The following is a 230,686-nucleotide window of genomic DNA, read 5'->3' on the forward strand; positions in this document are numbered from 1 at the left end:
TTCTTTTACCGGAAACACAGGCCCCTATCTTCAATACATGGGTGCAAGAATTTCTTCTATTTTAAGAAAGGCCGAAACAGCCGAAGGCAAAGAAAAGTTAAAGAACGGAAAACTCAATGCTTCTCTTTTGACAACTGAATCCGAATGGGAACTGTTAAAGACCTTAGAAGACTTCCCTGAACAAGTTGAACGGGCGGCCTTGCGTAAAGATCCGAGTGCCCTTACAGCTTATCTTTATGAGCTTTCAAAGGCATTCAGCCGCTTCTACAGGGATTGCCCCATTCTTTCGGGAGAAAATGCCGACCTTTCCTATACAAGAATGGAATTGGCAAGGGCTACAAAGATAGTGCTTCAAAATGCAATGAACTTGGTACTCATTCCGTTTATGGAAATAATGTAAACTTTTTATAAATTATTTTTTTAAAATTACTAAACGATTTATAAAATTATGATAATACTAATAGGAGTATTATCATGATAAAAAAAATTAAACTAAGAGCTTTGACTTATCTGCGGAATATTTATGCCCGAATAATTTGTCCGCAAGTTTGTTTCTTTTGCGGGGAAGAAACGGGAACGGGTATTCCGTTGTGCAGCAAATGTTTACAAAAAGAAATTACCGAGCCTGTTTTGTTCCGGCTTAAAAATCCTGAAAAGTTTTGTTCATCTTGCGGAAAAATTTTAATTTCCGAAAAAGAATTTTGCACGGACTGCAGGGCTAAATTAAGAGAAAAAGAAAATCTAAGAACAGAAGAAAGGGAAAAGACCGAAAAGGAAGATTGTGCAAAACATCTTCTCATTCAATCCGATTTTCTCAAAAAGGTTTACACCATCTATCCTTACAAGGGCAGGGGAGGAGAAGTTTTGCGTTTATGGAAAAATCAAAACATGCGGGGCTTTGCAGGAATCTATGCTTCTGCCCTTGCTTCCTTTATCGAAGGGGTGCCTGAACTTCAACATATTCCGATGGTGCCGGTTCCGCCCCGTCCTAAAAAGATTAAAACCAAGGGCTGGGATCAAATAGAAGATATGTCTCTTTATTTGGAACATATTTATAATCTTCCAATCTTGCGTTGTTTAAAGCGAAGGGACGGGGCTTCTCAAAAAAGTCTTTCCAAAGAAAAACGGGCAAGCAATCTAAAAAGAAAGATTTTTTTAAAAAGGCAAAGATCCTTTTTAAAATCGAAAAACTCAAAACAACCTTTACCGGAAAAGCTCATAATCTTAGACGATGTTATGACTACCGGAGCAACCCTTAACTTTTGTGCGGAGGCATTAAAAGAGGGAGGCTGCAAAGAAGTGATCGGCCTCTGTCTCTTTTTTGATTAAGCACCTTTTTAAATATCGAACCTTGTTCCGCTTTGTACAAAGCTGAAAAAATTTCCGTTCGGGACTAAGATTATATGATCCAAAAGTTTGATGCCTAAGATTTTTCCGGCCTCGTAAAGGCGCCTTGTCAATTCCATATCTTCTTTTGAGGGCTCCAAATTTCCCGAAGGATGATTATGGGCTGCAATTATTGAAGCTGCCCTGTCTTTTAAAGGGTCGGAATACACTTCACGGGGATGCACAATTGTTCGATTGATAGTCCCGACGCTTACAACACGGGTTGCAATAATTTCGTTTGCTCCGTTTAAGGAGATGCAGATAAAATGTTCCTGATTCCTGTCGGCGTAGTGCTGTAAAAGCGGAACTACATCTGTCGGGTGTGAAATAGTGCGGCTCTTGTTGTCATAATACCTTCTTCCCAATTCCATAGCAGCAAGTATTGTTGCTATTTTTGAATCCCCCATCCCGCGGATAGAACGCAGATAGCCCTCAATTTTTTCAGGCTTTGCCCTATCGATGTGCAGAATAATATCATCGGCCAACTCTTTTACGGGTTTATCCTTAATACCTGTGCGTAAAAGAATGGCCACCAAATCAGAGTCGCTTAAATTTTGAGGCCCGTACTCTAAAAGCCTTTCCCTCATATCGGGTTTGTCCGTATTGGACGAATTTTTATAGTCTATCATCAATTATGTTATATGTATTATTTGAAATATTTAGTACTTTTTATAAAATTATCGATTAAAGTTTTTGATAAAATCCGTCTATAAATTTTCTAAAAGCGGAGCCTTCTTTTATATCGATTGGGCAGATAAGAGGAATGGTCTTTAGCACAATGTCTGATTCTTTTATACGGTATTCAAGTGTTCCTATTTGCTGACCTGCAAAAAGGGGCGCTCTTATTGAATCGGGTAAAGTTATAACCTGTTCTATATGCCGCTCATCGTGTTTAAATACCGTAAGATAGTCTTGCGAAAAGGCCTCATCGGCGAGGAGAGGTATAAAGGCAGAAGTCTTAGGAGCGAGGTTTGAACCTAGGACGCTTACACTTCTTCTAATTTTGTTGTGCTCCCTTATGTCGAAACTTGTAAAATTATCGAATGCAAAATTCATAAGTTTGATGGAATTTTTTTCCCGTGTGGAAATCCCATCATCAAAATTTTTCCATTTTCCTCCTAAGATAACTGCAATAAAACGCTCTCCGTTTTTTTGAGCCGTAAGCGAAATATTAAAACCGGACTCGTAGATAAAGCCGGTCTTTAAACCGTCACAGCCTTCTATTTTTTTTAGGAGGGTATTGGTAGCCGGCTTAATTTGAAACTGCTTTAAACCGGCGGAATTCTTTTTGATAAGATTATGTTTTTGAGGATAGTTGATTGAACTAACCGAATGAAACTTTTTTAAGTTTTCAGGATATTGTTTTAAATAGTGAAGGGAAAATAAGGCAAAGTCCCTTGCCGTGGTTTGATCTTTTTCGCTTAAGCCCGAAGAATCCTCAAAGCGGGTGGATCTTAGTCCCATCTTCTTAACGGCCTCGTTCATTTTGAACGTAAACTTTTTAAGACTTCCTTCCGTAAGCAGGGCAGCTGCAAGGGCTGCATCATTCCCCGAGCAAACAGCCATTCCCCTTATCAATTCTCCTATACTTAAACTTTGATTTTCTCCCAAGCCCATCCACGCCGCTCCTTTGGGCAGAAAAATGGCCCAAGCCTCCTTAGGCGGAAAAACGATCTTTTCCAAATCTTTAAACTCAGGCTTTTGAAGCATGGTATAAATTGTTACCAGCTTTGTAAGGGAAGCCGGAGGGATTATTTTATCGGCATTGTATTCGGCTAAAATCGTTCCGGTTTTTGCGTGAATAAGAATGTAGGACTCGGCATCGATTTTAGGTAATTCTATTTTTTTGGCCGAGGGGTTAATATTAGAAGACGATGATTTTACGGGCAAAAAATTTTCTATGGAATTAAGGGGCGGAAAGTCTGAGTTAATCTTATGCCGGCTGTAAAAGGTTTTAAGAGCCGCTTTTTTTTCTTCTTGTGAAACCTCAAGAGGCTGTGCTTTTTTTAATTCCGAAACATGGAAAAAAACAAAACCTGCAAGGCTCAAAACACAAAAAAACACAGCAGCAAAAAGAACAAAAATAAATTTTATAATTCCTTTTGTGCCGTGTTTCATTTTTTTTAAGGTCTTAATTTTTAGTAAGAGTTAAAACTCTGCCGACTTTGGTGCCCGCGGGAAAGGGATAACATCCCTTATGTTTGCCATACCCGTAACATATAGGAGGAGACGCTCAAAGCCGAGCCCGAAGCCCGAATGAGGAACCGTACCGTATCGGCGGAGGTCAAGGTACCACCAATAGTCTTCTTCCCTTAAACCCAATTCCTTAATTCGCCCTTGTAAAATATCGAGGTTTTCTTCTCTTTGGGAGCCTCCGATTATTTCGCCCAAGCCCGGTACAAGTACGTCCATTGCCCGCACGGTTTTTCCGTCCTCGTTTAACTTCATATAAAAGGATTTAATCTCCTTGGGATAGTTTGTAACTATTACCGGCCCCTTATACACTTCCTCGGTCAAAAATCTTTCATGCTCGCTCTGGAGGTCGCAGCCCCAATAGGGCTTAAACTCAAAGCGGTCAACGTGCTTTTCAAGTTCGGTTATAGCCTCAGTGTAGGTAAGGCGTGTAAAGGGTGTGTTTACGACATTTTTGAGCATCTCGATAAGCCCTTTTTTGATTCTTGAATCAAAAAAGGCCAAATCCTCTTTGCATTTTTCCAAGGCCCATTTTAAAAGGTAGACGATAAAATCTTCTGCCAGCTCCATGTTTTCTTTTATGGTAAAAAAGGACATTTCGGGTTCTACCATCCAAAATTCTGCAAGGTGGCGGCTTGTGTTCGAGTTTTCCGCTCTGAAGGTCGGGCCGAAGGTGTAAATTCGAGAAAGAGCCGTTGCATAGGCTTCTCCTTCAAGCTGGCCTGAAACGGTCAGGTTAGCCTGCTTGCCGAAAAAATCTTGAGAATAATCTATTTTAAAAGAATCGGGATCCTTTTTTCTCTTAAAGCTTTTTTTACCGTTTCTTCTATATCGAAGGTCGTAACATGGAACATTTCGCCTGCACCCTCGCAGTCCGAGCCGGTAATAATAGGCGTATGCACATATTGAAAACCTCTTTCATTAAAAAAGGTGTGAATCGCATAGGCCATCTGGCTCCTCACGCGTGCAACAGCCCCGAAGGTATTGGTACGTGCCCTCAAGTGAGCCGTTTCTCTTAAAAATTCCATGCTATGACGCTTTTTTTGTAAAGGATATTTTTCCTGATCAGCCTCACCGAAAATATGGATATTATTAGCCTGAAGTTCAACACTTTGCCCTGCCGCAGGGGAGGGAACGAGATTACCTGAAACCTTTACCGAAGCTCCGGTACCGGCTTTTTTTAAGAGAGCTTCAGTATTATTATCGAGACCGGTATCCCTGTCAAATGCTGCCTGAATGGAGGCAAAACAAGAGCCGTCATTGATCTCAATAAAAACCAAATTCTTGGTTTCCCGCTTTGTGCGAACCCAGCCGTAAACATCGATTGCTTGGCCTTTCGGTTCGGAGGTTAAAATATCTTTAATTAAATGTATCATAATAGGTATATTATATGTCAAATTCCGATTCTGTCAAGCAATTAAATTTTTATTAAATTTTTATTCTATTGACCGCTCCTATTCAATGTGATAAAATTACATGAATATCAATAGATAGAAAAATCGGCAAGGAGGGGAAATGAAAAACAAGGCTGAAATAATACAAAAAATTAAAAATGCAGGGCTTGCAGCGAGGGAAGGAAGGGCGGAGCCTTTACTTGCAACCGTTTCAGGTGTTCTTTCTACAAAACCTAATTTGATAAGATATTGCGCCGATGAGCTGGGTTTCGGCCTTGTTACCACAAAGAGTTTTCAAGTGCTGCCTAATCCGGGAAACCGCGAACCCATCCTTTGTGAGCCCGAACTGGGCTGTTTCGGCAATTCTGTGGGCTTGCGTAACTGCGGAATGGAACAGGCCGTAAAAGAGCTAAAAGAGCTCCGCTCCTCATGGAAAACCGATTCTATTTTAAACGTTTCCCTTTCGGCCTCAAATCCCGAAGATTTTATCAGCCTTGTGAAGGGCTTTGAAGAATTAGCCGACTGCTTTGAGCTTAATTTTTCATGTCCCCATGCTTCGGCAGGCTTCGGTGCCTCCATAGGCTGCGACCCTGCGATTGCCTCAGAATACGTAAAGGCGATAAAAAAAGCCAACCCTGATTGTGCCGTGCCGATTTTTGTAAAACTTACCCCCAATGTTGAAGATATAGGAGCCATAGCTTCCGCCGTAATCGAATCCGGGGCAGACGGCATAACGGCTATCAACACTGTAGGCCCCACGGTTTACATTGAACCCCATTCGGGAAAGCCCATCTTACAAAATAAACTCGGCGGAAAGGGCGGCATGAGCGGCAAATGGGTGTTTCCAAGGGCTTTAGAATGTATCGGGCAAATACGGAAGGCTGTAGGAGAAGAAATTCCTATAATCGGAATGGGCGGCGTTATGACAGGCTCTCAAGCAGCCGAACTCATCAAAGCGGGTGCCGATATAATAGGCATAGGCTCTGCGTGCGGTATGCTTGAGCAGGATGATTTAAAGCCGTTTTTTCAAAACCTTGCCTCAGATGCTCTAAACTGCATACGCGGAAAAGAAACCGACAAAACTTCCTCCTTTTTGCGCAAAAACAAGGCCTTGGAGTATGAAGCTAAAACCATCGTAAAAATCGAAAAAGAAAGTGAAGATATTATAATCATTACCCTAAACGGAAAATGTAAATTCGAAGCCGGTCAATTTGTGTTTTTATGGATTCCCGAAGTTGGAGAAAAGCCCTTCTCCCTTGCGGAAGCCGATCCTATAAGCCTTATAATAAAAAAACGCGGTCCATTTACCGAAGCTCTTTTTAAACTAAAAGAAGGGGATACAATCTATATGAGGGGGCCTTACGGCAAAGGAATAAGGCCGCCTAAAACCGAAAATGCCCTTTTAATTGCCGGCGGAACAGGAGTTGCAGTATTACCGGCTCTTGCAAAGCGCCTAAAAAAACAGGGAACTTTAATTTCTACCTATGTGGGAACTTCCGAAGAAATTAGAAAAAAGGGACCCAACGGCATCGAAAAAATTCTAATCGAATGCGGAGCATATAAAAAGATAGCCGACAAGGGCGTTATCGGCAGGGTTTTAAATCAATTCCAAAAAGACATTATTGAAAAAAATACAGGTCTTCCCATTCGGTCTAAGTCTGAAAATATCTCAAAGCCGGAATTCTTTGCCGCTTATCTGGTAGGCCCTATGATATTTATGCGCCGTGCTTCAGAAATCCTTTTAAAATTGGGAGTCCGAAAGCCTCAGATTTTTATGTCATTAGAGATGAATACGATGTGCGGTGTGGGAATTTGCGGAGAGTGTTCTTGCGGAAACATCTTAACCTGTAAAAAAGGAACCTTTGTAAGTTTGGATAGGATTGATAATTTTTATTAAATTGCTCAAAATAATCCGTTATAGGACACATTACAGCAAAACGATTGAAAACTAAAGTGTTCTATGATATAATCTGCATATAAGGGATAAAGTTATGTCTGAAAAAATGTATTGTGATCCGGCCGAGATTTTGGAAGTAACGGTACAAAAGGGTATTGTAAAGGCTTCGACTCCTGTGTGGAAGCTTCTTTGCTTAGGATTTTTAGCAGGGGTTTTTATTGCTTTTGCTTCGGAAGGCTCCAATATGGCTGCCTGCGGGCTTTTTGCAAAACCTGAAACTTACGGGCTTGGAAAATTCGTTGCAGGGCTTATCTTTCCTGTAGGCCTTATCTTGGTGCTCCTTGCCGGAGCCGAGCTTTTTACGGGAAATAATTTAATCATTGCAGCCGTTTTAGAAAAAAAAGTAAGTCTTACTGCAATGCTTAAAAACTGGATTGCCGTTTATATCGGGAATCTTATAGGTTCTGTTTTTATTGCTTTTTTGATTGTACAAAGCGGACAGCTTTCAAGCGGAGCAAGCCTTTTGGGCGGAATTACCGTAAAGATTGCTTACGGTAAAGTTTCTCTTTCTTTTGTGCAGGCAGTTTTTTTAGGAATCATGTGTAATTGGCTGGTTTGCCTTGCAGTCTGGCTTTGCTATGGTGCTAAGGATATGACCGGAAAAATGCTTGCCGCTTTTTTCCCGATTTGGCTTTTTATAACTTCAGGTTTTGAGCACAGTGTTGCAAACATGTATTATATCCCCGCAGGGATTTTCTCGAAAAGCGTTCCGGCCTATGCTGCCGCTTCCGGTCTTTCAGCCGAGGCTCTTTCAAATATAAATTGGGCTGCTTTTTTTATAAAGAATTTAATGCCCGTTACCATCGGGAACATAATAGGCGGAGCCTTTTTTGTCGGAATGTTTTATTGGATTTGCTATAAGAAAAAATAATTTTTTTCGGAAGTTTCTGCTTCCTGCAAAAAATTTTTATTAAGGGAGACTTTAAATTATGAAGGTTGAAAATTGCGATGCGGGCTTTATAGGCCTTGGAGTTATGGGAAAAAGCATGGCCGAAAGATTAAGAGCGGCCGGTGCTAGGATGCATGTTTTTACACGCACAAAAAAATCCGCTGAAGAGATTCTTTCAAAGGGGGCTGTTTGGTATGACGACCCGGCAAGCCTTGCTCCCAATTGTAAAATTATTTTTACCATAGTAGGCTATCCGCAAGACGTTGAAGAAATATATTTAGGAGAAAAGGGTTTATTAAAAACCGCAAAGCCCGGAACGATTTTTGCGGATATGACAACCTCAAGCCCGATTTTGGCAAAAAAGATTTATGATGAAGCAAAGAAAAAGGGCTGTTTTTCTGTAGATGCTCCCGTTTCAGGCGGAGATATAGGGGCTAAAAACGGCACCCTCTCGATTATGGCAGGCGGAGATGAAAAAGCCTTTAAGGAGTTGGAGCCTTTTTTTGCCTGTATGGGGAAGACTTGGGCCCTTCAAGGAGGTGCAGGGGCAGGGCAGCACACTAAGATGGCAAACCAAATAGCCGTAGCCGCAAACCTTTTCGGCACGGTCGAGGCTGTCTGCTATGCCGAGGCTGCAGGCCTTGATCCTCAAAAAATGCTTTCGGCTATCGGGGGCGGTGCTGCAGGAAGCTGGCAGATTTTAAACAACGGGCCTAAAATGCTTAAAAAAGATTTTGCGCCGGGCTTTTATGTTAAACACTTTTTAAAGGATTTAAACATAACCTTAAATGTTGCAAAAGAACTCAAACTGCGTATTCCCGTTTTGGAGCTTGCACAAAACTTTTTTAACAAGATGAATGAAGAAGGTTATTCCGAAAAAGGAACTCAAGCCATCTATGAATATTATAAGACTCTCTAAAAACTTCAGTTTTTAGAGAGTTTCCTTAAATCTAATTTGCGAGTTTTCCATAAGTCATCATAATATAAAGACTTATGGAAAACTCGTCGGCTGCCTGTAAAAATCTAACAAAGTTTTTACGGGCAGCCATAAGACTATCTAAAGGAAAATTTTATGCACAAAGATGAAAAGAAAATTGCAGAGGTTCAAAAAAAATATGGACCGCTTTTGGCTAAAACGGCTTTTGAACTAGGGGCTTTAAAACTATCTCCTGCCGATCCATTTACTTGGGCATCAGGCTACCGTATGCCCATTTATAATGATAACCGCCGTTTTTTAGCCCTGCCTGAGATGCGCCGTACTATAGCCGAAGCCTTTGCAGAGCTTTTAAAAGCGGTTGATTTTGACCCCGAATGGCTTGCAGGAACAGCAACGGCAGGAATCCCTCATTCCGTAAGTTTGGGCGACCTCTTGCAAAAAAGCGTTTCCTATGTACGCTCAGGCGGAAAAGATCACGGCCTAAAAAATCAGATTGAAGGTTTGGGTGCTAATGCGGATTATAAAGGTGCTGATGTACTTGTTGTTGAAGATTTAATTTCGACGGGGGGAAGCTCCATCAAGGCTGTTGAGGCTGTGCGTAATGCAAACGGAAATGTTCCATTTTGTTTTGCTATCTTTTCTTACGGATTTGCAGAAGCCGAAAAAGCCTTTGCCGAATTAGCTCCGCCCTGTATTCCCGTAACTATTTTAGATTACGATATCATGCTGAATGAGGCCGTAAGGCAAAATTACATAAGCGAAGAAAATAAAAAGAGCCTTGCCGAATGGAGGCTCGATCCCTTCGGCTGGGGCGAAAAGCGGGGCTTTCCCAAGGTCTGATATTTTTTTAAGATATTTTTTAGTGGCCGTAAAAAAACTTAGCTTTTTTTACGGCTATTTAGTTTGTTAAAAATTAAAACTCCTGCAAAGGCCGCTATGCTCCCTATCAAAAACACTGCAAGTGCAAGCCCCGTGTTTTTTTGGGCTAAACTTTTTCCTGTTATAGTTGACGCTAATATAGCCGGAAAACGGGCAAGAGTACTTAGTATGAGCCATTCGCTTAAACGTATAGGTGTAAGCCCTGCCATGTAGGTTAATAAGTCCTTAGGTGTTCCCGGAATTAAAAAAACGATAAAAACTATGAGGTGGAGTCTTTTTTTGTTTTTAAATATTTTTATGGATTCTATTTTTTCGGGAGAAAAGAAAATTTCTATTACAGCTTTGCCGAATTTTTTTACAAATAAAAAAATTAAAATACCGGCGGTTACTATTCCTGTCAATGATACTAAGGCTCCCTCTATTGCTCCAAAAGCATAGCCTGCTCCTATTTCGAAAGGGCCTCCGGGAATTACCGCAACTACTACTTGCAAAAAAACGGCAGCTATAAAAAATATACGGCTTGAAAAAGGATGAGATTCAACATAGGCATGTACTTTTTCTGCATCCATAAGAAATTTTATAAGAGGCTTTCCCCAAAAAACATAGAGGAAGATACTCAAACAAAAAAGAAAAATTATTGAGCCTATAGTAATGATTTTACGCCATTTATCTGTTAGTTTTTTTTTCATTTTAGAATTTTTATAAGTTCATCTTAAATTTTATATCTTACTATACTAAAAACAAAAAGAATAGACAATACGGAATTTATAAAAAACTGAATTTTTTTAAAGTTATTAAGTAGATAATAAAAAAGCGGTTCTTTTTAGAACCGCTTTTCCGTCAAACTGTTTACAGCTTACCTTAACAAGGTCATGACACTCTGAGTTGCCTGATTTGCCTGTGCAAGCATTGCCGTACCGGACTGTGTGAGAATCTGGTTTTTGGTATAATCTACCATCTCCTTAGCCATATCTACGTCACGGATTCGTGATTCGGAGGCTTGGAGGTTTTCTGCTGCGATATTGATACCTACAACAGTGAGTTCGAGTCTGTTTTGGTATGCACCAAGGTCGGCTCTTTGCTTGTTGATTTTCTTGATAGCTTCATCAAGGGTACCGATAGCGCGGTTAGCTGTTTCGGGTGTATCGATAGTCATAATCGATTCATCCCCGACATTGCGAACGCCGAGAGCCTTAGCTGTCATTGTTCCAATGTAAGCTCTTGTTCTCTGATCCATGTTGGCACCGATGTGGAACCACATAGAAGCAGTTACGGTGTTTTCTCCGGTTTCTTGAGCAAACCTTCCGGTAAGCATATTCATACCGTTAAACTGTGCGTGGCTTGCAATTCGGTCTACTTCAGCGATGAGCTGAGATACTTCAACCTGAATGTACAATCTGTCTTCTGCCGAGTAAATACCGTTGGAAGACTGAACGCTGAGTTCGCGGATTCTCTGGATAACATCTGTAGTTTCCTGAAGGAAAGCTTCTGCAACTTGAATAAAAGAAATGCCGTTTTGTGCGTTGGCACTTGCTTGGTTCAAACCGCGGATCTGGCTTCTCATTTTTTCTGATACGGCCAAACCGGATGCATCATCGCCCGCTCGGTTAATACGTAAACCTGAAGAAAGTTTTTCTATGTTTTTTTGGTTCATCAAATTGGTGTGACCCAATGTCCTCTGTGAAAACATAGCGCTCATGTTGTGATTAATGATCATATTCCTACTCCTTTGGTGATTTTCGGCAATTCTAAAATTCCCGCGGCATCCCTGCCGATATGTCATTTCCGGATCCTCTGTCTTTCCGCAGAAGACGGAAGCACATTAAAATTTAAGCTGTGCTTATTTCATTTATCGGAGAACTAAAAAAAGACTTAAGAAAAAAGTTAGGATTTTTTATCCAACGGAATCCTGCAAAAATTTTATATTCCTTTTTCTAAAAAAAAAATTTACAATGCCGAAAATCATATAAGAGGTGGTTATATGGTAAGAGGTTGGTATACTGCGGCGAGCGGGATGCTTGCTCAGCAGCGTCAGTTGGACGTTATCTCAAATAATTTGGCTAATTTGGATACGACCAGTTTTAAAAGAGATGTTTCCGTTCAAAAGTCTTTTCCCGAATTGCTTTTAAAAAGGCTGAATGATGACGGTGTAATAAAAAATCCATTCGGTTCATCGGATATAGCCCCTATTATAGGAAAACTGGGGCTCGGCGTTGAAACTAACGAGATATTTACCGAGTTTGAGCAGGGCTCTTTAAAACAGACAAGCTCTCCGGCCGATTTAGCCTTGGAAGGGCAGGGCTTTTTTGCCGTTGAAACACCTTACGGCGAAAAGTATACTCGAAACGGAAATTTCATGGTCGGAGTTGAAGGCTATCTTATGACCAAGGAAGGCTATCCGGTTATGGGAGAAAACGGCCGCATCTTTTTACAGGACATGGAATATAAGATCAACCAAGACGGACAAATCTATGTACGCCCAATTACCGAGCCGGAAAGCGATTCCGTTTATCTTGACCGCTTAAAAATAGTGGAATTTGAAAATGACAGATATTTAAGCAAAAACGGAACAAGCTTTTATTTGGATACACCTCTTTCAGGAAAAGCCATTGCTGCCGAGGGACCGTCACGTCCCGTTGTAGTGCAGGGCTTTATCGAGGCTTCCAATGTAAATGTCGTAAACGAAATGGTTAGAATGATAGAAGTAAACAGGGCCTATGAGGCCAATCAAAAATCCATTCAGGCCGAAGATACAATGATGGCCAAACTATGGAACGAAGCAGTTAAAAAATAAAGGTTAAAAGGTAGGAGTTAGGATAAACAGTTCGGCAGAAATTCAGCCTCACTGTTTATCTACGAGTTTTGTGCTTTGCACAAAACATCGTGTTATTATAGGAGTTAAATTATGGTTAGAAGTTTATGGACGGCCGCAACAGGCATGAACACTCAACAGGCAAACATCGACACGGTTGCAAATAACTTGGCAAACGTAAACACAAGCGGGTTTAAAAAGCAGAGGGCGGAGTTTGAAGACCTCATCTATCAGACGGTAAAGACTGCGGGCACACCTGCTACTGAGGACACAATTACTCCGGTAGGAGTTCAGATGGGACACGGTGCAAGGCTTGCCGCCACTCAGAGAATATTTGAACAAGGTTCCTTGCAAAATACGGGCGTAACAAGCGATATAGCTATTCAGGGTGAAGGTTTTTTTAGGGTTCTTCAATATGACGGAACCTATGCTTATACAAGGGACGGTTCCTTTAAGATTGATAGAGACCGCCAGCTTGTAACCTCAAACGGTTTACGCGTTTTGCCCGAAATCATTTTCCCGGAAGGTTATCGAGAGAATACTATTACCGTCAGCAGGGACGGCCGTGTTACAGTTAAGGTCGGCGATATAGATGACCCTATAGAAGTAGGCCAGATAGAGCTTTACCGCTTCCAGAATAATGCAGGTCTTTCAGCTGAGGGTACCAATCTTTTTAGACAGACCCCTGCATCAGGTACTGCTATTCCGGGGCGCCCGGGGTTTACGGGCTTCGGAAGAACCGAGCACAAGTTTTTGGAAATGTCAAACGTTTCAACTGTGAGCGAAATGGTAAATATGATTGTGGCTCAAAGAGCTTACGAATTTAATTCGAAGGCTATCCAGACAAGCGACAATATGCTTGGTACTGCGGTAAGTTTAAAGCGATAGTTTTTAGTTAATTCTTAAAGATAATTTTTAATTAAGGCTTGGGAGGGAAGAAATGGAAGTAAACAAAATAGGAACAAATCAAGCGGGCAGGGAAGAGGTAAAAAATTCTTTGATAAATAAAAATGAAATCCCTGCATCGGCAAAACCTCAACAAAATTTTACTCAAATGCTTGAAGCCCTTAGAGGTTCTGAAAGAGCGTCTTCCATTATTTCCAATATTCAGGGCGAAAACTCTGCTTCCGTCTCAGGCTTAAAAACAGGCCAATCGGAAGCCCTCTTTGATACCCGCCTCCCCGGCGATATTTTAAAATCGATGAAAATAGAAAATCCCGTTCCGGCCGACACCCACAGGGAGGTTCAGGGCATGGCCTCCTCCTTTGGAAAATCCGGCGAGACGGTTCATTCAAAATATTCGATTGACAGGACGAGTAAGCTTTACGAACAAGCCCTTGAGTTTGAATCCTATTTTGTAAAAATAATGCTCGACTCTATGAGGAATACTTTGACAGGTAAAACTCTTGCAGGAGACGAATCTTTTGCAGGTAAGATGTACCAAGACATGATGTATGACGAACTCGGCCGCAGCATGACCAAAAATGCCGGCTTCGGCCTCGCCGATCAAATCTATCTGGAACTTTCAGGCAAAGGCTAAAATCGGTAATGAGTAATTACACTAAAAATTTCCGATTGGATACTGCTTTATAGCCGTGTTATTCTTCAAAGGGGATAATTAAAATTACCGATAAGAAAAATTAAGCAATATTTTTTCTATTTTATTCCTATGTTGTAAGAGTATGCTAATTGGGTGCTTTGAAGTTATATATAGGTTTTACAAAATCTTTTATATCGGCAGTCGGCTTAATGTGTTTTAGAATTATTTCCTTATTTTTATAAGCTGATGGAGCTTCATCTAAGGTGTTTTTTGTTGCAGTTGTTGTAAATATTCCGGCATTTTTCATTTCCTTTTGAAAATCTTTTAGTGAAAGTTCGTTAAATGCTTTGGAGCGGGACATAATTCTTCCTGCTCCATGTGGAGCCGATTGGTTGTAGTCATCATTTCCTTTCCCTATACAAAATGCAAATCCGTCACGCATGTTAAAAGGAAGAATAAGCCTTTCATTTAATCCGGCGGAAGTTGCTCCTTTTCGGATGATGCCGTCCTCACCTATAAAATTGTGAACCGATTCTACAGTTTCTTCAATTTCCGTATTTAAAAATTGTGAGATCAATTCTATCATTTTTTTTCGGTTTTCTTTTGCATATTTTTGAGCAAAATAGGTTGCTCTTAAATAAGCTTTTCCTTCATCACTTTCTGTAAATAAATATTCCAAATTTTTATCTTCAGGCGTGAGAAGTTTTTGTTCATCTAAAAGCTGCTGTGCTTTTTTTTGATAAAAACCGGCAATCTGAAGGCCTAGGTTTCTGCTTCCCGAATGAACCGTGAGCCACAGTTTTCCTTGAGAATCTTTTCCAAGCTCTATAAAATGATTTCCGCCTCCTAATGTTCCTATACTTTTTAAAGCCCTATCTTCATCCATATGAACCTTTTTTGATTCTTCTATAATTTCTTCTTCAAATTCTTTATTGTCTATTTTTATATTCTGATGAACGGCTCTGCCATGAGGGATATTTTTTTTGATAAAGTTGTCCAGTTCTGCAAGATCCGGATTTTTTATACTAAGCCGCGCCGAAAGAATTCCGCAGCCGATATCTACACCTACAATGTTTGGGATTATGTATTTGTCTATATTCATTGTAAAACCGATAACGGCTCCTTTACCTGCATGACAGTCCGGCATTATTGCTATATTTGTGCCTTCAAAGGCCTTATGATTGAGAAAAGTTTTAATTTGTTTTTCGGTTTCAGAATCGATTGAATCGATCATCACACTAGCATTGTTGTATGTTCCTTCAATTATTTGCATAAGCATATTTTAACATAAGAGAGATAAAAAGTCAAATTGGGCTTTATGAAGAACAACAAGACTATTGCGTGAGGGAAAACTGTTTGCTGTTCCGCCTTAATCATTTAACTGCTAAAACTTTCCGGTTGATTTGAATATGTATCTAATGAAAGGCAGCTGGTGAGTAAGAGTGCTGCCAATATTGTAATACTTAATATGAGTATTTGAAATACAAGAAATTTTTTCATAAAATTTTCTCCTTTAGTTATAGCATATTTATTTATGTGGTAAGTGTCTCCAATAACCGGAAACTATAGTACCATTACTTCTTGGGTAGCTTTTGATAAAAATCTCTCCTTTATGCATATCCACTTGTTGTACTTCGGACGGCTGATAAAATGCATTTGAAATTAATGTATGTGCAAGCCAAACAATTAAAGCGGTTATCGGTATTGCCATAAAGATGACTACTTGACGCATCATTGCATTTTTTAGACTATACTTAAACGCCAGGATAAGTGAAGTGAGTGCTGAAAGGCTTATATATCCCAACATTATTTTTGAAAAACTAAAATTGAGCCCAAAAATAGATATTTTTATAGTGCCATACATAAAATCAAAAAGATCATATAGGTTAAATTCTATGATTAAAATATCTGCAAAAAGTAAGGCAGCAAATAAAATACCCAATAAAAGCATAGGTATCATTTTTATAACGGAAATTATTTTTGAAATCATAGATATTATTCCAATAATAGCGATTATGATTCCCAATGGAGGAAAAATAATTGCCAGCACAGCTCCTATTATGGAAATAATCATTCCAACAATCATGTTTTTTATAATATGCTCTGTAATAATGTAAAAAAATCAAAAAGATCATACTATAAGCAACGACTACAAAAGCTATGCCCAGTGCAATATCAGAAAGAGAATTTCCGTTTACAATCATTTTTTGCTTTAAAACTACCAAAGCAAAAAAGATACAGAATAAAATCGCACTTTTTATTAACCAACCTAAAAGTAGTATTAGTTTACTTGTAAGTGTTAAGTCAGAAAAAGCAATGCTATCACTAAAATCAGACATGTCTTATACCTCCATAGTATAGAAAATTCTGATATTTTAGCTTATAATTTTACCATCGGAATCAGTAAATTTTCCCATTAATATCATAATTAAATCAAATAAGATACCAAAGTAACCGAGTCCCATAGTTAAAGCATATAATATACCGGTAAAATACTTACCAACATAAAAACGGTGAATACCGAATATGCCTAAAAAAAGACAAAGTAATAACATTGTTCCCTTTTTTCGTGGTGATTGATTATTGTAATCATGTCCTGTAACTATCATAAAGTCCCCCTATAGATATTATTAATTTTCCACTTTCATTGCTAATGGAATAATATTTTGTAATAAATTATACAAAGCAATGGTTCCCTTTAATATTTGCTCTGTTTCCACTTCTGTTGTATTTATTGTTAATTTATTTGATGTAAATTTTACTGTAGCATCAATAAATTTTATATCTGCTAAAGGAATACATTGTTTTAGCTTTCCTCCGCTACCGATATAGATATTTTTATTTGTCAATACAAATCCATTCTTACAATTTAATGTCCATGTATTGTCAAATATAAGGATAGCATTTTCACCTATACAATCTTTTGCATATGTTTTGACTGCTTTTGCAATCATGTCGGGCCTTTTATCAGCTAGATTAACATGTTTTTTAAAATCATCCATATTTTCACCAGCTTCGCTTATTGCTTGATAATAAAATGCTTCTATTTGTTTTTCTGAATCCTCGATCTCTACATTTTCTTGTATATTTGATTCTTCATAAGTTAATGATAGATTCTCAGATTTAAGTGATTCTATTGCTGCCTCACAAGTAAGTTTTTCAAACATATCCGCAATATCATCTGTATCTTTTTGGACAATCCCTGCCAGAGCTTTATAACATTCAGCTAGTTCAGAGCGTTGCATTAAAAAATATTTTTTTATTAGATACATGTTATATATATGTGCGGGGGTAATTGCCTCTTTAGCTATTAATTCTGTATACATATAAAGCATATATGTATAAATAATTGCCGCACAATATCTATCATTAGTGATAGATACAATTCCACTGAAAAATGTTTTTGGATTAGTGTCTTTTATCTGTGAATAAGCATCATCTATTTGATCCTCAATGGAAAATAAAGAAATTTCTTCATCATATAATTGTGAAAGTGCATTAGCTATAGCTTTTTTGCCGCTTCGTTCCAACTCCATGTTATACGATACCATGAAAACCATTGTTTTTAACATGTCTAGCCTATTAGATTCTTGCTGTGCAATTTCCTCTTGTTCAGCTTGATCTGCAGCATGTTTTTGCATAGCAGATGAGAAGGAATTTATTACTCCATCAGCAATAGCATCTCCTAATCTTAATTTAAACATTTCAAAACCAATACCCATAATTACTCTCCTATAAAATGTATTTTTGATTGAAGTAACTTTATGATAGGTTTTAACCAACGCTTTTAACAAGCTGTTAGCTTATCAACCCGTATATTGTACTCCAATGCATAAAAACTAAAAAATGAAGTAAAGCCTGATTTGTTTGTCATAAAACTTTCGAATCAAGTTTTACTTCCACATTCAATAATCTGAATTTATGTATCACATATTATTCAAAGTATTTTCAGCGTTTTTGATTAATCCGGTAAGAATATAATTTACTCCATGAATAAATTTACCGAATCCGCTTACCTTTCCTGCTTGCAAATTAGCTTCATATTTGTTATTTTCTATTTCTTGTCGAGCTAATCTTTCCTGAGCACGGTCATTAAAATCATTTCTTCTTTCTTCAAATTCATCTCTTGTCATGTCATATTCCCTATTTTTTGTGTATACCGGTAACAGACTGGCACTGGCGATTTTTTGCTTTAAATTTTGCTTTAGCCTCAGAAATACTACCAGCTTGTATTGTACTTGCCGCTGTATGTGTTTTTCCTTTGGTATCAATCCATACTGTAATTACATAAGTATCCATTGTTTAAATCTCCTTTTAATTTATCTTTCTATTTTCCCGCCCAACCCATAATCGAAAAGGTTCCGCACAGACGGATTTTGCAAAGAAAAGCCGGCTGTCATTTCGTACAGGTTGACCGTAAAAACCTAAGCTGCTAAACCGCCCTGCTAAATTGTAAAACAAAAATCTTGATTTACTTTCAAATTTAATTTCAAGGCGGTAAGTATATAAAAAAACACACAAGACAAAATAACATAATTGTCTTATGCGTTTATTACAGAAGAGAAAAAAATAATGATATAAAAGATTTTGACTTAGTTTATAAACTGTGCCATTTTGACACACGGGGGGGGGTAAAATGGCACAGTATTTTATTTATAAGACCGCTGCGGTTTTTTACCTTATCTAAAGTATTTGATGAGAATTTTTTTAAAAAATATAAATTTAAAAAATCTAGCATAAATTGACCTTAGCATAAAATATCTATTCTGTCAATCACTGTAAATAAGTATTGTATAAATTAATTTTTATTTATAAATCCTTCTGCATTATAATCTCATCGTCGTCTTTGTCGATTTCATAAAAGCCGAAATTTTCATAGAGGTGTTTTGCTGCTATATCGCCTTCAACATAGCAAAGCTGAATACATGGGTATCTTTTTTCGGCTTCTATCATCGAAAGCCATTTTTGTAAAGCTGCTTTTCCTAAACCCTTTCCTTGACTTTTTTTATCTATCATAAATTGATCCATAATACAGACAATTTTGTTACCGTCAATCCAATCTCTCTGCATTATAAGACCTATGGGTTTATCCGAATGATATACGGCAAAAACCTTTGCATTTTCTTTTCTGTAAACAAAGGCTCTTGCAAGGATTGTAACATTTGAGGCTGCAAAATTTTTTTTGTTCTTTTTTTACGGAAAGAGAATTGATTATTCTCCAATTATCGGGAGTAATCTCTTTAAATTCAATGTTATCGGGAGTAGGGTGGTTAGTTTTCATAAAAATATAATATAAAGTTTAGGTGTAAATTTCAATAGACCAATAGTACTGATATTTATAGGTTTTGCAGGTATGCGGGCAGTGGACTTAAAAATAAAAAATATTTATAATCTATATTAAAGAATTTCGATTCTTATTTTAAGAACGGAATTTTATTGAGAGGTAATTATGAACTCTAAATTTTTTACGATTTTGGGATGGGTTGCAACCGCAACCGCTATGGCCATGTATGTTTCGTATATTCCGCAAATAAGTAATAATTTAAACGGAATGAAAGGAAATTGGCTTCAGCCCTTGGTTGCTGCAATAAACTGTACTCTTTGGGTAACATACGGGCTTATGAAAAAACCTAAACGGGACTGGCCCATTGCCTTTGCAAATTCACCCGGCATAGTTTTCGGTTTAGTTGCTTTTATTACCGCTCTGTAATACAATAACAAGAATTATACGGCTTGTGATTTTTGTTTAAAAATGATAGAATAACTCTTGGAGGTAACTTATGGAAAATAAACGGATATTAAATAAAATACATATTAAAAATAAAGACTTGGATTTGATTAAAAATGCTGTTGCAGAGGCGGAAAAAAACTAATGGAGAAATAGCCTTGCCCCTTATTCCTCGAAGTGATTCTTATTCGTTTGTAGAATTGTTTGCTGCCGTCTGCTTAGCCTTTATTTCTTTTTTTGTTATGCTTTATTTCGGAAACGGTATTTGGAAATTACTCGAAACAAAACTTTGGTATCCTTCACCTAAGACTCTTACGGCCGTAATCGGGGCAGGTGTTTTCGTTGTAATGCTCCTTTTCTTTTTGCTGATAAATATTCCTGCTCTCGATAGATTAATAATTCCAAAAAAAATAAAGGAAGCAAGGGTATATGCAAGAGCTTTAAAACATTTTGAGGCTGCAAAATTTTTTTGTTCTTTTTTTACGGAAAGAGAATTGATTATTCTCCAATTATCGGGAGTAATCTCTTTAAATTCAATGTTATAGGGAGTAGGGTGGTTAGTTTTCATAAAAATATAATATAAAGTTTAGGTGTAAATTTCAATAGACCAATAATATTTATTGGAAAAATATTTATAGGTTTTGTCTTTTAGTAAAATTTTAAATTCTTTTTCGGTATAAAAGTTTTTCATTATTTCATACTCGGTGCCGTCTTTAAGTTTTCGTATTTGATAGGTATTGCCGTTTTTATCGGTTTTGGATATCGGAGTACTTTCTCCTTCCACAAAAAGGTTGTCCATAAAGAATATTAAAGAAGGCTTTTTAGTTTTTTCTATGAGAGTTTCGACAAGATTTAAAAATTCATGTTTTGTCAGATGACTTGCCAAAAAGCCTATAAATATGCCGTTGTATTCGTTATTAGGTTTATAGTTTCTATAATCCAAAATTGCAAATTCCGGCTTGCAGACTTTAAATATTTTTTGTTTTGCAAGTGTCAATACTTCCTTATTAATGTCGGTTGCAAATACGGTTTTTGCAGTTTCTGTTAATGTTTCCGTCCAAAATCCGGTTCCGCAGGCGAGTTCTAATACATTCCTGTTTTGGAAAAGTTCTTTAATATAATCTTGATATTCAAGAATGCTTTTTTGTCTTTCCGGTTTTTTATATATATCTTCATATTCTTTTGCTCTTTTTTTGTAATATTCTATCATAGGTTTTACTTTTCCTTTGCGAGCTTTAAGTTTCCTTCATAATCAAGATCGCCGTCCAAACCGAAGGCTTTGAAAATTGCATTCTTATCTTTTTTGTTTGCCGGATTATTTAAGCTGCCGCCGGCTGCGGGATAAAATGGAGCATTGGATTTTGCTTTTATACATTCTTCCAATTTGTCTATCTCCAAGAAACAACCTATTAATTCCGCTCTGTAATTTTTATGATACCAATCTTCATCCTCGTATAGAGCATATTCTTTTAAAGACATTTCTTTATATATCAAGCCGTATTGAAGATAGGCAATATCTCTGTCCTGATAATTTATACTCTCGCTTGTCGATATCGGAGCATCATTTAAGTCTTGATATGTAACTTTTCTGTTTCCGATAATTTTATATTCGCCGTAATAGATATTGTTATCCATAAGGGGCTGTGCAGGGAGGGATAAGTTTTTTTCCAATTCGTCAAGATCAATGTTGATGCTGTCGCTTATTTTATGATAGACCTTTACAATTAAAGCCGTTCCCATCAAATTGTTAAGACCGTAGTTTTTATTCTTTTTAAATTCGGGTGTTTTTCTTAACTTAACAATATCGATTAAAATTTTACCGAAGCCGTATTGCCGTCTTCCTATTTTAAAAGCAAAGATATCCCCTTCCTTATATTTTTGATGCTCTCTTTTTTCATTTTTAAAATTTTCCAAATCGGCTAAATCTTCTTTCGATGTTTCCTTTATCCATTTTTCAATCCAAGAATTGAGAGCCGAAACCTTGCTTTCTTCCAACCTTTCCGAATAATAGGTTTTTTGTGTGGTGTAGTTTCCTATGCAGACATATCTGCTTCCAAATGAAAAATATAAGCCTATTCCTCTAAATGATTGAGTTGCCGTAAAGTTTAATTTTTTCGGTTTTCCTTTTGCCGTTTTAGGAAGTACAATGGTTCTGTTTTCGGCAGTTTCAATATTAAGCTCGTTTTCTTTATAGTAAAAAGCCTCGCTTTCAGAATTCGATACCGATATTTCTTTTTTGATAATATTGCCGTCAAAGTAATAGAGGGTGCCTTTTATATCCATTACTTCCCAGTGATCCTCAATCGGATTTAAACCTAGATATTTTCTTTGCTCGTTGGTTAAAATAAATCTTTTATTCATATTTTTCCTCCTCAGCCGGCAAAACTTTATATAACCAGTCTTTCCAAATATGAAAATATTTTAGAAACGGCTTGCTTGTTCTCTTCGGTCATATTCATAGCTCTGTCTATCTCGCTTGCAATAAGCTCCGATTTTTGATTGATCTCATTCATATTACAGCTTATGCTTTTAGAAATGTCTACAAGCCTAGTCATTTCAATTTTTTTGCCATTTTGTTATGCCCGATCTCAAAAGTCTGAATTCCCGTATTATCAAAATAGATATGGGTATTGCACTTAATATTTCAATGAGAAATGTACCATAATAAATCCCTGCGATACCGGTAAATACAGGAAGGATTAACATTACCGGAATGTAAAACACGATTTGCTGTAAAATCCCCAATATTGAGCTGATTTTTCCTTTGTTGACGGCAGGAAAAAAAGCTAGGGCAAAGAAGACTAGGGGCATAACCGGAAGGAGAGCCATGTAAATCCTAAAATAGGAAATATTGTGAATGCTTAAGTGCGGATTTTTCATCATCAAGGAAACCGATGTTTGAGGGAAGATAAGTATTAAAATCCATAATGGAGCTATCAAAACAAGGGCTGCAAATACAAATCTCTTAAAGGCTGAAATAAGACGTTCCGTTTTATCTGCTCCGAAATTTATTCCTATTATGGGAGAGAGGGCAATCATGAAGCCTCCTATCGTCTGTAGTATAAATGAAAAGATGCGGGTAATGATTCCGTAAAAGGCAATGTCATCCTGTGAACCGTAGTGGTTTAATACATTTAAAACTAAAAGCATTTGAATAGTTCCCATAAACTGCATTATAAAACTCGCCAATCCCATCGAAATAATCTTAGATATAATTTCTCCGTCCATTCTGATTGTAAATACTGAAACCGGAGAATCAGGATTCTTTTTTGCAAAATAAACGGTACTGATGATAGCTTGTACCGCCATACCGATATTTGTTCCTATGGCGGCACCTTTTATGCCGAAATTAAAAATCACCATGAGTGTATAATTTGCACATCCATTTACAATCAGGCTTATCCCCATAATTGCCGCTGCGGTTTTCATTTTTCCTTCGGAACGGATGAGGTTATTAAGAGCAATGGCATATATCCAAATCGGAGTGCCCCATAAAATGGTGCGGTAGTATTCTCCTCCATGTATTAGGGCATTGCCTCTTCCGCCCATTAAAAAAAGAGTTTGCTCCGAAAAAAGAAATCCTAAAGTCATTACGATTACACTTATTATAAGTGTCAAAAAATTGACATTGCCTAAAATCTTTTTTTGAATATTTTTATCTTCCGCACCGATTGCAATACTTAACAAAGTCCCGGCCCCCGAGCCTATGAGAATACCTAAACCTATTATCGTTATGATTGGAGGCAGGGCTACCGAGATACCCGCAAAAGCTCCTTCTTCGGCAAAATGTCCGACAAAGATTCCGTCCAGTACATTGTTTGCTCCCAGTAAAATCATTGCAATGACGGCAGGCCATGAAAGATCAAAAATAACCTTCCATAAGTTTCCGTTTAAAATAAATTCTTTTTGCTTTTCATTTTCCATATTGTAAAAATTCCTAAATCATATAATGCGGAATTTAGCTGTCTTTGTCAATAGTTTTTTCTATTCTCAAATCAATTCTTGACAATAGTCAGGTAAGCTGTTATAATTCTAAATGTTAGCTTATGCTTACGAAAGGAGGCCTTAATTGTTTAGGTTTATCATAAAACGAAAAGTATATTTTGTGCTTTTTTTTGTTTTAAGTGGAATCGATTTGTTTTTTACGATGAAGCTTCAACTATGGAAGGGGCAGCTTCTTGATACGGCCTTAGGGAAAACCGCTTATTCACTTTATACCTTGATGCTCTTGTGTTTAGGAGCGATGGTCTTTGCCTCTTTATTTTCTTATCTTTACAGTCTTGTAAAATCGAAACTTGTGGTAACTGCCGAGGCCGATTTACGGAAAACTTATTTTGATGCCCTTCTTAAAAAAACGATGGGAGAATATATCAACATCCCTGAAGGAAAAATAAGTGCCGATTATACGGATAAGATAGATGTAATACGTACTCAGTATTTTTATGTTTGGACGGCTTTGGCCGACAGTGTCTTGATATTCTCGGTAACGGTAATAACCCTTTTGACAATAAATATACAGGCGGCCATTGTTACCGTTCTCTTATTAATGATTCCTCTTATTGTTCCGACTGTTTTAAAAAAGATTTTGGCTAAGGTTTCAAAGGAAAAGATGGAGGCAGTCGAAAAACATTTTTCAGCCGTGAGAACTTGGTTAAAAGGAATTGATATTATAAAAGTTTTTTCTTGTGAGCAATATATAATTTTCAGATACGATAAGATAAACGAATTTTTAAGAAAAAAACAAATGGATGCCATAAATGTAAGTTGTCTTGAGATAGGGGTAAGTTTTTTTGTATCGGCTATCGTTAATTTGCTTATGACGGCTTATTGTGCATATTATGTTTATAAGGGTATTTTTTCTATCGGAGAATTTTATACCATAATGAGCCTAATCGGAATTCTGTCCAGACCAATGTATTGGACAGCGAATTTATTAAAGACTTTCTTTTCTTCCCGTCCTGTCCGTGATGCAATGATTGAATTTATAGATGCTAAAACGGAAACAGGCGAAATAGGAAACTTAAACGAATTTAACATTGATGCTGTAGGCTTATCGTTTTCATATAATGAAAAGAAGGTTTTAAATAATACCGATTTTACATTTAAGCAAAACGAAAAAATTTTGATCCTAGGGGAATCGGGCTCAGGAAAGTCTACGATAATGCGGCTCCTTTTGGGAATGTATGCTCCGGATTCCGGTTCGCTTACAATAGGCGGAACTGCTCCGAAAAAAATAAAAAATATTGCCGATATAATTTCGATTCAGCAACAAGAAGCCTATATCTTTAAAATGAATCTCTTGGATAATTTGTTTTTAGATAAAGACATAAGCGAAGAAAGAGTAAAAGAGGTTCTTGATTCCTTAGGTTTAAATAAGTACACGCAAGATAAATATTTAAAGGAAACCGTCATAGGGGAAACTTACGGTTTTTCAGGCGGAGAAAAAAAGCGCATAAGTATTGCAAGAGCTGTTTTGCATAAACGCCCGATAATGATATTCGATGAACCTCTTGCCAATATAGATGATGAAAATATTGAACGGGTAAAAAAATTAATTTTCGGTATAAAGGATTCTACCGTAATAATTATTTCGCACATTGCAGATGCAGAAACAAAAAAAATGTTTGATCGAATTTATAAATTTGATACAATTGAAAGGAGATTATATGAAGAAGCTGTCTAATCTTGAAAAATCGTTTATATTTTTGGCTCTTCTATTTTTAATTTTTTCGACAGCCGCCGTTACGGCTTTTTCATGGTTAAGCGGAAAAATAGCCGATTCTGCCGTAAGCAAGGATATTGAAAAAATAATTATCTTTGTATCTGCATATTTTATTGCAATACTGGTGAGGGGAGGAGCACACGGGCTTTATTCTTATTTTTTCGGAAGATTTAAAACAAACCGTTTAAAACTTTTACGGCAATGTCTTTTCCATTCTTGGGTAAAAGCCGACTATGAAGAATTCTATAATATTGAAGAAGGAAAGAAAATTTCTTATTATCAACAGCAGCTGCCTTCTCTCGAAGGGATATACTATCAATCCTTCTATGGAATGGGACAGATTCTTATGGAAACGGTTTTTGCTTCTGCCTTATTTTTATATGTTAATATAAAATTGGCTATTGCGGGACTCTTTTTTATTTTTATTACTTCGATTATTCCTCAAGTTTTTAAAAAACTCTTGGATAAAACTCAATCCGAATCCATAGAAAGCGTAAATGAGCACATGGGAGAATTTTCCGATTGGTTAAAAGGCTTTGAGGTAATAAAAAATTACGGAAGCGAAGGCCGTTTTCAAAACCTCTTAAATAAATCGGTAGAAAAGCTGGCAAAAAAACAATTTTCGGTTTCAGCAGCAAATGATGCATCACAGAGTCTTTCATTTTTTTGCATCTCAATTAAGTATAATTGCAGTTGCTTTTTACGGCGTTTATATGATTAATAAAAATGAATTAAGCATAGCGGAGTTTATGATGGCTAACGGCTTGGTTGTACAGCTAAGGTCTCAAGTTTATTATATCTCTATGTATGTGAACCGCTTTATTATGAGTAAGGTTACCCTTGAAGGTTATAAGACCTTGATAATTAAGGAACCGGAAGAAGAAAAGATTGAAGCTGAAATTTCTTCAGGTGATATATCGTTTAATGATGTAAGTTATGCTTATAGTGAATTGCCTGTTCTTCAAAATGTAAATAAAAAATTTACCGATAAGGGAATATACATCATCTATGGTGAAAGCGGAAGCGGAAAATCTACGGCGATGAAAATTCTTTTAGGCCTTTTAAAACCTAAAGGCGGAAATGTTTTACTCGATGAAAAGAATATTTATTCCATAAAAAACAGGTCAGACTTTATTTCGTTTTTAGCTCAAGAAGCCGTTTTCTTTGATGATAGTCTAAAAAACAATTTAACATTAGGTGAGGATATTGCAGAAGAAAAAATATTCAGCTTAATGGAAAAATTAGGCTTGAGAAAATTCGCAAATAGCGAAGCCTTAAATATGGACTTTACCCACATCGAAAACAAATTTTCAGGCGGCGAGTTAAAACGTCTAAGTTTTGTGCGTACCCTCTTGCGGGATACTCCCGTAGTAATTTTCGATGAACCGTTTGCAAACATAGATGCTCAAAATATAGAAAAAGTCGAAGACCTTATTTTAAGCCTAGATGATAAAAAAGTTTTTATTGTAACCCATCAGCTTAACGAGAAGATCAAAGAAAAAGCAGCTTCCCTCTGGAAGATAGGAGCTTGATGATTTTTGGGTATATAGGGCATCTCTAAAAATCTAACAAAGTTTTTAGAGATGCCCATAATTCGGATTCAGCGGATATTAACCGATTAAACTAATATACCCACTTTTCCGTGGCTGTAGACTTATCAATCATGTTTTTGTACAATTCGGATTTTTGCAAGAGCTCAGCGTGTTTGCCTTCAGCTTCTATTTTGCCTTCGTTCATCACGATAATTTTATCTGCATTTTCGACCGATTTTAATCTGTGCGAAATGATGATAACTGTTTTATCTTTGATGAGCTTATTTAAGCTTTCTTGAATCTTCATTTCGTTTTCGACATCGAGCGACGCACTGATTTCGTCCAAGATGATAATCGGGGCGTTTTTTAAAAAAGCTCGCGCTATCGAAAGACGCTGGCGCTCTCCGCCTGAAAGACGGCTGCCGTTTTCTCCGACAAAGGTATTCCAGCTTTCGGGCAGAGCTTCGATAAACTCGGTGCAGTTTGCAAGACGGGCTGCTTCCTTTACTTCCTCATCAGCGGCATTTTTATTTCCGACACGGATATTTTCCATAATCGATGTATTGAATAAACCTACGTCTTGGAACACAATCGAAATCTTTTCAAAAAGGCTGTCGGTGTCGATTTTTGCAATGTCCTTTCCGTCTATAAGAATCTGTCCCTTGTTGTAATCATAGAGGCGAGAAGCCAAACGGAGTACGGTAGTTTTTCCGCAGCCCGAAGGACCTACAAGGGCGGTAACCTGATTTTGTTCGGCGGTAAAAGAAATGCCGTCAATAATTTTTTGCCCGTCATTGTAAGAAAACTCAACGTCTTTAAATTCAATACCGTATTTTTGTAAACTTGCAGGTTCTCCTTTTTGTACCGGAGTTTCGCGCAGCTCATTGATACGTTTAACGCGTGAATCGATGTACATAAGCTCTGCAAGGTTTGCTTCGACGGAGGCAACAGCGTCGATAATTCTTGCTGCTGCAATAATGTACCCTATAAAATAAAGGAGAGGGGCGGTTCCGGCTAAATACATTTTTAAACCGAAAAATACCGTTACCCCGACCGAAAACTTGAGTACTGCCATTGCGATGTTAAGCGGAATCGCTTGATGGGCTTCAACCGATAGATGAAGTTTTTCCGCCTCATCGACATTGCGGTTTAATTTTTCTGCAACCGTATCTGTTCGGCCGTAGCTTTTAATTTCCTGTTGAAGCTCAATCGCCTCTTGGAAAAATTCGGAACGCTCTCGCTGTTTATTAAAATCGCGTGTTGTTTCCCGTACTTGAATCTTCTTTGATAAGATAAGTAAAATAAAACTAATTATAATAGGAACAAAGATACAAAGTCCGAGTCCGGGATGGAATGCAATCATCATTATGCCGATAAGGGCTAAATAAATTAGCAGTCCTATCGTCTGCGGAATGGCATGACTCAAGGCATGTTCAAGAGTTGCAACGTCTGCCATAACCGCTTGCGACAAGTCGGAAATATCATGTTTGGAAAAGTAAGCAAGCGGCAGTGCTTTTAAACGGTTGGCAATTTCAACCCTAAGCTCCTTGCATTCTTTAAACGTTACCGTGTATAGCGTGTCGTAATTTATGTGCAAAAGAATATACATCACCGCTGCAATAACTACAATAATGCCTGTATAAAAGTAAGCGCTTTTAAGCGAACCTTCAAAATAGCCTTGTAAAAAAAACATAATCAAAAACATCGGCAGGATATAAGCGATATTTGAAAACACTGACCACACCGATGCCCTAACTAAATCCCGAGCTCCATGCTCGGTAACTCCAAATAATTTTTGTAATTTCTTTTTCATTATCAAAATCTCCATTCATTTGCTTGTGAATATAGCTTTTGTAATCGGCTGTATTTTCCGCCATTTGCCATAAGTTCTTTGTCGCTGCCGCGTTCTATTATGTTTCCGTCTTCTACAACCAGAATTTCATCGACGTTTTTAATGGAACTTAATCTATGTGCAATCATGATTACCGTTTTATTTTTCATCAAGTTTGAAAAGGCCTGCTGAATTTCGTATTCGTTTTCGGGATCGGCAGCTGCTGAAGCTTCATCCAAGATAATGATATCAGCATTTTTTAAAATGGCACGGGCGATTGCAACCCGCTGAATCTCTCCGCCCGATAAATGGACACCCTTGGATCCGATAATTGTATTTTCTCTGTCTTTGAATTTATCCAAAATATCTTCGCAGCGTGCAAGGCGTAGAGCATCAAGAACTTCTTCCTTACTTGCATCCTTATTTCCCATTTTAACGTTTTCAAAAATACTGGTTTTAAAAAGTTTAGATGTCTGAAAAACAAAGGCTATATTTTTCATCAAGGCTTGTTTAGAGTATGACGTAATGTTCTTATTTCCTATTAAAATCTCGCCTTCATTTATCCTGTAAAAGCCTGAAATAAGTTTTGCGATTGTACTCTTTCCTCCGCCTGATGATCCTACAAGTGCATAGGTTTTGCCGGGCTCAAGTTTAAAGCTGACATTTTTTAAAATCATTTCTTCATTATAGCCGAATGAAACGTCTTTAAATTCTATATTGAAATTATCGAATTTTTCGTCCGTTCCATGTGTTATGTTATCCTTGCTCATTTCGGTAAAAAGAGTTTCCAACTTATCTACAACGCTCTTTGCCTGAAAGTTGTACATGCCTACATACATAACACGCATAAACGACCCGAAGAGAACTCCTGCAAAGCAGACATAAAAAATAATTTGCGCAACAATAAGATTTCCATCTGCGCCTTTATTCATAAAGTAAATTGCAGCTGGAACCGTAAAGGCGGCAAACAAATTGAACAGCACTTGAAACATAACATATGGAATTCGGCAGCTGAGTGTGTACTTATATGCTAAATCCGAATAGTCGATAATTGCAGTGTAAAATGCCTTGAAGGACTCTACCGTGCTTTTAAAGATTTTTACAACCTGCATACCGCGTACGTATTCAACCGCCTCGCTGTTCATCCTTTCCAAAGCAGCCATGTACTTTTGCATAAAGTTCTTATTGCCCATCATAAACACCATCTGCACACCGCCGATTACAGCGATGATGCTGAGCAGAATGCCGAGCTTTACATCTACCATAAAAACAATGATGAACATTAAAATCGGCGTAACAATTGCGGCTACATTGTCTGGAATAAGGTGAGCTACAATCATGTGCGTTTCTTGCGCATTGTCATCGATGATTTTGCGAATCTTTCCCGAATTGTTTACATCGAAAAAAGCAAAGGACGCATTCATCAAATGTTTGATTGCTTCTTTTCGCAAATTCGATTCAAGACGGAAACCCAAGACATGCGAAGCCCATAGGGACGCGAAATACACGAACGAGTAACCGAGCATAAGAGCGACAATCACCGTTGCATAAAACGATCCGTCCGTAACGCTTTTTGTAACCAAAAAGGCATATAAAAACTTCCATAAGTACCAAAATGCTCCCATTTGGCAAGCAACGCCTAAAAAGGAGCAAATAACTGAAATATACACGCAGTGAATTTTTTCGGGTGTATATTTCAACAATCTTTTGTATGTGTCCATAAAGACCTCCTATACCGATTAATTATGTATTTTTGAGCCCAGTCGTTTTTCCAATCGCCAGTGCGGCGCTTTGCCGTCGTCCGCCCAATATTCATCCATCGAAATAATTTTATCGTTCATAGTTTTAATTCTCCGAAAATATTTTGTTTATAAACGATACGATCGCTTCTTCAAGCTGACCGATGCCCGGCTGTTCAATCGGAAAGTGCTCGGCGTTTTCAAGTACGCACAGTTCTTTCGCACCCCGTATGCGGTCGAAAAACAGGCGGCTTATCCGCTCCGGTGTCCAGCGGTCTTTTTCGGGATGGCAAAGCAAAAGCGGAAGTCCGAACGCCTCAGGCTCTGCGGCGGGAACGCTTTCCATCATGGAACATAAAAAACCCAAGTACACGGAGGAACCCGCGCCTCTTTTGTCCCGCAGCAGCAAAGACAGGATCCGCTCGTCGTTGACGATTGTCTTCATATTCGTTACCGTTCTTACCGGAATCTTTAAACGCCGAATGAAGCGGGGAATAAAGGGCAAAAGCGGTAAGGCGATATGCGCCTGCACTTTGTTCTTTGCCGAATATTCGCGCACTTCTTTGAATCGGTTGTCCAACAAGGTCGTAACGATGACACCCGACACGCCGCGTACCAAACAAGCGATGTTGTATGCGAGCATGCCGCCGGCGCTCAAACCCAGCACAAAAAGCTTTTTACAGCACGGCAACTCCCGCCGAACGATATAAACGCCCGCATCAATCCACGTGGTGTATGTAGGCACGCCCTCGTATTCGGTATAGCCGTAGCCGGGCAAATCGGGGCATACAATCTTATAGCCGAGACGCGCCAAAGGAACGGCGATAAACGACAAAAGCCGGCCGTTACCGCCGACACCGTGGAACAGCACGAGTGTAATACCGTTGTTGTTTTGTTCGTTGTACACATCGAGATGAATGTCCGCAGCGCCGAATGAACTGAAAGTTTCGGCCGGTGCGCAGCAAGAGCCGATCCTGTTGCGTTCGGGTAAAAACGCTTGCAGTTTTTTCCATGTGTTATCATTCGTGTACACAAGGTACTCCTTTATTCAACAGTTCCACACCTCAAGCCCTCTTGTTTTCAAAGAACTCCAGCCAATGCCCGTCGGGATCTTCGAAGGTCAGCAGTTTGCCGTAAGATTCTTCTCTGACGCCTCCGATCAATTTGACGCCGAGAGAAACCAAATGCCGCCGGATTCGCGTCTTGATATGTTTTGTCTTGTTTTTCCATCTCCGTTATTCCTTCACTTGTTCCATCCAATATTGTTTCCAGCCGGCACAATGGTATACATTAAAGTCGAGCACATATTTCACCGCTTCCGATTTTTTCAAATTATGATAAAAGATCTCTTTTAAATTTTCAAAATGGGATGTTACCATGACATGAATAAAAAACCGTATACGGCGCGACATTTTAACGCCGTCGAGTTTTAATAATTGAAAGGTATCTTTTTCAGTTATATCGATTGCCTTATCGAAAATATGCTCGTAAGAACTTCCCTTCGAACAGCAGACAATCAATTTCATCGCATCCCAATTATCGTAAAAAAAATCTATCATTCGCAAGAACCGATGTTGCGATAGTTCCGTAATTGCGGAAAGGTCGCTCGTTTTCATACCGAAGTTCTGCGATTCAAGAAGATCGCTGTGTGCCATGGTGTTCAATAACTCATCAAATACGCCGCTTACAAGAGCTTCGAATATGCAGTCCTTATTATCAAAAAGGTTATACAGCGCCCCTGTCGTAACCCCCGCCTTTTCTGCAATGGCACGCACGTTAGTATCTGCAAAGCCGTTGGTAAAAAACTCCTGTTTTGCAGCGCGTAAAATCTTTGCCCGTGTGTTTAGCTCATCCTTATCGGCTAATATTTTTCCTTTATAGTTGTTCATATTTGTAATAACTATTCTACTAATTAAGAACAATGTTACTAAAAAGAACTAAAAATGTCAAGCAGGGGTTACTATTATCATCGCAGTGCAGGAACCATAAATGGGATAAGCCTTGCCGGTTCAATGAAGTGAGCCGATTCTCCCAGTAGTATAGTTCCTGCAAATCAGTTAAACCGCGGACATCAAGCGAGACAAGCTCATTGCTGCAGCAGTTCAGCTTAGTAATTATTCTCCCGCAGCCAGTTTCCAGCTTATGCCCGATTGGAAGTTGTTCCACATGCTGTTGTACATGCCGGTCTTTGCTAAAAGCTCTGCATGAGTTCCGGTCTCTTCAATTTTGCCTTCATTGATAACGCAGATTTGATCTGCATTGACAATTGAAGAAAGACGATGAGCAATCATTATTACCGTTTTGTCTTTAAGTAATTGACTTAATGTTTTTTTGATTTTATGTTCGTTTTCTGCATCGGCAAAGCTGGTGGCCTCATCGAGAACAATAATCGGAGAATCATGCAAAAGGGAGCGGGCAATCGCAAGCCTCTGTGCTTCTCCTCCGGAAAGGTATATTCCCTTAGTACCGTATACCGTGTCTATTCCGTCAGGCAGCTTTTCGATAATATCCATGCACTCTGCTTTTTGCAGTACTGCAAGGACTTCTTCGCGTGTTGCATCTTTTTTACCGTAGCGGATATTTTCAAAAATGCTTTCATTAAAAAGTTTATTTTCCTGAAACACAAAGCTGATAAGGTGCATGAGGTCATCTGTTTTGATATCTTTGATATTTACGCCGCCGACGGTAATTTCTCCGGAATCGACTTCCCAAAAGCGTCCGAGTAAATTGACGAGGGTGGTTTTTCCGCCGCCAGAAGGTCCGACAAGAGCAGTCAACGAATGTTCGGGAAGTTTAAGCGATATGCCGCTGATGGCCTTTTTAAAAGACTGTTCGGCAGTTTGAGTCTCTTGTGTTCCTTCTTCTTTATAAGAAAATACAACATTCTTAAACTCAATATCGAATTTTTTCGGCATAACCGAATGTTCCGGTTCGGGGGCAGGCTTTTCATTTAAGATAGCTTCAATGCGGTTGAGGGCATCTCCTCCTTGAAGATTTAAAGTTGAACCGTACACGATTTTTATCATCATATTAAATAAAACAGGCGAAAGAGAAAGATAAAAAATAAAGCCGTACAAAAACTTTGCATAAGGCTCGCCATCTCCTGCCGTTCCGGCAAAGATAAATGCGGCGGGAACCAAAAAGATAAAGCCCGCTTTTAATAGAGCAAGAAAAACTGCAAAGCCGTTTTCCCAAGCAACGGTATACTTTAAAACATTATCGCGGTAGTTTATAATCGAACTGTAAAAATCCTTAAAGCGGTGTACCGATTGATTAAAAGTTTTAATAACCGAAATACCGCGGATATATTCCGTACCGGCACTGTTCATTTTTTCAAGTGAGTTTTCATAGCTTTCCATAAATCCCATTTTTTTGCCCTTTGCCATCATCACACCTTGAAGAACAAAGGCGATAACAAGTGTCAAAAATGAAATAAGGCCGAATCGCCAATCAAAAAAGAAAAGTAAAAACAAAACGGCAATCGGACTAACTATATTTTGTACGACATCGGGCAGCATGTGTGCAATAAGACCTTCAAGCGAATGGACATTTTTTTCAAATACCTTTCGCACAGAACCGCTTGCATGTGATGTGTGCCAGCCGACCGGAAGGCGGGCAAATGTTTCCGCCAAGCGCATATTCATATTCCCCATTAAATTGAATGCGGTAATATGCGAACATATAAGAGCACCGAAGTACAAAAGGAAACCTGCTGCAGCGGAAATAAGAGCCGCCGCTCCGTAAAAAATCATCCGGTTTATATCGATCGGCACACCCGACATATAAGCTGAAATAATATCGCGCATAACATAAAATACAACTGCATACGGAATAAGCAGTGCAACCGTACTCAAGCTCGATAAAAAAAGCGACACATAGATAAAGGGTTTATGCTTCCCCGCATAAGAGAGAATGCGGCTTACAACCCCCGCCTGCTTTTCCTTTTTAGCCTTCTTTTTTTCTTCATTTGTCTTCATAGTATTACTCCTTTAAAATAATTTGTAACTTGTAACGGATAATTCGTAATTGGAATTGAATTATCCACCGCCCTCCTTGGCGGTTCTGACAAGAGGCTTCTCCTAGCTCGCAAATAGGCGGAGCAGATGCTAGGAGCCTAGCAAAAATAAAGCGGAGACGTACTTTTTGTACGTTGAGCATTTATTTTTGCGTAGCGACAACGCAGATGCCCGCATATTTGCGAGTTAGGCCGACCATGACTCGCTTTCCTTTTGTAGTTTGTACATCATTGGATACGATGACTTTCCTTTTATCAACTCTTCATGTGTACCTATTTCTTCTATCGCTCCGTCTTTGAGAACAACGATTTTATCGGCATTCTCGATTGTTCTTAAACGGTGAGCGATGACTATAACTGTCTTGTTTTTAACGAGCTTGCTCAATGCTTCTTGAATTAAGGTTTCGTTTTCGGGGTCGAGGGCTGCCGTCGCTTCATCGAGGAGGATTATAGGTGCATCTTTTAAAAGAGCACGGGCTATAGAAAGCCTCTGTCTTTCTCCGCCTGAAAGCGTGTAACCGTTTTCGCCGATTACCGTGTCATAACCTTGCGGCAGTTTTTCGATAAAGTCGGTGCACCTTGCAGCCTTTGCGGCGGCAAGAACCTGCTCTCTTGCAGCGTCTTTATTCCCGACAAGGATATTGTTGTAGACTGTGTCATTAAAAAGCACTACATCTTGAAAGACGATTGAAAAAGCAGTCAAAAGGGTTTCAGGGTCTACGGTAGAAACATCCGTGCCGCCCACACTCACCGTGCCGGAAGCGGCATCCCAAAAGCGGGCTGCAAGACGGGCAATTGTTGACTTGCCGCAGCCTGAATGTCCGACGAGGGCAGTGATTTCTCCCTGCTTGGCAGTAAAGCTGATATTGCTTACCGTATCGCGGCTTGCATTATCATTGTATGAAAACGAAACATTGTCATATTGAATATCGTAGCCCTTGGGGTTAAAAGTTTCGCTTCCTTTCTGCTTGGGGTAGTTTATGATTTCCATTTGGCGTTCGACTGCCGTGCGTGCGTGGAAAAACTCGCCGAGCAGCATAAAAACGGCGGTAAGGGGTTCAAAAATTCTTCCGGCAATCAGCAAAAAGACAAGGTAGGTAAAAAGCGGGAGACTTCCCTGTGCATACAAAACTGCCCCGACTGCAATAACCAACGGAAATCCGAAGCGGATAATTATGATGGAACCTATCATAGTCGATCCGACAAATAATTCGGCCTTAACAGCTTCCTTTGTGCTGTGTGCAATATCGTCTTTTACCTTTTGTACATAGCTTTCTTTTTTGTCGGAGGATTTAAGCACCTTGATATTGTCGAGCATTTGCTGAATGGAATTGTAAACGCCGAGCAGTACTGTGTTAATTCTAACTGCATAACGGCGGGCTTGTTTGCGTGATGAGTATACAAGCAAAAATCCGAAAACGGAACAGCTGAAAAGAGCAATCGTCATTCGCCAATCAAAAAGAGCAAGCATTGCCGCCGATACAATAATTGAAATTGCCGCTCCGAATAACTCGGATGCCGTGTGGCTTAATGCATGTTCCATTGTAGCAACATCGTTTAAAAGCGTTGCCGTCAAATCCGATAAGTCTTTTTTTCCGAAATACGAGAGGGGCAGCTTCCTGATACTTTCTGCAAGGGAAATACGCACATTAGCCGATTCGTCGTAACAGGTTGTATAGGTTTTGCGGTACTTGAGTTTTTCAATTAAAAAAAGCACAATAATGATCAGTACACAAATCCCTAGATAAATCCACGGATTAAAAGCTGCAAGGGAATCGCCTTGAATGGGCTTTAAAAGTTCCTGCAGTGCATAAAATGAAAGTCCCAACGGAACAATCAAAAACAAATTCCCGAAGGTAGTAACAGCTACTGCCTTGTTTAGATCCCGCGCTCCCTTGTCTGACAGCGCAAAATAATTCTTTAACATAATTTCTCCTTTGTTTGACAACCGAAAAAATATCAATTTTTGAGGGCGTTAAACACCGCCGTTTCTCAATGTTAATGAGAAACGGCATACTATAACTTGAGTTTTGCGCACAAGCACAAAACTCAAGTTGAAGCTACAGGTGCCATTTGCACCTGTAGCTTCAACGAATCTCCTGTTATTTAATTTATATTTCATTTAATTAAGTACTCCATCTTTCAAATAATTAAAGACCTCTTCTGCTTTTTCTTTTGTAAATTCCGAATGAGAAATCACAGCTCCTTTTTCCATTAAAATTATTTCGTCGGTAACCAGACTTAAAAATTCAAAGTCATGACTGATAATTAAAATAAGAGTTCGGTTAGATCGTATCGAATTAATCAGCTTGGCCGTTTCTTTCATGTGAAAGTAATCCATTCCTGAGGTCGGCTCATCCATGATGATAATACGCGCACCTGAACTGATAGCAGCTCCTATTGAAACACGCTGTTTTTGCCCTCCCGATAAACTTAATGGGTGCTTATCTTTTAGCTCCGTTAAATTCATTGCCTTTAAAATAGCTTCAACATCGGGAGCCTTTTCTTCCTTATTTTCAGCTTTAGTGTTTTGTTTCGGTTTAATCTTTTTATTTTTTCCGAGAGCTATTTCATCTTCAACGCTTTCGGTAAAAAGCTGATAGCCTACATCCTGCAATACCATGTACGAAAGCTCAAGCCGTTGTTTGGCATTAATCTTTTTTTCGTTTAATAAAATGAAATCTTTTTTTGCTTTGAGTAAGCCGGTAAGACATTGAGCAAAGGTGCTTTTGCCTTGACCGTTTTTGCCGGTAAGAGCGATAACCTTGCCGAATTCCATTTTTAAATTTTGCACACGGAGAAAATCGTCTTTTTCTTTTTTAAAGCGATAGAATAAATTTTCTACAGTCAGATGTGCCGATTTTGTGTCTTCCGTATTTTTATCTTCTTTATTTTTACGGATAGTTTCCGAGCTTTGCTCCTGCATATAATCCGAATCTTCCAAACGGTTAAAAACATTTTTGTTCATTGTTATGGGACGAAGCAAGAGTTCTTTTCTATTTTGTTCCGAAAGAGCAAGGAATTCTTGTTGAGAAAATTCTTTTTCAAGCTTGCCTTCTTTTATTAAAAAAGCCCGATCTATAAGGCCATTTAAAAAATACAGGCGGTGTTCACTTATGATTAAAGTTTTACCCGACTTTTTTAAAAGACTAATAACCTCAGCTATTTTTTCTATATAATATAAGTCCAAATTGGAAGTAGGCTCATCCATAACAATGATATCCGTATCGGCAGCAAGAGCTGAAGCTATAGCAATCATCTGTTTTTCTCCGCCTGAGAGATTAAAAATATTCCGGTCAAGCAGATGTTTAATATTTAAAAATTCCGAAATAAAGTTGAGCCTTTGATGCATTTTTTCAAAAGGCGTTCCCATATTTTCAAGAAAGAAAAGAATTTCCGAAGTAGTATCCAGATTAAAAAACTGGGATTTGGGGTTTTGGAAAACCGTAGAAACTTTTTTTGAAATATCGTAAATAGGTTTTTCTTTTATCGATTCTCCTAAAACTTCAATTGAACCTAAAAGTTTTCCTTCATAATAGTTTGGAATCAGGCCGTTTATTGTACGCAGCACGCTTGTTTTTCCGCATCCGGAAATTCCTGTAAGTAAAATACATTCTCCTTTTTTTACCGAAATGGAAATATCGTTTAGTGCGGATAATTTTTTTGTGTCTGTCTGATCCATATTTTCAGAGGCTTGATAATTAAAACAGAGGTTTTGAAGATTGACTGCCGTTTCCATTATGCATGTATCCTCGTTATTCCTGCAGCGATAAAGACCGCTATTATATAAAGAAAAATAAAAGCGTCGGCAGCCGTAAAGCGTGAAGTTTTATAGCGTACTTTTTTTGACGGAGCGTCTATGCCCTTGGTGTGTCCTGCCGCAGCAAGTTCGTCTCCGATTCTTGAAGCGGACGAAAGAAGCGGAACCATCACATATTCAAGTGTTAAAATAGGTTTACTGATTACATTTACTGCATTAAGTCCTATTCCCCTCATCTTCATTGCATTTTTAATATTGCCGTATTCTTCTTTAAGGGTCGGAAAAAATCTGAACATAACTGCAATAGTTATCACAAGTGAAAAAGGCAGTTTTAATTTTTCAAGAGCGTTCATCAAAAGACCGACAGGCGTTGAAGAAATTAAATAGTTTCCGGCAACAATGGGCATCATAAATCTGCGGACAATAAAACCTACAGGCATTACAATACTTGTAACGCCGGGAATATCTTGAGGCAGATAGGTGAGGCCGGCAAGAAATAAAAAGACCGCCATCAATTTTATTGCCGATTTAACTTGCCTGTTCATCACAAATAAAAAGGCTAAAAGAGCGGCACTTAAAATTTCTACATATATGGGAACAAGAATTATGATAGATGCTCCCATTGCCAGAACTAAAAATATTTTTGTCCGCGGATCAAGAACCAAGATTGCTTTTTTTTTCATTCAATTTTTTTAAAGAAGGTCTGCTTTTAATTACAGAAGGCCTGCTTTTTCAAAGTGTTTCTTTAAAACTTTTTTACCCAAAAGCCCGCCGAGTAGTCCGCCTAAAAATGCCGTAATATAGAGTATCGGCATAATCCACCATGGGAGACTTGTTAATCCTATTGCATATTCGGTTCCCATCATTTTTTCGGTGAGAGCAAAATATTGATCTTTTAAAATAAAGATTTGCCAAAACGCTCCGCAAAGCCACAGCGACATGATCGAATATCCTGCGATGCTTCCCTTTGCCGTATTATAACCGAATATTTTGCGTACGATTTCTGCAAGGGCTGCAACAATAAGTGAGTGGATTGCAACTACCGGCGTGTGTCCAGTGAGGGTCATAAGACATCCGGGAATTGCTGCAAAGATAAAAAGGGCGAAGGGTTTTTGCACCTTTGCAAGTAAAAACATTACCGCAATTCCTAAAACTAAACTTACGGTAAAGGGGAATGCTAAATAGGTTATAATCGCAAGACCTAATGGCATGCCTATTACAAAAAGTCCTACAAAATAAATAACGGTAAAAATACCTATATTGATTAGATCCTTTAAAGCCAACTTGTTGTTCATAAATAGACTCCTTATGAGATTGACAAAAATAAGGACAGCCGCCTATTAAAGCGCCGGTACTGTCATCAACGGCTAACATTATACAAAAAATAAGGATTTAGTCAACTATCAGTAACTTTTTTTTGATCGGCCGGCCGGCCGGTTATAAGGTTTCCGCTTCCCAAGTGCCGGCAGTTTCTTCATCGATACCGTCGGCAAACATCGCTCCTATTAGGACTATCTTTTTTCCGCCCGCCTTATATGGTTCAGCATAGCCTTTTTCTCTTATCTGCCGGATAGCTTCTTTAGGTGTGCCCGAATTCATCAGTTTAAACTCGAAGACATAAACCGTATCATCCGTGTGAACCACACAGTCAGCCCTTCCTTTTGAGCTTACTACCTCCGTTTGAACAAATTGTCCCATCAGACTAGAGATTATATAAAAGGCTATCTGATAATCCCTTTCCCTCATCTGCACATTTTCTTTTGAAGCTAAACTGTAAGGAAGGCCTGCACAGGCTGTGTACATCCTTTTCATAAAAGATTCGGTATCTCCCTTTTCAATGTCTCTGACAAAATTGCCTATAAATAAACCGCTTGAATCCTTTGGGATTGAAGTATAGGCCGGCACAAGATTATCTAAAAAACCGTATTTTACTTCATCATTCGGAAAGCCGAGTTTGTACAAGCCCAGTCTCTCGTCATAATCTTTTATGGTTAAATAGCCCGATTGGAACAGAATCGGTATCGGGTTATTCATATCGGGACGGTAATCCTGTAAGGCATTTTCGCCCATTTCGGCATTTTCTAAAATATCGCGGATAGAAATATCTTTTTGCTTTTGTAAGGTTCTAACCAAAAAGGTGGGGGTTCCTGTTGCAAACCAGTAAGAGCCCGTTTCTTTTTTTATAAGGGCATTAAGCAAACTAAAGGGATTGTATACGCTCTCTCCTTCATGATGAAAAAAATATCCGTCATAACGCTTTTTTAGAAGAGCAAGAGTTTCCTCATAACTTAGGTTACGGTTGACCGCCAACTCTTCAATTTCGGGTTTAAAGGATTGTATCAATTCGTTTTCAGTAATACCGCAAATACATGAATAATCTTTTTCCAGAGATATGTCCCGCAAATTATTTAAATCGCTGAAGATGCTCACCTTGCTGAATTTAGTTACCCCCGTTAAAAAGGCAAAACGGATATATTCATCGCAGGATTTAATGACTCCGTAAAAGCCCTTTAATATACGGCGGTATTCTTCATTTAGGGACTCATTTATAATCATAGTTTCAAGGAGGGGCTTATCGTATTCGTCCACTAGGATAACCGCCTGTTTACCGGTTTTTTCGTAAGCTCTTCTTATAATTCCCATAAAACGCTCAGGAAAAGTAGTCTCGGATGACCTTTCCCCATAGGTTTCTTCCCAAATACAAAGCCTATTGTTTAAAAGAGCTTCCAAATCTTCTCTTGTCTCATATTTTGAAGCATTAAAATCCAAGTATAGAACGGGATGTTCAACCCACGCTTCGGTTTTTTCCCTTTCGGCCCTCTTTTCTTCCTCGTCTTCGATATAAAGTCCTTTAAAAAGGTCTTTTTTACCCGAAAAATAAGCCTTTAAGGTAGAAAGAAAAAGGCTTTTTCCGAACCTTCGCGGGCGGCTTAAAAAAAATACACGGCTTTCAGCTGCAAGTTTTAACACATATTCGGTTTTATCTACATAAACAAAGCCGTCATTACGCATAACTTTAAAACTTTGAACGCCTATAGGCAGTCTTCTAATACCGGTCATTTTCTATCCCCTTAAAATTATTCGGCAATTTTTAATGTATAATTAACCGTTGCTCATTGATTTATTATATCATATTTTTTAAATTTTTATAAGGGAATAAGAATAACGGATAATTACCGATTTAACCAACCGGTGAATTATCCGTTATAACCTGTTACAAATTATTAAATAGCTGCGGTTTCATAAAATTGGTGGCCGATTTGTTTCAATGGCTTCCATTTTTTGTTTTTGATTACTTGCAGTTCGTCCGGGGTAAAGTCCGTATAGTTACCCTCGGTAATGCCGTTTATGTCGGCATAAAGAACGCACTGTGCATCCTCGTTGGTCTTCTTCTTAGGTAAATCGTTAAAGAGTTGTGTAAAAGCAGCTTTATCAAGCTGATTGTTGTAGCACCACAGCTCTTTTAAGTTAGTTAAAACCTGCACATTCAGCTTTGTAAGCTGATTGTTGTAGCAGCGCAGAGTTTTTAAGTTATTTAACCCCTGCACATTCAGCTCTTTAAGCTGATTCATGGCGCAATTCAGATATGTTAAGTTATTTAATCCCTGCACATGCAGCTTTGTAAGCTGATTGTTGTTGCAGACCAGCATTTTTAAGTTATTTAACCCCTGCGCATTCAGCTCTGTAAGCTTATTATCCGTGCAGTACAGTTCTGTGATATCCCCTTTTAAGATAACCCTGTCGCCGGTTGCGGTTAGGGTGGTTTGAACTCCGGAACTAAGTGGTTCGTTTTCTTCACATCCTGCCACAGTTATATCACCACTGTTTAGGGTTTTGGCGTAAATAGTAATTTCTTTTTTATCGGGGCTAAGATAAAGGATTGCTCCTTTTTCTACCTTTATGTTGCAGGTTGCAGTCTTGTTACCGTCTTTCGTAGTTGCCCTAATTACGGCGGTACCTCCGGCCTTACCCGTTACATTTCCGTTTTGGTCTACTTCCGCAATTGCAGGCTTGTCCGAAGCCCACATTATAGTTTTGTTGCTTGCATTTGCAGGGTTGATTGTTGCAGTCAGTTTAGAGCTTTTTCCCGACAGAAGTTCCAGTGCCGTTGTATTGAGTGTTATACTCTCTACGGGTATAAACTTTACCTGTATTGTGCAGCTTGCCGTCTTGTTGCCGTCTTGCGTAGTTGCCCTAATTACGGCCTTGCCTTCGGCCTTACCCCTTACAGTTCCGTCTTGGTCTACTTCCGCAATATCAGGCTTGTCCGAATCCCAGGTTATTGTTTTGTTGCTTGCATTTGCAGGGTTGATTGTTGCAGTCAGCTTAGTGCTTTCGCCTACCCCGAGGTTAAGTTCCGTTTTATCGAGCGTTACGCCCTCTACCGAAACTTTTTTGTCCTCAACTTTTTGCGGGCAGCCTGTAAACAAACCGATAAACAGCATAAAGAGTGCCGCTCCCGGTAAAATTCTTTTTGCATAGTTCGTTATTTTCATATCAACTCCTATCTCCTTTAATGTATTTTATTCTTGACGATGTTTTTTCCGTATTCAAAAAGGCTTATAAATGTACTTATGCCGAAGCCGTTTTGTGCTTGTATGATTTTTAATACATCTAAACCCATTTCTTTTACGCTCTTATTCTCGTCAATAAATTGCCTGATCATTTTTGTGCTTTTTTCATCGCTTTTTACAATGTCAAGAAGTTCTTTTTTATTTAAAAACCCCTTATTTTTGGCAAAGCACAAAAAACTTGAAAGTTTTACCTTTATAAGCTCATTATTAAAACTTGAATCGGTGTAAAAGCCTTCATCTTTTAAACTTTGAACAAAGCCGGCTTTTATAACAGGGTCTTCTTCAAGGAATACCAAATAATCGCCGTCAATTGCGACCTTAGTTTCGTCTCCCATCTTCTTCAATAATTTAGCAAGATTTTCCGCCTTTTCATCCTTACCGTACTTTGCATTTGCATCAAGAATGTAGGATTTTAACCTTGTTTCGTTTATTTGAAGATTTTGAGCCTTTTCTCTGTTGTTTTTTCCTTCTAAAAGGCCGTGCTTTTCAAAAAGAAAAAAGAGCAAACAGTCCAAGTCCCTTTTAGGCATACTGCCGAAAGGATGTTTTTGCAATTCTTCAAATAAGTCCTTAGAAAAGTGTTCAAATGGCTTTTCATTTGACTTTTCGTCGTAATCTGTGTTTAATTTCATATTAAACCTCCTCCGTAAATGCTTAATACATACAAAAAAATGCTTAATGTATAAAAAAAACCGTACAGCCGGAATAAATTGACCATACGGTTTGGATTTGAGATGATGCCGATATACGAAAAAGAATTTTTAAAAAAACTATCTGTTAGAGATATTATAGCTAATAGAGAAAATGGGGGGTGGGTAAGCTATAGTTGACATTTTTATTCCGTTCCCGTCATACAAGTATGGAATATTAAAAAGAGTAAATTGTCCGTCAAAAACAGCTTTTTTATTCATAATTTTACTTTAGCCTAAAAAATAAAAGATGTCAATAGCTTGCCGGAATGGTGTCGGAATGGCCGGCCGGCTTCCTGTTGTTTTACCGAAGCTCCTTATAACGAATTAACATACTTGACATAAAATACTTGACGATTGAAAAATAAGCCGTTTTATGGTATAATCGAGGTGTTGAGAGGCTAAAAGGTGCTCAAAAGTTTTGATGAGTTGACCATTGCAGACGACTTTATGTTCTGTAAAATTACGCAAGATTTTGTAAGATTTTGTAAGATTATGCAGGATGAAAAAACGTGTAAAACCTTTCTAAACGTATGAGAATATAAAAAATAATGGAGAAGTATATGAGCATTACAAAAGATATTGAAAGCCTGATTCCTCACAGAAAACCTTTTTTGTTTGTGGACGAGATTATCAGTGCCGACGAAAACGGGAGTGTGAGTGAACACGTCTTTACCCAAGACGAATTCTTTTTTAAGGGACACTTCCCCGAATACCCTGTTGTGCCGGGAGTCATCCTTGTCGAAACAATGGCTCAGGCCGGAGGAGCTGCCTTGAGTTTTCAAAAGATTTTGGAAGAGGGGTCTTTATTCTTTTTGGCTACAGTCGATAAGGTTAAGTTCCGATCGCAGGTTAAGCCCGGCGATAAGGTCAGGATGGAAGTTACAAACTTGCGTGTATCTCCGCGCATGATTAAGCAGGCAGGAAAGGCCTATGTAGGCGATACCCTTGCCGCCGAAGCCGAATGGATGTGCCTCGTCGGTAAAGGGGTTTAAAACCTATTTTGAAACATAGTCCCCTGCAAAGTCCATAACGCTTACGGCACCGTAGGGGGCTTTACCCTTATCGTTATAACCGATACCCGCCTTTTTAAATTCTTTTTTGAGGATATTTATGCGGTGTCCGCGATCCGCAACTCCGTCATCGATTAAAAGCTGTGCTACAATTTCTCTCCCTGTCTTAGGACCGTATGCGCAGTTTTCGCCGGCAGTTATAAGCACTTTTCCGTAACGGTTCATTCGGTCAAATGGAGATGAACCGTCACTGCCGTAATGTCCTGCTTGCCCTGTTTCAGCTTGATCATCGGCAAGCCATTGGGCGGAATAACACAGGCCTTTTTCAAGTTCTAAAAGCTCCATTGGTTTTGTCTTCATCAGAGCATCCATACATTCTTTTACTGCTGATGCTCCCTCATTTGTTAATATAGGAATTTGCCCCGGAGCTTTATAAAGTTTTCCGTCAAAGTATTTTAGCCGAGGTTTAATTTCTTCTTCGGCATATTTTTTAGGATTGCGCCTTACCCTGTTAAGTTCAGCGAGAATATCTTTTACAATAGAGCTCTGTGTTGCATTATCATGCGGTGCATTGTCATGCATTGCATTGCTATTCACTGTATTGTCATTTGAAGCAACATTCGCCTGTGCCGGAGAAGAAAGGCTCTCGCATGAACTTAAAAAAATAAAAACAGAAAGCACCCAGAGGGCAAATAACTTATTTTTCATATAATTCCTCCCATAAGATAAACAGCGAGGCAACATTTGTGCCAAACTGCTTATTACACCTCCCATAAAAAGTCAATAGGATTGTTATTGACATATCATATTGATTTTATAAAGCCTCTATTTCTTCTTTGGGAAGACCGGTCATTGTACAAATTTCGGCAATGGGGTAATTATGCATACGCATAAGCTTTGCCGTTTCAAGTTTTGTTTGGTAAGCTCCATCGGAAAACCCTTGTTCAATTCCTTGCTCAATGCCTTCAGCAAAGGCGATTTCACGCTCTTCAGCTCTCTGTACTGCAATGTCCGTATCATAGTCATATTCTGCCACTAACATATTGATTACCTCCCGTGATTTTCGCTGTAAATATTCTCTTAATATTCCTTTTTCTATACATATTTTTACCGCATTGGTAAAACCGTTTTCGCTGTCGAGTTGAGTTTGGGTTCTCACCTCTTCAACAAACAAACTATATTCATCTAAGGTTTTACAACGGCTCAATACTTCCGTTCTCTTACTCTTGTTTATGTTATATACCTTTACCTCAAGCTCTAACGGTATCTGTTCAGACTTTGTAATAAAAGCATCGGATAGTTTTAGAACCGTAGTTTCAGGGTAATCGTCTAATCCATTATAAAAAACGTAAAACTCAGGTGTAGGTATTTTTGACAGTTTTCTTAAATACCTGTCGGTTGGTGCTTGTAGTTTTTCATATAGTCTTGCTATATATTCTAAAAAGCGTAGAGGCATATTTTCATTTATTGTACATTGGTGTTCAGCCAATACAATGATTTTACCGTCTACAAGGCATGAAACATCATTGACAATGTTCATGTACATGACATTATCAAGCCTTATGTTTTCTACAGGGCATGAAAGCGGCAAATTTGTGCCGTGTAATGCGTTGTAAAGTGATAAAAAGTTTTCTTTTGCCTTTTCGTCTTCACTGAATAGGTCGACAAAAACCGAGTCTTTATATTTTCTGTTTAAAGTACTCATAGAAGTTTCCTCACTTATTGTATTATAGCACACTTACAGCAATTTTGTAAGGGAGTATCTTTTTTAATTGGTAATGTGTAATTAAAAACCTTTCCCCAAAAGATATCAATATTACTTGATAATTTACAACTTATCAATTATACTTTTTCTTATGGAATATAAAAAATCGATTGCAGAATGTATCAAAGATATTGAAGTTATAAATTTCTTTGGAAAATATAAATCCCTTATAAATTCTATAGAGTATGATTCTAGGAAGATAGTACCCGCCGTTATAGACGATGAAACGGGCATAAAAAAAGGTGCTGCATTTTTTGCTCTTCCCGGTATTCATACCGACGGGAAAAAATTTATAGATTCTGCAATCAAAAACGGAGCCGTTTGTGTTTTTTATGAGGGAGATTTAAATAATCATTCTTATGATGAAATTTGTTTTATTCAGGTGAATGATGCGCGCAAAACCATGTCCAAGGTTTCTTCTGTTCTTTATGATGAGCCGTCAAAGGCACTAGGCGTAATAGGTGTTACCGGAACCGAAGGAAAGAGCAGTACCGTTTCTTTTATCTTTCAGCTTTTAAACCTTTGCGGAAAAAAGGCCGGTTTTTTTTCTACAGTTGAATATTCCATAGACGGAAATGTAATTCCGAATCCTGAACACCAGACCACTCCCGAATCTAACATAGTCCAGCTGCGTCTGGCTCAAATGAGGGATTCTGGATGCAGCTATGCCGTAGTGGAAGCCTCCTCTCACGGTCTTTCCCCGAGGACTGCCCGTCTTGAAGATGTGGCCTTTGATGCAGCTGTTTTTATGAACGTAACTCAGGAGCACTTGGAATTTCACGGAACCGTCGAACAGTACCGATATGACAAGGCCAATCTTTTTAGAGCTCTGGATAAAAATTTAGGGAAAGGATTTCCCATATTCGGAATAGTAAACTATGAAGACCCGTCCGCTCCTTATTTTATGGAAGCAACTAAAAAACATGTCTATCCTTTTAGCACCGAGCTTAAAGATCTAAAAAAAATTGAAGAATATGGAGGCCTTTTTGCCAAGGATATTAAAGAGTATTCAACCGGAATTAAATTTACGCTTTGCGATTTTTCTGTTAAAAAAGAATATGGGTGCGAATTAAAACTTGCAGGAATCTTTAATGTAAAAAATATTCTCGCCTCGGTCTTGGTCGTACAAAGAATTACGGGACTTGATATCGAGCTTATAATAGAAAAACTTCCTCTTGTAAAACCCGTAAAGGGAAGGATGATGCTGATAGATGAGGGGCAGGATTTTGAGGTGCTCATCGATTATGCCCACACCCCTTCTTCCTTTATGACAATTTTCCCTTCAATAAAAGAGCGCATAAAAAAATCGGGAGGAAGGGTCATAAGCCTTTTCGGTTCGGGCGGAGAAAGAGATGTAAAAAAAAGGCCGGAGCAGGGGCGAATAGCGGCCCTATATTCCGATATCGTAATTCTTGCAGACGAAGACCCTCGCGGCGAGGATTCCGTTGAGCTTTTGGAAATGATAGCCGCAGGCTGTCCCGAAAAAAAGAGAGGAGAAGAGCTTTTTATAATTCCAGACCGTCCTTCTGCAATCAAAAAAGCATTCAGCCTTGCCGGTAAAAACGATGCGGTTCTCCTTTTAGGAAAGGGACACGAAAATTCCATCATCTTTAAGGATAGAACCATGCCCTACGATGAAGAAACCACGGCAAGGGAACTGTTAAAAGCGATGATTATGACAAACTTATAATCTAGGATCCACAGGCTCGCTTTCTAGGGCTAAAACGGCAAAGACACTTTCGTGCACACGCCTTAAAGGTTCTTTTTTTACAAAGCGTTCAAGAGCCTCTATGCCTAAGGCAAATTCCTTTAAGGCTAGGGCTCTTTTTTTTGCTAAGCCTCTTTTCTTTAGCCGGTCTAAATTTTCTTTTTCGCAATATTCGGGGCCGTAAATAATACGCAAGTATTCTTTACCTCGGCACTTAACTGCCGGTTGAATGAGACCCTTTTTAAACAAGAATTACAAGACTTGTGATTTTTATTAAAAAATGATAGAATAAACCTCGAACACAATATGGAGATAATTATGCAAAACAATAGAATATTAAATAAAATACATATCAAACCTAAAGATTTGGATTTGATTAAAGATGCCGTTGCAGAGGCGGAAAAAACTACAAACGGTGAAATTGCTTTGGCTGTTATTCCTCAAAGCGATTCCTACTCCTTTGTAGAAATGTTTGCCGCCGTCTGCCTAGCCTTTATTTCTTTCTTTGCCATGCTTTATTTTGGAGACGGTATTTGGCGCTTGCTCGAAACAAAACTTTGGTATCCTTCACCTAAAACTCTCACAGCCGTAATAGGGTCAGGGGTTTTGGTTGTGATGCTCCTTTTCTTTTTACTTGTAAACATTCCTGCTCTCGATAGATTGATAATTCCAAAAAGAATAAAAGAAGCAAGAGTCTATGCAAGAGCTTTAAGGCATTTTGTGGAATGCGGAATTTATAAGACTGCCCAAAGGACGGGCATTTTGATCTTTGTTTCTATCCTTGAAAGAAAGGTCTTTATTATCGCAGATTCCGGTATTGCCGAAAAAGTTGAGCAAAACACATGGGGCGGCATTTGCGGCATAATAACTTCCGGCTTAAAGTCAAAGAATACAACGCAGAGTTTTTGCAAGGCTGTAGAAGAATGCGGAAAAATCCTTGCGGAACATTTTCCTAAAACAAAAGGAAACCCGAATGAATACCCCGATGGGCTGGTAATTTTGGAGAGGTAAATCCCCGGTTAGATTATTTTTTTACTTAAAAATTCCAAAAAATATGTTTTTTTGACTAATTTAGTATTGACATTTATTTATACCTATGATATTATAGCCCCCGTTGCAAATGCAAAATGGGCTATTAGCTCAGTAGGTAGAGCAACGCCCTTTTAAGGCGTGGGTCTCAGGTTCGAATCCTGAATAGCTCAAAACGGAATCGGTTATATCGGTTCCGTTTTTTTTTGCCCGATGTTTATGTACACATGTACGCCGATACGATGTACGCAGATGTACGCCGATGTACGCCGATGTATTGACAAAAGGGCTGTATAAGTGGTACTATTCTATTTTAAGTCTAAATTTATATTTTTAGAGGTTTATATGGCTAGTTCAAAAAAGATTGCTGCTTCCATAGGGGGCATTATAGTTTTTGTTTTGGGAGTAATTGCTTTCGTTGCGGCTCCTATGATTACGGATCGGGCTTCTCAAGGTTTTAAAGTCGTCGGTAAATGGGGTAAGGTAAGAATAGATAACAGTTCATCATCTCCTTTTGTGGATCAATATCACTTTTTGGCTAATTATGTTGAACGCCAAAAAATGGAGCCTGAAGATTCTCAAATGAGAGAATATTTTTGGCAGCAAATTTCTTATTTGGCTTTTAGGGCTGCTGTTGTGCAGGTAGCTATGGAGGATGAGGTTATAAGTGCAGGATACCGTGTTCCGCAATTCCGTATAAATAAGGATTTAATAAACTATTATTTGGATGAAAACGGTGTTTATTCCGAAAGCAAATATCAGAACACTCCCGAAACTACGCGTGTTACATATCGAAAAGAAATTGAAAAATACATTAAGGATAATCGTTATATAGAAGATTTGTTCGGAAACGGAAGCGGGTATGGGCTTAAAACCTCTTCCAAGGAAACGGATTTTATTGTCGATATGGCAAAAAAAGAAAGAAGCTTTAAATATGTTGTTTTTAATTTGAGCCTTTATCCTTCTTCCGAAATCGTAAAATACGGAAAAGAGCATAGCGATCTTTTTACAAGTTATGATTTATCCTTATTAAGCTATCCTACCGAAGAAGAAGCAAAGAAGATGCTGGCCTCGCTTAAAAGCGGAGAGGTAAGTTTTGAAGATGCCGTTATTTTAAATGCAACAAAAACTCTTACTGATGACAACGGAAAGATTACTTCAAATTATCGAACGGATATAAATAGATATTTCCCCGATAATGAGCACCTTAAGGCTGTTTTAGCTTTAAAGCCTTCCGATTTTAGTCCCGTTGTTTTAATGCAAAACGGAATGTTCGGAATTGTAAGGTGTAATGCTGTACCTTCTCTTCCCGATTTTGAAAGTGAGACTCTTATTTCAAATATTCGAAATTACATGAATCGAAATGAAAAAGGTTTGCTTGAAGATTATGTTATTCAGACTGCAAATAAATTTGCAGAAGCCGCAAGAGTTTCAGGGTTTGAAAAAGCCGCTGAAGATTTTAAAGAAACAACTTTAACCGTTGAAACTTCAAATTTATTCGGCATAAACTACGGAAATGCAAGCTCTCTTCCGCCTCTTCCGTCTCAAGGTATTTTTGCAGCTCTTGAAAAAAATGAACCTTTCTTTAAAAAAGCTTTTGCCTTAAAGAGCGGAGAAATTTCCGATCCGATTCTTGCGGGATCCGAAGTTGCAGTATTAACTCTTGAAGAAGAAAAAGAAATTGATGAGTACACTATTGACCGCACTAAAAAGGATTACCAAAATCAAGCAGGTGCTTGGTTTCCATATTATCATATAGCGGCTATTATGAGTATGCAGGGTATGAACTATCCTCTTCCTATTGCTCATAAAACCTTTATGGATTATGTTTTTACAAATTCCAAATTCCAAGATAATTTTGGGAACCTGTTTAAATAATAATGACTGCAAATAATGAAAAACCTGAGCTAATTCCGATTGACTCAGGTTTTTCGGTTTTATACAAGGGAAAGTACTTATATTCAAAACGCTCACCGCAAAAAAATATCCTACAATTAATTTCTTCTATTGTAATTCAAAATGAAACATTGGTTCTTTGTGTATCTCCGGCTTTGGGATACGGATTAAAAGAGCTCATTAAAAAACTTCCGGAGGATTCTTTTGCTCTCGGTCTGGAAGCTGATGAAGAGTTGTTGAATCTTTCAAAAAGCGAAATCGATAAAAACATTTTAGAATATCCTAAATTCTTATATGCAGGAACGGATTCGATAACTATCTTATTAAACCGGCTTGATGATTTTATTAAAGGAAAAAAAATTAGACGCGTTATAAGAATAGATTTTTCGGGCGGAGCGGCTTTTAATCAAACCTTTTATTCTCAAGCCTTTGATTTTATCTCTCAATATATTTCGCAAATATGGATTAACCGATTAACACTAATTCAATTCGGCAGAAATTATGCCCGTAATTTTTTTAAAAACTATTATTCAATTTTACGGTCTATTTCAAAGACTTCCGATAAAACTTCGGCTTTAAATATAAATTCTCGTTTCGGTTCTTTAATTGAAAAATCGATTAATAGGCCTATCATTGTAATAGGGGCGGGGCCGTCCCTTGATTCTTCCATTGAATTTATAAAAGAAAATAGGAACAGGCTTTTTGTTCTTGCAGTCGATGCTGTTTTTGCAGGGCTTTATCCCGAAATAAGACCTGATGCTGTAGTTTTGCTTGAGTCTCAATATTGGATTCAAAAAGCCTTTATCGGTATTGCAGACTCAGGTATTCCAGTTATTGCCGATCTTACTGCTAATCCTTCTTTGATCGTAAAGTTAAATGGAAATAAAGCTTTTTTCTTTACCGATTATTCCGCTCAAGATTCCTTAGCAAGCTCTTTTTTTTACGCTTTAAAAGAAAAAAATATTTTACCTTTAAGACTTGAAGCTATGGGCTCTGTGGGGCTTGCTGCCTTAGCCCTTGCCGAAAGATTGGCTTTTGACGGTCTTCCTATTTTTCACACGGGTTTGGATTTTTCGTGGGGGCAGGGATTCAGTCATTCAAAATTAAGCTATCAAGTTAAAAATATATTTTCGGATATTTCCAAAATAAAAAGTCTTTACACGGGAGAATCTTTGTTTCCGAATAAGCTTAGTTTTGAAAAGGGTAAAAACGGCAGTCTTGCTTTGACTTCTCCTAATTTAAAAAATTACGGAGAGCTTTATAAAAAACTTTTTGCTTCTAAAGAAAACTTTTTTGATATAGGGCAATCAGGTTTGGAGCTAAATTCAAAAAAAATAAGCTTTGATACGGCAAAAAAAATCATAGACGATTTTTATTCGTGTTATGAAGCATCTTGTTTTATAAATAAAAATAATGATAAAAAAAATTTTATAAGCTATGATTATGCAGATAAAGAAAAAGCGATAAAAGATTTTTTAATTTCCGAAAAAGAAAAACTTCTTAGGCTCAAAAGTATTTTTACCGGAAAAATAAATTCTTCTGATGCAGAAATTAAAACTCTTCTTTTGTCTATGCCTTATCTATATCTTCATTTTCCGGATTATAATTCCTTATCCGAAACCTTCTTGGATAAACATTTTTTATCCCGTGTAAGAATTGAGATAGAATATTTTTTAAAAATACATCTGACAAATGAAAATTTTATCAATTAAGAAAATGCCAAAGCTTTAGTAAAATTCATGAGGATATGTAAATAGGCAATTGGAAATTTAAAAACTTTTGTCCTGAGTTTAGTCCTCTTGATAGTATTTTGCTTGTGCATTCCAAAGTTCATAGTACTTGCCGCTTACATCGGAAACGAGCTCATTATGATTTCCGTATTGAACAAGACTGCCTTCATCCATAACGGCAATTTTATCGCAGAATTTACAAGATGAAAGCCGGTGCGAAATATAGATTGCAGTATTTTTTGAAGTTATATTATCAAAATGAGAATAAATCTCTGCTTCCGAAATAGGATCGAGGGCTGCCGTCGGTTCATCCAAAATAAAGATTTTGCCTCCGTGATAAATTGCGCGTGCCATTGCAATTTTTTGAGCTTCTCCGCCGGAGGCTTCAATTCCGCCTATGTCAAAGTTTTGATATAGATAGGCTTCGCCTCCATGTTTTTTATAAAAAGCTTCCATTCCAGTTTTTGAAAGAGCATCGGCAACTTTTTTTTCATCATACGAACTTGATGCGGAAACATTTTCGCCTAATTTAAGCGATAATAATTTAAAGTCTTGAAAGACAACCGAGAACGCATCTATGTACTCATCATAATCATATTCTTTTATGTTTACTCCGTTTAAAAGTATTTCTCCTTCAGTCGGTTCGTAGAGCCTTACAAGCAATTTGATAAGAGTGGTTTTTCCCGATCCGTTTTTACCGACCATTGCAAGTTTTTGACTTGAATCTATTTTTAGGTTTATATTTTTAAGAGCGTATTTATCCTGATCCGGATATTTAAAACTTATATTTTTTAATTCAAACACAATGGGTTCGTCTTTTTTTATGGAAAGTTTTCCTGAGTATTTTTTTTCGTCTATATCGAGAAAGTTTAATAATTTTTCTCGGGACTTATCCGAAGCAACAAGAGTAGTTAATCCGTCCACAGCTTCAGATATTTGAGCCGAAAAAACATTTATAGCTCCTATGAAAAAAAAGACTTCACTCAAGGCAATGGAACCGTAAACAGCTTTTAAACCTACAAATAAGAAAACTAAAAGCAAAAGAGAGCCTTCGAGGAGTTTAGCTGACCCTATAGTACGGGAAAAAAACTTTGCCATAAAATCATGAGTACTTTTCTGCATTGCAAGATAGGTGCCTGTGTATTTTTCGGCTAAGGCCTTATCATATAATCTAATATCCTTTCCCGTCCTATAATCATAAATTAAATTCATATAAGATTTTATATAACGGGCACTTTTTTTGACTTCTCCCGAAATATGGTCTCCGAATTTTTTATAAATATATTTTGCCAAATAAAAAGAAATTATATTAAAGGCTATCAAAAGAATTAAAAAGGCTGAATTTATAAATGCTCCTGAAAGCCCCATAAATCCTTGGGAATTAAAAAGATCTATAAAAAAATACAAGGCTGCTCCTGCTCCTATAAATCCTCCTACAGAGGTTCCGGTTTTTCTCATAAAATCACTGTGTGAAAAAACTATGAAGCGTTCAAATTGTTTGATTGAATTTAAATCGTTTTGAAATTCGTTTTGTTCGGTAAGTTCAAAATTTAATCTTAAAACTTTAAGAGACTTTTTCATAGTGTGCTTTTTAGAAAAACATTTATAATGGTACATAAAGCGTTTTTCCAATATTCCTGAAATTATCGATAAAAGCATAAATGCTGTTAAAAGAATAAGGGTCAATCTTAGAACTCCACTCGGCAATATTTGTGACGTTGCTGATTCAATGATTATTTTGGATAAATAAAGGAGACAGAAAGGCCTTACGGCCTCTATTATATTAAAAAAGATGCTGTTCCACATTAACCCCTTCTCTATTTTTTCAATATAAAAAAACATTCTAAAAAATCTTTTAAGCCTCTTCATTTTCATCTCCTTGTTATGGCCTCTAAAAACTTCAGTTTTTAGAGGGCTTCCTTAAATTTATTTGCGATGTTTTTAATAAGTTAAAGACTTATTAAAAACTCGTCAGGCAAGTCTAAAAATCTAACAAAGTTTTTAGACTTGCCTATAATACTTACTTTGAACATCATACATTTTTCTGTATGTTTTATTTTGACCCATAAGTTCATTATGAGTGCCTTCTTCTATTATTTTTCCGTGTTCCAGTAAAATAATCCTGTCACAAAATTTTGTAGACGCGAGTCTATGCGAAATAAAAATAGAAGTTTTTTCTTTACTCATTGCATCATACTCTTCATATATTTTGCTTTCCGCAATCGGGTCAAGGGCAGCCGTCGGTTCATCCAGAATATTTATTTTTGCATTTTTATAAAGAGCTCTAGCAAGCAGCATCCTTTGATTTTGTCCGCCCGATAAATCGATTGCTTCATCATTGCTTTCCTTTACCAAAATAGTTTGGCTGCCGTTTGGAAGACTTGAAACCATTTCATTTAAACCGCTCGAAGTAATTGCATTTTTTAATTTTTCTTCATTTATATTTTCAGTTCCGGCAATATTAGCTGCAAAAGTTTCCGGGAAAATATTTATATCCTGAAATACCGGAGAAAATAAATTATAGTATTCTGTTTTTTTAAAGTCAGTGCTGTTTTTTTCGTCAATTAAAACGGAACCCTCGGTGGGTTCTAAAAGTCCCATTAAAAGGTGCATAAGTGTTGTTTTTCCGGCTCCGTTGATACCGACAAGAGCTAACTTTTCTCCTGCATCGATTTTTAAATTAAAGTCTTTAAAAATCCATGCTGCATCTTCCGAATATCTAAAGGAAAGATTTCTAAATTCGATTGAAGGTTTTTCGCCCGTATCATTTGCGGTAAGCTCTCCGCCTGTTTTTTCATCAGGAGTGTTCAAAAAAATTCTTATTTGACTTAATTGGCTATTAAATATAATGAGGTTACTTATTTGAAGAACAATAGCATCCATCCATCTTGAAAATTCCATGATCAGACCTATAAGAAAAACAAATTGAGAAACGGCAATGGTTCCAGCGTTTAATTGGTAAATTAAGTAAATATAGGCAAAAATATCTCTTATAAAAATCATTACGGCATTTAGAATTTTTCCTCCTGCCTGTACATTCGATTCTGCTCTCAAAAATTTTTTTACTCGTCCGTGATACTGTTCAAAGTTTTCGACCAGCCAATCTTTCATCTTATAAAGGCGGATATCCTTTGCAAAGCGTCTATCTTCTGCGGTCGCAAGTATGTATTCTTCCTTTTTTTCGTCATCGCCTCGTTCTTTCATGTTTTTTTGTGTGTACTTTCCCGTATAGATTCCGTACAATAAATTTACGGTTCCTGAAGCTAAAACAATAAATAGAAGAATTAAGTCGATGCTTATAATACCTGAACTGAAGAAAAAGGCTCCTGCAATTGCGGTTAAAAGAAAGGATAAATTAAGCCCGAAAAAATGAAAGGGACCGCCCGAGCTTCCCGTCATGACTATGTTTTTTACCTTGGTTATTTTTGTTTGCACTTCGGGAGAAATAAGAGTCTGGTAGTTAAGTTCAAACATTTTTTTGTTTACAGGTACCGAATAAATGTGGAATAGAGGACGGGAGCCGAGAGCCATCAACTTTGTTTCAAGCACCTGTATGATAATTTTGCAGGCCGTTATTAAAAGTCCTGCCGTCAATATGGAAAGTAAGACTGTTCCAGCCTCCGCTCCGGTTTCAATACCCAATATAATTGTTTTCGGGATAAGGATGGTTTGATAAATCATAAAAATACGGATGGGTACCGAAATAATCATAAAGAAAATACCGGCCGGAAATGTTTTTAACCAAATACCTAAATAATAGAAAATATTGTTAAAAAGGTTTAATTTTGTATCGCTTTTTTCCATAATTTCCTCTCTAAAGTTAAAGTATGCCGTTTCTGACTTTGTTGCGAAACGGCGGAAAATAAGCAATGCTCAGAAACTGATGTTTCTTCCGCTTGCTTATTTTAATAGAAACTTTTAAATATGTAAGACTATTCTAATATAGAACTTAAAATCGGTCAAGTGTAAAATTTAAAAATATCAAAAATTTGAAAAAAATTTAATTTTTTATGTAAACTACTATAGTAGCATTGATAAATTTGAGCATTTTGTTTAAAATGAAATAAACTACCGGAGTAGTATATGAAAATTAAGCTATTTGATTCTGAATTAAAAATAATGAATATTCTTTGGGATAGTGGAGAAATGACTGCAAAACAAATTTCAATAACGAGAATTAAAAATAATTCTAAATAGATTTCATGGGGGTATTAAAATGAAACAAAATCGATGTAAATTAATTAAAATGTTAAGTGCTTTCTTAATATTTTTTTGTTTTTTCAGAGGCGTATTTGCACAGAATGAAACTGAATGTGAAAAAGCCGTCCAAGCTGTTGTAGAAGCTTGTAACGAAAAATCCGTAACAAATGTGCTGCCTTATTTGGCCGAGGATTTTTCAATTGCAGGTCAGAGCGGTAATAGGGCAAAAGCAATTTTGCAGCAATTATTGGCCGGAGTGGGAGCGGTAGTTTCCTATGAAAAAACAGAAAGCCTTATGGAAGACGGAAAACTTATTTTAAAGTACTCAATTGAATATTCTCAAGTAGGAAAGAAAGAGTCCGTATTTATTTTCAATAAGGATAATTTAATTGTCGAAGCTGAACTTATGAAAATAAAAGTAAAAACTTTGTCTTCAGAAGAACGAACTATAGAGTACAATACACATAAAATCACTTCCATTCCTTTTATATTTGCAGAAAATCTGCCGTTGGTAGACGTATTGCTTAATGGTGAAAGCAGATTGTTTTTATTAGACAGCGGTGCACCTTTTTCTATTTTAAATTCAAAGTACATTGAAGGATTAAACACGGACACAAAAAAACTTGGTAGTTTTCAAGATGTCAGCGGTAATGTTTCAAGTCCGAATATGGATATAACAACCGTAAAAGAATTGGAATTCGCCGGTAGTAAAATAAAAAATCAAAAAATAGTAGTTCTTGATATGAGTCGTCTTGAACAGAGTTTAAAAACGGACGGCATATACGGATTAATAGGCTATGATATGCTAAAAGAATATGATGTCTTTTTAGATTATCAAAAAAAGCAGTTGACACTTATAAGACCGGATTCGTATGATAGTTTTATAAAATCTAATACATTAAAAGTATATTCAAAAATTCCGTGTAAAATGGTAGGTCATATTCCGGTTATTGAAGTAGCGATTGGAAACAAAACCTATACATTGGGACTCGATACCGGAGCTGAATTCAATTTACTCGACAGCTTTTATTTTAATGAATTAGAACCGTCCTTAACAAACAAAGAAAAAACCGAACTGAGCGGAGCAGGCGGAATTAAACAGGAAATATATCAAGCGGAATTAAAAACAATGAAGATAGGCGGTAAAACATATAAAAATATAAAAACTGCCTTTTCCGATATTTCTCATTTGCGAAAAAAGCCCGATAGTTATGACGGTCTTTTAGGTCATCCCTTTTTGTCCGCCCAACCGTTTCTTATAAGTTATAAACGTGGAGAAATAATTTTGTTTAAATAAACAAAAAACTTTATTTCGTAAACCTCTAAAAACTTCAGTTTTTAGAAGGTAAGCTTTGCTCACCGGTTTATCTTAAGCTTACTTGCGATGTCAATTTCTTATTTTTCTGTTATACTATGTTTATGAGTACGATTAGAAAAATGCCTATAGGCGTTCAAAGTTTTGACGAAGCAAGAAAGGCAAAAGATATGAATTTTTATCTAACGGTGGCTTTACAAACTTTTTCCGATATTGTTTTTTTTTCTATTTTGTAATATACTACTAACCTATAAAACAAATAATTTGGAGGTAACAATGAACCCATTGCAGAACACTGAACCTAAGGAAGTATTTAAATGGTTTTACGAAATCTCTCAAGTGCCGAGAGGTTCCGGAAACGAAAGAGCTATCAGCGATTTTCTTGTAAAATTTGCAAAAGATAGAAGTCTTGAAGTTTATCAAGATAAGGCTATGAACGTTATCATAAAAAAGCCCGGAACTGCCGGTTATGAAAAATCTCCGGCAGTTATTATTCAGGGACACATGGATATGGTTTGCGAGAAGGATGCTTCCTCAAACCATGATTTTTTAAAGGATCCTATTAAATTCGTTGTAAAGGACGGAATGCTCTATGCAGATAAGACAACCCTTGGAGGAGATGACGGCATAGCCGTAGCTTATGCTCTTACTCTTCTTGATTCAAAAGATATTCCCCACCCGCCGCTGGAAGTTTTGATTACGACTGAAGAAGAAACAGGCATGTACGGAGCGATGGCCCTTACCGGTGAGCATCTGCAAGGTACACGTCTTTTAAATATAGATTCGGAAGAAGAAGGAGTCTTCTTGGTAAGCTGTGCAGGCGGAGCTAACATCCATATCTTTTTCGATGTAAAAAAAGAAGCTTCTAAAGGAAAATTCTTAAAAATCACCGTAGGAGGTCTCCTTGGAGGACATTCAGGTATCGAGATAAACAAGCAAAGAGCCAACTCCATCAAGCTTTTGGGAAGGATTCTTTATAACATCAAGCGAAACGAAAAAATCAATTTAGTCGAAATTTCGGGCGGTTCAAAACACAATGCAATTGCAAAAGATGCCTATGCAGTCATAGCCGTCGAAAATACGTCAGCCGTTTTTAAGATTGTCGAAAAACTTACCGCTGATTTTAAAAATGAATACAGAGTTGTGGACAAACTTTTAACCGTTACGGCAGCTGAAACTCAAAACCCTTCAGGAAAAATGTTTACAAAAGAGCTTACCTTAAATCTGATTGATTTTATGGCAAGTATTCCCAATGGTGTGCAATATATGAGCATGGAAATTCCCGGCCTTGTCCAAACAAGTTTAAATAACGGTGTTTTGGAAGAAGTAGATGGAAAAATTAAATTTACAACATCGATACGAAGCAGCGTAAAGAGTGCCTTGGATGAAATTGCCGATGTGCTTAAGATTCAAGCTGAACGGTGCGGAGCCCAATTTGAAAAAGCTTCGGAATATCCCGCTTGGGAGTATAGTCCCGATTCTCCTGTGCGCGAGAAGGCTGTTAATGTTTATAAAAAACTTAATAACAAAGAGCCTGTAATTACAGCAATCCACGCAGGACTTGAATGCGGCCTTTTAAAGAAGACTCTTCCCAATGTCGATGCCGTAAGTTTCGGTCCCAATTTGCATGATGTGCACACTCCTAACGAACACATGGACATAGCTTCCGTTCAACGCGTATGGAAATTCTTATTGGCATATCTAGCCGAATTAAAGAATTAAAAATAAGGTGGACTGAGGCCTAAACTACGTCAGACTTATTAAAAACTAAAAAGGGGCATGAAGTCATGCCCCTTATGGGAGTTGTGCTTTGAACCGCCTAATGGCGGATACTCACATCTCCCGCTTAATATAATTTTAGCATAATTACTGTAATTGTCAAGTAAAATCATCCTAAAAATTTAATTTTTTTTCGCCGAAGCTCTTGTACGATACATAAAGAAGATTAAAGAGGGTTCCAAGCAAAAGAATAAATGCCCATGTTCTTGCATGTATGAAGGGATTTTTTATCGGTAAAAAGAGGTCTGATAGGACGGAGCTTAAATTTGTTAGGAGATCCCATGAATTCCACCTTAAAAACCTGCCTAAATAGATACCGAAAGCCGAAAGATATATCACAAAAACCGAAAAAATTTGCGGGTATCTTATATTAAAAAGTTTTTTAATCTTAGTTTCGATAAAATCCAAACTTACTAAGCCGTAAAAAAGGCCTGTAAGACTATATGAAAGAAGGAGAATCAGGTCATACCAGCGCATTGTTGAAGCTGCTGTTTTTAGATGAATAAAATCGGTTACTATATAAAGAGCATTGGGAAAGAATAGGAGCCACAGCATAGCAAAAATTATAAACGGTATTTTTTTACAATTTTTTGACAAATATAGTATGGAAGATATAAACCACGGTACAAAGGCCAAAAATAAATTCCATACTAAAAAGAGTAAAAAATAGTTTTCTGCTATAAATATTCTGCATACCGATAAAAAAATACAAAAAAAAGACAAGAACATCAAAGCAAAGGTGCTTTTAATCCGGAATATATTTTTAAAGTAATGCCTCATACAATATCGATAAACAGTGAGGCACCATTTGTGCCGAACTGTTTATCACACCTCCCATAAAAAGTCAAAAGACCGCCCGTGCCTTTTATTTTAAATTTTCATAGATGCGCATTAGATTTGCTTTCATGCGTTCAAGATAGGTTTTGTTATCTTCTGGGCTTTCGATTGTGTAAATTTTTTCAACCCTGGCTCCAAGCTCTGCTGCAAGGGTTTTTGAAACAAGGGGGCTTGCCGCTTCTTCTGTAAAGATAACTTTTACTTTGTGTTCCCTACAATATTCGACCAGTTTTGCAAGTTCTTTCGGATTCGGTTCATTTTCATTAAAGATATCGGTTACCGAATTTTGTTCTAAAGAAAAATCTCTGCAAAGGTATCCGAAGGCGGCATGACCTGTTACAAAGTGTTTGTTTTTTACGTTGGAAAATTTTTCAATATATTCTTTTAAAAGTTCATCAATTTCGGAAATATATTTGCTTGCATTTTCTTTATAGCTTTTTGCATTTTCAGGGTCAGCCGCAGCAAGAACATTTTCGATATTTTTTATCATAATTTTTGCAGAAGAAAGGCTGAGCCATGTATGCGGATCGAACTCGCCGTGATGGCAGTGTTCATGCTCTTTGTCATCAGGTTTTCCTGCACAAGCTTCGCAGTCACAGTCTTCGCCATGTTCATCATGGTTATGGTGCCCAGCCTTGATTGGCTCAATTCCGCTGCTTGCTTCGACCATAATCAGTTTTTTATTGTTGACTGCTTTTATAGCTTCATCAAGCCAAAACTCCATGCCCAGACCGTTATAGATTAACACATCTGCTTTCGATAAAAAAGCAAGGTCTTTAGCCTTGGGCTCAAAGTCATGGGCTTCCATTCCCGGCGGAATTATAACCGAAATATTGACATTATCGCCTGCAACTGCCTGAGTAAGCTCCTTCATTGCATCGAAGGTAACAGCAACATTTTTTCTACCGTTATCGGGAATTTCTTTTGCTCCCATAGCAAAGAGACTTACCGATGAAACGATACCAATAAATAAACATGTTTTTAAAATAGACTTCATATAAACTCCAAAACTCCATATTTTTTAAGACGGAATAGAATATAATACCGTGCCGAAATTAAGTCAATCAAAATAGGCTAAAATTAGATTTTTAGGGCTGAAGGCCCGGAACCAAATATTTTTCAGGTATTTTAACGGGCCGGCCCGTACTGTCTACACAGGCCCATGTTACCCTTGCTTCGGCGCAGACTTTACCTTCTTCATTTTTTATAACCTGTAAAAAGGTACCGGAAACCTTACCCAGTTCAACATGGGTAACCTCAATAGCCAGTTTATCGTAAAGTTTAGCTGAGTGTTTGTATTTAATATCTATGTGAGATACATAGAGCATGTAGCCTTCTTCAATCATTGATACATAATCGAAGCCTATTTTTTTTAAAAACTGCATTCTGGTATGTTCCAAATAATTTAAGTAAACGGCATTATTTACATGGTTATAAGCGTCAAGCTCGTAGCTTCGCACTTCAACATAAAATGTATGTGTCACAATCTTCTCCTATTTTAGCCGTCCGATTTCGTTTGCTTCGTGCATCTTTTCAAGCTCTGCCATTACCCGATCGACAACAGCCTGCTTTTTATCTATACCCGTAAGTTCTTTATGTTCGGCTTTTACTTTTTCGCGAAAATCTGCACAGTTTATGACCGGGCTTGAATCAAAGATTAGCCTATCCTTCCAGACAGTATCTTCTGTCATATCTCCCGATTCCGAAATACGCAGGCAGTTTCCATTGCTTGAAACCAAGAGCATTATATCGGACATTTTAATGTACGAATCTATTTCTTTTACTCCCTTCTTTGTTTCGGGTTTTCCGGGGCGGTACCTGGTACCTGCAGGATATACAAGAACTACTCTACCTTCCTCTTTTGCCTTTTCGAGTGCTCTCATAGAAGCAAGGTTTATCATCTTACTTCGTTTTAATTCCGATTCCAATAATTCGAGGTCTTTAATTGATTTGATAGAACGGCTGGGATATATATAAATTCGGTCATAGGCACTTGCAAAGGCCGCAACATAGGGATTATCCTCGCCCAGCTTTAAGCCTGCCATTGCTATGCACTTTTCTGCAAGCTCTGACCCTTTAGTTCCGGTTTTTTTCATTAAATTGATAAAAGCAGGGTAATCCAGATTACTGTAGTGTTCTGCAAGAATTATGCCTTTTTTTCCTTTATTTATCTCATCTAAAAATTCTTCTAAGTGTTCAGGATGTCTAAATTCCGAATTCTCAAGGATGAGATCGTCTACCATCTTATCAAGAATTTTAATTAGAACAGGATTACCTTTTTGCAATACATTTTCAGGTGTAACTGCCGGATTTTTTATTGTGTGTTTTGCAATTTCGGGTAAAAAGTCTTTTACATACTCCATTAAAGTTTGCTGCATATTAAACCTCCGCGAATTTTTTATAGAATAAAATTACTACTCTAAAATAAGCCGTCAAAATAATCTTTATATTTTTGATACGAAGATTTATCGACGGTTAAACTTACTACCGTATATTTTGAATTTTCTTTTTTTATTATCAATTTAATATCGTGTTTTATGCTTTTTGATTCAAGGTCATAGACGCTGTTTATGATTTTAAATTTTTGTTTTGTTCCATTGATGTCCGTATTTTTTGAAAGTACCTTAGAAACCTCTCCCGACGAAGAAAAATATCTTATCAAAAAATCGATTTCTTTTCCGCTTATATCAGGGACTAGTTTTAAATCTACAGTATTTACATTTAAAAAGGCCTCGTTTCCCATCAAAAATGTATTGTCGGCTATCTGCTTCCATTGGCTGTCTAACAAAAGTTTAACTCCGTCAACGGTTCTTGTTTCTTTTTTTGCCTTGGGGTTTAAAACAAATTTAGACTCAAGAGGTTTAATTTCTTCGAGAGGGCTAAACTCAAAAAAAGTTTTTTCGTCTTTTACCCTTCCCATTTCTACCAGTTCAAAGGCTTTTTCTTTATTGGAATCTAAAATTTCTTTTATATGAAAGAGGGGAATGTAGGAGTGGAATTTTATCTCGCTTTCGCCTCCGAATTGTTCTTCATTTACTATTTTGGAACCGGTTTTTATTACAAGGCTTTCAGTTAATTTTTGTGTCTTCCATGAGTAGAGTTTTGGGAGGATTCCCATAAGGTAGTTAACCGCATAGGTGTAGGCCGGATCGGTGTTAATACCCGAAATATTATTTTGACCCGTTATTACAAAGTCTCCATCTAAAATTTCTCCGCTAAACAAAACCTTTGCAAAGACTTTTCCGTTTGAGGTATATAAGAAACTGCCTATTGTGTTGCCGTTATAATATAAAAAGCCGACCCATGTCTGCTCTTTCCATGAAAGGTCTTGATAGATAAGATAATCTCCGGATTCCGAATCCTCCCATGCCGATTTTTCCTCGGCAGTGAGGTTAAAACTTACTGCCGTGAATAGAAAAAAAAGTAGAAAAACCGAAATTAAAATCTTTTTCATCTTAAGAATCCTTTAGTTTAATTTTGCAAGTTCTTCTTTTACGGTTTTTTCAACTAAGTCTATAACCTTATCTTTATCGACCAAGCGGCTTTCTTCCACCTTTCTAAGTTTAAATTCAATATTGGGAAGATTTTTTTCGCCGACTACGAGCCTTATCGGAATGCCTATAAGGTCCATATCCTTAAACTTAACGCCCGTTCTTTCTTTGCGGTCATCTAGGAGGACTTCAATTCCTCTTTTTTTACATTCGTCATAAAGGCGGTCGGCTTCCTTTTGCATTTCTCCCTCGTATTTTATGGGGACTATAGCAACCTGAAAGGGGGCGATGCTCATAGGCCAGATTATTCCGTTCTCATCGTGGTGTTCTTCGACAATTGAAGCTGTAAGTCTGTCAAGCCCTATGCCGTAGCAGCCCATGGAAGGATGCTGTTGTTTTCCGTTTTCATCGAGATAGGTCATATTCATCGCCTTCGTATATTTATATCCCAGCTTAAAGATATGTCCGAGTTCGTTTCCTTTTTTGGTGTAAAGAGGCGCACCGCAAACCGAACACTTATCTCCTGCCCTTACCGTGCGGAGGTCAAAGATATAATCGGGGGTAAAATCCCGTAAAGGTTCTACATGAATTAAATGCTTATCCCTTTTTAAGGCTCCGGTTACCGTATCGTGCATCAGCATAACGCTTTCATCGGCTATGATCGGAATATTTTTTAAACCTGCTGGGCCGATAAAACCTATAACAGTTCCCGTAACTTCTTCTACCTCTCTATCACTTGTAAGAACGGCTTCAGATGCTTTAAGAGCAGATTTTAACTTTGCTTCGTTTACTTCCAAGTCACCCCTTATACAAACCGCAACCAGCTGTCCCCCATCAATACCGTTTTTATGCTTATTGTCTGCTGTCTTTGCAGCAAGGACTTCGGAATTCTCTATACGGTAAATTAAGGCCTTAATAAGGCAATCACTGGGCCTTTTTAAAAAAGAAGCTAAGGCCTCTATTGTCCTCACATCAGGCGTATCGATTTCTTCCATAACCGGGGTTGAATCTTGGGAGGTATTTCCGTTTTCCGGCTGTTTATCGGGCGCACAGGCTGCCTTTTCTTCATTTGCTGCATAGCCGCAAGAAGGGCAGATGAGGAGGGTGTCGTCACCAACGGAAGATTCTACCATGAACTCTTGGGAACCGCTTCCTCCCATGGCTCCTGAGTCGGCCTTTACTCCTATTACCGTAAGACCGCAGCGCTTAAAAATCTTTATATAAGCTTTTTCAAAGCTGAGATAGGCTTCGTCTAAACTTTTATCGTTTGTATGGAAAGAATAGGCATCTTTCATAGTAAATTCGCGGGTTCTCATAAGTCCGTATCGGGGGCGGATTTCATCGCGGTATTTTGTATTTATTTGATAAGCCAAAACAGGATAGTGCTTATAGGAAGACAACTCATTCTTTAAAAGAGCAGTAAAGGCTTCTTCGTCCGTAGGGCTTACTACCAATTCTTGATTTAGGCGGTTTTTAATACGCAAAAGTTCAGGCCCCATCGAGTCCCATCTTCCCGATTCTTGCCAAATTTCACCCGGAACAATTACGGGAGGCTTAAATTCGAGACAGCCTATTGCATCCATTTCTTCCCTGATAATTTTTTCTACTTTTCTAAAGGCCTTTAAACCGAGGGGCAAATATGCAAAAAGTCCGTTAGCTAAATTTCTTATCATTCCTGCCCTTAAAAGCAACTTATGGCTTTCAACAACGGCCTCATTAGGGACTTCTCTCAAGGTAGGCATATACATCTGCGTCATCTTCATAATTTATAACTCCAATAAAAACTTTAACTCCAATAGAAACTTTTTAAAGTATATATTGTACCTCTTTTGATAAAAAAAATCTATAGGCCGGATTTTTTAAAAACGCGCGAACTCTAGTACAAAATACAAAAAAGTGATATACTCTGTTTCTAATCGGCCTTTATTTTGTTTAGACAGTAATAGGGCGGCCTTTAAAGGCTGATGTTTTTAGAGGCGATTTATAAATTACTAGGAGTTTTCATGTCAATGCTTTTTTATGCAGAATCGGCTTTAAGTTTCTTATTTTCAATCTTGCTGATTATAAAAAACGGCTCGAGCCTTGCCGTTATAGCCTTAATCTTAGGTGCGGCTTTTTCCGCTTGGACGGCCTTTTGTACTTATTCTTTTTTTCAAAAAAAGACCGTAAAAACAATGTCCGTGATGCGTAAAACTATGGAGTATGTGCCTTATTTTTTTATGGCTTGTTTTATTATGTCCAGAGCTGTGCATACCGAGCAGGATAGGTCGATTCTTGATGCCGTCTTAGCTTTTTATTGGATTGCGATGATTATTTATACTAGAGTCCTTTTGTTTAGACTAAAGGATAAGAGGCTTCCTAAGTACTTTCCGGAATTACCTGAGCTTCCTAAGAAAAAGCGTTCTTTTATTTTAGAAATTTTAGATTGGGCCGATGCAATATTGCAAGCTGCCTGTGTAGTTCTTCTTTTTAGCGTTTTTGTCTTGCAGCTCTATGTAATTCCTTCCGAGTCTATGGTTCAGCAGTTTATGATAGGGGATAGGGTTGCAGGCTTTAAGCTCGCAGCAGGGCCGACTTTTCCGCTTTCTTCATTCCGCTTTCCTCAAATTTATAATTATAAGAGGGGAGATGTTGTCATAATCCGCAATCCCCATTATGAAGATGAACCCAATAATGAGCTTAAATTCTTTACTTCCCAGTTGGTTCAGTACTTAACCCTCACTATGGTCAACATCAACAAGGATGAAAACGGCAGGATTAAGGCCGACCCCTTGGTTAAGAGGATTGTGGGCCTAAGCGGAGAAAAACTGATGCTTGTTGATGGGGTGCTTTATATAAAAAAGGCTGGCGAAAAGGATTTTAAGGCCTTTGATGAAACTTCTTATGCCGTTTGGGATTTATCTAAGCTGCCTCAATCAAGCCTAAAATACGTAAAAGATGTAAAAATGAATACTGAAGACTTAAACCGTCTTCAATCGGTGGAATCTTGGCGGGCAAGGGTTGATTTTGACGAGGCCGAAAAGGAAGCTCTTTCCCTTGTTAAAAAGATGAAAGAAATAAAGGCTAATCCCGATAAGGTTTTTTCGGCCAAGGATTTTTTAAGTAAGGGACAATATCTTGCGAGCCAAATGGCTAGAGATAACGAAGCTATAGCTTCAAAAATTTTGACGACTGACGGCGGGCTTATGTGGTTTGAAAACTTTTTAACTTCATGGAAAAAGCCTATAGAAAAAGATTCCTACAATCTATACGAGATGAGAAATGCCCAGCTCAATGTTCTTATTAAACTCGGGTTTGGAAAGCTCCTTGTACGAAATGCCGAACTTTATAAGGCCAATGTCAGCGAAGCGGTTTTTTCTTCGGATGCAGAACGTCAAGCTATTATAAACGAGCTTGGTGAATACCTATATTATTTGGCTCTATCACCGCAAAGAAACATGGACGAATTCCCTAAGGGAGAAGAAGAATACATCCCTGAAAACTGTTATTTTATGATGGGGGATAACCGCTTTAATTCCACTGATATGAGGCATGAATATCAATACCATTTGGAAGCCCTAAGCAAGGACGACCCTATGTCGATGATGTTTGTAACAAATGTAGCACCCCGTTATATACATTCCTCAAGGATGCTCGGTACGGTAAACCTTATTCTATATCCCAGAGCCCGTTTCGGTTTGGTAAAATAAATTAAATCTTTTGGTAAAATAGATTGAATCTTTTGGTAAATATAGATTGAATCTAAGGAAAGCCTCAAAAAACTTCAGTTTTTTGAGGCTTTATTCAGTTACTGCTTACTTGAAGAGTTCGGGAAAGTTTTTTTTCGTCTGCCCATTCGGAGCGGGCTTTAAATACCTCGCTTCCGTCCTTAGCTCTTATTATGGAGTGTATGCAAACGTTTTCCGACCGGCTTGATCTGCATATAAGGTCTTCACCGTACATAGCTGAAGAAAGAAAATTGGTATCCAAGGTTTTTAGAAGTTTTCCTTTACAAAAATCGGCACTCATATAGGACAAAATCCACCTCAAATAGGTTAAATTGTTTACATGGGAATTTACATCGATATCCAAAAGGGTGGGGCGGAAAGGCTCTTCTATGTTCCAAGTTTCAGGCAACTGGATTTTTGCAAAAACCTTGCCTTCAAGGTGTTCTTCATTAAAGGCTAAGTTACCGAAAACCTTTGTGTCCGGTTTTACAGGCTGCCCTGTTTCTGAGTTCAATATTACCCAACAAGAACTTGCCCTGAAGATGGGCTCTTTAAGTTCTTTATATTCTTCTTTTATTGAATATAGATTTTCTTTTCCTTCTTCGATACGGAGGTTTTCAGCTAAGGCATCATCTATAGAATTTTTTTTGCCTTTTTTTGCATAAAAGAAGGCAAAGTCCCTCAAACAAAAAAATCCCTTCGGCGTCTGAGCCCATGTTTGAACTATTAAATCATCCATCCAAAGAGGGTATTCTGTAATTTCAAAATGCTGCTTTGTGATAACCCAGGTTAAGCTCATTCTTTGCAAATGAGGAATTGAAAGGCCTGTACAGCTGTAATGCCCTGCAGCCAATTCCTGCACCAAAATCGCAAACTCCATCGGAGTTGCCCTGCATTTTCCGTCTATGTTTTCCGTAAGCACCTTATGCCTAATAGTATATTTATTATCGATAATCATAGCCGGATTATAGCAGTTTTTTAAAATTGTTTCTAGGTAATCGATTGACAAGCGGTCTGGCGAGTGGTCTGACGACCGTCTGACGACCGTCTGACGGTAATCGACATATTTTATAAAATATAATATACTATAAGCCGGTTATAAATTAGGAGATATGTATTTATGAGAACTTTTTTTAAATTTGCACGAGTAGTTTTTTTTGGATTTCTTATTGCAGCTTCCGTTTTTGTCGTAAGCTGCGGCATAACCGGCAATACTGTCCTTAATAAAGATAAACCGCTTGTATTTTTTAACCGCCAGCCTTCAGATCCGGCAACAGGAAAAATAGATATGGCTTCTATGAACTGGAATGATAAGACCTATTACGTAGGTTGTGATGCCGCAGTCGGCGGTGCATTTCAAGGAAAACTTATTACCGATTTTCTTGCATCTGCAGAAACTTCTCTTGACAGAAACAGTGACGGCATTATCGGCTATGTTCTTTGTATAGGAGACGTAGGCCACAACGATTCAAAGGCTAGGACGGAAGGTATCAGAAAGGCTTTGGATACTTGGGCAGGTTCTACCGATCCCGATAAAACAAAGCAGGGTTCCGTTACTATAGCAGGAAAAACCTTCGGTGTTATTGAGCTTGAAGGAAAGGCTATGACAGGGACTGACGGTTCTACATGGAATGCCAATGCAGCAACAGCGGCTATGGATGAATGGACTGCAAAGTTCGGCGATAAAATCGACATGGTTGTTTCAAATAATGACGGTATGGCAATGGGGTGCTTACGAGCATCGCACTATCCTGCAGGCGTTCCGATTTTCGGATATGATGCAAACGAAGATGCCATCGAAGCTGTAGGCAAGGGGCTTCTTACCGGTACTGTTTCTCAAAATGTTGATGCACAAGCTGCCGTAACCTTACAAATTTTGCGCAACTTACTTGACGGTTTAACCGGAACTGATGTATACAGCAAGGGTATTACAACTGAAGATTCTTACGGTAATAAAATTTCAGCTCCTGTTCAGTACTGGGTAGATGTAAAGGCTATTATGGCTGCAAACTCAGGTGTTACAACCGCTAACTACAAAAACTATCTTGGAAGAAAAAGAGAGCTAGGAGTTAAGCAGACAAATGCTCTCAAAAAAAAGGTTCTTTTAACAATTTATAACTCAGGCGACAACTTTCTTTCTTCTTCATACTTGCCTGCATTAAGATACTATGCTCCTCTTTTGAATCTTGATCTGACAATTGTTCAGGGAGACGGGCAAAACGAATCAAGCTTTTTGAATAAATTTACAAATCTAAATGACTTTGATGCTTTTGCAATAAATATGGTTAAAACTAATTCAGGCTCAGACTATATTGATAAGTTAAAATATTAATCTTTTGGTTTACTAAAATGAGACAAGCAAATAAACAAGTTGTCATTGCTTGCCTCATTGCTTAATCTACGTGATTACGGTTCTGTTACATTTCCTCGTGCATCAAGGTAGTACACAGGGATGGCAACAACTGAATTGCGATCGTTTCGCCATTTTGATTGCATACCTTTCTGAAGCGGGCTGTAATAATAAGCCTTTGAGCTTGCCTCACAGATGGATGTCCAAAAGTCTTTGCTAGTAAATTGAGCAATCTTTTCGGCTTCATCCCGTGAAGGCAGCCATCCGCCTTTGGAAACACAATACATAACTGCACAATTTGCGGCTGTATGCGTTTTGGAGCCATTCGCTTCGAATTCGGCTTTTAGGAAAATGCTGTTTTCTTTTCCGGCTCCTATGTCCGAGGATAGGTTCTTTACGCTTATAAACTTTGAGGAATTAAGATCCCAGGGCATCGGCTCTGATGGAGTTCCCATCGCAAGAAATCGCCATGAGCCTGCACCTGTATTTTCCCATACGATAGTCTTATCTCCAACTCTATCGCCTACTGCAAGCTGCCTTACCGCCGGTTTATCTTCCGGAACGGCCATACCTTCCAAAAAAGCACAGCTTGAAAAAAGCAATGCAATCAATGCGGTTGTGATGAGCACCGCAGCTCTCATTTTGTTCTGTGTTTTAAACTTTGTCATATATACCTCCTGTCAAAGTTATTTTTTAATATTTACCATTACTAAATTAATTATCACATTGCAATATTTTAAAAACTTCTTCCTCCGCCTCCATGTGTTTCCCCTGAGGAAGATGTGTGAGTAGTGCTGTTGCTTCCGCTGCTGTTTCTATTCGATTCAATAACATGAGATACCGTATTGGTAGAAAGAAAGGTGTCATTGACTGTTGCAAATGAGACAAGACTGTTCTTATTGACATCATAGAACGGTGCGGCAGCAAAGTTTCCCTTGTTTTTATATTTTTTAAGCGTTCCTAAAAATTTAGAAAGAAAGACTAATATTGCAAGGCCTAAGCTCAGTAAAATCTCCAAAAGGGAAAGGCTGTTATAAAATCTTCTGCCTAGAGTATTAAGATATGACTCTATTCCGCTGAGATAATCGTTTTCTTTTAAGCCTCCGTCTATAAGAGAATCCAAAAGTCTTTCGACAGTACTGTCGGTAATAGTTTTTATTGTTTTTTCTCCATGGGTTGAAATATGGGCATGTCTTGTACCCGGAGTTCCGTCCCCTGTTATAATGAGTAAAAGACTTCCTTCTTTTTTAGAACCTTGACCATAACCATTGTAATCAAAATAATCATCGGCATAGTCTTGAGGACTTTTTTCTCCCGCATCGGAAACAATAACAACAACTGCATCAGAACCGCTCTTTTGGGAAACTGTTTTAAGACGTTTTTCTATTTTAGCAAAAACTTCAGGCTGTAGAACGCCCGCTTCATCTATCAAAAGTTTTTTTTCACTTTCTGAATAAACGTTTATGCAGATAAAAAACATTAATGCGTAAATAATTTTTTTTGCTACCATATAAACCTCCCGCCTAAGAGTAAGAGAGCTGCAAGAATTCCCGATATAATACCTGATACAAGGGCAAGTTTAGATTTATTTACCGGAAGCTCGCCTGTAGCTTTTCCTGTTTCTCCATTCACCGCAAAGACATAGGTTTTTCCCTTATAAAGATAGGTAAGTATCCATGAGGGGAGCAAAACATAGTTATAATTTTTTACGGTATAGGAAGTATTATCCTGTTCATCTTCAATACTTCCGCCATAATCGGTAGAGTCTTGAATAAGCCCTTTAGTATAATCTTCCGCTCTGCCTTTTATTATAGGCTCTATATCTTCCTTTTTAATATCATATTGCTCCGAAGAAAAGCCGGCAAGATAACCTTGAGAAAAATCTTTTTGGTTCTTCAAATCATAGGGACTTATTGCATTGATAAGGGTTTTGTCTATCTTTGTAAAAGCCAGCTCTTGAAACTTATCCAACTCAATCTTTCCCGTGCGGTCAATCTTATACTTATCCGTTTTTGTATATTCAGTGTTCCCGCTTCGAGTCGTAGATATTTTAAGTCCCGTAGCATGATAGTCAACGTCAGCTGTAACATCAGCCTGCCAATGAGGAAGATAAATCCCCGTCATCTTTTCTTGCGTACCGGTACTTGTAAAGTCTGCGGGTACATAGCTTTTGCCTTTTACCCAAGATGCAAAATGCTTTAAGGCCTCTTTTTTATCAATTTTAAAAGGAATAATCTTATCAGGTTTAAAGTCCCCTTTAAGCCTGTCGGACAAAACTACTGGACTGTGGCAATAGTAGCAAAAGGCCGTACTTGAAGTGTCACCCACCACAACTTCCGCACCGCAGTTGTTACAGTGATATTGTTTTATCTTTCCGTCCCCTGAACTTTCTCCGGTTTCGGAAGAAGAGTTTTCTTCATAGCCTTCCTTTTTTTCTTTTAGCCCTTCCATATATTTGGTAAGTTCTTCTTCCGTATAGCTTGAAAAACAATAGCCGCACTTAAAGCCTCCGGTTTTCGGGTCAAAACTTATAGGAGCCCCGCAGGATGGACATTTATAATTTTCAATACTCATATTTTTCCTCTTTATAAACTATAATTTTGCTCCGCATTCGGGACAGAATTTTGAACCTGCCTTTATTTCTGCACCGCATGAAGGACAACCGCTTCCTTGAGGTTTAGGGCTTCCGCATTCGGCACAAAACTTTCCGGTGTTTTTATGGCCGCATTCGGTGCAAAACCATTCACCTGCGGCTTTACCGCCCGCACCGGCTCCTTGAGCCGCTCCTTGTGCACCTCCCTGAGCGGCCTGCTGCATTTGCATCTGCTGCATATTGGTTTGACTGGCTTGTCCCATAAAACCGCCTGCCGCATTCATGCCCATACCCATGCCCATAAAGGCCATTCCGGCTCCTGCCTGATTTGAACCTGCCGCTTCCATACCGCGGGCAATCGAGCCTTGCACATAGCCCTCTCGTACGCTAGGATCTCCGAGCATAGCTCCTTTATTGCGCATATTGATAAGTTCTTTAGATTCATCATCATAGGAAATACTTGCAATACCGACTGAAAGCACCTCCATTCCCCGCAATTCTTTCCATGAATCATCCAGAATTTGGGACATGTGTTTACTTAAAACCGTACCCTTCGAAGGAATAAAGGAAATGCGCTCGCCTTCCATAGACATTTGGCTGATGGCAGCCTGTAAGGCTTCTAGGAATTCGCTTAAATATTGTTCGTTTATTTCATCAATGTGAACATTTTCGGCATCGCGTGGGCAGGCTTCTTTAAAAAACTTTATCGGATCGGTTATCTTAATCGAATAATTTCCGAAAGTACGCAAAAACAATTCTGCATTATAGAAATTATCAAAGTATTGCAGTGGATTGGGAGTTCCGAATTTAATGCCCTTAATCTCCTGTAAATTAACATAAAATACTTCCTGTTTCATCGGGGTGGTTCCGCCGAATTTAAAACGGCTGAAGGTTTCTTTTAAGGCATCACCGAATTGACCGCCGAAAAGGGAGGGCGAGGCCGAATTTTCTACCTTAAAATAACCGGGCTCCGCCGTATAATCTACTATTTTTCCTCCGTCTACTAACATCATAAACTGGTTTTGATCTACATGAATAATAGAACCGTTTGAAATAATGTCGCTTGAACCTTTTTTGTTTGTGTTCCTCTTATCGGTGCGGACGGCAACGCCTTTTGCAAGAACGACGCTTTCACCCATATCTCCTGCTTCAATAACCTCAAGCCACTGATCGGCTAAACCGCCGCCTACGGCTCCAACTGCTGCTGCTATAAGTCCCATAATACCTCCAATAATGAAGTTGAAAAACGCACGCTCTAAATATAGTGTTGCAGCTGCGTTTTCACACCATCATTATTACACTATATAACATTTTTCCGTATGTTACAACTTTTTTGAAGAGATTTTTTTGTTTTTTGCAAGAAATTAAGTTTCTAAAACTGCGGCTCCCGAAGATATTTATATGCCTCACTAACGGAACAGCCTCTAATAGCTTTATCCCTACAAAATCAGCATTGCGTCCCCATACGAAAAGAATTTATATTTTTCTTCGACGGCATGGCGGTAGGCTTTAAAAATATTTTCTTTTCCTGCGAGGGCGGAGACCAGCATTACGAGGCTCGACTCCGGGGTGTGAAAATTGGTAAAGAGCTTATCTATCAGCTTAAACTTATATGAGGGGTAAATAAAAATATCCGTAGACTGATTGCCCCGTTTTAATTCTTTTCTTTTTTCATCCCATGCGGATTCGAGGGTGCGCACGGTAGTCGTTCCTACGGCTATAATAGGCCTTCCTTCCTTCTTTGCTTTTTCAACGGCCTGAGCTGTTTTTTCCGAAATAAAAAAATGTTCGGTGTGCATCTTATGGTCTTCTATTTTTTCCGCCCGTACGGGAAGAAAGGTACCGAGTCCCACATGGAGGGTTACATATTCAATATCGATTCCCTTATCCCTTATTTTTGAAAGCACTTCTTGTGTAAAATGGAGGCCTGCTGTGGGAGCCGCAATCGAGCCGTAGATTTCTGCATAGACAGTCTGATAGCGATCTGCATCTTCTTGGGTGTCTTTCCTGTGAATGTAGGGAGGCAGGGGCATGTGCCCGTATTTATCCAGCCATTCATCATCGATGATTCTATTAAATTTCATACAGCGGAATTCGCTTTCGAGAGGTATCTCGGACTCGATTATTTCGGCCTCAGTTCCGTCTTCAAACAAAAAGCTTTTCCCGGGCTTTTGGCGTTTTGCTTTTTTTGCCATAACCTGCCAAAGGGTACCGTCCGAGTCCTTCATAGGATTAATCATTAAAAATTCGCAAACCGCATTTGTTTTGCTTTTTGCATAAATGCGGGCATGACGCACCTTCGAGTTATTAAAAACCATGAGGGCCTTTTTTGGCAGTAGTTCCGGCAGTTCCGTAAAGAGCCTGTCCTCAAGTTTTCCGCTTTGTTTGTCTAAAATTAAAAGCCTGTCGCCGCCTCTTTTTTCGGAGGGAGATTGAGCTATAAGCTCTTCGGGCAAGTCAAAGTTAAATTCTTTTGTAAGCATAGTTTTCCGTCACAGTAAGTGTTTTAATTTGCTTGTTCGCCGAACAAGGATAAAATTTTTTTATCTCCGAAGAGCTTTGCGTACCCGAGGGCAGACATACCTAGTCCGTCCTTGATATTGCAGTCGGCCCCGTGTTTTACAAGCATTTCCGCAATCTCGGCTTCACGGCGGCCTACTGAAAGAATCAAGGCTGTTTGTCCGTCCTTGCTTTGAATATTGGTATCGGCTTTTTTTTCGAGGAGGGCTTGTACCGCTTTAAGGTATCCGACTTGAGCCGCATCCATCAGGGCAGAGTAGTTTCTGTCTTCGGCGCAAAGATTTATTGCCGCCCCTTTTTCAAGCAGGAGTTCAAGTGTTTCAAAACATTTGTTTCTTACGGCAAGGGATAAAACCGGCGTTCCGAGGGAATCTTTTTGTGAAGGGTCAAAGCCTGCATCGATAAAAAGTTCTACGATTTCTTTTTCATTATTTTTAACCGCACGCACATAATTCGGAATAAAAAGAGAATAGCCGTTTTCTAAAAGTTTTGAGCGTGCCTGTTCTTTAAGCTGATTTTCCGTAAAGCGTTTTTTTTCTACCTCAAAATAGGCCTCAAAGGACTTAATTGTCAGCATAACAAACGAACGCAAAAAGTTTTTAGGAAGCTCAAGTTTTTCATTTTCTTCCAGCACAAGAACCGGAAGATTTAAACCGGTGGCATAGCCCGAAAAAAACATAAAGCCCAAATAGGCAGCAGGGTTTTTACTGTAAATAAAGAGAACATGTGAAATGTTTTTCATAATATGGCGCGGCGTGTTTAAATTTTCATCTTTCCATATCTCATCTTCATTGTATAAAGTTACATCACATTCATGGGATATGATTATATTTTTAATAGCCATCGCTGCATCTTTTTTCTTTTCATCATAAAAAATAGCGACATTCATAATACTGATTATATCTTCTTACAAAAAAAAGTAAATAGAATGGATTTTATGCTGGTATAATTTTAAAAACTATATTATAATAATTCTATGAGTAAAGAGCTTTGTTCAAAAGATACTAATCTAAGGGCTGCATATATCACCCCTCATCCTCCGATAATAATTCCCGAAATAGGCAGGGGAGAGGAGAAAAAAATAGCTTCAACTTCTAAGGCTCTTAAAACCATATCGAAAGAAGTAAAGCAAATAGAACCTGAAACTATTATAATCATTACTCCACATGCAAAAATGCACCGAGGGGCAGTTACAATAAATACGGCTCCTCTTATCGAAGGAACTATGGCTCAATTCGGCTGTCCCGATTTGCGTTTTTCGGCAAAAAACGATGAGCGGATTGTAAAAGAAATAATCAAAAAATGTAAAAAGATGGGGTTTCCTTATTCGGCTGTAGATATGAATCTCGATCACGGCTCCTTTGTTCCGCTTTATTTTATAAGTTCCGAGTTTTCAAATTTTTCTCTTGTGCATATAAATTACGGAATTATGTTGAGCACAATGCTTGAAGAATTCGGGTCAATTCTTTCCGATATTATTGAAGAAAAAAAATGCAAATCGGTTTTTATTGCGAGCGGAGATCTTTCACATCGGCTTCTTTCTACAGGCCCTTACGGTTTTGCCCCTGAAGGACCCAAATTCGATAAGGAATTTGTAAGAATTATAGAAAAGGGAAGTCTTTCCGAATTTGCCGATATTCCTCCTTTGCTTACCGAAAGGGCGGGGGAGTGCGGGCTTAATTCTTTTTTAATTTTGTCGGGGCTTTTATCCTGCTATAAACATTCTCAAGAGCTGCTTTCCTACGAGGGCCCATTCGGAGTCGGATACGGTGTTGCTCGATTTAATGTTGAATCTATAAGGCAGCCGGAAGATGAGGACTTAGAGATTGTTTTTAACAAAAAGAAGAAATTTATATTGCCCGATTCTCAAACAAAAGACCCTTATATAAATCTTGCACGAAGGAGCATTATCTACTATTTAAAGCATAATAAGTTTTTAAAACCTAAGAATACCGAGGGTATTCAATCGGGAAAGGCCGGTGTTTTTGTATGCTTAAAGAAAAAAGGGGAGCTTCGAGGATGTATAGGTACGATACTTCCTACCAAAGGCCGCATAAGTGAAGAAATAATTAAAAATGCCGTATCGGCTGCCTTAAATGATCCCCGATTTCCTTCCGTTGAGCTGTCCGAAATGAATGAAATTGTATGTTCTGTGGATATTCTTTCAAAACCGGAAGAAATAAGCTCTATTGCCGATTTGGATGTAAAGCGTTTCGGTGTAATAGTTTCATTCGGGCATCGTACCGGACTTCTTTTACCCAACCTTGAAGGCATCGATTCTGCCGGTATGCAGGTCGCCATAGCTCTTCAAAAAGGCGGAATAAGCCCCGAAGAACCTTACCGCATGTACCGCTTTGAAGTTATAAGGCATGAGTAGAAACCTCTTCAATAATCCATTCTCCGACGGTCTTTTCTTCCGGATCAAAACTGACACCGATGAGCATTATCTTTTTATTTTCAGCCCTGTATTTTTCGGCATAGTTTTTTTCTTTTATTTGCTCTAAGGCGGCTTCCGCACTCTCTTTTAGCTTAAACTCAAAAATATAAATCGTACTTTCCGTTTTTATCACTGCATCGGTTCTTCCGTTGGAAACAGGAGTTTCAAGTTCGATAAACTGTCCCAATAGAGCAAATACCAAGTATACGCAAATTTGAAAATTATGTTCCCTCAATACGATGCTTTCCCCGCTGTCTTTTTTTATGTTGTCATAGGGGAGAGCCGCCATTATAGATTTTAACCTCTGCATAAACTCTTCTATCCTGCCTGCAATTATATCCCTATAAAATTGAGCAATACAAAAGGGGCCGTCTGCATAAACTACATTACAATAGCTCGGAAAAAGATTATATAAAAAGCCGTATCTGACTTCATCATTCGGAAAGCCCAGCCTATAAAGCTGTAATAATTTATCGTAACCCTTTATTGTCAAATATCCCGCTTGGAACAATATAGGTATTTCGGAGCCCGCTCCTGCCCTATAATCCGACAAACCGGCAGAGGTCATCTCTACATTTCCGTCTAAGTTAGGGATATGGAAATCTTCTTTTTTTAACGCATTTACTAAAAAGGTGGGCGTTCCCGTTGCAAACCAATAATACTCAAATTGTTGCCCAAAAAAGACATTTAGCAAGCTAAAGGGATTGTACATTCTTTCAGTATCGGGAGAAAAGCAATAGCCGTCATATTTTTGTTTTAGGGTTTTGATGCACTCGTCATAGCTTAAGCCGTTAGCATCAGCTAGGGCTCTTATTTCAGGTTCAAAGGTCCTTAATAATTCTTTTTGGCTTATCCCGCAGATGCCTGAAAATTGAGGTAAGAGGCTTATATCATTTAAGTTGTTTAAGTCGCTAAAAATACTTACCTTGCTGAATTTGGTAACACCGGTTAAAAAGGCTAAGCGTATATATTGATCTGCTGTTTTTAAAACCGAATAAAAGGATTTTAGAGCAGCCCTGTATTCTTCATTTAAGGCTTCATTATCCATTGAATATAAAAGAGGCTTATCGTACTCGTCGATTAGCACAGTTACCTGTTTTCCCGTTTTTTCATAAGCTCTTTTTAAAGCACCTTCAAAACGTTTTGCATAATTACCCTCTTCTTTAGCGGCCCCATATTTTTTTTCTAAATCCGATAAGAATACATTAAAATTGGTATTTAAGGCTTCAATACAGTCATATTTACCGACATTAAAGTCCAAGTAAAAAACGGGATATTCCTGCCAGATTTCGCGCTTTCCCTTTTCGGCTTCTTCAAGGCTTTCTATTGCCAAGCCCTTGAAAAGTTCTTTTTGCCCTAAAAAGTAGGCTTCTAATGTCGAAAGGAAAAGGCTTTTTCCGAACCTGCGGGGGCGGCTTAAAAAATAAACTTTACTTGCATTTGCAAGACGAAAAACATATTCGGTTTTATCCGCATAGAGGAATTCTTTTTCGCGTAAATCCTTAAAACTTTGTAAGCCTATAGGCAATTTTCTGCTAAAATCCATCATAGTTATAGTCTAACATAAGGTAGGTCAATTGTCAATTATTTATATAGGGTTCAATAGGTTCCGCTTCTATTGAACCGAATGTGTTTATAAGTTATACTTGAAAAAGAAACTTGAGGTGAAAAAAATTAAAAACCGAAAATTTAAATTATTGACATATTTTTTTTGTAGTCTGTTCTTTGTTATCTTGTTGACTTTTTCTTGTAAGAGCCGCCGAATTGCCGAACCATTGGAGCCTTCTAAGCCTGAGGTAACCGAAAAGGAACCGGAAGACCCTTTTTTGGGTGTCTATGTTATGAGCTTTCCTTCATTTCGAAGCGAGACATCCCAAAGCGGAGCATCCCAAAATGAGATATCCCGTTTTGGGATTACAAGTTATTCGGTGGAATTTAAGGCCGATCAAAGTGCAAGGGTTTTGCTTTTTAAAGAAGGAAGAACGGAGCCTGAAATCTCACATGGTAAATGGCTTATAGCAAAGGACGGGATTATTATTTTGTATTTTGAACAAAGTGTCCTGAGCGAATTTTTTATAAAAAATGATGACGGTTCTCTTTCATTTTTAGACGGTCAAAGAAAGCCCTATTCGGGAGAATTGGGTAAACTTCTTATTTTGCGCAAAATTAAAATAAGCCAAGACGATCCTAAGTAAAGGAAATATTTGATGATTATATTTTTAGTTGGAATGAGCAGGGCAGGAAAAACTGAAACGGGAAAGATTTTAGCAAAAAAATTAAAAGCCTCCTTTATAGATACCGACGCTTATATGGAAGAATTTTACGGGAAAAATATAAGAGAACTTTATCAGACCTTTGGAGAAAAAATTTTCCGTTTAAAAGAATTTGAATGCTTTAACAAAATAATCGGCAAAAACGCCGTTATCTGTGATGACAAAAACGCCGTTATCTGTGGAAACAAAAACGCCGTTATCTGTGGAAACAAAAACGCCGTTATAAGCACAGGCGGCGGTTCGGCTGATAATATTCTACTTATCGAAAAAATCAAATCCCATCCAAACATCGTTTTAATAGATACGCCTCCTTCCGAAATTTTTTATAGAATAAAAACGGCTGCACATAAAGAAGGCTTTTATCCTGCATTTTTAGGAGAAAATATTAAAAATGAAAAAGATGCGGAAAAACGTTTTTTTTCAATATATGAAAGGCGTATAAAAATCTACAAGGCCCTATCTTCATTTTCAGTAAACCCGAAGGGGATCTCGCCCGAAAAAACGGCAGATAAAATCATTTCATCTTTAGTTAAATAAAATTTAAGGCTTGATAAAATCCTGTTCTTATGTTATCATTATTCTATGAAAAGAATCGATAAGGAGTTGAACTCCATTACTGAATTATTCCCGTCCGATTTTACGGATGATGAAAAGGCTCTCGCGAAAACGCATTTTTTAAAAAAACTGTCGGTTTTAACCCACAGTTTTTACGGCGGAAAGCTCCAGACTGTCCCCAAATGTGGTTTGTACGGTTTTAATTGGTTTAACGTTTGGTATACGCCCGGCGTTTCGGCAATTTCTACCTCAATTCGCGATGATAATGAAACATCCTTTGCTCTTTCCAACAAAGGTAATTTGGTTGCGGTTGTAAGCGACTCTACACGGGTCTTGGGCGACGGCGACTGCACTCCTCCCGGAGGACTGGGTGTTATGGAAGGCAAATGTATGCTTATGAAGTATTTAGGCGGCGTTGACTCTTATCCTCTATGTATTGATTCAATTGTACGCGTAGATGAAGAAAGCCGCAGAAGCGTCAAAGCAGGCAAACACGATCCCGACAAGATAATCGATTTTGTCAGAATGCTCGAGCCCTCGGTAGGAGCCGTAAACCTTGAAGACATTCAGCAGCCTGACTGCTTTAAGGTTTTGGATACCTTGAGAGAGGTCTGCGAAATCCCCGTCTGGCATGATGATGCTCAAGGCACCGCCTGTATAACCCTTGCGGGTCTTTTGAACGCCATAAAACTTGCCGGTAAAAAGATGGAAGACTGCAAGATTGTACTTTTGGGAGCAGGAGCATCAAACACGACAATAGCCCGTCTTATCTTGGCTGACGGCGGTAAGCCTGAAAATATGATTATCTGCGACTCAAGGGGAGCATTGCATTCCGGCAGAAAAGACATAGAGGAGGATAAACGCTATTACCGCAAGTGGGAGCTCTGTTTACAGACCAACCCCCAAAAGATACAGACCTTTGATGAGGCAATGAAGGGTGCCGACGTTTTAATCGCTCTTTCTACACCCGGGCCCAACACCGTAACAAAGGAACAGGTAGCCTCGATGAATAAAAAAGCTATCGTCTTTACATGTGCAAACCCCATCCCTGAAATCTGGCCCCACGAAGCTAAGGCCGCTGGCGCCTTTATCGTCGGAACGGGACGAGGAGACTTCCCGAACCAGATTAACAACTCCGTATGTTTCCCCGGTATTCTAAAGGGAGCTCTTTTGGTAAGAGCTAAAAAGATTTCAGACGGAATGGCTATCCGATGTTCTCACTCGATTGCCGACTACTCCGAGAAAAAGGGCATAAATCCCGACAATATCATAGTTACAATGCAGGATGAAGACGTATTCGCTGTTGAAGCTGCCGATGTTGCAATGCAGGCAATTAAGGAAGGTCTGGCCCGTGTAACCATGACATGGGATGAAGCCTACGAGAGGGCAAAAAAAGATATCGAAGAAAGCCGCTCCTTGACTAAGATGTTGATGGAAAAGAACTTCATCAAAGAGCCTCCTCAGGAGTTCTATGAAAAGGCCTTAGAATATGCTGTCGAGCAGATTAAAAAGAACAGAAAATAAATCTTTCTAAAAATCTTTTTGGATTTTTAGAAGTACTTTGTACAAGACCGGCCGGCTCTTAAAAAGAATCGGCCGGTTTTTTATTGAAAACCGGTTTTTTATTGAAAACCGGTTTTTTATTCAAAACCGGTTTTTTAGTTACCAATCTTTCCACGAGATATAAGCCCCGTGCTCATCGGTTGCCGGAAAAGAAATGTTTCCTGCATAAACTACATTTGAGTTTTTTATTTCGGTACCGCTGATGGAGCAAAATTTTTTTATAGAAGAAAAGAATTTTTCGTTCATTGTGGCAGAGGACTTTATTTCGTATATTTTAAGAAGAGGCCTTCCTTTTGAGAGTTTTTCTATTATCAAGTCGATTTCAAGACCGTTGGAATTACGCCAATAAAAAGCTTCTGCATCCCTTCCCCTAAAAAATTCGTTTTTGTAATAAGTGCTTATTATGAGGTTTTCAAAAATTCCTCCCCTTAAATAATGGGTGCCTACTTGTTCATGATTTTCTATTCCCAATAGGGAACAAACCAAGCCCGTATCATAAAAATAAAGTTTAGGAGATTTAATGAGCCTTTTTCCGTAATTTTTTGAATATGGCTTTAAGAAAAAAATAAGCCCGCTTGTTTCAAGAACTGAAAGCCAAGAACGAGCCGTTATTACCGAAAGTCCCGCCTCATTTGAAAGCTCTGTAAGATTCAGTATTTGTCCGGTTCTACCTGCACACAGGCGGATAAATTTATGAAAAGAAGATAAATCGTTTATGTTTTTTAAATCCCGTAAATCCCGCTCAATGTAGGTTTTGATATAAGAGCGGTAAAAATCTTGGGGCAAAGGTTTTTGGTCATAAATACGCGGATAAAAACCGGTAAATAAACATTCGTCGATATTTTCAATTAAAAGATTACTCTCTTTTAACTCCCGTATCGAAAAGGTTGAAAGGTTTAAAACGGCACATCTTCCTGCCAGAGTTTGGGATATTGACTGCATAAGTAAAAAGTTTTGCGATCCTGAGAGGATATAAATGCCGATTTTACTGAGAGAATCGGTATGGGTTTGAATATACGAAAATAAATCGGGAACACGCTGCACCTCATCGAAAATAGCCTTTTCGGGGTAAAGGCTTAAAAAATATCGAGGGTCTTTTTGGGCAGCCTGCCTTATATCCAAGTCTTCAAGAGAAACATACTTCCAGTCAGGGAAAAGGTATTTTAAAAGAGTCGATTTTCCGCATTGCCGGCAGCCCGTTAATGCAACTATCGGAAAAGAAGAGACTAACTGCTTTAATTTTTTTATAATATGCCTTTGGACAAGTCTTTTTTTCATAAAAAACCTTTTTTTTCAATTTATGCTGTAAAAACCATGTAAATCGTATAGTCTATTATATGATTTGCATAGCTTTTTGTCAAGGTTTTTTATTTTATATAACAATATATAAAATAAAAAGTTTATTAAAATATTTTCAAGGTTTCGGAAAGAAGTTTTTCAAATTCGTTTATAAGTTCATTATGCATAACTCTGCAAGTTTTTCCTGTATAATGTGCTTTTATTTTCTAATTTTTCTCAAATTACTAATAAAATTTTTAAAATAAAATAAAAAAAATATTTGACAAATTCACAATAGTATGTTTTAATATATGCAGTGTTTTTAACACATAAAAACAACAGGAGGAATTTAATGAAAAGTTTTGTTAAGTTTTTATCATGTATGCTTGCAGTGGCTTTGGTATTTACTGCATGTGGAGGCGGCACCGGAACTGCCGCAGGAGGCAAAAGCCCGGTAAAGAACGGTACCTATGTAGATAAGGTTGTCTACTCCGTAAGTACCGATCAAACGGTTGCCTTAAAAGATGTTATTGAGGGAAAAGCCGATCTTATGTTTACCTCTGTTCCGCCGGTACTTTTGTCGGGTTTGAGCGATGAAGACAGAGACAAGATAGATGTTTATCCTGTTCCTACAGGTTATTGGTCTCTTCTATTTAACCCTATTCCTAACAAGGCTCCCTATGTTTGGAAGACGGAAGCCGGAGAGGAAATGTTTAACCCCGTTGCAATCAAAGAAGTCCGCTATGCCTTTAACTGGTTAATCAACCGAAAGAAATTGGTAGATGAACTTCTTTTGGGTGAAGGTTCTCCTATGTACACACCCTGTACTGTAGGTCTTCCCGGAGCATACCGCTATAATATCTTGGCTTCCAAATTCGGAATCACCGAAACGGGAGATGAGCAAAAAGCTATCAGCATGATTGAAGACGCTATGCAAAAGGCTTCTCAACTTGCTGAAAACAAGGGAAAACTTGTAAAAGAGAACGGAAAATGGATGTACAAGGGCAAGCCCGTTACAATCAAGTCTATAATGCGTGTTGACGATCCTACAGGCCGTCTTCCTGCAGCCCGTTATATTCATGCTCAGATCGAAAAAGCCGGTCTTACGGTTGAAGGTTTTGAGAGAGATAGAAAAACAGCCGGAAGTCTTGTTTACGGCGGAAACCCTGCCAATTATGATTGGACGATGTACCTTGAAGGCTGGGGTTCAGGCGGTTTCTACGTAACATGGGAAACTCCTCTTTGTCAGATGTACAGCCCCTTCTACGGCTACATGCCCGGAGGCGGAGAGGCCGAATTCTGGAATTATTCAAACGAAAAGCTCGATGTTTTAGGAAAAAAGGCAGCATACGGTCAGTATTTGACTGCCGAAGAATTCTTTAGCGAGACCACCGATATGTGTGCATTGGGAATGGAAGAGGCTATCCGTGTTTATGTTGTTTCTCAAAACGATTTATATGTAGCCAATAAGGGAAGATTTAATTCCCGTCTTTTCTATGGAACCTCTGACGGCTTTAACGGCTGGACCGTAAGATGTGCCGATGTTAAGCCCGATGCTGACGGCCCCTATAAGGGAAAGAGAGTTTTACGAGTATTGCAGTTCTCGGCTCAAGGCTCCTTATTTATGTCTGAATGGGATCCTGTAGGCGGACAGGGCTTTAGCGATACCTATAGTACTGCCTTTTTTAATGCCGTTACCGATAGAGCTTCCTTTGATAACCCTGCCGTAGGACGATCCGAATTTGCTATGTCGACTGTTGATGTTGCAAATGCAAAATTCGCTCCCAAATTCGTAGCCACAGGTAACAAGACAGAGGAAGGCGATGATGAACTTGCAATGGGCGGTGATATTCCCGTTCCTGCAGAGGCTGTTATGTATGACACGGCTTCAAAAAAATGGGTTCCTGCCGAAGCCGGTCAAAGTGTTGCAACTGTTGCAACAGGTAAGCTTGTAGACGGTTATTACTGGCATCACGGCGAACCTGTCGATCTTAACGATGTCAGGTATGCCTTTGCTTTTGCTTATGAGTGGGCTATAAAGGACGGAGAGGGAGACCTCTACTATGATGCTCCTTTAAGCAGTGTAACTCTTCCAAGTCTTAAAACCACAAAGGGTATAGTATTTAATAAGGACGGTTCTATCACTACATACAGCAACTACTTCCATGCTCCTATTCCAAGAGATACAGCTATAACTGTAGGCGGTTTAAGCGTAAAGGCTGCTAACCCCGGACGACGAACAAATGTACCTTGGGAAATTTATGAAGCCTTGGCAGAAATGGTAGTACACGGTTCAAAGAGCGGAACGGTTTATAACTTTGCTAAAGACGGCGGAGAGCGCGGTGTAGAAGCAAACGTTAAAAACCCCGATTGTCTTGCAGATATCAAGGCTAAATTGGAAGAATTTGTTGCTTCAAAGCATATTCCTGTGTCTTTAAAGGACTTTATAAATGAAGATTATGCCGTTAAAAGATACAAGGCTTCTATAGACTTTATCGAAAAATACGGAAATGCTTATATTACAACAGGTCCTTTAATGTTCGAAAAAATCGATCCTATTACAAGCTCCGTCGTATTAACCAACTTCGATAAATATCCTTATAAGAGCGACTACTTCCCGAATATGTTTAAAACAGACCTTACAGAAATTCAGTATGTCAAGGCTCCTGTAGCCCCTTCGGCAGACAAGGATGCCGTATTTGAGGTAACCGTTTCTAAGTATGCTTATCCTGAGGTTGAAAGAGTGCCTCTTGATAAGGGAAAGGTTGAAGGCCGGCTCCAGCTTCCTTCAGGCGGAGAGAAGGTTTATGAAGCTAAAGCAAGCGGGGATGGTAAATTCACGATTACAATACCTGCATCAGAGGTAGCCGGACTTGAAAAAGGTGTAGAGTACATAATGGTTGTATTAACCTCAATTTCCGATGAGCCGCCCTCAGCAAATTCGGTAAGCTTTACAATCCTTAAATAGAATTTAAGATTGTAATTTAAATCAAGATGCCTTGAAGCAGGGCATCTCTAAAAGTCTGACAAGGTTTTTTAGAGATGCCCAAAAGGCTTTGAGGCATTTTGAGCTTTTTTAGCAGTAATGTGCCTTGAGCTCAAGCCTAAATTTTGTAGGAGACTTTTATGTACAAGTGGTATGCACTTAAACGTATTTTACGGGGTGTAGTAATATATTCCATTCTTATTTTTATCTTTTCTTTTTTATTTAATCAGATAAATGAAAAAGTTCAGCGCAGCCAGATAATGGAAATGGTTCGCGCTGAAGCAAAGGGTCTAAAAAATATGACTGCCGAACAGATAATGGCATGGCGTAAAGATCAAGAATTGACCCTTATTAGACAATATAGATTAGACAGGCCCTTAGTTGAGCGTGTTTTACATAACGCAAAGAGGGTTCTAACATTTGATTTCGGTAAATCGACAACGATAAAATCCTTAACGGGTTCTCAAGAGGTTATCAAAATATTGGGAGAGGCAATTCCCAGAACCCTCTTGCTTTTTACAACAGCCTTTGTGATTAATACGCTGATCGGTTTAGCCCTGGGCTTAAAAAAGGCTCAAAGGCCGGGAAGCCGGCAGGATAAGGTAACAAGTTTGATTACTCTTATCATTTACGGTATGCCCAGCTGGTGGTTAGCCATGCTTTTAATATTTGTGTTTGTTTACAAAATTCCCCTTTTTCCGTCGGGAGGTGTAAACTCTGTTCCGGTACCGGAAGGTATACGGTTTGTATTTGATAGGCTGCAGCATCTTGCTCTTCCGATTCTTACCTTGGTTTTATTAGGTTTTTGGAGTACGGCTTACATTATCCGAAACCTTGTTTTGGGTACCTTGCAGGAAGATTTTATAATGAGTGCAAGGGCACGCGGTATCCCCGAAAAGAAGGTCCTTCACGGCCACACTTTAAGGACATCGGCACCTCCATTGGTAACGATGATTTTGCTCTCCTTTTTGGCCTCAATGTCGGGAAGTATCATATTTGAGGGTATTTTTTCGTGGCCCGGTTTAGGCCAGCTTTATTGGATTGCCGTTCAGCAAAACGATATTCCTGTCTTAATGGGAGATTTGGCCATTACAACAGGTCTTTATCAAGCAGGTCTTATAATCCTTGATCTGGTTTACGGTTTCTTAGACCCGCGTATAAAAGTCGGAGGCAAGGAATAATGAAAAATTTTATTGATAGATTTAAAGAATTTTGGAATGATTTTAAAAAAGAAAAGATAGGCATTGTCGCCATAGTTCTTTTAGGTTTACTTGTGATTTTGATTATACTTGAGCCTATTGTCTTGCCCTTTAAGGGAACAAACGATAATTGGCATAATATTTCTTATTGGGAAGATAACCCTGCTTCCGCTCCTCCCGTATGGTCGGAATTATTTAGCTCGAAAAAATCGGCTAGGACGGTTCGGTTTACCGAGCCTGAGATTACGGAAGAAGAATCGGAGCATTTCGGTAAGGCTAAGGTTTATAATTTTAAGTATAACTATAATTATGATAAAAATCCTAACAACATTATTTTTAGAGCCGAACTTACGGGCGATGTAATAATGAGTCTGGATGTTATCCGGCCTGACGGAAAGCGTATTGAGCTTGGCGTTTTTCAAAAAGGAAATTTAAAAGATTATCACAGCCGCTTTACGGTTTTAACCGATGCAAAATCCACAATGCAGCAATTTACTGCCTCTTACGGCGCTTCTGCTACATCGGGAAACGCAAATCCTGTTCAGTTATTGTTCTCTGAAGTTTCAAAGACCATGTACAGGGATAAAAAGCCTTTAAAGGGTGAATATGTTTTTAAATTCGTTATACCCAAAGATGTTGCATCCAATTCTGCCAATAAGATTGAAAATCCTAGGCTTATAATTCCGGGAGCGGTTTCGGGTCTTTTGGGTACTGATCTAAACAAGAGAGATTTATTTTCCGGTGTTATGGCCGGTTTAAAATGGGCTCTTTTAATAGGTCTTGTTGCAAGTATTATTTCGGTTTTAGTCGGCGTTATGTACGGAATTATAAGTGCCTACTTCGGCGGAACGGTTGATACGATTATGATGTTTATCTTTGAAATAGTCGTGTCCGTTCCTATTATTCCTATATTGATTGTAGCGGCCGCAGTTTTTAAACCGAGTATATGGATGATAATCCTTGCCCTTATTATTTTCGGCTGGACAGGTTCGGTAAAAACCGTCCGCTCAATGGCCTTACAAATAAAGGAAGAAACCTATATTGAAGCTGCAAAGGCCCTCGGTGCCGGAAAATGGAGAATCATTCTAAAACATATCGCTCCTCTTCTTTTGCCGTATTCTTTTGCTATTATGGCAAGTTCGGTTCCGGGAGCCATTATTTTTGAATCCTCTCTTTCGCTTTTAGGTTTGGGAGATCCTTCTATTGTAACTTGGGGACAAATTCTCCATGATGCTCAAAGTTCGGGTGCAACCTTAAACGGCTTATGGTGGTGGATTATTCCTCCCGGTCTTTTTATAGCCCTTTTGGGTATGATATTTGCATTCCTAGGTTTTGCAATGGATAAGATTCTGCATCCTAAACTCAGGACAAGGTAAGGAGGTTTTAATATGGAAAATAAAGAAGTAGTTCTTGATGTAAAAAACTTGAGATTGTACTATCACACCTCCGCAGGTATTGTAAAAGCCTTGGATGATGTGAGTTTTACCCTTCATGCCGGCGAAACGCTGGGTCTTGTAGGAGAATCCGGCTGCGGTAAGACGACTACAGGTATGGCTCTGCTTAAAATGCCCTCTCCTCCCGGAAGAGTAGAGGAGAATTCTCAGATTATAATCAATGGAAGGGACATTGTTCCCCTCTCCGATTCGGAGATAAGAAAAAATGTACGCTGGCAGGAAATTTCGATGGTATTCCAAGGGGCTATGAACAGTTTAACTCCGGTTTACACAATCGGAAAACAGATGCTTGAAACCCTGAGAGAACACAAAGAAATGAGCGATAAAGAAGCTCAAGACCTAATGGAAGAGTATTTGGGCTACGTCGGCCTTCCGCCCGAAGTTTTAAACCGCTATCCCCACGAGCTTTCCGGAGGAATGAAGCAGAGGGTTGTTATAGCGAGCGGCCTATTCTTAAAGCCTAAACTCGTTATTCTGGATGAACCCACCACTGCCCTCGATGTTATTGTTCAAGCTCAGATTATAAACCTCTTAAAGGAACTAAAACAGAAATTTAAGCTTTCCTTTATATTTATTACTCACGATCTGTCGCTTGAAGCCGAGATTTCGGATAGGATTTGTGTTATGTATGCGGGAAAAATTGCCGAGCTTGGAACCAATGAGCAGATATACGGTAAGGAGCCCCTGCACCCATATACCCAAAAACTTTTACAGGCAACACCTCTTTTAAGAAAGAGGGTGAGCGAGCTTTCCTATATTCCGGGAACGCCGCCCGACCTTATTTCTCCGCCCAAGGGCTGCCGCTTTAATCCGAGGTGTCATTGTACAATGGATAAGTGCTTTGAAGTTGAACCTCCTCTTATAGAGGTTGAACCGGGACATCAAGTAGCATGCTGGAGGTGTGTAAAATGAGCGATAACGAAAAAAAGATAGATCCTAATGACCATGTTCTTGAACTGATTAATATAAAAAAATATTTTGAACCCCATCAAGGTTTTGTCCAAAGCCTTTCAAAAGGTATAGCCAAAAAGATAAAGGCTGTAGATGATGTTACCTTGCGTTTGAGGAGGGGAGAAATCTTCGGCCTCATAGGGGAATCGGGTTCAGGTAAAACTACGATTGGGAAGATAGCGATGAAGCTTCATACCCCTACCGAGGGAACAATCCTATACAATGGAGAAGATGTTACGAATAGCGATAAGGAAAAGACCGCCTTTTACCGCCGCCGTGTTCAGATGATTTTCCAAGACCCTTATGCTTCTATGAATCCCCGTTTTAAAATTCGGGATGTAATGGAAGAACCTCTTCTTATTCATAAGATTAAGGGAACAAGGGCAGAAAATGATGAAAAAATCATCAAGGCTATTTCGGAGGTAAAGCTAAATCCGCCTGAGGAATTTATGACACGCTATCCTCACATGCTTTCGGGCGGTCAAAGACAGCGTATAGCTACGGCCAGAACCCTTATCCTAAACCCCGAAGTTATAGTTGCAGATGAGCCTGTTTCGATGATTGACCTTTCAACCCGTGCTGAAATTCTTCACATGATGAGGGAGGTTCAAAGGAAACTAGGGCTTACCTATCTGTATATTACCCACGACCTTTCAACTGCAAGGTATTTTACCGACCGAATAGCGGTTATGTATTTGGGTCGTATCGTAGAGATGGGGGATGCCGATGATGTTATAGATAATCCCATGCATCCCTATACTCAAGCCTTAATTGAAGCTGTTCCCGAACCTAAATCGGGAATGCTTAACGTAATAAAAAAACTCCCTATTTCGGGCGAAATCCCTTCGCCTGCAAATATTCCGCAAGGGTGCCGCTTTCACCCGCGATGTCCCTATGCGGATGAGTCATGTTCATCTATGGAAGAACCTTCGTTGACGGACATAGGAAAGGGACACTTTCATGCCTGCCGAAAGGCCGAAGAGATTAAGAAAGGGTAAAATGAGGTTTAAAAACCGCTTTCGTTCTCTTGAGCAAATGCGTTTCTTATGATAATATTCAAGCTGCGGGTTACTGTAACCCGCAGCTTTTATTTTATGGAGGTATCGATTTTATGGAAGCAAAAAAACTTACGGAAAGCGTTCATTGTATTCATGCAGATATACATGACAGAACAGCCCGCTTTGAAGGCATATGGTTATTGCCCCACGGCGTTTCGATAAATTCTTATGTTGTAAAGGGAGAAAAAACAGCCCTTATCGATATAGTAAAAGATTGGGACGGATCGGTAAATTCTTACCGAAAACAGCTGGAGTCCATAGGCCTTTCATTCTCTTCTTTTGATTATGTAATTTTAAACCACCTTGAACCGGATCATGCAGACCTTATAAACCTTGTGCGGGAAGAAAACCCAAGAGCCGAGATATTGGCTTCTTCAAAAGGGGCAGCCCTTGTTAAAAACTTTTTTAAAATAAACGAGGGGGTAAGGGCTGTAAAAGACGGAGAAGTTTTGGACTTAGGCGGAGGCAAAAAACTCATTTTTTATGAAACACCGAATATCCACTGGCCCGAAACCATGATGACCTATGACCCTGACGATAAAATTTTATTTTCTTGTGATGCCTTCGGTTCTTACGGCTGTATAGGCGAAAAAATCTTCGACGACCAGCATACCGAAGATGAGCTTAAATTTTTTGAAAATGAGGCTTTAAGGTACTATTCAAACATTGTTGCAAGTTTCAGCTCCTTTGTAAATAAAGGAATCGAAAAACTTGCCTCCCTTGATCTTAAATTTATTTGTCCGAGTCACGGTCTGGTTTGGAAGGGATCTCCATCACGTATCGTAAGCCTTTATAAAAAATTTGCAGGTTATAACACGGGCGGAGAGTTGGAAAAAAACATCTGTGTTATATGGGGTTCAATGTACGGCTACACTAAGGCCGGCCTTGATGCGGTTATTGAAGGCATAAATGAAGAAGGAGTATCTTATTCTATCTACAGAATTCCCGACACGGACGCAACCTTTATTTTAGGCGAAGCTTACCGTTCTGCAGGCCTTTTATTGGCAATGCCTACTTACGAGTATAAAATGTTCCCGCCTATGGCTCATGTCCTTGACATGTTTGAACGAAAGCACTTTACAGGCAAAAAGGTATTGCGCATAGGAAACTGGGGCTGGGTAGGCGGCGCCAAAAAAGAATACGAAGAAAAAATAGAAAAATTTAAGTGGACCAATATTGAATCCCATGAATGGCAGGGTAAGCTCAGCGATGAGGATAAACGGATATTAAAAGAAAGAGGTAAGGAATTGGCAAGAGCTGTAAAGAACGGATAAAAGCCTTTGATAAAAAACATTTGACAAATACTTAATACTGTGCTTTAATATAGGAGGTGTTTTAAACACATAAAAACAACAGGAGGAATTTAATGAAGAGTTTTGTTAAGTTTTTATCATGTATGCTTGTAGTGGCTTTGGTATTTACTGCATGCGGAGGCGGCACCGGAACAGCCGCAGGAGGCAAAAGCCCTGTAAAAAACGGTACCTATGTAGATAAGGTTATCTACTCTGTAAGTACCGATCAGACGGTTGCCTTAAAGGACGTTATTGAGGGCAAAGCTGATCTCATGTTTACTTCTGTTCCGCCCGTACTTTTGTCGGGTCTGAGCGATGCAGACAGAGATAAAATAGATGTTTACCCTGTTTCTGCAGGCTATTGGTCGCTTCTATTTAACCCCATTCCTAACAAGGCTCCATATGTTTGGAAGACCGAATCCGGCGAAGAAATGTTTAATCCGGTTGCAATCAAAGAAGTCCGTTATGCCTTTAACTGGCTGATCAACCGAAAGAAATTGGTAGATGAACTTCTTTTAGGTGAAGGCTCTCCTATGTACACGCCTTGTACCGTAGGACTTCCCGGAACATACCGATATAATATCTTAGCATCTAAATTCGGTATTACCGAAACCGGAGATGAGCAAAAAGCTCTCAACATGATTGAAGATGCTATGCAAAAGGCTTCACAGCTTGCTGAAAACAGAGGGAAACTTGTAAAAGAAAACGGAAAGTGGATGTATAACGGTAAGCCCGTTACAATTAAGTCGATAATGCGTGTTGACGATCCTACAGGCCGTCTTCCTGCAGCCCGATATATTCATGCACAAATTGAAAAGGCAGGTCTTACTGTTGAAGGTTTTGAGAGAGATCGAAAAACGGCCGGCGGCCTTGTTTACGGCGGGAACCCTGCCAACTATGATTGGACAATGTATCTTGAAGGATGGGGTTCAGGCGGTTTCTATGTAACATGGGAAACTCCCCTTTGCGCTATGTACAGTCCTTTCTACGGATACCTGCCCGGAGGCGGAGATGCCGAATTCTGGAATTATACAAACGAAAAGCTCGATGTTTTAGGAAAAAAGGCAGCATACGGTCAGTATTTGACAGCAGAAGAATTCTTTAGCGAGACCACCGATATGTGTGCATTGGGAATGGAAGAGGCTATCCGTGTTTATGTTGTTTCTCAAAACGACTTATATGTAGCTAATAAATCACGATTTAATTCCCGCCTTTTTTATGGAGTCTTTGAAGGCTTTAACGGCTGGACTGTAAGATGTGCCGATGTTAAGCCCGATGTTGACGGTCCATATAAGGGAAAGAGAGTTTTACGCATATTGCAGTATTCGGCGCAAGGTTCTTTGTTTATGTCTGAATGGGATCCTGTAGGAGGCCAGGGCTTTAGCGATATCTGGAGTGCCGCATTTATAAATACCGTTACCGATGAAGCTGCCTTTACTAACCCTGCTGTAGGACGAACCGAATTTGCTATGTCAACTGTTGATGTTGCAAATGCAAAATTCGCTCCCAAATTCGTAGCCACAGGCAACAAAACGGAAGAAGGCGATGATGAACTTGAAATGAGCGGTGATATTCCCGTTCCTGCCGAAGCCGTTATGTATGACACGGCTTCAAAAAAATGGGTTCCTGCCGAGTCAGGTCAAAGTGTTGCAACTGTTTCAACGGGAAAGTTAGTAGACGGTTATTACTGGCATCACGGTGAACCTGTAGACCTTAACGATGTCCGCTATGCTTTTGCTTTTGCCTATGAGTGGGCCATCAAGGACGGAGATGGAGACCTCTATTATGATGCTCCTTTAAGCGGTGTTACTCTCCCAAATCTTAAAAACACAAAGGGGATAGTATTTAATAAGGACGGATCCATCACTACATACAGCAACTACTTCCATGCTCCTATTCCAAGAGATACAGCCATAAGTGTAGGCGGTTTAAACGTAAAGGCCGCCAACCCGGGCCGAAGAACAAACGTACCTTGGGAAATTTATGAAGCCTTGGCAGAAATGGTAGTACACGGTTCAAAGAGCGGAACGGTTTATAACTTTGCTAAAGACGGCGGAGAGCGCGGTGTAGAAGCAAACGTTAAAAACCCCGATTGTCTTGCAGATATCAAGGCTAAATTGGAAGAATTTGTTGCTTCAAAGCATATTCCTGTGTCTTTAAAGGACTTTATAAATGAAGATTATGCCGTTAAAAGATACAAGGCTTCTATAGACTTTATCGAAAAATACGGAAATGCTTATATTACAACAGGTCCTTTAATGTTCGAAAAAATCGATCCTATTACAAGCTCCGTCGTATTAACCAACTTCGATAAATATCCTTATAAGAGCGACTACTTCCCGAATATGTTTAAAACAGACCTTACAGAAATTCAGTATGTCAAGGCTCCTGTAGCCCCTTCGGCAGACAAGGATGCCGTATTTGAGGTAACCGTTTCTAAGTATGCTTATCCTGAGGTTGAAAGAGTGCCTCTTGATAAGGGAAAGGTTGAAGGCCGGCTCCAGCTTCCTTCAGGCGGAGAGAAGGTTTATGAAGCTAAAGCAAGCGGGGATGGTAAATTCACGATTACAATACCTGCATCAGAGGTAGCCGGACTTGAAAAAGGTGTAGAGTACATAATGGTTGTATTAACCTCAATTTCCGATGAGCCGCCCTCAGCAAATTCGGTAAGCTTTACAATCCTTAAATAGAATTTAAGATTGTAATTTAAATCAAGATGCCTTGAAGCAGGGCATCTCTAAAAGTCTGACAAGGTTTTTTAGAGATGCCCAAAAGGCTTTGAGGCATTTTGAGCTTTTTATCTTTTCTTTTTTATTTGACCAAATAAAAATCTTTGATATATCTTGACATATTCGTACATTTAGTGCAAAATAGTTGAGCTCATTTTTTTGTTTATATGTTTAGCCGAGCAAGTTTAAGTATTATATGAGGTAAGTTTTGGCAAGCGAAATTTTAACTATTGAAGAAGTAGCCCGTTATTTGCGTGTTTCCGAAAGAACCGTCTACGAATGGGCTCAAAAAGGAGAAATACCTGCCGGAAAAATCGGAACAGTATGGCGTTTTAAAAAGGACGATATTGAGAGCTGGGTTGATGAAAGGTTAGCTTCTTCAAGGACTTCTCCTGCGAAGCATCATAAAATAACAACCGAAAACTTTTTGTCGCCGGATAGGATTATACTCTTAGATTATTCTACAAAACACGATGTTTTGGTTATGATGTCCGAGGTCTTATCTAAGGCTCCGCAGGTAAAAAATTCGGCAGAGCTTTTAGATGCAATTTTAAAGAGGGAAGCACTTATGTCTACCGCTGTAGGAAGAGGAATTGCCATTCCCCACGTGAGATTATCTTCCGTTACCGATTTGGTCATGGCTGTAGGTATTTCTAAAAGGGATATTTTAGACTTTGACGCTGTTGACGGAAACCCCGTGCGATTGGTTTTTATGATTGCTGCAGCAAACAATCAGCATGATTATTATTTGCAGACAATCTCCCATTTTAGCGCAAAACTGCGTAATGAAGAACTTAAAAGCCGCCTCTTAAATTCCACCGACCCTGCGGAGATTTATGATCTTTTGTGTGAATAGGGCGGAGTTTTGATGTGCTCTGAACCTTTTTTAGGTCTTCCGAATTATGATTCTCCGGCGGAGCTAAAAGCTCTTTTAGAGACCTTAGGCTTTTCCATGCAAAAAAAATTCGGTCAAAATTTTTTAGTCGATAAAAAGACCCGTGAGAGTTTGATTTCCCTTTTGGAGCTTAAAGAAGAAACAAGAATTTGGGAGGTAGGCCCGGGTCTTGGGGCGATGACCTGTCTTCTTTTAGAAAAGGGAGTTAATCTTACGGCCTTTGAAATTGACAAGGGCTTTATATCTCTTTTAAAAAAATTCTTTTTGGACAAAGGACAAAATTTTACTCTTGTTGAAGGAGATGTAAAAAAAAACTGGCTTCCTTACTTAAAAGAGCATGGGAAGCCCGATATTTTTTTCGGGAACCTGCCGTATAACATTGCCTCTGAGTTGATTGCTTCTACTATAGAAGCCGGAGCTGTTTTTGATACCATGCTTTTTACCGTGCAAAAAGAAGCTGCCGAAAGGATTACTGCAAGGCCGGACAATAAAAACTATACGGCATTTTCAGTACTTTGCTCCTTGTTTTATGAGTGTAAGATAGTAAAGACTATTCCTGCTTCTGCCTTTTGGCCTCAACCCAATGTAGAATCCGCCGCCGTCTTGTTTAAGGCAAAAAAAGAATTTGCAGAATATAAAAACTTTAAGCTTTTTATCAAAATAGTCAAGGCTCTTTTTTCTTCACGCAGAAAAAATATAAAAAATAATTTGAGCTCTTGGCTTAAATCAAACGGATATGACTGTAATGCCGATTTTGTTTTACAAAAAGCGGGATTAAGCGGGAATTTAAGGGCCGAATCCCTTGCCCTATATGATTTTTTGCTTCTTTCTGATATAATTTCTTCTTCGGATAAAAACAAATGAAGCATACAAAAAAAATTGCCTTTTTAATTTTCTTTGTTTCTCTTTTTTCTATTCTTCCCGTTTATGCGGAAGATACTGATGCTTCAAGAACCCCCGACCCCTATGGGGCCGAGGAATTTAAGCAATGGCAAAAGGACTTGCGCCGCTTTGAGATTATAACCTTCGGTGCTTTGCCCTTTGTTTCCCTTTTATCGTTTTGGGCCTATGACATAAGCCGCTCAATAGCTCATAAAGGGGATCCGGCCTATAATCCATGGCCTATTAAAGATGCCAAGATTGCAGTAAAACTTACCGAAAAGGAACAGCTGGGTGTTTTTTTAACGGCTGTCGGTATTTCTTTGGGGGTTGCAATAATAGATTTAACTTACCGTTCAATTAAAAGAGCTAACGCAAAAAAACTTGAGCAAAAAAATGAAGAGGAAGCGATTTTGTTGATTCCCATTGAAGAAAATAAAAGTGAAGAAACCGAAACTCCAAATACAGGGGAATCCGATGACGCTCAATAAGAGTGTTTCTTCTAAGTCAATATCCGAAAAATTTAAGGTTGAAGGCCTTTTATCTCCTTGCAGGATTGATGTTTATTGTACCGAAAGGCTTAAAAACTTGAGCCGCTCTCAATTAAAAAGCGGTTTAAAATCTCTTTTTGTTAATTCAAAAAAGACTAAACTTTCACGGAATGTTCAAAACGGAGACCTTATTGAGCTTCTCTGGGATAATCCTGTTCCAGAATATGCCTATCCTCAAAAACTTCCGCTTAATATAATTTATGAAGATGAGAATATAATTGTTATAAATAAGGAAAGGGGCAGGGTAACTCATCCGGCAGGCGGAAATTGGGACGGCACCCTTGTAAATGCCTTAAATTATTACAGGCTTGACGAGTCTAAGATTAAGGATGAGTTTGCCGTAGAACTTAATAAGTTTTTAAGTGAAGAAAAGGATTTAAAAACTATTGAAAAACTTTCTCTAGATCCTTACCGCATGGGTATTGTCCACCGTCTGGATAAAGAAACTTCGGGCCTTATTATTACGGCAAGGAATCTAAAAACTGAAAACCTTTTAAAATCCTTTTTTAAAAAAAGGGCGGTAAAAAAATATTATCTTGCAGTCCTTGACGGTGTTCCGCCTAAAAATAAGGGCAGAATAAAAACTTGCGTTTTTCGATCAAGTTCGGACAGAAAAAAATTTAGCGTTTCTGCCGATTTGACAAAAGGAAAGATTGCTCTTTCAGCCTATAAGGTGCTGAAATCTAACGGAAAAATGTCCTTGGTTCTTTTTAGAATTTATACCGGAAGAACCCATCAAATACGCTTACATGCTAAATTTATGGGATGCCCCGTTGCAGGAGATAAGGTTTACGGCAAAAAAAAGGCAGGTCTTGATAAGACCGGTATGCCGCTTATGCTTCATTCTTATAAGCTGATAGTTCCTGCGGCTGTAAATCAAAAAAAAGAATTTAAGGCACCTATACCTAATGATTTTAAACAAATACTTATACGGGAGGCTCTATGTTAATTGACTGTAAATTTTCTTCTCAGGCTGACGTCATTTTTGAAAATGAGGCTTACGCCGTTCTATATAAGCCTCGCGGAATGCCGACAGCTCCTCTAGTCGAGGATGAAGAAGGTACCTTGCTTTCGTGGTTTTTAAAAAAATGCCCGGAAGCAGTGTCAGTAAAAGGTAAAAAAGATATTGAGGCCGGTCTTATCCATAGGCTTGACACGGCAACAAGCGGTTTGGTTTTGATAGCAAAAAACCAAGAAGCCTATGAGGCCTTTAATTTGATGCAGGTAAATAATTTGATTAAAAAAACTTATACCGCATTTGCTGATACAAGAGATAAAGCGGGCTTAAATCCTGACTTTTCACAATCCAACCTTCCATATAGAATTTCAAGTCAGTTTAAAGCTTACGGGCCTAGAGGAAAAACGGTCATGCCCGTTTTTTACGGTATGAGAGACTTTTCTTCTACAGGTAAAATGTATACAACTAATATTATCGATATAACCGATATTCCGTTTACAGGTAATTCGGCACCGAGAGTAACCTGCACCTTAACTCAAGGCTTTAGGCATCAGGTAAGGGCTCACTTGGCATCTATAGGCTTGCCTATCTATTACGACCCTCTGTATAATGCAAACTATAAGGATTGTCAAGAGCAACTTGATAATCACAATTATCCCTTGCAATTATATGCTGTAGGCATTTCTTTTCCAAAGCCTCAAAAAGAATTTACTATTGATGGAGCAAAAGAGTATGTATCCTTTTTGCTTCAGCCGCCAGATAAAATGATCCTGTAATTAAAAGAGGCCGTTTTTTTCTTTACATTCGGTTATTTCTTTTTTTATTACGGCTTCATAGTTCTCATTTTTTTCCACTATACAGGAAGAACCTATGAACTCTTGTTGAAAGGCTTCATAAGTTAATTCAGGGTTACTCTTTTTTGCCGCTCCCGGAATTGTAACGATGATTTTTGTAAAACAGTCTTTAAAAAAAGGAACCATGTCCTTTATATTTTTATCTTCGGCACAGGCAAAGATAAGAGTCCCTTTTTCTTTTACAAGTTCAGAGTAAGTTTTCATGCACAGGGCAATGCTGTTTTTTGTATGGGCTCCGTCAATTATAACTTCAGGCTCATCCGAAAGAAGTTCAAAGCGGGCAGGAAGCCAGGCTGATGCAAGCCCTCGTTCTATAACCGCTTCATCCATTTGGGGAAAAAGATATTTTATCGTACAAGCTGCAAGGGCTGCATTTTCTGCCTGAATCAGGTCAAGGAGCTTTAGGTTTGCGCTTATCGGCCTTTTAAAAAGACCGCCTAGACCACCGGAAGTTTTGAATTCCACATCTATTTTTAAACCTTTTTTAGATAGGCTGTAATTTACGGGCTCCTTTACTATTTCGGGTATATAAAAAAATCTTGCATTTAATTGTTTTGCTCTTTCTTTAAAAACTTTTAAGACGGCCTCCGGCTGCTTACAGCAAAAGACAGGAGTGTTTTGCTTGATTATTCCGGCCTTTTCAAAGGCTATTTTTTCGAGGGTATTTCCCAAATATTTAGTATGCTCGAGTTCTATCGGAGTTAAAACGCAGGCTCTGGGTTTGAGGATGTTTGTCATATCCAGCCTTCCTCCCATACCTGTTTCGATAACCGCCCAATCCGTTTTTTGCATACTAAAGAGCAAAAAGGCCGTAACCGTAACTATTTCAAACCAACCGGGGTCTATGTCGGGGGCTTTTTCGATTATTGTCTTAAACCCTTCTACAATTCTTTTATAAGAAGCAGAGTAGGCCTCATCATCAAAAAAAGTCCCTGCCTCGGTCATCCTTTCTCTAAAATCTGAAACGTGCGGCGATGTATACAGTCCCGTCCTTATTCCGGCCTCTTTTAAAATGGAAGCTATCATTGTAGAAACGGAGCCCTTTCCTTTTGATCCTGCAATATGGATAGATAAAAAATCGTCTTGCGGATTACCGAAAAAATGAGCAAATTTTCTCATTTTTTTTAGATTGTCTTCGTTTTTATTTGCATTCCGCTCATAGTTTATAAAGGCATCAAGCCATTTACCGAATTCTTCCGTGTTCATCCCGCATCCTCTTGCCCTTGAGTTTAAGTAAACCCTATTGCTAAAAAAAAGAATATAGAATATTATATACCCATGTGTCAAGTTATTCTACCCGATAAGTTAAAAGGCTTTAAGGTTTATATGATCGGCATTAAGGGCACGGGAATGACGGCTTTGGCGGAGATTTTGGTTTCAAGAGGAGCTGTGGTTTCAGGAAGTGATGTGCCTGAAAGTTTTTATACTGATGATGCTTTAAAGAAACTTAATATAAAGATTTTTTCTCCATTTTCTCCCGATAATATTCCTGATGATGCAGAGCTTGTCATCTATTCGGCGGCTTATTCTCCCGATAATAATGAAGAAATGTATGAGGTAGAACAAAGAAACCTCCCTAAGATGTCTTATCCTGAAGCAATAGGAGCTTTGTCCCGTCATTCCTATTCTTGCGGTATTGCCGGAGTTCAAGGAAAAACCAGTACAACAGGTATTACAGGTTCTATCTTAAAAGAATTAAAACTTCCCGTTTCGGTTTTAGCCGGAAGTATAATAAAGAGTTTCGGCGATTCATGTACAATGCTTACAGGTTCAAAATACTTTGTCGCCGAAACTTGCGAGTATAAAAGACATTTTTTAAATTTTCACCCAAAAAAATAATTTTAACGGGAATTGAACCGGATCATCAAGATTATTATCCGACCTATGAATCTATTTTAACCGCCTTTTTACAGTACATAGACAGGCTGCCCCAATTCGGTGAATTATTTTATTGTGCCGATGATGAGGGGGCTTGTGAGGCCGCCCGCTTAAGTTTTTCGAGCAGGCCTGACCTCTTTTTTATTCCATACGGAGAAAAGGCTTCAGGGGATTATAAACTGACTGTCTCAGGCGTACGGGATGAAAAGCTGTATTTTTCTCTTGCAGGTTTTTCGGGAGAGTTTTATTTGCAAATTCCGGGAAAACATAATGCCTTAAATGCTGCGGCTGCAATAGCTCTTTCTATCAGCCTATTGAAAGAAGAATATGGTGAAGTCTCGATTGCCAATATTTCGGCTATCAAAAAGGCAATATCTTCCTATGCCGGAGCAAAAAGGCGGACTGAACTTATAGGAAAAATCGATTCAAAAGATATTTTGGTTTATGATGACTATGCCCATCATCCTACGGCTATAAAGTCCCTTTTAAGCGGTTTACGCCAATTCTATCCGAAAAGGAGGATAATTGCAGACTTTATGTCTCATACCTATTCCCGGACAGAAGCTCTTTTGGAGGAATTTGCTTCTTGTTTTAAAGATGCAGATACGGTAATTTTGCATAAGATTTTCAGTTCTGCACGTGAGCAGTATCATGGACAGGTTGATGCCGAGCTCCTTTTTAACCGCACAAAAAAATATCATAAAAACGTCTTTTTCTTTAATGAAGTATTGGATGCAAAAAGTTTCGTTTTAGAAAAATTAAGGCCGGGGGATATTTTTATTACGATTGGTGCGGGGGATAATTATGTTCTGGGTACCGAAATCTTAAAGGAGATGAATGTTTAAATATGAAAAGTATGACGGGCTATGCCCTTACCGAAAAAAATGAGCCTAATTCCTTTATCAGTTTGGAAATAAAGAGCTATAATTCAAGATATTTGGATTTAAATTTGAATTTTCCCTTTTGGCTTTCAGCCCTTGAGCCGGTTTTTAGAACCTATTTTTCTGAAAGGATTGCCCGAGGGAAAGTTGAGATTTCCCTTCATGTAAAAGATGCCGATATCGATGTCGATATCCTTACCAATACCAAAGTTGCAAAAGCCTATGCAAAGGCTATGAGGGAGGTGGCTGACGCTGCCGGTATAAATTCCGAAATAGATATAAACAGCTTTTCGGAAAAAGAAGGTGTTATCATAATAGAAAGAAACATAGATATTCCAGCTTGGGAAAATACTCTGCTTCCCATATTTGAAGAAACTTTTATAAAATACGATAAGACAAGACTTGATGAAGGAGCCGTGTTAAAAAAAGATATTTTAAATAACTTAGATAGAATTTATGCTTCTTTAAAAATTATAAAAAAATATGCTCCTCAAATGGAAGAAATTTTTTGTCAAAGCATTAAGGAAAGATTTACCGAACTTTTAGGGAGCGAAGTAAATGAACAGCGTATTATGCAGGAAGTTGCCGTAATGCTCGTTAAATATACAATCAACGAAGAAATTGTCAGGCTTGAAGCTCATTGCAATTCTCTATCGAATGAGCTGAAAAAGGATGTCCCCGTAGGTAAAAAACTCGACTTTATCTGTCAGGAAATAAATAGGGAGATAAACACTATAGGTTCAAAAAATCAGATGATTGAAATGTCTCAGTCCATTATTGAAGTAAAAGATGCTCTCGAAAACATAAGAGAACAAAGCAGAAATGTTGAATAGGTTAAATAAATGAAAAAAGTTTGTTATAAAATCCCTGAAGGAAGAGAGTTGAGAATTGCAATTTCGGGGCCGTCCGGATGTGGGAACACTACGGTTTCTACCTTAACTGCAAAGGCCTTAAATTTGCCATGTATAAATTATACTTTTAAAAACATTGCAGAAGAGCTTAATATGTCTTTTGAAGAGGTTTTAAAAAGAGCGCAAAAAGATTTTTCTTTTGATAAGATGGTAGATGAAAAACAAATTGAACTGGCTTCTTCAGGCCCTTGTGTTTTGGGATCAAGGCTGGCAATTTGGCTTTTAAAGTCAGCGGATTTGAAGGTTTATTTAAGAGCCTCAATAGATGTAAGGGCAAAAAGAATTCAAAAAAGAGAAGGCGGCGATATAGAAAAAATAAAAGCCGATACCGATTTTAGAGATATGGAAGATACGCGAAGATATAAACTATTATACGGTATTGATAATACAAAATACGAAAAGGCCGATCTTATCATAGACACGGATAACCTTAGTCCTGAGAAAATTTTAGAAAAAATATTGGAAGAGCTTTATTCCCGCGGCCTTTTAATTTAAGAAGTCTGTAATTATTTTTTTATCTTCATCGGACAAATCCGCAAAGTTTAAATTTAATACATTGTCGTTTGAAACAATTTTACAATTTGGAACTATAAACTCATGTTCGATTTTTAATGAACATTGGTCAAGGAGCATACCGGCTGTTAAATTACTTGTATTGGCCGGCATATCGGGTAAAAATACCAGCCCTTTGTCAGTTAAGTTTTTTACTGTTCCCGTTATTATAGTTTCATTTATAGGATTCGTAAATAAAAACTGCACACTCTTTTCAAAGTCTTTAACATGCTTGTAATTATAGCGGTCAAAAATCATGCGTAACTCTTCAAGAATTCCCTTAAAATTGCCGGGTTCTTTTATAGCTATAACCCCCTGAACGCCTAAAAACATAGCCTTGTCGGCTTCATCTGCAGAGAAGTCTTTTGGCGTTAAAAGTACAATCAACACTTCTTCCTTTGAGTTATCCCAGCGGATGTGTTGTGTAATAGGCTTCCAATGACGCGGAAAGTCTCTGGCGTTGATAATTACAATATTAGGGCTGATTTCCTCAATATTGTCCAAGGCTTTTAACGGAGAGCGGTAATGTATAAGGTCAAATTTATATTCTGAAAAAAGAGGTTGTAAATCATCGGTTGACCGAGGTAAATCCGAAATCAATAATGCTTTCATTAGAATTCATCCTTATTCTGTCCCTAAGTTTTCGACTATATAATCATATACAGTCCAAATTCCATCTTTAGATGCTAAAAAATATGTAAAGCGTTTCTTTTCTCTAAAATTGGAATATTCAAACCATTCTATTACTTTGACTTCTGCTTTTGTGTCCGTGTAGCCTGTATGTTCTATTTTAAATTCTACCGGAATAACGGCAATGTCCTTGTCGACTCTTTCTTGGCTTAATTCATGTTTATACACTTCAACCATTTCCATTCTGCCGGCTTCGGATTCGGCCTTAAATCGCCGATTTCGTGAAGGGTCTCTGGATATCATTTTTTCCAAATCCATGTAGAGAAAAAATTGCTCCCATAAAGATTTTTGTCGAGCGGTCAAAAGATAGCTTATTACCTGATCCGGAGGAATGGGTTTTGCTTGTAATATCTCTCCCGAAAGCGGAGAAACAGGCAGGGAACCCAAGGCAGCTGCCGAAGGTGCCGGTTTTATTTCGAGGCTCAACTTGTTTGAAAGTATGTGCGCTTCTGAATTATCTGAGTACCGTTTTAATTCTGGAAAAAACAAAGAGTTTACAAGAAAAATTCCGGGTTCATTAATTTCGATATAATCTTTAAGATTCTCGATAAAAGAATAAGTTTCTCCCGGTTCTAAGGTTATTTCTCTGAAATAAATTTGGCGGTTGGTATTTCTTTTTCTCATCCATTCGGCAGTGTGCTGTAATTGTCTGTTTTTACTGTTTATAATCCCGAAATCTATACTAAATGACCTGTCATCTGCAAGTTTGAACCTAAGGGTTTCAGAATTATTATTTGTAATTGAAATTTGTATAAAAACCGGTTCGGACGAACCCGATCCCGGATAATAAACACGCCTATCATAAAATCTTATAGAAACATCGGCCTTTGAAACAGGCTCAGCCGTGTTTTGAGCAAATATAAATAAAGACTGAATAATGCAAAAAATACTTATAGCAACTTTTTTCACGTTAAATTCCTCCGTTTTAGATTAAGAAAACCTCAATCTATTATCGGCATTTTTTCTCTTTTTCATTAGTTTATACATTATCACTATTGACTCAAGTCTAATCAATAGAGTATACTAACTTAGGTATTCTAATATTTCTTTTAAGCTGTAGCAAGTATATAGCTTTTTTTTAAAATTAACAATACCATTGTAAGCACAATGGAGGAAAAATATGTCAACTTTACAAGAAAAGTCAAAAAAATTAAGCACTCTAAGGCATAGTACTGCCCATGTTATGGCTGAAGCCGTAGTCAAACTTTTTCCGGGAACGAAGGTTGCTATCGGACCGGCTATCGATTACGGATTTTATTATGATTTTGAATTGCCTCGTCCCATAAATAATGATGACTTACCTGCAATCGAAAAAGAAATGCGTAAAATTTTATCGACCCATTCAAATTTTGAAAAAGAAGTGATAAGCCGCGCAAAAGCTCTTGAAATGTTTAAAGATCAGCCCTTTAAGGTTGAACTTATAAACGGTTTGTCAGATGATGAAGAGATAAGTATTTATAGATCGGGTGAGTTTACCGACCTTTGCCGAGGCCCTCATGTTTGCTCGATGGCCGACATAAATGCTCAAGGTTTTAAACTTATGAAAATAGCCGGAGCATATTGGCGCGGAGATGAAACAAAACCTATGCTTACCCGAATTTACGGTACGGCTTGGGAAAAACCCAATGACTTAAAAGAGTATTTGGCTATGCTTGAAGAAGCCGAAAAAAGGGATCACCGAAAGATCGGAAAGGCAATGGATTTATTTCATATAGACGAAGAAAATCCCGGGCAAATATTTTGGCATCCTAAGGGCTGGACTCTTTATTTGACCGTGCAAAACTATGTAAGGAAACGCGTAAAGGAAGACGGCTATCTTGAAGTGCATACTCCTTTTGTTATGCCCCGTTCTTTGTGGGAAAGGTCAGGCCATTGGGCTAAGTATAAAGAAAATATGTTTATAACCGAAAGCGAAAAAAGGCTTTTTGCTTTAAAACCGATGAACTGTCCCGGCCATGTAGAGATATTTAAACAGGGAATTAAAAGCTACCGAGATTTACCCCTTCGTTTAGCCGAATTCGGTTCTTGTACCAGAAATGAACCTTCCGGTTCTTTACACGGTATAATGCGTGTCCGCGGGTTTGTTCAAGATGATGCCCACATCTTTTGTACCGAAGAGCAAACTTCGGCTGAAGTTTCAAAATTCTGTGAATTGCTAAAAAGTATGTACAAAGATTTCGGCTTTGAGGAAGATAAAATTCTTGTTAAATTTTCTACGCGTCCCGAGCAGAGGGTAGGGGATGATGCTACATGGGATAGGGCAGAAAAGGCTCTCTCTGATGCTTGTGCAGATGCCGGCCTTAAATATGAAATTGCCGAAGGTGAGGGCGCTTTTTACGGACCTAAGCTGGAGTTTACTTTAATTGATGCCCTCGGCCGTGAATGGCAGTGCGGAACCATACAGCTGGATTATCAGCTTCCGTCTGCAGAAAGACTAAATGCCGAGTACATAGGAGATGACAACAATAAGCATCATCCTGTAATGCTGCATAGGGCAGTTATAGGCTCACTGGAAAGGTTTATAGGAATTTTAATAGAAAACTGTGCCGGTATTTTGCCGCCTTGGCTTGCCCCTGTGCAGGCGGTTATAGTTCCTGTAGCTCCCGCCTTTAATGAGTACGCTCAAAAGGTTCAAAAAATCTTGGACGAAAAAGGTTTTAGGGTTATTGCCGATATCGGAACGGACCGAATGAATGCTAAAATCCGGAAACACCAAGAAGAAAAGGTCATTTATCAGCTGATTGTAGGTCAAAGCGAAATGGACAATAATTCCGTTGCAGTCAGAATGCGAAAGGGCGGACAAAAGGTTATGAGTCTGGATGACTTTATCTCATTTTTAAAAGATAAGGTTGATTCTTTTGCTATTGATGCAGAATAGGGGAAGAATAAAAAAGTTTTACCTATCGTTTGACTGCGGGATGTAGGACTATTCCTACCTGAACAATTAAACCGTCTGAGCTTTTATTTTTTAGATTATCCCAAAGGTTTGATATGGGCAGGTAGGCTTTTAGCTGCACACCTGCCTTCCAGCCTGATGTCATAGTGTACTCGGTTTTAAAACGTAATGAGGGATAAATAAAGCGCCCTTTTTGCCAAAAATATTTGTTTATTTCCTTTGTTTCTTTTACTGCACTTAATCCTTCAGCTCCTGTTTCCTCAGGCTTTATTCCGGGTTCAAGTAAGCCGAAACGCATAAAAAGAGCAAGCCCTCCTCCTATGCTGATTGTCCAAGGGTTTAAGTCAAATCGTGCTAAAAATGGAACATCAACTAAAAAGCTCATTGTAAGAGCCGTCCTGTTTTCTATTTCGCAAATGTAGGCCTTTTCTTTGTAAAGAGAATAATGGAAAAGAGAAAAATCCAAGGAGGGTATTATACTTACCGCTCTTATGCCCTTGTATTCATATTCGGCCCCTAGATTTAAGGCTGTACCTATGGGAGGGGCAGCTTGTTTTTTTAGGCTGGAAAATATTATTTCCGTGCCGAAGTAAAAACCGAAATCTGAAGGAACATTAGTTAGAACTTTTGCTTGATCAGCCTCATTTACTTCTTCGGTTTTTTGTTCAGATTCCTGTTTTGGTTCCGTTTCTTGAGCATAGATATTAAAACTTAAGCACATTATAAGTAATATGAAAAAAAATAAGTTTGTTTTTTTGATCATAATTCTCTCCGATTTTTTTTCTTCGGCTATAAATCTCCTAGTTTATCTGTCTTCAGTTTGTTGTAGAATTTTTTCGTTTTCAAGGGTTTTCGGTATATCAGTGTAAATTTCGGGTACAAATGCCGAACGCGGTTTTACCATGTTTTGGATATTTGCATAAGCAAGGTTTATCGTTTTTGCCCGAATCATAGTTTCAGGGTTTCGGTTTAGAGCGTCCCAAGCTCTTGTCGATTCTCCAAATAAGGAAATAGCTCTTCCGTTTTTATTGGAATCTCCGTTTTGAACGGCTATCCTGTTTAATACAACTGCTAAGTTATTTGATGTGTGCATATAGTCTTCGACAAATTCGGCATGGTCAACACGGGTTTGCGGAAAGACAATTCCTTTCCTTATTTTTTCTGCTTCCAATAACTCCATCAATCTTTCATAGTAAGCCTGAGCTGCAAAATAATTTGTATATTTAAACAAGACATTTCCAAATCCGTATAAAAGGTTTCTATCGTTAGGTTTTTCACTGTAGGCTAAAGTCATAGCCTTCATTGCATCCGAGTAGTTTTCCTTTTGATAATAAATATAGCCCATTCTATACTGAATTGAGGGAGTATTGTTTAATTCTCTTACTGCATGTTCGTAAGCATCCAAGGCTTCATCATAATCTCCGGCTATAAAATAAGAAATATCTCCATAGTTTGCATAAAGTTTTCCGATAACAGGAGACGGGTAAATACCTTTTTGAGCTGTATAAGCTTCGTATTTTGCTAAGGCTTTTGCGTAAATTTCTTGGGCTTCGTTATACAACTTGTCCTCTGCTATGAGTTCTCCGTAAAGACGCATTGCATCTATCTGCCTGATAGTGCGTTTTGGTGTCATTTTTATGCTGTCTTCGTAGAGGTTTATTGCGTTTACAAGATAATCCTTGGCTGCTTCATTTTTTTTGTTATGTAAAAAGAATCGTCCCATATTATAATTGGCTTCAGGACTTTCGGGGCTTTTTTTTATGGATTTTTCCAATAGCTCGCGTAAGTCTTCTATTTTTCCTATCAGATTTTCAGAATCGGTAGGCTTAGGCTCATATCTTTTTTCGAGAAGATAACCGCTAAGTTCAATTAGGTCTTCATCGGGCAGCTTTTTGTTTAAAAAATAATCCTTTAACGGTAAAACTTCGGCTAAATTATCGGTACGGATAAAGTAACGCATCATTCTTCCTGAAAATACATCTTTAGTTCCGTAAAGGTTTATAAGGCTTGCATAGGTTTTTCGGGCATCTTCATATTTTGAGAAGTCTTCATCGGCCCAATCCAAGTAAACATCGCCTAAAGCCACGAGGGCACTTTGGTCGTTTATGTGATAGTCAAGGACTCCTCTTTTGAGAACCTTTTCGGCTTTTTCATAATTGCGTAAATCGGTGCTCAGCATATCTGCATATTCTATACCGCCTTGCCGGTCATGGTTAAAGTCGGATAAAAGCCTTTCGTAAATTGTTTCGGCTGATAGAAACTGCTTTTTTTGACGGAAGGCATTTGCAAATTTAAAATACCATTTTCGTTTTTTCTTATAAGTTCCTGCTTCGTCAAAGCTCTTGACAGCTTTTTGATATTGACCCGACTCTATATAGCTGATACCTTCCTTATAAAAGCCTTCGGCTACAACAGGTTTGTATATAAATTGCCATACCAGCACAAAAACCGAAAAGATAAAACCTAGGGCTACGGCGGTTAAAATTGCTGCAGGTAAGATCTTATGTACAAAGCGGTACTTTAAGCTCCTTTTTTCTTTTTCATATTCTTCATAAGATTTTTTATCGAACCCGCGTGGAATAGGAATGGACTTGTCTAATATGCCTTCCAGTTTATTGACTATGCGCTTTAGAGAAACATCACTTACAATTAAGTGAACTATTTCCATCTTGTTTAATTCGGAATCGTCTACATTAACTAAATAGTCTTCAATTTCTATTCTTAAGTTGAGAGGGAATGAAGAAATTCTCTCTATTAGATGATCGTAATCTTCTTCCGAAATGGAAAGAGGTATTTTTCCTTCATAGGTTTCTTCGTCTATGGCTTTTCTTGATTCAAAGGCTTTAAAACTCTTATCGGGAGAAAATTGAACGAAACTTTCGGGAACCGAAAAATCATCCATGCCCCCGCCCATTTCCGTGTTTAAAACATTGTCGTCTATGGCAAAGGCCGTATGTTCATCTATTTCGGGAATATCTATGTCGGTAAAACCTGCGCTTTGAGGTGAATCTTCTTGAGCTGTACCCGGTTCTTCTGTATCGTACAAGTCTTTCCCCGTAGAAAATTCGCCCAAGGATGGGGCAGTCGGCTCTGATGATCCGGAAAAACTTGAAAAGTCTTCTTGATTATCTTGTGAAAAAGAAGGATTAATTCTGTCGGCTTTTCCCGATAATGGGGACATGTCCATACTGTCAAGTTCATCAGCCTCAGGGGCCAGGTCTATGCCTTCCAAGTCATCAGCCTCAGGAGATAGATCAATGCTTTCCAAGTTATCAGCCTCAGGAGATAAGTCTATGCTTTCTAAGTTATCAGCCTCAGGGGATAAGTCTATACTTTCAAGTTCATCAGCCTCAGGCGATAAGTCTATGCTTTCTAAATCACCGGCTTCATCTGACGAAATTGTATCTAAATCAGACTGTTTTAAAGATGAGCTTCTGTCTTCTGTGTTATCAATCGGTTCAATGTCTGAAAAGTCTTCATTTGAAAGGTCTATTTCCGTATAAGGCGGAGGTTCCTCATCTGTGACTTCTTCAAGTCCTGTTTCTTCGGTACTTAAGTCATCTAAACCGTTTAAGTCATCTAAATCGGCTATATTTTCTATGTCAGGTTTGCCGGTCCCTTCTAATGGAGTTAAAGGGTGTTCCTGTGTAGCAAAATCCGTATCAAATTCAGGAAAAATTTCGTCTGTTTTATCGTCGGTTTTTCTGGCATCTTCGACCATATCGCCTAAGCCGGATAGCAAGGCCTCAGGCACATCAAGGCCGTACTCGTCTGAGTTCCCTATATTATCAGGTAAATCCGCCCCTTCAAGGTCCAGATCCGAAAGCATAGTGTCAAAGTCCTGAGAGGCAGCATTTTTTTTATCTCCGTCAAGCGGAAGAGTTTCAATAGGTTCAAATTCCCGAGAGTCATTTGTTTCCTGTTCAGGTGAAATTTCGTCTTCTTTGAAATCTAATAGATCGTCAACATTTACGTCAGGAATGGGCATTTCTTTGGGTAAAGGAATTTCCTCACGTCTTTCGCCCCATTTAGCCGTAATTTCGGGTTCATTTGCTATTGTGAGAAGTTGATTTTTAAATTTTTCAAGCTCTTTTATACTGGGCATTTGAGCTGGCCTCCCCCCCTTATTTTCGGCTTATTTTTACTTAACTTGATTATTATTTTATACCATAAAAGGAGTTTTTTTTCAATGTATTCAAAAACTAAATATGAATGCCGATAATTTTAATATGATGCCGTTAAAAAGTTGTTTTTATAGTTTGCTTCTCTTGACATAACGGCTTTTTTGCATTATGATGGCATAATTTAGTAGTGGTTGTTTGGCGGAGAAATCCGCTGATTTAGGGGAAATGTGTGAATTTATCAAAAAGTTATTTACAATCCGTTTCAATGGATGAGCTTTTACAAATTGCCGATGATTACGGCATATTTGTACCGGCTGGGTTATGCAGAAATCTAATAATTGAAGAACTTCTGGAAATAAATGAAGATACTCAAGTATCTTATAATAAGCTCAAAAATTATTCCGGTGACGATTTCCTTTTAGATGATGATCAAGCAGACGACAACTATAATTTCGATTTGGTGATTTCATATAATAAAACCGAAATTCATGCCTTACTCAGAGATCCTATGTGGGCATTTGTTTTTTGGGATTTTTATAAGCCTGAATTTTTAAATATTATAAATGATCCCGATTTCGATTCTTTCTTTTTGAGAGTCCTTTTGTTCTCTGAGGATAATTTATCAAAAGCCTATGATTATTTTGATATTGATGTGGAAGAAACCGATAGAAACAGGTATTTTTATCTTTCTTTTGAAGATTCGGTAACAAGGGTAGAATTATGTGCCCGTAAACTTGAAGATAATTTTATTGTTTTGGCAAGCTCAAATATTATAAGACTTAAACGGGAAAATATTCCTAATAATTTATGTATTCTTGACAATGATGTAAGTTCTCCTGTCTATCTTTCAGGAATTTCCATATTAAAAAAACATCATTTTAAAAATTATCGTCAGGCCTTTAGGGGAAAAGAGGAGCCGAAAGTTGAAAGATTATAATCTGCTTTTTATTTTGGATGCACATTTGCCTTATGTACGCAATGAATCTGAGCAAGGCCTTGTAGAAGAAGATTGGCTTTTTAATGCTCTATCTTATTTATATCTGCCTATCTTGAAAATGTGTTCTAATTTAATGAGAGAGAATGTTCCGTTTAAAATCGGAGCTGTCTTTGAACCTGCATTGTGCGACATGCTTGCCGATAAAGTTTTGCAAGATCGATACCGCCTTAATATTCAGAGTAAAATCGAGTTTGCAAAAAAAGAGCTTGAACGTTTTGCGGAATGTGCAGAAACAAAAAAACTGATTCAATATAATTTAAAGCATTTTAGCGATAACAAAAGAATTTTTGAAGATTGCGGAGGAAATGTCTTAAAACAATTTGATTATCTTGCCCGTAAGGGTTATGTAGAATTATTAGCTACAACTGCAACGAATACCTTCTTACCGTTTTTTTTAAATATGCCTGAAGCCATTGCTGCACAAATTGAAATGGGACAGATAAATTACCGCAAACATTTTAGTACTGTTTCATCAGGCTTTTGGCTGCCTTCTATGGCATATTTTGAAGGCTTGGATGATATTATCAGAAGCTACGGCTATGATTATACGGTTGTGTCTTCAAAAGCATTTTTGCTTTCGGATAAGATTCCTCCTACCGGCGTTTTTTCGGCAGCATCTTCAAAAAACGGATTAAAATTTTTGGCTTGCGATCTTTGTGCTTGCGGATATATTTATGATGAAACCGATTCCATTCCTCAAAATAAAATTTATATTGATGTAGAAAATGATGTAGGTTTTAAATTATCCGAAGAGTATTTGGCTTCCGTTTTTGATGCTTCAAAAGGAAGGCGTGCAATAGGTTTCCGCTACTGGTCAAAGGAAGAAGACGTTCCTTATGACATACATAAAGCCCATGCACAAATTTACTCAGATGCCGAAGCTTATGTGAACTCCCGTGTGGAATCTCTAAGAGCTGTTAAAGAAACAAAGGTTTGTGAGTCGCCTTTTTCCCTCCTGACTATTTCATCGGATTTTTTCGGTAAAAAATGGTGCGAAGGTATTATCTGGCTTGAACATATTTTTAGGTTGATAAATGATAATTCTGAGGTAAAGTCTATTTTGCCTTCTACTGCCGCCAATCTATCTAAACAGCTTTATACCGTTAGGCCTTTTTTTTCCTCTTTCTTGCAATCAGGTTATGCAGACGAGCTTTTAACAAAAAAAAATGATTGGATGTATAGATATATTGTCAAGATTACAGAAAGGATGATAGAACTTGTTGAAATGTTTCCTGCAGACGGCAGTTTAAAAGAACGCGTTTTAAACGCTGCTGCAAGAGAAGTTCTTCTTTTACAGTCTATGTATTGGCCCCTTTATGCAAATAATCCCCAGCTTAAGGATTTTGCCGAAAGACGATTTGTAGAACACGTCAATTCTTTTACGGCGGCCTATGAAGCTCTTGGGGCAGATTCTCCCGATGCAAAATGGCTTTCCGAACGCGAAAATAAATATCCTCTATTTAAAGATATTAACTACCGTATTTTTAGCCGCAAAAAATAAAGGGCGTACATTCCCCAACCGCCATGGATGGCGGTGGTTATGTCAAATGCGTACGTCCTTGTACGCATTTGACACCGAGTTTTTCAAAGACAAGCTTTGAAAAACATCGCAATAGTCTACAGTAATCGACCTCCTGTCGATGTTTTGCCTTCAGGCAAAACTCGAAGTTCAATTCTGCATAGGCAGAATTGATACAAACTCTAAGATGGAAATCGGGCACGGATGTCCGATTTCCATCGGTATTGAACAAAACTTTATAAATGTATAAAATATTCTTATGAGAGCGACAAAGGCTATTATCCATTTGGATAACTTACAATACAATGTTAAAGAGATAAAAAAAAGACTTAACAAAGATGTTAAGATATGTCTTCCGGTTAAAGCCGATGCTTACGGGCATGGGGCAGTGAGGGTAGCGGTTGCAGCGATAAGAGCCGGTGTTTCTTATTTGGCCGTTGCATCCGTTCAAGAAGCCGTAGAATTAAGAGATGCAGGTATTGTAGCTCCTATTATTTCTTTAAGTCTTCCTATTCTTGAAGAAATTCCTGAACTTCTTAAATATGATATTGAACCTTTGGTGATCGATGAAGAATTTATAAACGATTTAAACCGCTTTGCAAAAAAACTGAATAAAAAGGCAGGCGTTCATCTTAAAATAGATACCGGAATGCGCAGGATAGGCTGTTCGCCTATGGAAGCCGTTAAACTTGCAGTACAGATAGACCGTGCAGAAAATCTTGAACTTAAAGGCGTATGTACGCATTTCGCCGTTTCGGATTCTACCGATAAAAAAATATTGAATTTACAAAAAACAGATTTCGGTTTTTAAGGACTCAATAAAAGAAATAAAAGAAGCGGGGATTAATCCCGGATTAGTCCATGCTGCAAATTCCGGGGCTGTTCTTCAATATCCCGAAGCTCAATTCGATATGGTGCGTCCGGGAATCTTGGTTTACGGTTATACTCCTTCTCCATCATTAAACGCCTTAATAGATTTAAAGCCTGTAATGGAGCTTGTTACACAGGTGGTTCTTATCAAAAAAATTGAAAAGAATACAAGCGTTTCCTATGATAGATGTTGGACATCCGAAAAAGAAACCTTTGTTGCAACTCTTCCTATAGGCTATGCAGACGGTCTCATGCGCTCTCTTAGCGGATTAAAGGTGAGAATAGGAAAAGATTTTTTCCCGATTATCGGACGCGTATGTATGGATCAATGTATGATAGATATAGGTGCTTCTCCATGGGTTCAAAGATGGGATGAGGTTTGTATCTTCGGCCCTGTTTCAAAAGAACATCCTAAAAATAATACGGCTCAAGATCTTGCAAAAATTGCCGGAACTATTCCCTACGAGCTGACATGCGATATAAACAAAAGAGTTCCGCGTATTTTTATTGATGAAACCATACAATAAATTATTTTGTGCAGGCGGTTTTTATGGTTGTAAAACGTGCAAAAGTTTTAGGTTATTGTTCCGGAGTACGCAGAGCCGTTGATACGGTTCTTAAAATAGCTAAAGAAAATACTGAAAATAAATTCGGCATTTATACTTTCGGACCATTGATTCATAATCCTTCTACAATGTTACGGCTAAAGCAAATGGGTGTAAAAATTCTTGATACTGAAGATTTTACCGGAGATGAAGACTATAAAGATTCCGTTATTGTAATAAGGGCTCACGGTATTTCTCCGTCAAAAAAAGGCGAGCTTGAAAAAAGCGGGGCTAAGGTGATAGACGCAACATGTTCTAGAGTAAAGGCAAGTCAGGCCCTTGCAAAAAAACATTCCGAAGAGGCCTTTGTTATTTTAGCCGGAGATAAAAACCACGGAGAACTTATAAGTATTGCAGGTTATGCGGAAGGAAAATGCTTAATTGTTCAAAATGCAGAAGAAGCCGCTTTAATAGATTTACCTCCTTCTTTAAGTACAAACGGAACTGCCGTTTTAATTGCTCAAACGACGATTAAGGAATCGGAATATGAGGCAATAGCTTCCGCTTTGAAGAAAAGAATTTCCGATTTAAAAGTTTTTAATACGATTTGTCCTGCAACTACTGATAGGCAGGCAGCTTTAAAAAAATTAGCCTATGAAGTTGATGCACTTTTAGTTATAGGCGGAAAAAACTCGGCAAACACAAAAAGGCTTTTTCAAACCGCTGTTGATACACAAAAGCCTTCATGGTTAATCGAAGATGCCTCCGAAATACCTCGAGAAATTTTTTCTTACTCCGTAGTCGGCTTAACTGCCGGGGCATCAACTCCCGATTTTATAATCGATGAGGTAGAAAAAAAATTACTTGAGGGATAAAAATAAGCCTTTAGTCTATTTTTAAACTTAATCAAGGATATAAGTATTATACGATTCTTTACAGTTGATTTGCAAGGCCGTCATTAGAGGAAAGGCATAATAATCGGTATCATCTATTTCAAAATAAATTTGCTTGTAAGAAGTTAATAAATTATTGATTATAACTTGAAAATAATTTAGATATATTTCGATTTCTTCTACTGTCCTTCCGCCAAGATAGCCGATTTCAGGAAGATTTTCCATATAAACTATTACATAGGCTGATACTTCGTTATTAAAAATTAAACATGAAGATTTTTCTTGATCGCAATCGGCTAAAATTTCATTTGAAAATTCTTTTATATCTATATTTTTATTGAGCGGGTTTATCTCTTTGTGTGTATCGGCATAATTAAAGTAAAATATTTTTTTGAATTCCTCTTTTTCGGCTGAATTTAAATTTATAAGAGATTTTATCTTCATATTTTTAAATTCGCCGGAAGTTTCCTTTGACAAAAAAATATTTTGAGCCTCTTTTTTTAGATCAAAATTATATGACCTGCGGGCTAAAACAAAACCTTCTTTAAGTAAAAATTGAATTAGCTCCTCTTTATCTGAAGAACACATAACTTGAAATCTTTTTTTATCCGATTTTTCTTTTAATTTTTCCAAGAGCCTGCTTCCCAATCCTTTGTTTGTATAATCTTTATCTACATAAATATTTATATAATCCCTGTATGGATGAAAAGAATTTATGTAAAGACATCCTGCTCCGATTATCTTTTCTTTATCGAATAAGCCGATTAGATTTCCTTTTTGGTTAAGATTAGCTTTTTGAAGAAAGTCTTTTACTTCCTTTTGAGAAATAATTTTATCGGTAAGACTTATTGATTTTATGCTCATGATTTAAAGAACTTCTTCAATCCCACAGTTTAATATTATATCAAAAATTCTATCTTTTTGGGAATAGTCTATTTTTTGTTTTTGCCAAACTTGAAAATAAAGCTCACGTAAAAAGCTTAAAATTGCAAAGGCTTTTATTTGTAAAAACGCTTTGTTTTTACTTTCGCCTATTTCGGAAAAATATGTATTTAAAACTTCCTTTGCTTCATCGGTAATATTATACCATTCTTTTTTATTTAAGCCTAAAATATTTATATGTTCAAATTGATATAAATTTAAACCGGAAGTAATATGTTCGGCATCAATTATTTTTAAGCTGCCCTTTTCTGTTTTAAGCATATTTCCCGTATTCATGTCTTCAAGGATAATACAGCCTAGGCCCAGGTTTAAATTTTCAATATTTTTTTTAATAATTTTTTTATCATGTTTGCCTCTGTATATTTCAAGATAGGGAAGGGCTTCCGCATTTATCATTTCTTCAATTGAAGGATAGCTTTTACCGTCCAAATACATTGAAGAAAAAGAAGATGAAGATGTGTTATTTAAATTTAAACGTGCAAGTTTTTTAAAAAAATCTTTTATCAGATATCTATCGGTTTTGGTAGGCTGACAACCTTCAAGCCATTCGCTTATAAAAATATAGTAATCGTCAGTTTCAATAAAGTTTTTATATTTTAAAATAAAGTCTTCACTGTCATTTAAAGCATTTAAATATTTAATTGAATTTTTAATACTCTCCGTTTTCTGCCGTAATTTTACCGCAAAAGTTTCATTGCCGCCGGTTATTCCCTTAAATAAATCCGTGTAAGTATGATCTTCCAGTTGAACCGGTTCAAGGGTTTTAAACTTATCGTTTTTAAGGTGTGAATCGAGAAGGTCTTTAATTGTATCGGGTTTAATGTTTTCTTTCATAATTAAAAATACTATTTATGTTTTTTATTTTAATATTCCATAACAATATATGTTATAATCTTCAATATTGTGTAAGCCGTTTTTTATGTAGAAATCTATAAGTTTTATTTGCATGTTATTATCCTTTTTATCATTATCGTATTTAAAATCCGTTAAAAACTTCAATGCCTTTATAAGTAATTTCATTTTTATTATCGGATAAAAAGATTTCTAAGATGCTGACTGCTGAATTTTTAGGAGCAAATTTATTTCTTAAAGAAAAATTATCCAATGCCCAAGCTAAAGCCATTGTTATTGTACCGTAATGGGTTACGATTATGCTATCCTCGTCTTTTAAGGCTAACTCTTCTAAAAAGTCGGAAGTTCTTTTAAAATGTTCAAAGGATGTTTCGCCTTCAGGCGGAGCTGAGATATCGTTGTTTTCAATCCAGTTTTTTGCTTCAATAGGATATTTTTTTTGCGTCTCTTCAAATGTTAAGCCCTTAAAAATACCGAAGTTATATTCTTGTAGCCTTTTATCGGTTTGAATATTTTTAAATCCTAAGTACTCGGCCGTTTGTAATGCCCTTTTAAAGGGACTTGAATAAACTTTAAATGAATTAAATTCTTTTAATCTAGGTTTTAAAAGATCAAGCATAGGATAGGCTTCTTCTGCCAAGGGGCTGTTATCCAGGCTGAATACCTTTTTTTTATTTGTTACCGTTATTCCGTGTCTTATAAAAACTATTTTCATATTCTATCCTTACGTATTGCCTCCAAAAATTCCTGTTTTTGAATGTGAGCATTGTCCGCCGTTTTTTTTGATTTAATTTGAAATAAAAAAACTTGAGCTTAAAACTGCAAGTTCCGTTAATTCTACAATGAGACCGTTTACATCACCTGTCGTGCCGCCTATTTTTTTATATGAAATTCTTATTATGATAAATGTTAGAATAAATACGGTTAAGGGAAAAAGCAAATATTTTATGCGCTCAGTTAAAACAAATGATCCTTGCATTTTTGAAAAAGCAGCTATCTCCGGCGTAAAAAGAGATAAGAAGCATACTAGGAGCAGCCAAAAGAAAAAACTAAACTTTGATGCCGACTTATGGAAGAGTAGGCCAAGTCCTGTTTCTTTTGCCGGTTTTGAAAACACAACCGTGCCTAATCCTGCAAGCCTCGAAGTTATTCCGGCTATTATAAGCAGCCCTGCATCAGGCATTATGGTAGAATAATTTATGTATCTAAGGAGCAAAAAGACATTAAGCCCTATTGTTCCATAGGTTCCTATTCTCGGATCTTGCATAATTTCCAATATTTTCTCTTTTTTTCTTGCAGAAAAAAAACCGTCTATCGTGTCCCCGACCCCGTCAAGGTGTATACTTCCTGTTAAAAATAAATATAGGAGCAGACTTAAGAATGCCGATATTTCAAGATATTTTTGCGGAAGAAAGTAGATTGGAAAAAGCACAATGCAGGCAATAAGTCCTCCTATAAGAGGTAAAAAATAAAAAGCTTTTTTAATATTTTTTTCGTTAAAGTCTATGTTTATGTTGATTGGAATACGTGTAAAAAACTGCAAAGCTAAAATAAAACCTTTCATATTGATGTTCCGTCTTTTATTTTTATCGGTAAACCGCAAACGCAGAGAATGACCTCATCGGCGAGTTCGGCAATTTTTGCATTTACTATTCCTTGAATATCCGAAAAAGCTCTTGACACGGGATGCATAGGTACAATAGAAGAGCCGACCTCATTGGTTACAAGAATTAAGGAGCCGTTTATTTTTTTATTTCTAAAATAAGATTTTTGATTTGAGTTAAGGATGTTTCGATTGTTTTTTGAATATCTTCTTCGCAGGGTTTTTCTTTTTTTTCTGTTATTTGAAAAAGAACTCTCGAAATTAAATTTGTTATGCAGTCAAGTAAATAATATTTTTCTTCTTTGACGGCCTTTTCTAAATTTAAAAATCCCTCATAGGTGCGCCATTTTGGATTGCGTCTTTTAATATGCTTTTTTACTCTTTCCTGCATTTCAGAATCATAGATTTCGGCAGTGGCTATATAAACAACATCATCTATGCTATCTAAAAGTTTTTCGGCATAAGCCGATTTTCCGCTCCTTGATCCTCCGGTTATAAGTGTTATCATAAGATAATTATATCAAAAAAAAGGAAAATGTTAAGAGGATAAAATGTCTCATGGCAGATTTTAGAGAGCTCGATTTTAAAAAGGCTTTCTAGTGATTTTTCCCTAGCCTCTTGTATAAAGAGCTTTTTTTTGCGAAAATGAACATAATGAATTTTTATGATGAAGTAAGAAACCGATATGGGAATGTAAAAAGAGCACGGGGCTTTTATCTTTATACCGAAAAAAGCGTAAGACTTTTGGATATGTACCTTGACGGAGGAATGTCAATTTTGGGTAGAAGGGAAAATCAAGCTCCTTTAGTTTTTAAACAGAGTATAGATAAGGGCTTAAATGCCTTCCTGCCTTCTTCAGGCGATTACAGGCTTAAAAAGGCCTTAAATTCCCTTTTCCCCGAGCACCCTCATTTTTACCTCCTTTCGGAATGGAGCAATGCCCTTTCGTTTTTGGAAACGGAAGATAAGAAATCCGATTTTGAGTCTTATATGATGGAAAATATTTGGAAACCTTTTTTACCCTCGTCTGAAAACCTAAAGAAAAAAAAAGTTTTTTTTGTTAATCCTCCGTTTTGCACTTCAATAAAAATTGCGGTTTCTAAAGATGCTCTTCCTATTTTATCCTGTGCTGTTTCTGCAGCCGAAAAAGAAGTACTAGCTAAGGCTTTTTTTGATTTGATAAGAATTATTAAATTGTGGGAATATGAAAGCGAGCTTTCGGATGCAGAATTGATAAATTCAGCTAGAGGAAAAAAGCAAAAACAGCAGCTTGCAAAGAACATAAAATCTTATAAGCGAATCAAAGACTTATGTTCCATGTTTTGGAATATTGATGGCTGCTATCTTTTTCCAAAATTGAGTGAAGAAAAATATGAGATTTTTTTTAAGGATGCCTTGGATTCTCATATTCTTTTGTCTCCTTATTTTACTATTCCGTCGATATTGCCGAAAATAAGGATATACACCGAGCTTGAGAATTTCCTTAAAACTCAACTACGGAATGAAGGGTTAAATAATGAATGATTTGCTTAAATTTTTATCGGAAGGTTATCCTATTTTATTGTTTGTAAAACTGTTTCTAGGTGCCGCCGTCCGTTTTTTTTGGAATTATAGTATGGAGCAAAACAAAAAAAGTTTCAATGATTCTTTTTGTGCTCGGCGTGTTTTTGATGTATATTTCGATTTTAACCGATACCCTTGTATATTTCGGCTTTATAAATACTAATTTTTTTACTATCGGACGTATTCCTCTTCTTTCTCTCGTTTTAGAAAGTGTACCAATAATTTTTTTTATAGCCGGTTTTTGCGCGTTTTTACGCGAGAGAATTTTTTAATTTCGATTTAGTTTTTGAAAGTTTAGTTTTTACAAGCCCTTACAATGTAAATAGGATTTTCACCCTTAAAAAGGCCTGCCTTTCCCATTGAGGCGGTTTGAATAAGATCGGCTTCAATCTCGGTATATCCGTATTTTTCAAGAAGTTTTAAAAATTCGTTTAAATTTTTTATAAGAATAAAATTAGCACAAATTATTCCGCCTTTTTTTAAATGCTCTTCCAGATACTCAAATATGGTTTTTAACCCGCCGCCGCTTCCGCCGATAAAGCACTTGTCGAAATTTAAGTCCTTATATTCGGCCGATAAAAGAGCTTCGGGTGCTCTCCCTAAAATAAGATTTATTTTTACTCCGAATTTTTTTGCGTTTTCTTTTATGAGAGTGTATGCCGTTTTATCAAATTCAACTGTTGAAACTTCCGCTCCCTGCAAGGCGGCCTCAATCGAAACGGAACCCGTGCCTCCACCAATATCTAAAAACTTATCGCCTTTTTCTATTTGAAGATGAGCGATAGACAGGCTCCGTACATTGAATTTGGTCATAGGCACTTCGCCTCTGATAAATTCCGAATCTTTAATATTTTTCATTTTGAACCAACACCGTATTTAAAAAAGATTTTACCGTTATTTTATCGCCTATATTATATTCTTCAATCGATTCATCAGGGTACGAAAGATTGTAGCCTACAAAAAGCCTTCCTTTAAAGCTTTCTTTTTTTAGCCTTGCCGAGATTGTATCGGGATTGTTTGTCTTATCGGTAAGAATAAAAAAGCTATCCTTATGCTTTATTTCTGAAAAGTCTATTTCTCTTCCGTGAAAGGAATAAAAGGGTATAGACTGCCATGGTTTTTGAAGCTTACTCATAAAATACTGCATTGAAGAAATGCCTGTTATTATTTTTTCTATTTTTATATTTTTCTTTTTGATAAACTCGGTAATTCCAAAAAAACAGGGGTCTCCGGAGGCAAGGACTAAAACTTTTTTTATCTCTATAGGAAGGTCAAGAATTCCTGAGATTCCATTTAGAGTTTTTACGTCATTCCTTATCGGTTTAACATCGGAAGCTATACGTTCAAAGCCTGCAACTATATCCGCCTCTTTGATTATATGTATAACCTCTTGGGTTAAAAGTTCTATATTTCCGGGGCCTGCTCCGGCGACTGTTAAAGGCATAATTTACTTTGAACCTACGGCTTTTAAGGCTGTATCAAAAAGTTTTTCAAAACCTGCCTTGTTTAAACTTCCCAGGTGAAGGGTGCCGGGGATAAGTTTTCCGTTTTTGTCTACCATAAAACTTGTAGGAAAGCCTGCAATCTTCTCGTACATGGGCAAAAAGCTGTCAACGGTTACAAGTGCCTTAAAGGAGCAGCCTGCATCCTTCCATATTTCTTTGGCCAAGGCCAGAGTTTCGGCATCGTTTTCAGGAAGATCGGCAGTAATGGCGATAACGTTTACTTTTTTACCGGAATAGGCTTTGTAAGCTGCTTCTAAATGGGGTAATTCCATTTTGCAGGGACCGCAAAATGTGCCCCAGATATTTACCAATGTAACATCGTATTTTTTAAATATTTCACTGGTAACCGTGTTTCCGTCAATATCCTTTGTTGAAAATGTAAGACGGTTTTGGCTGCCGCTTAAAATTGTCGATTCCGATTCGGCTGCCTCTTCACTTGCAGTTAAAGATTTTTCTGCTTCTGCATTTCCTTGTGCTTCGGTTTTTGAACATGAAGCAAAAAAAATACCTGCAAAGATTGTGATTAGTACATAAAAATGTAACTTCTTCATTTGTAAACTCCTATAGTTTAAAATAATTATAAATTTATAAATCAATATACTTAGTCATTATTTAAGAATCAAGGGTATTGAGAAAATTGATTATAGAAATTTTCTCAACCGGAAATTATCCAATCGAAAAACATTCCTGTACTCTAAAGATTAGAAGCTGAATTAGAGATTTTCAATTTCTGCTCGGCTTAGGCCTGTGGCTTTTATAATATTTTCTACCGATAAACCTATATCAAGCAAGTTTTTTGCCGTTTCAAGTTTATTTTGGTGAGCCCCATCAGCAAAACCTTTGGCTATACCTTCTTGTATTCCTACTAGCCTGCCTTCTTTTATTCCTTCTTCTAATCCTTCTTTAATTCCTTCTTGTCTGCCATAATAACGGGCATCCATTTCAAAACCTGAAATAAAGCGGTATTCGCTTCTCGCTTGTTCATTGTTTTTTAATTTTTCTATCATCTTTTCTATCCTCCCTGTAAATTCTGTTGTAATTTTGCCGGTTTTTACATATTCTAAAAAGCCTCTTAAATTTTTATCTTTTGCCTTTGTAAAGGCATTTGCATTTATTATAATCTTTTTTGTGCCGTCATTTAAGAGCGTTTGCCTGTCTTCAAGACAGATATTTTCAAAGGTATAAATGGGCATATCTTTTCCGATAGAATCGAAAAGACATAGAAAGATTATGTAGCTATCATTCAAATTGCTGTAGTGTTCGCCTTTATCTAAAAACAAAACATCAATTGCCGCCTGATAGTAACGCATTCTTTTTGCGAGATTATGCTCATTTACTGCCTGCATTTCAATATCATAGGATTTACCGGTTTCATCTTTTACCAGAATATCAAGGCATATTGACTTAGCTTCCGAGGTTGTAGTTATTGCATTTTGAGATGAAAGATATGTGATTTTACCTATTTTATCGGCTAGAGTCATTTCAAGGAAGGTTTTGCATGTTTCTTCATCTTGCATAATTTTGCAAAACATATAATCGTCCGCGATGGTTAAATCATCAAAACTTTTCCTCATTTGCACCTCCTTATAGTTTTATTATACCACAGTAGAGGATGTTTTTCAATATTTGTGACATATTTGTGATTATTAAACATATACATTCTAAAAAAAATTATCTTTCGGCTTTAGCTTGCAGTTTATTGTTTTCCGTAAAAAGAAAGCTGTGTTCTATGGCTTTTACGGGACAGGCCTTGATACATTCCCCACATCTTATACATTCGGGGCTGTTGGGTTTCTTATATGTCGGAATATCCAGCTTACAGGTTCTTTCGCATTTTCTGCATTTTATGCACTTGTCGTTTATTTTTAAGCGGTACAGACTTATAGGATTGAACATTCCTAAAAAGGCACCGAGGGGGCATAAATAGCGGCAAAATGGCCTATAAAAAATCATTGAAAGCATCGTAATGATTGTTAAAATCGTAAATTTTAGGCCGAATAAGGCTCCTAAAGAGGAGGTGAGAGCTCGGTTTATGGATATAAGCGGAATTGCTCCGAATAGGATACCTGACGGGCAAATATATTTGCAAAAGTAAGGATCGCTCATTCCGTATTTGTCCTGCAAGGCAAAGGGGAGAACAAAGACAAAAAATACAAGGATAAAGTATTTTAAGTTTTTTAAAACCTTGTTTACTTTTTGCGGAACCTTAATTTTTTTAATGGAATCTTATCCAATAAGTCTTGGAAAAGTCCGAAGGGACAAAGGTAGCCGCAAAAAAATCTTCCTGCGGCTATTGCGAATAGCGACAATAGGCCTACTACATAAAAAGCAAAATTAAATTTTTTGCTTCCAATGGTTGCCTGTATTGAGCCGATAGGACATCCGAACAAAGCTCCCGGGCATGAATAGCAGTTTAAAACAGGCATACAGACTTTTTTCATAGGGCCCTTATAGATTTGCCCCCTTAAAAAGCCTATAAGATTTCCATTTAATGCCAACATTCCTAATGCTTGAATTGCATGACGTTTTTTATTCAGTGTTTTTTGTTTGTTTTGCTTAGCCAATTCCTATACACTCCATACATATATTTACGGCCTTTTTGAGGACTACAGCAACTTCACCTCGATGTATTCCTATAAGAGTAAAGCCTAATGCTAAGATAATAATAAGTATTGCCGCTATTTTCTTTTTCATTTATTTTCCTGCTTCTTAATATATACAACTTATATAGCATTTAGATACACGTATCGGAGTAATATTTTAGATTATTTGCTCACGTTTACCCATTTTACCGCCTGTGATGCCTTTTCCAGTTCTTGAGCATTCATGCGGACAGCAGTATTTTCGGTTCCTGCAGCTGGATAGACCCAATCCAATGGCCGTATGGATTCATCTATGTAGACGGAAACTTGAGTTTTAAGCCCGAAAGGACAGACTCCGCCTGCAGGATGGCCTATGAAGTTGAAAAGCTGCTCTTCATTCATCATCTTTGTTTTGCAGTGAAATGTTTGCCTGAATTTTGCATTATCTATACGGGCTGATCCTGCAAGAAGAACGAGTACAGGGGTTTCTTTTACCATAAACGCTAAGGTTTTTACGATGAATTCGGGTTTGCATCCAAGTGCTGCAGCTGCAAGGTCTACAGTTGCACTTGACTTATCGAATTCGATAATCCTGTCTTCCAATGAAAATAGTTTTAAATGTTCGCGTGCTTCTTTTAATCCCATGGTTTTACCTTTTAAAGCCTCCTATATCCGAGTTCAAGTGTTTTAAGGCTTTTACTTTGTTATTCTCCTTTATAGCATAAATTATGCTTTCGTGGTGTGAGCTAAAAGCTTTTTTTGGAATTTCTTCCCATTTACCCCAATAATTTTGAATAAAAAAACGGGTCATTTTTTTCATTGTACGCTCTAAACTGAGTAAAGCATGAGAATTATTATGCAATTTGAATAAGCCTATATGAAATACTGAATTGTTTTGCCATTCACTTACTGCATTTGTGTTGCTTAGTTTTCTTGTATGTTCCAGTAAGTTGTCCAGTATGGAAGGATCACAGTTAGCTACTTCTTTCCAGTTTTTTTCTAAAAAACCGCATTCCAGTACTAGTCGATAATTAAGCATTTCTACCAAATCTTCTTGTCTAAGCGTTATTAGTTCATATCCATAGCGGGGGATACTCTTAAAAACGTTTTCGCTGCAAAGTTCTATTAAAGCATCTCTTATTGGAGCTCTGCTTATTTTTAGATACCTTTCCAGATCCGATAGATTTATTATATCTCCGGGTTTGATTGTATTGTCAGTTACGAGGTCGTATATTTTTATATAAGCATCCTGCTTTAAGGATTTTTTTTTAGTCTTCAATTTATCGGTTGTCATAGCAAATTTTATAATGCAAGCTTCTTTCCTTAAAGTTTTATAAATTTAAAGTATGTATACAGACAGTATAACATAATTTATGGTATTAGTGCAATTGTTTCCATTATATTATTTTAGGTTATAAATTGTAAGAGGTATAATCAAAAAAAATAAATAAAATTAAAAAAATATTTTTTTGTATTTTTTGTTGACAACAGGAAAATTCTGATTTACAATATAAATATATCAGTGATATATCAGTAATTAAAAATTATTTAAATGGAGGTACTGATGTTATTGCAGCAATTAATTAATGGTTTGGTCATAGGAAGTACATATGCATTGGTTACAATAGGCTTTAATATGGTGTACGGTGTGTTGGAGCTGACTAATTTTGCCCATAGTTCTTTTTATATGCTGGCTGCATATATAGGCCAATTCATTTTGTTAAAATTCTTTATGAATATATCGGTTCCTATTGCTCTGATTATAACATTTTTAACTTCCATAATTATAACAGCCTTTTTAGGTGCTCTTATGGATAAAATTGCTTTGGAGCCTATAAGAATAAAAAAAGGTGCTCCTATTTCATCTTTAATAAGCACTGTCGGCGTTCAGACTATAATCAATAACTCCGTTCTTTTAATTTTCGGTACAGTTCCCTTATATTTTCCTGATTTATTAAAGCTGGGCAAATTTACTATTTATGGCGGAACTGTGGTTCAATGGATACAGGTTCTCATCTTGGTTATGACTTTAATTATAATGCTTGTATTAACTTTTATTGTTACGCGTACGCGCTTAGGAAAATCAATGCGGGCAATTTCTCAAAATCAAGTTGCTGCAAGACTTATGGGAATAAATATAAATAGAGTTATAACCCTTACATTTTTTATAGGAACTACAGTTGCTGGTATTTCAGGTTTGATGGTTGCAATGTATTATCAAAGAGTAGATACCTTAATGGGAGCATCTGTAGGATTAAAGTCATTTGCTGCAGCAGTTCTTGGCGGAATGGGCTCTCTCCCGGGAGCGGCTATAGGAGGATTATTGATAGGTTTGCTTGAAACTCTTTTTGCCGCTTATATAAGTTCAGGATATAGGGATATTGTTGCGTTCGTGATATTGATATTGGTTCTTCTTATTCGGCCATCAGGCTTAATGGGCAAAAAAAGCGTAGATAAGGTATAGGAGAGTTGTATGAAAAAAAATCCGATTATCCTAGATAAAATTATTAAAAAAATCGCTAAAAATCAGATATTTGTTTTAATTATACTCGCTATTCTAGCAATATCTTTCCCGATTTTTGTTGACAATAATTACTATCTTGGCATAGCAATAATGTTCTTTATATATTCAATATTGACTTTATCTCTTAATTTGGTTACCGGTTATGTAGGGTTTACACTTTTAGGACAAGCTGCGTTTTTCGGTTTGGGGGCCTATGTTGCTGCAATACTGGGAACCCGTTTTCAAGTTGATTTTATTGTCGGATGTGTAGCCGCATCTTTATTTGCTGCTATTTTTGGGGCAATGCTGGCTCTACCGACTTTACGCATACGCGGCCGATATTTTGCAATTGTAACTTTAGGTTTTTCTGAAATCATGAGAATGATTGAGCTTAACTGGATGGAACTTACTAGGGGGCCTCAAGGAATTTCAAGGATACCGGGTATAGTAATTTTTGGAAAGGATTTTGATTCATATAGATTTAAGTACTATATCGGACTTTTTCTTTTAATATTTGCTTTATATATAATTAATTCAATTTTAAACTCAAAACATGGCCGTGCCATACGCGCAATAAAAGATGACGATTTAGCTGCCGGAGCCATTGGAGTAAATGTATATAAATATACCGTTATTATATTTTCCATTTCGGCGGGTATCGCGGGTATGGCCGGGGCCTATTACGCTCATTATATGAGTTTCATTGATCCTAATGCTTTTAACTTTGAACAATCAATTTTAATTTTATCGATGGCAATATTTGGAGGATTAGGAAGTTTACCCGGAAGTATTTTAGGAGCCCTGGCATTGACGATTTTACCTGAAGCCCTCAGATTTTTATCCGATTACCGGCAAATTATATATGGCCTTATATTGGTGTTGATTGTTATATTTAAGCCCTCAGGTGTTATGGGGAAGATAAATTTTGAACGAATACGGTCTATAGCAAATATGGAAAAGGAGGACTTAAATGTCGAATCCAATTCTTAAAATAACGGATGTAACCAAACGCTTTGGCGGTATTACGGCTGTTGATAATATAAACATGTCTGTATATCTTGGAAAGATTCAAGGAATTATAGGCCCTAATGGAGCGGGGAAAACTACTCTTTTCAATTTAATATCAGGTATATATAAACCTACACTGGGAAGTATTCATTTTTGCGGTGAAGATATAACGAATTTGAAACCTCATAAAATAAATGAAAAAGGAATTGTACGTACATTCCAAAATATACGTTTATTTAAGAATATGACAATATTGGATAACGTAATGGTAGGCTGCCATAACAGAGAAAATGAAGATATATTCTCTGCTTTATTTAAAACTAAAAAACACAAAGTTGAAGAACAAAAGAATAAAAACAAGGCTTTGAGTCTTTTGGATAGAGTAGGGCTGATTCATCTTAGGTATGAAATGCCCGATTCTTTGCCCTATGGTTTACAGCGTAAATTGGAGATTGCACGGGCTTTGGCATCAAATCCTAAACTCCTTATGCTTGATGAGCCTGCTGCAGGTATGAATGAACAAGAAACAATAGAATTGACTGAATTTATACAAAGTTTAAAATCAAAAGATATGGCTATAATGCTGATTGAACATGATATGAAGTTAGTTATGACTCTTAGTGACAGTGTTTATGTTATAAACCATGGGCTAAAAATAGCGGAAGACTCTCCTGAAGAAATAGTTAAGGATAAAGCCGTTATTAATGCATACCTTGGAGAGGAGGATGTTTAGTGCTTTTAGAAGTTAAAGATTTACATGTCAGTTACGGAGAAATAAAAGCAATCCGTGGAATTAATTTTAATATTAATCAAGGTGAAATTGTAACTATAATAGGTTCAAATGGTGCCGGAAAAAGTACAACTTTAAACAGCTTAGCAGGGCTGATAAAACCGGCATCCGGTACGGTTTTATTCAATGGTGAGGATGTTACAAAGTTAGAGTCGTATGAACTTGTAAAGAAAGGGATCTCTTTGTCACCAGAGGGGCGACAAATATTTCCTCGAATGTCAGTAATAGAAAATCTTGAGCTAGGAGGTTATTTTAGAACTAGAGCTGAATTAGAGAAAGGAAAAAACAATGTTTTTGAACTGTTTCCTATTTTGAAGGAACGTAGTTGGCAAGCTGGAGGAACTTTGTCCGGGGGTGAACAGCAAATGCTTGCAATTGGAAGAGCTTTGATGGCATCACCTAAGATATTGATTCTTGATGAGCCTTCACTGGGTCTTGCTCCTATAATTGTTAAAGAAATATTTAAAATGATTAGGAAAATTCGGGATGAAGGGATTACGGTTTTATTAGTCGAGCAAAACGCAAAAATGGCTTTATCTATTTCCGATAGGGGCTATGTACTTGAAACCGGAAAAATAAGATTGGAGGGTAAAAGTGAAGAATTATTAAACAATGAAGAAGTGCATAAATTATATTTAGGAGGCATATAGTGGTTATAACAAATATAAAACGGAAAAGCAGTCCGGCTTTGGATGGACAACGTAATATATGTCAAAGAAGAGCTGCTACTATCAGTAATATGATAAAATGCGCAGCTGAACGCGGGCTTGATAAACAATTTGCAAGAGATGCAATCTATAAGTATGGGCAAGATATTGCAGCAAACATGAAAAAGTCTTTAAAAAAAGATTTTACTATTGATGAGTTTCTTGAGGTTTTTGCTTCACAGCCACACTTTGATATTTATGAAATGGAAGTCGTAAAAAAAACGGAAGATATGTTTTTGATTCATTTTAACTATTGTCCTTATGTTGAAGAGTGGACAAAACAAGGTTACTGTGATGATGAACTTGCTGAGTTATGCGACATAACAATGGAAGGCGACAAGGCTATAGGCGATTGTTTTCCTAATTTGAGATTTACACTTGGAAAAACAATAGCACAAGGTCACTGCGTATGTGAATTATTATTTGAAAAAATAAAGGAGACGGAAAAATGAAAAAAATAAGGATATATATTTTAAGTTTATTAAGTGTTATATTGATATTCAATTCTTGTACAGGAAAGGATGAAGCAAAAACAACTGAAGACAAGGCAAATAAACCTATCTATTTTGCTTGGTACGGTCCTTTAACCGGAGATGCAAAGCAATACGGTGATACGGAAAAAATTGCTGTGGAGCTTGCTTTAAAGGATATCAATGATGCAGGGAATGGAGTTCTCGGCGGAAGGAAAATTATTGTAGATTTTTATGATGATAAAAATGATGCAAAAGAAGCGGTTAATATTGCAAATAAGATTGTTGCAGAAAAAAAATATCTTGCCGTAGTAGGAGGCTTCGGTTCTACACCTTCAATGGCTGCCGCTCCCATATACGAGAAAGCAAAAATTATCAATTATTCGCCCACTTCATCACATGCGGATTTTTCATCATTGGGTAAATTTATGTTTAGAAATACGCCTACGCAACAAATTGAGACCACACAGTATGCAGACTATGTTTATAAAAAGCTTGGAATTAAAAGCGTCGCCATTCTTAATGTAAATGATGACTGGGGAAATAATATTGCAAAAATATTTACCAACGAATTTGTAAAACTTGGCGGAAAAATAACCGATCTTCAAACTTATATACCTAATCAGACATCCGACTTTACTCCGATGATATCTAAAGCAAAAACAACAAATCCTGAAGCTTTCTTTCCTGTAGCCTATTATCAAGATTCTGCAAATATAGTAAGGCAGGCAAAAAATTTGGATTTTAATGTTCAAATGATTCTCTCAAGTTCTACACTAAAACAAGAACTGATAGACCTGGCCGGAGATATAGTTGAAGGCTCTTTTATAATGAATGCATATTCTCCCGATATAAATACGCCTGAATTTATACGTGTAATTGGAGAGTATACAAAGAGAACAGGAAAACAGGGTGATGCTTTTGTAATGCAAACTTATGATGTCGTTAAGCAGCTGGCAACAGCGGTAGATATGGCCGGCAGTGACGACCCTGTGGTTGTAAGAGAAACCTTAGCTAATATGAAAGGATATAATGCCTTATCCGGACCTTATGATATGAATGAATTAGGTGATGCTGTAAGATCTCTTGTTCCTATGTTTATTAAAAACGGTAAATTTACCAGAATTGATGATTAAGGAGCTCCTATGAAAAAAATATTAAATAGACCTGAAGAATTTGTAGATGAAACGGTAGAAGGAATTTTATATGCCTATCCAGATAAAATAACATCCCTAAATGGAGATAAGCGGGTTATTCTTAATAAAACAAAAAAGGACAATAAGGTCGGTATTGTTACTGCGGGAGGCAGCGGCCATCTTCCTGTCTTTCTAGGCTATGTAGGTGATGGAATGCTTGACGGATGTGCTGTAGGTAATGTTTTTGCTTCTCCTTCAGCCAATAAAATGTATGAGATGATTAAAGCCTGCAATTTCGGCAAAGGTGTATTATGTCTGTATGGAAATTACGGTGGAGATAAACTTAATTTTGAAATGGCAATGTCGATGGCTGAAATGGATGGTATACAGGTCAAAGAAATAAGAGTAATGGATGATATTGCCTCATCACCGATTGATGCTAAGGATAAGCGCCGGGGAGTTGCGGGAATGGTTTTTGCTTACAAAATTGCAGGAGCTGCAGCTCAAAGAGGTTATGATCTTGAAAAACTTGTTTCAGTTACGGAAAAGGCTCTTGATAACATACGCACGATGGGAGTGGCTTTATCTCCATGTATAGTTCCTGAAGTCGGCAAACCGACTTTTTCAATCGAAGACGATGAAATGGAAATAGGAATGGGAATTCACGGAGAAGTAGGTATAGAGGTTTCAAAACTAAAAACTTCAGCCGAGGTTGCAAAAATGATTTTTGATAAAATTGCAACCGAAATTTCTTTTTCGAAAAACGATGAAGTTGCAGTAATGATTAACGGTCTTGGTGCTACTCCTCTTGAAGAGTTATTTATTGTATATCGGGATCTATTTAATATTTTAAACGGCCTTGGTGTAAAAGTAATAAGCCCGCACATAGGAGAATTTGCAACTTCAATGGAAATGGCTGGACTGTCGATTACAATTATGAAATTGGATGATGAATTAAAAGCCTTGCTTCTATGTGATGCAAATACGCCCTTCTATACAAATTCAAATAAAAAATAGGATATGGCTATGATTACAAAGGATATAATTTTAGATGTATTAATTGAAATAGCAAAGACTATGGAAAACGAAAAAGATTACCTTATTGAGCTTGATCAACAAAACGGTGACGGTGATTTAGGTATATCGATGAGTGCCGGATTCAATGCGACTGTTAATGCATTTAAAGATGACAGTGGAAAAGACATAGGCCTCGGTATTCTCAAAGCTGCGATGGCTTTTAATGAAAAAGCTCCTTCAAGTTTAGGTACCATATTGTCATTCGGACTAATGGCTATGGGAAGAACTTTTAAAGGAAAACAAGAGCTAACTAGGGAAGAACTTGTATCCGGCTTTTCAAAATTTAATGAAGAGATTATGAATAAGGGAGGTGCAAAGCCGGGAGAAAAAACCATTGTTGATACACTTGTTCCCGTTGAAAAATTCGTTCGGGAAAATTTGGGTAAAATTCCGGATGATGAACTGATAAAAGAGTCTGAAAAAATTGCAAAAGAAGGTTCTGACTCAACACGGAACATGAAATCTGTTCATGGCAGAGCCGCTTACTATGCAGAAAAAAGTATCGGTATTCTTGATGGCGGTTCTTATGTGGGATATTTATTATTTAAGGCTTTAAATAATTATCTGGAAGATAAATAGTTTAGAGGTGTGAAGCATGAAAGAAAAAAGAAAATTGATTTTGGATGTTTTTAACAATAAACATGTCCAAAGAGTTCCTGTCGGTTTTTGGTGGCATTTTGCCGATGAGTACAGACAGTTCCGTGGTTTATTGGATGACGGAATTATTCAGGCAACAATTGACGGCACAAAAAAAATGTATGACGATTTAAAACCTGATATGGTAAAAATAATGTCTGATGGTTTTTTCGGTCATCCGTCAATTATGAAAAATGACATTAATAGTATTGATGATATTAAAAAAATAAAGTCGATAGGAAATTCGTCGCCATGGTATGATAAGCAAATCGATATGGTAAATAGTATTTTAGATTACTTTGACGGTGAAGTTGCTGCATTTTATAATATCTTTGCTCCGCTCAACTACATAAGGTTGTATACGGAGTGTTATAAAAAACAGCCCGATTTGTTTGTTAAACTTTTTTTTGAAAACCCGAATGCTATGTTGGAAGCTTCTTTAGAAATTGCCGATGACTTGATTGTGCTTGCCGATAAGCTAAAAAGCAAAACAAAACTTGACGGAATTTATTACAGTGTGCAAAGCGTTCAGTCAAAAGATGCCGATTTAAATTTCCATCAAGAGTATGTTTCGGCTTCGGATAAAAAAGTCCTTGATAAAATAAATTCTCTTTGGGACAATAACATTCTTCATATCTGCGGCTATGCCGATTATACTAATGATCTATCTTTTTATAAAGATTATAAAGCTAAGGTGTATAACTGGGCTGTAAACACTGAAAAAGTTTCCTTAGCAGCAGGAAAAAAATTCTTCGGCAATGCTTGTGTCCTTGGCGGGTTTGATAATAACAGGGGCACTCTTATCGATGTAGGCCCCGATACTGCGATTGAAAACTATGTTGATAGTTTGATAAAAGAAGCGGGAACGACCGGTATTATTATAGGTGCCGACTGTACTATTGCTCCTGAAATCGGATATAAAAGACTTGAACAAATAAGAAACTACGCTGAAAAGCATAGTAAATAGAACACCTCCTATTTTAGTTTTATTTGAACAGCGAGTAGTATTACTGCCCGCTGTTCTCCCATTTACTTCCTCCTTAAAAGATATACAAAAAAGGGACCTCCGATTAGGGCCATCAGGGTGCCGACAGGCAATTCTATCGGAGCCGCTATTGTGCGTGCAAAGGTGTCGGCTATCAGTAAAAATATTCCTCCGTTTAATATCGAAAGGGGTAAAAGATATTTATAGTTAGGTCCCGTAATAAGTCTTACAATATGGGGAATTACAAGGCCGACAAAGCTGATGACTCCGACAAGGGAGGTAGAAATAGCCGCCAAAAAAGAGGCTGTGAGCGAAATTAAGATTCGGCTCCTTGTAATGTTTAAGCCCAAACTGCCGGCCTTTTCGTCTCCGAATAAGAGGAGATTGCTTGGGCGAATTACTGCAATGGCGGCTGCAAGGCCTATGAGGGAGTAGGGCAGGATGAGCTTAACATCGTACATACTTCGTCCCGAAAGATTTCCGCTGAGCCAAAGCATGATGTTTTGAATCTTGTCGCTGTTTAACACGGTTATAAGATAGCTTATCCCTGCAAAAAAAGCGTTTACTGCAACGCCTGCCAAAATAAGGCGGACGGTCTTTACTCCGCCCTTCCAAGCTAAAAGGTAAACCAAAACGGCAGCCCCCATAGCTCCTATAAATGCGAAAAGGGGAGCGGCCGTAACAAATTGCGGAAAAATCAACAGAGCCAGTAAAAGCCCCAGCTTTGCTCCGCTCGAAATACCTATTATTCCGGGATCTGCTAAGGGATTTTGGATAACCGCTTGGAGAAGGGCTCCTGAAGCGGCAAGGTTTGCCCCGACTATGAGGGCTAAAATAATTCTGGGCAGCCTTATATCCCAAATAATTATGGAAACATCCGAATTTTCATGATAGAATATAATTTTTATAATTTCACTGACAGGTATCTTTGTGCTTCCGAAATAGATTGCTGCTAACACGGATACGGCCAAAAGAATACAAGAGATAATGAGAAAGATAAGCATTTTTTTTCGGCGTTCATCTTGCATTTTTTTACCTTTTAGAATTTAGTCTTCGGTTTCTCCGTAGATTATTTCTTGTAAATTCTCGACAGCCTGCATTATTTTAATATTCCGTGAAACAGTGTATAAATTACTGTCAAGGTCGTAGATTTTATCCTCTTTCACGGCCTTTACCTTCTGCCAAATTTCATTCTTTGCGAACTCTGCCCTGAGGCTCTCAGCGGTATCTTCGGAATTTGTATGGGTAAGGCGTATGATGACATCGGGCTGATGTTTTACGATTTCTTCTATGTTTATGGGAACATAGGACTTGTCGAAGTCTCCGATATCGTTTGCGATATTGTGAATTTTTAAAACCTCCATCAGGCTTCCTGTGTAGCAGTTTTTTGTTCCCATCATCAGCTTTTTAGGCGAACCTAAAAGCATCAATACCTTTGGGCTTTTTTTGCCGTAAATGGAGCGGCGTACTTCGAGGGTTTTAGCTTCAATAGTTTGAATCACATGTTCCGCATTTTTTTGTTTTGAAGTCATTTCTCCCAGATGTTTGATTGTATTTAAACATGCTTCATAGGAATTTAAATCGACATATTCCGTTTTTATGTTTTGGTTTTGAAATATCTTATCCAATGTAGGTTTTGATCCGAGTGAGGCCAAATAGATATCCGCATTCAGCCGTTTTACCGTTTCAATATCCGGCTGCTGCGGCATTCCTATTTTTTCGGCCTTTGCATAAAGCTCTGGCATGGGATGACGGCTTGAAGGAACTCCTGCGACATTTTTATAGCCTAGATCATCTAAAATTTCTACTATGGACATGGTGCCTGCAATAACCCGAGGTCCTGCTTCCGGAAGGCTGCGGTTAGGCAAGCCGTTTTTATCTTGTTTAAAAAAATTATTAATTTTTGAACAGCTTACAGCAAATAAAGTTAGGGAAACAACTAATACGTAATATATAAGCAGCTTATTTGTTTTCATAGCAAAATATTCTAATGTTATACATAAAAAAAATCAAGTACGCTTTTTATAACTTTTATTTATTTCCGGTGCGGTTGCCCTGAAAAATTATACAAGTAAGCTTAAGGTAAACCTCTAAAAAACTGAAGTTTTTAGAGGTTCCCATAAAAAGGAGTGTAAAGATTCCTAATATTTGTAACCATTTTAATATTTCGTGTATCCATCCCTTTGATTTTATGAAAGAGATTAAACTAATAATTTAGATATTTAATCTCTTTTTTAATATTTATCCATCACGCATTTTTTTATATTTTTGCATGTTATTATCCTTTTTATCATTAGGACTTCCCATTTTGCCGGCGGAATATATTCAGTTATAAACGGCATCTTGTCTTCTCTTTCATTGAAGATTGTGAAGCCGTTTTTTTTATAAAATTCTATTGTCCATTCAAACATTTTAAGAGCTTTTAGTATAAGATATTCCAAACCTATATGTTTTGCTTCTTGTTCAATAAAATTTAAAATGTATTTACCATATCCTTTTCTTTGTATTTTATGTTTGATGTATATGGCTGAAATAAGCCCATGAGTATTTTTATCTTTAAGTGATATAAATCCGATTGCCCGATTATCTTCATATAGAATATATGTATTTTCGGTTTTTATCATATTTTCAAAGGTTTCAATTATGTCTTGTTCCGGTACAACTTTGAAAACCTTGTTACTGTCGTTATAGATATCTAAAATAGTTTTTGCATCTTCTATTCCGGCTTTTTCGGTTTTGAGCAATTTTGTTTCTCCCATAAAAGGTTTTGTAAATTATTTAGTTAAATTTTTTAGTTCTGAAAGTTTTTGTTCTGCTATATCTTGAACTTGTTTGTTGGGATTTTTTTTCATACGAAGATAGTATTCTTTTGCCTTGTCGTATTGCTTTAGGGCTTCATAGCATCTGCCTATGTTAAAGATAATTACATAATCTTCATTTGCAAGTTTATCGGCTTTTAACAGCACATTTAAAGCCTCTTTGAATTTTCCTTGATCGATATATGCCAAAGCCAAATAGTTATGAACTTCGATATTTTTAGGATATAGTTTCAATTGGGCTTCACATGTTTTTTCTGCAGCACTTAGGGTTTGAGGGAGACTTTTTTGAAGCCAAGCTTTATAATACTCGTTTATCGAAATTAGAAAAAAGTGTTCACTTTCTGATGCCGGAATTACCTCATTCATGCTTCAAAGCCATTTATGATTTATCTCTTTTCCAAGTTTTAGAACTTCTATAATCTTTTGTGATTGCTTTTCATATTCTCCTATTTCGCCTAAAATATGAATTCTTCCAAAATACATATCCAAGCGGTTTTTACCGAATTTTAATCCTTTCTCCAAATATGACAAGGCTTTATCGACATCTTCTTTTTCGTACCAGATATTATTGTTTAAATACCCCGCTATTTGATTTGTCTTTTGATCCACCAAGGCCAAGGAATTAGTATTATCCTTCTTATAGGTATCCAATGAATGTGTAGACCTTTGACCTTTAAGCAGATAATAATTAAAATAGGCAATATAGAGTTCAGGGTTTTTGGGCTCAGCTTTTTCCCATTTTGGTAAAAGAGCTGCAATTCCTTCTAAATTTCTTGCCGAGAGCAGATTGTCATATTCGGATTTGTAATCGGCAAAAATCCGGAATGACACCAACAAAATTAAAAATAGCACAATATTTTTTTTCATATATTCCTCTTTAAAATAATTATAGCTACATTCTAACATTGGCTTTATGATCTGTCAATAGTTGCATTTTTTTGTGTTTTTCGTTGCCATTTTTCTTGGTAAAAATAGTGCTCTAATACTCTCTTGGCTATGTTTTTAAAATTAGCTAAATCTTCTGTGAATACAAATACTGAAGATGTAACTAAATATTAAAATATGTCTTTAATGTAAATCGGCTATAATGCCGAAAATAATATAAACAAAGAAATTTCAGGAGATATTTTTATGAAGTGCAAATATTGCGGAAAAGATGTCAGACCCGTCGGGCCTAACTTGGAAAGTGATGATAACGGGTATAATTGTCCTGCAAGCGTATCAAAAAAACATGCTATTATACCCGATGGTTCGCATTGTATTTATTGCGGCCGTGAAACGAAAATCTTAGGGGACAGGGTTGTTACAAGTTATGGGATAAGGTGTTCGGCTTCCCCTTCAGGAAGACATGCAATACAGTAAGGTAAAGAATCAAGGTTTAGCGTTTTAGTAAAAAACGGTAAGCCTTTTTATAACCTTTAATTTTTTATAACGGTTTCATATTTCAAATAGTTTTTATTTATTCCTATGATACCGGTCCATAAGTTATTACAGAAGACGCATATTTTTTTATTTTCTATGCCGGAGTTTTTGGCCTTTTCTAAAACTTCATCGGCATTTAAAAACCAATTAAATCTCATCTTTTTTCCGTCATAAAAATCATTTAAATAGCTTTGATCCAAGAAAATTTTAGCTAAACCAATGTTGTCTGCCGCCTCAGGGGAAAAAATAATAGATTTTGCCTTTATTTCAGAAAAATCAATTTCTTTTTGTTTATAAAACTTTTTATAAAACTTTTCCGGCGCTGCAGAAAAATCATTTAAAATGCTAAAACCTGCCGCATCTTCAAGTTTAAAGGTTCCTACAGCAGTTCTTCTTAAAGCCCTGACATGGGCACAAGAAGATGCCTTCCTTGCAAGGTCTCTTGCAAGGGAGCGTATGTAGGTTCCTTTTGAGCATTCTACGCTTATATGGGTATATTTTATTTTTAGCTCGGTGTTTATGTTAAAAAAATCTTTTTCCGTAAATTCCAGACCGCCATCGGTAATTATTCTTTTAAGCTCAAGTTTAACAATTTCTATTTCCCGCTCTGCAATTTCTATCTTTTCGCCGCTTCTGGTTCTGTCGGATGCCCGTTTTCCGTTTATTTTTATTGCAGAAAATTCGGGCGGTCTTTGGAGTATTTTTCCTAAAAAAGAGGGTATGGATTCCGCTAAATTTTTGTAAGAGGGGAGCGGGGCGGTCAAAACGGGCTCGCCTTCAGGGTCGAGGGTATCCGTTTCTGTTCCGAATTCTATCCATGCTTCGTAGGTTTTTTTTTCGGCTGAAATTATATCGGCGAGGCGGGTTAGCTTTCCTGTAAGAAGCACAAGAAGACCGTCTGCAAAAAGATCAAGAGTTCCTGTGTGGCCTACCTTTTTTGTTAAAAGGGCTTTTTTTACCGCCGACATTGAAGCAAAGCTGGTAAGTCCCGCTTGTTTTGCAAACGGGACGATAAGGTTTTTATTTAATTCCATTTTTACGATAGAATTTATTCGGCTGCAGAGGTATCGGCTGTTTTTTCAGTGTTTTCATCGGGGTCGGTAAAATACTCAAGGCTTTCAAGTTTGTTTACCATGTCGATTCCTTCTTTTATGCTCTTATCGAATATAAACTTGAGTTCAGGACACTGCCTTATATGAAGTTTTTTTGCAAGGCTTGTTCTTATAAAGCCCGATGCATTTTCCAAGCCCCTTACCCCCTGCTTGGTCTTATGTTCATCTAAAAAACTTGAAACATAGACCTTTGCATAAGCAAGGTCTCCCGAAACGATTACCCTGTTTACTGAAAGAAGAGAAGAAACCCTCGGATCCTTTATTTTGCCTGAGCAGATAAGACTCGAAATTTCTTCCCTTATCTGCTCGCCCAATCTTTCAAGTCTAAACTCACTCATCGGCTTCTTTTCCTTCTTCTTTAATTTCGGGAGCCTTATATTTTTCGCTGTCACTCAATTTTCGGGCAACCTGAATCATTTCGATAATCTCAAGCTGGTCATCGACCTGTATGTCGTTAAAGTCTTCGATGCCGATACCGCATTCAAAGCCTGCAGCAACTTCTTTTACATCGTCTTTGAATCTCTTTAACGAGGAAAGTTTTCCCGAGTGAACGACTATGCCGTCTCTGATAACGTGGACTGCACAGTTTCTCTTTACGAGGCCTTCAATAACATAGCAGCCGGCAATTTTCCCGATTTTCGGAACCTTAAAGGTGTTTCTGACTTCGACCATACCGATAACCTGTTCTTTGATATCGGGTGAAAGCATTCCTTCCATCGCAAGCTGAATTTCTTCAACAGCCTTGTAGATAACAGTGTATTTTCTTATATCGACCTTTTCTTGATCAGCTAATAGTTTGGCCTGAGGAGTGGGGCGCACGTTAAAGCCTATGATTAGGGCATTCGAGTCGGCTGCTGCAAGCATAACATCGGAATCGTTGATAGCTCCTGCCGAAGCATGTATTACGTTAAGCCTTATTTCCGGAGTGGAAAGTTTTTCCAATGATTGCTTTAAGGCTTCTACAGAACCTTGAACGTCTCCCTTTATGATAACCTTGAGTTCCAAGATTTCTCCGTCATGAATGGTTTCATAGAGGTTATCGAGGGTAACCTTCTTAACGTTCCTTGAATCTTCAAAGCGTTTAAGCTCTTGCCTCTTGTCCGAAATCTGGCGGGCTATGCGCTCGGAATCGGTAACTTGGAAGGGGTCTCCTGCATTCGGCATACCTTCAAGTCCTAGGATTTCGACGGGCATACTTGGGGTAGCTTCTTCTATTTTTTCTCCCCTGTCATTGAAAATGGCTCTTACACGCCCTGAATAAATACCTGCAACATAGGGGTCTCCCGTTCTCAAGGTTCCGCGCTGAACGATAATGGTTGCAACTACACCTCTTCCGTGGTCAATGCGGGATTCTATAACCTTTCCTTCCGCATTGCATGTATAATTGGCCTTTAGTTCAAGAACTTCGGCTTGCAGTAAGATTGTGTCTAAGAGGTTGTCCAGTCCCAATTTTTTTAAAGCCGAAATTTCGACAAACATTGTGTCTCCGCCCCATTCTTCAGGCATGAGGCCTAATTCGGAAAGGCGGGTTTTAACCTTGTCAACATTTGCTTCAGGCTTATCAATCTTGTTTACTGCAACTATTATGGGAACCTTTGCATCTCGTGCATGGTTTATAGCTTCGATGGTTTGAGGCATTACGCCGTCATCGGCCGCAACTACCAAAACAACTATGTCCGTAATTTCGGCTCCTCGTGCACGCATCATTGTAAAGGCTTCGTGTCCGGGAGTGTCTAGGAAAGTTATCTTGCCGCCGTGGGTGTTTACCGTATAAGCTCCTATGTGCTGAGTAATTCCTCCGAATTCTCCTGCTATAACATTAGAGCTTCTTATTGCGTCAAGGGTTTTGGTTTTACCGTGGTCAACATGTCCCATTATCGTTACAACGGGAGGTCTGGGTTTCAGTTCTGATAAATCGTCTGCCTTGCTTTCGATAACCGTTTCATCATAGAGGCTTACAATTTTAACATCACAGTCATATTCCGATGCAAGAATCGTTGCCGTATCGGCATCGATGGACTGGTTCATCGTAACCATCATTCCCATGCCCATAAGTTTTCCGATAAGCTCGGAGGCCTTTAGATTCATCTTCTTGGCCAATTCGGAAACCGAAATGGATTCCATTATTTCGATCTGTTTAGGAATATTATGAATCTTTTCTTTTTGCTTTTTCTTTTGATTTAAGAGACGTTCTTCAAAAAATTCATCTTCTTTATTTTTCTTGTTGTATATTTCTTTTTTGGCCTTATGGGCTTTTTTATTTGTTTGAGCCTTGTTTTTTTCGACGGGAATCGGTGCCGGAGCTGCTCCCTGCCTTGGGCCGCCGAAGCCTGTCCTGTTTTGAGGCCTGTCTCCGCCTCGTCCCTGCTGTCCGCCTTGCCCTGTTCTAAAGCCTTGCTTTTTTCCGTCGGAGTAGGCCCGTGCTTGGGCTCCCGAAAAATTGCTTTCGCGTCGGCGGCCTTGTCCTGTTTGGCTCTGTCCCTGACCGCCTGGCCTTTGTGAGCGGTTGCCTTGCCCTCGGTTGTTTTTTCTTCCTGAGTCGGCAAGGTTTCCGGCTTTGACATTAGGTCGTTTGCTTGCGAAATCTATCGAAGTCATAGAAGAAGGTTCAGCCTTTTTTCTTTCAGGCTGTTTTTCTTCTCTTCTTGCAGAATCGGAGCTTTGATTTTCAATTTTAGCCGGCGGTATTTCGCTCTTTTTATCTTCACGGGGAGTTACGTTTCTTTTTTCTTTTGTCGAGGTATCTACAGGCTTTGAGCTTTGGGGCGAAACTTTTTTAACGGAGATAACCTGTTTTCCGGAAGTTTTGCCGGCAGAAGAATCTTCCGCTGCCGAGTCAGGCTTCTTGGATTTTCCTGCTGCATTTTTTGAAACTTTTACAACGAATTTCTTTTTAGAGTCTGCCTTACCGGATTCAGGCTTAGTATCAGCCGTTTTACCGCTTTTTTTGTTAAGAATTACATCAGGTTTGTTTGTGTTTTCTATATCCATATTACTCCTACTCTTCGTCCTCATATTCAAAAGCAAGATCTACTCCGCAGTTGGGGCATTTTGTCATATCAATTGTGATTTTATGACCGCATTCGGGACATTCGAATTCTTCAGTCTCGTCCTCATGCTCCAAAACAGGTTTGCTTTCCTCATTAGTTTCATCTTCATCGTCTTCTACAACTTCAACGGCATTGGCTATAATGTCGAGAAGGGTATCGGCCATCTCTGCTGTAAGACCTTCCAATTTTCTGATTTCATCATCTTCCATATTGATTAGGTCTTGTATGTCTTCTATTTCGTTATTGTACAATACCGTTAGAATATCTTCGGTAATGCTGGGAAGTTCCGAAACGTTGGAAATCTCCTCGTATTCATCTTCATCACCTGTGTCATCAGTGAATAAGTTTTCAACAGCCTTTCGGGCATCCGTGTAAATATCCATTTGTTTAAACTGTTCTTCGGTTTTTACGTCAATGTTCCAGTCTACAAGCCGGTTTGCAAGGCGTACATTTAAACCCTGCTTTCCTATGGCTAATGATAGTTGAGAGTCCGATACTATTGCAAGTGCCAGCCTTTTTTCCGCATCTAAGATCATAACATCTATGACTTCTGCCGGAGAAAGAGCGCTTTTTATATAGGCCTTGGGATCCTCCGAATAGGGTAGAATATCTATCTTCTCATCATCCAGCTCGGCAATAACCGCTTGAATTCTGGCACCCTTTGCGCCGACACAAGCTCCTACAGGATCTATATCATCCCTATCCGTCGAAACTGATATTTTTGTTCTGTAACCGGGCTCACGTACAATGTTATGTATTTTTACTATTCCGTTTTCAATTTCCGGTACTTCCAATTCCAATATACGTCTTACAAATTCCGCATCGGTTCTCGAAAGGATTAGCTGTACTACGTTAGACTGGCGGTGTTTTTTTACCTCCCTAACGAGGGCCTTTATTCTTGATTCTTCGCCGGCAGCCGAATTTCGGCCAAAGTGATCCCTCGGGGACTGATATTTTTTAGGAAGCAAGCCTTCAACCTTTCCCAAATCTACGTATATGTTTCCGTTCCGTTCTCTGTGGTAGTAGCCGATGATAATTTCGCCTACCTTTGTACTGTATTCTGCATAAAGAGAATCTTTTTGTATTTCTCTGATGCACTGGGTCGCCCTTTGCATTCCGACCCTGACCGAGTTTATGCCGAATGTTTTAGGATCAACTTCAACTAGGAGCTCATCACCTGCTTCACAGTCGGGGGCAAGATTTTTTGCTTCTTTCAGACTAATCTCAAAAACGGGATTTTTTGCATGCTCCGTTATTATTTTTTTTGAGTATATTTTTCCTGTTTCTTCATTGAACACGGCATTGGCATCCGTTCCGAATTGTTTTTTGTAGGATGCCTTTAGAGCCTGTTCTACAATGTGTAAAACAAAATCATCGTCAATCCCTTTTTCTTGTGCAAAGTCTCGAATTGCTTCAATTATTCCCTCAGACATTTAACTAAATCTCCTTACAAAGCTAAATTTATTCGTTAAAGATTACATCTGGCTTTTTTTATATTCTGATACGAAATTTTAATGTCTTGATTATCAGAATTTAAAACAATACCTTCGGAATTGACTTCCTTTATAATTCCGTGCCGCCAATCAGTAATACTGTTGTCCCAAATCTCGGCCTGTTCACCGGCAAAGGCATAAAACTCAACCGTCCGCTTCACAATGCGGTTTATTCCGGGAGAGCTTACCTCCATAGTAACATCCTGTGATCCCAGTAAGGCTTCAAGGCGAGGCTGAAGAGTTCTGTGCACGGAGGTGCAGTCCTTGATGCCGACCCCTTTTTCCGATTTTATAACCGCCTTTACCTGCCATACATCTTTTTTGTGAAGGACATTCAGGTCTACCAGTTTAAAACCCAGCCCCTCAACAAGAGGTTCGCATTCGGTAAAGTACGGAATATCTTTTTTTTGTATAAATTCCACTTCAACCTCCTCTGCCTTCCGTATACAAAAAAGGAGCCGTTTGAACGACTCCGAATGTATAAGGATAATATATGTTCTAGGGTTGATAATACCATAAAATTGAAATATATTCAATACACACATATAGAAAAATATTAAGTTTTTACTTAAAAATATTAAAAAAACTTTTTTATGCCTTTAATACTATTGACAGTAATGGAAAATAGCTTTATAAGGTAATTTATTATTATTATATTTTGGGAGGCCGGCCTAATGGATAGAAAGGATTACATTAGCGATTCTGAGTGGAAACACTTTATGAGTTTTTCAGAAAATCTGGAAACGCCCTGTGTTGTTATCAACCTAAAAACAATCAAAAAAAATTATCAAAAGTTAAGAGAGAACTTTCCTTATGCGGATATTTTTTATGCGATCAAGGCAAACCCGCATGAAGAAATTATCACAATGCTAAACGAGATGGGTTCATGTTTTGACATAGCTTCACGCTATGAGCTTGACAAGGTTTTGAAATTGGGTGTAAGCCCTGACAGACTCAGCTACGGAAACACCATAAAAAAAGCAAAGGATATTGCTTATTTTTATGAAAAGGGTGTCAGAATGTTTGCTACAGACAGTAAGGACGACCTTAAAAATATAGCCCAACTTGCTCCCGGTTCGAGGGTTTATGTGAGAATCCTTGTTGAAAATACCACCAGTGCCGACTGGCCCTTGTCAAGAAAATTCGGCTGTCATCCCGATATGGCTTATGATCTTTGCATTCAAGCCAGAGATTCGGGGCTTATTCCTTACGGTATTTCTTTCCACGTAGGAAGCCAGCAGCGGGATATCGGCCAGTGGAATGATGCTATTGCAAAGACAAAGTACCTAATGGATTCTTTGGAAGAAGAAGAGGATATTAAGCTCGAAATGGTCAACATGGGAGGAGGTTTTCCCGCTTCTTATGTTACGCCGGCAAACGATTTAAGCGAGTATGCTTCAGAAATAACCAGATATTTGGAAGACGACTTCGGTGAAGATCGTCCCCGCATTATTTTGGAACCCGGCCGCTCACTTGTAGGCGACAGCGGTGTTTTGGTAACCGAGGTTGTTATGATTTCGCGCAAGAACAATACAGCCCTCTTTAGATGGGTATATTTGGATACTGGGCTCTTTAACGGTCTTATCGAAACTCTGAACGAGTCCTTAAAATACCCGATTATTACAGATAAGGATGAAGGCTGCAAAAAATGGGGAGAGGTTGTTTTGGCAGGCCCTACGTGCGATAGTATGGATATTATGTATGAAGACTATAAATACAGCCTTCCCATTAACCTTAAACCGGGTGACAGGGTATATTTCCTTACAACAGGTGCTTATACCTCCAGTTATGCGTCCGTAGAGTTTAACGGTTTTCCGCCGATTAAAACCTACATAATGAACTAATCTTATAAAGAGTCCGGCTATGATAAAAAACTTTTGTAAATTTGCTGCTCTTGTTGTTTTTAGCCTTTTTGTTTTCTCATGTTCCGGAAAGGGACGGGAAGATGAGACTGAACATCAAGAAATACAGCCTAAGGTCGACTCTCAGGCCGGACAAACTTTAGAAAATAAAAAGGACGGGGCAGCTCAATCGGGTACCGATAAGGATGACTCGGCAAATAAAGCTAATGACTTATATAAAAAAGCCTTGAATGAAGCATCCATTATTTTTGAGTTCGAGACTGTAAATAAAAAAATAAGTTTAAGTCTTATTGCCGATAAAAACGTCAAAATTGAAGGTGCCGTTCCTTCGGAAATTCCTGCCGACGGTTCCGAAATTGAAGTATTTATAGCAAAGAACTCTATTGCCCTGTTAGGAGATGTTAAGGAGCTTAAAATACTTGACTCAGGAATTTTAAACAAAGTTAAAATAATTAAGGCTCCCGATTTAAGGCTCTTGGATATTTCCTTTTCAGGATTGAAAAATATAGAATTTTTAGATTGCCCTGTTCTTGAAAATTTGGTTCTTGAAGGGAACAAGCAAATGGAAAGGCCTGATTTTTCTTCCTTAAAAGGCTTAAAAAAACTCAATTTAGCTAAAACAGCAATTCACGAGGTGGATTTTTCTTCTTTCTCTCATCTTGAATATCTTGATATAAGCTCGGTAAACCTAAAAGCTCTAGACCTTACAAAAAACATTGAGCTTAAGGAGCTTTATTGCGAAAATGCAGGTTTAAAAAATTTGGATGTAAGTAAAAATGTAAAGTTAACTCATCTTAATTGCAGGGAAAACCGACTTGACGATTTGTCTATTTTTCAAAACAAGGAGCTAAAGTTTTTGGATTGCGGAAAAAACGGGCTTGATACACTCTTGATAAACCTTAACACAAAACTTCAAAGGCTTCACTGTGATTCCAACGAAATAAAGGATTTGGATATTTCTTCTTTAAAGGAAATTGAAGAAGTTTATTGCTACCGTAACAAAATCGAAAACATTGTTTTGGGCTCAAATATTAAGCTAAAATCTCTTTTTTGTTTTGAAAATAATATTGATGAAAAGTCAATGAAAACTCTTTTTGATTCTTTAATCGCAGGTGACGGATATAATTTTAAAACCATTGTAGTTTATGCCGAAAAAAATCCCAATCTAATATACAAGCCGGATAAATACTTTGACCATAATTTTGTTCCTACAGAGGAAATGCTTAATTCTTCCTCCTTTAAATTCTGGAAAGTTTACTTTACTCTTTACGGCCTTGAAGACATAGGGAGCATACTAGACTCTCTTCTTCAAAAAACAGGAGAAGCCCTTTAGTCTACGTATTGACTGAATCTTTTTCTTTTTGTAAAATGAGTTATGAAAATTTGGATAAAATATCTTATAGGGGCCGTACTAGGTATTATAATTGCAGCCCTTTCTTCTTCCGATAGCGCTTTTTTTAACGTTGCTATTGATTTTGTTTCCAATATTGCCATTCAATTCGGCCGCTATTCCTTATATCCCGTTTTATTTTTCGGCTTTACTGTGAGTATATCTAAATTACGCGAAAGCCGCTCCTTGTTAAAACTTTCGATATATATTGCCGTGTTTATTATTCTGTCATCTTTTTTGGCAGCCCTGTTAGGTTTGCTTTCCATATCTATAAGTTCTATGCCGAGAATTCCTATTTTTGTTGAAGAAACGAGCGCCGTTGAAAATTTAGGTATTGCGGAATCTTTTTTAAGGCTTTTTCCTTCAAGCGCATTTGAAGCCTTTATGGATGGCCTTTATATACTCCCGCTTTGTATCTTTGCAGGTTTTGCAGGAGCGGCCTGCGCTGTAGATAAAAATATATCAAAACCCGTTTTGACACTATTTGATTCCATATCCAGAGTTTCATATGCCGTTATGGCTTTTTTTGTTGATATGTTTTCAATAGGGCTTATAGCCGTGTCCGTAAATTGGTTTATCAAGTTTCAGGCGATGCTTTCTACCAAATTTTTTACGGGTTTAATTGTTCTTCTATTGGTAGATTTTTTTATAATTGCCCTAATCATATATCCTATCATCTTAAAAATACTATGCAGGGATGTAAATCCTTACAAGGTGCTTTATGCTTCAATAGCACCTGTTTGTGCGGCATTTTTTTCGGGAGATACCAATCTAACCTTGCCGGTTTTATTACGGCATTCTAATGAGAGTTTGGGTGTCAGAAGGAGAATTTCTTCGGTATCCTTGCCTGTCTTTTCGGTTTTCGGCAGGGCAGGAAGTGCGATGGTAGTTACCATCAGCTTTATCGTAATTTTAAAGTCCTATTCCAGTTTAGGCATAAGTTTAGAGGATAGATTTTGGCTTGTCGGTATTTCTACCCTTTTTTCATTTTTTTTAGGCCGTTTTCCTATAACAGGAACATATGTTTCCCTTGTTGCCGTTTGTGCAATTTACGGACGCGGTTTTGAATCGGGGTTTTTAATTTTGCGCCCGGCTGTCTTTTTTATAGGCTCGGTAGCTGCCGCAATTGATGCATTAACCGCAATGGTAGGAACCTATATAATAGGCCATTTATCTAAGATGACCAATACACGCAATTTAAGGTTCTTTATATAAGAACTTTGATTGAATATTTTTTAAAAGGAAGAAAAAATGAACTGTATTTTTTTGGGCCCTCCGGGAGCCGGAAAGGGAACCCTCGCTTTTGAGGTTTCAAAATCGTATAAGATTCCGCACATTTCAAGCGGAGATCTTTTTAGAGCTGCAATCAAGGAACAAACCGAATTGGGAAAAAAGGTTAAGGCTGTAATAGATTCCGGGGCATTGGTAAGCGATGAGCTCACAATTGCCCTTATAAAGGAAAGATTGGAAAAGGATGATACTAAAAACGGTTTTATCCTCGACGGCTTCCCCCGTACGATTGCTCAAGCTGATGCCTTAGAGAATATTGCAAAGATTCATTCCGTTATCAACTTTGATATAAGCGATGATGAGGTTATCAAGCGGCTTTCAGGAAGACGGGTTTGCTCTTCATGCGGTAAAAGTTTTCATATTGAATTCGTAAAACCTAAAAAAGAAAGTGTTTGTGATTCATGTTCGGGAGAGCTCATTATCCGTCCCGATGATAAAATCGAAGCCGTCCAAAAGCGTCTTGAAACTTACAGAAATCAAACCGCCCCATTGATAGACTATTATACAAAAAAGAATTTAATCGTAAATATAGATGCCCGCTCGTCAACGGATAAAGTATTGGCTTCTTTTAAAGTGAAGTTTCCGAATTAGTGGAAGAGGGCAACTTGTTCAGACGCAAGTTTCCCTCTTCTCTTAAAAATTTTTAGTTTAGTCAGACCCGCCGCAATAAGATATAGGGAACCTCTAAAAACTTCAGTTTTTTCGAGATTTACCTTAGAGTATAAAAAAACTAGGCTGTAAATACCTGTCTTGCAGAATGTCTTACAGAAAGACAGGATAAACAGCCTAGTGTAAAGGTAAACTTGTAATTTGTTTACCTTGTAAGCTTAAATATGCTCAAAACGTGCCGTAAAGAAGCGCAGTTGTTTAGGTTCATAAACAAACTTTAATCCTTTTATAACTTCCTTGTGCTTGTATAGCTTAATAACTGCATCTGCTACAATGTCCATATGTTTATAGGTATAAACACGGCGGGGGATAGTTAAGCGGACGGTTTCAAGTTTAGGTATGTGGTTTTCGCGGGTTTTGGGATCGCGTCCTGCTGAAACGATACCTCGTTCCATGCTCCTAACTCCGGATTCTATATAAAGTTCTGCGGCCAGAGCTTGAGCCGGGAATTGAAGCTGATCCAAGTGCGGGCAGAAGCGTCTTGCATCGAGGAATACTGCATGGCCTCCTACGGGCTCAATTATGGGAACTCCGGCTTCCAAGAGCTTGTCGCCTAAATAGCGTACCTGCTTGACTCTGTGTTCAATGTATTCAAATTGCAGGGATTCTTTTAGACCGATAGCCATAGCTTCCATATCCCGTCCTGCCATACCGCCGTATGAAGGCATTCCTTCAAATACAACAACGATTTCTTTTGCAGCCTGGAAAAGTTCCTCATCATTCATACATAGGAAACCGCCGATATTGACGATACAATCCTTTTTACCGCTCATAGTACATCCGTCTGCATAGCTGAACATTTCATGTACTATTTCTTTTATAGATTTATCGGCATAGCCTGCTTCCTGTTCTTTGATAAAGTAGGCATTTTCTACACAGCGGGTTGCATCATAGAACACCTTGATGCCGTGCTTTTTTGTAAGCTCACGGACAGCCTTCATATTTTTCATAGAAACGGGCTGACCTCCTGCAAGGTTTACCGTAACGGCTAAACAAACGTATGCAATATTTTCGGCTCCTTTTTCGTTTATAAGTTTTTCCAGCTTTGCAAGGTCTATGTCGCCCTTAAACGGAACATTTTTGCCTGCATCGTGGGCATCATCTTTGATTACGTCTACGAAGATACCGCCGTTTGCTTCCTGATGATAGCGGGTAGTGGTAAAATACATGTTTCCGGGTACATATTGACCGGGTTTAATGGCTATTCTTGAAAGAAGGTTTTCGGCACCTCGCCCTTGATGGGTGGGTACAAGATGCTTAAAGCCGAAAATATCTTGGACGGTTTTTTCCAAGTGGTGAAAGTTGCGGCTTCCGGCATAGGCTTCATCTCCTATCATCATGCCGGCCCATTGCTTATCGCTCATGGCGTTTGTTCCTGAGTCGGTAAGAAGGTCAATGTAAACGTCTTCAGAGTTAATAAGGAAGGTGTTGTAACCTGCCTCTTTTGCAACCTTTGCCCTCTGTTCCTTATCAATCATCTTAACAGTTTCTACAACCTTAATTCTAAAAGGTTCCGCAGGATAATTTTTAATATCCATAAAAGTCCTCCATCTGTCAGTTCTACAGAAAATGATATTAGGGAAAATCTCCCCGTGCACTATACCATAAAGATAAGGTATTGTCTAGGTAGTATAATATGTGATATAAATATTCTATGAAATTAAAAAAGGCTCGGATTATTTTAAGTTTTTTATTCTTTTTTGTTATTTATCCTCACATCAAGGCAGAAGGCAACGAGTCCGATTTTTCGACAGTGTTGGAAGAAGCAGAAAAATATTTTTCAGACATAGATTGGACGGAATCCGGGAGTGTTTTGCCATATCCCATGCCGGAGCCTTTTATATTGGATGATGTACAAACAGATAACCTCAGCTCTTACGGTGATACCGATTTACAGGAAACTTTATTCCCTTCTTTAGAGGGGCTGGGTATATTAGATTATACAGGCATTGAAAAATCCGTGTTAAATTTTTTAGATAATTTAAGTTTACAATTTAAAGAAAGCAAAGTGGATATAAGCCTTTGTTCAAAAGAAAAACCTTTTTTACCTTATCTTATAAACTACAGGCTCGATTCCTTTAAGCCCATAGTTTCGTCTTTTTACGGCAGACCTGAAAACACGGCTGATCAAAAAGTAAAAGCTATGTTTAGGTGTAATATCAGAGGCAACGAAAAAGTATTTTATAGACTTTTTGAAATAACACTTATTTTTATGGACGAAAAATGGTATATAGATTCCTTTGATGTTATTGGAGATGAAAATGAACAAGCCTCTCAATAGAATCGAATACGAATATATTTCGGATACCCTTGTAAGGGAAAAACCTCCTTTAAATCTTTTATGTAAAAATAATTTTGTAAAGTTAGATCCTTTTTTTATAAAATTATAGGAGAATATATTTTTTTTAAGACCGAAGGTATAGAACCGAATGATGATATAAAAGTTTTTTTTAATCATCGAAAAAGACCCCTTTATTTTTTAGTAAGGTAGAAAAAAAAGAAAATATTTTGGCCTTTAAGCTTTCAGATAAATTTTATAAATATGATGATGAACTTAAAAACTGCAAAATTTTATTGTGGAATTCTAACGGCTTTAAACTAAAAGCTGATATTTCAAGAGACTTTCCCCTTAGCTTTCCTTGCCCGCCGATTGTAGATGATGAGGACAGCGAAAAATTTGCCGAACTTCGACCTAAAATTTCTTCTTTGATGAAGATAAACGAAGAAAAAGTGCCGGATGCTTTTTTTTACCGCCTTTATGACATATTGATAAAAAACAACGCTCCTGAATTTTCCCCATGCCTTTTATACATAGATGCGGAATTTATACTTATTTTTTGTACTGAAGAAAAAAGCAAACCTATTTCCGTTCAAGTATCGGCTCAAACTGAAATAGGTTTTGATCACAGAAAAGTTAATTTTTTATCGGTATTTTCTTTCTTTTTGCCTGCCGTTCATCCGAATCAGGCAGGAGAAAAGTGCGGAATCTTGTGCCTTTCAATTAAAAATATTCAAGAAGAAGACAAACGCTTTTTACATGAAAAAGCGCATTCGAGCAAATACGGATATCCTAAAAGCAAGCTTTAGCACTGAGTATAATTATATTGAAATGCCGTGTTTTTTTTGAGGATATTTTTTTAACATTGCAACTCCGTTTTTTTTCTTGTTAAAAATAAAGCCTCCATCCCAATATTCTAGGGCAGCAAAGAGAGCGTTTCCTCCGTCATACTCATCGCTTTTGTCCGTTCTAAAAGAAACATAGGCTCCAAGATTTGCAAAGTCTTGTTTATGAAGACATTCCAAGCGTTTTTTATTGAATTCATTCCACTTATCGATTTCTTTAAAACCTTCTCCCTCATCCTCAACTATTAGATGTGCATGAGTTGAGCTGAATTCGTACCATACCTTGACTTTTTTGGATGGATTACATCTGTTCCCATGCTTTACGGCATTTTTAATAATTTCGCTTATTTGTTGCTCTAATAGGTTGATTCCTTTTATTTCTAAAGGTGCAGATTGTACTATCAAGAGTGTAAAATATCTGATTTGTCTAAAATCAGATGGAAATTCTTTATATAACATACCTGTTTTATCGAATAAGGGGCTTTTTTCATCAACTTTAAGTTCTTTTATAGCTGTCATATTTTTGTCCTCCGCTTTAGCTTTCCATTTTTTGTAATGCTTCTTCCAAGCTATTTGTTATGGGAAAATATCCCATCAACTTAGTAAGCTCTATAACTTTTTTCACGGAACCGTGAATATTGGTTATGAAGAGCCTTAAATTCATCTTTTTTACTGTGGAGCATATATAAATAAGGGCTCCTATTCCTGAAGAGTCTATATAGTCGACATCTTCAAGATTGATTATCATACATTTTATTTGACGCTCTATCATCTTCATAACAAGTTCTTTTAGTCTGTATGAATTATATAGGTCCATTTCACCGCTTACGTCAATAATGTAAACTTCTTTGTTTTTTCGGATTTTTAGTTCCATAACAATCTCCTTAACAACCTCTTTAATTATCTAGCCTTAATAATCAGCAACGTGCGATCATCGTGAGTTGGGGCCTTTCCTATAAACGAAACCATATCGGTTTTTATTTTATTTGCAATATCCTTTGAGGAATTTAAATGATTATCTGCCATTAATTTAGCGAGTCTGGTTACGCCATACTGCTCTCCCGCTTCATTAAGGCTTTCAATAATACCATCCGTGTATAAAGCTGCTACATCACCCTCATGCAAAGGAATTTTTATACTATTATATTTTGAACGGACATCTATTCCTATAGGGTCGGTTTTTTGCTGAAATAATTCAATTTTATTTTTTTCTTTACTCCATACCATCATTGCCTGATGACCGGCACCTATGAATTCTATTGTTTTGCTTTTTTGTTCATAGGATAAAAGAGAAATACTTGCAAAGTGGTCTATATCGATCTTCCCTGTAATACCCTTATTAAGCCAATCCAATATGGCTTCCATGTTTTGATCCGTGTTTGTGATAAGATAGAGTATAGCTCTAATCATAATCATAATAATGGCCGACTGAATGCTTTTGCCTGCAATATCTGCGAGAACAACAAAGATTCGTTTTTGTTGAACAATTACATCATAGTAATCACTGCAGATGCCTCTTTCCTGTAAAAAATACTCTCCGATTTCCAAGCCGGGGATTTTTTTTAAGTTTTTAGGTAAAAGAATTTTTTGAATTGTGGCAACAGTATCGGTTATATTTTCAATTTCAGCGTATTCCGAGGCCTCGGATATGCTTAAAGTAAGGTTAATAATTTCTGCGGCAAAACCCGATAAATCTTCTCCTATTTTTACTTCATTTTCGGAAAAGGGTGTCCTGTCCGGCCTGCGGGATACGGCTGCAACGCCTACCACTACGGTATTTACTATCAAAGGGAAAAAAATTAGGCTTCCGTGCTGTAAAAATTTTTCGCTGCCGTTATCGGGAAGCAAAGGATTTCCCTTTCCCTTGCTGATAAGCATGGTTTTCCCGCTTGATGCAACCTCGGTAAATATCGATTCACCCAGTCCAAACTGTGCATGTTTAAAATTGGATAATATGTGTTCTTCTTTGCGGGCAAGATCATCCGGCAATTTATAGGGCGGCGGAAAGCTTCCTACCAGCGATTTTACGGTTAAGACATCTTCAAAACTTTGTACGGCAAGAACTACCGCTCCGTCTGCCGCTAATTCAGTTAAAAAAGATTCGGCAATATGTGAAAACATCTCGGATGAAATATCTTTTCTTCCCTGTATCAGTCCGTTTGTCTTTTGGAGTAATAAACGTGCCGTGTTTATAAGTTTTCTTGCCATTAAAGAGTCTTTTGACGGCAGGTTTTTAAGCTCGTTTATATACTCTGCATTTGCCTTTTCTTTTTTTAGTTTTTCGACCTGCTCCTTTAAATAAGTCTTTTCGGATAAAATCATATAAACCGTAAAAATAACGGCAACCAAGGAAAGGCCTATATTTAAAATAATATAGTTTTTAAATACCGCTGAAACTGCAGCACTTATGCTTATTATAAAAGTCGATATCACAGTAGAAGATATTAACAACTCAAAAGGCCTTGATATCTCTCTGGCTTTTTTTTGTTTATAACCGTCAACCTTATGAGAAACAAGAACAATAAAATAGTCAAAACTGAAAGAGTAATTAATGCATAAAAATCAAGAGAAGCAATCCGTTTCATCCTAGTAATTCTATCATCTATAGAGAATATCGTCAAGGTTATTTCAACATATTATTTTAAAAATAATTAGAACAATCTCTATTTTTTCTAGTCATTTATCTCCAATACATGTCTACTGTACGCATTAATAACTTCTGTCTGCCTATATTTTGAACTGCGGCTTTGTTGGGGGTCATATATGTGCACTTGACCGTGTACGAGATATTTCGGTTTAAAAAAATTTATGAATTTGGTAAAACATTCAAAACATTCCTGTTTGTTTTCATCTTTTTCTCCGTCAATAAACGGCGGGCTGTGAGTTACTAAAATGTCCAAATAACGGCCGTATCTTAGCTTATTAAAAAATAATGCCGGAATCATTTTTGAAAGTTTGCGCTTCATTTGTTTTTCTGTAAACTGGTTTTTTCCGTCATTGTGCTTTTTTGCTCCCGAAATACCGGCTATTATCATATTTTCATATTTACAGCTTTTAAACCCTATATAAGTGCCCGTGTTGCTTTTTATTTTATTTTCTTTAGAAAATATATTCACTTCTCCTTCCTTTTGCTTTTCTGCCATTTCGGGGTGATAATGGGTTAGAGCTTTTAAATGATGGCTTCCGAAAACAAAATAAAGAGGCTTGTTTAAAGATGTCTGTACAAAGTCCAGATACTCTATAGGCAAGTCTCCGGCTGATATTATAAAATCTACATCTCCATACTTTTCTTTTATGTGTTTGCTGTAAATTACCGGATCTATCTGGTCGGAAATACATAGAATCTTTTTCATTATTTGTTTCCTAAAATTTAAATTTTACTTTTTCAACTATTCTTTCAAGTTTTTGCCTGTCAATAAGGTTAAATGGCCTATTTTCTGCAAACTTTATTGCATCAGGAGAAAAATTGCCCGAGGTTATGATGTGAGAAGTAACGACAGCTTGTTTTTTCATCTCTTCATGCACAGACCTTAAAAATGACTCGGTTATAGTGCTTCCATCTCTTGAAAAAATCAAAAGTTGAGGTTTTTTTCTTGTATTAAGCCATTGTTCCGAGCCTTTTTCTACTGCAAGTATTGTACAGCCCATCTTTGTTTCTTTTAAGGCTTGGACGGGATAGTCAAAGTACTGCTCGGTAATATCTCTGCACATTTTAAAAAATTCTTCTTTTATGAGAGTCAAATATTCTTTCATGTGATCGTTGGTACGCAAATCAGAATATTCTTCAAGTTTTTGAGCCGTATTTCTGAATTTTGGGTTAACGGCACTTATAGCTTCCCATTGCTCTATTGCCTTGTCTATGTTTCTTTGCTTTTCATAACATTCCGCTAAAAGGTATCTCGAATAAAGCACTTCAGGTGAGGAAGGCTGTTTTGAAGATTTTATCGCACGAATAAATTCGAATTCTGCCTTTTCAAGGCTGTTTGTTTCCAAATAGCAGTTTCCTCGTTCAAAAAAGCATTTTGTTCTGATTTCCTGTTTTCTTGCAGCTTTTTCGAGAGCTGAAAGGGCTCCGGCATAGTTTTTTTTGCTTTTTAATATTCTTCCGTGGTAATAGAGGGTTTCGCTGTTATCGGGGGCTAATTTTAGGGCAGTGGCAATGGCTTTTTCGGCTTCGGGAATTTGGTTCGATTTAAAAAGTAAAAGTCCCAATGACGCATAAGCCTCAGAAAAGCGGGAATCGACTTCTATAGTTTTTTGAAAATAAGCTATTGCCTGATCCGTCATATTTTTATTTTCATAGATCTGGCCTGCTTGAAAATAAGGCTTGGGATTTTTAGGATCTTTTTTAGTTAAAAGTATAAATTCCTTTAAAGCTTCGTCCGGCTGCTGGAATTTTAAATATAAATCTGCTATAATGGTTCTGAATTCGATTTCTGTCGCGGGATTATTAAATACGGCAGTTTTGTTTAGAGTTTTAAATTCGATAAAGGCAAGATCGTTTTTTTTGTCTGCAAGATAGGCCTTTCCCAGAAGGTAGCGGGCTTCGGAGTCTCTGGGATTTTTTGAAAGAATGGACTTTGCATCCTTTATGGCAGCTCCGTATTTTCCGGCTTTTAAGTTTTTTTCGATTCTCGATTTCTTTTTTGGAAAAAGAACCGATTTTAACAAAAAAATAATGAGAAAAATAAGGCCGGAACTTATTGCGGCAATCAAAATAATCGTTAATGAAGACATATCTATATGGTATAGTTTTTGGGAGGGAATGTCAAATATGAAAGCGTATTTTTATCAATTAAATTTCAAAAAAGGCATATTTTTTGCCGTTTTTGTATCTTTTTTTTCATTGATTTTTGCTGTTGACTATTTTGAGGAGGGCAAAAAACTTTTGTATGAAGATAGACCTCAAGAAGCGGTTTCTGCCCTTTTTAAGGCTAGTCAAGAAGCGGAGACTCCTAAATCGGTTTATCTTTATCTTGGGGTTGCTTATTTTAGGACAGGGAAGTACAGTGAGGCCTTAACCTATCTTTCTCAGGGTAAAGATAAGGACATTCTCAATGGGCATTTGTATTATTATAATATAGGCAATGTTTACTTTTTACAAAATCAGTTTGAAGCCTCCGAATTGGCGTATAGTGAGGCTATTTCTTCAAACGGTCTATATGCTCCGGCTTTTTTGAATAGGGCTAATACTCGTATAAAACTGGAAAAACTTGAGGGTGCTTTACAAGATTATAAGATTTATTTAAACTTAAACCCTGAAACGCTCCAAAGATCTTCAATCGAAAAAATGATTTCTCTTCTGGAAGGTATTGCTGAAGAAGCAGCAAGAGCCAGGGCTCTTGCTGAAGCAAAAAAAGCAGCCGAAGAAGCGGAGCGTTTGGCCGCTGAGGCGAGGTATAAAAAACTTATGGATGATGTAAATTCTAATCTTTCATCGGTAGATAATGCAGATGCCTTATCGGCCGGTGCCGACAATACAATAGATTATTCGGAGGAAAACGAACTTGACTGATTTTCAAAAATTTTTAATAGGTACTCTGACGGGTATTTTGATAGCTGTTTTAGTTGTTGTAGGTATTTTATTTTTTACAAAGAGCAAGGTGCAGGATGCCGGCTCTGCCGATATGCAAACTATTGCAAAGATTGAAGCTGAAAAAGAAGAACTTGCACGCCTTCAAGAAAAAAGAGCTAAAATTGAAGCCGAGCTTGAACAAGCCAGAATAGAAAGCGAAAAAGAGCGGGCTCTCTTAGAGGCGGAAAATCTAAGACAGGCTGAAGAAATTAATAAAACTCTCGCTGCTGCTTCTGAAAAAGAAAAAAAGGAAGCTGAGGCTGAAAGAAAAAGAAAGGCCGAAGAAGCTTTAAAAAGAGCTGAAGAAGCAAAGAAAAGACAAGAAGAATTGATTAAACAGCAACAGGAATTAAAAGAAGCTGAAGCAAGAAAAAAAGCCTCAATAGATGAAGCAAATAAAATTGCGGCCGAGAAAGCCGAAGCAGACCGCAAAGCAAAGGCTGAACAGGAGCGCAAGGCTAAGGAAGAAGCTGACCGCAAAGCAAAAGCTGCTGCGGAACAAAAGGCAAAAGATGAATCGGCAAAAAAGATAGCTGAAGAAGAAAAGAAGAGGCTTGAAGATGAAGCTAAAAAGCAAGCTGCTATAGATGCTCAAAAAGCTCAAGAAGCTGAAAAGCTTGCAAAGCAAAATGCCGATGCAAAGATTAAAGCTCAAATGGATGAGGTAGATCGTCTTGTTTCTGAAGGAATTAACTTTTTAAATAACGGAAACCTTAATTCGGCTCTTAGTACATTTTCAAAGGCTTCCTCTAAAATGCCCGACTCTGAAGTTTCGTTTACTGCAAAAAAATATTTGGATATGGCTTCTGCTTTAAATGACTATGCTTCGGCTCGTGAAGGAACAGGGGATGCCGAAAAAGCTCTTTCGGATGCAGACGCATACATAAAGAAATCCGTAAATGCCGATGATCAAAACGCAAGAGCTCATTACGTTTATTCTCAAATTGCCGATGCACAAAAACAGCCTCAGGTTGCTCTTGTTGAATTGGAAAAAGCTCAAAGTTTAGATCCGGATAATTATTTATACAATTATGAACTCGGTAAAAAATATTATTCAAGAGGCCATTATCAAAAAGCTAAAACTTCTTTTGACCGAAGCGTAAAGTCAAATCCTAAATTTGATAGTGCTTTTTTTAATTTGGGAATGTCTTGCAGAAAGTTAGGTTTGGAAAATGATGCTTTTTCCGCTTTTTCTTCTGCTGTAAAGATAAAACCCGATTATGTAAAGGCTTTTTTGGAAATGGCCCGCATACGCAAATCCCAGCGGAAATTTGATCAAGCTATCGACAACTATAAAAAAGCTCTTTCTTATGAACCTGCCAATCTTTCAGCCTTACGTGAGATGGCTCAAGTCTATGCGGAACTGGGAGAAAATAATTTAGCAGAGCGTCACTTTAAGGAAGCCATTACACTAGGCGAAGACGATGCCATAACCTATTATAATTTGGCAACGGTACAAGTTGATTTAGGAAAATATGGGGAGGCTTTGGCTAATGCAGAAAAAGCCTATAACCTAAAGCCGGCGGACGCTAGAGTCTTATATACATACGGATTGACCTTAGAAAAAACGGAAAAAAGCCGAGGCTTACGATTATTATACTCAGGCCGTGTCTGCAAATAAAAGCTATGCAAAACCTAAGATAAACCTAGGCCGTATGTATTTGGATGAAGGTAAATTCGGTGAAGCTGAAGAAAACCTTTTAGATGCATATAAACTTGAGCCCAATAATTTTGAAGTAAATACAAATTTAGGCAAGTTATACGGCTTAAAAGGAGACTATAATAAGTCCGTTAATCATTATTCAAATGCCGTAAAAACCCAGCCTCTTAGCATTACGGCAAAACAGAATTTGGCTTCGGCTTATATTTCTGCAGATCTAAAAGAAAATGCCGTAAGCGTTTATGAACAGATTATCAAGGTTGATGCAAAAAACTGGGATACATATTATGAGTTGGGCAAGCTTTATATAAGCCTGGATAAAAAAGCCGATGCAAAACTTATTTTGGAGGGCTTACTGAATAAAAATCCGAATTATTCAAAAGCTGCTGAAATTCGCTCAATGCTTTCGTCCCTTTAGGGCATCCTTTAGGATATCCTAAAGGATATAATTAAGGACAACCGTAAAAACCTTGTCGGATTTTTAGAACTGCCCTATAGTATTTGTTTTAAAATTATGTTAAACTTGGGAACGTTGTAGGTAGTCTTTATTTTACGTGCTTTTTCACTTCGTTGCAAAAGCACGTAAAAACTTTTTTCGCAAATTGATATTTGCTGCAAAAAGTTTTTATGAAGGTAAGATAAACAGTTCGGCAGGAATTCAGCTTCACTGTTTATCTGCCGAGTTTGCCTTTAGGCAAACGTCACATTTATTATGGGAGTGTTCATGGCTACAAGTGAAAAAAAGCGGGTTTTAGATCTTCCGTTAAAGCTTATTTTGACTCAGGAAGGTTCTACTTTTTTTATAAAAAGAAATAAAAAACTCCTTAAATTTAAGCTTGCAGGAAATATTGAGGAATACGGTATTTCTCTTGATAAATTTATTCCGGAAACCATTCAGCGCCTTCTTTTGGCAGACTATATCTCAAAAATTGAAATCTCGAAACCGGAATTTGTTTCTTCAAGGCAAGAGGTTATGGACCTTTCAAAACTTATAGTATATTCGGTTTTATATAAGCAATATGATGATTATATATTTAAACAAATCCTAAACTCTCCTGTTATAAAAAAATGGAACCGCCAAAACCCTGCAAGCATAATAGATGAGAAAACACGTATAAACGAAAAATATTTGGCAAATGTATTGCAGCAAAACGAAAAAATGATTTATGAAGCAAAGCAAGAAATCGTAAAGCCTCTTTTTTCGTTTATAACAAAAAATAATGCTCTTTCTCCCGAAGAAAAAAATATTCAACTTTTTTTAGCCGAGAAATTTTTAAATATAATGAGGCCCTTTACTTGGTTTATTATAACGAAATTCAGAATGCACAAAGATTTTGATTTAATCTTAAAAACAATAAGGACATCTTTAACCGAATATATGGATAAAACAAAAATAGCCGAGTACATAGCCCTTATGCTGATGGAGCTTATTATAAGTGCAGAAAATATGAATTTGCGTAAAGAGGCCTTGATTCTTTTTCCTGAACTGGATGACCCTCAAGAAGCATTACTTGATCCTGAAATACGCCGGCGGCTTGTTGCCGAGCTCGAAAAAAAACAAGAACTGGTATTTGTTTCATGGAAAATTGGAAGCGGAGGAACGGCCTCTATAGGTACGCAGGGTAAGCTCCAGATTACCCTTTACAGTAAAAACGAACAGTCGGATGCTGTCAGGGCAAACTTAAATGACTTAAAGATGGCAGATGTCGACAAAAATTCTTTAATTGACTTTTATCGAGCCCTTCCTGAAGGTTCCGAAGATTTAAATTTGGGAATGTACTATATTTCTTACTTAAATGATGCTTGTGAAAAGGTAAATGTCCGCTTTGAATCGAGTGCAAACCGCTTTGAAGATACGGATCTTACCGTAATGAATATGTCCTTTATGTTTTAACATGAAGAAGTTGCGGATGATTCAATGAAAAAAAACGTAAAAAAAGAATGGCTAAAAAAAACTTTGTTTTTTTTATTGTGACTCTTTTGCTTTCATGTTCTTTTGATAAGCCCGAAATACCTGAGCTTTCCGTCAAAATTTTAAAGATAGAAACGGAGGCCGGAACAATTGAAGAAAGACTTTCCCTATTTTTAATGTACAAGGATGAAAACGGACGGAATGATTATTCTTCAATACAGCTGGTACATTTGGAGTCGGGACTTACATGGGTTTTGAACAGGGAAAATACTTCCTTTTTTTCTTCCTCACAGCTTAGAGCTTCGGATTCCGAGAAAACTCTATGGGCAGGCTCCAATAAGATAGCGTCGCCGTTCGGACAAATTCCCATAGGAGAATATTCCGTTGTGCTGGAAGATTTGTCGGGAAATAGGGTTATAAAAAAACTTACCTTAAAAGAGTCTGAAATGCTTTCATCGATTTCTTTTGTATTCAGGATTCAAGACGGCCGATGGAGGATTGAAGCTTCAGAAAATTCCACATTTAAAACTTTTTTTCTTATTCTTTTGGGGGCCGATAAGCAGCCGCTTTTTGTTCAAGGTTTACCTGAAGGTTCTAAACTCGAGGATTCTATTGCTTCCCTGCTCGAAAAATATCCGGACACCCGTTATATTCAATGTATGGCCCAAAATGCTCAAGGCGATACAGCCTATTTGACAAAGTACTATAGTTTGTATTAGTATCAAAGGATGAATAGTACTGAAATTACTCAAAATACCGATGTACCGTCTCATTTTCGATCTATAAAAACTTTTGTTTTAAGGACGGGGCGGATGACCGAGGGGCAAAAAAGAAATTACGAAGCTTTTTATCAAAAGTGGTGTATTCCATATACAGAAAACCCAATCGGCTTCAAAACTCTTTTTCAAAACGATAATCCCGTAATCATAGAAATCGGCTTCGGAATGGGGACTGCAACTGCCCAAATTGCCGAAGATAATCCAGATAAAAACTATCTCGGCATAGAAGTTTTTAAGGCCGGGGTGGGAAAACTTTTAGGTGAAATTGAAGAAAAGAAATTGAACAATGTGCGGATTATTGAACATGATGCAATTGAAGTTTTAGAAAATATGATAAATGATGAAAGTATTGACAGCTTTCATATTTTTTTCCCCGATCCGTGGCAAAAAAAACGGAATCATAAAAGGAGGCTTGTAAGAAGACCTCGAACCGATTTGCTGTCAAAAAGATTAAAAAAAGGCGGTTATATTTATATGGTAACCGATTGGGAAAATTATGCAGAGGATGCCTTTGAGCAATTGAGAGAAACTCCTAATCTAAAATCAAAATACGAAAAATTTGCTCCAAGTCAAAGCTGGCGTCCCACAACAAAGTTTGAAAAAAAAGGCTTAAAAAAAGAACATGTGATAAATGAGCTGATTTTTGAAAAAGAGTAAGCCGCTTTTATAAAGTGTTATTGTATGCAGTTTGTAAACAAACTGCGTAAAAAAACTTTTTTCAGGATTTGATTCGCTATCCGCTTTAGCGGATACGATTAAAAATTTCCTTGCAGAACAGAGCCATAAGGCTCTGATAATCCTTACAAAAAGTTTTTATGGGAGGTGTGATAAACAGTTCGGAAGGAATTCAGCCTCACTGTTTATCTGATGAGTTTTGTGCTTTGCACAAAACATCGCATTATTGATTGCCGTTTCTCACAGGTGTTGCGAAACGGCGTAAAAAGTCAAATCGAAAATTGATATTTTCTCATTGACTTTTTATGGGAGTAATCTATGGGGGCAAATTCTTTTGGGCGTTTTTTTACGTTGACAACTTTTGGAGAAAGTAGGAGTGCCGGAGTAGGGGCGGTAATAGACGGATGCCCCGCAGGAATCTCTCTTTGTTCCGAGGATATTCAAAAAGAACTTAACCGTAGAAAACCTTCGCCCTCCGGCCTTTTTTCTACAAAGCGGAAAGAGGATGACCTTTGTGAAATTCTATCCGGCGTTTTTGAAAATAAAACCATAGGCAGCCCCATTGCCGTTCTGGTTAGAAATAACGAAACCTCCTCCAAGGATTATGAAAACTTACAAGATTTTTACCGTCCGGGGCATGCCGATTATGCTTATGATGTAAAATACGGGCATCGGGATTACCGCGGAGGCGGAAGGGCTTCCGGACGGGAAACGGTAGGCAGGGTTATAGGCGGAGCTGTTGCAAAAAAAATGCTCGAAGCCTTTGCTCTAAAAGAGGAAAAAAAGCCCATTGAGGTAGGGGTAAGAGCCGAAGAAATTGCAGGTCTTAAAACAGGTATGCCTCTCAGTGAAGATGATGCACTGCCTGAGCCGATTTTTGAAAAATTGAACGATTTGGCTTCTAAGGGAGATTCAGCCGGATGTGTTTTGTCCTGTTCTATTTTAAATGTTCCTGAAGGATTGGGCTCTCCTGTTTTCGGCAAACTTGATGCGGTTTTAGCCCAATCCCTAATGTCGATAGGTGCCGTAAAAGGGATAGAAATCGGAGGCGGCTTTTACTCGGCCTCCATTACCGGCAGTGAAAATAATGACCTTGCAAAAAATTATTCGGGCGGCATTTTAGGCGGTATTTCCTGCAATATGGGCTATAACTTAAATTCCAATTATAAGGGAAATAGAAAAGATGAGAACTCATGCCGGATAGATTTGAGACTTGCCGTAAAACCCGTTCCATCAATAAAAATGAATCAAGCATCCCTTAACAAAAGAGGAGAGAAGTGCTCTCTTTCTGTTGGAGGAAATCACGACATTTGCCTTTTTCCGCGCATTTTGCCTGTGGTTGAAGCAATGTGCTATTTAGTTCTTGCAGACGCCTTTCTGGCCTCGAAAATAGAAAGATTTTAGAATTGTTAAAAATTAGGGGTGTCTTCTTTTTTTGCCGATAACTCTTTTGCTTGCTCTTTTTGTTCAAACCTTTTACAATTTATATCTATATTTTACGATATAAAGGTTATGGGATTAGTAAAATTTATTTATTTTTATAGGTAAACTTAAGAGCAAAATACGTCTTAAAAAATTGAAGTTTTCGAGGTTTACCTTAGATTTAACTTTATTAAATAATAAAGCCTCCTTTACGATAGGATTATGTCTGGTACTAAACTAATAATCGAACCGGAAATCAAAAAAGCAAAACAATCTTTTTTAATAAATTTGAGTCTTTAATTTGCTTTTTCTACTTTTAAGATAATCTTTTTATTTGCAGCATCATAATGAAAAGCAGCTTTTACAGTAGGAGCGTTTGTATATACTGTAATATTAGTGCAATATGAAGGATCTTCTTTTAATTTATGAAAATAAACATTTATGGACTTGGTGCCATCAATTACGGCAGGAATGTCAATATCTCCGAAAATAGCATTTTTTAATAATTTTTCTCTATCAGCAGCAGGAAGAGTAAAATCTATACTAGACACTTTAACATTTTCATTTGATGTATTTTCTATTTGAATTGATATAGGTTCGGTCTTTTTTATCTTTAAGTCGTTATCTTTTCGAGACAAGACGCATGGAGTAGGCGGGTCAAAATCAAGTGCTGCATATATACTTTTTTTGAATAAATATGTCCGTTTTACTTTGTCATCTGCTGCGAATGTTTCAACTTTAGATTCACCGTCAATTTTTACCGTAATTGATACATCATGTCCGCTTTCATTTGTAATATAAAAATCATAATTCAATGGCTGAACTGTGTTATTGCACGATGTTATTATTGCTAAAAGACAAAAAATAAATATAAAATGTTTTTTCATTTTCATATCTCCCTTATAGGGTACATTTTACCTTATTTTTGCAGTGAGGTCAAGGGTTAAAAGTATTGACAGAGTTAAAATAGACTATAGAAATAATCCATAGTTTTACGCTCATATTTCCTCACTTTAGTAAGTCTTATAGCTTACATATAGTTTACATATTACTTACAATATCGGCAAAAATGAAGTAAAAATAACTAAAATAATGTGAAATCATACTTTGCTTAATAATCGTGTAAGTCTATAATAGCTATAAAAATATAAAAGTAAACCACAAAAAAGATTAGCGGCAATAGGGCTTGAACCTATGACCTAACGGATATGAGCCGTTTGCTCTACCAACTGAGCTATACCGCCGTATGGATTTTGAGTATATAGAAAATATACATTTATGTCAAGCCCTAATTTAGAAATCTAAGCTTAAAACTTTAAATATTGAAATAATTTTTGGATTTATATCTTTATATAAAAAGATAGCTTCTCTGTCTTCAGGTTTAACCCCTTTAAGAGCTCTAAGTTTTTTCATTATTTCGGGGTTTGTATTTTTTGTTGCATATATTGCACCGATATCAACCAATTTTTTGCTTACAATGAGCTCCCCGCCTGATGCAAGGTTTTGAAGGCGGCACGCAAGATTTATGCCGTAACCTACATAATCTCTATATTTTAGTTGAGACGCTTCTGCCGAAATTTCATACTTATATACCTTATCTAAGACCAAGGCTCCGCCTATTGATAGATTTCCATAAGGTTTAAATAGTTCTTCGTTTGCAAATTCTATATATGTATTAAAAACCGTAACGGCTTCTTTGATAGCAACTCCATCTAACTTATCCCATATAACTAGGGCTCCGTCTCCAAGCAACTTATAATACGAACAATTATAGCCGAATTGGTTAAGGCAGGAGAGAAAATTAGCCGTAAAAGATTTAATTAGGCCGAAAACAACCGTTTCTTCATTATTACACATAAAGTCGCTAAAGCCGCGTACGTCTATACAAAGAATAAGAGAATGCGGTCTTGTTTCACCTAGGTATATATTATCAAATATATCTATCGGTCCTTTTTTTAGGGCTTCCAACGTAAGCGAATCAAGTTCAACCGTATCTTTGTCTGATGTATTTATCCCTAATTCTGAAATTATATCATCACTCATAGGGACATTGTAATATATATTTAAAAAAATAGCAAGGTTTTAACCGGTTTATAACCGGTTTATTTAGCTTTTAATAATTTTGTAACTTTTAATAAGGTTGCGGGTAAATAAAAAAGACCGTTATGTTAAACATCATAACGGTCTTCATTTTTTTATATACGGAAATCTAAAATCTTAATACATGCCCGCATACGGTAATCTTAAATTCTAGTACATTCCCATGCCGCCCATGTCGGGTGAAGGCATTGCAGGGCCTGCCTGTTTTTCAGGGATGTCGGTAATTGCACATTCTGTTGTCAGCAATAAGCTTGCAATCGAAGCTGCATTTTGTAAAGCTGAGCGTGTAACCTTGGCAGGGTCGATGATGCCGGCTTTTACCATATCAGTCCATTCCATCTTAGCGGCGTCAAAACCTACGCCCTTCTTTTCCTTAGCCTTTTCTGCAATGACTGCTCCGTCCAAGCCGGCATTTTCGGCAATTTGGCGGATAGGTTCTTCGAGAGCCCTCTTTACAATCTTGAAACCTACTTTTTCGTCTTCAGTAAGAGATGTCATATCGGCCTTTTCTAGGGCTGAGATAGCCTGAATCATTGCAAGACCGCCTCCTGCAACAATACCTTCTTCGATAGCGGCCCTTGTTGCCGAAAGAGCGTCTTCAACTCTGTGCTTTTTCTCTTTCATTTCAACTTCGGTTACGGCACCTATCTTGATAACGGCAACGCCTCCTGAGAGCTTAGCTAATCTTTCTCTTAGCTTTTCGCTGTCATATTCCGAATCGGTTGCATCTAGCTGAGCCTTGATTTGGGAAACCCTGTCTTTAATATCCTTGGATTTTCCGGCTCCGTCTATAATCATCGTATTGTCTTTATCGATTTTTATGCTCTTTGCCTGTCCTAACATTGAAATTTGAGCTGCTTCAAGCTTAAAGCCCAATTCTTCCGAAACGACCTGTCCGCCCGTTAAAACGGCTATGTCTTCGAGCATCTCCTTTCTTCTGTCACCGAAGCCTGGTGCTTTAACTGCACAAGTCTTTAGTGCACCCCTAAGGCTGTTTACAACCAAGGTTGCAAGAGCTTCGCCTTCAACATCTTCTGCGATGATTAAAAGAGGGCGTCCCGATTGAGCTACCTGCTCCAAAAGGGGGAGAAGATCCTTCATTGTTGAAATTGATTTATCGTAAATAAGAATGTAAGGATTTTCAAAAACGGTTTCCATTCTGTCTCTATCAGTTACAAAGTAAGAAGAGATATAACCTCTATCGAATTGCATACCTTCTACATAGTCCGTAACGGTTTCCATTGTTTGGGCTTCACCTACATCAATAACGCCGTCCTTTCCTACTTTTGCGATAGCATCAGCGATAATTTTACCGATTTCCGCATCATTGTTTGCGGAAACTGAGGCTACGTGGGCTACTTCTTCCGAGCCCTTAATTTCTTTTGAATTTTTTTGAATATCTTCAACGGCAATAGCTACAGCCTTGTCAATACCGCGCTTTAATTCGAGCGGAGTCATGCCTGCGGCTACGGCTTTTAAGCCTTCTTTTACCATAGAGTATGCAAGAACAGTTGCTGTTGTGGTTCCGTCGCCGGCAACATCATTTGTTTTTGTTGCAACTTCTTTTAAAAGCTGGGCTCCCATATTTTCAAATTTGTTTTCGAGTTCAACTTCCCGTGCTACGGATACACCATCCTTTGTAACGGTCGGGGCACCGAAGCTCTTATCGATAAGAACGTTTCGTCCCTTTGGGCCGAGTGTAACCTTTACTGCGTTTGAAATTTGTTCAACACCGGCGAGAAGGCTCTTTCTAGCCTCTTCATTAAACAATAATTGTTTAGCCATTTTAGTTCTCCTTAAGAATCTATATTAATTTATTAATTATCGTAGGTATAAGATACAAAAAAAAATGCAAAACGGCAAGAGGGGGAAAGAATTGAGAGCGTGTAATTGGTTTAATTGCAACTACACGCTCTAATGGCAGGGATTTATAGATTAACGGATTCTATTTTCCCTTTTTTATAAAGGCATCTTTAAAGCCCAGCTGCTTAAAACGTTCAAGAACGGCGCCGGTTTCATCAGCTTTTAAAGGACCGACAAATATGGTATATCTTGTGTTGTTTTTTATAAGCCTTTCTTCCACTACCATAGGATAGTTTTTTCCGTATTTTTTTAAGGTCTCATCACGATTGTATTTATCGTTATAAATTACGATTTGAACATAGGTTTTGCCTTTTTCAAGGGTATTTGGTACGGTTTCAGTTTCGGAATTTATGGACATAACGGATGTTTCTTCGGCCTTTTCTTGGGTGGTTACACTGTATATATCCGAATCCGTTTCATCGTATGAGTTTGAATCTTCGGCTTCTTCGGCCGGTGTCTCTTCAATAGATATTTTTTCAACCGGAGCCGGAAGGTCTTCACTTGTATCTGAAGCAGGCTCATTTTTGGGTGTAACGTCGGAAACTGTGTCAACCTTTTTTTCTTCAACCGGAGCTTTAACAGGCTCTGCCACGGGATCGACGACTTCAACTTCTTTTATTTCTTCTTTAGCCTGTTCAGGCTCGCTGGGCTCCGATATTTCGGTTACAGGAGCAGGGGGGGCTTCTTTTTCAGGCTCAGGTTCACTTATAGGTGCTACCGTTACAGGCGGCTTTTCCGTTGCCGGCTCCATATAGATTTCGGTTGCGGTATCGACAGTTTCAGGCCTATGTGTCAAAGATGAATCTTCAACAGGCGGCTTATTCGGTTTTACTTCCGGTGCTTCCACTTCTTCCACTGGTTCTGTAGATACGGATTCTGCGGTTTCTTCGGCTGCAGGATCAAGTATTGCCTCTACATTAGGGACTTCTTCCTCTGTAGTTGTGTTTTCTAAAGGAGTTTCGGCAGAAGAATCTTCTTCTACAGGAGCTGCTTCAACCGTTTCAGAAGTCTCGGTATCATCAATATGGCTTTCAATACTATCATAGAGAATTGTATCGCCGTATGTATTTTCGGATACGGGTTTAGTTTCTTCATTTTTGATATTTGCATTAGGTAAATCCGAATGAGAGGCGACAAAGAGGGCCGGATTGGTATCTAAGTCTTGGGATTCGGGGCTTGTTGTTGAAATGCTTTTACCGTCATCTCCATCTTCATTTACCGGACTCGGAGTAAAGACCCTCATTCTGACAACCTTTCCCATAGGAACCTTAAGCTCTTCTCCTAATTCAGGGGACAGACTGACAAGAAGGCCGGGAATTCCCGAGGGACCTATTACAACGGCTCTGGCCTTTATGTTTTTTTCAAGGTTTGTTATTTCCAAAAGGGTGTGTTTGGGAAACATATCGCTTCTGACAAACAAACCTTCGGCCGGAAAGTCTGAAGAAGATCCTATGCCTCCGTTTCCTTCCCAAACCGCCCATATACATGAAAACGATATAATGAATACCAATGCAAATAAAACTTTTTTGTTCATAATCCCTCTCCTTATTGCCTGTTAATTGCTTCGAATACTTCTTTTGATATTTGATCCGCCAGTTTTAAGGCCTTTTTTTCAGGGCCTTCTTCTTTTAGTTTAGTTATATCTATATTTTTTTTATATATTTCTTTTTCTTTTTTACAGTTTATTACTCTTATGCTCAAAGCCTGCCAATCCGGTTCCTTTGAATCGTTTTTTTTATTAAACAGGAGTTCATTTCCGTATTGCATGTAAAAAACAATCAGATAATTAGGTTCTTCTTGAAAAGAAGATTTTATTTCCGAAAGCGAAATATCTTTTTCCGATTTTACTTCGCTGATAGGAATGTTGGTAGCAATAAAACCTTCATCAAAAAACTTGTCAAAAAGATTGTCTTCAAATATTTCTGTAATATTTCTGCATTTTTCGTGAGCATCTTTGTTTTGGAAACAGGCAAAGGCTGCCGTATCTGCAAAGGCAAAGCCGAAAAAAATAAAAAATAATATACAGCTTATGTGTTTTTTTAACATAATAGTCCTCGTGATAGATTATCGGTATTTCAAAAAAAAGGTTAAGAGAATTTAAAAATCGATAAATTTAATGGATAATGTGTAATGAGTAATTGTTAATTCAAAGACAAGCTTCAATTATCCACATTTTGTGTATTTTTTGATTTCTAAAATCTTCGGGTATTGTAGCCTTTGTTATGTCCTTTACCCTTATATTTTTTTTGGAAGAACTAATAAGCTCTGCCTCATCGAATTTTATTTTTTGAGAATTGGTCGAAAAATAAAGCTTTCCGTTTTTTGACAGCACCTCTAGGCAGAGGAGGCAGAGCCTTAGCCAATCTCTATTTACATCAAAGATATCCGCACTTTTTGAATTTGAAAAGGTAGGAGGATCGCAGATAATTAGATCCCATTTTTTTTGTTCTTGGATTGATTTTTCCAAAAAGCGGATTACATCGCTTTTTATAAGCCCTGTCTTTTTTGCATCAAATAGCTTGTTTAATTTTAAATTTTCCTTTGCCCAATTTAAATAGGTGTTTGAAAGGTCAACCGAATCCACGGAAGAGGCTCCGCCCTTTGCCGCATAAACAGAAAAACTTCCCGTATATGAAAATAGGTTTAAAACTTTTTTATTTTTTGCTTCTTTAATAACCATGGAACGGGCAGGGCGGTGATCCAAAAAAAGACCTGAATCCAAATAGTCTTCTATATTTACGTAGAAAAAGCATTCTCCTTCTTTTATAGTTATAAGATTTTTACTTGAGCCGGTCTTTTCGTATTGACTCTTGCCTTTTTGCTTTTCCCGCAATTTTACAAAAATTCTTTCTTTAGGAATAAGGAGGCTTATCGAGGCCGCTTCTTCAATTTCTAAAAGCCATTCCCTTTCTTCTTCTTGAGACTTTTCATAAGGTCGTTTATAAAGATAAATCATTAAAAAGGCTTTTTTTGAGGTCTTATTTTCTATTTCTCCGTAGTCCATACCGTCTTCGGCAAAATAAATATCTACGGCAAGAGGGATTTCGGGTATGTCCTTGTCATACAGCCTATAAGCAAAAATGCCCTCCCGTTTTGCCCACTTTGACAAATGTTTGAATCTTTTTTGAAGCCGGTTTTTAAAAAGCTCCGCCTGATATTGATTTTTTTGCATCTTATTTTTTGATATTCATCATAACGCCGAGCATTGCATAACCTGAGCTTAAATTGTCTTTTTGAACTACAACATCATCGGGAACAGTGATTTTGATATTTGTAAAATTCCAAATTGCCTTGATTCTGGCCTTTATAATGGCGTTTGCAGCTTCTTGAGCATATTTTGAAGGTACGGTTAATATTGCAATTTCCGGTTTATATTCTTTGGCTTTTTCTTCTAGCTCATCTATTCCAAAAACCGAAAGCCCGTGGATTTTTTTCCCGATTTTTCTTTTATCGGAATCGAAAGCCGCACAAATATTTAGACTGTGTTCTCTGAATTCCTGATAACCTGAAAGAGCCGTACCCAAACTTCCGGCACCTATTACAAAGGCCTTTTTTTCCCTATTCCAGCCTAAAAATTTTTCAATGGCTTTTATTAGGTCTTTTACGGGATAACCTTTTTTGGGCTTACCTATAATCCCTGTGATTGTCAAATCTTTCCGTACTTGAATAGGTTCAAGCTCCAATTCTTCGGCTATAACCGTTCCCGAAATATATTCCAAACCTTCATCATCCGCTTTTTTTATAAGATGAAGATAGGACGGCAGTCTCCGCACAGATGGAGCTGCCGATACTTTTTGTTTTGTCATAAAATCCTCATTAAGATAAAAGTATTTATTCTATAATTCTATATTCAAACACTTGCAATGTCAAGGGAATTACTGTGGATGTTCGACAGGAAAGTCCGCAGATGATTTTTAATTATCCTTAAAAAAATGAGGCTTTAGTCTTGACAAGCTCTCCATTTTGTAATATTATTAAGTTCATACTATTTTATTTAAGGAGAGCCGGAATGCCTTGCGGAAAAAAACGAAAACGAAAGAAGATGTCGACGCATAAACGAAAGAAGAAGCTTAGAAAGAATCGACATAAGAACAAGAAATAAATTAGGCGGGGTTTCCCCTAATTGTTCAAATATCTGTAACTTTCGGTTAAACGGAAGGGGGGCTCAGCTTTGAAGCCCCTTTTTTTTAGATTTTGGTGGAATGTAATGGCAAATAACACCTTATTAAGTAGAATAAAAGGCCCTGAGGATATAAAACACCTTTCCTATAATGAACTTAAGACCCTCGCTTTAGAAATACGTAAAGAAATTCTCACTGTGGTAGGGCATAATGGAGGGCACCTTGCAAGTAATCTGGGAGTAATTGAACTTACGCTTGCAATTCACAGGGTTTTTTCCAGTCCTTATGATTCAATAGTCTGGGATGTCGGGCATCAGTCATATACACATAAGATGATAACAGGCAGACAATCCCGTTTTTCTACTTTGCGCCTTTGGGAAGGCCTTTCCGGCTTCCCAAAAAAAGAAGAAAGTGTCCACGATGCTTTTAATACCGGCCATGCTTCAACCTCCATTTCAGCAGCTTTGGGAATCCTTGAAGGAAAAAGACTAAAAAAAGATACCGGAAAGGTAATAGCCGTTATAGGTGACGGTGCGATGACGGGAGGCATGGCTTTTGAAGCTCTTTCAAATGCCGGTGAACTAAAAAAAGATTTAATCGTTATAATAAACGATAATAAAATGTCCATAGGCAAAAATACGGGGGCATTTTCAGAGTATTTAAGCCGCCTTACGGTACATGAAGGCTATCAGCGTTTTAAGTACCTTTTTGATAAAACTATAAGTTCAATCCCTCTAATCGGAAACAAACTCAATTCCATAATTTGGCGCTTAAAAAGAGGTATGAAGGGTATATTCTACAAGAATAATATCTTTGTGGACTTCGGTTTTGAATATGTCGGCCCAATAAACGGGCATAATATAAAAGAACTTGAAAAGGTTTTAAAAAACGTAAAAAAACTGGACTGTCCCGTTGTAATGCTTGTTGAAACTATCAAAGGAAAAGGTTATCCATTCGCAGAAATAAATCCTTCCGCTTTTCATGGAATAGGACCCTTTAATATTGCCGATGGCAAGGTTGAAAAAAATGATGCAATTACCTTTACTCAGGCCTTTGGAAAATCTTTGGTAAAAGAGGCCGAAAAAGATTCCGGAATTGTTGCAATAACAGCTGCCATGGAATCGGGTACCGGCCTTTCTCTATTTCATAATAAATTTCCTGAAAGATTTTTTGATGTAGGTATTGCCGAAGCCCATGCAGTAACTTTTGCAGCAGGCCTTGCTTCAGCCGGAATGAAACCCGTTGCGGCGATTTACAGCACTTTTTTACAACGTGCAATAGATCAGGTTATACATGACACTTCAATACAGAATTTGCCTGTAATTTTTGCTATAGATCGTGCAGGTCCTGTTCCGGCAGACGGAGAAACCCATCAGGGACTTTTTGACATAGCCCTGCTGCGCCCTGTTCCAAATATGACAATCCTTTGTCCCGCCTCAGAAAAGGAATTGAATCTAATGCTTTCTTGGGCTCTTATTCAGGATAATCCTGTAGCAATAAGGTATCCTAAGGCTGACTGTCCGAAAGAAATCCCCGAATTTTCTCAAAGTATTGAAACGGGACGGGGAGTACTGATAAAGAATTCCGATAAGAGCCGCATTTTAATAGCCTGTACCGGCGGAATGTACAAGGAAGTTAAAGAAGCTTCTGCAATCCTTGCTCATAAAAGCCTGTTTACGGATATCTATAATGTTAGATTTGCAAAACCGGTAGACGAAAAGTATTTTTTAAACATTACAAAAAACTATTCATATATTCTTTTTGTTGAAGACGGTATGAAGATAGGCAGTTTAAGTTCGTATTTGGAATCCCTTGTTTTAAGGCATCAAAATAAAAAAGCCGAGCATCAAAATAAAAAAACAGCGGTGCTTGCATTTGAAGATATGTTCTTCCCGCATGGAACGCGCTCTGAAATTTTTAAGGGGGCAGGTGTATCGGCAGAACACATAGCTCAAGCTGCAGAATTACTTTTTGCCGAGACTTATACTGTTTCGGGAACTGCCGCTTTGAATATAAATGATTTATCGCTTCGAAGAGAATGATTTACTGCTTCGCAAAAATTAAGGAGAATATGTAAAATATGGAATTAATTAGAAACATTACAGCTTTTTATTCTTCCTATCTAAGGCCTGTTCTTGATGTGCTTTTGCTTGCATTTTTGATGTATAAGGCCTATCAAATTTTATTAAAAACTCAGGCTATTCAGCTTATAAAGGGTGCAATGTCTATATTGGTGATTTATGCAGTTGCCCTGCTTTTTAATCTTAAAACCCTTTTGTGGATTTTGAATACCTTGGGGCCGGGCATTGTTATAGGTGTAGCTATCGTATTTCAACCGGAGCTTCGTAAAATATTTTTAAAGATAGGGCAGAGTAACTGGCTTAGAACCGGAAAACACTCTAACCACAGTCATATAGACTCTATCGTTACGGCTGCCGAAATCTTATCCGATAAAAGACGGGGAATGCTGGTAGTTTTTGTGCGCCGGAATAATTTAAAGGATATTATAGATACGGGAACAAAACTAAATGCCGAACTTTCATCCAGTTTACTTGTTACTATTTTCGGGCATGATACGCCGCTTCATGACGGGGCTGCTGTTGTACAAAACGGAATGGTAGTTTCGGCGGGCTGTTTCCTTCCGCTTTCGGAGCAGCAAGATATAAGAAAGAGTTTTGGAACCCGCCATAGAGCGGCAATCGGTGTTTCAGAAGAAACGGATGCAGTTGTTCTTGTCGTATCCGAAGAAACAGGGGCTTTAAGCCTTGCCTATGATTCCCGTCTTTATTACGATTTGAGCGGCGATGAAGTTGTAGCTCAGCTTGAGCAGCTTTTAGAAATAAAAAAATATTATGTTCAAGAAGAATCTTTAGATTTAACGGAGGCTTTGCAGGATGAAAATTAAAAAGATATTTGACCTCGTAACTGAAAATTGGCTTGCAAAGGTTATAAGTTTTGCCCTTGCTATAGTGCTGGTACAGCTCTACAAGGGAAGCCTTTTAGAAAAAAAGTATTTTTATGTTCCTCTTGTAATAGAAAATTCGGGAGACCTTGTTCCGGCTGTTAATATTCCGAGGCTGGTCAAGGTTTCGGTTTGGGGAGATTCGACGGTTATAGCTCCGATTATGGAAGAGCATATTTCAGCCTATATGGACTTATCTTCAATTACAAGCCGGGGCGAATACCGTATTCCTATTCAAGCAAAATTAAAAGGTCTAGCTTCAGATGTAACTGATTTTGAAATTTCGGTTGATCCGTCTGACATAAAATTAATCCTAGAAGAAAGTTTATCTAAGAGGGTAAACGTACGCTTAAATTTAGGAGGCGAACCTGCAGAAAATTATGAGGTGTATGAAAGGGATGTAGATCCTGCAACCGTCGAAATAAAGGGGCCTCAATCTGTGGTTTCACAAATTGAAGAAATGCTGACCAACAGTGTACAAATAGATAAGCGCAAAACAGGGTTTTCAGGCTATGTGGATGTATTTGCTTCAAATCCTCTTGTTTCCGTAGTAGGGACTTCCAGAATTGCTTATTCAATTAAGATACGCGAGATAGTAAGTATTCAAACTTATGGCGAACTTAATTTGTATTTTGATAATTTAAATAATAACCTTGAAGTGGTTTCAGATATAGCTGCCGGTAATGTAACAGTCAGAGGTGCTAAGTCCGCAATTGCATCATGGGTTCCTCCTGAAAATGTATTGAGGGTTAATTGTTCAAATATAATTCTACCGGGAATTTATAGTCTCCCCGTGCAGGCCGTTGTTCCAGGAAAACTTTCTCTTATAGATGCAAACCCAAAAAACATTCAGTTTGAAGTTAAACAAAAAGAAGAGCCTTCCGAATAATGATACTCGGCCTTGGTATAGACATAGTTGAAGTTTCCCGCATTGAAAAATGGCTGAATGATGAAAAGCTCCTTCAAAGGTTTTTTAATAAAGAAGAAATTGAGTATGTGCTTTCTAAGGAGAATGGAGCAGCACGTTCCTTAGCTGTCCGCTTTGCAGCAAAGGAAGCCTTTGGAAAGGCTCTCGGAACGGGCTTATCAGGTATAGAGCTTAAAGATATAGTTGTTGTAAACGATAAAACGGGGAGGCCTTTTTTAAAACTTTCCGGTACTGCCCTTCAAGCCTTAAATAAAAAAGGCGGGAAAGCTGTTCATATTTCATTAAGTCATGAAAAAGCTACCGCCGCCGCCGTTGTTGTAATAGAAGGCTTGTTTTAAGGGTGCAAATGCTTATAATTGCCGTGTTGACATGATTTTAATATATGAATAAAATATTCGGGTTATAATTTTAATTTGGAGAAAAAGTATGAGCTTAGATAAATCAAAGCATGAAAAGTATGTTCAAATTCTAAGAGAAGAATTGGTTCCGGCCCTTGGATGTACGGAGCCTATTGCTATTGCTTACACGGCTGCCAATTTACGAAAAATCATGGGAGGCGTTCCCGATGAAATCTTAATCGAGAGCAGCGGTAATATTATTAAAAATGCAAAGTCGGTTATTGTACCGAATACCGGCGGAATGAAGGGAATGGAAGCCTCCGCCTGGATAGGTCTTATCGGAGGAAATGCCGATAAGGGTTTGGAGGTACTAGCCGATGTTACCGATGAGCATGTAAAACAGGCTCATAAATATTTAGCTAAGGGCTGCACCAAACTTAAGCTAATGGATACACCTGCAAGTCTTCATATAAGGATTACGGGCAAACTAAACGGAGATACCGGAGTCGCCGAGCTCATTCACCAGCATACGAATATCGTACTTCTAAAAAAGAATGACGAAATTATCTTTGAAAAGCCTTTTAGCTTGGAGTCTGCCGCAGGTGCTTTAACCGATAGAACTTGTTTAAACGTAAAAGATATTTTGGAATTTGCAGACACGGTTCCGGTTGATGAAGTTTCTCCCATCATTATGAGACAGGTTGAATATAATATGAGAGTTTCAGAGGACGGCTTAAAAACTTCCTACGGAATTGAAACGGGAAAAAATATTTTAAAATATAACCAGAGGAAGGGCGATAATTTTTCGGTTAAGGTTCAAGCGGAAGGTGAAGTCGCAGCAGCCTCCGATGCCCGTATGTGCGGCTGTTCTTATCCGGTTATTACCAATTCGGGAAGCGGTAATCAGGGCTTAGCCGTTTCCGTACCTGTAGTTGTATATGCCCGTGAAAATAAGTTAAGCGAAGAAAAACTAATCCGCTGTTTGATTGTAAGCAATCTTTTAGCCATTCACCAAAAAACCGGAATAGGCAGACTTTCTGCTTATTGCGGTGCGGTAACTGCCGGAGCTGCTTGCGCTGCTGCAATTACCTATATGAAGGGCGGCTCTTATGAACAGATTTGCGGAACAATAGTCAATACTCTGGGTACCGTATCGGGAATCCTTTGTGACGGAGCCAAGCAGTCATGTGCCGCTAAAATAGCTTCTGCCTTGGACTCGGCTCTTTTTTCTCACGAGCTTGCTATGGACGGAAACTTCTTTGCAGGCGGTGACGGCATAGTCAAGGACGATATCGAAAAAACCATAGCCGGCATCGGCGTTGTTGCAGCCCAAGGTATGCGCAAAACCGACGAAGTTGTATTACAGGTTATGCTTAAAGACTAATTTTCATTTAGAACATAAAAAATTCTTTTGCGGGTATTTCCCCTGTTGTCCGTAAGGGTCAGCTCATGTCGGCCCTTAAGGGTACCTCTTCGACCAGACTTTAGAGGCTGAATTTTCATTTGGTGATAGGATTTTGTGCTTCCTAAATATTCTCCGTCCAAATCCCAGTAGATTACAGCTTCGGGGTTTTTATGGGCGGCTTCTGCGACCAATGCCCCAAAAGAGCCGTCAAGTTCCGTGGGAATATAAACTGATGTTCCGTCTTCGGGAAATAGAATTTCAAACTCGCCTGCATTTGATGCCGTACTTTCGGGAAGCCACTGGGGGAGGGATTTATATTCCGGATGCCCCTGCTTATAAAAATATTCTGCAGCTGCCGGAAGGACGAACCTATTTTCTATTTTAGGTAATTCGTTTATATCGTTTGCCTTAACTTGAAACTTGCCGTCAGGACTTAAAGATACCTTTTTACAATAAGGGCAGGTGCTTTGGGTATGAGCGTGTATAGGCTTTAAAACAGCCTTTGTGTTTTTACAAAATTCTCCTGCGGGGTAACCCGAGTCTGCACAAGTTTTTATAAATTCAAAATCTTTTAATTCTTTTTCGGGCCAGTCCGATTTTGGCAAGATATTAAAAATTTCAAATAGGATTGGAGCGGCCAGTTTTGTGCTTGTAATCTCAGGCCTTCCTTCTCCCGAAGCATTGCCGCACCAAACGCCTACGGAATATTTAGGCGTAATTCCTATAGTCCAAGCATCCTTGTTCCCGTAACTGGTTCCTGTCTTCCATGCAATTTTTTGATTTTGTGCATAGAGCTGCCAGATAGCTTCTTCTTCCGGCCTGTTCCCTTCGGTAAGCACATCCATTGTTATTCTGCAGGCTCCCGAAGAAAAAGGAAATTTTTCGTCAAGTTTGTTTTGAGCTCTCAGCATCATCTTTCGATAAGTGTTTGTAATTTCGTATAGGCTTATTTCTCCTCCTCCTAAAATCAGAGGAAGTCCGTATTCGTCGGCCGAACGGTTAAATGTGGTAAAGCCTGATCTTTTTAAGATATCCAAAAAGGCCGGTATTGTAAATTCACGCAGGGCTCTTATAAACGGAATGTTTAAAGAATAAGAAAGAGCCTTGCGGGCAGGAACAGCTCCAGAGTATGTGTAGTTACTGTTTTGAGGTGTGTAGCCTGCAATCTTTGTCGGAATATCTATGAGGAGTTGGTCCGGTAAAATCATTCCCGCATCCAGCATTGCCGCAAACAAAAAGGGTTTTAACAAGCTCCCCGAACTCCGCCTTGCATAAATCATATCGACATGTTCGTTTTTTGCATCGGCATTGTTAAGCCCTGTGTTTCCTATATAGGCTAGAGTTTTTCCCGTTTCGGTGTCTAAAACTAAAACGGCTGTATTATAAACACCGCTTGAAAGATTTCTTTTAAAATGATGATCTGCAATTTCAAAAATTATTTCCTGTAAAGAATAATCCAAACTGCTTATATTTTTTTGATCGGTACTTTTTGTTTTTAAAAACTCAAGGTAGTGATAAGCCTTTTGCGGAAGAGCTTTAGGTTTATCGGGAACAGGTTCTGCGACGGAAAGACTGTAGGTTTCCTTATCGATTTTTTTTTGTAAAAAAAGATTGTACAAGAGCCTGTCCCTCTTTTCTTTTAAAATTTCGGATTCTTTTCCCGGGCGAACCAAAGAGGGCTGATTGGGAAGGACTGCAAGGCAGGCGGCTTCCGCCCATGTTAAATCTTCAGGCCCCCTTCCGAAATACCTCCATGAGGCGGCTTCAAGGCCTACAACATTTCCGCCGTATGGTGCATGGGATGAGTAAAGATTAAGAATATCTTCTTTTGAATAGGAAAGCTCCAAAAAAAGAGATAAAAAACTTTCCCTAAGTTTTTGCTTAAAGTTTCTTACCGGTTTTTTTTCTGAAAGACGGTCTGAAAGACGGTCTGAAAGACGGTCTGAAAGACGGTCTGAGAGACGGGAGGTTTGCATTGTAATTGTAGAAGCTCCCGAAATTATTTTTCCTTTTAGAACATTTTCAACTGCTGCCCTAAAAACCGAAAGAGGGTCTATCCCAAAATGAAAATAAAAATTTTTATCTTCATAGGTAAGTAGAGCTTCCCTGTATTTTTCAGGCAGCTTTGAGCTTTGAGGAAATCTCCACTGCCCGTCACTTGCAGCCGATGCACCTAAAAGTTTTCCGTCGGAGCTGTAAAGAGTAAAAGAATAATCAACTTTAAAATTCGGTGTAAAAAAAAGTATTAAAAATAAAACTATCAGGCCGGAAGTAAAGGCCGGAATCAGGGCCTTAAAAATTTTTTTTATCGGCAGTTCTTTTGGAAAATTCATTTTTAAGTCTCCGCGGGAGATTATAGCATAAGGAAAGGTTGAGGACAAGCATAACAGCGTTTTAACGTGAGGAAATTTGTATACTTGACTATTTTTTTCATTTTCGATATAATTAACCTTAAAATTTTATTATATCGCACACTTAGGAAATGTGCAGAAGGAGAATCGTTGGCTGAAGTAAAAGGTTTGCGGGTAAATGATCAAATCCGCGTAAGAGAGGTTAGGTTAATCGGGGTTAATGGAGAACAAGCAGGTATTGTTCCCACTATTGAGGCTGTAAAAATGGCCGCAGAAGCCGGGCTTGACCTTGTTGAAGTTGCACCTACCGCGAAGCCTCCGGTTTGCAAAATAATAGATTACGGTAAGTATAGATTTCAAATGGAGAAAAAGCTCCGTGACTCCAAGAAAAATCAAAAGCAGCAGATGATGAGAGAAATCAGAATGCAGCCTAAGATACACGACCATGATCTTGAGTTTAAATCTGCACATATTAAAAAATTTCTTGAGGGCGGCGATAAAGTAAAAGTAACCGTGCGTTTTTGGGGACGCGAACTTGCTCATACTGAGCTCGGTTATGAAGTTTTAAACAAGGTTTTGGAAAAACTGGGGGGTGAAGAAGCCTGTACCCTCGAGAAAAAACCTGCTATGGAAGGACGGACGATGTCTATGACATTGAGTCCCAAACAAAAGAAATAAGCTTATAATAAATTTGGAGGTACTTATGCCTAAGATGAAGAGCAAAAGGGCTGCTAAAAAAAGATTTTCTCTTACTGCAAACGGTAAGGTAAAATACAAGCAGATGAACAAGGGTCATATTATGACTAAAAAATCTCAAAAACGGGTACGCCGTCTTAAGAAATCGGCCATTCTTTCAGAGGCTGACAGTATAAAAATGAGAAAGCAGTTATTGCCCTATGGTTAATTTATTTGAAATAGAAGTCAGGAGTTTATAATGTCAAGATCAACAAGCAGTGATAGAAGAATTACAAGAAGAAAAGCTATATTAAAGCAAGCCAAGGGCTTTAGAGGCCGACGGGGTACTAACTTTAAGGCAGCCCGGGATGCCGTACGGAAGGCCCTTCTCCACAGCTATGTAGGAAGAAAAGATAAAAAAAGCGATATGAGGCAGATATGGATTACCCGTATCAATGCAGCCGTTAGAGCTGAGGGTATTACCTATTCACGCTTTATTGCCGGAATGAACAAGGCCGGAATCCAATTAAACAGAAAGGCCCTTTCAAACATGGCTATCGAAGACCCTACCGCTTTTAAGGCTGTTGTGGAAGCTTCAAAAAAAGCTTTAGGAGTCTAATATGCTCAATCTCGATCAGGTAAGGCTCCTTGAAAACAAGGTAGAAAGGGCTGTACAGATGATAAAAAGCCTTCATACCGAAAAAGATGCTCTAAAAAAGGAAATTGAAGTTAGAGATAAACGTATTTCCGAATTGGAGAAACTTATAGTAACTTTTAAGGATGATCAATCCAAGATCGAGGAAGGAATCATCAACGCACTTAATCAATTAAGTGCGTTTGAGGATGCCTCTTATGTAAAAAAACATGAAATGAGGCCTGCGGCCTCGGAATTTGAAACCTCTGCCCCTGTTTCTGTCGGCTCCGGATCAGAGACTTTTTCTGCACCGATTCCTAAAAAAGAACAAACAGCACAAGAAAGCGGCTTAACGGAAGAACCTGTTTCCGATAATCTTCAAAAAGACCTTGATGATGTACTGGGACAATCCTCCGATACAAGTAAACAGATGGATATATTTTAGGTAAAAATGAGCAAAGGGCAATTAAATATAGACTTACTGGGAACTTCCTTTGCAATTCAAGCCAATGAAACGGATGAATATCTAAATCAAATTTATAATCACTATTTAAATGTTTTAGACCAAGTGAGGCAAAGTTCTAAGGTTACCGATCCTTTAAAACTTGCCATACTTGCAGGTATTTTGATTACCGACGAATTATACAAGGAAGAATTTTCGGAACAAAATTCCGACGAGCTAATCAAAAAAGCTTTTGATATAGAAAAATCCGCTATGAGGATGATCGAAAAAATCAATGAGGTAATATGAAAATCTGGGTGGATGCAGATTCATGCCCCGTTAGAATAAGGCAGATTACGGCCAATGCAGGAAACCGCCTAAAAATACCTGTAATTTTTGCAGCAAACAGGAAAATACCCGTACCTAAGAGTAAAAACATAAGCATGGTTGTTACTGAAAATACCGAACAATCGGCCGATTTATACATAACCGAAAATTCGGCTGAGGGAGATTTGGCTATAACCAGAGATATTCCATTAGCAAAAATATTGGTAGATAAGGGGCTTTATGTGATAAATGACAGAGGAACTCGTTTTACCCGTGAGAACATAAATACCTACCTATCTGCAAGGAATTTTATGTATGAATTACAGGCCAACGGACTCGCTCCCGAAAAAACAAACTCTTTCGGTAAAAAAGAGATTCAAAAATTTTCAAATCTTTTAGACAGTCTTTTGACTAAAGCCTTAAAATAAGGTGCTTTTAGCTCAGAATTTTAGTCCTTATTGTACTTTTAGGGGAAAAATGGTATTATAACCGGATGAAAAATAAATTTATTTTAATGTTAATGCTTTGCCTTATTCTTATAAGCTGTAAACAAGATCCTGATCTTTATTTATATGATGGAATGGATAACTTAAAAGACGAGCAAAGAACTCTTATTGAAGTATTAAAAAAGGCGGAAAGCAAAGAAATGAGTTTTGCCGTTAAGGATAGAATAGCAAAAAATCTCAAAGTTAAAAAGAAAAATAAGCTTTTAATTGTATTTTTAAGCTCCCTCATAGAAAACAACCCCGAAGACCCTTATAAGGGCTATTGGCTTTTAATGCTGGCAAACGAGTACATGGAACAAAAAATGAATGAACCGGCTGCCTATTTTTTTGAAAGAGTTATCAAACTTGATAAAGATATGGAAATTTCAGGAAAGTCCATTCAATATCTAAGTTTAAAAAATTTAATAAATATAACCAATGATCCTAAGCGTCTTGTAGAGTATTACTCTCTTTTACTTTCTAACTTTTATGACGACATTGATCCTGCTTATTCTTATTTTATGCTTGCACAAAATTACGAAAAGCTAGGAGAATGGAATTTAGCCATTCAAACCTATTCAAAATTTATAGGTCTCGGACGCTTTGATTTAATTATTCCAGGTATTCCCGATAATTACGGTTATGCCCGAAAAATCGTAGACTACAGCACTTCGACAAAAAGCTGGACAATGGAAAGCCTTGATGAACTTTTGTCCATTATTAAGTCGGCAATTCAGAGGAAGGACTATGATACTTTGGAGAGGTACCGTTCAAAGGTAAACTTTTTTTCTATGGCATGGAAACAGGAGCTTTCCGATATTTACGGTTCTCCCGATTTTTCTTTAAGAAATTTTATGTACGGAACTTATATAAAAATAGAGCCTGAGATTGACCCTTCTTCTACACCCTACGAGGCCTACCTTAAAACCTCCGGTTGGAACCAATATTCAAGAATATGGTACCTGTATTTTAGAAAGGTAAATTTTCCGGCAGACCCTGAAATCCATGGAAGATGGGAATGGGCAGGTATTTACTACGGAGAAAAAATTTAGTGAAGATTCGACTATTTTTTATAGTATCAGTTTTTTTTAGCCTTGATCTCATTCATTCAGCTTCTTTAAATTTTACAAGAGATGAACCTGTTGAACTTTGGCAATATAATAAAACTTCCCTTTCTTATAACTGCCAAAAATCGCTTCATGGTACGGTCATCGTTTCTTCAAAATACCCTCTAATTGAAAAATTTAGAACTCGGTATCTTAATGAAGACGGCTTACGCTATTTGGAAGCGATTATGCAAAGGTCTATTCCTTACCGCAATTTTATTATTGAAGAACTTCGCAGAGAAAATCTTCCTCCGGAACTTTTGTTCTTACCGGTGATAGAATCCGGTTTTTCTCCTAAGGCTGTTTCCAAATCGGGGGCCGTGGGCATCTGGCAGTTTATGCGGAACAGTATCGGCGGTTATGATATTCATATCGATGAATGGATTGATGAAAGGAGAGACCCATGGAAGACCAGTGCCGCCGCCGTAAAAAAACTTAAATGGAACTATAATTATTATAATGACTGGTACTTGGCTCTTGCAGCTTATAATTGCGGAGTAGGTGCCTTAGACAAGGCTATAAAAAAAGCCGGAAGCCGCAATTATTGGTACTTGGTCGAAAACAAATTTTTAAAGACTGAAACCTCCCTCTATGTTGCCAAATTTTTAGCTATTGCAGAAATTCTTATGCAAAGTGAAAAGTACGGCATAGATTGGGGCGAGGCTCTTGATTATCAAGCCACTGATGTTATCCCGATAAGGCGTTCTGTGGATATTGTTCTGATTGCAGAAAAAATTAACGCTGATACTGAGCTTTTTTCAGCCCTTAATCCTTCTTTGAAATTTAATATTACACCTCCCAATGTAAAATATAACTTGCGTATTCCTCTGGAATATAAAGATGCTGTTCAAGATTTGCTTGAAAAAAACACCCTTCTCATAAAATATTACAGTTATAAGATAAAATCAGGTGATACTCTTTATGCCTTATCAAAACACTATGGCGTAAGTGTTAAGTCTATTATGAACTATAACCCCAATGTCAAACCATCCGCCCTTAAGATAGGGCAGGTAATTAAAATACCCGCTTTAAAAACCGTAGCTTCATACCGTAATAGAAAAGATGACCAAAATGTTGAATTTACTGATGTATGTGTAATTAAAAAGGGTGATACGCTTTGGTCTATAGCCTTAAAATATAATATTCAGGTTGAAACTCTTGCCGAAAAAAACGGAATCGAGGTGAATTCGGTGCTTTCCTTAGGTCAAAAACTAAAGGTGCCGATAATAAACTGATAGCCAAGGGGATAAGCAAATGAATAAATTTTTAAATAAAAATAGCACTTTAAAAAACGCCAAGAGCTTAAGCAGCTTCTTTTTGTTTTTTTTCCTTTTTAGTTTTACCTTAAATGCCTATAAACCCGTTTTGCAATCTTCTTCCGTTCAAAATTGGGAGAACGGTACAATCGAATCCTTAATAAAACTGGATATGAATAAAAGCGGATTTTATCTTCCAAGTGATAGGGATGCGGCTTTTAATACAATAGAAAGATATATGCCTTCACTTTTAAAAGACATTTATCTTTCAGTTATAGTTGATTCTTCCCACCGTCTGGGAAACTATCTTGCTGAAGAAAAAGTAAATCTAAACAGTATAAACAAGATAATTGAAAAGGGAAATTATAAAAATCCTCATTTTTCAAATGATCTATCCGATGCCTTGATACAAACAAGTACTGAAATGCATGAAATTGCAAAGCTGTTTATAAAGCACAATACTCCTTATACACCCTCAATTCCGCCAAGTACGGCAGTGAGCAAGGTCTATACGGGTATTTTAATAGATGCCAGAGGCCTGCTGCCCGTGCACGGAGAATACACAAAGGAAAAACTTCAACCCTGCATTTTTCCGAAAATCTGGGATACCGATATGTCTACCATATATGAAAAGAACATGGTTGATCCTAAAATAGCAAAAAAACTGGGCATAGTTTTATATTCTTCAAGCCTTAATGAAGAGCTGTATAGGGAATATGTCGGCACCGAGCCCTTGCGTATAATAGCAAGAGGTGTTTTCGGCCAAAATAGAACCGATCCGATTATTTCGATGGAAGACAGCAGCCGTATTTTATCAAAGCCTGAAAACTTAAAACTTTTACAGGAGGGGAGAGTCGTTATCGTCTGTGATGAAGATATGCTTCATGTTACAGAGCCCTTTACTCCTCCCGATGAAAACTATTACTTTGCCTATCATGATATTGAACTATTACTTGAAAAGAAAAAAGAAAAAGGAATTGAATTATCCAATCCGAAAAATATCATAAAGATAATTATGTATGATATACGGTTTGTTGCGGATATGCCCGATGTACTTCCTGAAGAGATGGGAAAGATAGATTTAATTGCGGAAGCTCTTTTAAAATTAGGGCCTTATACAAAATTTTTAATTGAAGGTCATACGGCTGACCTCAACAGACCTGAGGAAGAAAAAATTCTTTCGATACAGAGAGCTGAAAGAATTGCAGATGAAATTTCAAAACGGGGAATTGACCGCTCAAGGATAACGACAGCCGGTTACGGCAGTACAAAACCAAAGGCTCCCAGTAATAATGAGGCAAATATGGCAAAAAACCGTCGGGTTGAAATTACGGTAATCCGTGAGTAATCGTTTACATGAGGCTGATTTTAATTATGATACTTTTTTTAGCCTTGTTTGTTTATGCTGTATTAAAATATAATTTAAATAAAATTGGAGAATAAAATGATAAAAAAATTTAGAGTTAAGGCCTGTGTTTTTAATTTGTTTGGCCTTACAATTTTAATGACTGCAATTTCTTTGCTGTTTTCTTGTTCCAGTCTTCCGACTGATGAAACCGTTCCTGCAAATCTTACACCGATTGAACTAAATCAAAGGGCTCAAGCAGAACTTGATAACGGTTATTTAAGAAATGCTCTTGAGTATTATAAAATAATTATAAAACGCTACGGCTCTGATGCCTCTACCAGAACAGCTGCAGAATACGAGATAGCCCATATCTATATAAGTCAAAACAAATGGCTTGAAGCCGATGATATGCTTAAAACTATCATCGACAGGTACGAAATGGCCGGAGGGGCCGGCCTTGCTCCTAAGTATTTGGTTCTTGCAAGGAAGGATTATAAAAAAACTCAAGGGCATATCCAAAAATACAACTTGAGAAAAACAAAGGCACAACCTGAAAAAACAGAATAACAAGTTTAATAGGATTTTATCCTATAACCTTTTTTCTATCCATTCAAAAATATCGGCCTTAACTTCTTCCTTATTGGTTTCGTTTAAGATTTCATGGCGGGCTCCTTCATAGAGCTTTAAGTTAAGGTCTTTGATACCATTGGCCTTATAAATATCATATAGTTTTTTTACGCTCTTACCGAGGTTTGAAACGGGATCCCTCTCGCCTGAAGTAATTAGGATGGGCAGGTCAGTCGGAATCTTAGTCATTTCCTTACTTTTGTGCGTTTGTTTTAGTCCTTTAATCATGTCTTGATAAAAACCTACAGTGCATACAAAACCGCAAAATTCATCATCAATATATTTTTGAACCTCTTTTTCATCTCTTGAAAGCCAGTCAAAATTTGTTTTAGGGGAATCAACGGTTTTATTGTAGGCTCCAAAGCTTAGTTTATCCATAAATTGAGAAGGCTTTTTTCTTCCTGAAAACAGCTTGTTTAAGCCGGCAGCAATGCCTGCGATTTTCAATATAGGGTTTGGGCCTGCACTCCCTACTAAGACAGCCGCCTTCACGGTTTTACCGTAGTTTTCTATATAGTTTTGAGTTATAAAAGACCCGAATGAATGTCCCAATATTATAACCGGAATATCCGGATAAATTTTTTGAATTTCATCATTGATTTCTTTTTGGTCTTCCACCACTCTTTGGAAACCGTTATTATCCGAAAGGTATCCTTTAAGCATTACATTTCCGCAAGTTTTGCCGTGTCCTCGATGGTCTGCTGCAAAAACGGTAAAACCTCTAGTGCAAGCGTCTTCTGCAAAATCTTCATATCTTAAAGCATGTTCTGCCATTCCGTGAACTATATGGATTACAGCTTTTGGCTTTTTTTTAGGCAGCCATTGATGCACTGCAATAGCCGATCCGTCGTTCATTGTTTGATAAATTGTCTGCATAATTAATCCCCTTTTAGATATTATAATTCATAAAAATATAATTTTCAATAAATAAATAGGCAAATTAAAAAAAAGTATAAATCATTTACTTTTTTCATTTTTTATGGTAAAGTGGTAAAACTATAAATCATTTTTGGAGGACTTTATGGATTTTAAACGAAATATAGAAAAATATGTTGAACTTATTTTGAAAGTCGGCCTTAATATACAAAAGGGCGATGGTATCTTTGTACTTGTAAACGAACATTCAATCGGCATGGTTCGGGAGGTTACAAAACAGGCTTATAAGATGGGAGCCAAGGATGTTATCTATGACTTTTCCGATGATCAGATGACCCTTGACCGCTATGCTTACGGTGCTGACAGCATCTTTAAGGAAATGCCCAAATTTAAAATAGACTATATGGAGGCGGCTTATAAAAATAATTACCATCGCCTTGCAATAGTAGCAGATAATCCAGAACTTTTAAAAAACGCTGATGCAAAAAAAGTTTCTGAATGGAATAAGACTAGGGCTATAGCCTCAAAGTCCATAATGAAATACACAATGGAAAACCACGTAAAATGGTGCGTTGCCGCGCACCCGACTCCCGAATGGGCAAAATCTGTATTTCCCGAATTACCTCAAGACCAAGCTCTAACAAAACTTTGGGAAAAAGTATTCGACGCAACAAGGGTAAGCATTCCCGACCCTGTTGCCGCATGGAAAGAACATGATGCCGCCTTAAAAAAACATCAAAACTTTTTAAACGAGATGGCTTTTGAAAAGCTCTTATACAAGGGACCGGGAACCGATTTGGAAGTATATCTTACCCAAGGACACCGCTGGGTCGGCGGCTCCGGCAAGAGCACTAGAGGAGATGTCTTTATGGCCAATATTCCTACTGAAGAAGTATTTTCGATGCCTCATGCCTTTAAGGTAAACGGAACATTAAAAGCCACAAAGCCATTGGCTGCCAGAGGAAGAATTATCGATGATTTTCATTTTACCTTTAAGGACGGAAAAGTTATAGACTTTGATGCTAAGGAAGGAAAAGAGGTGCTTCAATCTCTATTAGATTCCGATGAAGGATCACGCCGTCTTGGTGAAGTTGCCTTGGTAGCAGATGATTCTCCCATCAGCAACACAGGCATTCTTTTTAAAAACACTCTCTTTGATGAAAACGCATCCTGCCATTTTGCCATAGGAAACGCCTATAGCGAAAATATAGAAGGAGGAGAAACCTTTACCGACGAAGAAAAGAAAAAAATAGGGATGAATAATTCTATTATTCATGTTGACTTTATGGTCGGCGGCCCTGAGCTTTCCGTTATAGGTGTTAAAAAGGACGGAACTCAAGTTCAGCTTCTAAAAGACGGAAACTGGGTGATATAAAATAAAGAAATGTATCATAAACGAAAAAATTTATTTTAAGGATTTTTATGAATAAAACAACAATCAAACTAATCGGTATTGTAAAAGCTGCCCTGATAACGGCTCTTTTGGTTATGTGCATCGGCTGCCGATCCTTTTCCGATTCAGATAAGTCAATCAAAGGAAACGGAATAATAGAAACTAAATCATTTTCTGAAAATAATTTTACTACTGTTTGCATCTCAGGCGGTTGGACTGCCGATATACGGTGCAGCGAAGCCTTTTCCATTCAAATTGAAACGGATGAAAATATTTTCTCCTATTTAGATATATCCGTTACCGGCACCACTCTTAACATCGGTTTTAAGTCGGGATACAGCATATCAAAGACGCATTGTAAAGCCTCTATTACAATGCCTGCTTTAATAAAGTTGCAGACGTCCGGTTCAGTTAGAGGCAGCATTTCATCATTCAATATGCCTAAAGATTCAATGTCGATAGATATCTCAGGCAGCGGTGATATTACTGCACTCGATATTACGGTAAATACCTTAAGGTTGGACGTATCCGGCGCAGCCGATTTTTCCGCAACAGGAAAAGCCGAAAATATGATAGCGGATATTTCCGGTTCAGGGGATATAAAAACAACCGGTTTGGAAACCGAAAAAGCCGATATTTCAATTTCAGGTGCCGGTTCTGCAAAAGTTTGGGTTACAAGGAATTTAAAAGCCGATATCAGCGGTTCAGGTTCAGTCCGTTATAAGGGTAATCCTGAAATTAAAGTAAAAAGCTCGGGCAGCGGCAGCATATCTTCTCTTTAAAAATGGAGTGATTAGCCATGAAGGATTTTATATAATATGAAAAAAGAAAACCAAGAACATCTCCCTGTTATGGGAGTAGGGCCTGTGTGTATTGCAATTATGATTGCGCTCACCGCTGCAGGGATTGCGCTTGTCAAATTCAATATGCTTACAAGCGGCAATGTTACCGGTGGTATCATCGCAGTTCTTTTTGTAATTGCCGGAATCTTGTGCATTGCAGTCGGGGGTATCTTGTGGTATGCTGCGGTATTCGGCGCCAAGATCGACATCAAGATAAAGTCGAACCGGCTTGAAACCGGCGGCGTGTATGCCCTCGTGCGTAATCCCATTTATTCCGCCTTTTTGTTTATCTGTATCGGTGCGCTGCTGTTCTGCCGTAATTGGTATGTATTGATTTTGCCGCCTATTTTTTGGCTGTACCTTACCGTGTTTATGAAGCTTACGGAAGAGCGATGGCTTTTAGACCGCTTCGGAGAGGAATATAAAGCTTATAGTAAACGGGTCAACCGATTTATTCCGTGGAAAAAGAATAAGTAATCTTGCCGGCAAGACTATGAACATACAGGATTTTTGGAATGCGGTGTTAAAACAGGATAAGGAGAGTTTGCGTACCTTTTTTGCAGATTCGGCATATATCAACTGGCATTGTACCAATGAGCATTTTACAGCGGAAGAATACATACGGGTAAACTGTGAATATCCGGGGACATGGGACGGTACAATCGAAAGGGTAGAACAAATCGGAGACCTTACCATCACCGCAGTCAACGTATACAGCGCCGATAAAACAAGTTCTTTTCACGTGGTGTCGTTTATAAAAATAAAAGACGGTAAAATCATTGCGATGAATGAATATTGGGGATATGACGGAGAACCTCCTCAATGGAGACTGGAGAAAAATACATAACCGATTGGTAACGGATAATTTGTAATTGGTAATTAAAGTAGCCTACGTACGGTATGCGGTAATTACACATTGCACATTACAAATTATCAATTTATATAAGGGAGGTTTATTTATGAGAAGAGTAGACAGGGCAGTAACGGATAATCGTCAAATACAATCAATTATCGAAAAAGCAAAGGTTGTACATATCGGTATGATCGATAATGACCGGCCGTATGTAGTACCGATGCAGTACGGTTTTATATTTAACGAAGGCAAATTGACTTTATATGTGCACTGCGCAAAAAAAGGGCGGAAGCTGGATATTATAAACAAGAACCCTCATGTTTTTATCGAGCTTGAAACGGAAGCTGTGGTTATTTCCGGAGGGGAAATTCCGTGTGAGTACGGATCGGAATATGCAAGCGTTATGGGAGACGGCACGGCTTTTTTTGTTGAAGATGTAAAAGAAAAGATTTTAGGCTTGCAGCTGCTGATGAAAACACAGACAGGCCGGGATTTTGAAATAACCGAACAGATGACAAAACAGGTTACTGTTTTACGTATCGATGTTCCATGTGTAACGGCAAAAAGCAGAGCTAAGGCTTAGTTGGAGGTGTGATAAACAGTTCGGCACAAATACTGCCTCACTGTTTATCTGCCGAGTTTGCCTTTCAGGCAAACGTCGTGTTATTGTATGCGGTTTGCAAGCAAACCGCTTGAAAAAACTTTTTTCAGGATTTGATTCGCTATCCGCTTTAGCGGATACGATGAAAAATTTCCTTACAGAACAGAGCCGAAAGGCTCTGATAATCCTTGCAAAAAGTTTTTATGGGAGGATAAAATGTGTGAAGAATGTTATGTAAACGAAAATAGAATTACTCCGCTGCTTAATCCCGTAGATTGTTTGGAGCACCATACACAATATATCTGCGGAACATGCGGACGGTGTATTTGTATTGAGCGTGATCCTCAACGAGGTTTGCAAAGATGGAATTTTCCGTTTAAATCATTGGAAATTGCCAAGCTCTATTTACGGACCGCGGATTATACGGAAAAAAAGGCCTGCGGTATCTACGAAATAGAAAGCAGCAAGGGAAAAAAATCATATAAAATTTTCCCTTCCTATGATGATCTGCTTTTATTTTTGAAAAAAAATAAAGATAAAAAATGCAAACAAACAGCGCCTCTTTTTACTGTTGGAGAATATAAAGAATATCCGCATACACAAATACGTATGTTGGCTTCTGCCGAAGTAAGACAATATATGAGTGAACGTTAACTAAATTTTATGAGAGGTAATGACTTTGAATGAGCATATAAAAAATCCTTATACCAAAAACGGAAAAACTTTATTGTTTACTTGCCAAGATAAAAGGTCTTTGGATATTCTGGAAAAAACTGGACTTTTTCTTAATAAAAGAATATACATAGAAGAACACCTTGCAGGCATCTCATCTTTTATGCTTAAATGCTATGACTGGTTCATAAAAGAATCATCTAAGCGCATAAAAAAGCCCGATTATGCCGATTATCATATCTGGTGCTCTGTGAGTGCAAAAAGTTGTATGCGCCCGGAAGAAGGCGAAGTCGCCTATGTTTTGGAAGTCCCCGATGAAGAAATCTTGTACTTCAGCGGGTTTAAATGGGATTACGTGTTAAATCTGCACTATGTTCCTGAAAACGAAGCGGATCTTGCAGCCTACGAAGAAGACATAAAGCAAAAGGGTTTTAAAAATTCCTATGAATTCATTAACGGAAGATATGCACGGATGTTCCCCGATGAAGAAAAACGGGTACGGGACAGCTGGCTCAGAGTTTTTGATATAGAAGATTGGAATATCTTTGATGTGCAGGCAAATATCTGGCACATAAAAAAAGAATGGGTTAAACAGGTCATAAGACCGGGTGAAAGAATCCCCGAACGGTTTATCTTAGATTAAAGATCCATACGAATCTATAGAAAATGATGAATGGGAATCTATAAAAAAAATTTCTGATCAACTATTTGGCATGATCGCATTCATATCAGAGCTATAGAAAGAATGGAAAATCGCTTAATCGGATGACTTGATTTTATTAAAATTATGTTAAATTTAGATACAAAAAGTTATATTTGTGTTATAATAATCTAGAGGAGGTATGTTTATGTCTTATGAACAGTATTCTCAGTTGGAAACACAGGTTTCAGAAATGCCTTATGAACAGAAACTTAAGCTTCTTTATATAATTGTGGATAGTTTAAAAAATACAACAATAAGTAAAAAAGATAATTTAAAGGATAAGAAGCCAAAACGCAGATTTGGGATTTTGAAAGGTAAAATTTGGATGTCTCCTGATTTTGATGATACTCCTCCCGGTTTTGAGGAGTATATGTAATGTACATTTTAGATACTCACACGCTTTTATGGCTTTTTGATGAAGATGAAAATCTTTCTTCTTCTGCTAAAAACATTATTCTAACTGAAGATACATTGTATGTGAGCATTGTAACTTTTTGGGAAATTGCAATAAAACAAAATATTGAAAAGTTAAAATTGGAAAAAATACATAACGATCCTTTTGACCGCTTGATTATTGCACAAGCTCAATGTGAAGATATGACAATTATTACAAAGGATTCTATTATTCCAAAATACAAAGTAAAAATCTTATGGTAATAGTGGGGAAAAATTATGGATTTAAGTTTCAGGTTATCAAAAGATGCCGAGTATATCGCATTAATGAATAAAGATGTGCAAGAGCTTCATTACAAATTGTATCCTGAGTATTTTAAACCTTTTTCATATGATGAAACATTAAATTTTTTTAAAAAGCAATTACAAGAAGAAAATTGGTTTTGCTATATTGTCTCTTGTGACGGAAAAGATGCCGGTTATGCTTTATTTTATATTCGGGATTATCAAGAAAATTCTTTTAGAAAAGCCTATAGAGGAATACATATCGATCAAATCGGCATAGTGCCTGGATACAGACGAAAGGGAATCGGCAAGGCTTTTATAAAAGAAATTGAAAAAATTGCCGTTAAAGAAAAAGCCTCACAAATTGAGCTGAGCCATTGGGAGCTGAACGAAGATGCAAAGTGTTTCTATGAGAGTCTTGGCTTTGATACATATATCAGATTTGTTGTTAAAAAAATATAAAGCCCCCCAATAAATAGCCTTGATTTTATCTGAAAAAAGGCATACAATAGATGTAGAATAATATGGATACATAAGAAGGAGGTAGAAACTTGGTTATTTCAAAAGAAGAAGTAAAGGATTCCGTCATAAGACGCTTAAAAAGAAATTTCAGTAAAAGTCTTGATAAGGCTACCCGCCGAGAGATTTATGATGCCGTAGCCAGTACGGTTATGGAGCTTATCCAATCTAACTGGATTAAGACTATGAATGCTCAAGAGAAAACCGGAGTCAGAAGGATGTATTATCTTTCGGCCGAATTTTTGATGGGACGAGCCTTAATAAATAATATAAACAATATGGGTATTCGAAAAACCATTGAAGAAATTGCAGATGAAATATCCGAGCCTCTTTCTATTATCGAAGATGAAGAGCCCGATGCCGGTTTGGGTAACGGAGGCTTGGGAAGACTCGCCGCATGTTTTTTGGATTCCCTTGCAACTATGGACTATCCCGGGCACGGATACGGCATCCGTTATAAGTATGGAATGTTTGAACAAAGAATCGAAAACGGTTATCAGGTCGAATATCCCGACCGCTGGCTTTTTGCCCGCGACCCTTGGGAGGTACGCCGCTCCGATTTGAGCGTTAAGGTATATTTTGGAGGAATTCCTTCTTCCCGAACCTCAGAGAGCGGAAAACTATATTATGATCTAAACGGGGCAGAAGAAATTATAGCTACCCCCTATGATATGCCGATTGTGGGTTACGGTACGGATACGGTAAACACCCTCCGCCTTTGGGAAGCTTCCTCAGATGACGGCTTTGATCTTCCGCTTTTTAACAGTATGGAATATAACAGGGCATTCCAAAAACAGATAGATGCCGAAAGCATTTCCTGTATTCTATATCCGAATGATTCCGGCCCGCCCGGAATGAATTTACGCTTAAAACAGCAATACTTTTTTACTTCAGCAAGTTTACAGGATATTATACGCTCATTTATACATAGAGAGGGTACGGATTTTACCAAGCTGCCAGATTATGTTGTAATCCAGCTAAACGATACCCACCCTGTTGTAGGAATCCCTGAACTTATGCGTATTTTGATGGACGATTATCATCTTGAATGGGATGCGGCTTGGGATATTACAAAAAAAGTTTTTGCATATACAAACCACACGATTTTAGCTGAGGCCTTGGAGAAATGGCCCATAGATGTTTTCCAAAAACTTTTGCCCAGAGTTTATCAAATAGTTGAAGAGATAAACAGGCGTTTTTTGGCACAACTTTACGAAAAGTATCCGGGAGATTGGAAAAAGCATAATAATATGGCGATCATGGCTGACGGAAAGATTCATATGGCACGCCTTGCTATAGCCGGATCTTTTTCGGTAAACGGAGTTGCCGCTCTTCATACCGAAATCCTAAAGCATAAAGAACTTGCCGATTTTTATGACCTATATCCTCATAAGTTTAACAATAAGACCAACGGAGTAACTCAGAGACGCTGGCTCTTAACGGCCAATCCTCTTCTTTCCGCTTTTATAACAAAATACATAGGTGACGGCTGGATAACCAACTTGGAAGAATTAAAAAAACTTGAAGCCTTTATAGACAATGAAGACTTCTTGGAAGGCTTTATCGAAGTTAAGCATAAAAACAAGATAAGACTTGCCGAGTATCTTGAAGAAAATCAGGGAATATTTATCAACCCCGATTCTATCTACGATGTTCAGATAAAACGCCTTCACGAATATAAAAGGCAGTTATTAAATATTTTCCACATAATGACCCTTTATAACAGAATTATAAATGATCCTTCCTATGATCCGATTCCGATGACATTTATTTTCGGAGCAAAGGCTGCAGCAGCCTATAGACGTGCAAAGGAGATAATAAAGCTCATAAATACGGTTGCCGACAGAATAAATAACGATCACAGGGTTGCCGGTAAATTAAGAGTTGTTTTTGTCGAAAACTACCGTGTTTCTGCTGCAGAAAAAATATTTCCTGCCGCCGATATTTCGGAACAAATTTCTACTGCCGGAAAAGAAGCCTCCGGTACGGGTAATATGAAATTTATGATTAACGGAGCCGTAACAATCGGTACTTTTGACGGAGCGAATATCGAGATTATTGAAGAAGCCGGAGCGGAGAATGAATTTATCTTCGGACTTAAGGCTGAAGAGATTTTAAAGATGGATAAGGAAAACACCTATAATCCGAGGGAATATCTTTCAGCAAATCCTGAACTGGAAAAAGCTGTAAACCAGCTTATTGACGGGACATACACCCTGCCGGGAGAGCAAACCTTTAGAGGACTTTACGATTCTTTGATTTACGGTGTTGAAGGACAGCGGCCTGATACTTATTATATTCTTGCCGATTTTAAGAGCTATCAAAAAGCTCATGAACGAATTATAAGCGAGTATTATCACCGCCATGATTGGGCAAAAAAATGTATTTTAAATATAGCCCGATCCGGAAAATTCAGTTCGGATAGGACTATTCAAAATTATGTTGATGAAATTTGGAAACTGGAAAGAATTAAAGTATAAAATGGTCTTAATACAATAAGCCTTCGATAAACTTAATCAAAATATAACTGTAACCAAATGCGATGCCTATAAAAGAAATTATTATCGGTAAGGTCTTTATTATCAAAGATAGGAATGAAGTTTTATAGTGCTCGGTTATTATTGCCAGACAAATATGAGTAGGAGACACTTGTGAAGCAATATAACTTATACTCATAAAAAGGACTAATTCTCCCAGTCCTGCATTAGGTATTGTCGAAAAAGCAATAGGAACTATCATAGCTATCATGGCTTGAGCTCCTGCGACTATTGTTCCCAAAAAAATTATTATCGAAAACACGGCAGTAACCGGAATTGGCAGTTTTCCAAAAAAGTTAGGCAAAGTTTCAATAACATGAGTATACTCCAATACTGTTTTAAAAATCATAACCAGTAGAAAAGTTAAAAGCATTTTTGCTTCAAAAGCTTTAACTGCAAAAATTTTTAAATCGGAAAATTTAAATTTATAAATAAAAATCATTATTATAATTGCCGGTAAAACTGCAAAAACAACCTGAATCTTCAATACAAGAATTAACAAGGTTGTAAGTGCTATAGGCCATAGAGCTTTAAAAAATGAGTAAACGGCATCTTTTTTATCCTGATTTTTGTCTTTATCCGTATTTTTAGGTATCTTTCTTACGTAAAATATAAAACCCAGTAAAAAAAGAACAAAAACCATTGGAAGCATGCTTATAACAAAGGCTGTCATATCCACACCGGTAAGTTTTAGAGCTAAAAGTATTGAAGCATAAGTGGGCATAAATAGCTCTGATATGTGCCTATAATAACTCGCTACAAAGGTTCTTTCATTAACATTAAGATTATCCTCCGAGGCGGCATCTACTATAGGAGCCGCAATAAGTACCGCTCCCGGTGAAGGAAGCAATCCTACTATAAAGGGGGCAACCATTGCATTTATGCGTTTAGAATGAAACATTTGTTCAAGAGATTTTTCAGCAAGCATTAGAAGATTCTTGTTTTCCATCATACGTTGTAAATAAGTAACGACATAAAAAGCAAGTAAAAGATATATTGTTTGAGAATTTAAAGAGGCATCTTTGACTATCCATATAAAATCAGGCAAAGGGATCTTATACAAGATAACTGAAAAAACGACCCCTAAAATTATGGCCTGATAAAGGGGCCGCTTCAAGGCCAGCCCCAATATAATAGCCAAAAATATTATCCCCAAATAGACTAATTGCATATAATATTTTAAAATCTTTTTTTCTTTAATGCGTCACCTAGCATATCCAAGTGCCGCTGTAAAATTTTAGTGGGACAGCCGACATTGATTCTTTCAAAGCCGTCTCCTTCAGAACCGAAAACATAACCTTCATCTGTAAAAAATTGGGCTTCATTGTGCATAAAGTTTTCCAAAGTTTTATTATCCATTCCGAGTGCCTTAAAATCAACCCATTGAAGATAAGTACCTTCAATATATCGGCTTTTAAGCATGGGGAAATTGGCATCAAAATAGTCTTTAACCAGCTTTTGATTCTTGTCAAGAACTTGAAGAAGCTCTCCAAGCCACTTATCACACTGAGTATAAGCTATCTCGCAGGCTTTAAAGCCTAGAGCATTTACGCTTGAAGATCTCATCTTCTGAAGCATGTCAGAATATTTTGTTCTAATGTTTTCATTTTCAACAATTATATTTGATGTAGCAAGCCCTGCCACATTGAAAGTCTTTGAAGGTGCTGTCGCAGTTATAGTGTTTGCCGCTATTTCTTTTGAAATGCTTGCCATAAGAGTGTGTTTATAACCGGGCATTACAAGATCATTCCAAATCTCATCGGAAAAAACTATAACGTTATTTGCCAAGGCTATTTCGGCAAGTTTTTTTAATTCCTCTTTTTTCCATACACGGCCGACAGGATTATGAGGCGAACAGAAAATCAAAAGTTTATTTTTAGGCTGTTTTGCTAAGCGTTCAAATTCGTCATAATCTATTGTATAATAATAATCTTTATCACATAAGAGAGGGCAGTTCACAAGTTCCCTGTCATTCATCTCAACAGCCATAGAAAAAGGATAATATACCGGTCTCATGACAATTACTCCGTCCCCTTTTTCGGTAAAGGCATTTACTGCGGCAAAAAAAGCATTTACAATACCGGGAGTCTGAATAATCATTTCAGGATTTACAGTATAACCATGCTTACGTTTAAGCCAACCGATTACGGCATTATCATAATCCTCGTACCGCATAGAATAACCTAAAATCAGTCTATCAAGATAGCTTTTTAGACCTTCAGTTATTTCCGGCGGGTTTTTAAATTCCATATCAGCTACAGAGAGCGGAATAATGCCGTCCGAAACGTCCGGCTTCCACTTGTACATAAGTTCCCACTTAGCTGCTCCTATTTTTTTTCGTGGTAGGGTGTTTTCAAAATCATACATAATTTGTCTCCTGATAGTTAAGGGTCTAATCAATAGTATACACTAAAAATATAAACTTTACAAGCAAAATTTAAAAAAATGTCAAAATTTTATGTTAAAAATTTAAAAAAATCGAAAATATTTCGACAAATTTTTAAATTTTTTTCTTGACAAATATCGAATATGGATGTTATACTGATATAAATAGTTAATAATCTTAACTATTTATATCTTTATGTATCACTGCGCTTTGCAAAATTGCCGTATATGTTTTTAACAGCCCAAAAACTTGCAGAGCCGGTGTAGGAGGTCTTATGAATACAATTACTATTGTAAACGGAACTGTGTGGATTTTTGCCATTATACTGACATCTTTCGTCGTCATCCAAGCAGCTGTATTTCTAAAAAAAGCTTTAAGTTTTAACAAGAAACATAAACTGCTCACGGAAGAAGAGGTAACGATTTCAGTAAGAACCGGAATTTTTTCAATTATTGGGCCCGCTTTTTCCGTAATGGTAGCGGCATTAACAATTATGGCTATGTTGGGTTCCGGAGCAGCATTTATGCGCATTGGAGTTATCGGGTCTGCAAATTACGAGTTAATGTTAGCCGGAATTGCAGCAGATGCTTTGGGTGTAGAGCTTGCAAATGCTAACATAACAACAGGTGTTTTCATTTTAGTTCTTTATGCAATGATTCTAGGAAGCGCTCCTTACTTTATCAACTGCTTTTTTAGTTTAAAACCAATGGAACGTTCTTTGATAAAAAATAAAAATATTGAAGGCAGTTTTGCAAAAATAGTTGGTTTTATCGCATCTATAGCTCTTATAGGCTATTTTGCAATCGACAATTTCCGCAAGGGAAAGGTTGAAGCTATAGTAATGTTTATTTCAGGCGGTATAACTCTATTATTGTCGATGTACGCAGAAAAATCCAAGAAAAAATGGATCTACGAATGGATGCTGGCCATTGCTTTGGTTGTAGGGCTCGGCAGTTCGATTATTTTAACTGAATTTATTTTTAAATAGGAGATTTTTATGGAAACTACTAATAACTTAGTTACTGATTACGAAAACAAATTTATTCCCGGTATTCATAAATGGGGAAGACTTTCAATGCTCATAGCACTCATACTTTCATTTCTGCCTATAGGATACATGTATTTTGTAAAGGGATGGAGTGAAAGCGCTTCCGCCTTTGCAAGCGTAACTATTGCTATAGCATCATTCGGCATAGGCATGTGGCTGACCGAACCGATGAGTTATTTTCCTATACTCGGCAGTGCAGGAACTTATATGGGGTATTTTGCAGGAAATGTCTCAAACATGAGAGTACCTGTAGCTCTTTCAATTCAAAATGCTCTTAAATCAGATGTAACTGAACCGCGTGGAAATATTGCAACTATTATTGCTGTTGCAACTTCAGTATTTGTAAATTTGTGTATTCTACTGATTGTAATTATTGTAGGTCAAAAACTACTTACAGTTTTCCCGCCGGTAGTAATTAAATCTTTTAAATATGTTTTGCCGTCTCTATTTGGATCACTTATTGTAATGCGCTTTAAAGGAGAACCGAAAAAAGCCATCAAATATTTTATCCCGACTGCTATTATATACTATCTGATAGGATTCATACCGGGCATAGGCACTTTTAAATTGGCAATAGTTATCGGCGGTACTATTATATATGGTTATATTTTTCACAAAATTGAAAAAAACAAAAAGGCGGAGTAAATGAATTATATCGATCTGCATTGCGACACTTTAATGTTGACATGGAAAGAAGAACCTGGAGAAACGGTTGTATCCAATAAATCTTTTTCCGTAGATTTTGAGAGGTTAAAAAAATCAGGGGCATATGCTCAGTTTTTTGCTATTTTTATGTTAACCGAATCTATATTCAAATTTATAAAAAGACCTGTAATTTCGGATGATGAATACATCGAAAGCTTACTCGATCAAATAAAAAGAAATATAGAGAAAGTTGATTATGTAAAAATATGCAAATCCTATGACGAGTTTTTAAAAAATAAAAGCCAAAATATCATATCTGCTTTTTTAACTCTCGAAGACGGAAGAGCTGTCAATGGCGATCTAAAACGGCTTGATCACTTTTATGAAAAGGGCATTAGGTTAATAACTTTAACATGGAATAATGAAAACTGTATAGGTTTTCCCAATTCAAAAGACCCTGCGATTATGAATAGGGGATTAAAGCCGTTTGGAATTGAGCTTATTGAACGTATGAATAAATTGGGTATAATCATTGATGTAAGCCATCTTTCTGATGGAGGCTTTTATGATGTAGCAAAATACTCAAAAAAACCGTTTACAGCATCGCATTCGAATTCCCGCATATTAAGTCCTCATACAAGAAATATGACTGATGATATGATAAAGGTATTGGCGGACAAGGGCGGAGTGATGGGACTTAATTTAGGGCCGGAATTTTTAAATGAAGATATAACAAGTAAAGACAGCACCGTTGCCTTAATGGTTAAACATCTAAACCACCAAAAAAATATAGGAGGAATAGAAGTTCTAGCACTCGGTTCGGATTTCGATGGAGTTTTCGGTAACTTGGAAGTTAACAGCTGTGATAAGTATTATCTTCTTTTTGATGCGCTTAAAAAAGACGGATGGACGGAACATGAAATAGAAATGTTAGCGTATAAAAATGCCGAAAGATTTCTAAAAGATGTCCTTAAATAGAACATTGAATAATAAGGAACCTCTAAAAGCTTCAGTTTTTAGAGGTTCCCCCTCGATTTAATTATTAAAGTTAAAAGTGATACACAAAGTGTGACACAAAGTGTGTCCATCTATTGACAGAAAACCCATTTTTTTTTATACTTATCAAGATAGCGTAACAATAACTAGGAGGCACATATGGCTGGTGCAAGTAAAAACTCACGAACTGCTGCTGCGACTCAAAAATTTAATTGTCCCTGCGGCGGAGAAATCGTATTAAAAACAATGGTCGATAACGGTAAGATTAAAAATATTGCAGAATGTTCAAAATGTAAAAGAGTTGAACGACGACCTAAAGACTTTCATTAATCGATCCGGTTTTAAAGTTCTTAAAACGCCGAAGAGGGAGGCTCTTTCTGTAAGATGAGGGTCTCCCTTTGTTATTTTTGCGAAATTTAAGGAGAATAGGGAAAAATGAGCAAGGATGATATTTTTAAATCGAGTTTGGGGGAAGAATGCGGAATTGCGGCTGTTTGGGATTCAAATTCCTATAAGACGGAAAATCCTGAAAGGCTGCCTTTCAGGCTGGATGATGCTGCCCGCTCGGTTTTCTATGCTCTTTTTTCTCTTCAGCATAGGGGACAGGAGGCTGCCGGTATGGCTGTTTCAAACGGAAAACACATCCGAGTCTTCAAAAAACCCGGCCTTGTTTCAAACATTTTTACCGAGCACGATATATCGAACCTTCAAGGCTATGCTGCCATAGGCCACACCCGATATTCGACTACGGGCTCTTCTTCTTTTGGAAATATCCAGCCCTTTTATATAGAAACAATGCACGGGCCTATAGCCCTTGCTCATAACGGAAACCTTGTAAACGCCCCGCATTTAAGGCAAAAACTTTTGGAAAGAGGGGTAGGCCTTTCTTCTACCTCGGATACCGAAGTTATGATTATGATGCTTGCCGCTGCCAAGGGCGATTCTTGGGCGGAGCGTATAGCTTCGTGTATGCGAGAATGGGAAGGAGCTTTTTCGATTGCCGTTTTAACGGTTGAAGGCATCTACATAGCCAGAGACCCTTGGGGCTTCAGGCCTCTTTGTGTCGGAAGTTTTCAGGACGGAGTATCGGTTGCAGCAAGCGAGTCTTGTGCTCTTTTAACCCTTGGATGCAAGGATTTTACTGAGGTAAAAGCCGGTGAAATTCTAAAACTTATAGACAACGGAGCCGAGCTTTGTATGCGCATTCCGCCTAAGGAGCCTCTTTCCCCATGTATCTTTGAGTACGTCTACTTTGCCCGCCCCGACTCGGTTTGGAACAATGCATCGGTTCATGTATCCCGTGTAAATTTCGGCAAGGAGCTTGCAAAAAATGCCCCCGTTGATGCCGATATAGTTATAGCCATTCCCGACTCGTCCCGTTCGGCGGCCATAGGCTATTCCCAAGAATCGGGCATCCCTTATGATGAAGGCTTTTCAAAAAACCGCTACATAGGACGCACCTTTATTCAGCCTACACAAAAATTGCGGGACCAAGGCGTTGCGATGAAATTCAATGTTCTTTCAGAAGCTGTCCAAGGAAAACGCATCATAGTGGTTGATGACAGCATCGTCAGAGGAAGCACCATGGGACCCTTAATCAAAATGCTTAGGGGAGCGGGTGCAAAAGAAGTACACATCAGAATATCTTCTCCTCCTGTACGGTACTCCTGCTTTATGGGCGTAGATATGGGAAACCCCGAAAACCTCATCGCCCACAAAAAAACGGTTGAAGAAATCAGGGAACACATCGGAGCCGACTCCTTAGTTTATCTGTCCCAAGAAAGTATGCTCAAGGCTATGAAAGATGCCGGAGCAAACACCCGCTTTTGCTGTGCCTGCTTTGACGGTAAATACCCCGTCGATGTCAGTGCCGCCGCCGATAAGAACAGCTTTGAGTAGAGAGCTCCTACCTTGAAAATTTTACTGATTTAATTAAAATGTATATCATATTGTGGAGATAAAATATGTTATGGAATGAACAAACGGAAAAATATTTTTTCAAAGAAGCTCTAAAATCTTTTGCCTCCCCTGAACAACTTTTTTATAACTTACAATCCGGCTATTATGCGTATATACCCAAAGATTTTGATTCTGAAGGACAAACACTGCAAAGCAGAAATTCACTTATAGGTCGATTTACAGAAAAATGGTGTAAACAAATTTTTTCTCCTATTGCTGAAGAATTCGGTTTATACGCTATTAATGGTGTAGTTTGTGAAGAAATTGCACTGACGAAATCGTCCAGTGCCGATCTGGCGCTTTGTACCAAAAATACTATCAATCAAAAAGCAGAAGATATAAAATTCATTTTTGAAATAAAAATGAGTATTGTTTCAAATTATCGCTTTGAACAACCTGATACTTTAACTTTAATCGGAGATTATAAAAGTCATAAAGGAAATCCGTCTCTGCTTAGATCAGATTCAATGTTAAAAGCTATAGGAAAATCTATTAATATTAGAGTTTCCGGTTCAAATGCAAATACTATCCCGATAATCATTTTAGGTAACAGTCCAATAACATCTACATATTCAAAAAAAGTTGATTTTTTAAAATCAGCCGGAGTTATTCAGGGCTTTTATAGTTTAAACCCAAATCCTACAAAATCGGATTTTATTTTTGAATCTCCTGAAAAAGGTTTTATAACAATTACTGATGAACATGAGTTGAAGAATTTATGTAAACGAATTTTATCGGAAGAACGGCATTATTTTTCTTCTATGATTTCAAAAAAACAACTTGGCAAGATAATAAGTATTGCGGCAAAAGAAATTGATGATGTTAAAAAAGGTGAAAAATTCTTAAAATTATTGCGAGGTTGTAATGAATAAATCCGGTACTGAAACTAGCAGCTTTGGAGTTAGAGGCAGAATAAACCATGATTCCAGTAAATTTTATGATTCAAGATTATATAAAGAATTAGAAAAAAAAGAGCAAATTATTTCGGATATCGAGAATCCTTTTCCGGAAGAATTACTTGATTCTATTATATTAGGTTCTTGTGAAAATATGAGTCAGATACCTGATAATTCTTTGCATTTAATGATAACATCTCCCCCCTACAATGTATCGAAAGAATATGATGATGATTTATCATTAGAGGAGTATTTAAAACTTCTTGAAAATGCTTTTTCCGAAACATATCGGGTGCTTGTAAATGGAGGGAGGGCATGTATAAATGTTGCAAATTTAGGACGTAAGCCGTATATTCCATTATCCGATTATATTTCAAAAATGATGGTTGATATAGGTTTTAATATGCGTGGAGAAATTATTTGGAATAAGGCGGCAAGTGCTAGTCCTTCAACAGCATGGGGCAGTTGGCAAAGCGCGTCAAATCCTACATTAAGAGATATTCATGAATATATCTTAGTTTTCTCAAAAGGAGATTATAAACGTCCACAATTACAAAAAGAAAATACTATACAACGCGAAGAATTTATGGAATGGACTAAGTCAATTTGGACAATGAATGCTGAAAGTGCAAAGAGAGTGGGGCATCCGGCTCCCTTTCCAATTGAATTGCCTTATAGATTAATTCAATTATACTCTTTTAAAAATGATATAGTTTTGGATCCTTTTATGGGCAGTGGAACGACGGCTATAGGAGCTTTGAAATCTCAACGGCATTATATAGGGTATGAAATAAATAATGATTATATAAATTTAGCAAATGAAAGGATTTATCCATATAAAATCGATAATCAGTTGTTTGCATAGTTGTAATTACTTTAAAGCAAGAATTTTGTATGGGAATTAAACATGAAAAAACTTATATTATTTTTTTGTGCTATTTTTACAGTAGTTATTGTATTGATATTTATACCGAAATCGGTAATCGGTAAAAATAAAAATGACGAAAAATTTGTGTTATACAACACTAATATAAATACCATATATTTTGATTCTATAAAATTAGATGTAAAAGGCTCAACAGAAACTGTTAGACTTACTAAAACTGAATATGATAATTCTATTTGGGATATAGGTTTTGAAGTCTTAACGGAAAATATACCTGTAGATTTTAAATATAACGGAATTTTAAAATTAATGATTTTTGATGAAGAAAATAATCTAATAGAGAGTAAAGAAATTAATTCGGTAGAGAGGTTTGTCTTTTCCGGTAAAGATTTATCAAATATTAAAATTGCTGCTTTTTGGAGAGATGTATTTAAAATTTCAGGTAAATATATTGATTTAATTTTATTAGTAGAAAAGGAAGATTCTCAATTATCAGGTTATCCTATTAGATGTTTTTTAGGTCCTATTGTAACTCCATAATAAGGTTAAAGATTCCTGCTTGATCTTTTTCTTTTTTTTCAATTGCAAAATTTGCCTCTTTTTGATATAATATCCCTAGTAATTATTTAGGGGGAAATATGATTTATACATCGGAAAGTCTGCTTGAAGCTGCAAAAAACGCCGTTCCTAAGGCGGAGCTTGTAACTTTACGCATTCACCGCACAAGGGATACTTTCTTTGCGGCTCAGGATGGAGCTTTTGAATCTTCCGGTTATTCGGCTGATCAGGGGTTTATGGTTGAAGTCTTGTATAAGGGGCATATTGCTTATGGGGCAACTCAAAATATGACGCCTCAAGGGGCTGCCGAAGCTGCCCGCCAAGCCTTTAATGCCGCTCAAACCGCTTCAGCCTTTAAAATTGCCGATTTTGACAAAAATGTCAGGCCGGATACGGAATTAAAATACGAGACTCTTAGGGGTAAAAAGACCCGCCCTTCCAAAACGGAAATTTTCGATTATCTTTTTGAGATATGCAATATTTTAAAAGTCTCTGATGAAGTTATTGACACTCATGCCTATGTAAATTTAGGCGAAGAGGTAATAGAGCTTTTAAGTTCAGGCGGGGCAAAAATCTTACAAGATTTTTACACAATAGGTTCAAGTTTCGGTGCTGCTGCCCGCCGAGGGGACATAATCCAAAGACGGACTTATAATGGCTCAGGTGCCCGTACCTTTCAGGGCGGCTATGAGTTTTTAAACTTTGCCAAATCCAAGGTAGAGGCCAAAAGGGTTGGGAATGAAGTAATAGAGCTCTTGGGAGCCGAGTCCTGTCCTTCCGACAGGCGTACCCTCGTTCTTATGCCCGACCAAATGCTTTTGCAAATTCACGAAAGTGTCGGCCATCCCTTGGAAATTGACCGCATTTTAGGTGATGAAAGAAACTTTGCAGGCGGCAGTTTTATAAAGCCTGAAGATATAGGAAGCTTCCAATACGGCTCACGCCTTATGAATATCTGCTATGATCCTACAATTCCATATCAGCTTGCCACCTTTGCCGCCGACCAGACGGGAGCTCAGGCAAAGAAAACCTTTATAATCAAGGACGGAATTTTAGTCTGTGCCTTGGGAAGCCTCGAAAGTGCAGGCCGCCTCTATGCAGGCAAACCCGTTCCGCCGGACAAGATGGTCGCAAACCAAAGAGCAACCTCGTGGAACCGGCCGCCGATAGACAGAATGGCAAACCTAAACCTTGAACCGGGAACCAGCAGCTTTGATCAAATAATTTCTTCAATCGAAAAAGGAATTATTATGACATCGAACCGCTCATGGTCGATAGACGATTACCGCAATAAATTTCAATTCGGATGCGAATACGGCCAATTAATCGAAAACGGAAAAATTACCAAAACCGTACGCGACCCGAACTACCGAGGTGTATCTCAAAACTTTTGGCGAAACCTCTGTGCCGTAGGCGACAAATCCACATTCCATGTTTACGGAACGCCTAACTGCGGTAAGGGAGAACCGAATCAGGTTATCAGTGTAGGACACGCAAGTCCTGTATGCGCATTTTCTGATGTAGAAGTTTTTGGAGGCGGAAAATGAAAATGAGTTTTAAAGAATATTTTGAATCGATTGCCGATTTTATGCTTTCTGAACTGCTTGATGGAGAAAAAATTTCGATTTCTTTTTCGGGCGAAAAAAGCTATTTTATGCGCTTTAGCAAGGCTAAGGTACGCCAAAACGGAATGGTTGATCAAGGTTATTTTTCTTGTACTTTTTGGAAAAAAAACCGCACCCATGATTTTCGTTTTGGTATTCAGATGAGTATGGAAAAAGATAAGAGGATGGCTGCAGAGGCTCTTCAAGAAGCTAGAGACTCTATAATGCTTCTGCCCGAAGACAAATACCAGTCAATTCCCGAAGCCTCGCAAACCTCTTCGGCAATATACACGGGAAAACTTTTGCCCGAAGATAAGATACCCGAAACTATTTTATCTCCCGTTAAAGACCTTGACTTTGCAGGCCTTTATTCTCAGGGCGTTATTTGTAAGGGTGTTATAACTTCAGCAGGGGCAAGCCATTGGTTTCAAACCGAAACCTTTGTTTTGGATTATTCGGTCTGGCTTGAAAACGGGCGCGGTATAAAATCTCTTTATTCGGGAACGGAATGGAGTGATGCGCAATATAAGGCAAAGATAGAGCAAGCTCGAAAGGGCTTGGAAGTTCTGCACACGCCTCAAAAAAAATTAGCACCAGGAAAATATAAAGCTTTTATAAGCGCCGATGCCCTCCTTGATGTAACGGACTTTTTTTCGTGGGACGGTTTTAGCGAAAGGAGTATGCAGCAAGGCTCCAGTGCCTATCTTGCCTTAAAGGAGGGAAGGGAACATTTTTCCGATAGGTTTAATTTGACTCAAGATTTTTCTCTAGGGCTTGAACCTGCCTTTAACTCAAACGGAGAGCTTGCCCCCGAAAAATTAAGTATAATCGAAAAGGGTAAACTTAAAAATACCTTGGTCAGCTTAAGAACCGAAACCCAGTACGGAGTAAAATCCAACGGTGCCCCTTTAAGCGAGGGTATGCGTTCAATAGTTATCGGAACGGGAAACCTAAACGAAGCTGATGCCGTAAAAGAGCTGGGTACGGGTATTTATATTTCTAACTTTAACTACCTAAACTGGAGCGATACATCCTCGGCCCGTGTTACCGGCATGACCCGTTTTGCCTGCCTTTGGGTAGAGGACGGAAAAATCGTTGCCCCGATTGCCGATATGCGCTGGGATGAATCCTTATACAATATGTTTGGGGAAAACCTTTTGGCCGTAACAAAGGAAAGCCGAATCTTTGCAAATACCGGTACCTACGGCAGAAGAAGAACGGGAGGTGCTTCGCTTCCCGGCATCTTGGTAAAGGATTTTAACTGTACGCTTTAGGGAGCTCCCCAAAGGGAGTACCCTTTTGGGTGCACCCTTTGGGGTGTCCTCCTTTGGGGATAAAAAATAAATGATATTAAAGCAAAGGCAGCAGCAGATTCTATCTCAAAAGATGGTGATGAACCAGCAGATGTTAAATGCTGTTGCCCTGCTTAATTTATCGAGCGAAGAACTTCAGGAAGAGGTAATAAAAGAAGTAAAGCGGAATCCGGCTCTTGTTTTTAAAACCTCTTCCCGAGTGAGTGCCGCCTCCGCTGAAGAGGGGGATAAGCATCAAAGTTTTTTGGAGAGCATCGAAGATGATTCCCGCAAAACCCTTCAAGCTCATCTGATTGAACAAGCCGGAGAATCTATTACGGATGAATATGTTCTAGATGCTGCAATGCTCATCATCCAAAATTTAGACCGAAACGGTTTTTATTGGGTTCCTCTTGAAGAACTCTTTGCAGACATGCTTTCCGAAAAAAAAATAAAACATACTGAAATAAAAAAAGCCCTCAATATAGTCAGACGGCTTGAACCGATAGGCTGTGCCTGTACCGGTATTAAAGAATCTCTTATTGTGCAGGCCGGAATACTTTGCGAGTCTCCCAAAACACACGAAATCCTTGATATCTATAAAAACATACATTCTCTTTGTGTAAAGATAATAAAAGAACACTACGAAGTTCTTGTCTTTGTTTCCGATTTAAAACTTTTTATAAAAAAACTTGCTCAAAAAAAAATCGTTATAGATATGGAAACGGCGGAAGAACTTGCAGAGCTGATAAACTCCTTAAACCCTAAGCCGGGACTTGCCTATTCACGCGAAGCCGTAGATGAAAAATTTATTGTGCCGGTTGCCGAGATAAAACGGGAAGGAAACGAATTTAAGATTATAATAAATGATGAGGAAGTCCCTGCCTTGGAAATTTCTCCCGAATATGAAAGAATAAAAAACTCGGGTTCGCGGGAAGAAAAAAAAGAGGCGTCGGACTTTTTAAACAAGGCTTCTCTATTTATGAGTGTTCTTGCCTACCGCAATCAGACTATACTAAAAGTCTTAACTGCCATTGTACATTTTCAAGAGCCTTTTTTTTTAGGCCGCCCCTGCAAACCTTCTGTTGAAGTGGAGAGTGAAAAAATGCAGGCAGGGTATTTAAAGCCCTTAAAACAAATCGATATTGCAGAAATTGTGGGCTTAAGCCCTTCTACCGTTTCGAGAGTTTCAAACCAAAAGTATATAAGATGCGAGTGGGGCATCTTTGAAATTAAAGACCTATTTTCGCCGGAAGTAAGCGGCGGCCTTTCAAAAGATTATGTAGAAAAAGCAATAAGAGAAATTATCGAATCGGATACTGAAAAAAAAACCGATGCTCGTATTTCTCAAATCTTAAAAGAAAGAGGAATCGATATCGCCGTAAGAACGGTAAATAAGTACCGCAAGGAAATAGGACTTCCTTCATCGTATAACCGTAGTTGACATTTTTACCGAATTGCCGTATAAAAAAGATATGGAAATTACGGAGATTTATACCGGCCCGCTTTTTGTAAAGACTTGGGCTCTTCCCTTGGATAAAAAGACGGTTCTTCTCGTTGATCCGGGCGGCACGGATGAGGAATTGATGGAATACCTAAAAAGCAAAAATGCCGAAAGACTTGAAATTATGCTGACCCACGGGCATTTTGACCATGTGGGCGGCGTGCCCTGCCTTATGCTGAAATATCCCGATTCTTCTTTATGGATTCATCCTGCAGATGCGGACTATCTGGGTAAAAACGGAAAAGAAAAGCATATTGCATGTTTTAGCCAAATCCGTGCAGAGCGGTATATAAAAGCTATGAAATACGATTTTCCCGATCCTACCGGTTTTTTAAATGACGGAGATATTGTAAACGGTTTTAAGGTTTTATATACTCCCGGGCATACCGAAGGTTCTGTTTGTTTTTGGAATGAGGAAGAAAAAGTGCTTTTTTCGGGGGATACCCTTTTTTACCGCTCCCACGGAAGAACCGACCTTTTGGGCGGAGACGATCAGAAGATGAAGGCCTCATTAAAATCCCTTTTAAACCTGCCGGATGACACTGCCGTTTATCCCGGGCACGGTTCCAATACCTCGATAGGTGCTGAAAGGGGCTGGATAGAAAAGATTTAGAGAATCTTAAATATTCCCCGGATAAACATATTTTAAATTTCTTTGGGCTGTCTTACATAGGCGCCTGATTGTTTCAGGCCTTGTGGGGGCCTTATCCCTCATCTTGTAGGCAGGGTAGAAGGCCGAGATATGAAGGGGTATATCCGGCCTTATTTTTGAAAGCATTTGGGAGAGGGCATCTATTTCATCGTCGCCGCTGTTATATCCTTCTATAACCAAGCAGGTAACTTCAAGATGAATTTCTGAGGCAGCTTTTTTTATAGTGTTTATTACAGGCTCTATTTTTCCTTTACAGACCTTGGTATAAAACTGCGGGGAAAATGACTTTAGATCGATATTCATCGCGTCAACCATAGGAAGAATTTTATATAAGGGTTCTTCTTCGATAAAGCCGTTTGTTACAAGCACTGTTTTTAAATCTTTTTCTTTTGCAAGCGGGAGAACATCCTTTATATACTCATACCAAACCGTGGGCTCGTTATAAGTAAAAGCTATGCCGATAGAGGGCGTTTTTAAAACAGCCCCAATCAGCTCCTCAGGACTGACCTCATCCCGATAATTGCTGGTTTTCTCCTCTATTTTTTTTGGAACGGAATGAACAAGGGAGTGGTTTTGACAAAATAGGCAGTCAAAGTTACAGCCGAAGGTTCCTACCGAGAAGATATAGGATGAAGGATAAAAATGATATAGGGGCTTTTTTTCGATAGGGTCGAGAGCTGCTCCCAAAACCTTGCCGTAGTTTAAGCTATAAAGTTTTCCGCCTATGTTTTTGCGGCTAAGGCATCGGGAGCTTTGTCCTTCTTTTATAAGACATCTGTGAGGGCATAAAAGGCAGCGTATTTTATCGTCTTCTTTTTTTGAAAATGAAGGTTCGTTTTTCCAAAATTCCGCTTCTTTCATAGCCCTCCTAAAGTCCTTTTAAAAAGATGCTCGAGCATCTCTATTGCGATGGATGTAAAACACATCCAACAATGTTTTTTATGACTTATAAAATTACTTTTTTTTGCGGCTGCCTTAGAAGGTTTGGCTGCCGGTTTGTTTGCATCTGCCTTGGGAGCTTTGCTTGAAGGCTTAGCAGGCTTCGCCTCCTTTGCAGACTTCGCCGGCTTTGCCGGCTTTTTAGCGGCGGGAGCCTTAGCTGTGCTTACCTTTACTGCAGAAGGTTTTGTATTAGGAAGCTCAATGCCGAGCTTTTCGCTCAATTTTTCAAGCATATCCTTTGTCATGCTTTCAAGGTTATACTTAGGCTTCCAACCCCATTCTTTTTTTGCACAAGAATCATCTAGGGAGTTAGGCCAAGAATCTGCTATGGCCTGACGTACCGGGTCTACATCATAGCTCATCTTAAATTTGGGAATATGCTTTTTGATTTCTGCAGCTATCGTTTCGGGTGCAAAGCTCATAGCCGTGATGTTAAATGCATTTCTGTGTTTTAATTTTGCAGGGTCTGCCTCAAGAAGTTTAAAGATAGCGTTTAAGGCATCGGGCATGTACATCATGTCCATAAGGGTTCCTTTTTTGATAAAGGAAGTATAGGCTCCTTGTTTTAAGGCCTCATAGTAGATATGAACTGCATAGTCGGTTGTTCCGCCGCCGGGGAGAGCTTCATAGGATATAAGACCGGGGAAGCGTACACCCCTTGTGTCTACACCGAATTTTTGATGGTAATAATCGCACAAAAGTTCTCCGGCAACCTTTGTAACACCGTACATTGAAGTAGGTCTCTGGATTGTATCCTGCGGAGTCTTATCGGCAGGGGTCGAAGGGCCGAAGGCTGCGATTGAGCTGGGCACAAAAAGAGAATATTTTTGTTCTCGTGAAAGTTCCAACATATTGTGTAAACCTGTAAGGTTAATCTGATAGGCTAATTGAGGATTTTTTTCTGCAACGGCTGAAAGAAGGGCTGCAAGGTGGATGATTGTGTTGACCTTATATTTTTTGCAAACCTCAAGAGTTTTTTTGCCGTCAAGGACATCGAGCTTTTCAAAGGGACCGCTTCCAATAACCTTGGGTACATCTTTTTTTTCGATATCGGAAGCTATAACATTGTCGTTTCCGTACTCTTTTCTCAAAAACATAACCAATTCACTTCCGATCTGTCCGAGTGAACCGGTAACCAAAATTTTTCTTTTAGTCATACTATCTCCTTTTTTTTGCAGTATGTATTTCTGCTAAAAAATCTATTTTTAATTTTACCATATTTTTATTTTATGTGCTAGATGTTAATGACGTTGTTAATAACGATGTTAATGACGTTGTCAATGACTGTCAGTGACAGCCGCTGACAGGTGTACATTCTTAGTAAATTACTTATATCCTCCGTTATGTTTTAGTTCCTTAAAAAGACTTATGACTATCAAGATTATTATAATTCCTAAAGGAAAGGCTGCTATAATTGAAAGGCTTTGCAGCTGATTTAAATTTGTTCCCACAAGGATTAAGGCTGCAGGAAGCATGACAAAGACTACAGCCCAAAAAGCTCTTAAGCCTTTTTTAGGTTCCGAATGTTTTTCAAGATTCTTTTGAGAATAGGAGGCTATTACCAAGGTAATTGCATCAAAGGTACTCGAATAAAAAGCTATCATTGTAATTATCAAAATACCCAAAACAATTTTTGCATAAGGAAGGGTGTTAAGAATTTGTAAGATAACCTGAGAAGGATCCGTTTCCTTTATTGCGGAAGCAGCGTCAAATATTCCGTGAGTCTGTAAATGAAGTCCGTAATTTCCAAGAATTATAAAAGAACAATAAGTTCCTGCTATGCCGCAGATAAGCCCGCCTATTATAGTATTTTTTATTGTACGGCCTTCCGAAATTTTTCCTATAAAGAAAGGAGTTGCAACAAACCATGCTATCCAATAGGCCCAGTAAAATATTGTCCATTTTTGAGGGAATCCCGATCCGCCGTCACCCGAAATACGCAATGGGTCCATCCATGTGGACATACCGAAAAAGTTTTGAATAACCTTTCCGATTCCGGTTATACTGGTTTCAATTATATATATTTTAGGAGAGGCTATAAAGACAAATCCTAGAAGAACACAAAAGGAGATAACCGAAACCTTTGCAAGCTGAGAAATACCCTTTAACCCCAATAAGACAGCAGCTGTGTAGACGGCCGCTATTATGAGAAGAATAGAAAGGGTCAAAATCTTCCCTTGAGGAATTCCAAAAATAGTAGAAACAGCCAAGGATAAAAGAGGTGTCGCAAGGGAAAAGGTTGTAGCAGTTCCTGCCAATAAACCTATTACCGAAAAAACATCTATCATCTTTCCTATAGGGCCGTCAATCTTATTCCCGAAAATAGGGCGACAACTTTCTGACAGCTTTTGTTTTGTTCTTCCCTTTACGTGGAGCATATAAGCAAAGGCTACGGCAGGCACTATATGAAAAGCCCACGGCGTTATGCCCCAATGGAATAGAGGATAGGCGGCTGCCCAATCCTGCCTTTCTGCAAGCGAAAGAGCCGATAGACCGAAAGGGCTTTCACCGAAATAATAGGCCCATTCTATTAAAGACCAGTAAAGAATATCGGCTGCCATAGTCGAGGTAAAAATCATAGAGCCCCATGTAAAATTTCCGTAACGTGGTTTTTCAAGGTTACCCAGTTTTACGGTACCGAAACGGGAAAAGGCTAAACCTATAGCAGTAAAAACAAGGCCCAAGCCTAGCAAAATATAGAAAAAGCCCAGTTTGTTTACAAAAACATACCAAAGGGCATCAACAACCTTCATCGATTGCGCCGGGAAAAAGAGAATCAACCCCGTCAAACATATTATCGCCGCCAGCGGTAATACTGTTATAAGCCAGTCAATCTCATTTTTGTCTTTTAATTCAAGTTCCTTTACGCCTAATTCATTTTCAGTGTTCATCATCAATTATCTCCTACTATAATCTTTACCCTTTTATAATAATCCTTTGCATACCGGTACATTTTTAAACCGTAATCTCCAAAACTCACGCCCAAAGCCTCTTTATAACAAGTCCAAAGAGCCCATAAAAAACCCGAAAGAGCAACATAACAATAGATACGAAGCCTTTCACCTTTTTCAGGTTTTCTTTGAAAATAAAGCTCCATCAAATTTTCAAGTTCTGTATTGTCATAGTAGGCATAAATAGCAAACATTGCTATATCGATCAGGGGATCGCACATAGCCGCATATTCCCAATCGATTAAATGCACATCATCGCCGCTGATTATAAAATTATCCGGCACAAGATCTATATGACTTAAAACATGGGGCTTTTCCGTATTTTCAATCAATTCTAAAAGTTCGTTCATTAAATTTCTAATCTCATTATAGTCATGATATAAAATACCGTTTTTTTCATTTGCAATTTTTTCGTAATAATTTATACGCTCACGTAAAGTAAAGGAGTGGCCGACCTTTAAGCCGGACTCATGGAGGCGGCGGGCAACTGCCATACATTTTTTTAAATCTTCAAGATTGCGGGCATCCGCAGTATGAGAGTTGGGAATAAACTTGCTGATCTTTACACCTTTTTCAGGATCAAAATAAATAATGGAATCGCTTAAATTTAAAGGAGAAACAGCCTTATAAACTTCATATTCTTCCTTTCTGTTAATAAGAGCTTGAGTACCTTCTCCCGGTATTCTAAAAATATATTCTTCGCCTTCAAATTCAAACAAAAACGATTTATTTGTCATCCCGAATTTTAGAGGTTTTAAATTTGTAATGCTGTGCTCGGGTCTTTTAAATACTTGTGAAATAAGTTCAAGCCATTTATCATGGGATGAAAGAAGATAGGAAGAGTCAAAAAGCCGGATATCATCGAGAGATTCAAATTCATATACCTGATGTTCCCTCTGCTTATTTGCAAACATTGTAAGCTCTTTTATGTTCCGCATGTAAACATCTTCCCAATACCAATCGTCCGTATCGTCTCGTTTATAGGCTTGTTCAATCATCGGAACTATCTTATCCGAAAACCCTTTTGAAAAATAAACAGGGCCGTACATAACCCAGCCGTTTTTTCCGCCCACTTTCACACTCATAATTTTATCGTGAAGACCTAACTTTAATATCCATTCTTTCGTCTTGCCGGTTACCTTAACGGAAGAATACCAGGAATCATATTCATGGGAATGATACATGTTTTCCCTAAGCCAATTATCGCTTGAAAGAATATAGGTATTTTTAAGTTCGTCTCTTACGTGATAAAGAGTCGAAAGATTGTTTTTGTTTTTAAAATCCGGATTATACACAAGCTTTACATCGTACTTATCTATAAGATATTCAAAGGTTTCTTTTAAGTAACCCACAACTATTGTTATATCATTAATACCGGCAGCCTTTAACTGTTCAATCTGCCTTTCTATCATCCTTTCGCCGAATACTTCCAACAAACCCTTAGGAGTTGCATAGGTTAAAGGGACAAAACGTGAACCGAAACCGGCAGCCATAATGATTGCATTATCCACCTTACATTCATCAAAAGCCTTTAAAGCCTTTTCCGTAAGCCTCTTTTTTCCAAAAGCCGAAATACCTTCGGTATGCAAAAAACCGTCATGTTCCATATCTAATAAAATTTTATTCACATAGGCCAAGGATATCTTTATTTTTTTTGCAATATTTCTTTGCGAAATATCCTTATCTTTTTGCATCAGCTCAATAATTTGAAAATATCTTTTTTTCATAGACAAGTATATTATACAAAAACAATGTTCAAAGTCAAGACTTTTTATATAAAAAAGTGAACACTGCAAGTGAGTTTAAGGTAGACCTCTAAAAGCTTAGTTTTTTAGAGGCTCCATTTTGTGAATTCACGTAAATCCATCTTGTTAATTTACATAAAAATAGAAAATTTTTCGTTATAAATATCTTGACAATATAATAGTTTTGATTGTATAGTTAAGTTGTTCTGATTTGACGCTTGTAGGCTTAAATCAGTAACAATATCGCTATATGCGTAAAAGGAGTTTAATTGCACTATGGAACAATTTTTAAAAAATCTTACAGACTGGGTTTCTTCGGTTAACGGATTTATCTGGGGCGTTTACTTCCTCATTCCGCTTCTATGCGGTACCGGTTTGTTTTTTACAATCCGGTTAGGAGGAGTACAGTTCACAAAATTCGGAGCCGGCTGGAAACGCCTTTTCGGTAACTTTTCTTTAAGCGGAGAAAAAGCCGGAAAACACGGTATGAGTTCTTTCCAAGCTGTTGCTACAGCAATTGCAGCACAGGTAGGAACGGGAAACCTTGTAGGTGCTATGACAGCCCTCATTATGGGCGGCCCCGGTGCTATTTTCTGGATGTGGCTTGCAGCTCTCGCAGGTATGGCAACAAACTTTGCAGAAGCCTGTATTGCTCAAATTTACAAGACAAAAGATGATTCAGGCCAAACAGTAGGAGGCCCTGCATACTATATTTCCGCAGGTTTAAAAACCAAATGCGGAGAAGGCTTTTCAAAATTTCTTGCAGGTTTCTTTGCAATAGCAATCATCCTCGCCCTCGGTTTTATGGGCAATATGGTTCAAGCTAATTCAATTTCAGATGCTTTCCAAAACGCTTTCCATATTCCTACATGGATAACGGGTGCCGTTCTTGCAGTAATTGCCGGTATTATCTTCATGGGCGGTGTTAAGCGGATTGCTTCGGTTACCGAAAAAGTCGTTCCCCTTATGGCCATCGTTTACATTGTGGTCGGTCTTGTGGTCATTATCATCAATGCATCTCAGATCCCCGAAATGTTTGCTATGATCTTTAAGGGTGCTTTTAATCCCAAAGCTGTTTGGGGCGGTGCACTCGGTTTCGGAATGGGAAGAGCTGTCCGCTACGGTGTTGCCCGAGGCCTTTTCTCGAATGAAGCAGGTATGGGTTCTACACCTCATGCTCATGCTGTTGCAGATGTAAAACATCCTGTGGAACAGGGCGTATTGGGTATTGTTGCCGTATTTATCGACACCTTTGTTGTTTTAAACATTACAGTATTTACCGTTTTGAGCTCAGGCGTTGTAAAATTTGAAGGCGGCGAACCTACAATGAGGGGAATTAAGCTCGTTCAAGAAGCTTTTGCACAACACTTGTTCGGAACCACATTCGGCTATCTTTTCATTGCTATCTGTCTTTTCTTCTTTGCATTCTCTACAATTATCGGCTGGTACTACTTCGGAGAAACAAATATCAGATACTTATTCGGAACAAAAGGGCTTATTCCCTACCAGCTCCTAGTAGTTATCTTCATTTTTGTCGGAAGCTTGCTTAAGATAGATTTGGTTTGGGAATTGACCGACTTCTTTAACGGAATCATGGTTATACCTAACCTTATAGCCTTGCTATTACTAAGCGGAGCCGTTGCTAAGGTCTTAAAAGACTATAACAAGGGACTCCCATACGACGCAAGCCAGTATAAATAAACACTAAAAAGGGCAGCTTGAGCTGCCCTTTATCTTTACTTTTATTTTCCAAAACATAAGATATGCAAAAAGATTCAAAAACTAACAAAAGACTTATTATCACAAATAACCCTAAAGTTAAGACTTTCTATGAAGAAGATAGAACGGGACTAAAAGACCGCTATGAGCTTAAATTTTTGGATTCAAGAGATGAAGTTTTTAAGACAGTAAGGGATTTGATCCATTCCAACTGGAAGCTCTTAAACCATGCAATGGCAGGAAACATTCCGCTTCACAAGCACCCATACCGCAGCATGGCTTTGGAACAGCAGGAAAATCTTGACACAAATTCCCTGATTCTGTGGGAATCGGCGATGGAACGTGTAAAAAGAGGTAAAATACCCGCCTATCCTGACGATGTATTGGAAGATTTTCAAGAACTGGATTATAATCTATTTTCGGGCTCGGTAAAATTTTAACAACTATCTTAAATTCATTTATAAGCTGAAGGTGAGGCTTTGGCGAATTTAAAAGAAAAGCCACGAGCTTACATCATCGATGATTTTTGTTAAAATCATTGCATGTATTTCCTGTTTTTCAGATTCTACATATTCTTTCCATGAAGTGTGAGTATAATTTTTATTGATTCTTGAACGCAATAGAAGAGATTTTTCTTTTAGTTCCTCTTCAGTTAATTTTGAATAGGCTTTTAAAACATTGACCACAAAATACGTACTTAGAGTTTTTATAAGGGTATTTTTAGCCGTATCCGATACTTTATTAAATAAAGCTGCACTTTTTTCGTATTCTTTCATCATTTGTAGGGAGAGAGCCGAATAAAATACAAGCCATTCACTTGATTCCGTATTTGAAACAGGCAAAGATGAGGTAAATTCAAAAACATCCTGATAGTCTCCCGAAATCATCTTAGCTGCAGCAAATTTTGGGCCTAATTTTATCAAATACTTATATTTATGTTCTTTTAAAAAGGAACATAACTTATTCATAGAAGAAAAATCTCCCAAAAGAATAAGAGATTCAGCTAAGAGTTTTGAATTTTTATAGTTTATTCTTTTTTTTGTATAAATTTTCATTTCAAGCAGGGAGGCGAGAGATGACCAATCTTCAGCCTCAATATAGTCAATCAATGTCTTGTTTTTAAAAAAGAGGATATTTACAAACAGTATCAGAATAAAAAATACGGGACCGAAAAACCAGTTTGTCTTCCAAAATTCCCTCATAAACGAACCGTCAGCATAAAACAAAGGCAGGAAAAAAACGGTAAACAATAATAAACTTAAGACGATATTAAATATAATAAATAGTACTTTTAATTTCATATAAAATCCTTTATAATATATGTACATTATACTATAGGAGAGAAAATAAGTGAATACCTATAATGCCGACCATATAAAAGATTTATCATTTTTTAATAAAAATGTTTATTTAGACAAGAAATTTTTGCTTTTAATCCCCGAAACGCCGCTTACGGCCGAGCTAAAAGCTATTTTAAGCGAGTGGGATTTTTCTCTCCTTTATTCCGACGGTGAACCATCAAGTTTTATGAGTTTTAGGACAAATAAGGCTGAATCTTCAGACAAGGACGTACTGGACTCGAGCAAGGAAAACGAAATTATTTCAGAAAAGCTAAAAAAGCAAAAAGAAATGATGGAAGAAATCGAAAATAAATTTTGGGATTTTTTACGATTTACGGATAAAATTTTTACCGATTATACTATGAAAAAAATCTTGGAGCCGCGTCTTATTTTTGATAAAGTAAAAGAGCTTTGCGATTTCGTAAAAAACGATAAAAAGCTAATCCTTCTTATAGAAATGCAAAAATACAGCTCTCCGACAAATTATCTTGTCATGCACTCCCTAAGATCTTCAATTTTTGCCATAATTATAGGAATTCAGCTAAAAATGCCTCCCCATAGACTAATAGAGCTGGGAGCAGCCTGTCTTTTACACGAAATAGGAATGTTTAGGCTTCCGCCTCAATACTATATGTATGATGCACCATTAAGCGAAGAAGGAAAAAAGGCCTTATTTACACATCCTGTTCTGTCCTATAATATTTTAAAAACCTCATCTTTTTCTTTGCCCATATGCTTAGCCGTATTGGAGCATCATGAAAGAGAGAATGGTATGGGCTATCCTAGGGGGCTTACAAAGGAAAAAATTTCAATGTATGGTAAAATAATAGCCGTTGCCTGTTCCTATGAAGCGGCTACTTCACCCCGTCCTTATAAGGAAGCTCAAGATGCCTCATCTGGTATTGTCGAAATGATAAAAAATGCTAACGGACAATATGATGAAACTATCTTAAAGGCTCTTCTTTATGCCCTGTCTTTTTATCCTGTCGGAATGTATGTTCATCTTTCTAATGGAAAAATTGCAAAAGTCATTGATGTAAATCCGAGCGATCCGCGCTTTCCGATAGTTCAACTGTACGGTCAAACAGGGCCTACAGGAGAACCCGTAATAATACAGACTAAAGCAAGTACCGTAACCATAAAAAGACAGTTATCTAAAGAAGAACTAAAAAATATTGACCGTAACTCAACTGCCTTATTTTAAAATTACCCAAGTGGAGCCGGTTCCGCCATCTGCATTTTTCGGATGGCCGGTTTCGCCTGCTCTTTTATGCTTTTCAAGATAGGAACGGACAAATGGTGCCAAGACTGCTCCTCCGTCTGAATGATTCCCCTTGCCATGTATAATCAAAATTTTTTTTAAGCCTTTTCGTATCGAATTTTCAAAAAAGATATTTAACGCAGCTTCGGCTTCATCACAGGTCATACCGTGTAAATCGATTTCGTCCTCATATCTCATATCCCGCAATATTTTTCGTTCCCTTGCGTAATCTATTTTGTTCAAAGATTCTTGAGCATCTTTATCTTCAGTGCCGTACCGTCTTAACCAGAGTTCCATAGGATTAATCTTTTTTTTATTTTCTTCGCTTATGAGTGTTTTATGATTTTTTTTATTTGAACGCTCATCTTTTTTTATCTGTTTTTTTCCATAAGGTTTTCCTGAAATTCTATCCCATTCATCTAAAATATCACCGAAATTACTCATGCAAATCTCCTAATCCGTTATAATAAATTCGCTCTTTTTTTGCCAGCCGCCCGTACCGTCTCTCTTTTCAACAAAAAACCATTCAGAAGTTTTTTGCTTTATAATAACCGTTTCTCCTATTTGCAAGGAGCTTACTATCGCTCCGTTTTTTTTCAGGGATATGATAAACCACAGATTCTTCGTCATAGCCGGTAGGGCGGTAAACGGCTCTTTCATATTGTCCCAAATAAAAAAAGAGAAGTGCAGAAACAAAAATAAAACAAACTATCAAAAGAGTCTTAAGCCGATTTTTTTTCTTCTTAAAGCATATAATAAAATATACTTCGGCCGCCAATAAAATAAAAAGTAAGGGCCATAATATTTTTTTAAAAATTGCAGACCTGACAGTAAAGCTTTCCTTTAAATTCAAGTCTTTTTCATATTCAAGCCTCTTAGCTTTTTCTTGTCCCGAAAAAAGGCTGTTGGCTTCTTTTACACGCAGTTGAGCGATTATCAAGGCTTTTGATATTTTTTCATCAAAATTTTTTTTATGATTGTCGGAAACGTTTTGGGCTGCCGAACTATCCTTAACCTCCAAAGCGGATTTTAAACTTTCATAAGCTTTTTTTTCGTCATCGCTTATTTTTTCTTGTTCAAGTCTTCCCTCTATTACATTTACTTTTTGCTCTCTAATATAAATTTTACGTGAACTTTTTGATTCGGAAGTAATACTTATTTGAGGTATGGGAAGACTTATCTCACCGGTTTTTAAAGGTGTCCAAAAAAAACAAGAGACGGCTTTCCAACCTAATTCTTTAATATCGATATTATTTTTAATATTATCGGTATCCTCCAAAATGGAATTTTCAGGAGCTTGGCAGTTTATATCCAAACCGGAAGGTTTACCGTCTCTGCTAAAGTAATCATAAAAAAAGCCTGCCAAAACTATAAGATATTTTTTCCCCTGCACAATTTTTTCCACAGGGGAATATGAAACTGCATCCAATATTTTCCATTTGAATATCGTATCTTTTGATAGAGCAGGGGGCTCTACTTGAATAGAAAAATTTTTAAGTTTTGTTCGGCTGTTTCCTAAAGATAGATAGGGAACAAGTCCAAAGGTTCCGATTTTTTTTAATTTATATTTGTTTGTAATTAGAATCCCGCCATATAATGAATTTACAGCCGAATCTAAAAATTCAAGAACTTCTTCATCATCCACAATAATAAGTTTAGGTATATCGGCATAGCCGGCGTAGCCGGCAGAGCTATGATAATGGAACGAAGAGTCATCTAATTTTATTTTTATTTCAAAAACAGAATCTATAAACAAAGGGCTTGAAGAAAATGACAACTGTGCATCTTCTTCTATTCCGGCATGAGCAAAGCTGAAACAAAAAAATAAAAGAAAAAATGCTATCAATAATCGAATGCCTGAGATTGATTGTTTTCTTGCTCTTTCTTTTGCCATTGCTCTTTCTCCTTTTTTCGTATCAAATTTAAAATAGTTTTTTCTTGTAAACTGTCTTCTTTATTTTCTATGACAGCCGGACCTTGACTATTAATAGGTTTATCTTTTTCTCTTTTTTGATAGCGCTTACTCAATTCAAAATTAATTTTAGCATCAACACTATCCGGTTCAAGTTCAAGAGATTTTCTAAAAAGAATTACAGCTTTCTCATAGTCTTGATTTTTAAATGCAATTATTCCTTTTTGATAATAAATATAGGAATCCAATCTTTTATCATTATTTTCATTTATTTTTTCAAAGCGGGAAAGAGCCGAAGCATCTTCATTTTGCATAAGATAGATTGAACCGATTGCAAATTCCGAATAGTCTTTTATTTTTTCATCTTTAATTTCTTCACTTAAATCCATTGAGTCAAAAAATTTTGATGCAGCCTTGTTCCAGTTGTTTTGTTTCCATGCAATATATCCCGATAGAAAATCGAGTCTGGCCTTATCGCCTTTACTGCATGCGGAGATCAATAAAACAAGAAAAATTATATAGACTATTTTATTTATTTTTACCATAAATAGACACTCCGCCCAAACATAAAAAAATAAAAGCAAGTAAAAGCATTTCAAAATTTCTTTTTACCGGTTCCTGTATATAAACCATTTTTTCCACACCCTCTATTCCGGTATCGATTATTTTTAAAATACTTTCTATAGAACCCGAACTTAAAGCTGAAATATACATACTATCGCCGCCTGCCGCTTTTGCAGCTTTTTGTAAAAACTCTTCTTCCAATCGTGCATCCTTTAATTGGGTATTTCCCTTTTCATCAACTACTCTTATTTTACTGTCTTCAAGGGTACCGAATCCCACAATAATGAGAAGCACATCCGTCTTTTTGATTTTTTCTGCGGCGTGTAAAAGAGAGCCTGTAGTTTCCCCGCCGTCCGTGCATAAAATTATTATTTTTGAATTTCCCCTGTTCTCCCCAAAAGAATCCAAAGCCCGTAATACTCCTGCTTCAAGGTTTGTCCCTGCGGAAGAAAGGATTAACGGAGACAGGGCATCTATTGCAGAGGACAGTGCATTTTTTTCAAAGCTTAACGGAACAGATAAAACTCCGTCACCCTTTGTAATTACAAGTCCAACTGCAGGCTCAGTATGCCCTGTATTCCCTGCTGAGGTTTTATGCATTTTTTCCAGCAGTATTTTTAAAAATTTTCTTTGTACCGCAATGCGGCTGGGCTGAATATCCTGAAGGCTCATACTTTTTGAAATATCGGAAACAAGCATAACCGATACTCCTCTGCGTCTTACCGAAATAGGTTTAGCCCCCCAAAGGGGACAGGCTAAACCCAAAACCAAAAAAATCCAAGCAAGAGAAAAAAACAATGCCCTTGTCTTAGCCTTTTTGATTATTTTTTTTAAATTTTCCAAACTTAAATAAGCTTTTTTTATCTTTTTTAAGTTTATATAAAAAATGAACCAAACAGGAAGTAAAAATATAATCAAAAATAAATATGCAGGGTTTTCAAAACTTATCATAGATATACCCTCATAAAAATTCTGCGTAAAAGCCATGCAAAAGCAAAAGAAAATATTGAGGCGGATAAAAAATAAACATATAAATTTTCTTCGATTATCTGTGTAAAATTTGACTGTGCAGAAGGGATTTGCTTGGACATAGTATTAAATATATTTTCAAGCATCTCAGGTGAAGAGGCGGAGGCATATTTTCCGTTTCCGTATTGAGCTGTTTTTTTTAACTCAAGCTCATCGAACTTAGAAAAAATAGAACCTGAGTAAGTTTTTCCTGTTTTTCGATCCGTATATTCCAAAGTAGTATATCCCGCACTTCCTATTCCTATAACATAAAAGCCGATGTTTTTATTTACTAAAGATGTTGCAGCAGTTTTCGGATTAATTTCTCCCGTATTATTTTCGCCGTCAGTAAGTAAAATAATATATGAAGAGTTGAATTTACTTCTTGTCATATAGGCTGAAGAAACTGCAAGTCCCATGCCGATTGCCGTTCCGTCTCCCAATTCTCCTATACTTAAAGAATTAAGGCGCGATAAAAACACCTTATGGTCAATTGTAGGAGGAACAATTAGAGCTGCAGAACTTGATAAAGCAGCCAAGCCGAAAGAATCTCCCGGATACTTTGCAACAAATTTTCTTATAATTTTTTTTGCACTTTCGATTCTTGTTTCTCCGTTCATATCCTTTGCAGCCATCGAAGGACTTATGTCCAATAAAAACATAATCGAACTTCCTGCATCGGTATACATTTGTTTATTTTTAAAAATAACAGGCTCTGATAAAGTTATTATCAAAAATATAATTCCGCAATACCAAAGAAAATAAGATAAAAAATTCCCGAATTCCATTAGTTTATTTTTTTTGGAAAAAGCCCTTTCCAATTTACCAAATTTAAATTTAACTCGGGACTTTGCATCAGTCCGTTTTTTTTTAATATAAAAAAGAAAGGGAAAAGTAATAGCAATAAAAACACGATAGGGTGGTTAAAACTAATCATCTTCACCTTCTTGTATTCTTATCTTTATTTTTGTTTTTTGTTTTGAATTTATAATTTTTTGAATTTCGGATTCGGCTATTTTCATAAGTTTAAAAGTTTGATTAAAAAAATACATGCTTTCCATTTCAAAGTTTATTTTTGTAATGTCCGTACCCCCGAAACGGATAGCTTGGAGTTTAAAAAAAAGTTTTTCAAATTCAAAGTAAACACCGTATGTATTTTTAAATTTTGTTTTAAGTCTTTCCAACATTTCCGAGTAGGTAAGGCTGTCCCCTTCATCCGATTTTACAACCTGTTCAGATTCAGTCAAGCTGAAGCAATACTTTCTAAAAACAAATTCAAACTTTTTTAACCAATCTTTTCTTTTTGCAATCATTTCAAGATTATCGGAAGAAGAAACGGAAGAGATTTGCCGCTTTAGCCTTTTTAAAGCTTTATTCAATGTTCTGATTCTTAGTCTTTGAGCTTTCGAAAAAGAATAAACAAAAAAACGTTTTCTTATTGTAGAAAAAATCATTATAAAACTAAAAATAAGTACACCGCTCACAGAAGCGATGAGATAAAGCAAATAACTTGTACCCGGAATTAAAATAGGAGGACGCGGAGGCTGTATAACCTCCACCTTTGCAGTCTCCAATATTGAAGAAATAAAAACTTGAGGAATGGCATCGTAAATACCTGCCTCAGTCAAGGGAGGAAAAGAAATAGCACCTGTTTCCCATGGAGTAAAACTTATGGATATGTATTCTTTTTTTTCCTGTTTTTTAATTTGAATGGACGTTATATCCATAAAAACATTTTGTTTTATTTTATTAACTTTGAAATATCCGGACATTAAAATAGAAGGGTCAAAAGATTTCAAAGAATCTATAGGAAATAAAAATTCTGCGGAGTCGCCGACAAATACTTGTTGAGGAATTAAAATGCCTTCCATACATCCGCTCCAAACTTGGCCAAATTATTTTTTGAAACACGCTGATTGCTCTGTTTTGATAAAAAGAAATCCCCCAATACCTTTACGGTATCTTCAGTTACATCAAGTAATACAGGATTTGCAAGAGAATGTTTACAGGTGTTTTCCCATCTTGATATTTCTTCAGTAAAATTCTTTTTATATTCCATTTGAAAAGTTTTAGAATCAGTAGGTAAAAGCATCCTAAAATTAGTTTCGGGGTCTTTAAATCTTATGGAGCCGGCTTCCGGTAAAGAAGAATCCATAGACCCGCTTATTCTCACACAAACAACATCATGTTTTGCCGCCAAAAGACCGAGTTCCTTTTCATAACCCTCCACCCTAAAATCCGATATGATAACTACTAAGGACCTGGAACGTAAAATTTTAGAAGCTGCCGTCATCGAAGATGCAAGGCGGGTTCCCCTTACAGGTTTTCGGTTTTTACAGGAGGCAAAATCTTCCATCGATTTTAATATGGTCAAAATATGATCTTCTCCCGTTCTAGGAATAAACAATGGGCCTTTTTCTCCATCAAAAAAAAGGGCTCCGACCGGAGAAAATATATTCCTCCCCGCAAAGGCTAAAAGGGCTGCCGTTTCGATAGCTTTTTCCTTAGGGCTGATTTTATCAAGTCCCTGTTCCATAGAAAGCGAAAAATCTACACATATAAAAATGCTTAAATCCCTTTCCTCACGGTACATTTTGACAAATGTTCTGCCGCTCCGTGCAGTAAGGTTCCAATCGATAGAGCGTACATCATCTCCGGTTTCGTATTCACGCACAGAGTCAAATTCTATTCCCTGCCCGCGAAAAGCCGAACTAAAACCGCCTGAGCGTAAGCCTTCTGAAATAGAAATAGAAGAGATTTTAAGCTGTTTTGCCTTTTCTGCAATGAAACCTGTTTTCATAACAATACATTTTAGTATTAAAAGCACTTTTATTCAAGACTGTCAAAAGACTGTCAAAAGACTGTCAAAAGACTGTCAAAAGACTGTCAAAAGACTGTCAAAAGACTGTCAAAAGACTGTCAAAAAGGCAATCAAAACGTCAAACAAATAATGCCGGGCTCTTGATTTTTTTTAAAAAAAAGGCCGAAAATATAAGATATGAAAAAAAGGATTATTATATTTCTATTTTCCATCATTTCAGCTTTTTGTTTTGCTGATGAAGCCGGTATTAACGAAAATGAACTATCTCAATTGGTACCTGAAGTACAACCGGATAAAACAGGTTCCGAAAAGATAGAATTTTCCGAAAAATCTCAAGACCAACAAAAACAAGAAGATTTTAGTTTCTTGTCCTTTTCAATTCTTACAAGAGAAAAATACGTAATTATCAGCTGGAAAGCAAAACCCGAAGGAAGAAACTTAATCCTTTACAGATCCACAACCGGCTTTTCATCAATCAGTTCCCTTGCCGAAGCCGTTCCGATTGCAAACATAACCGATGACGGGCTCCCGTTTTTTGACAATCCAATTCCGGGAATACCTTATTATTATGCAATAGCCGAAGAAAACGAAATCGCTTCAGGTAAAATTCAATTTATAAACGGAATAAATACAATCAACAGCCCTGTAGAAGTTTTTGCTTCTTATGAAGAACAAGAGAAAAGAAAGGATGCAGCACAAAACCGCCCCATTCCTTTGCCTTTTTTAAACCCCGAAAAACAAACGGAAAAAGAATGGAATTTTTTTCATCCCAAACGGAAACCATAATAAATACTCTTACGGCAGAAAAAAGAGATTTTAGAGAATTTATTATTTCTTCTCAAAGACTTGAACCCTATATCTTTCCTGATGACAAAAAAACGCCTAACGGCGGTGAGAGTATGGAACTGCAAAGAATTCTAAAGGACTATTTTTATACAAAAAATTGGCAAAAATGCCGGATTGAACTCAGCAATTTTTTAAGGATAAGAAGAACATCCAGAATTTCTGCAAGAACGCATTTTTACATAGGGCAGACTCTTTTTTTTCAAAACTCATATGATAATGCCCTATTGGAATTTTTAACCGCCCAAGACATGTACCCGTCTCAGGCAAAAGAATGGGCTCATTATTGCCTTGTCGAGCTAGCGAATTCTTCTGAGAAGTAAGAGTAACGAAGAATTTTTTTCGCCGGCAAATTGAATTAGTTCTTCGCCTACGAATTTTCGCTAGCGAATTCTTCTGAGAAGCAAGAGTAACGAAGAATTTTTTTGACCATAATCCGCATAGTCTTCAGCCGTTTTTTCTTTTTCATTCTCACTAAAAAGAATTATAGAATCGCCGGCATTCATTCTGTCGTAGTAACCGTTTCTATTTAAAAGACCTTCCGATAAATCTTCTTCGGACTTTGATGGTTCAAAATAACCCAATAGGTCGGACGGGTCAAACACAATACCTAAACCTTCTTTTTCGATAACCAAGCGGTCCTTGCGTATAACGGCAATTTTTAAATCCTTAAAATCCGAATCATGTTTTCCTATGTCGATAACGGCTTCATTTTGATAGCGGTTTATGAGCTTGCCTACGATGGGCATTGCCTCATTGAGCATTGAAGAAAGCCGCCTTATGCCGTTTGAAAAACGGTCATTGCCTGAACGGTAAACGGTAAATGTTTTTGCGGGAGAACCGGTACGCGAAACATAAAGTTCCAATATGATTTGAATATCCCTTCTATTCTCTTTGAGCCTTATAATGCCGAAATAGTCCTCATTTGCCGTACGCGATTTTTTCGAAGCATCCCTGTAAGTTACAGGCTTATCCGAATAAGAAGTTATTTTGATTCTGGGATTATAAGAAAAAATATCTGAGGTAAGGATTTGAGTTATACGCTCGGCTTCAGGATGTAAAACATTTGAGCTTTCTATAGCATAAAATAAACCTATGGATATGTGGGCTTTATCCAAATAAAGGGGATCGATGCGCCACTTTGATTGAATGGAACTTAAAAGATGTTTTTCATAAGCTTCAACTGCATCATTTACCCTAGTATTGCTTTTTACTATTGACTGAATAAAAAGCATTTGTTCCAAATATCTTTCAGGATAACCCAGCCGGAGCAAAATACCTGCATAGGCTTCACGGCTTTCAACATCATAAGGATATATTTTTAAAGTCCGTCTATACTCATAGAGGGCATTGTCGGTCATATTCCGCCTCGCAAAACCTAGGGCTCTTTCAGCATGATATTTTGAAAGCTCCATACGGAAGGAATCTTCAAAATTTAAATTCTCTATTGCCAGTTCTTCTAAAAGGCAGCGCATTATTTCATCATCTGCATCCAAAGAAAGACCTACTCTGGCGGCATTTATCGCATCACTGTGCTTTTCAAGCCGTCTTAAACTCAAAGTTTTTAAGTACCAAGCATCCGGTCTATCCCTTTTTCTTGAAATCCTCATGTCGGAAATCTTTATAACCTCTTCATAGCGTCTTTGTGCATATAAGACGGAAGCAAGCAGAGCATAGGCCTCGTCATAATCTTCTTTTAATTTAAGAGCCGAATAAATACGT

At 37.8% G+C, this 230,686-nt stretch carries 213 protein-coding genes, 2 tRNA genes and 11 pseudogenes (2 of these 226 running past the window's edge); 118 read left to right on the forward strand and 108 right to left on the reverse strand.

Annotated elements, in window-relative coordinates; genetic code table 11:
* Positions 1-400, forward strand: partial view of an arginine--tRNA ligase gene (gene argS, locus JO40_RS07530; protein WP_044978803.1) — the 3' portion only. The gene continues 1,373 nt to the left of window position 1, outside the view; 400 of the gene's 1,773 nt are visible here — the last part of the coding sequence; the start codon falls outside the window, past its left edge; its stop codon occupies positions 398-400.
* 74 nt (positions 401-474) lie between these two features.
* Positions 475-1,329 (forward strand): ComFC family protein, encoded by an 855-nt coding sequence (locus tag JO40_RS07535; RefSeq protein ID WP_044978804.1) that lies wholly within the window; start codon positions 475-477, stop codon positions 1,327-1,329.
* Between the two features lie 8 nt (positions 1,330-1,337).
* Here JO40_RS07535 and radC read toward each other — a convergent pair whose 3' ends face one another.
* From radC to asnS, 3 genes and pseudogenes are all read right to left on the reverse strand, one after another.
* Positions 1,338-2,015 (reverse strand): RadC family protein, encoded by a 678-nt coding sequence (radC, locus tag JO40_RS07540; protein WP_044978805.1) that lies wholly within the window; start codon positions 2,013-2,015, stop codon positions 1,338-1,340.
* Positions 2,016-2,070: 55 nt separating this feature from the next.
* Positions 2,071-3,504 carry a D-alanyl-D-alanine carboxypeptidase family protein gene (locus JO40_RS07545; protein ID WP_044978806.1) on the reverse strand — a complete coding sequence of 478 codons (1,434 nt, stop codon included), beginning with the start codon at positions 3,502-3,504 and terminating at the stop codon, positions 2,071-2,073.
* A gap of 30 nt (positions 3,505-3,534) precedes the next feature.
* A pseudogene (gene asnS / locus JO40_RS07550) lies at positions 3,535-4,955 on the reverse strand (asparagine--tRNA ligase).
* A gap of 139 nt (positions 4,956-5,094) precedes the next feature.
* Here asnS and JO40_RS07555 point away from each other — a divergent pair.
* The 4 genes from JO40_RS07555 to JO40_RS07570 all read left to right on the forward strand — a co-directional run bounded on the left by JO40_RS07555 (position 5,095) and on the right by JO40_RS07570 (position 9,596).
* A complete protein-coding gene (locus JO40_RS07555; protein WP_044978807.1) occupies positions 5,095-6,870 on the forward strand; it encodes a dihydroorotate dehydrogenase in 1,776 nt (591 codons plus the stop codon).
* Positions 6,871-6,964: 94 nt separating this feature from the next.
* A complete protein-coding gene (locus JO40_RS07560) occupies positions 6,965-7,801 on the forward strand; it encodes a formate/nitrite transporter family protein (RefSeq protein WP_044978808.1) in 837 nt (278 codons plus the stop codon).
* Between the two features lie 58 nt (positions 7,802-7,859).
* On the forward strand, positions 7,860-8,738 hold the full coding sequence (locus tag JO40_RS07565) for an NAD(P)-dependent oxidoreductase (RefSeq protein WP_044978809.1): 879 nt from the start codon (positions 7,860-7,862) through the stop codon (positions 8,736-8,738).
* Positions 8,739-8,891: 153 nt separating this feature from the next.
* The gene (locus JO40_RS07570) at positions 8,892-9,596 is read left to right on the forward strand and encodes an orotate phosphoribosyltransferase (protein WP_044978810.1); all 705 of its coding nucleotides are present in this window, start codon (positions 8,892-8,894) and stop codon (positions 9,594-9,596) included.
* Between the two features lie 38 nt (positions 9,597-9,634).
* Here JO40_RS07570 and JO40_RS07575 read toward each other — a convergent pair whose 3' ends face one another.
* The gene (locus tag JO40_RS07575; protein ID WP_044978811.1) at positions 9,635-10,324 is read right to left on the reverse strand and encodes a TVP38/TMEM64 family protein; all 690 of its coding nucleotides are present in this window, start codon (positions 10,322-10,324) and stop codon (positions 9,635-9,637) included.
* Between the two features lie 167 nt (positions 10,325-10,491).
* Positions 10,492-11,352, reverse strand: coding sequence for a flagellin N-terminal helical domain-containing protein (locus JO40_RS07580; RefSeq protein ID WP_002677466.1), 861 nt, complete (start codon positions 11,350-11,352; stop codon positions 10,492-10,494).
* Between the two features lie 264 nt (positions 11,353-11,616).
* On the opposite strand from JO40_RS07580, the gene flgF reads away from it, so the two are divergent.
* From flgF to JO40_RS07595, 3 genes are all read left to right on the forward strand, one after another.
* Complete coding sequence (gene flgF / locus JO40_RS07585) at positions 11,617-12,429, forward strand: flagellar basal-body rod protein FlgF (protein ID WP_044978812.1); 813 nt, start codon at positions 11,617-11,619, stop codon at positions 12,427-12,429.
* A 111-nt stretch (positions 12,430-12,540) separates the two neighbouring features.
* Positions 12,541-13,335, forward strand: coding sequence for a flagellar basal-body rod protein FlgG (gene flgG / locus JO40_RS07590; protein ID WP_044978813.1), 795 nt, complete (start codon positions 12,541-12,543; stop codon positions 13,333-13,335).
* 52 nt (positions 13,336-13,387) lie between these two features.
* Complete coding sequence (locus JO40_RS07595; RefSeq protein ID WP_044978814.1) at positions 13,388-13,987, forward strand: rod-binding protein; 600 nt, start codon at positions 13,388-13,390, stop codon at positions 13,985-13,987.
* Positions 13,988-14,132: 145 nt separating this feature from the next.
* Here JO40_RS07595 and JO40_RS07600 read toward each other — a convergent pair whose 3' ends face one another.
* The 7 genes and pseudogenes from JO40_RS07600 to JO40_RS15225 all read right to left on the reverse strand — a co-directional run bounded on the left by JO40_RS07600 (position 14,133) and on the right by JO40_RS15225 (position 19,268).
* Positions 14,133-15,260: an RNA-splicing ligase RtcB gene (locus JO40_RS07600; protein ID WP_044979754.1), complete on the reverse strand. Its 1,128-nt coding sequence runs from the start codon at positions 15,258-15,260 to the stop codon at positions 14,133-14,135.
* 255 nt (positions 15,261-15,515) lie between these two features.
* Positions 15,516-16,037, reverse strand: a complete 522-nt coding sequence (locus tag JO40_RS07605; RefSeq protein WP_144242257.1) for a hypothetical protein — start codon at positions 16,035-16,037, stop codon at positions 15,516-15,518.
* 325 nt (positions 16,038-16,362) lie between these two features.
* On the reverse strand, positions 16,363-16,596 hold the full coding sequence (locus JO40_RS07610) for a TM2 domain-containing protein (RefSeq protein WP_084224527.1): 234 nt from the start codon (positions 16,594-16,596) through the stop codon (positions 16,363-16,365).
* 21 nt (positions 16,597-16,617) lie between these two features.
* A complete protein-coding gene (locus JO40_RS07615; protein ID WP_044978816.1) occupies positions 16,618-17,709 on the reverse strand; it encodes a hypothetical protein in 1,092 nt (363 codons plus the stop codon).
* A gap of 204 nt (positions 17,710-17,913) precedes the next feature.
* On the reverse strand, positions 17,914-18,120 hold the full coding sequence (locus JO40_RS07620; protein ID WP_044978817.1) for a hypothetical protein: 207 nt from the start codon (positions 18,118-18,120) through the stop codon (positions 17,914-17,916).
* A gap of 10 nt (positions 18,121-18,130) precedes the next feature.
* Positions 18,131-18,286 (reverse strand): hypothetical protein, encoded by a 156-nt coding sequence (locus tag JO40_RS13905; protein WP_158506577.1) that lies wholly within the window; start codon positions 18,284-18,286, stop codon positions 18,131-18,133.
* A 510-nt stretch (positions 18,287-18,796) separates the two neighbouring features.
* Positions 18,797-19,268: pseudogene (locus tag JO40_RS15225) on the reverse strand (GNAT family N-acetyltransferase).
* A 168-nt stretch (positions 19,269-19,436) separates the two neighbouring features.
* On the opposite strand from JO40_RS15225, the gene JO40_RS07630 reads away from it, so the two are divergent.
* Both JO40_RS07630 and JO40_RS07635 read left to right on the forward strand, forming a co-directional pair.
* Positions 19,437-19,697: a SemiSWEET family transporter gene (locus JO40_RS07630; protein WP_084224528.1), complete on the forward strand. Its 261-nt coding sequence runs from the start codon at positions 19,437-19,439 to the stop codon at positions 19,695-19,697.
* 70 nt (positions 19,698-19,767) lie between these two features.
* Positions 19,768-20,167, forward strand: a pseudogene (locus JO40_RS07635) (TPM domain-containing protein); the annotation flags it as partial.
* Here the strand turns inward: JO40_RS07635 and JO40_RS15230 are convergent.
* From JO40_RS15230 to JO40_RS07650, 5 genes and pseudogenes are all read right to left on the reverse strand, one after another.
* Positions 20,167-20,283: pseudogene (locus JO40_RS15230) on the reverse strand (GNAT family N-acetyltransferase); the annotation flags it as partial. The pseudogenes JO40_RS07635 and JO40_RS15230 sit on opposite strands and share 1 nt — an antisense overlap.
* A gap of 18 nt (positions 20,284-20,301) precedes the next feature.
* A complete protein-coding gene (locus tag JO40_RS07640; protein WP_044978819.1) occupies positions 20,302-20,925 on the reverse strand; it encodes a class I SAM-dependent methyltransferase in 624 nt (207 codons plus the stop codon).
* A gap of 5 nt (positions 20,926-20,930) precedes the next feature.
* Entirely contained in the window at positions 20,931-22,076 is a 1,146-nt protein-coding gene (locus JO40_RS07645) for an immunity 26/phosphotriesterase HocA family protein (RefSeq protein ID WP_044978820.1), read from the reverse strand.
* A gap of 26 nt (positions 22,077-22,102) precedes the next feature.
* Positions 22,103-22,270: a hypothetical protein gene (locus tag JO40_RS14060; protein WP_002670092.1), complete on the reverse strand. Its 168-nt coding sequence runs from the start codon at positions 22,268-22,270 to the stop codon at positions 22,103-22,105.
* Between the two features lies 1 nt (position 22,271).
* A complete protein-coding gene (locus JO40_RS07650; RefSeq protein WP_044978821.1) occupies positions 22,272-23,639 on the reverse strand; it encodes an MATE family efflux transporter in 1,368 nt (455 codons plus the stop codon).
* Positions 23,640-23,784: 145 nt separating this feature from the next.
* Here JO40_RS07650 and JO40_RS07655 point away from each other — a divergent pair, with 145 nt between their 5' ends.
* On the forward strand, positions 23,785-25,398 hold the full coding sequence (locus JO40_RS07655; protein WP_044978822.1) for an ABC transporter transmembrane domain-containing protein: 1,614 nt from the start codon (positions 23,785-23,787) through the stop codon (positions 25,396-25,398).
* Positions 25,382-26,969 (forward strand): annotated as a pseudogene (locus tag JO40_RS15235) (ABC transporter transmembrane domain-containing protein). The gene JO40_RS07655 and the pseudogene JO40_RS15235 overlap by 17 nt, the downstream one beginning before the upstream one ends.
* A gap of 91 nt (positions 26,970-27,060) precedes the next feature.
* Here JO40_RS15235 and JO40_RS07665 read toward each other — a convergent pair.
* The 12 genes from JO40_RS07665 to JO40_RS07730 all read right to left on the reverse strand — a co-directional run bounded on the left by JO40_RS07665 (position 27,061) and on the right by JO40_RS07730 (position 43,520).
* Entirely contained in the window at positions 27,061-28,782 is a 1,722-nt protein-coding gene (locus JO40_RS07665; RefSeq protein ID WP_044978823.1) for an ABC transporter ATP-binding protein, read from the reverse strand.
* A 2-nt stretch (positions 28,783-28,784) separates the two neighbouring features.
* Entirely contained in the window at positions 28,785-30,521 is a 1,737-nt protein-coding gene (locus tag JO40_RS07670; protein WP_044978824.1) for an ABC transporter ATP-binding protein, read from the reverse strand.
* Between the two features lie 124 nt (positions 30,522-30,645).
* Positions 30,646-31,572: an alpha/beta hydrolase gene (locus tag JO40_RS07675; protein ID WP_044978825.1), complete on the reverse strand. Its 927-nt coding sequence runs from the start codon at positions 31,570-31,572 to the stop codon at positions 30,646-30,648.
* A 202-nt stretch (positions 31,573-31,774) separates the two neighbouring features.
* A complete protein-coding gene (locus JO40_RS07685; protein WP_044978826.1) occupies positions 31,775-32,428 on the reverse strand; it encodes a TetR/AcrR family transcriptional regulator in 654 nt (217 codons plus the stop codon).
* Between the two features lie 225 nt (positions 32,429-32,653).
* The gene (locus JO40_RS07690; protein ID WP_044978827.1) at positions 32,654-34,516 is read right to left on the reverse strand and encodes an ABC transporter ATP-binding protein; all 1,863 of its coding nucleotides are present in this window, start codon (positions 34,514-34,516) and stop codon (positions 32,654-32,656) included.
* Positions 34,517-34,741: 225 nt separating this feature from the next.
* Complete coding sequence (locus JO40_RS07695; RefSeq protein ID WP_044978828.1) at positions 34,742-36,481, reverse strand: ABC transporter ATP-binding protein; 1,740 nt, start codon at positions 36,479-36,481, stop codon at positions 34,742-34,744.
* A gap of 195 nt (positions 36,482-36,676) precedes the next feature.
* Positions 36,677-38,293, reverse strand: coding sequence for an ABC transporter ATP-binding protein (locus tag JO40_RS07700; RefSeq protein ID WP_044978829.1), 1,617 nt, complete (start codon positions 38,291-38,293; stop codon positions 36,677-36,679).
* A complete protein-coding gene (locus tag JO40_RS07705) occupies positions 38,293-38,997 on the reverse strand; it encodes an energy-coupling factor transporter transmembrane component T (protein ID WP_044978830.1) in 705 nt (234 codons plus the stop codon). The genes JO40_RS07700 and JO40_RS07705 overlap by 1 nt, the downstream gene beginning before the upstream one ends.
* A gap of 30 nt (positions 38,998-39,027) precedes the next feature.
* Entirely contained in the window at positions 39,028-39,609 is a 582-nt protein-coding gene (locus JO40_RS07710; protein ID WP_044978831.1) for an MptD family putative ECF transporter S component, read from the reverse strand.
* Positions 39,610-39,751: 142 nt separating this feature from the next.
* Positions 39,752-41,374 (reverse strand): ATP-binding protein, encoded by a 1,623-nt coding sequence (locus JO40_RS07715; protein WP_044978832.1) that lies wholly within the window; start codon positions 41,372-41,374, stop codon positions 39,752-39,754.
* A gap of 164 nt (positions 41,375-41,538) precedes the next feature.
* Positions 41,539-42,810, reverse strand: a complete 1,272-nt coding sequence (locus tag JO40_RS12880; RefSeq protein ID WP_049992353.1) for an Ig-like domain-containing protein — start codon at positions 42,808-42,810, stop codon at positions 41,539-41,541.
* Positions 42,811-42,827: 17 nt separating this feature from the next.
* On the reverse strand, positions 42,828-43,520 hold the full coding sequence (locus tag JO40_RS07730) for a hypothetical protein (RefSeq protein WP_044978833.1): 693 nt from the start codon (positions 43,518-43,520) through the stop codon (positions 42,828-42,830).
* 465 nt (positions 43,521-43,985) lie between these two features.
* On the opposite strand from JO40_RS07730, the gene JO40_RS15065 reads away from it, so the two are divergent.
* Both JO40_RS15065 and fabZ read left to right on the forward strand, forming a co-directional pair.
* Positions 43,986-44,114 carry a hypothetical protein gene (locus JO40_RS15065; RefSeq protein WP_255806636.1) on the forward strand — a complete coding sequence of 43 codons (129 nt, stop codon included), beginning with the start codon at positions 43,986-43,988 and terminating at the stop codon, positions 44,112-44,114.
* A gap of 26 nt (positions 44,115-44,140) precedes the next feature.
* The gene (gene fabZ / locus JO40_RS07735) at positions 44,141-44,572 is read left to right on the forward strand and encodes a 3-hydroxyacyl-ACP dehydratase FabZ (protein ID WP_044978834.1); all 432 of its coding nucleotides are present in this window, start codon (positions 44,141-44,143) and stop codon (positions 44,570-44,572) included.
* A 3-nt stretch (positions 44,573-44,575) separates the two neighbouring features.
* Here the strand turns inward: fabZ and JO40_RS07740 are convergent, their stop codons facing one another.
* Both JO40_RS07740 and JO40_RS07745 read right to left on the reverse strand, forming a co-directional pair.
* On the reverse strand, positions 44,576-45,172 hold the full coding sequence (locus tag JO40_RS07740) for a CAP domain-containing protein (RefSeq protein WP_420832873.1): 597 nt from the start codon (positions 45,170-45,172) through the stop codon (positions 44,576-44,578).
* A gap of 232 nt (positions 45,173-45,404) precedes the next feature.
* Complete coding sequence (locus JO40_RS07745) at positions 45,405-46,295, reverse strand: RpnC/YadD family protein (RefSeq protein ID WP_044978836.1); 891 nt, start codon at positions 46,293-46,295, stop codon at positions 45,405-45,407.
* Between the two features lie 151 nt (positions 46,296-46,446).
* On the opposite strand from JO40_RS07745, the gene JO40_RS07750 reads away from it, so the two are divergent.
* On the forward strand, positions 46,447-48,045 hold the full coding sequence (locus JO40_RS07750; protein WP_144242258.1) for a UDP-N-acetylmuramoyl-L-alanyl-D-glutamate--2,6-diaminopimelate ligase: 1,599 nt from the start codon (positions 46,447-46,449) through the stop codon (positions 48,043-48,045).
* Here the strand turns inward: JO40_RS07750 and JO40_RS07755 are convergent.
* Positions 48,040-48,312, reverse strand: coding sequence for a hypothetical protein (locus JO40_RS07755; protein WP_044978838.1), 273 nt, complete (start codon positions 48,310-48,312; stop codon positions 48,040-48,042). The genes JO40_RS07750 and JO40_RS07755 overlap by 6 nt on opposite strands.
* A gap of 69 nt (positions 48,313-48,381) precedes the next feature.
* Between JO40_RS07755 and JO40_RS07760 the strand changes: the two genes are divergently transcribed.
* The 4 genes from JO40_RS07760 (at position 48,382) to JO40_RS07775 (ending at position 52,700) form a co-directional block, all read left to right on the forward strand.
* Positions 48,382-49,074 carry a TPM domain-containing protein gene (locus JO40_RS07760; RefSeq protein WP_044978839.1) on the forward strand — a complete coding sequence of 231 codons (693 nt, stop codon included), beginning with the start codon at positions 48,382-48,384 and terminating at the stop codon, positions 49,072-49,074.
* 118 nt (positions 49,075-49,192) lie between these two features.
* Positions 49,193-49,265, forward strand: a tRNA-Lys gene (locus JO40_RS07765).
* Positions 49,266-49,437: 172 nt separating this feature from the next.
* Positions 49,438-50,970: a hypothetical protein gene (locus tag JO40_RS07770; RefSeq protein WP_044978840.1), complete on the forward strand. Its 1,533-nt coding sequence runs from the start codon at positions 49,438-49,440 to the stop codon at positions 50,968-50,970.
* A 2-nt stretch (positions 50,971-50,972) separates the two neighbouring features.
* Positions 50,973-52,700: a 6-hydroxymethylpterin diphosphokinase MptE-like protein gene (locus JO40_RS07775; protein WP_044978841.1), complete on the forward strand. Its 1,728-nt coding sequence runs from the start codon at positions 50,973-50,975 to the stop codon at positions 52,698-52,700.
* A gap of 78 nt (positions 52,701-52,778) precedes the next feature.
* Here the strand turns inward: JO40_RS07775 and JO40_RS07780 are convergent, their stop codons facing one another.
* Together JO40_RS07780 and JO40_RS07785 are read right to left on the reverse strand one after the other, a co-directional pair.
* Positions 52,779-54,587, reverse strand: a complete 1,809-nt coding sequence (locus tag JO40_RS07780; RefSeq protein ID WP_044978842.1) for an ATP-binding cassette domain-containing protein — start codon at positions 54,585-54,587, stop codon at positions 52,779-52,781.
* Positions 54,588-54,719: 132 nt separating this feature from the next.
* Positions 54,720-56,522: an ABC transporter ATP-binding protein gene (locus tag JO40_RS07785; RefSeq protein ID WP_044978843.1), complete on the reverse strand. Its 1,803-nt coding sequence runs from the start codon at positions 56,520-56,522 to the stop codon at positions 54,720-54,722.
* A 279-nt stretch (positions 56,523-56,801) separates the two neighbouring features.
* Here JO40_RS07785 and JO40_RS14255 point away from each other — a divergent pair, with 279 nt between their 5' ends.
* From JO40_RS14255 to JO40_RS07795, 3 genes are all read left to right on the forward strand, one after another.
* A complete protein-coding gene (locus tag JO40_RS14255; RefSeq protein WP_215904810.1) occupies positions 56,802-56,915 on the forward strand; it encodes a BlaI/MecI/CopY family transcriptional regulator in 114 nt (37 codons plus the stop codon).
* A 19-nt stretch (positions 56,916-56,934) separates the two neighbouring features.
* The gene (locus JO40_RS07790) at positions 56,935-58,215 is read left to right on the forward strand and encodes a retropepsin-like aspartic protease (protein ID WP_044978844.1); all 1,281 of its coding nucleotides are present in this window, start codon (positions 56,935-56,937) and stop codon (positions 58,213-58,215) included.
* A 294-nt stretch (positions 58,216-58,509) separates the two neighbouring features.
* Positions 58,510-59,955 (forward strand): aminoacyl-histidine dipeptidase, encoded by a 1,446-nt coding sequence (locus JO40_RS07795; protein ID WP_044978845.1) that lies wholly within the window; start codon positions 58,510-58,512, stop codon positions 59,953-59,955.
* 171 nt (positions 59,956-60,126) lie between these two features.
* Here JO40_RS07795 and JO40_RS07800 read toward each other — a convergent pair whose 3' ends face one another.
* The 6 genes from JO40_RS07800 to JO40_RS07825 form a co-directional block, all read right to left on the reverse strand.
* Positions 60,127-60,792 (reverse strand): DUF1361 domain-containing protein, encoded by a 666-nt coding sequence (locus JO40_RS07800; RefSeq protein ID WP_044978846.1) that lies wholly within the window; start codon positions 60,790-60,792, stop codon positions 60,127-60,129.
* An 85-nt stretch (positions 60,793-60,877) separates the two neighbouring features.
* Positions 60,878-61,846: a metal ABC transporter substrate-binding protein gene (locus JO40_RS07805; RefSeq protein ID WP_044978847.1), complete on the reverse strand. Its 969-nt coding sequence runs from the start codon at positions 61,844-61,846 to the stop codon at positions 60,878-60,880.
* 91 nt (positions 61,847-61,937) lie between these two features.
* Positions 61,938-62,333 (reverse strand): acyl-CoA thioesterase, encoded by a 396-nt coding sequence (locus JO40_RS07810; protein WP_044978848.1) that lies wholly within the window; start codon positions 62,331-62,333, stop codon positions 61,938-61,940.
* Positions 62,334-62,342: 9 nt separating this feature from the next.
* Entirely contained in the window at positions 62,343-63,227 is an 885-nt protein-coding gene (locus tag JO40_RS07815; RefSeq protein WP_044978849.1) for a 1-acyl-sn-glycerol-3-phosphate acyltransferase, read from the reverse strand.
* A gap of 41 nt (positions 63,228-63,268) precedes the next feature.
* Positions 63,269-64,303, reverse strand: a complete 1,035-nt coding sequence (locus JO40_RS07820; RefSeq protein ID WP_044978850.1) for a DUF7954 domain-containing protein — start codon at positions 64,301-64,303, stop codon at positions 63,269-63,271.
* A 12-nt stretch (positions 64,304-64,315) separates the two neighbouring features.
* On the reverse strand, positions 64,316-66,103 hold the full coding sequence (locus tag JO40_RS07825) for a proline--tRNA ligase (protein ID WP_044978851.1): 1,788 nt from the start codon (positions 66,101-66,103) through the stop codon (positions 64,316-64,318).
* A gap of 240 nt (positions 66,104-66,343) precedes the next feature.
* Between JO40_RS07825 and lepB the strand changes: the two genes are divergently transcribed.
* Positions 66,344-68,029 (forward strand): signal peptidase I, encoded by a 1,686-nt coding sequence (lepB, locus tag JO40_RS07830; RefSeq protein WP_044978852.1) that lies wholly within the window; start codon positions 66,344-66,346, stop codon positions 68,027-68,029.
* 94 nt (positions 68,030-68,123) lie between these two features.
* Here lepB and JO40_RS07835 read toward each other — a convergent pair whose 3' ends face one another.
* On the reverse strand, positions 68,124-69,005 hold the full coding sequence (locus JO40_RS07835) for an acyl-[acyl-carrier-protein] thioesterase (protein WP_044979760.1): 882 nt from the start codon (positions 69,003-69,005) through the stop codon (positions 68,124-68,126).
* 162 nt (positions 69,006-69,167) lie between these two features.
* On the opposite strand from JO40_RS07835, the gene JO40_RS07840 reads away from it, so the two are divergent.
* A complete protein-coding gene (locus JO40_RS07840) occupies positions 69,168-70,379 on the forward strand; it encodes a substrate-binding domain-containing protein (RefSeq protein WP_044978853.1) in 1,212 nt (403 codons plus the stop codon).
* A gap of 74 nt (positions 70,380-70,453) precedes the next feature.
* Here the strand turns inward: JO40_RS07840 and JO40_RS07845 are convergent, their stop codons facing one another.
* The 6 genes from JO40_RS07845 to JO40_RS07870 form a co-directional block, all read right to left on the reverse strand.
* Complete coding sequence (locus JO40_RS07845) at positions 70,454-71,065, reverse strand: hypothetical protein (RefSeq protein ID WP_044978854.1); 612 nt, start codon at positions 71,063-71,065, stop codon at positions 70,454-70,456.
* A gap of 68 nt (positions 71,066-71,133) precedes the next feature.
* Positions 71,134-71,907: a TPM domain-containing protein gene (locus JO40_RS07850; protein ID WP_044978855.1), complete on the reverse strand. Its 774-nt coding sequence runs from the start codon at positions 71,905-71,907 to the stop codon at positions 71,134-71,136.
* Positions 71,901-72,971, reverse strand: coding sequence for a TFIIB-type zinc ribbon-containing protein (locus JO40_RS07855; protein WP_044978856.1), 1,071 nt, complete (start codon positions 72,969-72,971; stop codon positions 71,901-71,903). Before JO40_RS07855 ends, JO40_RS07850 begins: the two co-directional genes overlap by 7 nt.
* An 18-nt stretch (positions 72,972-72,989) precedes the next feature.
* Positions 72,990-74,210, reverse strand: coding sequence for an SPFH domain-containing protein (locus tag JO40_RS07860; protein WP_044978857.1), 1,221 nt, complete (start codon positions 74,208-74,210; stop codon positions 72,990-72,992).
* A gap of 219 nt (positions 74,211-74,429) precedes the next feature.
* The gene (gene queA / locus JO40_RS07865) at positions 74,430-75,473 is read right to left on the reverse strand and encodes a tRNA preQ1(34) S-adenosylmethionine ribosyltransferase-isomerase QueA (RefSeq protein WP_044978858.1); all 1,044 of its coding nucleotides are present in this window, start codon (positions 75,471-75,473) and stop codon (positions 74,430-74,432) included.
* Positions 75,474-75,496: 23 nt separating this feature from the next.
* Positions 75,497-76,399, reverse strand: a complete 903-nt coding sequence (locus JO40_RS07870; protein WP_044978859.1) for an ankyrin repeat domain-containing protein — start codon at positions 76,397-76,399, stop codon at positions 75,497-75,499.
* An 87-nt stretch (positions 76,400-76,486) separates the two neighbouring features.
* Between JO40_RS07870 and amrA the strand changes: the two genes are divergently transcribed.
* Complete coding sequence (gene amrA / locus JO40_RS07875) at positions 76,487-77,887, forward strand: AmmeMemoRadiSam system protein A (RefSeq protein ID WP_044978860.1); 1,401 nt, start codon at positions 76,487-76,489, stop codon at positions 77,885-77,887.
* Here amrA and JO40_RS07880 read toward each other — a convergent pair.
* Positions 77,871-79,493: an ATP-binding protein gene (locus JO40_RS07880; protein ID WP_044979761.1), complete on the reverse strand. Its 1,623-nt coding sequence runs from the start codon at positions 79,491-79,493 to the stop codon at positions 77,871-77,873. The two genes, amrA and JO40_RS07880, sit on opposite strands and share 17 nt — an antisense overlap.
* Before the next feature lie 100 nt (positions 79,494-79,593).
* Here JO40_RS07880 and JO40_RS07885 point away from each other — a divergent pair, with 100 nt between their 5' ends.
* From JO40_RS07885 to JO40_RS07895, 3 genes are read left to right on the forward strand one after another with little or no spacing between them, the layout of a single operon-like run.
* Positions 79,594-80,142 (forward strand): hypothetical protein, encoded by a 549-nt coding sequence (locus tag JO40_RS07885; RefSeq protein WP_173402613.1) that lies wholly within the window; start codon positions 79,594-79,596, stop codon positions 80,140-80,142.
* 12 nt (positions 80,143-80,154) lie between these two features.
* Positions 80,155-80,757 carry a shikimate kinase gene (locus tag JO40_RS07890; protein ID WP_044978861.1) on the forward strand — a complete coding sequence of 201 codons (603 nt, stop codon included), beginning with the start codon at positions 80,155-80,157 and terminating at the stop codon, positions 80,755-80,757.
* Between the two features lie 45 nt (positions 80,758-80,802).
* Positions 80,803-82,299 carry an NAD(P)-dependent malic enzyme gene (locus JO40_RS07895; RefSeq protein WP_044978862.1) on the forward strand — a complete coding sequence of 499 codons (1,497 nt, stop codon included), beginning with the start codon at positions 80,803-80,805 and terminating at the stop codon, positions 82,297-82,299.
* 138 nt (positions 82,300-82,437) lie between these two features.
* Here the strand turns inward: JO40_RS07895 and JO40_RS07900 are convergent, their stop codons facing one another.
* A complete protein-coding gene (locus tag JO40_RS07900) occupies positions 82,438-83,616 on the reverse strand; it encodes an ATP-binding protein (protein WP_044978863.1) in 1,179 nt (392 codons plus the stop codon).
* Positions 83,617-83,968: 352 nt separating this feature from the next.
* On the opposite strand from JO40_RS07900, the gene JO40_RS07905 reads away from it, so the two are divergent.
* The 12 genes from JO40_RS07905 (at position 83,969) to JO40_RS07960 (ending at position 99,344) form a co-directional block, all read left to right on the forward strand.
* Positions 83,969-86,584 carry an ABC transporter substrate-binding protein gene (locus tag JO40_RS07905; protein ID WP_044978864.1) on the forward strand — a complete coding sequence of 872 codons (2,616 nt, stop codon included), beginning with the start codon at positions 83,969-83,971 and terminating at the stop codon, positions 86,582-86,584.
* A gap of 158 nt (positions 86,585-86,742) precedes the next feature.
* Positions 86,743-87,783 carry an ABC transporter permease gene (locus JO40_RS07910; RefSeq protein ID WP_044978865.1) on the forward strand — a complete coding sequence of 347 codons (1,041 nt, stop codon included), beginning with the start codon at positions 86,743-86,745 and terminating at the stop codon, positions 87,781-87,783.
* Positions 87,783-89,177, forward strand: a complete 1,395-nt coding sequence (locus JO40_RS07915; RefSeq protein WP_044978866.1) for an ABC transporter permease — start codon at positions 87,783-87,785, stop codon at positions 89,175-89,177. The genes JO40_RS07910 and JO40_RS07915 overlap by 1 nt, the downstream gene beginning before the upstream one ends.
* A gap of 12 nt (positions 89,178-89,189) precedes the next feature.
* Positions 89,190-90,167 carry an ABC transporter ATP-binding protein gene (locus JO40_RS07920; protein WP_002671799.1) on the forward strand — a complete coding sequence of 326 codons (978 nt, stop codon included), beginning with the start codon at positions 89,190-89,192 and terminating at the stop codon, positions 90,165-90,167.
* On the forward strand, positions 90,164-91,204 hold the full coding sequence (locus JO40_RS07925) for an ABC transporter ATP-binding protein (RefSeq protein ID WP_044978867.1): 1,041 nt from the start codon (positions 90,164-90,166) through the stop codon (positions 91,202-91,204). The genes JO40_RS07920 and JO40_RS07925 overlap by 4 nt, the downstream gene beginning before the upstream one ends.
* 113 nt (positions 91,205-91,317) lie before the next feature.
* The gene (locus JO40_RS07930; RefSeq protein ID WP_044978868.1) at positions 91,318-92,538 is read left to right on the forward strand and encodes an FprA family A-type flavoprotein; all 1,221 of its coding nucleotides are present in this window, start codon (positions 91,318-91,320) and stop codon (positions 92,536-92,538) included.
* A 92-nt stretch (positions 92,539-92,630) separates the two neighbouring features.
* The gene (locus tag JO40_RS07935) at positions 92,631-95,246 is read left to right on the forward strand and encodes an ABC transporter substrate-binding protein (protein ID WP_044978869.1); all 2,616 of its coding nucleotides are present in this window, start codon (positions 92,631-92,633) and stop codon (positions 95,244-95,246) included.
* A gap of 247 nt (positions 95,247-95,493) precedes the next feature.
* A complete protein-coding gene (locus tag JO40_RS07940) occupies positions 95,494-96,141 on the forward strand; it encodes a PTS sugar transporter subunit IIA (protein ID WP_044978870.1) in 648 nt (215 codons plus the stop codon).
* A 12-nt stretch (positions 96,142-96,153) separates the two neighbouring features.
* Complete coding sequence (gene rsmA, locus JO40_RS07945; protein WP_044978871.1) at positions 96,154-97,044, forward strand: 16S rRNA (adenine(1518)-N(6)/adenine(1519)-N(6))-dimethyltransferase RsmA; 891 nt, start codon at positions 96,154-96,156, stop codon at positions 97,042-97,044.
* The gene (locus tag JO40_RS07950; RefSeq protein ID WP_044978872.1) at positions 97,041-97,550 is read left to right on the forward strand and encodes a hypothetical protein; all 510 of its coding nucleotides are present in this window, start codon (positions 97,041-97,043) and stop codon (positions 97,548-97,550) included. Before rsmA ends, JO40_RS07950 begins: the two co-directional genes overlap by 4 nt.
* The gene (locus JO40_RS07955) at positions 97,537-98,559 is read left to right on the forward strand and encodes an RluA family pseudouridine synthase (RefSeq protein WP_044978873.1); all 1,023 of its coding nucleotides are present in this window, start codon (positions 97,537-97,539) and stop codon (positions 98,557-98,559) included. The genes JO40_RS07950 and JO40_RS07955 overlap by 14 nt, the downstream gene beginning before the upstream one ends.
* Positions 98,553-99,344, forward strand: a complete 792-nt coding sequence (locus JO40_RS07960) for a pseudouridine synthase (protein WP_044978874.1) — start codon at positions 98,553-98,555, stop codon at positions 99,342-99,344. Before JO40_RS07955 ends, JO40_RS07960 begins: the two co-directional genes overlap by 7 nt.
* Here JO40_RS07960 and JO40_RS07965 read toward each other — a convergent pair.
* Positions 99,280-100,628 (reverse strand): annotated as a pseudogene (locus tag JO40_RS07965) (bifunctional folylpolyglutamate synthase/dihydrofolate synthase). The gene JO40_RS07960 and the pseudogene JO40_RS07965 overlap by 65 nt on opposite strands.
* A 72-nt stretch (positions 100,629-100,700) precedes the next feature.
* On the opposite strand from JO40_RS07965, the pseudogene murC reads away from it, so the two are divergent.
* From murC to cmk, 3 genes and pseudogenes are all read left to right on the forward strand, one after another.
* Positions 100,701-102,145, forward strand: a pseudogene (gene murC / locus JO40_RS07970) (UDP-N-acetylmuramate--L-alanine ligase).
* Between the two features lie 2 nt (positions 102,146-102,147).
* Entirely contained in the window at positions 102,148-103,014 is an 867-nt protein-coding gene (locus JO40_RS07975) for a YicC/YloC family endoribonuclease (protein WP_044978875.1), read from the forward strand.
* Between the two features lie 9 nt (positions 103,015-103,023).
* A complete protein-coding gene (gene cmk, locus JO40_RS07980) occupies positions 103,024-103,587 on the forward strand; it encodes a (d)CMP kinase (RefSeq protein ID WP_044978876.1) in 564 nt (187 codons plus the stop codon).
* Here the strand turns inward: cmk and JO40_RS07985 are convergent.
* Together JO40_RS07985 and JO40_RS07990 are read right to left on the reverse strand one after the other, a co-directional pair.
* A complete protein-coding gene (locus tag JO40_RS07985; protein ID WP_044978877.1) occupies positions 103,579-104,256 on the reverse strand; it encodes a response regulator in 678 nt (225 codons plus the stop codon). The two genes, cmk and JO40_RS07985, sit on opposite strands and share 9 nt — an antisense overlap.
* 12 nt (positions 104,257-104,268) lie before the next feature.
* Positions 104,269-105,243, reverse strand: a complete 975-nt coding sequence (locus JO40_RS07990; RefSeq protein ID WP_044978878.1) for a hypothetical protein — start codon at positions 105,241-105,243, stop codon at positions 104,269-104,271.
* 211 nt (positions 105,244-105,454) lie between these two features.
* On the opposite strand from JO40_RS07990, the gene thrS reads away from it, so the two are divergent.
* Entirely contained in the window at positions 105,455-107,212 is a 1,758-nt protein-coding gene (thrS, locus tag JO40_RS07995; protein ID WP_044978879.1) for a threonine--tRNA ligase, read from the forward strand.
* A 22-nt stretch (positions 107,213-107,234) separates the two neighbouring features.
* On the opposite strand, the gene JO40_RS08000 is transcribed toward thrS, so the two are convergent.
* The gene (locus tag JO40_RS08000) at positions 107,235-107,993 is read right to left on the reverse strand and encodes a hypothetical protein (RefSeq protein WP_044978880.1); all 759 of its coding nucleotides are present in this window, start codon (positions 107,991-107,993) and stop codon (positions 107,235-107,237) included.
* 42 nt (positions 107,994-108,035) lie between these two features.
* Complete coding sequence (gene flcA / locus JO40_RS08005) at positions 108,036-111,335, reverse strand: periplasmic flagellar collar protein FlcA (RefSeq protein WP_044978881.1); 3,300 nt, start codon at positions 111,333-111,335, stop codon at positions 108,036-108,038.
* A gap of 248 nt (positions 111,336-111,583) precedes the next feature.
* Between flcA and JO40_RS08010 the strand changes: the two genes are divergently transcribed.
* The 4 genes and pseudogenes from JO40_RS08010 to ispH all read left to right on the forward strand — a co-directional run bounded on the left by JO40_RS08010 (position 111,584) and on the right by ispH (position 116,160).
* Entirely contained in the window at positions 111,584-112,291 is a 708-nt protein-coding gene (locus JO40_RS08010) for a DUF4912 domain-containing protein (RefSeq protein WP_044978882.1), read from the forward strand.
* A complete protein-coding gene (locus JO40_RS08015; protein ID WP_044978883.1) occupies positions 112,278-113,852 on the forward strand; it encodes a glycoside hydrolase family 57 protein in 1,575 nt (524 codons plus the stop codon). The genes JO40_RS08010 and JO40_RS08015 overlap by 14 nt, the downstream gene beginning before the upstream one ends.
* Before the next feature lie 277 nt (positions 113,853-114,129).
* Positions 114,130-115,267, forward strand: a pseudogene (alr, locus tag JO40_RS08020) (alanine racemase).
* Between the two features lie 23 nt (positions 115,268-115,290).
* Entirely contained in the window at positions 115,291-116,160 is an 870-nt protein-coding gene (gene ispH / locus JO40_RS08025) for a 4-hydroxy-3-methylbut-2-enyl diphosphate reductase (protein WP_044978884.1), read from the forward strand.
* A gap of 27 nt (positions 116,161-116,187) precedes the next feature.
* Here ispH and JO40_RS08030 read toward each other — a convergent pair whose 3' ends face one another.
* The 5 genes and pseudogenes from JO40_RS08030 to cobU all read right to left on the reverse strand — a co-directional run bounded on the left by JO40_RS08030 (position 116,188) and on the right by cobU (position 120,083).
* Positions 116,188-117,042, reverse strand: a complete 855-nt coding sequence (locus JO40_RS08030) for a GNAT family N-acetyltransferase (protein WP_044978885.1) — start codon at positions 117,040-117,042, stop codon at positions 116,188-116,190.
* A gap of 3 nt (positions 117,043-117,045) precedes the next feature.
* The gene (locus tag JO40_RS08035; protein ID WP_044978886.1) at positions 117,046-117,954 is read right to left on the reverse strand and encodes a hypothetical protein; all 909 of its coding nucleotides are present in this window, start codon (positions 117,952-117,954) and stop codon (positions 117,046-117,048) included.
* Positions 117,955-118,096: 142 nt separating this feature from the next.
* Positions 118,097-118,687, reverse strand: coding sequence for a histidine phosphatase family protein (locus JO40_RS08040; RefSeq protein WP_044978887.1), 591 nt, complete (start codon positions 118,685-118,687; stop codon positions 118,097-118,099).
* Between the two features lie 72 nt (positions 118,688-118,759).
* Entirely contained in the window at positions 118,760-119,536 is a 777-nt protein-coding gene (cobS, locus tag JO40_RS08045) for an adenosylcobinamide-GDP ribazoletransferase (protein ID WP_044978888.1), read from the reverse strand.
* A pseudogene (gene cobU / locus JO40_RS08050) lies at positions 119,533-120,083 on the reverse strand (bifunctional adenosylcobinamide kinase/adenosylcobinamide-phosphate guanylyltransferase). Before cobU ends, cobS begins: the two are co-directional and overlap by 4 nt.
* A 137-nt stretch (positions 120,084-120,220) precedes the next feature.
* On the opposite strand from cobU, the gene JO40_RS08055 reads away from it, so the two are divergent.
* Complete coding sequence (locus JO40_RS08055; RefSeq protein WP_044978889.1) at positions 120,221-121,099, forward strand: hypothetical protein; 879 nt, start codon at positions 120,221-120,223, stop codon at positions 121,097-121,099.
* 333 nt (positions 121,100-121,432) lie between these two features.
* On the opposite strand, the gene cbiT is transcribed toward JO40_RS08055, so the two are convergent.
* The 8 genes and pseudogenes from cbiT to JO40_RS08095 form a co-directional block, all read right to left on the reverse strand.
* Positions 121,433-121,996 (reverse strand): precorrin-6Y C5,15-methyltransferase (decarboxylating) subunit CbiT, encoded by a 564-nt coding sequence (gene cbiT, locus JO40_RS08065; RefSeq protein WP_044978890.1) that lies wholly within the window; start codon positions 121,994-121,996, stop codon positions 121,433-121,435.
* Positions 121,983-122,582: a precorrin-6y C5,15-methyltransferase (decarboxylating) subunit CbiE gene (cbiE, locus tag JO40_RS08070; RefSeq protein WP_044978891.1), complete on the reverse strand. Its 600-nt coding sequence runs from the start codon at positions 122,580-122,582 to the stop codon at positions 121,983-121,985. Before cbiE ends, cbiT begins: the two co-directional genes overlap by 14 nt.
* 3 nt (positions 122,583-122,585) lie before the next feature.
* Complete coding sequence (locus tag JO40_RS08075) at positions 122,586-123,194, reverse strand: TlpA family protein disulfide reductase (RefSeq protein ID WP_044978892.1); 609 nt, start codon at positions 123,192-123,194, stop codon at positions 122,586-122,588.
* Between the two features lie 162 nt (positions 123,195-123,356).
* Positions 123,357-124,217: an Rpn family recombination-promoting nuclease/putative transposase gene (locus JO40_RS08080; protein WP_044978893.1), complete on the reverse strand. Its 861-nt coding sequence runs from the start codon at positions 124,215-124,217 to the stop codon at positions 123,357-123,359.
* A gap of 97 nt (positions 124,218-124,314) precedes the next feature.
* Positions 124,315-125,207: pseudogene (locus JO40_RS15240) on the reverse strand (4Fe-4S binding protein).
* Positions 125,200-125,337, reverse strand: a complete 138-nt coding sequence (locus JO40_RS14065; protein ID WP_144242259.1) for a CD1871A family CXXC motif-containing protein — start codon at positions 125,335-125,337, stop codon at positions 125,200-125,202. Before JO40_RS14065 ends, JO40_RS15240 begins: the two are co-directional and overlap by 8 nt.
* A 71-nt stretch (positions 125,338-125,408) precedes the next feature.
* The gene (locus JO40_RS08090; RefSeq protein WP_044978894.1) at positions 125,409-125,870 is read right to left on the reverse strand and encodes a YbaK/EbsC family protein; all 462 of its coding nucleotides are present in this window, start codon (positions 125,868-125,870) and stop codon (positions 125,409-125,411) included.
* A gap of 4 nt (positions 125,871-125,874) precedes the next feature.
* Positions 125,875-126,504, reverse strand: coding sequence for a GntR family transcriptional regulator (locus JO40_RS08095; RefSeq protein WP_245608804.1), 630 nt, complete (start codon positions 126,502-126,504; stop codon positions 125,875-125,877).
* A 285-nt stretch (positions 126,505-126,789) separates the two neighbouring features.
* On the opposite strand from JO40_RS08095, the gene JO40_RS08100 reads away from it, so the two are divergent.
* The 9 genes from JO40_RS08100 to JO40_RS08140 are packed head-to-tail and all read left to right on the forward strand — an operon-like array spanning position 126,790 to position 134,519.
* Positions 126,790-127,689, forward strand: a complete 900-nt coding sequence (locus tag JO40_RS08100; protein ID WP_044978896.1) for a branched-chain amino acid ABC transporter permease — start codon at positions 126,790-126,792, stop codon at positions 127,687-127,689.
* A 9-nt stretch (positions 127,690-127,698) separates the two neighbouring features.
* Positions 127,699-128,718 carry a branched-chain amino acid ABC transporter permease gene (locus JO40_RS08105; protein ID WP_044978897.1) on the forward strand — a complete coding sequence of 340 codons (1,020 nt, stop codon included), beginning with the start codon at positions 127,699-127,701 and terminating at the stop codon, positions 128,716-128,718.
* A complete protein-coding gene (locus JO40_RS08110) occupies positions 128,699-129,469 on the forward strand; it encodes an ABC transporter ATP-binding protein (protein ID WP_044978898.1) in 771 nt (256 codons plus the stop codon). Before JO40_RS08105 ends, JO40_RS08110 begins: the two co-directional genes overlap by 20 nt.
* A complete protein-coding gene (locus JO40_RS08115; RefSeq protein ID WP_044978899.1) occupies positions 129,469-130,176 on the forward strand; it encodes an ABC transporter ATP-binding protein in 708 nt (235 codons plus the stop codon). Before JO40_RS08110 ends, JO40_RS08115 begins: the two co-directional genes overlap by 1 nt.
* Positions 130,176-130,685 carry an L-2-amino-thiazoline-4-carboxylic acid hydrolase gene (locus JO40_RS08120; protein ID WP_044978900.1) on the forward strand — a complete coding sequence of 170 codons (510 nt, stop codon included), beginning with the start codon at positions 130,176-130,178 and terminating at the stop codon, positions 130,683-130,685. Before JO40_RS08115 ends, JO40_RS08120 begins: the two co-directional genes overlap by 1 nt.
* Positions 130,682-131,839 carry an ABC transporter substrate-binding protein gene (locus JO40_RS08125; RefSeq protein WP_044978901.1) on the forward strand — a complete coding sequence of 386 codons (1,158 nt, stop codon included), beginning with the start codon at positions 130,682-130,684 and terminating at the stop codon, positions 131,837-131,839. The genes JO40_RS08120 and JO40_RS08125 overlap by 4 nt, the downstream gene beginning before the upstream one ends.
* Positions 131,840-131,848: 9 nt before the next feature.
* Entirely contained in the window at positions 131,849-132,856 is a 1,008-nt protein-coding gene (locus tag JO40_RS08130) for a dihydroxyacetone kinase subunit DhaK (RefSeq protein WP_044978902.1), read from the forward strand.
* A 9-nt stretch (positions 132,857-132,865) separates the two neighbouring features.
* The gene (locus JO40_RS08135; RefSeq protein ID WP_044978903.1) at positions 132,866-133,495 is read left to right on the forward strand and encodes a dihydroxyacetone kinase subunit L; all 630 of its coding nucleotides are present in this window, start codon (positions 132,866-132,868) and stop codon (positions 133,493-133,495) included.
* A 16-nt stretch (positions 133,496-133,511) separates the two neighbouring features.
* Positions 133,512-134,519, forward strand: coding sequence for a uroporphyrinogen decarboxylase family protein (locus JO40_RS08140; RefSeq protein ID WP_044978904.1), 1,008 nt, complete (start codon positions 133,512-133,514; stop codon positions 134,517-134,519).
* 62 nt (positions 134,520-134,581) lie between these two features.
* Here JO40_RS08140 and JO40_RS08145 read toward each other — a convergent pair whose 3' ends face one another.
* Positions 134,582-135,565 carry a FecCD family ABC transporter permease gene (locus JO40_RS08145; RefSeq protein ID WP_044978905.1) on the reverse strand — a complete coding sequence of 328 codons (984 nt, stop codon included), beginning with the start codon at positions 135,563-135,565 and terminating at the stop codon, positions 134,582-134,584.
* A gap of 18 nt (positions 135,566-135,583) precedes the next feature.
* Positions 135,584-136,513 carry an ABC transporter substrate-binding protein gene (locus JO40_RS08150; protein ID WP_044978906.1) on the reverse strand — a complete coding sequence of 310 codons (930 nt, stop codon included), beginning with the start codon at positions 136,511-136,513 and terminating at the stop codon, positions 135,584-135,586.
* A gap of 143 nt (positions 136,514-136,656) precedes the next feature.
* On the opposite strand from JO40_RS08150, the gene JO40_RS15340 reads away from it, so the two are divergent.
* Positions 136,657-136,755 carry a DUF4411 family protein gene (locus tag JO40_RS15340; protein ID WP_420832874.1) on the forward strand — a complete coding sequence of 33 codons (99 nt, stop codon included), beginning with the start codon at positions 136,657-136,659 and terminating at the stop codon, positions 136,753-136,755.
* A gap of 16 nt (positions 136,756-136,771) precedes the next feature.
* Here JO40_RS15340 and JO40_RS08155 read toward each other — a convergent pair whose 3' ends face one another.
* The 3 genes from JO40_RS08155 to JO40_RS14730 are packed head-to-tail and all read right to left on the reverse strand — an operon-like array spanning position 136,772 to position 138,223.
* The gene (locus JO40_RS08155) at positions 136,772-137,281 is read right to left on the reverse strand and encodes a GNAT family N-acetyltransferase (RefSeq protein WP_044978907.1); all 510 of its coding nucleotides are present in this window, start codon (positions 137,279-137,281) and stop codon (positions 136,772-136,774) included.
* Positions 137,282-137,311: 30 nt separating this feature from the next.
* Positions 137,312-137,722 carry a tetratricopeptide repeat protein gene (locus JO40_RS14725; RefSeq protein WP_245608805.1) on the reverse strand — a complete coding sequence of 137 codons (411 nt, stop codon included), beginning with the start codon at positions 137,720-137,722 and terminating at the stop codon, positions 137,312-137,314.
* A gap of 3 nt (positions 137,723-137,725) precedes the next feature.
* Positions 137,726-138,223, reverse strand: a complete 498-nt coding sequence (locus JO40_RS14730) for a hypothetical protein (protein ID WP_245608806.1) — start codon at positions 138,221-138,223, stop codon at positions 137,726-137,728.
* Positions 138,224-138,487: 264 nt separating this feature from the next.
* Between JO40_RS14730 and JO40_RS08165 the strand changes: the two genes are divergently transcribed.
* On the forward strand, positions 138,488-138,718 hold the full coding sequence (locus JO40_RS08165) for a hypothetical protein (RefSeq protein ID WP_044978908.1): 231 nt from the start codon (positions 138,488-138,490) through the stop codon (positions 138,716-138,718).
* Positions 138,719-138,774: 56 nt separating this feature from the next.
* Here JO40_RS08165 and truB read toward each other — a convergent pair whose 3' ends face one another.
* The 5 genes from truB to rimP are packed head-to-tail and all read right to left on the reverse strand — an operon-like array spanning position 138,775 to position 144,855.
* A complete protein-coding gene (gene truB, locus JO40_RS08170; protein ID WP_044978909.1) occupies positions 138,775-139,812 on the reverse strand; it encodes a tRNA pseudouridine(55) synthase TruB in 1,038 nt (345 codons plus the stop codon).
* A gap of 14 nt (positions 139,813-139,826) precedes the next feature.
* Positions 139,827-140,228: a 30S ribosome-binding factor RbfA gene (gene rbfA / locus JO40_RS08175; protein ID WP_044978910.1), complete on the reverse strand. Its 402-nt coding sequence runs from the start codon at positions 140,226-140,228 to the stop codon at positions 139,827-139,829.
* On the reverse strand, positions 140,221-142,881 hold the full coding sequence (infB, locus tag JO40_RS08180; protein WP_044978911.1) for a translation initiation factor IF-2: 2,661 nt from the start codon (positions 142,879-142,881) through the stop codon (positions 140,221-140,223). Before infB ends, rbfA begins: the two co-directional genes overlap by 8 nt.
* A 7-nt stretch (positions 142,882-142,888) precedes the next feature.
* Complete coding sequence (gene nusA / locus JO40_RS08185) at positions 142,889-144,373, reverse strand: transcription termination factor NusA (RefSeq protein ID WP_044978912.1); 1,485 nt, start codon at positions 144,371-144,373, stop codon at positions 142,889-142,891.
* 35 nt (positions 144,374-144,408) lie between these two features.
* Positions 144,409-144,855 (reverse strand): ribosome maturation factor RimP, encoded by a 447-nt coding sequence (rimP, locus tag JO40_RS08190; RefSeq protein ID WP_044978913.1) that lies wholly within the window; start codon positions 144,853-144,855, stop codon positions 144,409-144,411.
* Between the two features lie 252 nt (positions 144,856-145,107).
* Between rimP and JO40_RS08195 the strand changes: the two genes are divergently transcribed.
* The 4 genes from JO40_RS08195 to JO40_RS08210 are packed head-to-tail and all read left to right on the forward strand — an operon-like array spanning position 145,108 to position 149,566.
* On the forward strand, positions 145,108-146,277 hold the full coding sequence (locus JO40_RS08195) for a type III PLP-dependent enzyme (protein WP_044978914.1): 1,170 nt from the start codon (positions 145,108-145,110) through the stop codon (positions 146,275-146,277).
* 19 nt (positions 146,278-146,296) lie between these two features.
* Positions 146,297-147,628 carry a leucine-rich repeat domain-containing protein gene (locus tag JO40_RS08200; RefSeq protein WP_044978915.1) on the forward strand — a complete coding sequence of 444 codons (1,332 nt, stop codon included), beginning with the start codon at positions 146,297-146,299 and terminating at the stop codon, positions 147,626-147,628.
* A gap of 42 nt (positions 147,629-147,670) precedes the next feature.
* Entirely contained in the window at positions 147,671-148,900 is a 1,230-nt protein-coding gene (locus JO40_RS08205; RefSeq protein ID WP_044978916.1) for a dicarboxylate/amino acid:cation symporter, read from the forward strand.
* Positions 148,901-148,936: 36 nt separating this feature from the next.
* Positions 148,937-149,566: an adenylate kinase gene (locus JO40_RS08210; protein WP_044978917.1), complete on the forward strand. Its 630-nt coding sequence runs from the start codon at positions 148,937-148,939 to the stop codon at positions 149,564-149,566.
* A 236-nt stretch (positions 149,567-149,802) separates the two neighbouring features.
* Here JO40_RS08210 and JO40_RS08215 read toward each other — a convergent pair whose 3' ends face one another.
* Positions 149,803-151,182: a tyrosine phenol-lyase gene (locus JO40_RS08215; RefSeq protein ID WP_044978918.1), complete on the reverse strand. Its 1,380-nt coding sequence runs from the start codon at positions 151,180-151,182 to the stop codon at positions 149,803-149,805.
* Between the two features lie 116 nt (positions 151,183-151,298).
* Here JO40_RS08215 and JO40_RS08220 point away from each other — a divergent pair, with 116 nt between their 5' ends.
* The 3 genes from JO40_RS08220 (at position 151,299) to JO40_RS08225 (ending at position 152,731) form a co-directional block, all read left to right on the forward strand.
* Entirely contained in the window at positions 151,299-151,925 is a 627-nt protein-coding gene (locus JO40_RS08220) for a hypothetical protein (RefSeq protein ID WP_044978919.1), read from the forward strand.
* A complete protein-coding gene (locus JO40_RS15070) occupies positions 151,906-152,034 on the forward strand; it encodes a hypothetical protein (protein ID WP_276324828.1) in 129 nt (42 codons plus the stop codon). The genes JO40_RS08220 and JO40_RS15070 overlap by 20 nt, the downstream gene beginning before the upstream one ends.
* A gap of 118 nt (positions 152,035-152,152) precedes the next feature.
* On the forward strand, positions 152,153-152,731 hold the full coding sequence (locus JO40_RS08225) for a hypothetical protein (protein ID WP_245608807.1): 579 nt from the start codon (positions 152,153-152,155) through the stop codon (positions 152,729-152,731).
* Between the two features lie 12 nt (positions 152,732-152,743).
* Here JO40_RS08225 and JO40_RS08230 read toward each other — a convergent pair whose 3' ends face one another.
* The 5 genes from JO40_RS08230 to JO40_RS08250 all read right to left on the reverse strand — a co-directional run bounded on the left by JO40_RS08230 (position 152,744) and on the right by JO40_RS08250 (position 157,504).
* Positions 152,744-153,286: an ATP-binding protein gene (locus tag JO40_RS08230; RefSeq protein ID WP_044978920.1), complete on the reverse strand. Its 543-nt coding sequence runs from the start codon at positions 153,284-153,286 to the stop codon at positions 152,744-152,746.
* A 16-nt stretch (positions 153,287-153,302) separates the two neighbouring features.
* On the reverse strand, positions 153,303-153,641 hold the full coding sequence (locus JO40_RS08235) for an anti-sigma factor antagonist (protein WP_010696721.1): 339 nt from the start codon (positions 153,639-153,641) through the stop codon (positions 153,303-153,305).
* Positions 153,642-153,667: 26 nt separating this feature from the next.
* Positions 153,668-155,200 carry a PP2C family protein-serine/threonine phosphatase gene (locus JO40_RS08240; RefSeq protein WP_245608808.1) on the reverse strand — a complete coding sequence of 511 codons (1,533 nt, stop codon included), beginning with the start codon at positions 155,198-155,200 and terminating at the stop codon, positions 153,668-153,670.
* Between the two features lie 239 nt (positions 155,201-155,439).
* Entirely contained in the window at positions 155,440-156,120 is a 681-nt protein-coding gene (locus JO40_RS08245; protein WP_044978922.1) for a metallophosphoesterase, read from the reverse strand.
* Positions 156,121-156,130: 10 nt separating this feature from the next.
* Positions 156,131-157,504: a tetratricopeptide repeat protein gene (locus JO40_RS08250; protein WP_044978923.1), complete on the reverse strand. Its 1,374-nt coding sequence runs from the start codon at positions 157,502-157,504 to the stop codon at positions 156,131-156,133.
* 37 nt (positions 157,505-157,541) lie between these two features.
* Between JO40_RS08250 and JO40_RS08255 the strand changes: the two genes are divergently transcribed.
* From JO40_RS08255 to aroC, 7 genes are all read left to right on the forward strand, one after another.
* Positions 157,542-158,282, forward strand: coding sequence for a tetratricopeptide repeat protein (locus JO40_RS08255; RefSeq protein WP_044979763.1), 741 nt, complete (start codon positions 157,542-157,544; stop codon positions 158,280-158,282).
* Positions 158,275-159,963 (forward strand): tetratricopeptide repeat protein, encoded by a 1,689-nt coding sequence (locus JO40_RS08260; protein WP_245608809.1) that lies wholly within the window; start codon positions 158,275-158,277, stop codon positions 159,961-159,963. Before JO40_RS08255 ends, JO40_RS08260 begins: the two co-directional genes overlap by 8 nt.
* Positions 159,950-160,420 (forward strand): tetratricopeptide repeat protein, encoded by a 471-nt coding sequence (locus JO40_RS14735; RefSeq protein WP_245608810.1) that lies wholly within the window; start codon positions 159,950-159,952, stop codon positions 160,418-160,420. Before JO40_RS08260 ends, JO40_RS14735 begins: the two co-directional genes overlap by 14 nt.
* A gap of 306 nt (positions 160,421-160,726) precedes the next feature.
* Complete coding sequence (locus tag JO40_RS08265) at positions 160,727-161,896, forward strand: DUF8084 family protein (protein ID WP_044978924.1); 1,170 nt, start codon at positions 160,727-160,729, stop codon at positions 161,894-161,896.
* A gap of 47 nt (positions 161,897-161,943) precedes the next feature.
* Positions 161,944-162,633, forward strand: coding sequence for a hypothetical protein (locus JO40_RS08270; protein WP_245608811.1), 690 nt, complete (start codon positions 161,944-161,946; stop codon positions 162,631-162,633).
* 9 nt (positions 162,634-162,642) lie between these two features.
* A complete protein-coding gene (gene trmB / locus JO40_RS08275; protein ID WP_084224529.1) occupies positions 162,643-163,350 on the forward strand; it encodes a tRNA (guanosine(46)-N7)-methyltransferase TrmB in 708 nt (235 codons plus the stop codon).
* A gap of 336 nt (positions 163,351-163,686) precedes the next feature.
* Positions 163,687-164,772, forward strand: a complete 1,086-nt coding sequence (gene aroC, locus JO40_RS08280) for a chorismate synthase (protein WP_044978926.1) — start codon at positions 163,687-163,689, stop codon at positions 164,770-164,772.
* A 314-nt stretch (positions 164,773-165,086) separates the two neighbouring features.
* Here the strand turns inward: aroC and JO40_RS08285 are convergent, their stop codons facing one another.
* From JO40_RS08285 to JO40_RS08320, 8 genes are all read right to left on the reverse strand, one after another.
* Positions 165,087-165,677 (reverse strand): hypothetical protein, encoded by a 591-nt coding sequence (locus JO40_RS08285; protein ID WP_044978927.1) that lies wholly within the window; start codon positions 165,675-165,677, stop codon positions 165,087-165,089.
* Between the two features lie 284 nt (positions 165,678-165,961).
* Positions 165,962-166,034: transfer RNA gene (locus JO40_RS08290), tRNA-Met, on the reverse strand.
* A 49-nt stretch (positions 166,035-166,083) separates the two neighbouring features.
* Positions 166,084-166,833: an adenylate/guanylate cyclase domain-containing protein gene (locus JO40_RS08295; RefSeq protein WP_044978928.1), complete on the reverse strand. Its 750-nt coding sequence runs from the start codon at positions 166,831-166,833 to the stop codon at positions 166,084-166,086.
* Between the two features lie 207 nt (positions 166,834-167,040).
* Entirely contained in the window at positions 167,041-168,675 is a 1,635-nt protein-coding gene (groL, locus tag JO40_RS08300) for a chaperonin GroEL (protein WP_044978929.1), read from the reverse strand.
* Between the two features lie 160 nt (positions 168,676-168,835).
* The gene (locus JO40_RS08305) at positions 168,836-170,287 is read right to left on the reverse strand and encodes an SPOR domain-containing protein (protein WP_044978930.1); all 1,452 of its coding nucleotides are present in this window, start codon (positions 170,285-170,287) and stop codon (positions 168,836-168,838) included.
* 11 nt (positions 170,288-170,298) lie between these two features.
* Positions 170,299-170,799, reverse strand: a complete 501-nt coding sequence (locus JO40_RS08310; protein WP_044978931.1) for a hypothetical protein — start codon at positions 170,797-170,799, stop codon at positions 170,299-170,301.
* A 100-nt stretch (positions 170,800-170,899) separates the two neighbouring features.
* Positions 170,900-171,925: a class I SAM-dependent methyltransferase gene (locus tag JO40_RS08315; RefSeq protein ID WP_044978932.1), complete on the reverse strand. Its 1,026-nt coding sequence runs from the start codon at positions 171,923-171,925 to the stop codon at positions 170,900-170,902.
* 1 nt (position 171,926) lies between these two features.
* Positions 171,927-172,559 (reverse strand): redox-sensing transcriptional repressor Rex, encoded by a 633-nt coding sequence (locus tag JO40_RS08320; RefSeq protein WP_044978933.1) that lies wholly within the window; start codon positions 172,557-172,559, stop codon positions 171,927-171,929.
* 401 nt (positions 172,560-172,960) lie between these two features.
* On the opposite strand from JO40_RS08320, the gene dxs reads away from it, so the two are divergent.
* From dxs to JO40_RS08345, 5 genes are all read left to right on the forward strand, one after another.
* Positions 172,961-174,916 (forward strand): 1-deoxy-D-xylulose-5-phosphate synthase, encoded by a 1,956-nt coding sequence (gene dxs, locus JO40_RS08325; protein WP_044979764.1) that lies wholly within the window; start codon positions 172,961-172,963, stop codon positions 174,914-174,916.
* 38 nt (positions 174,917-174,954) lie between these two features.
* Positions 174,955-175,779, forward strand: coding sequence for a diadenylate cyclase CdaA (cdaA, locus tag JO40_RS08330; protein ID WP_044978934.1), 825 nt, complete (start codon positions 174,955-174,957; stop codon positions 175,777-175,779).
* Positions 175,769-176,725, forward strand: a complete 957-nt coding sequence (locus JO40_RS08335) for a CdaR family protein (protein WP_044978935.1) — start codon at positions 175,769-175,771, stop codon at positions 176,723-176,725. Before cdaA ends, JO40_RS08335 begins: the two co-directional genes overlap by 11 nt.
* Positions 176,725-177,102 (forward strand): holo-ACP synthase, encoded by a 378-nt coding sequence (locus JO40_RS08340; protein WP_044978936.1) that lies wholly within the window; start codon positions 176,725-176,727, stop codon positions 177,100-177,102. The genes JO40_RS08335 and JO40_RS08340 overlap by 1 nt, the downstream gene beginning before the upstream one ends.
* An 88-nt stretch (positions 177,103-177,190) precedes the next feature.
* Positions 177,191-178,486: an L-cysteine desulfidase family protein gene (locus JO40_RS08345; RefSeq protein ID WP_044978937.1), complete on the forward strand. Its 1,296-nt coding sequence runs from the start codon at positions 177,191-177,193 to the stop codon at positions 178,484-178,486.
* Here the strand turns inward: JO40_RS08345 and pbpC are convergent.
* Positions 178,483-180,840 (reverse strand): penicillin-binding protein 1C, encoded by a 2,358-nt coding sequence (pbpC, locus tag JO40_RS08350; protein WP_044978938.1) that lies wholly within the window; start codon positions 180,838-180,840, stop codon positions 178,483-178,485. The genes JO40_RS08345 and pbpC overlap by 4 nt on opposite strands.
* Positions 180,841-181,008: 168 nt before the next feature.
* Here pbpC and infC point away from each other — a divergent pair, with 168 nt between their 5' ends.
* The 10 genes from infC (at position 181,009) to JO40_RS08400 (ending at position 187,698) form a co-directional block, all read left to right on the forward strand.
* On the forward strand, positions 181,009-181,536 hold the full coding sequence (gene infC / locus JO40_RS08355; protein ID WP_044978939.1) for a translation initiation factor IF-3: 528 nt from the start codon (positions 181,009-181,011) through the stop codon (positions 181,534-181,536).
* 25 nt (positions 181,537-181,561) lie between these two features.
* Positions 181,562-181,762, forward strand: a complete 201-nt coding sequence (rpmI, locus tag JO40_RS08360) for a 50S ribosomal protein L35 (RefSeq protein ID WP_044978940.1) — start codon at positions 181,562-181,564, stop codon at positions 181,760-181,762.
* A 30-nt stretch (positions 181,763-181,792) separates the two neighbouring features.
* Positions 181,793-182,152 carry a 50S ribosomal protein L20 gene (rplT, locus tag JO40_RS08365; RefSeq protein ID WP_002668132.1) on the forward strand — a complete coding sequence of 120 codons (360 nt, stop codon included), beginning with the start codon at positions 181,793-181,795 and terminating at the stop codon, positions 182,150-182,152.
* A gap of 1 nt (position 182,153) precedes the next feature.
* On the forward strand, positions 182,154-182,612 hold the full coding sequence (locus JO40_RS08370; protein ID WP_044978941.1) for a cell division protein ZapB: 459 nt from the start codon (positions 182,154-182,156) through the stop codon (positions 182,610-182,612).
* 6 nt (positions 182,613-182,618) lie between these two features.
* Positions 182,619-182,918, forward strand: coding sequence for a cell division protein ZapA (gene zapA, locus JO40_RS08375; RefSeq protein WP_044978942.1), 300 nt, complete (start codon positions 182,619-182,621; stop codon positions 182,916-182,918).
* Positions 182,915-183,364, forward strand: a complete 450-nt coding sequence (locus JO40_RS08380; protein ID WP_044978943.1) for a YaiI/YqxD family protein — start codon at positions 182,915-182,917, stop codon at positions 183,362-183,364. The genes zapA and JO40_RS08380 overlap by 4 nt, the downstream gene beginning before the upstream one ends.
* A gap of 65 nt (positions 183,365-183,429) precedes the next feature.
* Complete coding sequence (locus tag JO40_RS08385) at positions 183,430-184,473, forward strand: tetratricopeptide repeat protein (RefSeq protein ID WP_044978944.1); 1,044 nt, start codon at positions 183,430-183,432, stop codon at positions 184,471-184,473.
* Positions 184,473-185,762 (forward strand): lytic transglycosylase domain-containing protein, encoded by a 1,290-nt coding sequence (locus tag JO40_RS08390; RefSeq protein ID WP_044978945.1) that lies wholly within the window; start codon positions 184,473-184,475, stop codon positions 185,760-185,762. The genes JO40_RS08385 and JO40_RS08390 overlap by 1 nt, the downstream gene beginning before the upstream one ends.
* Positions 185,763-185,781: 19 nt before the next feature.
* The gene (locus tag JO40_RS08395; RefSeq protein WP_044978946.1) at positions 185,782-187,131 is read left to right on the forward strand and encodes an OmpA family protein; all 1,350 of its coding nucleotides are present in this window, start codon (positions 185,782-185,784) and stop codon (positions 187,129-187,131) included.
* Between the two features lie 96 nt (positions 187,132-187,227).
* The gene (locus JO40_RS08400; protein ID WP_044978947.1) at positions 187,228-187,698 is read left to right on the forward strand and encodes an outer membrane protein assembly factor BamD; all 471 of its coding nucleotides are present in this window, start codon (positions 187,228-187,230) and stop codon (positions 187,696-187,698) included.
* 21 nt (positions 187,699-187,719) lie between these two features.
* Here the strand turns inward: JO40_RS08400 and JO40_RS08405 are convergent, their stop codons facing one another.
* Positions 187,720-188,634, reverse strand: coding sequence for an alpha/beta hydrolase (locus JO40_RS08405; protein WP_044978948.1), 915 nt, complete (start codon positions 188,632-188,634; stop codon positions 187,720-187,722).
* A gap of 145 nt (positions 188,635-188,779) precedes the next feature.
* Between JO40_RS08405 and JO40_RS08410 the strand changes: the two genes are divergently transcribed.
* The 11 genes from JO40_RS08410 (at position 188,780) to JO40_RS08465 (ending at position 197,375) form a co-directional block, all read left to right on the forward strand.
* Entirely contained in the window at positions 188,780-190,009 is a 1,230-nt protein-coding gene (locus JO40_RS08410) for an aminopeptidase (protein ID WP_044978949.1), read from the forward strand.
* A gap of 47 nt (positions 190,010-190,056) precedes the next feature.
* Positions 190,057-190,809 (forward strand): head GIN domain-containing protein, encoded by a 753-nt coding sequence (locus tag JO40_RS08415; protein WP_044978950.1) that lies wholly within the window; start codon positions 190,057-190,059, stop codon positions 190,807-190,809.
* Positions 190,810-190,845: 36 nt separating this feature from the next.
* On the forward strand, positions 190,846-191,346 hold the full coding sequence (locus JO40_RS08420; RefSeq protein ID WP_044978951.1) for a methyltransferase family protein: 501 nt from the start codon (positions 190,846-190,848) through the stop codon (positions 191,344-191,346).
* 16 nt (positions 191,347-191,362) lie between these two features.
* Positions 191,363-191,716 (forward strand): nuclear transport factor 2 family protein, encoded by a 354-nt coding sequence (locus JO40_RS08425; protein ID WP_044978952.1) that lies wholly within the window; start codon positions 191,363-191,365, stop codon positions 191,714-191,716.
* Between the two features lie 112 nt (positions 191,717-191,828).
* Positions 191,829-192,305 carry a pyridoxamine 5'-phosphate oxidase family protein gene (locus JO40_RS08430; protein ID WP_044978953.1) on the forward strand — a complete coding sequence of 159 codons (477 nt, stop codon included), beginning with the start codon at positions 191,829-191,831 and terminating at the stop codon, positions 192,303-192,305.
* Positions 192,306-192,539: 234 nt separating this feature from the next.
* Positions 192,540-192,977, forward strand: coding sequence for a hypothetical protein (locus tag JO40_RS08440; RefSeq protein WP_044978954.1), 438 nt, complete (start codon positions 192,540-192,542; stop codon positions 192,975-192,977).
* A gap of 19 nt (positions 192,978-192,996) precedes the next feature.
* Positions 192,997-193,638, forward strand: coding sequence for a DUF3841 domain-containing protein (locus JO40_RS08445; protein ID WP_044978955.1), 642 nt, complete (start codon positions 192,997-192,999; stop codon positions 193,636-193,638).
* A 205-nt stretch (positions 193,639-193,843) separates the two neighbouring features.
* A complete protein-coding gene (locus JO40_RS08450) occupies positions 193,844-194,074 on the forward strand; it encodes a DUF2281 domain-containing protein (RefSeq protein WP_044978956.1) in 231 nt (76 codons plus the stop codon).
* On the forward strand, positions 194,074-194,355 hold the full coding sequence (locus tag JO40_RS08455; protein ID WP_044978957.1) for a type II toxin-antitoxin system VapC family toxin: 282 nt from the start codon (positions 194,074-194,076) through the stop codon (positions 194,353-194,355). The genes JO40_RS08450 and JO40_RS08455 overlap by 1 nt, the downstream gene beginning before the upstream one ends.
* A 15-nt stretch (positions 194,356-194,370) precedes the next feature.
* Positions 194,371-194,838, forward strand: coding sequence for a GNAT family N-acetyltransferase (locus JO40_RS08460; RefSeq protein ID WP_044978958.1), 468 nt, complete (start codon positions 194,371-194,373; stop codon positions 194,836-194,838).
* A gap of 89 nt (positions 194,839-194,927) precedes the next feature.
* On the forward strand, positions 194,928-197,375 hold the full coding sequence (locus JO40_RS08465) for a glycogen/starch/alpha-glucan phosphorylase (RefSeq protein WP_044978959.1): 2,448 nt from the start codon (positions 194,928-194,930) through the stop codon (positions 197,373-197,375).
* Between the two features lie 7 nt (positions 197,376-197,382).
* On the opposite strand, the gene JO40_RS08470 is transcribed toward JO40_RS08465, so the two are convergent.
* Positions 197,383-198,573 carry a DUF401 family protein gene (locus tag JO40_RS08470; RefSeq protein ID WP_245608812.1) on the reverse strand — a complete coding sequence of 397 codons (1,191 nt, stop codon included), beginning with the start codon at positions 198,571-198,573 and terminating at the stop codon, positions 197,383-197,385.
* Positions 198,574-198,611: 38 nt separating this feature from the next.
* Entirely contained in the window at positions 198,612-199,799 is a 1,188-nt protein-coding gene (locus JO40_RS08475) for a MalY/PatB family protein (protein ID WP_084224530.1), read from the reverse strand.
* Positions 199,800-200,092: 293 nt separating this feature from the next.
* Here JO40_RS08475 and JO40_RS08480 point away from each other — a divergent pair, with 293 nt between their 5' ends.
* From JO40_RS08480 to JO40_RS08530, 12 genes are all read left to right on the forward strand, one after another.
* Positions 200,093-200,806 (forward strand): DUF5058 family protein, encoded by a 714-nt coding sequence (locus tag JO40_RS08480; protein WP_044978961.1) that lies wholly within the window; start codon positions 200,093-200,095, stop codon positions 200,804-200,806.
* Between the two features lie 9 nt (positions 200,807-200,815).
* A complete protein-coding gene (locus JO40_RS08485; RefSeq protein ID WP_044978962.1) occupies positions 200,816-201,511 on the forward strand; it encodes a hypothetical protein in 696 nt (231 codons plus the stop codon).
* On the forward strand, positions 201,512-202,489 hold the full coding sequence (locus JO40_RS08490) for a dipeptidase (protein WP_044978963.1): 978 nt from the start codon (positions 201,512-201,514) through the stop codon (positions 202,487-202,489).
* A gap of 177 nt (positions 202,490-202,666) precedes the next feature.
* Positions 202,667-202,837, forward strand: a complete 171-nt coding sequence (locus JO40_RS14070) for a hypothetical protein (RefSeq protein WP_144242265.1) — start codon at positions 202,667-202,669, stop codon at positions 202,835-202,837.
* 105 nt (positions 202,838-202,942) lie between these two features.
* Positions 202,943-204,406, forward strand: coding sequence for an amidophosphoribosyltransferase (gene purF, locus JO40_RS08495; RefSeq protein WP_044978964.1), 1,464 nt, complete (start codon positions 202,943-202,945; stop codon positions 204,404-204,406).
* A gap of 65 nt (positions 204,407-204,471) precedes the next feature.
* Positions 204,472-205,338 (forward strand): hypothetical protein, encoded by an 867-nt coding sequence (locus JO40_RS08500; RefSeq protein ID WP_044978965.1) that lies wholly within the window; start codon positions 204,472-204,474, stop codon positions 205,336-205,338.
* The gene (locus tag JO40_RS08505) at positions 205,331-206,227 is read left to right on the forward strand and encodes a DNA-methyltransferase (RefSeq protein ID WP_044978966.1); all 897 of its coding nucleotides are present in this window, start codon (positions 205,331-205,333) and stop codon (positions 206,225-206,227) included. The genes JO40_RS08500 and JO40_RS08505 overlap by 8 nt, the downstream gene beginning before the upstream one ends.
* Before the next feature lie 42 nt (positions 206,228-206,269).
* Complete coding sequence (locus JO40_RS08510; protein WP_044978967.1) at positions 206,270-206,788, forward strand: hypothetical protein; 519 nt, start codon at positions 206,270-206,272, stop codon at positions 206,786-206,788.
* Positions 206,789-206,886: 98 nt separating this feature from the next.
* On the forward strand, positions 206,887-208,353 hold the full coding sequence (locus tag JO40_RS08515; protein ID WP_044978968.1) for a TldD/PmbA family protein: 1,467 nt from the start codon (positions 206,887-206,889) through the stop codon (positions 208,351-208,353).
* Positions 208,350-209,684: a TldD/PmbA family protein gene (locus tag JO40_RS08520; protein ID WP_044978969.1), complete on the forward strand. Its 1,335-nt coding sequence runs from the start codon at positions 208,350-208,352 to the stop codon at positions 209,682-209,684. The genes JO40_RS08515 and JO40_RS08520 overlap by 4 nt, the downstream gene beginning before the upstream one ends.
* Positions 209,685-209,754: 70 nt before the next feature.
* The gene (gene rpoN, locus JO40_RS08525) at positions 209,755-211,146 is read left to right on the forward strand and encodes an RNA polymerase factor sigma-54 (protein ID WP_044978970.1); all 1,392 of its coding nucleotides are present in this window, start codon (positions 209,755-209,757) and stop codon (positions 211,144-211,146) included.
* Positions 211,147-211,177: 31 nt separating this feature from the next.
* Positions 211,178-211,819: an MBL fold metallo-hydrolase gene (locus tag JO40_RS08530; RefSeq protein WP_044978971.1), complete on the forward strand. Its 642-nt coding sequence runs from the start codon at positions 211,178-211,180 to the stop codon at positions 211,817-211,819.
* 6 nt (positions 211,820-211,825) lie between these two features.
* On the opposite strand, the gene amrS is transcribed toward JO40_RS08530, so the two are convergent.
* From amrS to JO40_RS08550, 4 genes and pseudogenes are all read right to left on the reverse strand, one after another.
* The gene (gene amrS, locus JO40_RS08535; protein ID WP_044978972.1) at positions 211,826-212,719 is read right to left on the reverse strand and encodes an AmmeMemoRadiSam system radical SAM enzyme; all 894 of its coding nucleotides are present in this window, start codon (positions 212,717-212,719) and stop codon (positions 211,826-211,828) included.
* A gap of 95 nt (positions 212,720-212,814) precedes the next feature.
* Positions 212,815-213,957, reverse strand: a pseudogene (locus JO40_RS08540) (L-threonine 3-dehydrogenase); the annotation flags it as partial.
* A 168-nt stretch (positions 213,958-214,125) separates the two neighbouring features.
* Positions 214,126-215,694 carry a BCCT family transporter gene (locus tag JO40_RS08545; protein WP_044978973.1) on the reverse strand — a complete coding sequence of 523 codons (1,569 nt, stop codon included), beginning with the start codon at positions 215,692-215,694 and terminating at the stop codon, positions 214,126-214,128.
* Complete coding sequence (locus JO40_RS08550) at positions 215,694-217,478, reverse strand: phosphotransferase (RefSeq protein WP_084224563.1); 1,785 nt, start codon at positions 217,476-217,478, stop codon at positions 215,694-215,696. The genes JO40_RS08545 and JO40_RS08550 overlap by 1 nt, the downstream gene beginning before the upstream one ends.
* A 294-nt stretch (positions 217,479-217,772) precedes the next feature.
* Between JO40_RS08550 and JO40_RS08555 the strand changes: the two genes are divergently transcribed.
* Positions 217,773-219,197 (forward strand): alanine/glycine:cation symporter family protein, encoded by a 1,425-nt coding sequence (locus JO40_RS08555; RefSeq protein WP_044978974.1) that lies wholly within the window; start codon positions 217,773-217,775, stop codon positions 219,195-219,197.
* Between the two features lie 62 nt (positions 219,198-219,259).
* The gene (locus JO40_RS08560; protein WP_044978975.1) at positions 219,260-219,655 is read left to right on the forward strand and encodes a GrdX family protein; all 396 of its coding nucleotides are present in this window, start codon (positions 219,260-219,262) and stop codon (positions 219,653-219,655) included.
* A gap of 48 nt (positions 219,656-219,703) precedes the next feature.
* On the opposite strand, the gene JO40_RS08565 is transcribed toward JO40_RS08560, so the two are convergent.
* Complete coding sequence (locus JO40_RS08565; RefSeq protein ID WP_044978976.1) at positions 219,704-220,516, reverse strand: hypothetical protein; 813 nt, start codon at positions 220,514-220,516, stop codon at positions 219,704-219,706.
* A gap of 49 nt (positions 220,517-220,565) precedes the next feature.
* Between JO40_RS08565 and JO40_RS08570 the strand changes: the two genes are divergently transcribed.
* Positions 220,566-221,759 (forward strand): HD-GYP domain-containing protein, encoded by a 1,194-nt coding sequence (locus tag JO40_RS08570; RefSeq protein ID WP_044978977.1) that lies wholly within the window; start codon positions 220,566-220,568, stop codon positions 221,757-221,759.
* Here JO40_RS08570 and JO40_RS08575 read toward each other — a convergent pair.
* The 7 genes from JO40_RS08575 to JO40_RS08605 all read right to left on the reverse strand — a co-directional run bounded on the left by JO40_RS08575 (position 221,751) and on the right by JO40_RS08605 (position 228,100).
* A complete protein-coding gene (locus JO40_RS08575) occupies positions 221,751-222,260 on the reverse strand; it encodes a Smr/MutS family protein (RefSeq protein ID WP_044978978.1) in 510 nt (169 codons plus the stop codon). The two genes, JO40_RS08570 and JO40_RS08575, sit on opposite strands and share 9 nt — an antisense overlap.
* 82 nt (positions 222,261-222,342) lie before the next feature.
* Positions 222,343-223,710 (reverse strand): hypothetical protein, encoded by a 1,368-nt coding sequence (locus JO40_RS08580; protein ID WP_245608814.1) that lies wholly within the window; start codon positions 223,708-223,710, stop codon positions 222,343-222,345.
* Positions 223,659-224,273, reverse strand: coding sequence for a tetratricopeptide repeat protein (locus JO40_RS08585; protein WP_044978979.1), 615 nt, complete (start codon positions 224,271-224,273; stop codon positions 223,659-223,661). Before JO40_RS08585 ends, JO40_RS08580 begins: the two co-directional genes overlap by 52 nt.
* A complete protein-coding gene (locus tag JO40_RS08590; RefSeq protein WP_044978980.1) occupies positions 224,257-225,243 on the reverse strand; it encodes a vWA domain-containing protein in 987 nt (328 codons plus the stop codon). The genes JO40_RS08585 and JO40_RS08590 overlap by 17 nt, the downstream gene beginning before the upstream one ends.
* Entirely contained in the window at positions 225,240-226,034 is a 795-nt protein-coding gene (locus tag JO40_RS08595; RefSeq protein ID WP_245608815.1) for a VWA domain-containing protein, read from the reverse strand. The genes JO40_RS08590 and JO40_RS08595 overlap by 4 nt, the downstream gene beginning before the upstream one ends.
* Before the next feature lie 195 nt (positions 226,035-226,229).
* Entirely contained in the window at positions 226,230-227,171 is a 942-nt protein-coding gene (locus JO40_RS08600; RefSeq protein ID WP_044978981.1) for a hypothetical protein, read from the reverse strand.
* On the reverse strand, positions 227,156-228,100 hold the full coding sequence (locus JO40_RS08605) for a DUF58 domain-containing protein (RefSeq protein ID WP_044978982.1): 945 nt from the start codon (positions 228,098-228,100) through the stop codon (positions 227,156-227,158). Before JO40_RS08605 ends, JO40_RS08600 begins: the two co-directional genes overlap by 16 nt.
* A gap of 198 nt (positions 228,101-228,298) precedes the next feature.
* Here JO40_RS08605 and JO40_RS14740 point away from each other — a divergent pair, with 198 nt between their 5' ends.
* Positions 228,299-228,907 carry a hypothetical protein gene (locus tag JO40_RS14740; protein ID WP_245608816.1) on the forward strand — a complete coding sequence of 203 codons (609 nt, stop codon included), beginning with the start codon at positions 228,299-228,301 and terminating at the stop codon, positions 228,905-228,907.
* Positions 228,874-229,287, forward strand: a complete 414-nt coding sequence (locus JO40_RS14745; RefSeq protein ID WP_245608817.1) for a tetratricopeptide repeat protein — start codon at positions 228,874-228,876, stop codon at positions 229,285-229,287. The genes JO40_RS14740 and JO40_RS14745 overlap by 34 nt, the downstream gene beginning before the upstream one ends.
* A gap of 60 nt (positions 229,288-229,347) precedes the next feature.
* Here JO40_RS14745 and JO40_RS08615 read toward each other — a convergent pair whose 3' ends face one another.
* Positions 229,348-230,686, reverse strand: partial view of a tetratricopeptide repeat protein gene (locus JO40_RS08615; protein WP_044978983.1) — the 3' portion only. The gene runs 638 nt beyond the window's last position; only the last 1,339 of its 1,977 coding nucleotides appear in the window; its start codon lies off the right edge, out of view — the gene reads right to left on this strand; its stop codon occupies positions 229,348-229,350.

It is taken from the genome of Treponema putidum (assembly GCF_000755145.1).
GTDB lineage: Bacteria > Spirochaetota > Spirochaetia > Treponematales > Treponemataceae > Treponema_B > Treponema_B putidum.

Bases quoted from the DNA above. Each gene is read 5' to 3' on its own strand.
- JO40_RS07535 (WP_044978804.1), top strand. From the start codon at position 475: ATGATAAAAAAAATTAAACTAAGAGCTTTGACTTATCTGCGGAATATT.
- radC (WP_044978805.1), bottom strand. From the start codon at position 2,015: ATGATAGACTATAAAAATTCGTCCAATACGGACAAACCCGATATGAGG.
- JO40_RS07545 (WP_044978806.1), bottom strand. From the start codon at position 3,504: ATGAAACACGGCACAAAAGGAATTATAAAATTTATTTTTGTTCTTTTT.
- JO40_RS07555 (WP_044978807.1), top strand. From the start codon at position 5,095: ATGAAAAACAAGGCTGAAATAATACAAAAAATTAAAAATGCAGGGCTT.
- JO40_RS07560 (WP_044978808.1), top strand. From the start codon at position 6,965: ATGTCTGAAAAAATGTATTGTGATCCGGCCGAGATTTTGGAAGTAACG.
- JO40_RS07565 (WP_044978809.1), top strand. From the start codon at position 7,860: ATGAAGGTTGAAAATTGCGATGCGGGCTTTATAGGCCTTGGAGTTATG.
- JO40_RS07570 (WP_044978810.1), top strand. From the start codon at position 8,892: ATGCACAAAGATGAAAAGAAAATTGCAGAGGTTCAAAAAAAATATGGA.
- JO40_RS07575 (WP_044978811.1), bottom strand. From the start codon at position 10,324: ATGAAAAAAAAACTAACAGATAAATGGCGTAAAATCATTACTATAGGC.
- JO40_RS07580 (WP_002677466.1), bottom strand. From the start codon at position 11,352: ATGATCATTAATCACAACATGAGCGCTATGTTTTCACAGAGGACATTG.
- flgF (WP_044978812.1), top strand. From the start codon at position 11,617: ATGGTAAGAGGTTGGTATACTGCGGCGAGCGGGATGCTTGCTCAGCAG.
- flgG (WP_044978813.1), top strand. From the start codon at position 12,541: ATGGTTAGAAGTTTATGGACGGCCGCAACAGGCATGAACACTCAACAG.
- JO40_RS07595 (WP_044978814.1), top strand. From the start codon at position 13,388: ATGGAAGTAAACAAAATAGGAACAAATCAAGCGGGCAGGGAAGAGGTA.
- JO40_RS07600 (WP_044979754.1), bottom strand. From the start codon at position 15,260: ATGCAAATAATTGAAGGAACATACAACAATGCTAGTGTGATGATCGAT.
- JO40_RS07610 (WP_084224527.1), bottom strand. From the start codon at position 16,596: ATGATAGTTACAGGACATGATTACAATAATCAATCACCACGAAAAAAG.
- JO40_RS07615 (WP_044978816.1), bottom strand. From the start codon at position 17,709: ATGGGTATTGGTTTTGAAATGTTTAAATTAAGATTAGGAGATGCTATT.
- JO40_RS07620 (WP_044978817.1), bottom strand. From the start codon at position 18,120: ATGACAAGAGATGAATTTGAAGAAAGAAGAAATGATTTTAATGACCGT.
- JO40_RS13905 (WP_158506577.1), bottom strand. From the start codon at position 18,286: ATGGATACTTATGTAATTACAGTATGGATTGATACCAAAGGAAAAACA.
- JO40_RS07630 (WP_084224528.1), top strand. From the start codon at position 19,437: ATGAACTCTAAATTTTTTACGATTTTGGGATGGGTTGCAACCGCAACC.
- JO40_RS07640 (WP_044978819.1), bottom strand. From the start codon at position 20,925: ATGATAGAATATTACAAAAAAAGAGCAAAAGAATATGAAGATATATAT.
- JO40_RS07645 (WP_044978820.1), bottom strand. From the start codon at position 22,076: ATGAATAAAAGATTTATTTTAACCAACGAGCAAAGAAAATATCTAGGT.
- JO40_RS14060 (WP_002670092.1), bottom strand. From the start codon at position 22,270: ATGACTAGGCTTGTAGACATTTCTAAAAGCATAAGCTGTAATATGAAT.
- JO40_RS07650 (WP_044978821.1), bottom strand. From the start codon at position 23,639: ATGGAAAATGAAAAGCAAAAAGAATTTATTTTAAACGGAAACTTATGG.
- JO40_RS07665 (WP_044978823.1), bottom strand. From the start codon at position 28,782: ATGAAAAAGAAATTACAAAAATTATTTGGAGTTACCGAGCATGGAGCT.
- JO40_RS07670 (WP_044978824.1), bottom strand. From the start codon at position 30,521: ATGGACACATACAAAAGATTGTTGAAATATACACCCGAAAAAATTCAC.
- JO40_RS07685 (WP_044978826.1), bottom strand. From the start codon at position 32,428: ATGAACAACTATAAAGGAAAAATATTAGCCGATAAGGATGAGCTAAAC.
- JO40_RS07690 (WP_044978827.1), bottom strand. From the start codon at position 34,516: ATGAAGACAAATGAAGAAAAAAAGAAGGCTAAAAAGGAAAAGCAGGCG.
- JO40_RS07695 (WP_044978828.1), bottom strand. From the start codon at position 36,481: ATGTTAAAGAATTATTTTGCGCTGTCAGACAAGGGAGCGCGGGATCTA.
- JO40_RS07700 (WP_044978829.1), bottom strand. From the start codon at position 38,293: ATGGAAACGGCAGTCAATCTTCAAAACCTCTGTTTTAATTATCAAGCC.
- JO40_RS07705 (WP_044978830.1), bottom strand. From the start codon at position 38,997: ATGAAAAAAAAAGCAATCTTGGTTCTTGATCCGCGGACAAAAATATTT.
- JO40_RS07710 (WP_044978831.1), bottom strand. From the start codon at position 39,609: ATGAACAACAAGTTGGCTTTAAAGGATCTAATCAATATAGGTATTTTT.
- JO40_RS07715 (WP_044978832.1), bottom strand. From the start codon at position 41,374: ATGACCGGTATTAGAAGACTGCCTATAGGCGTTCAAAGTTTTAAAGTT.
- JO40_RS12880 (WP_049992353.1), bottom strand. From the start codon at position 42,810: ATGAAAATAACGAACTATGCAAAAAGAATTTTACCGGGAGCGGCACTC.
- JO40_RS07730 (WP_044978833.1), bottom strand. From the start codon at position 43,520: ATGAAATTAAACACAGATTACGACGAAAAGTCAAATGAAAAGCCATTT.
- fabZ (WP_044978834.1), top strand. From the start codon at position 44,141: ATGAGCATTACAAAAGATATTGAAAGCCTGATTCCTCACAGAAAACCT.
- JO40_RS07740 (WP_420832873.1), bottom strand. From the start codon at position 45,172: ATGCATGACAATGCACCGCATGATAATGCAACACAGAGCTCTATTGTA.
- JO40_RS07745 (WP_044978836.1), bottom strand. From the start codon at position 46,295: ATGAGTACTTTAAACAGAAAATATAAAGACTCGGTTTTTGTCGACCTA.
- JO40_RS07750 (WP_144242258.1), top strand. From the start codon at position 46,447: ATGGAATATAAAAAATCGATTGCAGAATGTATCAAAGATATTGAAGTT.
- JO40_RS07760 (WP_044978839.1), top strand. From the start codon at position 48,382: ATGCAAAACAATAGAATATTAAATAAAATACATATCAAACCTAAAGAT.
- JO40_RS07770 (WP_044978840.1), top strand. From the start codon at position 49,438: ATGGCTAGTTCAAAAAAGATTGCTGCTTCCATAGGGGGCATTATAGTT.
- JO40_RS07775 (WP_044978841.1), top strand. From the start codon at position 50,973: ATGACTGCAAATAATGAAAAACCTGAGCTAATTCCGATTGACTCAGGT.
- JO40_RS07780 (WP_044978842.1), bottom strand. From the start codon at position 54,587: ATGAAGAGGCTTAAAAGATTTTTTAGAATGTTTTTTTATATTGAAAAA.
- JO40_RS07785 (WP_044978843.1), bottom strand. From the start codon at position 56,522: ATGGAAAAAAGCGATACAAAATTAAACCTTTTTAACAATATTTTCTAT.
- JO40_RS14255 (WP_215904810.1), top strand. From the start codon at position 56,802: ATGAAAATTAAGCTATTTGATTCTGAATTAAAAATAATGAATATTCTT.
- JO40_RS07790 (WP_044978844.1), top strand. From the start codon at position 56,935: ATGAAACAAAATCGATGTAAATTAATTAAAATGTTAAGTGCTTTCTTA.
- JO40_RS07795 (WP_044978845.1), top strand. From the start codon at position 58,510: ATGAACCCATTGCAGAACACTGAACCTAAGGAAGTATTTAAATGGTTT.
- JO40_RS07800 (WP_044978846.1), bottom strand. From the start codon at position 60,792: ATGAGGCATTACTTTAAAAATATATTCCGGATTAAAAGCACCTTTGCT.
- JO40_RS07805 (WP_044978847.1), bottom strand. From the start codon at position 61,846: ATGAAGTCTATTTTAAAAACATGTTTATTTATTGGTATCGTTTCATCG.
- JO40_RS07815 (WP_044978849.1), bottom strand. From the start codon at position 63,227: ATGCAGCAAACTTTAATGGAGTATGTAAAAGACTTTTTACCCGAAATT.
- JO40_RS07820 (WP_044978850.1), bottom strand. From the start codon at position 64,303: ATGAAAAAGATTTTAATTTCGGTTTTTCTACTTTTTTTTCTATTCACG.
- JO40_RS07825 (WP_044978851.1), bottom strand. From the start codon at position 66,103: ATGAAGATGACGCAGATGTATATGCCTACCTTGAGAGAAGTCCCTAAT.
- lepB (WP_044978852.1), top strand. From the start codon at position 66,344: ATGTCAATGCTTTTTTATGCAGAATCGGCTTTAAGTTTCTTATTTTCA.
- JO40_RS07835 (WP_044979760.1), bottom strand. From the start codon at position 69,005: ATGATTATCGATAATAAATATACTATTAGGCATAAGGTGCTTACGGAA.
- JO40_RS07840 (WP_044978853.1), top strand. From the start codon at position 69,168: ATGAGAACTTTTTTTAAATTTGCACGAGTAGTTTTTTTTGGATTTCTT.
- JO40_RS07845 (WP_044978854.1), bottom strand. From the start codon at position 71,065: ATGACAAAGTTTAAAACACAGAACAAAATGAGAGCTGCGGTGCTCATC.
- JO40_RS07850 (WP_044978855.1), bottom strand. From the start codon at position 71,907: ATGGTAGCAAAAAAAATTATTTACGCATTAATGTTTTTTATCTGCATA.
- JO40_RS07855 (WP_044978856.1), bottom strand. From the start codon at position 72,971: ATGAGTATTGAAAATTATAAATGTCCATCCTGCGGGGCTCCTATAAGT.
- JO40_RS07860 (WP_044978857.1), bottom strand. From the start codon at position 74,210: ATGGGACTTATAGCAGCAGCAGTTGGAGCCGTAGGCGGCGGTTTAGCC.
- queA (WP_044978858.1), bottom strand. From the start codon at position 75,473: ATGCTTACAAAAGAATTTAACTTTGACTTGCCCGAAGAGCTTATAGCT.
- JO40_RS07870 (WP_044978859.1), bottom strand. From the start codon at position 76,399: ATGAATGTCGCTATTTTTTATGATGAAAAGAAAAAAGATGCAGCGATG.
- amrA (WP_044978860.1), top strand. From the start codon at position 76,487: ATGAGTAAAGAGCTTTGTTCAAAAGATACTAATCTAAGGGCTGCATAT.
- JO40_RS07880 (WP_044979761.1), bottom strand. From the start codon at position 79,493: ATGGATTTTAGCAGAAAATTGCCTATAGGCTTACAAAGTTTTAAGGAT.
- JO40_RS07890 (WP_044978861.1), top strand. From the start codon at position 80,155: ATGATTATATTTTTAGTTGGAATGAGCAGGGCAGGAAAAACTGAAACG.
- JO40_RS07895 (WP_044978862.1), top strand. From the start codon at position 80,803: ATGAAAAGAATCGATAAGGAGTTGAACTCCATTACTGAATTATTCCCG.
- JO40_RS07900 (WP_044978863.1), bottom strand. From the start codon at position 83,616: ATGAAAAAAAGACTTGTCCAAAGGCATATTATAAAAAAATTAAAGCAG.
- JO40_RS07905 (WP_044978864.1), top strand. From the start codon at position 83,969: ATGAAAAGTTTTGTTAAGTTTTTATCATGTATGCTTGCAGTGGCTTTG.
- JO40_RS07910 (WP_044978865.1), top strand. From the start codon at position 86,743: ATGTACAAGTGGTATGCACTTAAACGTATTTTACGGGGTGTAGTAATA.
- JO40_RS07915 (WP_044978866.1), top strand. From the start codon at position 87,783: ATGAAAAATTTTATTGATAGATTTAAAGAATTTTGGAATGATTTTAAA.
- JO40_RS07920 (WP_002671799.1), top strand. From the start codon at position 89,190: ATGGAAAATAAAGAAGTAGTTCTTGATGTAAAAAACTTGAGATTGTAC.
- JO40_RS07925 (WP_044978867.1), top strand. From the start codon at position 90,164: ATGAGCGATAACGAAAAAAAGATAGATCCTAATGACCATGTTCTTGAA.
- JO40_RS07930 (WP_044978868.1), top strand. From the start codon at position 91,318: ATGGAAGCAAAAAAACTTACGGAAAGCGTTCATTGTATTCATGCAGAT.
- JO40_RS07935 (WP_044978869.1), top strand. From the start codon at position 92,631: ATGAAGAGTTTTGTTAAGTTTTTATCATGTATGCTTGTAGTGGCTTTG.
- rsmA (WP_044978871.1), top strand. From the start codon at position 96,154: ATGTGCTCTGAACCTTTTTTAGGTCTTCCGAATTATGATTCTCCGGCG.
- JO40_RS07950 (WP_044978872.1), top strand. From the start codon at position 97,041: ATGAAGCATACAAAAAAAATTGCCTTTTTAATTTTCTTTGTTTCTCTT.
- JO40_RS07955 (WP_044978873.1), top strand. From the start codon at position 97,537: ATGACGCTCAATAAGAGTGTTTCTTCTAAGTCAATATCCGAAAAATTT.
- JO40_RS07960 (WP_044978874.1), top strand. From the start codon at position 98,553: ATGTTAATTGACTGTAAATTTTCTTCTCAGGCTGACGTCATTTTTGAA.
- JO40_RS07975 (WP_044978875.1), top strand. From the start codon at position 102,148: ATGAAAAGTATGACGGGCTATGCCCTTACCGAAAAAAATGAGCCTAAT.
- cmk (WP_044978876.1), top strand. From the start codon at position 103,024: ATGAAAAAAGTTTGTTATAAAATCCCTGAAGGAAGAGAGTTGAGAATT.
- JO40_RS07985 (WP_044978877.1), bottom strand. From the start codon at position 104,256: ATGAAAGCATTATTGATTTCGGATTTACCTCGGTCAACCGATGATTTA.
- thrS (WP_044978879.1), top strand. From the start codon at position 105,455: ATGTCAACTTTACAAGAAAAGTCAAAAAAATTAAGCACTCTAAGGCAT.
- JO40_RS08000 (WP_044978880.1), bottom strand. From the start codon at position 107,993: ATGATCAAAAAAACAAACTTATTTTTTTTCATATTACTTATAATGTGC.
- flcA (WP_044978881.1), bottom strand. From the start codon at position 111,335: ATGCCCAGTATAAAAGAGCTTGAAAAATTTAAAAATCAACTTCTCACA.
- ispH (WP_044978884.1), top strand. From the start codon at position 115,291: ATGGTTGTAAAACGTGCAAAAGTTTTAGGTTATTGTTCCGGAGTACGC.
- JO40_RS08030 (WP_044978885.1), bottom strand. From the start codon at position 117,042: ATGAGCATAAAATCAATAAGTCTTACCGATAAAATTATTTCTCAAAAG.
- JO40_RS08035 (WP_044978886.1), bottom strand. From the start codon at position 117,954: ATGAAAGAAAACATTAAACCCGATACAATTAAAGACCTTCTCGATTCA.
- JO40_RS08040 (WP_044978887.1), bottom strand. From the start codon at position 118,687: ATGAAAATAGTTTTTATAAGACACGGAATAACGGTAACAAATAAAAAA.
- cobS (WP_044978888.1), bottom strand. From the start codon at position 119,536: ATGAAAGGTTTTATTTTAGCTTTGCAGTTTTTTACACGTATTCCAATC.
- JO40_RS08055 (WP_044978889.1), top strand. From the start codon at position 120,221: ATGAACATAATGAATTTTTATGATGAAGTAAGAAACCGATATGGGAAT.
- cbiT (WP_044978890.1), bottom strand. From the start codon at position 121,996: ATGAAAAATATTAAAGATTCGGAATTTATCAGAGGCGAAGTGCCTATG.
- cbiE (WP_044978891.1), bottom strand. From the start codon at position 122,582: ATGCCTTTAACAGTCGCCGGAGCAGGCCCCGGAAATATAGAACTTTTA.
- JO40_RS08075 (WP_044978892.1), bottom strand. From the start codon at position 123,194: ATGAAGAAGTTACATTTTTATGTACTAATCACAATCTTTGCAGGTATT.
- JO40_RS08080 (WP_044978893.1), bottom strand. From the start codon at position 124,217: ATGAGGAAAAGTTTTGATGATTTAACCATCGCGGACGATTATATGTTT.
- JO40_RS14065 (WP_144242259.1), bottom strand. From the start codon at position 125,337: ATGAAAAAGAAAATAGCGGCAATACTTATTATTATCTTAGCATTAGGC.
- JO40_RS08090 (WP_044978894.1), bottom strand. From the start codon at position 125,870: ATGGGATTAAAAGAAGCACGCGAACATTTAAAACTATTTTCATTGGAA.
- JO40_RS08100 (WP_044978896.1), top strand. From the start codon at position 126,790: ATGTTATTGCAGCAATTAATTAATGGTTTGGTCATAGGAAGTACATAT.
- JO40_RS08105 (WP_044978897.1), top strand. From the start codon at position 127,699: ATGAAAAAAAATCCGATTATCCTAGATAAAATTATTAAAAAAATCGCT.
- JO40_RS08110 (WP_044978898.1), top strand. From the start codon at position 128,699: ATGTCGAATCCAATTCTTAAAATAACGGATGTAACCAAACGCTTTGGC.
- JO40_RS08125 (WP_044978901.1), top strand. From the start codon at position 130,682: ATGAAAAAAATAAGGATATATATTTTAAGTTTATTAAGTGTTATATTG.
- JO40_RS08130 (WP_044978902.1), top strand. From the start codon at position 131,849: ATGAAAAAAATATTAAATAGACCTGAAGAATTTGTAGATGAAACGGTA.
- JO40_RS08135 (WP_044978903.1), top strand. From the start codon at position 132,866: ATGATTACAAAGGATATAATTTTAGATGTATTAATTGAAATAGCAAAG.
- JO40_RS08140 (WP_044978904.1), top strand. From the start codon at position 133,512: ATGAAAGAAAAAAGAAAATTGATTTTGGATGTTTTTAACAATAAACAT.
- JO40_RS08145 (WP_044978905.1), bottom strand. From the start codon at position 135,565: ATGCAAGATGAACGCCGAAAAAAAATGCTTATCTTTCTCATTATCTCT.
- JO40_RS08150 (WP_044978906.1), bottom strand. From the start codon at position 136,513: ATGAAAACAAATAAGCTGCTTATATATTACGTATTAGTTGTTTCCCTA.
- JO40_RS14725 (WP_245608805.1), bottom strand. From the start codon at position 137,722: ATGAATGAGGTAATTCCGGCATCAGAAAGTGAACACTTTTTTCTAATT.
- JO40_RS14730 (WP_245608806.1), bottom strand. From the start codon at position 138,223: ATGAAAAAAAATATTGTGCTATTTTTAATTTTGTTGGTGTCATTCCGG.
- JO40_RS08165 (WP_044978908.1), top strand. From the start codon at position 138,488: ATGAAGTGCAAATATTGCGGAAAAGATGTCAGACCCGTCGGGCCTAAC.
- truB (WP_044978909.1), bottom strand. From the start codon at position 139,812: ATGGAATTAAATAAAAACCTTATCGTCCCGTTTGCAAAACAAGCGGGA.
- rbfA (WP_044978910.1), bottom strand. From the start codon at position 140,228: ATGAGTGAGTTTAGACTTGAAAGATTGGGCGAGCAGATAAGGGAAGAA.
- infB (WP_044978911.1), bottom strand. From the start codon at position 142,881: ATGGATATAGAAAACACAAACAAACCTGATGTAATTCTTAACAAAAAA.
- nusA (WP_044978912.1), bottom strand. From the start codon at position 144,373: ATGTCTGAGGGAATAATTGAAGCAATTCGAGACTTTGCACAAGAAAAA.
- JO40_RS08195 (WP_044978914.1), top strand. From the start codon at position 145,108: ATGGATAGAAAGGATTACATTAGCGATTCTGAGTGGAAACACTTTATG.
- JO40_RS08200 (WP_044978915.1), top strand. From the start codon at position 146,297: ATGATAAAAAACTTTTGTAAATTTGCTGCTCTTGTTGTTTTTAGCCTT.
- JO40_RS08205 (WP_044978916.1), top strand. From the start codon at position 147,671: ATGAAAATTTGGATAAAATATCTTATAGGGGCCGTACTAGGTATTATA.
- JO40_RS08210 (WP_044978917.1), top strand. From the start codon at position 148,937: ATGAACTGTATTTTTTTGGGCCCTCCGGGAGCCGGAAAGGGAACCCTC.
- JO40_RS08215 (WP_044978918.1), bottom strand. From the start codon at position 151,182: ATGGATATTAAAAATTATCCTGCGGAACCTTTTAGAATTAAGGTTGTA.
- JO40_RS08220 (WP_044978919.1), top strand. From the start codon at position 151,299: ATGAAATTAAAAAAGGCTCGGATTATTTTAAGTTTTTTATTCTTTTTT.
- JO40_RS15070 (WP_276324828.1), top strand. From the start codon at position 151,906: ATGAACAAGCCTCTCAATAGAATCGAATACGAATATATTTCGGATACC.
- JO40_RS08230 (WP_044978920.1), bottom strand. From the start codon at position 153,286: ATGACAGCTATAAAAGAACTTAAAGTTGATGAAAAAAGCCCCTTATTC.
- JO40_RS08235 (WP_010696721.1), bottom strand. From the start codon at position 153,641: ATGGAACTAAAAATCCGAAAAAACAAAGAAGTTTACATTATTGACGTA.
- JO40_RS08245 (WP_044978922.1), bottom strand. From the start codon at position 156,120: ATGAAAAAGATTCTATGTATTTCCGACCAGATAGATCCGGTAATTTAC.
- JO40_RS08250 (WP_044978923.1), bottom strand. From the start codon at position 157,504: ATGTCTTCATTAACGATTATTTTGATTGCCGCAATAAGTTCCGGCCTT.
- JO40_RS08255 (WP_044979763.1), top strand. From the start codon at position 157,542: ATGAAAGCGTATTTTTATCAATTAAATTTCAAAAAAGGCATATTTTTT.
- JO40_RS08265 (WP_044978924.1), top strand. From the start codon at position 160,727: ATGGCTACAAGTGAAAAAAAGCGGGTTTTAGATCTTCCGTTAAAGCTT.
- JO40_RS08270 (WP_245608811.1), top strand. From the start codon at position 161,944: ATGGCTAAAAAAAACTTTGTTTTTTTTATTGTGACTCTTTTGCTTTCA.
- trmB (WP_084224529.1), top strand. From the start codon at position 162,643: ATGAATAGTACTGAAATTACTCAAAATACCGATGTACCGTCTCATTTT.
- aroC (WP_044978926.1), top strand. From the start codon at position 163,687: ATGGGGGCAAATTCTTTTGGGCGTTTTTTTACGTTGACAACTTTTGGA.
- JO40_RS08285 (WP_044978927.1), bottom strand. From the start codon at position 165,677: ATGAAAAAACATTTTATATTTATTTTTTGTCTTTTAGCAATAATAACA.
- JO40_RS08295 (WP_044978928.1), bottom strand. From the start codon at position 166,833: ATGAGTGATGATATAATTTCAGAATTAGGGATAAATACATCAGACAAA.
- groL (WP_044978929.1), bottom strand. From the start codon at position 168,675: ATGGCTAAACAATTATTGTTTAATGAAGAGGCTAGAAAGAGCCTTCTC.
- JO40_RS08305 (WP_044978930.1), bottom strand. From the start codon at position 170,287: ATGAACAAAAAAGTTTTATTTGCATTGGTATTCATTATATCGTTTTCA.
- JO40_RS08310 (WP_044978931.1), bottom strand. From the start codon at position 170,799: ATGTTAAAAAAACACATAAGCTGTATATTATTTTTTATTTTTTTCGGC.
- JO40_RS08315 (WP_044978932.1), bottom strand. From the start codon at position 171,925: ATGCAAAAAAATCAATATCAGGCGGAGCTTTTTAAAAACCGGCTTCAA.
- JO40_RS08320 (WP_044978933.1), bottom strand. From the start codon at position 172,559: ATGACAAAACAAAAAGTATCGGCAGCTCCATCTGTGCGGAGACTGCCG.
- dxs (WP_044979764.1), top strand. From the start codon at position 172,961: ATGGCAAATAACACCTTATTAAGTAGAATAAAAGGCCCTGAGGATATA.
- cdaA (WP_044978934.1), top strand. From the start codon at position 174,955: ATGGAATTAATTAGAAACATTACAGCTTTTTATTCTTCCTATCTAAGG.
- JO40_RS08335 (WP_044978935.1), top strand. From the start codon at position 175,769: ATGAAAATTAAAAAGATATTTGACCTCGTAACTGAAAATTGGCTTGCA.
- JO40_RS08340 (WP_044978936.1), top strand. From the start codon at position 176,725: ATGATACTCGGCCTTGGTATAGACATAGTTGAAGTTTCCCGCATTGAA.
- JO40_RS08345 (WP_044978937.1), top strand. From the start codon at position 177,191: ATGAGCTTAGATAAATCAAAGCATGAAAAGTATGTTCAAATTCTAAGA.
- pbpC (WP_044978938.1), bottom strand. From the start codon at position 180,840: ATGAATTTTCCAAAAGAACTGCCGATAAAAAAAATTTTTAAGGCCCTG.
- rpmI (WP_044978940.1), top strand. From the start codon at position 181,562: ATGCCTAAGATGAAGAGCAAAAGGGCTGCTAAAAAAAGATTTTCTCTT.
- rplT (WP_002668132.1), top strand. From the start codon at position 181,793: ATGTCAAGATCAACAAGCAGTGATAGAAGAATTACAAGAAGAAAAGCT.
- JO40_RS08370 (WP_044978941.1), top strand. From the start codon at position 182,154: ATGCTCAATCTCGATCAGGTAAGGCTCCTTGAAAACAAGGTAGAAAGG.
- zapA (WP_044978942.1), top strand. From the start codon at position 182,619: ATGAGCAAAGGGCAATTAAATATAGACTTACTGGGAACTTCCTTTGCA.
- JO40_RS08380 (WP_044978943.1), top strand. From the start codon at position 182,915: ATGAAAATCTGGGTGGATGCAGATTCATGCCCCGTTAGAATAAGGCAG.
- JO40_RS08385 (WP_044978944.1), top strand. From the start codon at position 183,430: ATGAAAAATAAATTTATTTTAATGTTAATGCTTTGCCTTATTCTTATA.
- JO40_RS08395 (WP_044978946.1), top strand. From the start codon at position 185,782: ATGAATAAATTTTTAAATAAAAATAGCACTTTAAAAAACGCCAAGAGC.
- JO40_RS08400 (WP_044978947.1), top strand. From the start codon at position 187,228: ATGATAAAAAAATTTAGAGTTAAGGCCTGTGTTTTTAATTTGTTTGGC.
- JO40_RS08405 (WP_044978948.1), bottom strand. From the start codon at position 188,634: ATGCAGACAATTTATCAAACAATGAACGACGGATCGGCTATTGCAGTG.
- JO40_RS08410 (WP_044978949.1), top strand. From the start codon at position 188,780: ATGGATTTTAAACGAAATATAGAAAAATATGTTGAACTTATTTTGAAA.
- JO40_RS08415 (WP_044978950.1), top strand. From the start codon at position 190,057: ATGAATAAAACAACAATCAAACTAATCGGTATTGTAAAAGCTGCCCTG.
- JO40_RS08420 (WP_044978951.1), top strand. From the start codon at position 190,846: ATGAAAAAAGAAAACCAAGAACATCTCCCTGTTATGGGAGTAGGGCCT.
- JO40_RS08425 (WP_044978952.1), top strand. From the start codon at position 191,363: ATGAACATACAGGATTTTTGGAATGCGGTGTTAAAACAGGATAAGGAG.
- JO40_RS08430 (WP_044978953.1), top strand. From the start codon at position 191,829: ATGAGAAGAGTAGACAGGGCAGTAACGGATAATCGTCAAATACAATCA.
- JO40_RS08440 (WP_044978954.1), top strand. From the start codon at position 192,540: ATGTGTGAAGAATGTTATGTAAACGAAAATAGAATTACTCCGCTGCTT.
- JO40_RS08445 (WP_044978955.1), top strand. From the start codon at position 192,997: ATGACTTTGAATGAGCATATAAAAAATCCTTATACCAAAAACGGAAAA.
- JO40_RS08450 (WP_044978956.1), top strand. From the start codon at position 193,844: ATGTCTTATGAACAGTATTCTCAGTTGGAAACACAGGTTTCAGAAATG.
- JO40_RS08455 (WP_044978957.1), top strand. From the start codon at position 194,074: ATGTACATTTTAGATACTCACACGCTTTTATGGCTTTTTGATGAAGAT.
- JO40_RS08460 (WP_044978958.1), top strand. From the start codon at position 194,371: ATGGATTTAAGTTTCAGGTTATCAAAAGATGCCGAGTATATCGCATTA.
- JO40_RS08475 (WP_084224530.1), bottom strand. From the start codon at position 199,799: ATGTATGATTTTGAAAACACCCTACCACGAAAAAAAATAGGAGCAGCT.
- JO40_RS08480 (WP_044978961.1), top strand. From the start codon at position 200,093: ATGAATACAATTACTATTGTAAACGGAACTGTGTGGATTTTTGCCATT.
- JO40_RS08485 (WP_044978962.1), top strand. From the start codon at position 200,816: ATGGAAACTACTAATAACTTAGTTACTGATTACGAAAACAAATTTATT.
- JO40_RS08490 (WP_044978963.1), top strand. From the start codon at position 201,512: ATGAATTATATCGATCTGCATTGCGACACTTTAATGTTGACATGGAAA.
- JO40_RS14070 (WP_144242265.1), top strand. From the start codon at position 202,667: ATGGCTGGTGCAAGTAAAAACTCACGAACTGCTGCTGCGACTCAAAAA.
- purF (WP_044978964.1), top strand. From the start codon at position 202,943: ATGAGCAAGGATGATATTTTTAAATCGAGTTTGGGGGAAGAATGCGGA.
- JO40_RS08500 (WP_044978965.1), top strand. From the start codon at position 204,472: ATGTTATGGAATGAACAAACGGAAAAATATTTTTTCAAAGAAGCTCTA.
- JO40_RS08505 (WP_044978966.1), top strand. From the start codon at position 205,331: ATGAATAAATCCGGTACTGAAACTAGCAGCTTTGGAGTTAGAGGCAGA.
- JO40_RS08510 (WP_044978967.1), top strand. From the start codon at position 206,270: ATGAAAAAACTTATATTATTTTTTTGTGCTATTTTTACAGTAGTTATT.
- JO40_RS08515 (WP_044978968.1), top strand. From the start codon at position 206,887: ATGATTTATACATCGGAAAGTCTGCTTGAAGCTGCAAAAAACGCCGTT.
- JO40_RS08520 (WP_044978969.1), top strand. From the start codon at position 208,350: ATGAAAATGAGTTTTAAAGAATATTTTGAATCGATTGCCGATTTTATG.
- rpoN (WP_044978970.1), top strand. From the start codon at position 209,755: ATGATATTAAAGCAAAGGCAGCAGCAGATTCTATCTCAAAAGATGGTG.
- JO40_RS08530 (WP_044978971.1), top strand. From the start codon at position 211,178: ATGGAAATTACGGAGATTTATACCGGCCCGCTTTTTGTAAAGACTTGG.
- amrS (WP_044978972.1), bottom strand. From the start codon at position 212,719: ATGAAAGAAGCGGAATTTTGGAAAAACGAACCTTCATTTTCAAAAAAA.
- JO40_RS08545 (WP_044978973.1), bottom strand. From the start codon at position 215,694: ATGATGAACACTGAAAATGAATTAGGCGTAAAGGAACTTGAATTAAAA.
- JO40_RS08550 (WP_084224563.1), bottom strand. From the start codon at position 217,478: ATGAAAAAAAGATATTTTCAAATTATTGAGCTGATGCAAAAAGATAAG.
- JO40_RS08555 (WP_044978974.1), top strand. From the start codon at position 217,773: ATGGAACAATTTTTAAAAAATCTTACAGACTGGGTTTCTTCGGTTAAC.
- JO40_RS08560 (WP_044978975.1), top strand. From the start codon at position 219,260: ATGCAAAAAGATTCAAAAACTAACAAAAGACTTATTATCACAAATAAC.
- JO40_RS08565 (WP_044978976.1), bottom strand. From the start codon at position 220,516: ATGAAATTAAAAGTACTATTTATTATATTTAATATCGTCTTAAGTTTA.
- JO40_RS08575 (WP_044978978.1), bottom strand. From the start codon at position 222,260: ATGAGTAATTTCGGTGATATTTTAGATGAATGGGATAGAATTTCAGGA.
- JO40_RS08580 (WP_245608814.1), bottom strand. From the start codon at position 223,710: ATGGCAAAAGAAAGAGCAAGAAAACAATCAATCTCAGGCATTCGATTA.
- JO40_RS08585 (WP_044978979.1), bottom strand. From the start codon at position 224,273: ATGGTAAAAATAAATAAAATAGTCTATATAATTTTTCTTGTTTTATTG.
- JO40_RS08590 (WP_044978980.1), bottom strand. From the start codon at position 225,243: ATGATAAGTTTTGAAAACCCTGCATATTTATTTTTGATTATATTTTTA.
- JO40_RS08600 (WP_044978981.1), bottom strand. From the start codon at position 227,171: ATGGAAGGCATTTTAATTCCTCAACAAGTATTTGTCGGCGACTCCGCA.
- JO40_RS08605 (WP_044978982.1), bottom strand. From the start codon at position 228,100: ATGAAAACAGGTTTCATTGCAGAAAAGGCAAAACAGCTTAAAATCTCT.
- JO40_RS14740 (WP_245608816.1), top strand. From the start codon at position 228,299: ATGAAAAAAAGGATTATTATATTTCTATTTTCCATCATTTCAGCTTTT.
- JO40_RS14745 (WP_245608817.1), top strand. From the start codon at position 228,874: ATGGAATTTTTTTCATCCCAAACGGAAACCATAATAAATACTCTTACG.